Origin of the sequence: Cryobacterium soli (genome assembly GCF_003611035.1) — a bacterium.
In the GTDB taxonomy this organism is placed as follows: Bacteria; Actinomycetota; Actinomycetes; order Actinomycetales; family Microbacteriaceae; genus Cryobacterium; species Cryobacterium soli.
On sequence record NZ_CP030033.1, the window covers coordinates 1,656,582 to 1,885,053 of the forward strand.

Annotated in this window: 215 protein-coding genes, 2 tRNA genes, 1 pseudogene and 1 riboswitch (2 of these 219 only partly in view); of the genes and pseudogenes, 125 read left to right on the forward strand and 93 right to left on the reverse strand. The window is 67.6% G+C overall.

The features are described from left to right. The 5 genes from DOE79_RS07595 to DOE79_RS20475 all read right to left on the reverse strand — a co-directional run. A protein-coding gene (locus DOE79_RS07595) for a DUF5719 family protein (RefSeq protein WP_162942647.1) crosses the window boundary here: on the reverse strand, positions 1–429 show its 5' end (the start). The gene continues 1,029 nt to the left of window position 1, outside the view; 429 of the gene's 1,458 nt are visible here — the first part of the coding sequence; the start codon lies at positions 427–429; its stop codon lies beyond the left edge, outside the window. Beyond that, positions 419–3,586, reverse strand: coding sequence for a glycosyltransferase family 2 protein (locus tag DOE79_RS07600; RefSeq protein WP_120337966.1), 3,168 nt, complete (start codon positions 3,584–3,586; stop codon positions 419–421). The genes DOE79_RS07595 and DOE79_RS07600 overlap by 11 nt, the downstream gene beginning before the upstream one ends. An 85-nt stretch (positions 3,587–3,671) precedes the next feature. Next, the gene (locus tag DOE79_RS07605) at positions 3,672–4,007 is read right to left on the reverse strand and encodes a WhiB family transcriptional regulator (RefSeq protein ID WP_120337967.1); all 336 of its coding nucleotides are present in this window, start codon (positions 4,005–4,007) and stop codon (positions 3,672–3,674) included. 144 nt (positions 4,008–4,151) lie between these two features. Continuing rightward, positions 4,152–5,117: a UDP-glucose 4-epimerase GalE gene (gene galE / locus DOE79_RS07610; protein ID WP_120337968.1), complete on the reverse strand. Its 966-nt coding sequence runs from the start codon at positions 5,115–5,117 to the stop codon at positions 4,152–4,154. A 72-nt stretch (positions 5,118–5,189) separates the two neighbouring features. Beyond that, positions 5,190–5,333, reverse strand: a complete 144-nt coding sequence (locus tag DOE79_RS20475; RefSeq protein ID WP_162942549.1) for a hypothetical protein — start codon at positions 5,331–5,333, stop codon at positions 5,190–5,192. 89 nt (positions 5,334–5,422) lie between these two features. Here DOE79_RS20475 and DOE79_RS07615 point away from each other — a divergent pair, with 89 nt between their 5' ends. Next, complete coding sequence (locus tag DOE79_RS07615) at positions 5,423–6,454, forward strand: GlxA family transcriptional regulator (protein WP_120337969.1); 1,032 nt, start codon at positions 5,423–5,425, stop codon at positions 6,452–6,454. Here the strand turns inward: DOE79_RS07615 and manA are convergent. Beyond that, the gene (gene manA, locus DOE79_RS07620) at positions 6,382–7,665 is read right to left on the reverse strand and encodes a mannose-6-phosphate isomerase, class I (protein ID WP_120337970.1); all 1,284 of its coding nucleotides are present in this window, start codon (positions 7,663–7,665) and stop codon (positions 6,382–6,384) included. The two genes, DOE79_RS07615 and manA, sit on opposite strands and share 73 nt — an antisense overlap. A gap of 135 nt (positions 7,666–7,800) precedes the next feature. On the opposite strand from manA, the gene DOE79_RS07625 reads away from it, so the two are divergent. The 3 genes from DOE79_RS07625 to DOE79_RS07635 all read left to right on the forward strand — a co-directional run bounded on the left by DOE79_RS07625 (position 7,801) and on the right by DOE79_RS07635 (position 11,108). Continuing rightward, entirely contained in the window at positions 7,801–8,979 is a 1,179-nt protein-coding gene (locus DOE79_RS07625) for an acyl-CoA dehydrogenase family protein (protein ID WP_120337971.1), read from the forward strand. 183 nt (positions 8,980–9,162) lie between these two features. After that, positions 9,163–10,647 carry a phytoene desaturase family protein gene (locus DOE79_RS07630; RefSeq protein ID WP_245977191.1) on the forward strand — a complete coding sequence of 495 codons (1,485 nt, stop codon included), beginning with the start codon at positions 9,163–9,165 and terminating at the stop codon, positions 10,645–10,647. A gap of 14 nt (positions 10,648–10,661) precedes the next feature. Then, positions 10,662–11,108, forward strand: coding sequence for an SRPBCC family protein (locus DOE79_RS07635; protein WP_245977193.1), 447 nt, complete (start codon positions 10,662–10,664; stop codon positions 11,106–11,108). A 14-nt stretch (positions 11,109–11,122) separates the two neighbouring features. On the opposite strand, the gene DOE79_RS07640 is transcribed toward DOE79_RS07635, so the two are convergent. Continuing rightward, positions 11,123–11,407 (reverse strand): metal-sensitive transcriptional regulator, encoded by a 285-nt coding sequence (locus tag DOE79_RS07640; RefSeq protein WP_120337973.1) that lies wholly within the window; start codon positions 11,405–11,407, stop codon positions 11,123–11,125. Further along, complete coding sequence (locus DOE79_RS07645) at positions 11,404–11,715, reverse strand: rhodanese-like domain-containing protein (protein ID WP_120337974.1); 312 nt, start codon at positions 11,713–11,715, stop codon at positions 11,404–11,406. Before DOE79_RS07645 ends, DOE79_RS07640 begins: the two co-directional genes overlap by 4 nt. A gap of 125 nt (positions 11,716–11,840) precedes the next feature. On the opposite strand from DOE79_RS07645, the gene DOE79_RS07650 reads away from it, so the two are divergent. Together DOE79_RS07650 and DOE79_RS07655 are read left to right on the forward strand one after the other, a co-directional pair. Continuing rightward, positions 11,841–13,154 carry an O-antigen ligase family protein gene (locus DOE79_RS07650; protein WP_162942648.1) on the forward strand — a complete coding sequence of 438 codons (1,314 nt, stop codon included), beginning with the start codon at positions 11,841–11,843 and terminating at the stop codon, positions 13,152–13,154. Next, entirely contained in the window at positions 13,151–14,455 is a 1,305-nt protein-coding gene (locus tag DOE79_RS07655) for an O-antigen ligase family protein (protein WP_120337976.1), read from the forward strand. Before DOE79_RS07650 ends, DOE79_RS07655 begins: the two co-directional genes overlap by 4 nt. Before the next feature lie 42 nt (positions 14,456–14,497). On the opposite strand, the gene DOE79_RS07660 is transcribed toward DOE79_RS07655, so the two are convergent. From DOE79_RS07660 to DOE79_RS07695, 8 genes are all read right to left on the reverse strand, one after another. Then, positions 14,498–15,478: a GDP-mannose 4,6-dehydratase gene (locus tag DOE79_RS07660; protein ID WP_162942649.1), complete on the reverse strand. Its 981-nt coding sequence runs from the start codon at positions 15,476–15,478 to the stop codon at positions 14,498–14,500. Then, complete coding sequence (locus DOE79_RS07665; protein ID WP_162942650.1) at positions 15,475–16,581, reverse strand: glycosyltransferase family 4 protein; 1,107 nt, start codon at positions 16,579–16,581, stop codon at positions 15,475–15,477. The genes DOE79_RS07660 and DOE79_RS07665 overlap by 4 nt, the downstream gene beginning before the upstream one ends. Next, entirely contained in the window at positions 16,578–17,324 is a 747-nt protein-coding gene (locus DOE79_RS07670; protein WP_162942651.1) for a glycosyltransferase, read from the reverse strand. Before DOE79_RS07670 ends, DOE79_RS07665 begins: the two co-directional genes overlap by 4 nt. Positions 17,325–17,511: 187 nt before the next feature. Beyond that, a complete protein-coding gene (locus DOE79_RS07675) occupies positions 17,512–18,804 on the reverse strand; it encodes a polysaccharide biosynthesis protein (RefSeq protein ID WP_120337979.1) in 1,293 nt (430 codons plus the stop codon). 4 nt (positions 18,805–18,808) lie between these two features. Further along, a complete protein-coding gene (locus DOE79_RS07680) occupies positions 18,809–19,207 on the reverse strand; it encodes a DUF2304 domain-containing protein (protein ID WP_120337980.1) in 399 nt (132 codons plus the stop codon). Then, positions 19,204–19,941, reverse strand: a complete 738-nt coding sequence (locus DOE79_RS07685) for a glycosyltransferase family 2 protein (RefSeq protein WP_120337981.1) — start codon at positions 19,939–19,941, stop codon at positions 19,204–19,206. The genes DOE79_RS07680 and DOE79_RS07685 overlap by 4 nt, the downstream gene beginning before the upstream one ends. A 69-nt stretch (positions 19,942–20,010) precedes the next feature. Next, a complete protein-coding gene (locus tag DOE79_RS07690) occupies positions 20,011–22,008 on the reverse strand; it encodes a DUF6541 family protein (protein WP_120337982.1) in 1,998 nt (665 codons plus the stop codon). 158 nt (positions 22,009–22,166) lie between these two features. Continuing rightward, positions 22,167–24,542 carry a hypothetical protein gene (locus tag DOE79_RS07695; RefSeq protein WP_162942652.1) on the reverse strand — a complete coding sequence of 792 codons (2,376 nt, stop codon included), beginning with the start codon at positions 24,540–24,542 and terminating at the stop codon, positions 22,167–22,169. 134 nt (positions 24,543–24,676) lie between these two features. Here DOE79_RS07695 and DOE79_RS07700 point away from each other — a divergent pair, with 134 nt between their 5' ends. From DOE79_RS07700 to DOE79_RS07735, 8 genes and pseudogenes are all read left to right on the forward strand, one after another. After that, entirely contained in the window at positions 24,677–25,630 is a 954-nt protein-coding gene (locus DOE79_RS07700; protein ID WP_245977194.1) for a glycosyltransferase, read from the forward strand. After that, on the forward strand, positions 25,627–26,472 hold the full coding sequence (locus DOE79_RS07705; RefSeq protein WP_342767956.1) for a glycosyltransferase: 846 nt from the start codon (positions 25,627–25,629) through the stop codon (positions 26,470–26,472). The genes DOE79_RS07700 and DOE79_RS07705 overlap by 4 nt, the downstream gene beginning before the upstream one ends. A 95-nt stretch (positions 26,473–26,567) precedes the next feature. Continuing rightward, positions 26,568–27,734, forward strand: a complete 1,167-nt coding sequence (glf, locus tag DOE79_RS07710; protein ID WP_120337984.1) for a UDP-galactopyranose mutase — start codon at positions 26,568–26,570, stop codon at positions 27,732–27,734. A gap of 13 nt (positions 27,735–27,747) precedes the next feature. Then, a complete protein-coding gene (locus DOE79_RS07715) occupies positions 27,748–29,730 on the forward strand; it encodes a glycosyltransferase (protein WP_120337985.1) in 1,983 nt (660 codons plus the stop codon). A gap of 117 nt (positions 29,731–29,847) precedes the next feature. Further along, a complete protein-coding gene (locus tag DOE79_RS07720; RefSeq protein WP_120337986.1) occupies positions 29,848–30,720 on the forward strand; it encodes an ABC transporter permease in 873 nt (290 codons plus the stop codon). Between the two features lie 121 nt (positions 30,721–30,841). Continuing rightward, positions 30,842–31,465: pseudogene (locus DOE79_RS07725) on the forward strand (ABC transporter ATP-binding protein); the annotation flags it as partial. A gap of 244 nt (positions 31,466–31,709) precedes the next feature. Beyond that, positions 31,710–33,146, forward strand: coding sequence for a sugar transferase (locus DOE79_RS07730; protein WP_245977197.1), 1,437 nt, complete (start codon positions 31,710–31,712; stop codon positions 33,144–33,146). Positions 33,147–33,268: 122 nt separating this feature from the next. Then, positions 33,269–35,017 carry a DUF4012 domain-containing protein gene (locus DOE79_RS07735; RefSeq protein ID WP_162942653.1) on the forward strand — a complete coding sequence of 583 codons (1,749 nt, stop codon included), beginning with the start codon at positions 33,269–33,271 and terminating at the stop codon, positions 35,015–35,017. Between the two features lie 384 nt (positions 35,018–35,401). Here the strand turns inward: DOE79_RS07735 and DOE79_RS07740 are convergent, their stop codons facing one another. After that, the gene (locus DOE79_RS07740) at positions 35,402–37,426 is read right to left on the reverse strand and encodes an acyltransferase family protein (RefSeq protein ID WP_120337990.1); all 2,025 of its coding nucleotides are present in this window, start codon (positions 37,424–37,426) and stop codon (positions 35,402–35,404) included. A gap of 982 nt (positions 37,427–38,408) precedes the next feature. Between DOE79_RS07740 and DOE79_RS07745 the strand changes: the two genes are divergently transcribed. Then, entirely contained in the window at positions 38,409–40,967 is a 2,559-nt protein-coding gene (locus DOE79_RS07745; protein WP_120337991.1) for a GH39 family glycosyl hydrolase, read from the forward strand. A 45-nt stretch (positions 40,968–41,012) separates the two neighbouring features. Here DOE79_RS07745 and DOE79_RS07750 read toward each other — a convergent pair whose 3' ends face one another. The 5 genes from DOE79_RS07750 to DOE79_RS07770 are packed head-to-tail and all read right to left on the reverse strand — an operon-like array spanning position 41,013 to position 46,133. Beyond that, positions 41,013–41,468 carry a VanZ family protein gene (locus DOE79_RS07750; protein ID WP_120337992.1) on the reverse strand — a complete coding sequence of 152 codons (456 nt, stop codon included), beginning with the start codon at positions 41,466–41,468 and terminating at the stop codon, positions 41,013–41,015. A 36-nt stretch (positions 41,469–41,504) separates the two neighbouring features. Then, the gene (locus tag DOE79_RS07755) at positions 41,505–42,866 is read right to left on the reverse strand and encodes an O-antigen ligase family protein (protein WP_120337993.1); all 1,362 of its coding nucleotides are present in this window, start codon (positions 42,864–42,866) and stop codon (positions 41,505–41,507) included. Further along, on the reverse strand, positions 42,863–43,873 hold the full coding sequence (locus DOE79_RS07760) for a glycosyltransferase (protein ID WP_120337994.1): 1,011 nt from the start codon (positions 43,871–43,873) through the stop codon (positions 42,863–42,865). The genes DOE79_RS07755 and DOE79_RS07760 overlap by 4 nt, the downstream gene beginning before the upstream one ends. Then, on the reverse strand, positions 43,873–44,721 hold the full coding sequence (locus DOE79_RS07765; RefSeq protein WP_162942654.1) for a glycosyltransferase family 2 protein: 849 nt from the start codon (positions 44,719–44,721) through the stop codon (positions 43,873–43,875). The genes DOE79_RS07760 and DOE79_RS07765 overlap by 1 nt, the downstream gene beginning before the upstream one ends. Further along, positions 44,718–46,133 carry a Wzz/FepE/Etk N-terminal domain-containing protein gene (locus tag DOE79_RS07770; protein ID WP_120337996.1) on the reverse strand — a complete coding sequence of 472 codons (1,416 nt, stop codon included), beginning with the start codon at positions 46,131–46,133 and terminating at the stop codon, positions 44,718–44,720. The genes DOE79_RS07765 and DOE79_RS07770 overlap by 4 nt, the downstream gene beginning before the upstream one ends. Positions 46,134–46,599: 466 nt before the next feature. On the opposite strand from DOE79_RS07770, the gene DOE79_RS07775 reads away from it, so the two are divergent. The 5 genes from DOE79_RS07775 (at position 46,600) to DOE79_RS07795 (ending at position 54,766) form a co-directional block, all read left to right on the forward strand. Continuing rightward, a complete protein-coding gene (locus tag DOE79_RS07775; RefSeq protein ID WP_120337997.1) occupies positions 46,600–48,054 on the forward strand; it encodes a lipopolysaccharide biosynthesis protein in 1,455 nt (484 codons plus the stop codon). 626 nt (positions 48,055–48,680) lie between these two features. After that, positions 48,681–48,992 carry a glycosyltransferase family protein gene (locus tag DOE79_RS20870; RefSeq protein ID WP_245977199.1) on the forward strand — a complete coding sequence of 104 codons (312 nt, stop codon included), beginning with the start codon at positions 48,681–48,683 and terminating at the stop codon, positions 48,990–48,992. Positions 48,993–50,159: 1,167 nt separating this feature from the next. After that, the gene (locus DOE79_RS07785; RefSeq protein WP_120337999.1) at positions 50,160–51,275 is read left to right on the forward strand and encodes an acyltransferase family protein; all 1,116 of its coding nucleotides are present in this window, start codon (positions 50,160–50,162) and stop codon (positions 51,273–51,275) included. 224 nt (positions 51,276–51,499) lie between these two features. After that, positions 51,500–52,858: a hypothetical protein gene (locus DOE79_RS07790; RefSeq protein WP_220094301.1), complete on the forward strand. Its 1,359-nt coding sequence runs from the start codon at positions 51,500–51,502 to the stop codon at positions 52,856–52,858. Between the two features lie 66 nt (positions 52,859–52,924). Continuing rightward, positions 52,925–54,766 carry an O-antigen ligase family protein gene (locus DOE79_RS07795; protein ID WP_162942657.1) on the forward strand — a complete coding sequence of 614 codons (1,842 nt, stop codon included), beginning with the start codon at positions 52,925–52,927 and terminating at the stop codon, positions 54,764–54,766. A 51-nt stretch (positions 54,767–54,817) separates the two neighbouring features. Here DOE79_RS07795 and rfbA read toward each other — a convergent pair whose 3' ends face one another. Together rfbA and DOE79_RS07805 are read right to left on the reverse strand one after the other, a co-directional pair. Then, positions 54,818–55,681 (reverse strand): glucose-1-phosphate thymidylyltransferase RfbA, encoded by an 864-nt coding sequence (rfbA, locus tag DOE79_RS07800; RefSeq protein WP_120338002.1) that lies wholly within the window; start codon positions 55,679–55,681, stop codon positions 54,818–54,820. A gap of 3 nt (positions 55,682–55,684) precedes the next feature. Further along, on the reverse strand, positions 55,685–56,317 hold the full coding sequence (locus tag DOE79_RS07805) for a dTDP-4-dehydrorhamnose 3,5-epimerase family protein (RefSeq protein WP_120338003.1): 633 nt from the start codon (positions 56,315–56,317) through the stop codon (positions 55,685–55,687). A gap of 332 nt (positions 56,318–56,649) precedes the next feature. Here DOE79_RS07805 and DOE79_RS20480 point away from each other — a divergent pair, with 332 nt between their 5' ends. The 4 genes from DOE79_RS20480 (at position 56,650) to DOE79_RS07825 (ending at position 61,009) form a co-directional block, all read left to right on the forward strand. Next, complete coding sequence (locus tag DOE79_RS20480) at positions 56,650–57,957, forward strand: hypothetical protein (protein ID WP_162942658.1); 1,308 nt, start codon at positions 56,650–56,652, stop codon at positions 57,955–57,957. Between the two features lie 72 nt (positions 57,958–58,029). Continuing rightward, positions 58,030–59,016: a dTDP-glucose 4,6-dehydratase gene (rfbB, locus tag DOE79_RS07815; RefSeq protein ID WP_120338005.1), complete on the forward strand. Its 987-nt coding sequence runs from the start codon at positions 58,030–58,032 to the stop codon at positions 59,014–59,016. Next, entirely contained in the window at positions 59,013–59,867 is an 855-nt protein-coding gene (rfbD, locus tag DOE79_RS07820) for a dTDP-4-dehydrorhamnose reductase (protein WP_120338006.1), read from the forward strand. The genes rfbB and rfbD overlap by 4 nt, the downstream gene beginning before the upstream one ends. Next, the gene (locus DOE79_RS07825) at positions 59,864–61,009 is read left to right on the forward strand and encodes a glycosyltransferase family 4 protein (protein ID WP_120338007.1); all 1,146 of its coding nucleotides are present in this window, start codon (positions 59,864–59,866) and stop codon (positions 61,007–61,009) included. Before rfbD ends, DOE79_RS07825 begins: the two co-directional genes overlap by 4 nt. 68 nt (positions 61,010–61,077) lie before the next feature. On the opposite strand, the gene DOE79_RS07830 is transcribed toward DOE79_RS07825, so the two are convergent. The 3 genes from DOE79_RS07830 to DOE79_RS07840 all read right to left on the reverse strand — a co-directional run bounded on the left by DOE79_RS07830 (position 61,078) and on the right by DOE79_RS07840 (position 64,129). Next, positions 61,078–62,442 (reverse strand): LCP family protein, encoded by a 1,365-nt coding sequence (locus tag DOE79_RS07830; RefSeq protein WP_120338008.1) that lies wholly within the window; start codon positions 62,440–62,442, stop codon positions 61,078–61,080. Next, the gene (gene purE / locus DOE79_RS07835) at positions 62,439–62,906 is read right to left on the reverse strand and encodes a 5-(carboxyamino)imidazole ribonucleotide mutase (RefSeq protein WP_120340229.1); all 468 of its coding nucleotides are present in this window, start codon (positions 62,904–62,906) and stop codon (positions 62,439–62,441) included. The genes DOE79_RS07830 and purE overlap by 4 nt, the downstream gene beginning before the upstream one ends. An 86-nt stretch (positions 62,907–62,992) precedes the next feature. Beyond that, a complete protein-coding gene (locus DOE79_RS07840) occupies positions 62,993–64,129 on the reverse strand; it encodes a 5-(carboxyamino)imidazole ribonucleotide synthase (protein ID WP_245977200.1) in 1,137 nt (378 codons plus the stop codon). A 139-nt stretch (positions 64,130–64,268) separates the two neighbouring features. On the opposite strand from DOE79_RS07840, the gene DOE79_RS07845 reads away from it, so the two are divergent. Beyond that, positions 64,269–64,817 (forward strand): GtrA family protein, encoded by a 549-nt coding sequence (locus DOE79_RS07845; RefSeq protein ID WP_120338010.1) that lies wholly within the window; start codon positions 64,269–64,271, stop codon positions 64,815–64,817. On the opposite strand, the gene DOE79_RS07850 is transcribed toward DOE79_RS07845, so the two are convergent. Next, on the reverse strand, positions 64,788–65,357 hold the full coding sequence (locus DOE79_RS07850; protein WP_120338011.1) for a PH domain-containing protein: 570 nt from the start codon (positions 65,355–65,357) through the stop codon (positions 64,788–64,790). The genes DOE79_RS07845 and DOE79_RS07850 overlap by 30 nt on opposite strands. A 6-nt stretch (positions 65,358–65,363) precedes the next feature. Further along, positions 65,364–66,200 (reverse strand): biotin--[acetyl-CoA-carboxylase] ligase, encoded by an 837-nt coding sequence (locus DOE79_RS07855; protein WP_120338012.1) that lies wholly within the window; start codon positions 66,198–66,200, stop codon positions 65,364–65,366. 179 nt (positions 66,201–66,379) lie between these two features. Here DOE79_RS07855 and DOE79_RS07860 point away from each other — a divergent pair, with 179 nt between their 5' ends. Both DOE79_RS07860 and DOE79_RS07865 read left to right on the forward strand, forming a co-directional pair. Then, complete coding sequence (locus DOE79_RS07860) at positions 66,380–67,978, forward strand: acyl-CoA carboxylase subunit beta (protein WP_120338013.1); 1,599 nt, start codon at positions 66,380–66,382, stop codon at positions 67,976–67,978. Positions 67,979–67,990: 12 nt separating this feature from the next. After that, positions 67,991–68,230: an acyl-CoA carboxylase subunit epsilon gene (locus tag DOE79_RS07865; protein ID WP_120338014.1), complete on the forward strand. Its 240-nt coding sequence runs from the start codon at positions 67,991–67,993 to the stop codon at positions 68,228–68,230. 265 nt (positions 68,231–68,495) lie between these two features. Here the strand turns inward: DOE79_RS07865 and DOE79_RS07870 are convergent, their stop codons facing one another. From DOE79_RS07870 to DOE79_RS07885, 4 genes are read right to left on the reverse strand one after another with little or no spacing between them, the layout of a single operon-like run. Beyond that, positions 68,496–69,551 carry a hypothetical protein gene (locus tag DOE79_RS07870; protein WP_120338015.1) on the reverse strand — a complete coding sequence of 352 codons (1,056 nt, stop codon included), beginning with the start codon at positions 69,549–69,551 and terminating at the stop codon, positions 68,496–68,498. Further along, positions 69,548–70,855, reverse strand: a complete 1,308-nt coding sequence (locus DOE79_RS07875; protein ID WP_120338016.1) for a sensor histidine kinase — start codon at positions 70,853–70,855, stop codon at positions 69,548–69,550. The genes DOE79_RS07870 and DOE79_RS07875 overlap by 4 nt, the downstream gene beginning before the upstream one ends. Next, positions 70,842–71,540, reverse strand: coding sequence for a response regulator transcription factor (locus DOE79_RS07880; RefSeq protein WP_120338017.1), 699 nt, complete (start codon positions 71,538–71,540; stop codon positions 70,842–70,844). Before DOE79_RS07880 ends, DOE79_RS07875 begins: the two co-directional genes overlap by 14 nt. A 41-nt stretch (positions 71,541–71,581) precedes the next feature. Beyond that, the gene (locus DOE79_RS07885) at positions 71,582–72,895 is read right to left on the reverse strand and encodes a class I SAM-dependent RNA methyltransferase (RefSeq protein ID WP_120338018.1); all 1,314 of its coding nucleotides are present in this window, start codon (positions 72,893–72,895) and stop codon (positions 71,582–71,584) included. Between the two features lie 41 nt (positions 72,896–72,936). Here DOE79_RS07885 and DOE79_RS07890 point away from each other — a divergent pair, with 41 nt between their 5' ends. Beyond that, positions 72,937–73,596: a Maf family protein gene (locus DOE79_RS07890; RefSeq protein ID WP_120338019.1), complete on the forward strand. Its 660-nt coding sequence runs from the start codon at positions 72,937–72,939 to the stop codon at positions 73,594–73,596. Positions 73,597–73,698: 102 nt separating this feature from the next. Next, positions 73,699–75,462 (forward strand): acetyl/propionyl/methylcrotonyl-CoA carboxylase subunit alpha, encoded by a 1,764-nt coding sequence (locus DOE79_RS07895; protein ID WP_120338020.1) that lies wholly within the window; start codon positions 73,699–73,701, stop codon positions 75,460–75,462. 246 nt (positions 75,463–75,708) lie between these two features. Here DOE79_RS07895 and DOE79_RS07900 read toward each other — a convergent pair whose 3' ends face one another. Further along, positions 75,709–77,148, reverse strand: coding sequence for an NAD(P)H-quinone dehydrogenase (locus DOE79_RS07900; RefSeq protein WP_120338021.1), 1,440 nt, complete (start codon positions 77,146–77,148; stop codon positions 75,709–75,711). Between the two features lie 70 nt (positions 77,149–77,218). On the opposite strand from DOE79_RS07900, the gene DOE79_RS07905 reads away from it, so the two are divergent. Then, positions 77,219–78,052 carry a purine-nucleoside phosphorylase gene (locus DOE79_RS07905; RefSeq protein WP_120338022.1) on the forward strand — a complete coding sequence of 278 codons (834 nt, stop codon included), beginning with the start codon at positions 77,219–77,221 and terminating at the stop codon, positions 78,050–78,052. A 224-nt stretch (positions 78,053–78,276) separates the two neighbouring features. Further along, on the forward strand, positions 78,277–79,971 hold the full coding sequence (locus tag DOE79_RS07910) for a phospho-sugar mutase (protein ID WP_120340230.1): 1,695 nt from the start codon (positions 78,277–78,279) through the stop codon (positions 79,969–79,971). Positions 79,972–80,011: 40 nt separating this feature from the next. On the opposite strand, the gene DOE79_RS07915 is transcribed toward DOE79_RS07910, so the two are convergent. Genes DOE79_RS07915 through DOE79_RS07925 form a run of 3 tightly spaced genes read right to left on the reverse strand, consistent with a single transcriptional unit; the run spans position 80,012 to position 81,913 of the window. Continuing rightward, the gene (locus DOE79_RS07915; RefSeq protein ID WP_066593010.1) at positions 80,012–80,284 is read right to left on the reverse strand and encodes a PTS sugar transporter subunit IIB; all 273 of its coding nucleotides are present in this window, start codon (positions 80,282–80,284) and stop codon (positions 80,012–80,014) included. Continuing rightward, entirely contained in the window at positions 80,281–80,763 is a 483-nt protein-coding gene (locus DOE79_RS07920; RefSeq protein ID WP_120338023.1) for a PTS sugar transporter subunit IIA, read from the reverse strand. Before DOE79_RS07920 ends, DOE79_RS07915 begins: the two co-directional genes overlap by 4 nt. Positions 80,764–80,791: 28 nt before the next feature. Then, complete coding sequence (locus tag DOE79_RS07925) at positions 80,792–81,913, reverse strand: adenosine deaminase (protein ID WP_425455702.1); 1,122 nt, start codon at positions 81,911–81,913, stop codon at positions 80,792–80,794. Positions 81,914–82,297: 384 nt separating this feature from the next. Between DOE79_RS07925 and DOE79_RS07930 the strand changes: the two genes are divergently transcribed. Further along, a complete protein-coding gene (locus DOE79_RS07930) occupies positions 82,298–83,206 on the forward strand; it encodes a hypothetical protein (RefSeq protein WP_120338025.1) in 909 nt (302 codons plus the stop codon). A 210-nt stretch (positions 83,207–83,416) separates the two neighbouring features. Here DOE79_RS07930 and DOE79_RS07935 read toward each other — a convergent pair whose 3' ends face one another. From DOE79_RS07935 to DOE79_RS07965, 7 genes are all read right to left on the reverse strand, one after another. Further along, entirely contained in the window at positions 83,417–84,730 is a 1,314-nt protein-coding gene (locus DOE79_RS07935; RefSeq protein WP_120338026.1) for a thymidine phosphorylase, read from the reverse strand. Next, positions 84,731–85,090, reverse strand: coding sequence for a cytidine deaminase (locus DOE79_RS07940; RefSeq protein ID WP_245977309.1), 360 nt, complete (start codon positions 85,088–85,090; stop codon positions 84,731–84,733). An 86-nt stretch (positions 85,091–85,176) separates the two neighbouring features. Continuing rightward, a complete protein-coding gene (locus DOE79_RS07945) occupies positions 85,177–86,475 on the reverse strand; it encodes an ABC transporter permease (protein WP_120338028.1) in 1,299 nt (432 codons plus the stop codon). Then, positions 86,472–87,731, reverse strand: a complete 1,260-nt coding sequence (locus DOE79_RS07950; RefSeq protein WP_120338029.1) for an ABC transporter permease — start codon at positions 87,729–87,731, stop codon at positions 86,472–86,474. The genes DOE79_RS07945 and DOE79_RS07950 overlap by 4 nt, the downstream gene beginning before the upstream one ends. Beyond that, positions 87,728–89,245, reverse strand: coding sequence for an ABC transporter ATP-binding protein (locus tag DOE79_RS07955; protein WP_120338030.1), 1,518 nt, complete (start codon positions 89,243–89,245; stop codon positions 87,728–87,730). The genes DOE79_RS07950 and DOE79_RS07955 overlap by 4 nt, the downstream gene beginning before the upstream one ends. Before the next feature lie 157 nt (positions 89,246–89,402). Then, a complete protein-coding gene (locus tag DOE79_RS07960) occupies positions 89,403–90,503 on the reverse strand; it encodes a BMP family lipoprotein (RefSeq protein WP_120338031.1) in 1,101 nt (366 codons plus the stop codon). A 205-nt stretch (positions 90,504–90,708) separates the two neighbouring features. Continuing rightward, positions 90,709–91,830, reverse strand: a complete 1,122-nt coding sequence (locus tag DOE79_RS07965) for a mannose-1-phosphate guanylyltransferase (protein WP_120338032.1) — start codon at positions 91,828–91,830, stop codon at positions 90,709–90,711. A 78-nt stretch (positions 91,831–91,908) separates the two neighbouring features. Here DOE79_RS07965 and DOE79_RS07970 point away from each other — a divergent pair, with 78 nt between their 5' ends. Beyond that, entirely contained in the window at positions 91,909–93,063 is a 1,155-nt protein-coding gene (locus DOE79_RS07970; protein ID WP_120338033.1) for a glycosyltransferase family 4 protein, read from the forward strand. A gap of 75 nt (positions 93,064–93,138) precedes the next feature. Here DOE79_RS07970 and DOE79_RS21025 read toward each other — a convergent pair whose 3' ends face one another. Then, positions 93,139–94,470: a M23 family metallopeptidase gene (locus DOE79_RS21025; RefSeq protein ID WP_120338034.1), complete on the reverse strand. Its 1,332-nt coding sequence runs from the start codon at positions 94,468–94,470 to the stop codon at positions 93,139–93,141. Positions 94,471–94,792: 322 nt separating this feature from the next. Between DOE79_RS21025 and sdhC the strand changes: the two genes are divergently transcribed. The 9 genes from sdhC (at position 94,793) to DOE79_RS08020 (ending at position 103,066) form a co-directional block, all read left to right on the forward strand. After that, entirely contained in the window at positions 94,793–95,209 is a 417-nt protein-coding gene (gene sdhC / locus DOE79_RS07980; RefSeq protein ID WP_084020612.1) for a succinate dehydrogenase, cytochrome b556 subunit, read from the forward strand. 12 nt (positions 95,210–95,221) lie between these two features. Further along, positions 95,222–95,674 (forward strand): succinate dehydrogenase hydrophobic membrane anchor subunit, encoded by a 453-nt coding sequence (locus DOE79_RS07985; protein ID WP_120338035.1) that lies wholly within the window; start codon positions 95,222–95,224, stop codon positions 95,672–95,674. A gap of 41 nt (positions 95,675–95,715) precedes the next feature. Beyond that, complete coding sequence (gene sdhA / locus DOE79_RS07990) at positions 95,716–97,512, forward strand: succinate dehydrogenase flavoprotein subunit (protein WP_245977202.1); 1,797 nt, start codon at positions 95,716–95,718, stop codon at positions 97,510–97,512. Further along, positions 97,512–98,273 (forward strand): succinate dehydrogenase iron-sulfur subunit, encoded by a 762-nt coding sequence (locus DOE79_RS07995; RefSeq protein WP_066592982.1) that lies wholly within the window; start codon positions 97,512–97,514, stop codon positions 98,271–98,273. Before sdhA ends, DOE79_RS07995 begins: the two co-directional genes overlap by 1 nt. A gap of 91 nt (positions 98,274–98,364) precedes the next feature. Beyond that, complete coding sequence (locus DOE79_RS08000; protein WP_120338037.1) at positions 98,365–99,438, forward strand: YihY/virulence factor BrkB family protein; 1,074 nt, start codon at positions 98,365–98,367, stop codon at positions 99,436–99,438. 77 nt (positions 99,439–99,515) lie between these two features. Next, a complete protein-coding gene (locus DOE79_RS08005) occupies positions 99,516–100,373 on the forward strand; it encodes an exodeoxyribonuclease III (protein ID WP_120338038.1) in 858 nt (285 codons plus the stop codon). A 51-nt stretch (positions 100,374–100,424) separates the two neighbouring features. Further along, the gene (gene trpS, locus DOE79_RS08010; protein ID WP_120338039.1) at positions 100,425–101,429 is read left to right on the forward strand and encodes a tryptophan--tRNA ligase; all 1,005 of its coding nucleotides are present in this window, start codon (positions 100,425–100,427) and stop codon (positions 101,427–101,429) included. A gap of 16 nt (positions 101,430–101,445) precedes the next feature. Further along, a complete protein-coding gene (locus DOE79_RS08015; protein WP_120338040.1) occupies positions 101,446–102,210 on the forward strand; it encodes a GNAT family N-acetyltransferase in 765 nt (254 codons plus the stop codon). 28 nt (positions 102,211–102,238) lie between these two features. Continuing rightward, positions 102,239–103,066: an HAD family hydrolase gene (locus DOE79_RS08020; protein ID WP_245977204.1), complete on the forward strand. Its 828-nt coding sequence runs from the start codon at positions 102,239–102,241 to the stop codon at positions 103,064–103,066. A 472-nt stretch (positions 103,067–103,538) separates the two neighbouring features. On the opposite strand, the gene glpK is transcribed toward DOE79_RS08020, so the two are convergent. The 3 genes from glpK to DOE79_RS08035 form a co-directional block, all read right to left on the reverse strand. Further along, positions 103,539–105,056: a glycerol kinase GlpK gene (gene glpK / locus DOE79_RS08025; RefSeq protein WP_120338041.1), complete on the reverse strand. Its 1,518-nt coding sequence runs from the start codon at positions 105,054–105,056 to the stop codon at positions 103,539–103,541. A 58-nt stretch (positions 105,057–105,114) separates the two neighbouring features. After that, positions 105,115–105,879, reverse strand: a complete 765-nt coding sequence (locus DOE79_RS08030; RefSeq protein WP_120338042.1) for an MIP/aquaporin family protein — start codon at positions 105,877–105,879, stop codon at positions 105,115–105,117. 97 nt (positions 105,880–105,976) lie between these two features. Continuing rightward, on the reverse strand, positions 105,977–107,707 hold the full coding sequence (locus DOE79_RS08035; protein ID WP_120338043.1) for a glycerol-3-phosphate dehydrogenase/oxidase: 1,731 nt from the start codon (positions 107,705–107,707) through the stop codon (positions 105,977–105,979). 175 nt (positions 107,708–107,882) lie between these two features. On the opposite strand from DOE79_RS08035, the gene DOE79_RS08040 reads away from it, so the two are divergent. The 5 genes from DOE79_RS08040 (at position 107,883) to ribH (ending at position 112,644) form a co-directional block, all read left to right on the forward strand. After that, positions 107,883–108,857: a sugar-binding transcriptional regulator gene (locus DOE79_RS08040; protein ID WP_245977206.1), complete on the forward strand. Its 975-nt coding sequence runs from the start codon at positions 107,883–107,885 to the stop codon at positions 108,855–108,857. A gap of 75 nt (positions 108,858–108,932) precedes the next feature. Further along, a riboswitch (FMN riboswitch) is annotated at positions 108,933–109,064 on the forward strand. An 80-nt stretch (positions 109,065–109,144) separates the two neighbouring features. Beyond that, positions 109,145–110,215 (forward strand): bifunctional diaminohydroxyphosphoribosylaminopyrimidine deaminase/5-amino-6-(5-phosphoribosylamino)uracil reductase RibD, encoded by a 1,071-nt coding sequence (gene ribD / locus DOE79_RS08045; RefSeq protein ID WP_245977208.1) that lies wholly within the window; start codon positions 109,145–109,147, stop codon positions 110,213–110,215. 10 nt (positions 110,216–110,225) lie between these two features. Beyond that, positions 110,226–110,915 carry a riboflavin synthase gene (locus DOE79_RS08050; protein WP_120338044.1) on the forward strand — a complete coding sequence of 230 codons (690 nt, stop codon included), beginning with the start codon at positions 110,226–110,228 and terminating at the stop codon, positions 110,913–110,915. Next, positions 110,912–112,174 (forward strand): GTP cyclohydrolase II, encoded by a 1,263-nt coding sequence (ribA, locus tag DOE79_RS08055; RefSeq protein ID WP_120338045.1) that lies wholly within the window; start codon positions 110,912–110,914, stop codon positions 112,172–112,174. Before DOE79_RS08050 ends, ribA begins: the two co-directional genes overlap by 4 nt. Beyond that, positions 112,171–112,644, forward strand: a complete 474-nt coding sequence (gene ribH, locus DOE79_RS08060) for a 6,7-dimethyl-8-ribityllumazine synthase (RefSeq protein WP_120338046.1) — start codon at positions 112,171–112,173, stop codon at positions 112,642–112,644. Before ribA ends, ribH begins: the two co-directional genes overlap by 4 nt. 53 nt (positions 112,645–112,697) lie before the next feature. On the opposite strand, the gene DOE79_RS08065 is transcribed toward ribH, so the two are convergent. After that, positions 112,698–113,066, reverse strand: coding sequence for a response regulator transcription factor (locus DOE79_RS08065; protein WP_120338047.1), 369 nt, complete (start codon positions 113,064–113,066; stop codon positions 112,698–112,700). A 123-nt stretch (positions 113,067–113,189) separates the two neighbouring features. Here DOE79_RS08065 and DOE79_RS08070 point away from each other — a divergent pair, with 123 nt between their 5' ends. The 3 genes from DOE79_RS08070 to DOE79_RS08080 all read left to right on the forward strand — a co-directional run bounded on the left by DOE79_RS08070 (position 113,190) and on the right by DOE79_RS08080 (position 118,440). Beyond that, positions 113,190–114,836 (forward strand): sensor histidine kinase, encoded by a 1,647-nt coding sequence (locus tag DOE79_RS08070; protein WP_120338048.1) that lies wholly within the window; start codon positions 113,190–113,192, stop codon positions 114,834–114,836. Positions 114,837–114,964: 128 nt separating this feature from the next. Continuing rightward, complete coding sequence (locus DOE79_RS08075) at positions 114,965–116,320, forward strand: MFS transporter (RefSeq protein WP_120338049.1); 1,356 nt, start codon at positions 114,965–114,967, stop codon at positions 116,318–116,320. A gap of 161 nt (positions 116,321–116,481) precedes the next feature. Beyond that, a complete protein-coding gene (locus DOE79_RS08080) occupies positions 116,482–118,440 on the forward strand; it encodes an ABC transporter ATP-binding protein (RefSeq protein WP_120338050.1) in 1,959 nt (652 codons plus the stop codon). Positions 118,441–118,619: 179 nt separating this feature from the next. Here the strand turns inward: DOE79_RS08080 and DOE79_RS08085 are convergent, their stop codons facing one another. Beyond that, the gene (locus DOE79_RS08085; RefSeq protein WP_120338051.1) at positions 118,620–121,856 is read right to left on the reverse strand and encodes an alpha-mannosidase; all 3,237 of its coding nucleotides are present in this window, start codon (positions 121,854–121,856) and stop codon (positions 118,620–118,622) included. A gap of 202 nt (positions 121,857–122,058) precedes the next feature. Further along, entirely contained in the window at positions 122,059–123,945 is a 1,887-nt protein-coding gene (locus tag DOE79_RS08090) for a phosphoenolpyruvate carboxykinase (GTP) (RefSeq protein WP_120338052.1), read from the reverse strand. A gap of 180 nt (positions 123,946–124,125) precedes the next feature. Between DOE79_RS08090 and DOE79_RS08095 the strand changes: the two genes are divergently transcribed. After that, positions 124,126–125,568 (forward strand): helix-turn-helix domain-containing protein, encoded by a 1,443-nt coding sequence (locus DOE79_RS08095; protein WP_120338053.1) that lies wholly within the window; start codon positions 124,126–124,128, stop codon positions 125,566–125,568. A gap of 133 nt (positions 125,569–125,701) precedes the next feature. Here the strand turns inward: DOE79_RS08095 and DOE79_RS08100 are convergent, their stop codons facing one another. Beyond that, positions 125,702–127,081 (reverse strand): glucose-6-phosphate dehydrogenase, encoded by a 1,380-nt coding sequence (locus tag DOE79_RS08100; RefSeq protein ID WP_120338054.1) that lies wholly within the window; start codon positions 127,079–127,081, stop codon positions 125,702–125,704. A 62-nt stretch (positions 127,082–127,143) separates the two neighbouring features. After that, positions 127,144–127,737 carry an NADPH-dependent FMN reductase gene (locus DOE79_RS08105; protein WP_120338055.1) on the reverse strand — a complete coding sequence of 198 codons (594 nt, stop codon included), beginning with the start codon at positions 127,735–127,737 and terminating at the stop codon, positions 127,144–127,146. A gap of 184 nt (positions 127,738–127,921) precedes the next feature. Here DOE79_RS08105 and DOE79_RS08110 point away from each other — a divergent pair, with 184 nt between their 5' ends. From DOE79_RS08110 to DOE79_RS08130, 5 genes are all read left to right on the forward strand, one after another. Further along, on the forward strand, positions 127,922–128,827 hold the full coding sequence (locus tag DOE79_RS08110; protein WP_162942659.1) for a hypothetical protein: 906 nt from the start codon (positions 127,922–127,924) through the stop codon (positions 128,825–128,827). Continuing rightward, positions 128,824–129,153, forward strand: a complete 330-nt coding sequence (locus DOE79_RS08115; protein WP_120338057.1) for a winged helix-turn-helix domain-containing protein — start codon at positions 128,824–128,826, stop codon at positions 129,151–129,153. Before DOE79_RS08110 ends, DOE79_RS08115 begins: the two co-directional genes overlap by 4 nt. A gap of 10 nt (positions 129,154–129,163) precedes the next feature. Further along, complete coding sequence (locus DOE79_RS08120; protein WP_120338058.1) at positions 129,164–129,667, forward strand: GNAT family N-acetyltransferase; 504 nt, start codon at positions 129,164–129,166, stop codon at positions 129,665–129,667. Between the two features lie 199 nt (positions 129,668–129,866). After that, complete coding sequence (locus tag DOE79_RS08125) at positions 129,867–130,511, forward strand: LuxR C-terminal-related transcriptional regulator (RefSeq protein ID WP_120338059.1); 645 nt, start codon at positions 129,867–129,869, stop codon at positions 130,509–130,511. Beyond that, positions 130,504–132,705: a sensor histidine kinase gene (locus DOE79_RS08130; RefSeq protein WP_120338060.1), complete on the forward strand. Its 2,202-nt coding sequence runs from the start codon at positions 130,504–130,506 to the stop codon at positions 132,703–132,705. Before DOE79_RS08125 ends, DOE79_RS08130 begins: the two co-directional genes overlap by 8 nt. Before the next feature lie 32 nt (positions 132,706–132,737). Here DOE79_RS08130 and DOE79_RS08135 read toward each other — a convergent pair whose 3' ends face one another. The 3 genes from DOE79_RS08135 to DOE79_RS08145 all read right to left on the reverse strand — a co-directional run bounded on the left by DOE79_RS08135 (position 132,738) and on the right by DOE79_RS08145 (position 137,747). Then, a complete protein-coding gene (locus DOE79_RS08135) occupies positions 132,738–134,285 on the reverse strand; it encodes a chitinase (RefSeq protein WP_120338061.1) in 1,548 nt (515 codons plus the stop codon). Continuing rightward, a complete protein-coding gene (locus DOE79_RS08140; protein WP_162942660.1) occupies positions 134,282–136,624 on the reverse strand; it encodes a glycosyltransferase family 2 protein in 2,343 nt (780 codons plus the stop codon). Before DOE79_RS08140 ends, DOE79_RS08135 begins: the two co-directional genes overlap by 4 nt. A 274-nt stretch (positions 136,625–136,898) precedes the next feature. Continuing rightward, positions 136,899–137,747, reverse strand: a complete 849-nt coding sequence (locus tag DOE79_RS08145; protein ID WP_120338063.1) for an alpha/beta hydrolase — start codon at positions 137,745–137,747, stop codon at positions 136,899–136,901. A gap of 180 nt (positions 137,748–137,927) precedes the next feature. On the opposite strand from DOE79_RS08145, the gene DOE79_RS08150 reads away from it, so the two are divergent. Next, entirely contained in the window at positions 137,928–140,789 is a 2,862-nt protein-coding gene (locus tag DOE79_RS08150; RefSeq protein WP_120338064.1) for an alpha-L-rhamnosidase, read from the forward strand. Between the two features lie 102 nt (positions 140,790–140,891). Here the strand turns inward: DOE79_RS08150 and DOE79_RS08155 are convergent, their stop codons facing one another. From DOE79_RS08155 to DOE79_RS08185, 7 genes are all read right to left on the reverse strand, one after another. Then, positions 140,892–142,415: a glycoside hydrolase family 43 protein gene (locus tag DOE79_RS08155; protein WP_120338065.1), complete on the reverse strand. Its 1,524-nt coding sequence runs from the start codon at positions 142,413–142,415 to the stop codon at positions 140,892–140,894. An 8-nt stretch (positions 142,416–142,423) separates the two neighbouring features. Further along, entirely contained in the window at positions 142,424–144,898 is a 2,475-nt protein-coding gene (locus DOE79_RS08160) for a glycoside hydrolase family 3 protein (protein ID WP_120338066.1), read from the reverse strand. A gap of 66 nt (positions 144,899–144,964) precedes the next feature. After that, positions 144,965–147,115 carry a beta-galactosidase gene (locus DOE79_RS08165; RefSeq protein WP_120338067.1) on the reverse strand — a complete coding sequence of 717 codons (2,151 nt, stop codon included), beginning with the start codon at positions 147,113–147,115 and terminating at the stop codon, positions 144,965–144,967. A gap of 1 nt (position 147,116) precedes the next feature. Beyond that, positions 147,117–147,974, reverse strand: coding sequence for an ATP-binding cassette domain-containing protein (locus tag DOE79_RS08170; RefSeq protein ID WP_120338068.1), 858 nt, complete (start codon positions 147,972–147,974; stop codon positions 147,117–147,119). After that, positions 147,971–149,785 carry a dipeptide/oligopeptide/nickel ABC transporter permease/ATP-binding protein gene (locus tag DOE79_RS08175; protein ID WP_120338069.1) on the reverse strand — a complete coding sequence of 605 codons (1,815 nt, stop codon included), beginning with the start codon at positions 149,783–149,785 and terminating at the stop codon, positions 147,971–147,973. Before DOE79_RS08175 ends, DOE79_RS08170 begins: the two co-directional genes overlap by 4 nt. Then, entirely contained in the window at positions 149,782–150,723 is a 942-nt protein-coding gene (locus tag DOE79_RS08180; RefSeq protein ID WP_120338070.1) for an ABC transporter permease, read from the reverse strand. Before DOE79_RS08180 ends, DOE79_RS08175 begins: the two co-directional genes overlap by 4 nt. Positions 150,724–150,828: 105 nt before the next feature. Beyond that, positions 150,829–152,349 (reverse strand): ABC transporter substrate-binding protein, encoded by a 1,521-nt coding sequence (locus tag DOE79_RS08185; protein WP_120338071.1) that lies wholly within the window; start codon positions 152,347–152,349, stop codon positions 150,829–150,831. 122 nt (positions 152,350–152,471) lie between these two features. Between DOE79_RS08185 and DOE79_RS08190 the strand changes: the two genes are divergently transcribed. After that, positions 152,472–153,089 carry a TetR/AcrR family transcriptional regulator gene (locus DOE79_RS08190; protein ID WP_120338072.1) on the forward strand — a complete coding sequence of 206 codons (618 nt, stop codon included), beginning with the start codon at positions 152,472–152,474 and terminating at the stop codon, positions 153,087–153,089. 120 nt (positions 153,090–153,209) lie between these two features. On the opposite strand, the gene DOE79_RS08195 is transcribed toward DOE79_RS08190, so the two are convergent. The 13 genes from DOE79_RS08195 to DOE79_RS08255 all read right to left on the reverse strand — a co-directional run bounded on the left by DOE79_RS08195 (position 153,210) and on the right by DOE79_RS08255 (position 166,809). Next, the gene (locus tag DOE79_RS08195) at positions 153,210–154,181 is read right to left on the reverse strand and encodes a nucleoside hydrolase (protein ID WP_220094302.1); all 972 of its coding nucleotides are present in this window, start codon (positions 154,179–154,181) and stop codon (positions 153,210–153,212) included. Positions 154,182–154,388: 207 nt separating this feature from the next. Beyond that, positions 154,389–155,339, reverse strand: coding sequence for an SDR family NAD(P)-dependent oxidoreductase (locus tag DOE79_RS08200; RefSeq protein WP_120338073.1), 951 nt, complete (start codon positions 155,337–155,339; stop codon positions 154,389–154,391). Between the two features lie 2 nt (positions 155,340–155,341). Beyond that, on the reverse strand, positions 155,342–156,604 hold the full coding sequence (locus DOE79_RS08205; RefSeq protein WP_120338074.1) for a thiolase family protein: 1,263 nt from the start codon (positions 156,602–156,604) through the stop codon (positions 155,342–155,344). 211 nt (positions 156,605–156,815) lie between these two features. After that, the gene (locus DOE79_RS08210; RefSeq protein WP_120338075.1) at positions 156,816–157,613 is read right to left on the reverse strand and encodes a TrmH family RNA methyltransferase; all 798 of its coding nucleotides are present in this window, start codon (positions 157,611–157,613) and stop codon (positions 156,816–156,818) included. Positions 157,614–157,720: 107 nt separating this feature from the next. Then, a complete protein-coding gene (locus DOE79_RS08215) occupies positions 157,721–159,202 on the reverse strand; it encodes an NAD-dependent succinate-semialdehyde dehydrogenase (RefSeq protein WP_120338076.1) in 1,482 nt (493 codons plus the stop codon). Between the two features lie 126 nt (positions 159,203–159,328). Beyond that, positions 159,329–159,790: a hypothetical protein gene (locus DOE79_RS08220; protein WP_245977210.1), complete on the reverse strand. Its 462-nt coding sequence runs from the start codon at positions 159,788–159,790 to the stop codon at positions 159,329–159,331. 73 nt (positions 159,791–159,863) lie between these two features. Then, on the reverse strand, positions 159,864–160,832 hold the full coding sequence (locus DOE79_RS08225) for an anti-sigma factor domain-containing protein (protein WP_120338077.1): 969 nt from the start codon (positions 160,830–160,832) through the stop codon (positions 159,864–159,866). After that, complete coding sequence (locus DOE79_RS08230) at positions 160,819–161,394, reverse strand: RNA polymerase sigma factor (RefSeq protein ID WP_245977211.1); 576 nt, start codon at positions 161,392–161,394, stop codon at positions 160,819–160,821. The genes DOE79_RS08225 and DOE79_RS08230 overlap by 14 nt, the downstream gene beginning before the upstream one ends. A gap of 162 nt (positions 161,395–161,556) precedes the next feature. After that, on the reverse strand, positions 161,557–162,387 hold the full coding sequence (locus DOE79_RS08235; RefSeq protein WP_162942661.1) for a class F sortase: 831 nt from the start codon (positions 162,385–162,387) through the stop codon (positions 161,557–161,559). Between the two features lie 108 nt (positions 162,388–162,495). Then, positions 162,496–163,326 (reverse strand): DUF4397 domain-containing protein, encoded by an 831-nt coding sequence (locus DOE79_RS08240; RefSeq protein WP_120338080.1) that lies wholly within the window; start codon positions 163,324–163,326, stop codon positions 162,496–162,498. Between the two features lie 278 nt (positions 163,327–163,604). After that, entirely contained in the window at positions 163,605–164,201 is a 597-nt protein-coding gene (locus DOE79_RS08245) for an isochorismatase family protein (protein ID WP_120338081.1), read from the reverse strand. 23 nt (positions 164,202–164,224) lie between these two features. Beyond that, positions 164,225–165,787: a D-alanyl-D-alanine carboxypeptidase/D-alanyl-D-alanine-endopeptidase gene (locus DOE79_RS08250; RefSeq protein WP_120338082.1), complete on the reverse strand. Its 1,563-nt coding sequence runs from the start codon at positions 165,785–165,787 to the stop codon at positions 164,225–164,227. 35 nt (positions 165,788–165,822) lie between these two features. After that, complete coding sequence (locus DOE79_RS08255) at positions 165,823–166,809, reverse strand: Gfo/Idh/MocA family protein (protein ID WP_120338083.1); 987 nt, start codon at positions 166,807–166,809, stop codon at positions 165,823–165,825. 60 nt (positions 166,810–166,869) lie between these two features. Here DOE79_RS08255 and DOE79_RS08260 point away from each other — a divergent pair, with 60 nt between their 5' ends. Together DOE79_RS08260 and DOE79_RS20485 are read left to right on the forward strand one after the other, a co-directional pair. Then, positions 166,870–167,037 carry a multidrug transporter gene (locus DOE79_RS08260; protein ID WP_120338084.1) on the forward strand — a complete coding sequence of 56 codons (168 nt, stop codon included), beginning with the start codon at positions 166,870–166,872 and terminating at the stop codon, positions 167,035–167,037. A gap of 208 nt (positions 167,038–167,245) precedes the next feature. Then, positions 167,246–167,458, forward strand: a complete 213-nt coding sequence (locus tag DOE79_RS20485; protein WP_162942662.1) for a hypothetical protein — start codon at positions 167,246–167,248, stop codon at positions 167,456–167,458. Between the two features lie 10 nt (positions 167,459–167,468). Here the strand turns inward: DOE79_RS20485 and DOE79_RS08265 are convergent, their stop codons facing one another. From DOE79_RS08265 to DOE79_RS08290, 6 genes are all read right to left on the reverse strand, one after another. Further along, on the reverse strand, positions 167,469–168,308 hold the full coding sequence (locus DOE79_RS08265; protein ID WP_162942663.1) for an SGNH/GDSL hydrolase family protein: 840 nt from the start codon (positions 168,306–168,308) through the stop codon (positions 167,469–167,471). A gap of 138 nt (positions 168,309–168,446) precedes the next feature. Then, the gene (locus tag DOE79_RS08270; RefSeq protein ID WP_120338086.1) at positions 168,447–168,947 is read right to left on the reverse strand and encodes an aminoacyl-tRNA deacylase; all 501 of its coding nucleotides are present in this window, start codon (positions 168,945–168,947) and stop codon (positions 168,447–168,449) included. A gap of 146 nt (positions 168,948–169,093) precedes the next feature. Next, positions 169,094–170,371: an alpha-amylase family glycosyl hydrolase gene (locus tag DOE79_RS08275; RefSeq protein WP_120338087.1), complete on the reverse strand. Its 1,278-nt coding sequence runs from the start codon at positions 170,369–170,371 to the stop codon at positions 169,094–169,096. Positions 170,372–170,542: 171 nt separating this feature from the next. Continuing rightward, positions 170,543–171,730 carry a site-specific integrase gene (locus DOE79_RS08280; RefSeq protein WP_120338088.1) on the reverse strand — a complete coding sequence of 396 codons (1,188 nt, stop codon included), beginning with the start codon at positions 171,728–171,730 and terminating at the stop codon, positions 170,543–170,545. Next, entirely contained in the window at positions 171,727–172,119 is a 393-nt protein-coding gene (locus DOE79_RS08285; protein WP_120338089.1) for an ImmA/IrrE family metallo-endopeptidase, read from the reverse strand. The genes DOE79_RS08280 and DOE79_RS08285 overlap by 4 nt, the downstream gene beginning before the upstream one ends. Continuing rightward, positions 172,103–172,588, reverse strand: a complete 486-nt coding sequence (locus tag DOE79_RS08290) for a helix-turn-helix domain-containing protein (protein ID WP_162942664.1) — start codon at positions 172,586–172,588, stop codon at positions 172,103–172,105. The genes DOE79_RS08285 and DOE79_RS08290 overlap by 17 nt, the downstream gene beginning before the upstream one ends. Before the next feature lie 45 nt (positions 172,589–172,633). On the opposite strand from DOE79_RS08290, the gene DOE79_RS08295 reads away from it, so the two are divergent. The 50 genes from DOE79_RS08295 (at position 172,634) to DOE79_RS08535 (ending at position 205,896) form a co-directional block, all read left to right on the forward strand. Continuing rightward, positions 172,634–172,996, forward strand: a complete 363-nt coding sequence (locus tag DOE79_RS08295) for a hypothetical protein (protein WP_162942665.1) — start codon at positions 172,634–172,636, stop codon at positions 172,994–172,996. After that, entirely contained in the window at positions 172,996–173,202 is a 207-nt protein-coding gene (locus DOE79_RS08300) for a helix-turn-helix domain-containing protein (protein WP_120338092.1), read from the forward strand. Before DOE79_RS08295 ends, DOE79_RS08300 begins: the two co-directional genes overlap by 1 nt. A 484-nt stretch (positions 173,203–173,686) precedes the next feature. Next, the gene (locus tag DOE79_RS08305) at positions 173,687–174,070 is read left to right on the forward strand and encodes a hypothetical protein (RefSeq protein WP_120338093.1); all 384 of its coding nucleotides are present in this window, start codon (positions 173,687–173,689) and stop codon (positions 174,068–174,070) included. Beyond that, on the forward strand, positions 174,067–174,426 hold the full coding sequence (locus tag DOE79_RS08310; protein WP_120338094.1) for a hypothetical protein: 360 nt from the start codon (positions 174,067–174,069) through the stop codon (positions 174,424–174,426). The genes DOE79_RS08305 and DOE79_RS08310 overlap by 4 nt, the downstream gene beginning before the upstream one ends. After that, a complete protein-coding gene (locus DOE79_RS08315) occupies positions 174,423–174,737 on the forward strand; it encodes a hypothetical protein (protein WP_120338095.1) in 315 nt (104 codons plus the stop codon). Before DOE79_RS08310 ends, DOE79_RS08315 begins: the two co-directional genes overlap by 4 nt. Beyond that, positions 174,734–175,054 (forward strand): hypothetical protein, encoded by a 321-nt coding sequence (locus DOE79_RS08320; protein ID WP_162942666.1) that lies wholly within the window; start codon positions 174,734–174,736, stop codon positions 175,052–175,054. The genes DOE79_RS08315 and DOE79_RS08320 overlap by 4 nt, the downstream gene beginning before the upstream one ends. Continuing rightward, entirely contained in the window at positions 175,054–175,218 is a 165-nt protein-coding gene (locus DOE79_RS20490; protein ID WP_162942667.1) for a hypothetical protein, read from the forward strand. The genes DOE79_RS08320 and DOE79_RS20490 overlap by 1 nt, the downstream gene beginning before the upstream one ends. Beyond that, positions 175,215–175,643: a hypothetical protein gene (locus tag DOE79_RS08325; RefSeq protein WP_120338097.1), complete on the forward strand. Its 429-nt coding sequence runs from the start codon at positions 175,215–175,217 to the stop codon at positions 175,641–175,643. The genes DOE79_RS20490 and DOE79_RS08325 overlap by 4 nt, the downstream gene beginning before the upstream one ends. Beyond that, a complete protein-coding gene (locus DOE79_RS08330) occupies positions 175,640–176,230 on the forward strand; it encodes a hypothetical protein (RefSeq protein WP_120338098.1) in 591 nt (196 codons plus the stop codon). The genes DOE79_RS08325 and DOE79_RS08330 overlap by 4 nt, the downstream gene beginning before the upstream one ends. A gap of 85 nt (positions 176,231–176,315) precedes the next feature. Continuing rightward, entirely contained in the window at positions 176,316–177,365 is a 1,050-nt protein-coding gene (locus tag DOE79_RS08335) for a YqaJ viral recombinase family nuclease (protein ID WP_120338099.1), read from the forward strand. Then, positions 177,362–178,192, forward strand: a complete 831-nt coding sequence (locus DOE79_RS08340) for a recombinase RecT (protein WP_120338100.1) — start codon at positions 177,362–177,364, stop codon at positions 178,190–178,192. Before DOE79_RS08335 ends, DOE79_RS08340 begins: the two co-directional genes overlap by 4 nt. Next, positions 178,192–178,668, forward strand: a complete 477-nt coding sequence (locus tag DOE79_RS08345; RefSeq protein WP_120338101.1) for a hypothetical protein — start codon at positions 178,192–178,194, stop codon at positions 178,666–178,668. The genes DOE79_RS08340 and DOE79_RS08345 overlap by 1 nt, the downstream gene beginning before the upstream one ends. A gap of 76 nt (positions 178,669–178,744) precedes the next feature. Next, the gene (locus tag DOE79_RS08350) at positions 178,745–179,905 is read left to right on the forward strand and encodes a DNA-methyltransferase (protein ID WP_120338102.1); all 1,161 of its coding nucleotides are present in this window, start codon (positions 178,745–178,747) and stop codon (positions 179,903–179,905) included. A 440-nt stretch (positions 179,906–180,345) separates the two neighbouring features. Continuing rightward, complete coding sequence (locus DOE79_RS21145) at positions 180,346–180,603, forward strand: HNH endonuclease (RefSeq protein WP_425455717.1); 258 nt, start codon at positions 180,346–180,348, stop codon at positions 180,601–180,603. Continuing rightward, a complete protein-coding gene (locus tag DOE79_RS20495) occupies positions 180,600–181,007 on the forward strand; it encodes a hypothetical protein (RefSeq protein ID WP_162942668.1) in 408 nt (135 codons plus the stop codon). Before DOE79_RS21145 ends, DOE79_RS20495 begins: the two co-directional genes overlap by 4 nt. Next, the gene (locus tag DOE79_RS20500) at positions 181,004–181,156 is read left to right on the forward strand and encodes a hypothetical protein (protein ID WP_220094303.1); all 153 of its coding nucleotides are present in this window, start codon (positions 181,004–181,006) and stop codon (positions 181,154–181,156) included. Before DOE79_RS20495 ends, DOE79_RS20500 begins: the two co-directional genes overlap by 4 nt. Continuing rightward, entirely contained in the window at positions 181,143–181,958 is an 816-nt protein-coding gene (locus DOE79_RS08360) for a hypothetical protein (RefSeq protein ID WP_120338104.1), read from the forward strand. The genes DOE79_RS20500 and DOE79_RS08360 overlap by 14 nt, the downstream gene beginning before the upstream one ends. After that, positions 181,955–182,320 carry a hypothetical protein gene (locus DOE79_RS08365; protein ID WP_120338105.1) on the forward strand — a complete coding sequence of 122 codons (366 nt, stop codon included), beginning with the start codon at positions 181,955–181,957 and terminating at the stop codon, positions 182,318–182,320. The genes DOE79_RS08360 and DOE79_RS08365 overlap by 4 nt, the downstream gene beginning before the upstream one ends. Further along, positions 182,320–182,508, forward strand: a complete 189-nt coding sequence (locus tag DOE79_RS08370) for a hypothetical protein (RefSeq protein WP_120338106.1) — start codon at positions 182,320–182,322, stop codon at positions 182,506–182,508. The genes DOE79_RS08365 and DOE79_RS08370 overlap by 1 nt, the downstream gene beginning before the upstream one ends. A 3-nt stretch (positions 182,509–182,511) precedes the next feature. Beyond that, on the forward strand, positions 182,512–182,931 hold the full coding sequence (locus DOE79_RS08375) for a nucleoside triphosphate pyrophosphohydrolase family protein (RefSeq protein ID WP_120338107.1): 420 nt from the start codon (positions 182,512–182,514) through the stop codon (positions 182,929–182,931). 2 nt (positions 182,932–182,933) lie between these two features. Continuing rightward, positions 182,934–183,437: a single-stranded DNA-binding protein gene (locus DOE79_RS08380; RefSeq protein ID WP_120338108.1), complete on the forward strand. Its 504-nt coding sequence runs from the start codon at positions 182,934–182,936 to the stop codon at positions 183,435–183,437. Between the two features lie 3 nt (positions 183,438–183,440). Continuing rightward, complete coding sequence (locus DOE79_RS08385; protein ID WP_120338109.1) at positions 183,441–183,968, forward strand: ASCH domain-containing protein; 528 nt, start codon at positions 183,441–183,443, stop codon at positions 183,966–183,968. Then, positions 183,968–184,288, forward strand: coding sequence for a DUF4326 domain-containing protein (locus DOE79_RS08390; protein ID WP_120338110.1), 321 nt, complete (start codon positions 183,968–183,970; stop codon positions 184,286–184,288). The genes DOE79_RS08385 and DOE79_RS08390 overlap by 1 nt, the downstream gene beginning before the upstream one ends. A 192-nt stretch (positions 184,289–184,480) precedes the next feature. Next, positions 184,481–184,999: a hypothetical protein gene (locus tag DOE79_RS08400; RefSeq protein WP_120338112.1), complete on the forward strand. Its 519-nt coding sequence runs from the start codon at positions 184,481–184,483 to the stop codon at positions 184,997–184,999. A 211-nt stretch (positions 185,000–185,210) separates the two neighbouring features. Beyond that, a complete protein-coding gene (locus DOE79_RS08405; protein WP_120338113.1) occupies positions 185,211–185,612 on the forward strand; it encodes a hypothetical protein in 402 nt (133 codons plus the stop codon). Further along, positions 185,609–185,935, forward strand: a complete 327-nt coding sequence (locus DOE79_RS08410; protein WP_120338114.1) for a hypothetical protein — start codon at positions 185,609–185,611, stop codon at positions 185,933–185,935. The genes DOE79_RS08405 and DOE79_RS08410 overlap by 4 nt, the downstream gene beginning before the upstream one ends. Beyond that, the gene (locus tag DOE79_RS08415; protein ID WP_120338115.1) at positions 185,932–187,035 is read left to right on the forward strand and encodes a hypothetical protein; all 1,104 of its coding nucleotides are present in this window, start codon (positions 185,932–185,934) and stop codon (positions 187,033–187,035) included. Before DOE79_RS08410 ends, DOE79_RS08415 begins: the two co-directional genes overlap by 4 nt. A gap of 606 nt (positions 187,036–187,641) precedes the next feature. Next, a complete protein-coding gene (locus tag DOE79_RS08420) occupies positions 187,642–187,887 on the forward strand; it encodes a hypothetical protein (RefSeq protein ID WP_162942670.1) in 246 nt (81 codons plus the stop codon). A gap of 211 nt (positions 187,888–188,098) precedes the next feature. After that, positions 188,099–188,329: a hypothetical protein gene (locus DOE79_RS08425; RefSeq protein WP_120338117.1), complete on the forward strand. Its 231-nt coding sequence runs from the start codon at positions 188,099–188,101 to the stop codon at positions 188,327–188,329. 46 nt (positions 188,330–188,375) lie between these two features. Next, positions 188,376–188,861, forward strand: a complete 486-nt coding sequence (locus tag DOE79_RS08430; RefSeq protein ID WP_120338118.1) for a helix-turn-helix domain-containing protein — start codon at positions 188,376–188,378, stop codon at positions 188,859–188,861. After that, complete coding sequence (locus DOE79_RS08435) at positions 188,851–190,137, forward strand: PBSX family phage terminase large subunit (protein ID WP_120338119.1); 1,287 nt, start codon at positions 188,851–188,853, stop codon at positions 190,135–190,137. Before DOE79_RS08430 ends, DOE79_RS08435 begins: the two co-directional genes overlap by 11 nt. A gap of 21 nt (positions 190,138–190,158) precedes the next feature. Then, positions 190,159–191,829: a phage portal protein gene (locus DOE79_RS08440; RefSeq protein WP_120338120.1), complete on the forward strand. Its 1,671-nt coding sequence runs from the start codon at positions 190,159–190,161 to the stop codon at positions 191,827–191,829. Continuing rightward, positions 191,829–192,014 carry a hypothetical protein gene (locus DOE79_RS08445; RefSeq protein ID WP_120338121.1) on the forward strand — a complete coding sequence of 62 codons (186 nt, stop codon included), beginning with the start codon at positions 191,829–191,831 and terminating at the stop codon, positions 192,012–192,014. Before DOE79_RS08440 ends, DOE79_RS08445 begins: the two co-directional genes overlap by 1 nt. A 250-nt stretch (positions 192,015–192,264) precedes the next feature. Next, entirely contained in the window at positions 192,265–193,479 is a 1,215-nt protein-coding gene (locus DOE79_RS08455; protein ID WP_120338123.1) for a phage minor capsid protein, read from the forward strand. 260 nt (positions 193,480–193,739) lie between these two features. After that, positions 193,740–194,507 carry a hypothetical protein gene (locus DOE79_RS08460; protein ID WP_120338124.1) on the forward strand — a complete coding sequence of 256 codons (768 nt, stop codon included), beginning with the start codon at positions 193,740–193,742 and terminating at the stop codon, positions 194,505–194,507. A gap of 9 nt (positions 194,508–194,516) precedes the next feature. After that, positions 194,517–195,725, forward strand: coding sequence for an SU10 major capsid protein (locus tag DOE79_RS08465; RefSeq protein WP_120338125.1), 1,209 nt, complete (start codon positions 194,517–194,519; stop codon positions 195,723–195,725). Between the two features lie 66 nt (positions 195,726–195,791). After that, a complete protein-coding gene (locus DOE79_RS20730) occupies positions 195,792–196,043 on the forward strand; it encodes a hypothetical protein (protein ID WP_181445869.1) in 252 nt (83 codons plus the stop codon). Between the two features lie 52 nt (positions 196,044–196,095). After that, positions 196,096–196,171, forward strand: a tRNA-Met gene (locus DOE79_RS08475). A gap of 29 nt (positions 196,172–196,200) precedes the next feature. Then, positions 196,201–196,488, forward strand: coding sequence for a hypothetical protein (locus DOE79_RS08480; RefSeq protein WP_120338126.1), 288 nt, complete (start codon positions 196,201–196,203; stop codon positions 196,486–196,488). Positions 196,489–196,490: 2 nt separating this feature from the next. Continuing rightward, entirely contained in the window at positions 196,491–196,910 is a 420-nt protein-coding gene (locus tag DOE79_RS08485; RefSeq protein ID WP_120338127.1) for a head-tail connector protein, read from the forward strand. 9 nt (positions 196,911–196,919) lie between these two features. Beyond that, positions 196,920–197,261, forward strand: coding sequence for a hypothetical protein (locus DOE79_RS08490; protein ID WP_120338128.1), 342 nt, complete (start codon positions 196,920–196,922; stop codon positions 197,259–197,261). A 135-nt stretch (positions 197,262–197,396) separates the two neighbouring features. Then, a complete protein-coding gene (locus DOE79_RS08495; protein WP_120338129.1) occupies positions 197,397–198,017 on the forward strand; it encodes an HNH endonuclease in 621 nt (206 codons plus the stop codon). A gap of 14 nt (positions 198,018–198,031) precedes the next feature. Next, positions 198,032–198,421: a hypothetical protein gene (locus tag DOE79_RS08500; protein WP_162942671.1), complete on the forward strand. Its 390-nt coding sequence runs from the start codon at positions 198,032–198,034 to the stop codon at positions 198,419–198,421. Then, on the forward strand, positions 198,414–198,848 hold the full coding sequence (locus DOE79_RS08505) for a hypothetical protein (protein ID WP_120338131.1): 435 nt from the start codon (positions 198,414–198,416) through the stop codon (positions 198,846–198,848). Before DOE79_RS08500 ends, DOE79_RS08505 begins: the two co-directional genes overlap by 8 nt. 102 nt (positions 198,849–198,950) lie before the next feature. Next, a complete protein-coding gene (locus DOE79_RS08510) occupies positions 198,951–199,700 on the forward strand; it encodes a hypothetical protein (protein WP_120338132.1) in 750 nt (249 codons plus the stop codon). A gap of 73 nt (positions 199,701–199,773) precedes the next feature. Beyond that, the gene (locus DOE79_RS08515; protein WP_120338133.1) at positions 199,774–200,307 is read left to right on the forward strand and encodes a hypothetical protein; all 534 of its coding nucleotides are present in this window, start codon (positions 199,774–199,776) and stop codon (positions 200,305–200,307) included. A gap of 183 nt (positions 200,308–200,490) precedes the next feature. Next, entirely contained in the window at positions 200,491–203,370 is a 2,880-nt protein-coding gene (locus tag DOE79_RS08520; protein ID WP_120338134.1) for a phage tail tape measure protein, read from the forward strand. Next, a complete protein-coding gene (locus DOE79_RS08525; RefSeq protein ID WP_120338135.1) occupies positions 203,367–204,122 on the forward strand; it encodes a hypothetical protein in 756 nt (251 codons plus the stop codon). The genes DOE79_RS08520 and DOE79_RS08525 overlap by 4 nt, the downstream gene beginning before the upstream one ends. Continuing rightward, positions 204,122–205,231 (forward strand): hypothetical protein, encoded by a 1,110-nt coding sequence (locus tag DOE79_RS08530; protein WP_120338136.1) that lies wholly within the window; start codon positions 204,122–204,124, stop codon positions 205,229–205,231. The genes DOE79_RS08525 and DOE79_RS08530 overlap by 1 nt, the downstream gene beginning before the upstream one ends. Beyond that, positions 205,231–205,896: a hypothetical protein gene (locus DOE79_RS08535; protein WP_120338137.1), complete on the forward strand. Its 666-nt coding sequence runs from the start codon at positions 205,231–205,233 to the stop codon at positions 205,894–205,896. Before DOE79_RS08530 ends, DOE79_RS08535 begins: the two co-directional genes overlap by 1 nt. Here DOE79_RS08535 and DOE79_RS08540 read toward each other — a convergent pair. Beyond that, a complete protein-coding gene (locus DOE79_RS08540) occupies positions 205,893–206,243 on the reverse strand; it encodes a DUF732 domain-containing protein (RefSeq protein WP_120338138.1) in 351 nt (116 codons plus the stop codon). The two genes, DOE79_RS08535 and DOE79_RS08540, sit on opposite strands and share 4 nt — an antisense overlap. Positions 206,244–206,385: 142 nt before the next feature. Here DOE79_RS08540 and DOE79_RS08545 point away from each other — a divergent pair, with 142 nt between their 5' ends. The 7 genes from DOE79_RS08545 to DOE79_RS08575 all read left to right on the forward strand — a co-directional run bounded on the left by DOE79_RS08545 (position 206,386) and on the right by DOE79_RS08575 (position 212,082). Then, entirely contained in the window at positions 206,386–206,820 is a 435-nt protein-coding gene (locus tag DOE79_RS08545) for a hypothetical protein (RefSeq protein WP_120338139.1), read from the forward strand. A 4-nt stretch (positions 206,821–206,824) separates the two neighbouring features. Next, positions 206,825–208,315: an SGNH/GDSL hydrolase family protein gene (locus DOE79_RS08550; RefSeq protein WP_120338140.1), complete on the forward strand. Its 1,491-nt coding sequence runs from the start codon at positions 206,825–206,827 to the stop codon at positions 208,313–208,315. Positions 208,316–208,432: 117 nt separating this feature from the next. Continuing rightward, on the forward strand, positions 208,433–209,239 hold the full coding sequence (locus DOE79_RS08555) for a hypothetical protein (protein ID WP_120338141.1): 807 nt from the start codon (positions 208,433–208,435) through the stop codon (positions 209,237–209,239). Between the two features lie 126 nt (positions 209,240–209,365). Next, on the forward strand, positions 209,366–209,710 hold the full coding sequence (locus tag DOE79_RS08560) for a hypothetical protein (protein ID WP_162942673.1): 345 nt from the start codon (positions 209,366–209,368) through the stop codon (positions 209,708–209,710). 11 nt (positions 209,711–209,721) lie between these two features. Then, complete coding sequence (locus DOE79_RS08565) at positions 209,722–209,943, forward strand: holin (RefSeq protein WP_120338143.1); 222 nt, start codon at positions 209,722–209,724, stop codon at positions 209,941–209,943. A gap of 16 nt (positions 209,944–209,959) precedes the next feature. Beyond that, entirely contained in the window at positions 209,960–210,640 is a 681-nt protein-coding gene (locus DOE79_RS08570; protein WP_120338144.1) for a hypothetical protein, read from the forward strand. Continuing rightward, positions 210,625–212,082, forward strand: coding sequence for an SGNH/GDSL hydrolase family protein (locus DOE79_RS08575; RefSeq protein ID WP_120338145.1), 1,458 nt, complete (start codon positions 210,625–210,627; stop codon positions 212,080–212,082). Before DOE79_RS08570 ends, DOE79_RS08575 begins: the two co-directional genes overlap by 16 nt. Before the next feature lie 324 nt (positions 212,083–212,406). Here the strand turns inward: DOE79_RS08575 and DOE79_RS08580 are convergent, their stop codons facing one another. Then, positions 212,407–212,631: a helix-turn-helix domain-containing protein gene (locus DOE79_RS08580; protein ID WP_120338146.1), complete on the reverse strand. Its 225-nt coding sequence runs from the start codon at positions 212,629–212,631 to the stop codon at positions 212,407–212,409. 76 nt (positions 212,632–212,707) lie between these two features. On the opposite strand from DOE79_RS08580, the gene DOE79_RS08585 reads away from it, so the two are divergent. After that, the gene (locus DOE79_RS08585; RefSeq protein ID WP_120338147.1) at positions 212,708–212,968 is read left to right on the forward strand and encodes a helix-turn-helix domain-containing protein; all 261 of its coding nucleotides are present in this window, start codon (positions 212,708–212,710) and stop codon (positions 212,966–212,968) included. Positions 212,969–213,071: 103 nt separating this feature from the next. On the opposite strand, the gene DOE79_RS08590 is transcribed toward DOE79_RS08585, so the two are convergent. The 6 genes from DOE79_RS08590 to topA all read right to left on the reverse strand — a co-directional run bounded on the left by DOE79_RS08590 (position 213,072) and on the right by topA (position 220,599). Next, a tRNA-Thr gene (locus DOE79_RS08590) sits at positions 213,072–213,147 on the reverse strand. A gap of 53 nt (positions 213,148–213,200) precedes the next feature. Further along, entirely contained in the window at positions 213,201–213,836 is a 636-nt protein-coding gene (locus DOE79_RS08595) for a TetR/AcrR family transcriptional regulator (protein WP_120338148.1), read from the reverse strand. 59 nt (positions 213,837–213,895) lie between these two features. Continuing rightward, a complete protein-coding gene (locus DOE79_RS08600) occupies positions 213,896–215,428 on the reverse strand; it encodes an alpha/beta hydrolase (RefSeq protein WP_425455704.1) in 1,533 nt (510 codons plus the stop codon). Positions 215,429–215,484: 56 nt separating this feature from the next. Continuing rightward, positions 215,485–216,765, reverse strand: coding sequence for a DNA polymerase III subunit delta' (locus DOE79_RS08605; RefSeq protein ID WP_120338149.1), 1,281 nt, complete (start codon positions 216,763–216,765; stop codon positions 215,485–215,487). 172 nt (positions 216,766–216,937) lie between these two features. Continuing rightward, on the reverse strand, positions 216,938–217,558 hold the full coding sequence (gene tmk, locus DOE79_RS08610) for a dTMP kinase (protein ID WP_120338150.1): 621 nt from the start codon (positions 217,556–217,558) through the stop codon (positions 216,938–216,940). 8 nt (positions 217,559–217,566) lie between these two features. After that, positions 217,567–220,599 (reverse strand): type I DNA topoisomerase, encoded by a 3,033-nt coding sequence (gene topA / locus DOE79_RS08615; RefSeq protein ID WP_120338151.1) that lies wholly within the window; start codon positions 220,597–220,599, stop codon positions 217,567–217,569. 263 nt (positions 220,600–220,862) lie between these two features. Between topA and DOE79_RS08620 the strand changes: the two genes are divergently transcribed. Continuing rightward, on the forward strand, positions 220,863–221,123 hold the full coding sequence (locus tag DOE79_RS08620) for a hypothetical protein (protein WP_066592806.1): 261 nt from the start codon (positions 220,863–220,865) through the stop codon (positions 221,121–221,123). Positions 221,124–221,132: 9 nt separating this feature from the next. Here DOE79_RS08620 and DOE79_RS08625 read toward each other — a convergent pair whose 3' ends face one another. The 3 genes from DOE79_RS08625 to DOE79_RS08635 are packed head-to-tail and all read right to left on the reverse strand — an operon-like array spanning position 221,133 to position 222,179. Next, positions 221,133–221,501, reverse strand: a complete 369-nt coding sequence (locus tag DOE79_RS08625) for an Rv3654c family TadE-like protein (protein WP_245977213.1) — start codon at positions 221,499–221,501, stop codon at positions 221,133–221,135. Then, on the reverse strand, positions 221,498–221,851 hold the full coding sequence (locus DOE79_RS08630; RefSeq protein WP_120338153.1) for a TadE family type IV pilus minor pilin: 354 nt from the start codon (positions 221,849–221,851) through the stop codon (positions 221,498–221,500). Before DOE79_RS08630 ends, DOE79_RS08625 begins: the two co-directional genes overlap by 4 nt. Continuing rightward, positions 221,832–222,179, reverse strand: a complete 348-nt coding sequence (locus DOE79_RS08635) for a DUF4244 domain-containing protein (RefSeq protein WP_120338154.1) — start codon at positions 222,177–222,179, stop codon at positions 221,832–221,834. Before DOE79_RS08635 ends, DOE79_RS08630 begins: the two co-directional genes overlap by 20 nt. A 193-nt stretch (positions 222,180–222,372) precedes the next feature. On the opposite strand from DOE79_RS08635, the gene DOE79_RS08640 reads away from it, so the two are divergent. From DOE79_RS08640 to DOE79_RS08665, 6 genes are all read left to right on the forward strand, one after another. Next, complete coding sequence (locus tag DOE79_RS08640) at positions 222,373–223,215, forward strand: helix-turn-helix transcriptional regulator (RefSeq protein ID WP_120338155.1); 843 nt, start codon at positions 222,373–222,375, stop codon at positions 223,213–223,215. 155 nt (positions 223,216–223,370) lie between these two features. Continuing rightward, complete coding sequence (locus tag DOE79_RS08645; protein WP_120338156.1) at positions 223,371–224,432, forward strand: ABC transporter substrate-binding protein; 1,062 nt, start codon at positions 223,371–223,373, stop codon at positions 224,430–224,432. Continuing rightward, positions 224,429–225,550, forward strand: a complete 1,122-nt coding sequence (locus tag DOE79_RS08650; protein WP_245977214.1) for a FecCD family ABC transporter permease — start codon at positions 224,429–224,431, stop codon at positions 225,548–225,550. The genes DOE79_RS08645 and DOE79_RS08650 overlap by 4 nt, the downstream gene beginning before the upstream one ends. Continuing rightward, positions 225,547–226,605 (forward strand): FecCD family ABC transporter permease, encoded by a 1,059-nt coding sequence (locus tag DOE79_RS08655; RefSeq protein WP_120338157.1) that lies wholly within the window; start codon positions 225,547–225,549, stop codon positions 226,603–226,605. The genes DOE79_RS08650 and DOE79_RS08655 overlap by 4 nt, the downstream gene beginning before the upstream one ends. Positions 226,606–226,615: 10 nt before the next feature. After that, positions 226,616–227,404, forward strand: coding sequence for an ABC transporter ATP-binding protein (locus tag DOE79_RS08660; protein ID WP_245977215.1), 789 nt, complete (start codon positions 226,616–226,618; stop codon positions 227,402–227,404). Further along, a protein-coding gene (locus DOE79_RS08665; RefSeq protein ID WP_120338159.1) for an ABC transporter transmembrane domain-containing protein crosses the window boundary here: on the forward strand, positions 227,401–228,472 show its 5' portion. 587 nt of this gene lie beyond the right edge of the window; only the first 1,072 of its 1,659 coding nucleotides appear in the window; the start codon lies at positions 227,401–227,403; its stop codon lies off the right edge, out of view. Before DOE79_RS08660 ends, DOE79_RS08665 begins: the two co-directional genes overlap by 4 nt.

The following is a 228,472-nucleotide window of genomic DNA, read 5'->3' on the forward strand; positions in this document are numbered from 1 at the left end:
GTTCTGGGACTGCGCGCCGGCGACCAGCGGGGCCTCGGTGGCGCCGGTCTCGACGGGAACGCTGAGCGCCAGCGGCCCGCCGTCCCGGTCGCTCGCGGTGTTGTCGGGGGCCACGAGCTCGCCGCGCTCCACGGACAGCTCGCTCGACCCCGCACCGGGCGTGCGGGCCGCGTAGACCGTGTCGAACTGGCCCACCGAGGTGGCGGCTTCGGCTTGGCTGGAGTCTTCGGCCAGGGTGAGGAGCGGCCCGGGACAGACCCGGACCTGGTCGCTGGCCACCGGGGTCACCAGGGTCGACGGCGGCGCGTCGGCAAAACTCGGCCAGGGCACCAGGGCGGCGCCACCCACGGCCACGATCACGCCGGCGATGCCGACCAGGCCTGCGGCGACTCGCACGCCGATGATGGCCACTCTGCGCTTAGTGGCCATGGTCTGCATCCTTCGGGCTGGTGCTGTCGGTGCTGGTGCTGGTGTCGGTACCGCTGTCGGTACCGCTGTCCGTGCCGCCGGTGCCGGGGGTCGCGGCGTCGGGGCTGCTGCCGCGCTCGACCGTGGGGCCGGTGTCGCCGGGGCTCGCCGTTCCGGCGTTCTCCGGCACGGCGCTCTCCGGCACGGCGTTCTCCGCCAGGGCGGTTCCGCGCACGCGCCGGCCCGTCGGCCGTTTCGACCGCGGAAGGCGCGGCGGCTTCGGCGCGCGAGGCGCACGGGTGGGCTTGACCGGCTTGCTCAGCCGGGATGCACGCCGTACGGCGTCACGGTGGGCCTGACGCACGGCCTCACGGCCGGCTCCGGTCGGCACCGACAGCAGCACGGTCGCGCCGATGACCACCAGGGCGATGAGCCCGGTGATGAATCCGAAGGCCCCGCCGGCATCGGCCGGGATGGTGCCGTTGACGGCGCCGTCGGTCGGGGCGTCGGAGCGCCACAGTTGACCGAATACGGTGTCGCCCACCGGGGACAGGGCGGCGTTGCCGTCGAGCGAGGTGACGGTGCGGGCCGTGGTGTCCGCGGCCGTCTGGGTGACGGAAGCCGGCTCACCCCACGAGGCTGGCACGGTGGCCGGCGGCCGGAGCAGCACAAAACGGATGCCGAATTTCGCCAGGTCGGCGGTGGCGTCCAGTCCGCTGCGGGAGGCCAGGTTTCCCGCCAGAGTGGCAAGTTCGGTCTGCTCCGCGGTGAGACTCGTCGCCGTGCTGTTCACGGTGGCCTGCACATCGAGGGTGTCCCCGGTCCCACGCACGATGGTCGCGAGGATGCCGCCATCCGGTTGGGCGACGATCTGCAGGGTACCCACCCGTGGGTCGACCGCGGCCTCGGCGGTGACGAAGGCCGGTTGGATTCGGCCGATGCCCTCCTGCACTGCAGAGGTGCCGAGCGGGATCGCGCCGGCGAGCGGCAGGGCCACGACGGCCAGTGCCACCGCCGCCACGGCGAGGGGCGCCACGGCAGCCCGGTGCAACCCGCGCGCGGTGAAGACGACGGCGCCGACGAGGCCGAGCCAATACAGGCTGAGCCCGGCTCCCGGCCAGATGCCCACGGCCTGACCGCCCAGCGAGGCGACCGACAGCGACCCGGCCAGGATAGCCGTGAGAAGCCCCAGGAGGGCGGTGAGCAGGGCGAACGCCGCTCCACGGGCCCCGGGCAACAGCAGGGACACGAGCGCCAGGACGGCGATCGGGATCAACAGAAGCGGAACCAGGTAGCCCGCCACGGAGGCGTCGGCGCCCCAGGTCGGCAGCAGCTGGGTCCAGCCGCCGAAGTCGCCGGAGGGGAAGCCGAGGATGAACTGCCAGACCGGCACGGTCGCGGTGGGCACCGGGACGCCCGGATCGGCCAGCAGGGCCAACCAGTTGCCGCGCAGGGCCTGGTTCCAGATCAGCGGGATGGCCAGCGCAAGCGCCGGCAACGGGATGCCGATGAACCGCATCACGCTGCGCCCGCTGACGAGCACGCAGAGCAACCAGCCCACCAGCAGGGCGGGCGCCAGCGATGGGGCGCAGGCGACGATCGCGGCGAAGAGGAGGGCGGCCGAGCCAGAGGCCGACCAGGACCGGGCGGCGGCGAACGCGGCGAAGAACAACCAGGGCAGCAGCAGGTGCACGATGATCGCGGCGGGACGTCCGGCCGCAATGGCCGTGAGGAAAGCCGGCGACAGCGCCCAGAGGGCGGCGGCGATGGCCCGGATCGCACCACGGTGGGTGAGCCGGGTGGCGGCCATCCACGCGCCCACCGCGGCCAACGGCAGGGCCAACAGGTACAGCAGCACGAGCGAGAACGACGGCGACCAGAAGGTGAGGGTGCCCAGGATCGCGAGAACCACGGCGAACGGGTCGCCCCCGCCGACGAACCCCAGGCCGATGTCGCGCCAGCCGTAGCCGACGTTCGACCACAGTCCGCCGACCGTGGCGGACAACGGCAGCAGGCCCGCTCCGGTGAGGGATTGGGCCCCGATCAGGGAGGCGAGCATCGCGACGCCGACAGCGGCGGCCGCGAGGGCGGTCCAGGCACCGCCGCCGGAGAAGAACCGGATCTCCGGCCGGTCGCCACGCGCTCCGGTGAGGGCGGCCTCCCTGGTCAGCGCGTGCCGGCGTCGCACCTCGGCGGCCGACACCCGGAGGGACGAGATGGCGGACCAGCCGAGCGTCCGGGTCGCGGCGAGACGGCGCCGGGCCGTGCGCACGCGCCCGCCCTGGAACGCGGCGGCGAACGCGGCGGAGAACTCGCCCAGAATGGCCCCCGGCTCCTTACGGAGCAGGTCGCCGATGGAGCGGAGGAAAGCCAGGGGGATGAGGGAGAGCCAGTGCACGGGCAGCGCCCAGGCCGGGGCGTAGACCAGCCGCCTGTGCAGCTGGGCGGCGCGTTCGGCGCGCACCCGGCGGCGTCTGGCGCTTCCGCGGGACGAGCCGTCCGGACCGGCGACGCCGTCACCGGCAGAGCTGACCCGCGCGGCGGCGACGACGGATACCCGGAACCCGGCGAGACGTACGCGCACACAGAAGTCGAGAGAGTCATCGACGACGGGCAGGGCGGGATCGAAGCCGCCGAGCTGGTTCCACACCGTGTGCCGCACCAGCATGCCGCCGGCGCTGACCGCCAGCACATCGCTCATGCCGTCGTGCTGTTCCTGGTCGAGTTCGCTCTCGACGAGAGTCACCGTGGCGCCGTACGGGGTCATCGACTCGCCGAAGTCGTGGATGTAGTCGTCGGCGACCCACTCCATGATCTTCGGTCCGGCCACGGCCACGGAGGGTGCGATCTCGAGTTCCCCGACGAGATGCTGCAGGGCACCGGGTTCGGGGGCGCTGTCCTGGGCGAGCAGCCAGAGGAATTCGTGGTCGCCGGCGGGGTCGCCGATCACGCGCAGGGCGGCGTTGATCGCCGCACCGAACGAGAGCGACGTATCCGCGGAGATGAAGTGCGTGGGTCCGAAGGCAGCGAGCAGCTCGGAGGTTGCATCGCTCGAACCGCAGTCGACCGCCACGACGGTGTCCGGCTGACGGGTCTGCTGGCGGAGTGCCTCGAGAGTTCGCTCGAGGTGCGAGGCGCCGTTGCGGGCGACGATGATGGCGGTGACTCTGGCTTGCATATCCCGCCCAGCCTAGGTCGGATATCCGGTGAGAGTGCTCAACCGGTCAGGCGCGCCCTGAAACCGGCCGCCGTTGCGGTTCAGATCAGCCCGCGCGCTTGCGCAGTTTGCGCCGCTCGCGCTCGGACAGCCCGCCCCAGATTCCGAAGCGTTCGTCATTGGCGAGGGCGTACTGCAGGCACTGCGGACGGACCTCGCAGGAGGCGCAGATCTTCTTCGCGTCCCGGGTGGATCCACCCTTCTCAGGGAAGAAGGCCTCAGGGTCGGTCTGGGCGCAGAGCGAGTCGGACTGCCAACCCAGCGGGTTGTCGTCGGCACCCTCGGCGATCGCCGGTTCCTTGCGGACCCCGGGCACGCCGAGGCGTACGGGATCGACGAACCAGTCCTCTGGAACCCCGGAACGATACTCGGACAACGTCATATCGCCTCCACCCATCAGCTCATGCACGTTTTCGCGCTAGAACTAATTACACCGGTGTAGTTCGCTTCCGTCAAGTCGCAGATCGTAAACCCTCAATACGGGCTGGAGGGTTCAGACTCGCCCACACTGCCCGAATCGTGTTGTTCAGACGGAGGATGCCTGCCGAGCTTCCCAGGCGCTCTGCACCATCTCCTGCAGGCTGTGCCGCATCTTCCAGTCGAGGTCCCTGGCCGCGAGCTCGCCGGACGCCACGATGCGGTCGGGGTCGCCCGTGCGGCGCGGTCCGATCTCCGGGGTGAACGGGATGCCTGTGACGGAGGCCACCGTGCTCATGATCTCCCCGACGGAGACGCCGGCGCCGCTGCCGAGGTTGTAGACGGGGGCGATGCTCTCGCCCGCGTCGAGGCGGCGGGCGGCGGCGACGTGCGAGATGGCCAGGTCGGCCACGTGGATGTAGTCGCGCACGCAGGTGCCGTCGGCGGTCTGGTAGTCGTTGCCGTTGATCCGCGGGGTGCGCCCGTCGACCAGGGCCTCGAACACCATCGGGAACAGGTTGTGCGGGCTGGTGTCGCGAAGCTCCGGAATGCCCGAGCCGACGACGTTGAAGTAACGCAACGAGGTGTGGAGGAGCCCGGCGGCAACGGCCTGGTCGCGCAGCAGCCACTCGCCGATGAGCTTCGATTCGCCGTAGGGCGATTCGGGGCTCTTGGCGGTGTCCTCGGTCACCAGATCGGTGAACGGCGTGCCGTAGACGGCCGCGCTCGAGGAGAACACGATGCGGTTCACGCCGGCATCCTGCATGGCGGCCAGCAGCAGCGCGGTCGCCGTGACGTTCTGCTCGTAGGTGTGCAGCGGGCGGGTCACCGAGACGCCGGCGTACTTGAAGCCCGCAACGTGCACCACGCCATCGATGGTGTGCTCGGCGAAGGTCCTGGCCAGCAGCGCGGTGTCGAGCAGTGTTCCCTGCACGAATGGCACCCCGGCCGGAACGAATTCAGCGTGCCCGCTGGACAGGTCGTCGAGGACGACGACCTCGATGCCCTCGGCCAGGAACGCGCGAACGACGTGGGAGCCGATATAGCCGGCCCCTCCGGTAACAAGCCAAGCCATGTGGTGCCCCTGCGCTCTTTCGCAGCAGCCGTGCGCTGCCGTTCACACCACACTATCGGTCGAGCGGGAGCACTACAGGTCGCGTGGGAACGTCTCGGGAAGCCGGTTGCGCCGGGTCACCTCGACATCACCGTAACCGTCGGAGCGGAGGGCGGCCACGCCCGCCGCCACGGCCCATACGAGGAGGGCCAGCAGGATACTCAGAAACAGGATCATGGCACTAACGCTAGGTCTTGCGACTTTCTGCCACGAGTGGCAGAGTTGCCGACTACCGACACATTCCTGCCACTCGTTGAAGGACCGCCATGCTCAAGAAGATCGTCTGCGTCGCCATCCCCGGCATGGCCCCGTTCGAGTTCGGGGTGATCTGCGAGGTTTTCGGCATCGACCGTTCCGAGCACAACGGTCCGGTGTTCGACTTCGAGGTGGTGACGGCCGTCCCTGGGCCGCTCCGCACCAAGCTGGGCTTCGACATCGTCGTGCATCAGGACCTCACCGCCGCCGCGGACGCCGACCTGATCGCCATTCCCGCCTATGAGACGGGTACCGAAATCCACCCAGAGGTGCTGCGGGTGGTGCGGGAGGCGGAGGCCAGGGGCGCCTGGGTGCTCAGTGTCTGCAGCGGCGCCTTCATCCTCGGGGCCGCCGGGATTCTCGACGGGCGCCGCAGCACGACCCACTGGATGCACGCGGACGCCCTCGCCGCCGCGTACCCGAACACCACGGTCGACCCCGACGTGCTCTTCGTCGACGACAACCGGGTGGTCACCGGGGCGGGCACGGCCGCGGGCATCGACGCAGCACTGCATGTGGTGCGCCGGGAGCTCGGCGCCACGGCGGCCAACGTGATCGCCCGCCGCATGGTGGTGCCGCCCCAGCGCGATGGCGGGCAATCCCAGTTCATCCAGACGCCCGTGGCGGAACGCTGCAGCGATTCCTTCGCCGAGATCATCGACTGGATGCTGCAGACCATCGACCAGGACCTCACGGTCGACCAGCTCGCCCGGCGCGCACTGATGTCGCCGCGCACCTTCGCCCGCAGATTCCGGGCCGAGCTCGGCACCACTCCGACGGCCTGGCTGAACCGGCAGCGTCTGATGCTCGCGCAGCAACTGCTCGAGGAGACCGACGAGACCCTCGACGTCATCGCAGCGCAGACAGGGTTCGGCGCCGCGGCCGTGATGCGGCACCACTTCGTGCGCACCCTGCAGACCACCCCGACGGCCTACCGCCGCACGTTCGGCATCCCCCGCCCGGCGCCGGATTACGCCGTGGTGGCCAGGAAGACCTCGCCGGAGCCCGCGAAGGTGACCGTGCTCTCGTCGGGCGTGATGTAGATCGACTCGCCCCTGCCCAGGGTGATCGACGATCCGGACCCGGCGACCAGGAACCGGCCGGACGTGCAGATCGCGATGGCCGGGCCGGTGAGCGTCACCTGCCGCAGGGGCGCACCGACGCGCCCGGCCTCGTCGGCCGCCGCATCCGCCGGCACCGAGATGTGCGCCAGCTGGAAGTCGGGCACGTCGGGCCGGTAGACGGCCACGCCGTCTGACTGCACGACGGGAGCAAGATAGGGCACCGGCAGCGGGCTGAAGTCGAGCACCTCGAGCAGTTCGTCGACGTCGATGTGCTTGGGGCTCAAGCCCCCGCGCAGCACGTTGTCGGAGGAGGCCATCACCTCGACGCCCAGCCCGGACAGGTACGCGTGGATGTTGCCGGCCGGCAGGTACAACACCTCGCCGCGCTTGAGCGACACCAGGTTGGTGAGCAGCGAGATCACGATGCCCGGGTCTCCCGGGTAGGCCGCCGCGAGGGACCGCACCATCGCGAGTTCCGCGGCGAAGCTCACCTGGGCACCCCCGTCGATGAGGAAGGCAGCCCGCTCGGCGAGCGCCACGACCCGCTCGACCAGCCAGGACACCTCGCCGGAGTCGCCGCCGCGGCCGTCGCGCAGCAGCCAGTCCACGACGTCCTGCAGCGCATCCGCGCCCAGGAGCCGGTTCTCGAGCCCGGCAAGGGCTCCGGGCTGCGGGTCGTCCATGGTGGCGTCGAGCGCGCGGAGCTCGGCGAGGATCGACCGGATCTGGCGCGGGTCGCGGAATCCGCAGAGCGCCTCGAAGGTGTCACTGAGCGCGAAGATGATCTCCGGCTTGTGGAACGGGTCGCGGTAATTGCGGTCGGCGGCGTCCACGGCGATACCGGCGGCGTTCTCCAGGGCGAACCCCTCCGCAGCGCGTTCGGGCGACGGATGCGCCTGCAGCGACAGCGGGCTGTGGGCGGCGAGGATCTTCATCAGGAACGGCAGCCGCCCGGCGGCGGCGAACCGGCGTCCGAGTGCGGTCTCGGGCGCCTGGGCGATCCACTCGGCGAGATCCCTCGCTCCCCCGGCGAGCGCGGGGTCAAGAATCACCGACGGGCTGCCGGGGTGCGCACCGAGCCAGAGTTCGGCTTCGGGGCCGCCGGAGGCCGGATGCCCCAGCAGGTCGGCGATCGCGGTCGGCGATCCCCAGGCGTAATCCCGCGGTGTGTTATCGATGCCCACAAACATGCTTGGCTCCTGAGTCGAAAGGTTTAGACCAAACTACCAAGCGCTTTCCGTCCTTCCGATCAGGGGTCCTAGGCTTTCGTCACCCGGTGGGCGATTCCGCCCGGCCGCCCATCCTCGTCGCAATGGAGCACACAGATGACCTTCGAGCCCCTCGGCAGTGATTTCTTCGGATACGAGAACCTCCTCAGGCCCGAGGAGAAAGCCGCCCTCGCCCGCATCCGCGCCTACCTCGAGTCGGATGTGCGCCCGGTGGTGAACGGGTGCTGGGAGCGCGCCGAGTTCCCGGCGGAGATCATCAAACCGCTCGGCGCCCTCGGCGCATACTCCTTCGGCTGGGAGGAGACCCGCCCGTTCGAGAACTCGGCGGTCTTCCGCGGTTTCGTGGCGCTGGAGCTGGCGCGGGTGGACGCATCCGTCGCAACCTTCGTGGGTGTGCAGAACGGTCTGGCGGCCGGGTCGATCGCGGCCTGCGGATCGGCCACCCAGCGCGCGCACTGGCTGCCCCGGCTGGCCCGCGGCGACATCGTGGGCGCCTTCGCGCTCACCGAGCCGCTGTCGGGCTCGGACTCCGCTCAGGGGCTGCGCACCACAGCGACGCGGGACGGCGACAGTTGGGTACTCAACGGCGCCAAGCGCTGGATCGGCAACGCCACCTTCTCCGACATCACCATCGTGTGGGCTAAAGACACCGCGGACGGCGCCGTGAAGGGCTTCATCGTGCCCACCGACACGGCCGGCTACACGGCCACGAAGATCGAGGGCAAGATCAGCCTGCGCTCGGTGCAGAATGCCGACATCACCCTGGAGAACGTGCGGGTGTCCGAGCAGAACCGCCTGCAGGAGGCCAACTCGTTCCGCGACACCGCCCGGGTGCTGCGCTTCACCCGGGCCGAGGTGTCCTGGGCCGCGGTCGGCCTGGCCATCGGCGCCTACGAGGCGGCCGTCGCCTACGCGGCCGAACGGGTGCAGTTCGGCAAGCCCATCGGCGGTCACCAACTCGTGCAGGACCTGCTCGTGAAGAGCCTGGGCAACATCACGGCCAGCCTGGGCATGGTGGTGCGCGTCTCCCAGATGCTCGACGAGGGCACCCAGCGCGACGAGCACTCGGCGCTGGCCAAGTCGTACACGACCTCCCGGATGCGGGAGACCGTGGCCTGGTGCCGGGAACTGTTCGGCGGCAACGGCATCGTGCTGGACTACGACATCGCCAGGTTCTTCTCCGACGCCGAGGCGATCTACTCCTACGAGGGCACCCAGGAGATGAACACACTCATCGTGGGCCGCGGCATCACGGGCCTGGCCGCCTTCGTCTAGCCTCGCCGTCGCCACGCCCGTGGTCCCAACTGTTGCCACTGCGGACAATTGCACCCGGCACACCGGGCGCAGATGTCCGATGCGGGAACAGTGGGGCCCGGCGGGGGTGCTAGCCCTGAGCTCGAGCGCACGGAAGAATGAAGACATGGGTACCGGTGCGCTCGAGCGGGAAGGCCGGCCGGCGTGAGCGTGCGGCGAGTGCAGGGCGGACGGCCGGAGGTCGACGCCGTCGTGGTGGGCTCGGGTCCGAACGGCCTGGCGGCCGCGGTGACGCTGGCCAGGGCCGGGCTGAAGGTTCGCGTCTACGAGCGATCGGCCCAGGTCGGCGGCGGTGCCGCCACCGCCGAACTCACGCTGCCCGGCTTCCACCACGATGTGTGCTCCGCCGTGCACCCTCTGGCCCTGGCCTCCGAGTTCTTCCAGCGGTTCGGCCTGTCGAGCCGCATCGACCTGACGGTGCCAGAGGTCTCCTACGGGCATCCGCTGCCGGGCGGCCGGGCCGGCCTGGCGTACCGCAGCCTGGCGCGCACGGTCGATGAACTGGGCCGAGACGGTCCGGCCTGGCACCGGTTGTTCGCCCCGCTGGTCGAGCACTCCCAGCAGGTGGCCGAGTTCACCGGCAACCAGCTGTTGCGTGTGCCCCGGCACCCGGCCACCGCGCTGCGTTTCGGTCTGCGCACGCTCGAGCAAGGCAGTCCGCTGTGGGACTGGCGGTTCAGCGGCGACACGGCCCCCGCCCTGCTGACCGGCGTGAGCGCCCACACGATCAGGGCGCTGCCGAGCCTGGCCACGGCCGGAGCCGGCCTCACCCTCGCGACCTACGCGCACGCGGGCGGTTGGCCGATCCCGGTCGGCGGCAGCGGTGCCATCGTGACGGCGCTGGTCGACGACCTCCTCGCGCACGGCGGCGAGATCGTCACCGACACGGAGGTGCGGCGGCTGAGCGACCTGCCGCCGGCCCGGGTCGTGCTCCTGGACCTCACGCCCCGGGCCCTGCTCCGGATGGCCGAGGGCGAGCTGCCCGCCGGTTACGCGCGGCGTCTCGCGGCCTTCCGGTACGGCAACGCCGTCGCCAAGGTCGACTTCGCATTGTCCGACCCCGTGCCCTGGCAGGCGCAGGGGCTCTCCGCCGCGGGCACCGTGCACGTCGGCGGAACCCGCGCGATGATCCGGCGAGCCGAGAACACCGTGGCCCGCGGCCGGCACGCCGAGGAACCCTATGTGCTGGTGTCCCAGCCCAGCGGCATCGATCCGAGCCGCGCTCCCGCCGGCCGGCACACGCTCTGGGCCTACACGCACGTTCCGCGCGGTTCCACCGTGGACCAGACCGATGTCATCACCCGTCAGATCGAACGCTATGCGCCCGGCTTCCGCGACACCATCCTCGCGGCCGCCAGCCGCACCGCGCAGGACGTCGAGCGGCACAATCCCAACTACGTCGGCGGGGACATCTCGGCCGGCGAGGTGAGTCTCACCCAGCTGGTGCGCCGGCCGGTGCTCTCCCCCGATCCCTGGCGCACACCGCTGGCCGGGGTGTATCTGTGTTCTTCGGCCACCCCGCCCGGCCCCGGCGTGCACGGCCTGGCCGGATGGCACGCCGCCCTCAGCGCCCTGCGCCACGACCTCGGCGTGCGCGTCGCCCCCGACCTCTCCCCGACAGCCGGTTGACGAAAGGTGCCCCCGTGGCCGTGAACTACCGAAACATGCAGTGCTCCCCCGAGAGCGTCTTCGCGGTGCTCGCCGACGGCTGGCTCTACCCGGGTTGGGTGGTCGGCGCATCGCGCATGAGGGACGTCGACGCGACGTGGCCGGCCACGGGCAGCACTCTCCATCACTCTGTCGGCGTCTGGCCCGCCCTGCTCGACGACACCACGTCGGTGCTGGAGTGGGACCCGCCCAAGCACGCCCTGCTGCAGGCGCGGGGCTGGCCGATCGGCGAAGCCCAGGTGGCCGTGGATGTGCGGCCGCAGGGCGACGGATGCCGCGTGCGCATCACCGAGGACGCCACCGCCGGACCCGGCCGGTTCGTGCCGCTGTTCCTGCGCGACGCGGCCATCTCGGTGCGCAACACGGAGACGCTGCGCCGCCTCGCCTACCTCGCCGAGGGCGGCGCGGGCACCCCGCAATAAGGACCCGGCCGGACTCAGGCCAGGGCCAGGAAGAGCTTCTCCAGCTCGTCGACGGTCAAGGACTCTGCGTTGTCGGGTTCGGCGATGCAGTCACGCATGGCCGAGGAGACGATGGTGAACCCGGCCCGGTCCAGCGCGCTCGAGACCGCGGCGAGCTGGGTCACCACGTCCTTGCAGCTGCCGCCTGCCTCGACCGCGGTGATGACGGCGCTGAGCTGCCCCTGGGCGCGGCGCAGCCGGTTGAGCACCTTCTTCTGGTTCGCGGCGCGCTGTTCGTCGGTCGCGACGGGGGTGCTCATGCGCTCACCCCGTCCCGGATCGTGGGCAGGCCGGCCTGCTGCCAGGCCGTCATACCGCCGGTGACGTTGACGGCGTCGACTCCACTCTGCGTGAGGAACGCGGCGCCCTGTGCGCTGCGGCCGCCGGCGGCGCAGATCACGTAGACGGGCGCGCCACGCGGCACCTCGGCGAGTCGCTCGCGCAGCTCGCCGAGCGGGATGAGCTGCGCACCGTGGGCGTGGGCCGCGTCGAATTCGTATGGTTCGCGCACGTCGACCACGACGGGGTCGGCCAGTGCTGCGAGTTCGGTCACCGAGATGTCGGTCATGGGGGTCCCTCCGGGGCTGCGCGGGCGGTGCGGCGCGGAACGTGCGCATCCGCATTTTGTTATACCCCTCAGGGTATCAGAGGATTCGCGCCGTCCGGCGGAGGCGTCCCCAGTACCCTAGACACATGCCCGTCGTGCAGAGCCGTCTCACCGTTCGCCTCTTCGCGACCCTGGTGTTCTTCAGTGTGCTGGCCGGCCAGGCCTGGCGCAACCTGCTCGGCTGGTGGGGATTCGGTGCTATCGCCGTGTTCATCCTCGTGGGCAGCGTCGGCTATCTCCTCTCCGTCCGCCGGGAGTGGACCTGGCGGGGTTTCCCGAAGTCCCTGGCCGCGTTCCTGATCCTGGCGACCCTGTCGCTGGCCTGGTCGGCGTATCCGGGCGCGGGTGCAATCGGGGTGGCCCTGCAGTGGGCGACGACCATCGCCGGCCTGTTCCTCGCGCTCTGCCTGAGTTGGACCGAGCTGCTGCGCACCCTCGGGGTGGCCCTCAAACTCATCCTCGGCCTGTCCGTCGCCTTCGAATTCGTCGTCGCGGTCTTCATCGGGCACCCCGTGCTGCCGTTCTGGGTCGAGTACAGCGGCAAGATCCCCGCCGCGTTCTACTGGTCGCGGGCGCTGCTGCTCGAGGGCGGCCCGATCGAGGGCATCGTGGCCAGCCGCAACCTGCTGGGCTTCATCGCCCTGTTGTCGTTGATCGTCTTCGCCGTGCAACTGGCCGGCGGCACCGTGACGCGCTGGCGTGGGATCTTCTGGGTGGCCGTGGCACTGGTGATGCTCTGGCTCACCCGGTCGGCCACCGTGTCCGTGGCCCTCGTGGCCGTGGCCGTGGCACTGCTCTTCGCCCTCTGGGCGCGCCGGCTGCCGCCGCTGGGCCGTCGCCCGCTCTACCTCACCGCAGCGGCGGCGTTGGCCGCGGCCGTGGTCGGACTCGTCGCGTTCTCGTCGACGCTGCTGTCCCTGCTCGGCAAGAGCGAGGACCTCACCGGACGATTCGACATCTGGGCCCGGGTCATCGGCCTCGCCGGCGAACGCCCCGTCTTCGGCTGGGGCTGGGTGAGCTACTGGGCGCCGTGGGTGGAGCCGTTCAACGGCCTGGCGGTGCGGAAGGGTGTGCAGTACCTGCAGGCGCACAACGCCTGGTTGGACGTGTGGCTGCAGCTGGGCATCGTGGGCCTGATCGTCTTCGCCGCGCTCACCCTGTCGACGCTGTGGCGCGCCTGGTTCCTCGCCGTCGACCGGCCGCGCCTCGGCGTCTCCGACACCGAACCGTTCTCCGCGACCTCGCTCCTGCCACTGCTGCTCACGGTCGCCCTCCTCGCCCAGAGCCTCGCGGAGAGCCGCATCCTGGTCGAGTCCGGCTGGGTCCTGCTCGTGATCCTCGCGGTGACCACCAAACGCCCCGGTGCGGACGCCGAGCTTCAGGGCGTGGGGCGCCGATGACGGACCCGTCCCGCCCCCGCTACATCCCCACCGCCGTCTCCGCGGCGTTCTCGTCGCCGCGGTTCAGCGCGACACTCACCCACCTCATCCTGGGGTTGGCCTTCGCCACCCATCTGGTGCGCAGCCTGATGGGCTGGCCCGGGCTCCTGGGCGCGCTGGTCTGCCTCGTGCTCCTGGCCGCGGCATCCATGGTCGCCCGGCGGCACAGCATCGAGTGGCACGGCCTGCTGCCGGTTTCGATCCTGGTCTTCCTGGTCTGGTGCTCCCTGTCGGTGCTCTGGAGCGAGTATCCGCTGCGCACCCTCAGTGGCGTCGGCTACCAGCTGGCCTTCGCCTTCCTGGCCATCTACGTGGCCCTGGTGCGCGACACCATCCAGATCGTCCGCGCCACGGGAGACGTGCTCCGGGTGCTGCTGGGCCTGTCGATCGCCCTCGAGGTGCTCTCCGGGCTCCTGCTGGACCTGCCGATCACCTTCCTCGGCGTGCAGGGCAACATCGCCCTGCTCGGCCCGATCCAGGGCATCTTCGGCTCCCGCAACGTTCTCGGCCTGGTCTCCCTGATCGCCGCGATCAGTTTCATCATCGAGCTGCGCTCCCGCTCGGTGCGTCCGGGGCGGGCCGGCTGGTCGATAGCCCTTGCCGTGCTCGGCCTGATCCTCACCCACTCCCCCGTCTTCGTGGTCGTCGCCAGCGCCGTGGGCATCGCCGCCCTGGCGCTGTACTGGCTGCGCCGCACGCCGGCCGAGCACCGCTGGCTCCTGCAGCTGAGCCTGCTCGGGGCCGCCGTGCTCACGGCCCTGGTCGTCTTCGTCGCCCGGGCCGGCATCATCAACCAGTTGAACGCCGGCAGCGAGTTCGAGACGCGCTCGTCGCTCTGGCGCGAGATGTGGCGCCTGGTGGACCTGCATCCGCTCGAGGGCTGGGGCTGGACGGGCATCTGGCCGGAGAAGATCAGCCCATACGGCTGGTTGGACTTCGTCACGAAGAGCGAACACACGTCAGCCCTCAACGCCTTCCTCGACGTCTACTTCCAGGTCGGGCTCGTGGGCTTCCTGGCCTTCGTGACCCTCGTGATCCTGGCCTTCGTGCGGTCCTGGCTGCTCGCCTCGAACAAGCGGCCTGTCGTGTACGTGTGGTCGCCGCTCGTGCTGGTGGTGCTGCTCGTCACCTCGGCGGCCGAAAGCACGGTCCTGGTGGAGTACGGCTGGGTGCTCCTGCTGATCTGTTCGGTCAAGGCCGCGCAGGGGCAGAGCTGGCGCAGGCTGCTCGGCCCGAGCCTGCGCAACAGCGACAACTCCTGACCCCCTGAGCCGCCGCCACGGCGGGCCGGCTGCGCCGCCAGGCTAGGCCTGCAGCGCCTCCAGGTCGGCCCGCACCATGAGGGTGACGAGGGCCTCGAAGTCAACGCTCGGTTCCCAGCCCAATGCCTTCAGGCGGGTCGGGTCGCCGACGAGTTCCTTGGGATCGGCAGGGCGGTAGAACGCCGGGTCGATGACGACGTACCGGCTCCAGTCCTCGATGCCGATGTACGCGAACGCCCGGTCCACAAAATCCCGGACGCTGTGGGAGACACCGGTCGCCACGATGAAGTCGTTGGCGGTCTCTGCGCGCGAGATCCGGATCATGGCGTCGACGTAGTCCGGGGCGTATCCCCAGTCGCGGTGCACATCGATGTTTCCCAGCACCAGGCGGTCCGAGAGACCGAGAGAGATGCGCGCGACCTCCTGGGAGATCTTTCGAGCCACGAAGGTTTCGGGGCGACGCGGCGACTCGTGGTTGTAGAGGATCGCGGAACTCGCGAACATGCCCCGGTGCCGGTAGACGCCGACCATGTCGTGGGCGAAGGACTTGGCGGCGCCGTACGGGGTCACCGGTTCCCGAAGTGTCGTCTCTGACTGTGGCACCTCGGTCGCATCGCCGAAGATCTCGGCGCTGGACGCCTGCACGAATCGCACCGGACGGGACGAGCGCTCACCGAACGTCCACGCGGCCTGGAGCAACCGGATCGGGCCCGCACCGAGCACGTCGGCCGTCTCGGCCGGGTAATCCCACGACCGGGCCACCGACGTGTTGCCGGCCAGATTGAAGATATGGGTCGGCTCGACCGTGTTGACCAGGCGCTCGATACCCTCGGCGTCGCCGAGGTCGCAAACGTGGGCGGTGGCCTCCGGCACATCAGCGGAGAGGATGTCGGCGCCGTTGGTGGAGTGGCACATACCGTGCACCTCGTGGCCCTCGCTGACGAGCCGCCGAACGAGGTAGCCGCCGTCCTGGCCGTTCGCGCCCGTGATGAGCACGCGCTGCTTCTGGGATGTGTCGTTCAACTTTGTTTCTCCTTCACAGCCGCACGGTAGGCCTGCACATGAACGTCCCGGCACCCGCGCCAGGTGAACTTCTGAACCTGGCCGAGTCCGGCCTGGGTCAGCTCGGCACCGCGAGCGATCGCCTCGACGATGCCGGCCGCGATGTCGTCGGCATCCTTCGGGTCGAACTGCACGGCGGCGTCGCCGACGATCTCGGGGATGGAGCCGGCGTTGGAGGCGGCAACCGGGCAGCCGGAGGCCATCGCCTCCAGGGGCGGCAACCCGAAACCCTCGTAGAGGCTCGGGAAGACCAGGGCGCTCGCCGTCCGATACAGGCGATACAGCTCCTCCTGCTCGACCAGTCCGCGCCGGTCGACCCAGTCAGGGAGCGAACCGAGGTCGTCGAGACCCCCGCCGGTGAGAACCAGCTTCAAGTCGGGGATGGACTTCCGCGCGACTCCCACCGCGTCGATCAACCGTGCATGGTTCTTGTGCGGCCACCCGCGCGCCGGGTACAGCACGAAGTTCTCGCGCGGACCGAAGTTCGGGGTGTACTTCTCGGTGTCGACACCCAGGTGCGCCACGTGAATGCGTGCCGGGTCCAGCCCCAGACTCTCGACCATTCGCGCCTTCGCGAAGTGGCTGATGGTGATGACGGCATCGGCGCGTCGGGCGAAGCCCTCGTAGAAACGACTCCGGTACGCCAATTCGGCGCGGCTGAAGAGCTGCGGAAGATCGACGTGTTGCACATCGAGCAGCGACTGAACGGAGGCCTGAGCCCGGTTCGGTCGCGGAGCCGGAACCGTGAACGGGTAGTGGACGACATCGTTGGACGCCATCTCCCGACGGATCGAGGATGCCCGGGCAGCGATGACGGCCATGGAGGCGAGCCGTTCGCGCGTTGACGGGCCGACCCGGAGGTTCCTGATCGTGCGCTCCGGGATCCCGGCGGTAAAACCGGCGGCCGACTCCGGCACGAATGCCTCTGCCGCGATCTCATCGGAAGTCGCCAGCTGCTCGGTGAGCGCACGAGCGTAGGTCTCGCTGCCGCCCATTCCGCCGCGCACCAGGGTGAGCATGGACAGCGCGACCCGCAGCGGCGCTGAGCCGGAGGTGCCGGTCACGCGGCAGAGCCGGCCCGGGCCAGCGCCCGCGCCCGCGTGGTCAGTCGTCGCGCCGCGACGGACGATGCCCACCGCACCGGCAAGTGCCACACCGGGCTGAGGGGCTTGAGGGCGGCGGGCAGCTGGCGTCGTTTGACGAACTCCGCCTCCCTGCTCGAGTTGAGCCGACCGGCAACGGTCAGCGAATCCGGGTGCCAGCGAAAGGCCGAGACCGACGTCTTGGTGCTCAGGAACGAACCGTACGCGCGCAATTTGAGGAACGCGTCCAGGTCCATCGCGTACTTGAGCTTGCCGTCGAACCCGCCGATCTTCTCGAGGTCGTCGAGGCGGATCATGGTGCCGGGGTGCGGAATCAGGTCCGGTCCCCATGGCAGCAGGAACTCGGCGAGCTTGCCCGCACGGCTCGTCGCCAGGACCCGGCCGTCGGGGTCGATGTACTCGCAACCGCCGTACGCGAGTACGGCGGACCGGTTCGTGTCCAGCATGGCCTTGAGCAGGGCGAGTCCGCCCGGCCGGAACATGTCGTCGTCGCCGATCCAGGCGTAGTAGCTCTCGCCGGAGCGCTGCGCCAAGCCGCTGTTGATCGCGTCGGAGATGCCCGTCTTGGGGTCGTCCACCACGATCGCGTCGTATTCCAGGGCGATGGCCCGTGCGGCGTGCGCACCGGCCGGCATCACACAGACCAAGGTGAGTCCGGTGGTCTTTCGCTGTTCCACCACTGTTTCCAGTGTCTGCTTCAGCATGTCCAGACGGTCGCCCAGAGTGGGCAGGATTACCAGTACGTCAGGTTGTTGCATGGACTCGCGTCCCTCCGATTCTGTCGTGCCCTGCTCATTCGCGGGGCAAGACGGCGTTGCTTCGCGGGCACCACGTCGGGCTGTGCGGTAACCCAGACTCTGCGAGCGCGCTCATGTGAGTATAACGAGAAATCTAGGCCTCAGATTGGTCGGACGGATGCGGCCGACGCCCGGCTCGGTCCGCCAGCACGAGCGATCCGATGTGCACGACGAAACCAACTAAAGGCCCGACTGCGAGCGCTATCAGGGTGCGTGGCTCGACGTCGAGAGGCACGAACATCAGGGCGACGCTGACCGCTGCAGCGACCACCCAACCCGCCGAGTATGCAGCGTGCGCCGACCTCGCCAGCACGGCCGGTCCGCTCACGCACAACAGGGCCAGGAACCCGCTCGAGGCCACGATTCCAGCGAGCACCCAGGCATCCGTCTGGTAAGCGGGGAGGATGATGCTGACCACCCAGGGTCCCAACCACCAGGCCAGGACGGACAGCACCGCGGTGCCGCCGACGACGAGAGCGCCGATGCGGAGAATCGAGGCGCCCAGCGCAGCCCCACGGAGTGCGCGGAAGTGCACGATCAGGAAGCTCTGCAGCGACAGCATGGGTATCACCACCGGGGCTCGCACCAGTGTCAGAAGGACGATGATCACGCTGACGGGGCCGTCCGGGAGGCCCGTCGAGGTGGCGCCGATGACCAGGGGGAACCCGCTCATGAGCACACCCATCGACAACGATGCCACCAGCGTTCGGGAGATGTTCCAGCCGAGCTGACGATTCGTGACGTCGATGTCGAACCGGCCGACGACGCCGCGCCGCACGAGCGGCCAGAACAGCACGATCGACAACGCGAACGGAAGCGCAGCGGCCCACGCGAGGGTCACGACGTCTTGCGTCACGAGCAGAACCGCACCGATGCAGGCGAGCCTGAGCACGGCGTCGCCGGCGATGAACAGTGCGATGGACTGCCACCGCACCAGGCCGTACATGAGCCCACTCAGCGTGGCGACGACGACGTAGGACGCCGCGGCCAACGCCAACGGGAGGGCGAAGCGCCAGCCCATCTCGGGCGTGAACAGCAGATTCCACAATGGGATGGCCGCCACGACCAGGGCCCCGACCAGCGCGCTGACCACGACGGTGAATCGTCGAACGGTCCTGCGGCCGACGGTGATCGACTCGGTCACCGGTCGCGCCGCCCTGGTGACCTCCTGCTGCACGCCGGCAAGCACCGCGACCATGAGGTACATGGCCGACCAGAACAGCAGGAACGGTTGCACCTGGTTCGGGCCGAGCACGGCCGGCACCATGATCGTCACGACGTACCCTGCTGCGCCGGCGACAACGGTGGCGCCGAGGATCAGCTTCAGGCCGTTTCCGGCCTGAACGGGTGCGGACGGCGCGAGATCCGACGGCGTCGGCTCCGACACGGCTTTACCGGGCCGAGTCATCGGGGTCGACGGGAGGCAGCGTGTGGTTCGACGAGGCGTCTTCGAGCGCGCGAATCCGCAGATCCTGCAGGGCCGACTGCTCGACGAGGGTGCGGGTCTTGGCTTCGAGGCTGGTGAGCTCCGAGCTTTGCTGCAGGCACACCAGGAACAGAATGATCAGCGCGACGAAGAAGACGAGGTTGACGGGGAGTTCGACGCCGAGCAGTTTGGCCGCACCGACCAGCGATGCCGGGAAGATACCGGCGACCAGGGCCAGCACTCCGGCGAACAGCCACCAGGTGGCGTGACGCTCACGCAACCGGTGCCTGCGCAGCATCTCGATCACGACTGCCAGGATCAGGAGTGCGGCCAGGATGCCCAGGACATAGGACGAGATGTTCATGATGTGGCCTCGTTGTAGCTCAGGACGACGCGTGGACGGAGGAGCGCGAGCAACAGCGCCATGCCGGCCCGGCCGAGGTAGGTGGCCGCCTTCAGTGGGTTGTGGGAGGGAACTCCGCCGGCGCGCGCGCGCATCGACACGGGCACCTGCCGGATGACGCACCCGGCGCGAGCGGCGATGACGAGGGACTCGATGGTGTCACCCAGGTACTCGGCCGGGTAGTGCGCCGCGAACAGCCGAACGGCTCGCGGCCCGCTCGCGCGAAAACCCGAGGTGGTGTCGGTGAGGGTGGATTTCGCCAGGTAGCTGATGCTCCGGGCCAGGACAACCATCGCCCAACGGCGCGGCCCCTTGACGACGTAGTCGCCTTCGCCGGCGAAGCGTGCGCCCAACGCGATGTCGGCGTGGTCGAGTTCATTGAGCAGGTCGATGACGGACCGTGGATCGTGCTGGCCATCCGAGTCCACCTGAACGACGTAGTCGAAGCCGTGGTCGAGTGCGTAGCGGAAGCCCACTCGCATGGCTCCGCCCACGCCCAGGTTGACGGCCAGCTGGGCGACGGTGGCCCCTGCGGCCCTGGCCTCCTCTGCGGTGCGGTCGGTCGAACCGTCGTCAACCACGAGGCAGTGGACGCCGGGGAGATGGGCGAAGACCTCGGCGACGACGGCGGCGACGGATTCTTCCTCATTCAACGCCGGCATCACGATCAAGGTGCGCTCAATACGAGGATGCATTGCTCAAATTCCTAACAGCTGGTAGTTGGTGCGCCGCACTGGGGGCATCGGTTCTGACATCCACTCGCACTAGTCGCACGCCGTGATTCGATACAGGCTCGCATCACCTTCACGGTCGACGAGTTCCAGACCCGGGGAGTCGGCGAGTTCGGACAGGCCGGCGATCTGGTTCACCCCGCCGTGCACCTCACGAGGACCGAAATCCAGCGCGTAGTCCACGTCGAGCTCATTGACAGCGGCACAAACCTCAGAATCGGTGGTGGCGTCCCGCAGGGCCGCCATCAAGAGCAGCGTATCCGAATCCCGCTCCCCGAAGATGGCCGGCAACAACGCGCGGCGGTCCGAGATGGCGTACACCAGCGACGACCCGGTCCACGGGCTTCCCACCACGGTGGCGTCACTGGGGACCTCGTCATCCAGCCGGTCGAGCAGGGTGAGCTCGTCGGGCGAGAGCAGCGGGGAACTCGCGGTGAACTTGTACGATTTCTGCCCGGACGTCGTCGCGGCGTCCAGCGCCTGACCGGTCTGCGTGCCGACGGCCAGGATCGCGATGATCGCCACACCCGCCACAACGGCCCCCACGGGTTCGGTGCGGCGCGTGCCGGTCACCGCCGCGGGATCGGTGTTCACCCGGCGCTGGCGCATCCGGGCCACGCCGGCCTGGATCAGGTCCGCGAGCCACACGACGCCGGTCGCCGCGAGCGGCAGTACGACGACGGGCATCAGGGCCGCGAGCCGGTAGCTGTCGTTGTACCAGATGCCCGTCAGGCCATACCGGAAGAAACCGATCGGGAAGCTCGCGCACACTATGTAGAGGCCGGCCGCGACGATGAAACTGCCGATCAGCCAGGGCTGGCGGCGCGTGACGATGAGCGCGACGATGCCCAGCAGCATCAGGGCCGCGATCAGGTAGTCGGCGGGCCGCCCGACCACGGAGTTGGTCAGTGTCGCCACGACGGCCGATTTGAAGGACTCTCGCGGTCCCCAGAACGCGGCCGCGACGGTGGGCCGGCCCACCAGCAGCACGGCGGCGGCGATCCCGAACGACAGGCCGGCGACGACCGTCACGCGCGCATACGGCCAGAATCCGGCGTGTCGGGTACGCAGGGCACGCAGGTGCCGGATGAGGCCGAACACGGCGATCGGCACACTGAACGCGATCAGGGCCATCAGGGTACTGGGATGCGCCAGTGCGAGCCCCGGCAGGAGCCCGGCCAAAGCCAGCCAGCGAGCGGGCACCGGAAGATCCGGCTCGACGCCGAACCCCGCGACCAGGGCCACCATCGCGAGGGCTGCCGGAAGCATGCTGATGGCCAACAGGTTGGGGTAGAGCACGCCGAAGTCGACCATGAGCGCCGGGAAGGCCGCGAAGCCCGCAGAGAGCACGCCGGCGGCCAGAAGCGCGACCGGCCGGGCCCCGAGGACGACGCGCACCAGCAGGATGCAGGCCAGCGGCCATACGAGTCCGGCGATCGCGATGTTCATGACATTCACTGCCACCGGGATGGAGGCGCCGGTGACGTCGACGAGCAGCGCGACCAGGGCATGCCACATGTCCGGGTAGAAGCTGGTGCGCCCGTCGAATTCGTACGTAAGACTGCCCGTTGTCAGCGGGGAGGCGCTGCCCGTGTCCAGGATGTACCGCACGGCGTTCAGGTGGAAGACGTTGTCGAAGGTCTGCGAGATGTGGTTCGGCGCGCCGAAGATCGTCGTGAACCGGGTGCCGATCGCGACCAGACCGAACAACAGGCCACCGCCGGCGGCTATGAGGCCGGCGCGGCCCTCCCGAACGGGAAGACTCGTCCAGCGCTTTCGCCACAGGACGCGTGCGGCCACAAGTACGGCCGAGAGCAGCAGCGCCACGACGAGGACGGGGAGCACTCCCCAGCGCACCCCGATGAATTGACCGCCGGTTGCCGCGACGGCCACGGTCGTCACGGTGAACAACGGGGCCAGGGCCAGCAGCGTCAACCGACGCGCGCCCAAGGCGACTCCGATGAGGAGTCCGGGTATGAAGAGGATGGCTACCGCGGCCAGGAAAAGGGGAGCGGTCTCGAGCCAGGTCACGTCGTCGACACCGGTGTGTGTGGGGTGCGCGGCACCTCTCGCTGGCAGCGCGGGTGGTTCGACCTGATCAATTGCACGCGACGAAGTCTACCCGGGCGAGTTCCGGACACCCTTCACGACTGCAGGTGACTCTGACTCCCCCGGGTTGCCTCGGCCGATTAACCGAGGACCTCGTACGCTCGAGTCGAGGTCCAGAAGATGGTTCCGCCCTGGAATTTCTGCGACGAGGCACCGTTGCCCGACGGAATCTCGCTCCCGGTCGGGAAGCCGAGTGCGCCGGCGGGGCCGCCGAGCGACACGTAGTGCTGGCCGATGGCGCCGGACGCCTGCTGTACGCCCGTCGCGGCGCTCCAGTACAGCGAGCCCGTCGAGAACGCCTGACCAGAACCGTTGCCCATGGCGGTGTCGTCCGAAGACGGGTAACCCAGACCGCTCGACGGCCCTCCGGCTGCCAGCCACTGGGCGCCGATGGCGCCGCCGATCTGGTGCACGCCCGTGGCACTGCTCCAGTACAAGCGACCGCGCTGGAACTGCTGGGAGGTGCCGCCCTTGGCCTGAACGACCTCGTTGGCGACCGGGAAACCGAGCCCGCCGGCCGGACCGCCACGCGCGACATAGTTCTTACCGACGGCGCCCGAGGCCTGCGTCACACCCGTCGCGGCACTCCAGTACAGCGAGCCGGTCGAGAACGCCTGACCGGACCCATTGCCCATGGCCGTGTCGTCCGAGGAAGGGTAGCCCAGACCGCTCGAGGGCCCACCGGCCGCGAGCCACTGGGCGCCGATGGCGCCGCCGATCTGGTGCGCGCCCGTGGCGCTGCTCCAGTACACCCGACCACGCTGGAACTGCTGGGAGGTGCCGCCATTGGCCTCGACGACCTCGTTGGCAACCGGGAAGCCGAGTCCACCGGCCGGACCGCCGCGCGCGATATAGCTTCTACCGATGGCGCCCGATGCCTGCGTCACGCCCGTCGCCGAGCTCCAGTACAGCGAGCCCGTCGAGAACGCCTGACCGGACCCGTTGCCCATGGCGGTGTCGTCCGAGGACGGGTACCCCAAACCGCTCGACGGCCCACCGGCTGCGAGCCACTGGGCGCCGATGGCGCCGCCGATCTGGTGCGCGCCGGTGGCGCTGCTCCAGTACAGGCGACCGCGCTGGAACTGCTGGGAGGTGCCGCCCTTGGCCTCGGCGACCTCGTTGGCGACCGGGAAACCGAGTCCGCCGGCGGGACCGCCGCCCGCGACATACCGATTTCCGATGGCGCCGGACGACTGCTGCACACCCGTTGCGGCGCTCCAGTAGAGCGAGCCCGTCGAGAACGCCTGCCCCGACCCGTTGCCCATGGCGGTGTCGTCCGAGGACGGGTACCCCAAACCGCTCGACGGCCCACCGGCTGCGAGCCACTTGGAACCGATGGCACCGCCGATCTGATAGGTGCCCTTCGAGCTGCTCCAGTACAGCCAGCCGCCCTGGAACCGCTGGCTCGACCCGCCGCCGGCCTCTGCCTTCTCACTCGCCATCGGGAAGCCGAGACCGCCGCTGGTGCCGCCCCTGACCCGGTAGGAGTTGCCGATCGCGCCGTTGGCCAGGACGGCCCCCGTCGACGGGCTCCAATACGCCCAGCCCTTCTGGAACTGCTGCTCGACGCCCACTCCGGCACTGGTCACTGCGTTGCCGACCACCAGGCCGAGCGCACCGGTCTTGTACAGATCGGCGAACCGGGCGTGCGGGGCCGCGCCGTGGGTCGCGCCGAACCAGTCGGTGAAGATGCGCCAGAAGTTGCGGTTGCCGTAGCTCGAGCATCCGTCCCCGGTGCCGTACAGGTTGGCGAGGGCTGCCGCGTTCGGCTGGTACGGCGTATAGAGGTACAGCCCGGCGGTGGCCTGGTTGTCGATGTAGACCGAGGAGCTGCCGCAGGATGCGGTGGGGTTCCACAGGATTGTGTTCGCACGACCGGCGACGTAGCCCCGGTCGGCGGGCCGGGCCTGGTACTTCTTGAACTGCCAGGCCGCGTTGTAGACCTGGTTGAAGAAGCCGTAATACGCCGAATCGCAGTCGGAGCCGTCGGGGCATCCGTACCCGGTTGCTTTGCGGTACTGGCCCGATGACGGCCACGTGTCCGTGACCAGCGAGGTTTCCTTTTCGAGCAGCACAAGGAGCGACTGCGGGTTGATGCCGCACGCGGTGGCTACCTTGTAGATGATGGTGGCGGCGGACTCGCGCTGCCCGGAGTAGGCCGCGCACCCCTCGCTCTTGGCCGACTGGTTGGTGGTGTCCTGCGAGTAGTTCTTGAGGCAGGTGTAGCCGGACCGGCAGGCGGGGACCCTGGCGTTGAGGAAGTTCTGGATGTCCGCTGCCGACATGGTCGAGCTGTTGTAGAAGACCGCGTCGCTGATGATGTTGCCGGGGTTGAAGTCCTGCGCGTTTGCCGCGGAAGCCGGTTGCGTGCTGGTCACCGAGTCGACAGCGACGAGCGTTCCGGCCATGACGATCAGGGCAACGACAAGCGAGACCCTCCGGAGCAAAAGCTTCATTCTGGTCCCCATGTCTTGTTTTCAGGCAGCGCCCGCCGGAGGCTTCATAGTACCGAGCGTTGTCCGCGTTGCTTCCGCGACACCTCGGAACCAGAGTAATATTGGTCGAATGTGCCGACACGGAGGACGATGAATTGCGGATCGCAGCAGTAATCGTCGCCTACAACCGTCGCGACCTTCTCGTAGAAGCCCTGGCCGCCCTCGCCGCCCAGACCCGCGCGCTGGACTCGATAGTCGTCGTCGACAACGCGTCCACCGACGGATCCGCCGAAGCGGCCGCGGCCGCCTCGCCGAGCGCTGACATTGTGCGACTGGACCGGAACACCGGCGGCGCCGGTGGGTTCGCGGTTGGCATCGAACGCGCCATCACCGCGCATGATGCCGACCTGGTGTGGATCATGGACGACGACACCATCCCGACTCCGACCGCACTGGCCGAACTCCTCGATGTACGTCACCGTCACCCGGGCACTCCCCTGGTCATGGCTTCCCGGGTGCTGTGGACCGACGGCTCTGACCACCCGATGAACACTCCGCGTCGGAAACCGTTCCTTGGCCGTTCGGAACGCCTGGCCGCGGAAAACGTCGGGGCCGTGGCCGTGCGTTCAGCATCCTTCGTCTCGACTCTTGTCGACTCGGCAGCGATCTCCCGCAGTGGCTTGCCGATCGCCGAGTACTTCATCTGGAACGACGACTTCGAATTCACCGCCCGTCTGTTGCGCTCGGGGATCGGCGTGTACTGCCCCGCGAGCATCGTCATCCACAAGACCAAGGCGCTCGCGAGCACGGATGTCGACCCGGGCGGTCGGTTCTACTACGAAGTCCGCAACAAGGTGTGGTTGTTTCGCCGCTCACGCGCGCTCGCGCCGTGGGAGCTTCCGATCTATGTGGGCGCATCCCTGGTGCGGTGGACCCGAACACTCCTGAATTCGCAGGACCGGCCCACTCTCCTGCGCGGACTGCGTCAGGGGCTTCGCGACGGATTCCTCAGCTCCCCCCGGTCCAACGCGGCGTTCCTGAGCGGCCTCGAGCCTGCCGCAAGCGACATCGCGCGATTCGATGGAGCCGGCGGTCCGGCCTCCCGATGACGGATCTGCCCGCATTCTCCTTGCTGTTGCCCGTGTACCACGGCGACAACGCCGCACATCTGCGGCGCTCCTTCCTCAGCACGGTGAACGATCAGACTCTCCGCCCCTCCGAGGTCGTGCTGGTCGAAGACGGGCCGGTCGGGGCGGAGCTCACCGCGGAGATCGCCGGCCTGATCGATTCGTCGCCGGTTCCGGTCATCCACGTGCGGATCAGTGAGAACGCCGGCCTGGCCAAGGCACTGACCACGGGCCTGGCCGCGTGCACCCACGACATCGTTGCGCGCATGGACGCGGACGACATCTCGCTCCCCGAACGATTCGCGGTGCAGATCCCCCTCATCGCTGCCGGTCACGAGCTGGTCGGCTCGGGAATGTGCGAGTTCAGCGAGGACGAAGCCGGCGTGGAGATCCAGGGGGCACAACGCAATCCCCCGACGACGCCGGCCGACATCGCCCGGTACGCGAGGTTCCATGACCCGTTCAACCACCCGACAGTGGTCTACACCAAGTCGGCCGTTGCGCGCGCGGGCGGTTATGCGCCGCTGGGACTGATGGAGGACTACTGGCTCTTCGCGCGCATGATCGCCGATGGCGCCGTGACCAGGAACACCAGTGAGCGTCTCGTCAAGTACCGGGTGAGTTCCGGAGCCTACAAACGTCGCGGCGGTCTCAGGCTGCTGGCCAGCGAACTCCAGTTGCAACGCGCCTTCCGCCGGTCCGGCTTCACCTCGACCGGCCAGTTCGCACGTAATGTGCTGGTTCGCGGCGGGTACCGGCTGATTCCCGAGTCGGTGCGCCGGTACTTCTATCGCACCATCATTCTGCATACCCGCTCGGACTAGGCGACCCCTCAGGCAGCATCGGCTATCCTTGACCTTTGCCATGGCGCTCCCGTCTGGGGGCGTCGGCCGCTAGTCGAGCACAAAGGAACATACGTATGACGGTTGACCTCGTAGTCGTTGGATCCGGCTTTTTCGGACTGACCATCGCCGAGCGGGTGGCGACCGAACTGGACCTCAAGGTCGTGGTGATCGACCAGCGCAGCCACATCGGCGGCAACGCCTACAGCGCGCCGGAGCCGGAGACCGGAATCGAGGTGCACCAGTACGGTGCCCACCTCTTCCACACCTCCAATGAGCCGGTGTGGGAGTACGTGAACCGGTTCACCAAGTTCACGAACTATGAGCACCGGGTGTTCACCAATTTCGGCGGCGAGGTCTATCCCCTGCCGATCAACCTGGGCACGATCAACCAGTTCTTCCGTGCGGCGCACTCTCCCGCCGAGGCCCGTGCGCTGATCGCCGGCCAGGCCGCCGAGTTCTCGACCGGTGAAGCGCAGAACCTCGAAGAGAAGGCCATCTCCCTGATCGGCCGCCCGCTCTACGAGGCGTTCATCCGCGACTACACGGCCAAGCAGTGGCAGACCTCCCCCACCGAGCTTCCCGCGGAGATCATCAGCCGCCTCCCCGTGCGGTACAACTACGACAACCGCTACTTCAACGACACCCACGAGGGACTGCCGGTGGACGGCTACACGGCGTGGATCGAGCGCATGGCCGACCACCCCAACATCGAAGTCCGTCTCAACACCGACTTCTTCGACGAGACCCAGGAGATCAATCGCGCGTCCGTCGTGGGCCGCATCCCTGTGGTGTACACCGGTCCGGTCGACCGGTACTTCGACTACCAGGGTGGCGAACTCACCTGGCGCACGCTCGATTTCGAGCAGGAAGTGCTCCCGATCGGGGACTACCAGGGCACACCGGTGATGAACTACGCGGACGCCACGGTGCCGTACACCCGTATCCACGAGTTCCGTCATTTCCACCCGGAGCGGGCGCACTACCCGACCGACAAGACCGTCATCATGCGGGAGTTCTCCCGCGCCGCCACCCGCGCCGACGAACCGTACTACCCGATCAACACCGCCCAGGACCGGGAGAGCCTGCTCACCTACCGCGCGCTGCAGAGCGGTGAACCCGAGGTGTTCTTCGGCGGCCGTCTGGGGACCTACAAGTATCTGGACATGCACATGGCGATCGGTTCCGCCCTCACCATGTACGAAAACAAACTGAAGCCGCTCTTCAGCGGACGCACCCGCTAAGGAGCACGTCACCATGACCCAGCCCATCGTGCTGCAAAAGATCGTCTTCCCGTCCACCACCGACCCCGATGTGACTCCGTTGTACGTCGACCCTGACGAGTGGAGCCAGGTCGTGCGGTCACGCAAGCACCCTGGCCGGGGCCCGGATGACATCGAGTCGACCTCTCTGCGGCTGACCCACCACAACGTGGCACCCATGCTCGAGGGCAGGAGGGGCCTGAAGCCCGGGCTGCACGAGCGGGTCTCCCTCGGCACCTATTTCAACGCCTTCCCGGCCAGCTACTGGCGACGCTGGACCACCATCAACGGCGTGCGCCTGAGCGTGTCGACTGTCGGCGCCGGCGACATCATCGTGTACCGCTCCAACGCACGCGGTGTGATCCAGATGGTCGATTCGGCGTCTGTCGACACCGAAGGCACGACCACCTTCGACCTCGGCTTCGACTACTTCATCGACGGCGGTTGGTACTGGTTCGACGTGGTGTCGCGCAGCGACGATTTCGCGCTCACCGAAGCCGAATGGCAGGCGCCGCCCGCCCTGAACCTCGTCGAATCCGGCAAGAAGCTCACCATCGCCATCACCACGCTGAACCGCACCTCGTACTGCGTTGAGCTGCTGAGCACCATCGCGTCCGACCCCGACGCGCTCGCGGGCATCGATGCCGTGATCGTGGTCGACCAGGGCACGCAGAAGGTTCGCGACGAGCCCCGTTTCGCCGAGGCCGAGGCCGCGCTGGGCGGGCGTCTGCGCGTGATCGACCAGATCAACGCCGGCGGGTCGGGTGGGTTCTCCCGCGGCATGCTCGAAACCATCAGTGCCGGAACCTCCGACTACGTCATGCTGCTCGACGACGACGTGGTGGCCGAGCCCGAAGGCATCCGCCGCGCGCTCACCTTCGCCCGGCTCTGCACGTCACCGACCATCGTCGGCGGCCACATGTTCGATATGTACGACAAGACCAAGCTGCACGCTTTCGCCGAGTCGATCGACACCTACAACTTCCTCTGGGGTCCCGTCACGCCGAGCCGGCACGACTTCGGTGCGTCCAACCTGCGCCAGACCACCTGGATTCACCAGCGTTTCGACGTTGCGTACAACGGATGGTGGATGAGCCTGATTCCGGTGGAGATCATCCGCGAAGTCGGATTGTCGCTGCCCGTGTTCATCAAGTGGGACGACGCCGAGTTCTCCCTCCGCGCCCAGGAGCACGGCTACTCCACCGTGAGCCTGCCCGGTGCTGCCGTCTGGCACGTGTCCTGGGTCGACAAGGACGACTCCCGGGACTGGCAGGCGTTCTACCACGCCCGCAACCGCCTCGTCGCGGCGCTGCTGCACTCGCCGCATGCTCACGGCGGGCGTTTGGCGCTGAGCAACCTTGCCAGCGACGTGCGTCACCTGCTCACCATGGACTATTACACCGTCAAGCTGCGCCAGCTCGCCTACGAGAGCGTTCTCGCCGGGCCGGGCGCGCTGCACACGGAGCTGACCTCCCGTCTGCCCCAGATTCGCGCCCTGGCGAAGAACTACCGCGAATCGTCGCTCGTGGGCGACTTGGGACAGTTCGACAACTTCCCCAGCACGTCATACGTGGGCAACGATGACAGCCCGGTGCGCGGCATCAAGGTCTTCAGGTTCCTGCTCAAGAACTTCGTGCGGCACGGCCTGAAGAAGCCACACGCCGGCAGCGCCGACCGGCCGGACGTGCACCTCTCTCGCGCCGCTCCGTGGTGGATCGTGCCGAGCTTCGACAGTGTGGCGATCACCAACGCCGAAGGATCCGGCGTTGCCTGGCACGTGCGCGACCGCGCCAAGTTCCGGTCGTTGCTCTGGTCGAGCGTCACGAAGAACCTGCGCTACCGGCGCAACTGGAGCCGCCTGAGCGAGGCCTACCGCGCCGAACTCCCCACCATCACGTCAGAAGCGTCGTGGCGGAAGACTCTCGGAGTCACCGACAGCGCCCCTGCGGCCCAGCCGTCCGGCACCCCCGCGGGCTAGCAACGGGCCACTGCCAGCGCTGTTCGTTTGCGCCGTTCGCAAGGCGGTAGAATCGCTCCGCGCGCTCGGCAGACCGAAGCGCCCCACCATCACGTCACTCGAAAAGCAAGGACCAGTGTGACCCAATCCACGTCGTCGCCGGAGCTGGACGGATTCGTCAAGCCCGGCCAGGGGTCAGGTTTGGTCGACGTCTTCCGACGTCGGTACCTGCTGACACTGCTTGTACGCAAAGAAGTCCAGGTGCGCTATCGAGGGTCTGTGCTCGGCTGGCTCTGGTCGTACGTCAAGCCGGTCACCCAGTTCCTGGTGTTCTTCATCGCGCTCGGCGTCTTCCTGCAGCTCAACGGAACGATCCCGAATTACCCGGTGTACCTGTTCTCGGGCCTGATCCTGGTCAACCTGTTCAGCGAGGCGTTCAGCAACGGCACCAGGTCGCTGGTGGACAACGCGGCTCTCATCAAGAAGATCTACCTGCCCCGGGAACTCTTCCCGGTGTCATCGACTCTGGTGGCGCTGGTCAACTTCTTGCCGCAGGTCCTGGTGCTCGGGGTCGTGTGCCTCTTCGTCGGCTGGCGCCCCAATGTGGTGCAGATTCTGGGAATCCTCCTCGGACTCACGATCATCGTTGTTCTGGCGATGGGCCTGAGCTTGTTGTTCGGTTCGGTGAACGTCTCCTTCCGCGACGCCGAGAACTTCGTGGAACTCATCGTGCTCGTGGCAACGTGGGCGTCGCCGGTGCTGTACCAGGTGGCCGTGGTCGCCAAGGTGCTGCCTGAGTGGCTGATGGTCATCTATCAGCTCAATCCTCTGACCGCCGCCGTGCAGCTGATGCACGCCGGTTTCTGGTTGCCCACCACCAATGGCACGGGTCAGCTGCCGAACAATCTGATCGCCTATGGTCTCTTCGCCCTGATCATCTCGCTCGCCATCCTGGCGATCGGACAGTTCGTCTTCCGGAAATTGGAGCGCCGTTTTGCCCAGGACCTCTGATTCGCCCGTGACGACGGTTCCCCAACTGGCGATCATCGCACGCCACGTCAACAAGACCTTTCTGATGAGGCACACCCACTCGCTGAAGGAGTCCGTCATCGCGGCGCTGCGCCGACGGCCTCTGTCCTCGTCGTTCAACGCCCTCGAAGATGTCAGCTTCCGCATCAACAGCGGCGAGTCCGTGGCCTTGATGGGGTTCAACGGTTCGGGCAAGTCCACGCTCCTGAAGCTGATCTCCGGGGTCCTGCAGCCCGACCACGGCGATGTGCACACCCGTGGCCGGGTCGCCGGCCTCATCGAGGTGGGCGCCGGGTTCCACCCAGACCTGTCCGGACGTGAGAACATCTACCTCAACGCGGCGATCCTGGGCATGTCCCAGAAGGAAATCGACGCCCGATTCGACGCCATCGTCGAGTTCAGCGAGATCGCCCAGTTCATCGACACCGAGGTCAAGCACTACTCCTCCGGCATGTTCCTCCGTCTGGCCTTCTCCGTCGCCATCCACACCGAGGTCGACATCCTGCTCGTCGACGAGATCCTTTCCGTGGGCGATGAGCCGTTCCAGCGCAAGTGCCTGGCCAAGATCCGCGAGTTGCACGCCGCGGGCAAGACCCTGGTTGTGGTCAGCCATGACCTGCAGATGGTGGCCGATCTCTGCGAACGCGGAATCCTGATCAACAAGGGCACCGTCGTATTCGATGGCGAATCCCACGAAGCCGTCGCCCGGATGCGCGCACAGGAGTAACTCCGGCGACGTGCGGCGCTGACCTCCACACCTCTACGGCAGCGATCCCTGTGAATCAGATACCGTGCACCAGCGGAATACCTCCGAAATGGGGCCTCCTCAGAGGCCCCTATACTCCTTATATGTGTGACTGAACATGGGACACTGTCATGTGGGGGCCGTTCTCGGCCTGCCCGGAAAAAACGGTGCGCCTTAAGGCACTTGGGGGGAACTACATATGGCCGTGGATACACGAGCCCCTGGGGTGGCCCAGCGAAAGCAATGGCAACGCAAGTTCGCCGTGCGACTTTTTACCACCGACGTCGTCGTGGTCTGCACCGCGGTACTGGGATCACACATCCTCTGGTTCGGCTTCGAATCAGTCGAACTTACGACCACCGGAATTCCTGACCTTCGCGCCTCTTACGGTCTCGTGTCGGTTGTGCTCATCGCCGCGTGGATGCTCATCCTCGACGTGTTCGCCACGCGCGATCACAAGGTGATCGGTAGCGGCACACTGGAGTACAAGCGTGTGGTCGATTCCACAATCCGCCTTTTTGGCGTCTTCGCCATCGTCGCGCTCCTATTCAAACTGGAGATCGCCAGAGGCTATCTCCTCACCGCGCTCCCCTTCGGGCTTCTCATGCTCCTATTTTCTCGCTGGGCTTGGCGGCAATGGCTGCGCAAGCAGCAAGCCAGAGGGAACTATCTGGCGCGGGCTCTTCTCCTGGGTGAGCGCCGCAAGGCCACCCATGTGGCAGCCACGATTCAACGCGCACCAGGTTCGGGCCTTCTGCTGGTGGGCGCCCTCACCCAATCATCGAATCGTCACGAACCGCCCATCCAGGGCGTCCCCGTCCTCGGTGACTACTCCTACCTCTTGCAAGCGGTTGACGACGTTGAAGCCGACACGGTGATCCTCACCGGAGCCGACGAAATCAATCCGGACGACATGCGCCGAGTCGGGTGGGGACTGCAGGCTCGCGACGTGGAACTTATCGTGGCCCCCGCCCTCACGGATATTGCCGGGCCGCGGATCCACGCCCGACCGGTGGCCGGCCTGCCTCTGATCCACGTGAGCTACCCCGCCTTCGAAGGAATCCGACGTTGGTCCAAGCGAAGCTTCGACATCATCGCGTCCGGACTCCTGATCCTGCTCGCATCGCCGGTTCTCCTGGGCGTCGCAATCGCGGTGAAGCGTTCCGGACCCGGCAACATCCTCTACCGTCAGGTGCGCATCGGCCGGCACGGCAACCCTTTCGGCATGCTCAAGTTCCGCTCGATGGTGCAAGATGCCGACGACCAGCTCGAGAGCCTGCTCGACGCACAAGGCACCTCGGACACCCCGCTGTTCAAGGTCACCAACGATCCGCGCATCACGCCGGTCGGCCTGATCCTGCGCAAGTACTCCCTCGATGAGCTCCCCCAGCTCTTCAACGTGATTACCGGAGAAATGAGTCTCGTCGGTCCCCGCCCACAGCGGGCGGCCGAAGTCGCACTGTACGATGATGCCGCAAGCCGCCGCTTGATCATGAAGCCCGGCATGAGTGGTTTGTGGCAGGTCAGCGGTAGGTCAAACTTGAGTTGGGAAGACAGCATCCGGTTGGACCTCTATTACGTGGAGAATTGGTCCCTCACTGCGGACATCCTGATCCTCTGGCGAACCGTGCGCGCTGTCGTGCGTCCCGAGGGCGCCGTCTAGCCTCACACCCGATTTCGCACTTCGAACGAATGAATGGACACATGCACGAGACCCGCCGATCTGCCCGCCATCGGACACGGCGTCGTCCCTGGTACAAACGGTGGCAAGTGTGGGTTCTGGCCGTGGTGATCCTGGTGCTGGCGGCTACCACCTGGCTGGCCGTGCGCGCCCTGCAGGCCAAGACGGAGCTGGAGACCTCCGTGTCGCTCGTCAGTCAGCTGCGTGACCAGCTCGTCGCCCAGGACGTTCCTGGTGCTGAGGCGACTCTCGCGGACCTCACGCCGCGTGTGCAGCATGCGCGGGAGTTGACCAGCGACCCCGTGTGGCGGGTGGCGGAATTCACACCCGTGCTCGGCTCCAACCTCACAGCTGTGCGTGAGCTGGCCGCGGCCACGGACTCCATTGTCGTGGACGCCGTACCACCGCTCATGGAGATCGTGAGCGACTTCGTCAGCGACGGCCTCACCACGGACGACGGCGCGCTCAACACCGCGCTCTTCGAAGCGGCCATCCCCAGAATCGACGTGGCCGCGACCACGATCAACGCTGCGGTCACGACAGTCGACGGCATCGACACATCGAATACGATCGCCCAGGTGACCAAGGCGCAGGCGACCCTGGCCGATCAGCTCAATGCACTTGCCCCGGCGATGACGCAGGCGCAGAAGGTCTTGCCGATCGTGGCGCCGGCTCTCGGCGTCGACACGCCCCGCACCTACCTCATTTTGTTTCAGAACAACGCGGAGCTCCGTTCACTCGGGGGCATTCCGGGTTCCATCGTGCCGCTCACGCTGTCGAAGGGCTCGATCAGCCTGGGTGACCAGCTCGGCAAGGACGATTTCTCCGTTTACGACGCGTCCATCGTCGATGCGCCAGACGGGGTGACGGAGCTCTTCCAGAACGCTTATGGGACGTCAATGCTCAACTCCACGGTTCGGCCCGACTTCGCCAGCGGCGCCAACATCGCCCGCACGATGTGGCAAGAGCAGGTCGGCACCCCGATCGATGGTGTCATCGCGATCGACCCCGTTGCGCTGAGCTACATTCTCCGCGCCGGGCCGCCGATCCAGCTCTCCACGGGCGAAACGATGACCGGTGACAACGCCGTGGACCTGCTGGTCAACAAGGTCTACCTGCGGTTTTCAGGTGAGACCGAGGCTTCTCGTGCCCAGCAGGGCGCCTATTTCGCAGAGGTCATCAACGGTCTCTTTGGCACCATCATGGGTGGTGACCTCGACCTCAAGGTTCTCGCGAGCGGAGTGGCACAGGCCGCTGAGGAGCGTCGTCTCTTGCTGTGGAGCAGCAACGAGGCGGAAACCGGCGTGATCGAGTCAGCGCATCTCGGTGGCGCGTTGCCGCAGAGCGACGCCCAGACCGACCGGATCGGGCTGTACACGCAGGATGCGATCGGCTCGAAGATGGACTACTATCTCGACCAGACGGTGACCTTGAGCCAGGCGGCTTGCCGTGCTGACGGCCGTGAAAGCTATCGCGTGAGCGTGAACAACACCAACCGCCTGACGAAGGATCAGGTCGACGACCTCACCTTCTACATCGTCGGCGACGGCTCAGAAGGGGTTACAGCGGGAGACATCCGCATCGATCTCTTCGCGTACGCCCCGCCCGGTGCCGAGATCGTCGGGCTCAGCGTTGACGGCGTTGCCGAGAGCGTGACCGCGTTCCATGACGGCGACTACCCCGTCTCTCGCCTCCGAACCACTATCGAGCCCGGCTCCACCCAGAACGTGACATTTGACATGGTCGCCGGCGAGCCCGGAACGCGTGATCTCGCGGCGATTTTGACACCGATGGTGCGCGCAACGACCCTTGACTCAACCGCGCTCGATTGCGCCACAGTGGCTGCTGGATAGGCGCCTGACTGGTTGGCTGAGGCCCCTCCCTTTGCAAACGGCTGCAAAGCAACAACGCTCAGAAACAGCGCGTTACTTTCCTCGCGCGCAGGCGCGCTGTTGTTAGACAGCCCAATCTCGCAACACGCCGCTCGGACCCTACTCAGACCAGTTGACCAGTTCATGCTGCGTAGATTTTGGTTCCCGCATCCCGCGAAGCTGAGTGGGCCGTGCTCGCATTCTTGAGGGTCATGGTCTTATCATGCGCATGTCAATTTGTTCACAGCCCCAATGACGGAGCCCGCTGTACGGGACTGTGGTTCCAGCGCCGGCCCAGACAGCCAAGCCGGGGCCGGTCAGGAGAACTTCTGCCCGCCACCCAAGCTTGAGCCGGCGACTTCGTCGCTATTTAAGTTCTGCGGCCACAGCGGCTCCGAGGAAAGGCGCGAGCGTCTGCGTGAACGTGTAGGTCAAGTGATTGCTGTCGTAATAGACGACAGCTCCACCAATTACCGCGTGACAGCCGGCCTCGTCACAGAAATATTGGGTCAGATCTATTAACGGCACACCTGACTCTGCGGACGCCTCGACCATGAAGTCAGGGGCGTCAGGCGGCGTCCAGGCGCATGGATCGTAGGCATTCGCGTGCTCCTCGATGCATTGGGGCGCTGTCTGTTTTCCCTTCATGCCTGGTACGTCGCGGACCGCGATGACCGTCTTACCCGACGCCTCTACCGACTTCCAGACTTCGATTGCCTGCGCCGCTGGAATCTGGTAAATGCTTGTTCGATTCACGAATACGACGGTATCGATATCGGTATTCACTTTAAGAGCGTCGAGCATCTTGTCGCCCCACTCTAAGCACTCCCCGTATGCCTTCACTCGTTCGGCGGATAGCTTGACGGGCAACTTGTCCGCGGGAACGTCGTTTTCCATCGCAGTGCATCCCGGGATTGCGTACATTATGATTTTCCACCCGTGAGTTCTTGCATAGATTACAAGCGGGTCGACTAATGCGTGCGCGTGTGAATCTCCAACTAACGCAATTGTGTGTTTCGGCTTATTGGTTACTCCGAAGGTGCAACAGTCTGGCCCCGCCATGACCCCGTGCTTCCAAACGATATCGTCCGCAGCGAATTCGGGACTTACTGAGTCTGTCTGCGCATAGGGCCTGGCGCAGTCATTCGCCGCGATCATGGCGGAAGCTCCAAAGCACCCCACACCAGAGGAAATGGATTCAGCTACCTGGGCTGCGAATTCGTCGTTTTGGCGATGCAACTGAGCCGTTCCGATGCTGGCTACACCGACGATCAGTACGACACCGGCGATCATGAAAGCAAAGACCGGGCGACGCAATCTCAAGAGACCTCGTGTCCTACGTACAGGTTCTTCAATAAGCTGCCGTGTCCCCACGGCCAGCAGCAAAGTCAGCGCGAGAATCATGAGTCTGTTCTTCATAGTCAGTTCATGGCCAGTGAGGTAGGGGAAAAGGACGATGAGAGGCCAATGCCACAGATAGACCGCGTACGAGATGTTTCCCAGTAGCTGAGCAGGCCCAAATGCGAGGAGGAACTGTGGCGACCACGTCGAACTGCTATCTCCTGCGTAAATGAGTGCAGCCGTGCCGACGACTGGGATCAGCGCAATCCAACCCGGAAAAGCGGATGCGCCGGTGAAGAGCACAGCGGAGCCAACGATCATGCCCAGGCCTAGCCAACTCACCACCAGTTGGGTCACCCCGCCCCAGCGCGAGAGCCTGTTGAGAAGTGGCGGCAGAAAGACAATGAGCCCACCAGCGGCAAATTCCCAAGCACGAGTTGTGGTTACAAAATACGCGCTCGGTTGACTCGCCGAAGTCTCGAAAACTGAAAAGGACAAAGATGCGACGAAGACAACGATCAGAGAACCAGCGACGACACGCCTAGGCGACCGCGATGACCTCATTTTCGTCGCTAACCAGAGGGCCGCCAGTATCAGAATCGGCCATCCTATGTAGAACTGTTCTTCGATCGACAGAGACCAAAAGTGCTGCGCGATCGACGGCTTATTGTCGACACCGAGATAGTCAACCGAGTTGTTCGCCAGAAGCCAGTTCTGGACGTATACCGCGCTTGCGCCAATTTCGTAGAGAGACTGTTGTAGCAGCGACTTCGGCAAGATTACGAATACTGCAATCAGCGACGCTGATAGCACTGTGAAGGCGGCAGGCAAGAGCCGACGGATACGTCTGGCCCAGAACTCAGTCAGTGATACTGTCCCGGTTCTTTCCACTTCCCTGAGTAGATGCGCTGTAATGAGAAACCCAGAGATAACGAAAAAGACGTCAACTCCCACATAGCCCCCGGTGATTCGCTTGGGCCACAAGTGAAAGAGGACGACGAGTCCTACTGCGACTGCCCGAATTCCCTGTATATCTAGTCGCTTCTCCACTTAGCCAAGCACTCTCTTTCGGATTCGTCAGTTGTCTATTTGATTCGCGGAACCAAGCCTTTCCCGCGCTCACGATCACGGCGATCTGGCCTGCTGGCATTGAACGGTTCGGGAGGGCTCCGTTTCAATGCGCGGAGCTTCCGGACACTGCAACGGTTCGCCCCCCGCGCCCGCCAACGTCGGGCTTGCCGGCCGATGACCTAACTAGAAGCCGTGACGGTCAAGGCGAGTAGCGACGCCTCACCACAGTTGTGAACCTTTGTTCACCTGGCTCCATTTGTTCGTACCTGAACTCACGAACAGCTAATGGCGGGTTGTCGCGGCAGACAAAGCGCACCCCGGGGCACGCTCCGTGCGAACCAATCGGACTTATCTGTCGATACAGCCCGTCGCGCAACTGCTGAAACGCCGTCGGGTATGTCCTGCGGAAAGGACGCGAGGCGATGCGTCTTGCGACCGGGGCCAACGTTGAACATGACGGGTGGTTAGAGTTCAAAATTGGCTTCCCCTCAAGCGGACGGCGACGTTCCGCGTCGAGTCGCCCACGGCCGCCTAAGTCCCTATCTTTACACAGTGAAAGATAAGGTTTTCTTAAGGACTGTGTGGTACCCGTAGACAGCGCGTTCCAGTGGCGCTCCTGTGGTCGAGCTGCCCCAATTGACCCGAACGCACCAAAGCCAAGACTGCCGTAACGGAACTGGAGCGCGCCTTACCACGCCGCCAACGCGCTGGTCCTTGCGCACGCTCTTGCGCCTGCGGCACCGCTCTTCGGCGCAAGCCACTGCTCATGTGTCGACGAACGTCCCCGTGCTCCCAGCCTTCGCCGGGGTGATCCGACTACAACTCGCGTCGTGACCAGGTCCTTGACCGGAGACGGGCTCAAGTTTCCGCAACAGAATCTCATCTAAGCTCAGTCATCGAGCGCGGACGATCTGTACCCTACGCCGCAGCCATCACCGCCAGCAGGAGAGACCTTTCGTCTATGAAGACCCCCCGCATGGAGAGATCCAGTCTGACCCTCCACGTTCGCGCCAAGAAACACCAACCGCACGCCAGGCATGTTGCGATGCTCCTGGTAGCTGCTTTCGCGTTGACGGCGTGTGTCCCAGAGCCTGTTCCGGCGCCGACGCCGACGACTGCGCCTGTGCATTATCCGCCGCAACCCGCTTTTTCCGCCTCCGCCCCCGACCTGGCTCCCGCGGATGGCGTAACTGCGACTACGACCACGGCGTCGATCACATCCAGCTACGCCGCCACAGGAGAAGCGTTCGACACCGACGGTCTACTCAATGCCTCGCAGGGCGGGTACACCGGCATGACGAACCTGAATTGGTTTGTCGAGCAGGCCGCACAGATGTCTAGCATGGGGATTAAAGAAACCCGTATTGACCACATTTTCGATGATCCGTACTACAAGGTAGTCAGCACAGACGCCGATGGAGCAATGGTCTACGATTTCTCACGCCTCGATCAAGTTCTGCTCCCGCTCGTCGCCCATGGCATAACGCCGTTCATCACACTGTCCTACATGCCAAAGGCCCTGGCGACCTCTCCTTACGCCCCACCAAAGTCCCTCGATCAGTGGTCTGCCCTCGTAGCTGCGTTCGTTGCACATTACCGAGATCTCGGCCACACCGGATGGGAGTACGAGGTGTGGAACGAACTCGATACCGATCACTGGTTAGGCGGTCCGGATGCCTACAACGCGCTGTACGTGGCAAGTGCCAACGCTGTGCGAAGCGTTGACAGCACCGCAAGAGTCGGGGGGCCAGCAGCTTCTGGACTGGATTCGATTGGCAACTGGTCAGAGAACTTCATCAAGTTCCTGGGTGCCAATCCGACGGTGCCGATCGACTTCTTCACCACCCACAGTTACCGCTCCAACAATTGGGAGTCTGTGCCCCAGGCGCGAGCATGGCTAACGGCAGCGGGGCTCGAGAACCTGCCGATCTACATCACCGAGTGGAACAACGACTCATTCATGGACAGAGGGGCCGGTCAGGGTTCCGACACCAATTCGAGTATCAACGGTTCGAGTTATCTCGCACGCCGGCTCTACCTTGCAAGCCAGTCCGGCGGGGAGAAGTTCTTCTACTTCAGCCCGGTCGAGGGATTCAGGTATCTGATCCCCTACAACGGGGACCTCGGGCTCGTTACTGCGGATGGCCACCGCAAGGCAGGAGGAAACGTCTTCGAGTTCTATTCCGAGCTCGGGTCGACCTTGCAGCCCGCTGCCGTGGTCGGCGCCGGTTCGGATACCCAAGATGTCTATGGTTTCGTTACCAAGGACGAGACGAAGCGGACGACCGCAGCGTTGCTGTGGAACAACACCGAGAACGACGTTGAGATGACACTGACGCTAGAGGATCTTCCCTACAAAAAGACGAACTTCACCTCAACGGTATCCATGGTGACGGCCGCGCGAGGTAACGGGTTCAGCGACGCCTCAACCGAGGTCGCTCCGGCGTACCCGAGCGCCAATGAGAACGCACCGGTGGTCGATGACGCAGTGCTCAAGGCCGCTCAAACGATGAAGACTACGATAACGATCCCCGCGCACGGGGTGGTCAACGTCGAACTAGCCCCAACCACGGAGAAGAAGGCCGGTCAAAGGCAAATATCGGCCGAGCCAGCCGCTACAAATCTTGCCGCGGCCGCCTCAGGCGCAGTGGCCACCACCAGCAGTTCCATCGAGGATGTCGGTGAAGGATGGTCGGTATCGTCCCTGAGCGACGGACGTCGGCACAGTTTCGAGCCCGTGAAGGTCAATATGAGAGGTTGGAGCTCGGCGGTCCACACCACTGCTGACACGACAGAGACCGTGCGAGTCGATCTCGGTGCGGTGAAGCCCGTTGACACCATGGTGCTGTGGCCTCGCGATTCGCAGGTGGCTAATGGCAAGGGGTTCCCGTCAGGATTTGCGATCCAGGGCTCAACGGACGACGCAACCTGGACAACGCTTTACACCGCCACAGGGTACAACGATGCCCTCCCCGTGGACGGGCCTCAAACCTTTGCCTTTCCCGCAGGCGAGTACCGGTATCTGAAGGTCGACGCTACTCAATTGACCTCGACATCGGCGACATCGGAGCCTGAGTTCAGCTTTCAGCTCGCCGAACTCGAGGCCTACCGCACAGGGATCGTCAACGGTGGATTCGAGATCGGCACGCTCGATGGTTGGGAATCCACGGGCGCGGCCTCGGTTCAGGCCGATGTGGTGCGCGGCGGGACAAAGGGGCTTCTGCTGAGCGGAGCGGGTGCGGGAGTATCGTCTCTTCTCACCGGTCTTCTTCCCAACACGACCTATACGCTGGGAGCGCACGTGCGTCCTGGCCATGACACCAAGGGCGTTGCGCTTTCCGTCTCGAATCACGGGTCCGCCCGGGCAAGCGCCACCGCTGACTCTGACCAGTGGGAGTCGGTGTGGGTGACGTTCACGACTGGCAAACAGGACACCAGCGCCGAAATCGCACTCTCCATCGACTCAGGGGCCGGAAGCGTCTGGGCCGACGACTTCCTTCTGACACAGAAGATCGACTGATCGCCCAAGCCGGTGATGGCGCTGTGCTCCGCCGAAAAGCTGTGGTTAGCGCTGCGTATCCATCTTCCAAAGAGCGTAGGCGATCATCTTCTCATCCCGGCCGTGAAGGGCCGCCCTGATCCCGACCGCCAGCACCGCTCCGATAAGAGCGCCAATCGTGTTCGCTGCGACGTCTGTTACGGTGGCGAATCGTGCTGACAGGAATTGGGCCTGAGTTAACTCGATCACTACGGAAAGCGCCGGACAACAAATCAGGGCTAGCCACCAAATACGTGCTGGCAGGAGTATGGACGTCAAGAACCCAAGTGGAACGAACATAAGAACATTGGCAGCAAACTCGAGTTTGTTATATCCAAACCACTCGGGCATCCCATTCCGGTGAAGAATGCCCAGGAGCCGGTCGATGGATCCAGCGAAACCTTGGTCCAGCGGAGTCGGCCACATGGTAGCCGCTAACACAAGCGCCGCATAGCCGGCTATGGCAAGGGCAGCGATCCACACTCGGGCGTGACTTCTGGGCGGTTCAGTACGGGACAACTATCGACTCACCTTCGCGGGCCTGACTGCTCTCGACCGCAGGCGAACCTGTCGACGCGATAAGTACGAAACGGCGGAGGGCGCGTCGAATAGGCGCCGTGGGCTCCGCATGAACGACAGAGAAATCCCCACGACAAGAAACCAGAGAATCAGCACGCCATCTGCGAGCATGCCCCATCCAGTCATGGCAACCAGCGCCAGCCCAGGAGCGGTCACCAGGACTGCCATCGCCCCATCACGACCTGGCCCACCGAGACGTAGCCCTTTAACGGCCAACACCAGCTGTAAAGCGATCGGGCTGAAAAGAAGTACGGCGCCGACGACGCCCAGTTCCGCGACAGCCAATAAGAGGGTGTTGTGCACTGGAAAACCGGTGGCAGCCAAGAGGTCTCTCCCGCCCACGACATCCGAATACGAATTCGGCCCAATGCCAAACCACGGTGACCGCGCTATCTGTGCCAGGCCCGTCTTCAAGAGATTAGGGCGGTCGCCCCCTTCGGGATCCATCAGGAAACGCGGAACGAGCACAAGTAACACGGGAATCGATGCGAGGAACGAGATGGACGCGTAGACCATCCGACGACGGGAGGTGAGGCGCGTATCCAGAATTATCCAGAGGAAGACTGCGGCGAGCACGGCCAGAAGATTGGCCCTCGCTTGCGTGGCGGCCAAGACAGGAATCGACAACAGCGTCGCGACCCAAATGACTCGCCGAACTACTAGATCGTTGGAGCGAGTCAGCGGCAGCATCGCCACAAGCAGCAGCAGGAAGACCTTCCCTAGGACGCTTGGGTGGTTGAAGGTGCCGATAGCTCGAGATTCGGCGTTGAAATACCCGACCTCGCTATAGACGCTGAGTGGAAGTCCGAGGAGCTGGCCCACGCTAAATACCCCCTGGACCACGACGATTCCCAAACAAGCAACCGCCCACAAACGAGCGAACTGAACGTCCGTACGAATTGCCTGTCCAATCGAAATCCCTACGCCAAGCGCAACCACCGCTGTTGTGAGATGAACGACGCCGGACCACAAGGCCGGGGTTGCGTTCCATTCAAGCGCGCTGCCCAGAAGCACGTAGCCGATGAAAACCAGCCCGAAGGCGGTCGCTTTGCGGAAACCACGTTGACGCAGACTCGCCAACGCCAATACGGCCAACACCACCGAATAGGTCTTGGGGACATACAGCCCTTCGGCAATTCCGAAGTGCAACTTGTCGCTCTCTAATATGGCCAAGGGGTATGGCGCGAGACAGAGACAAAGAAGAGCAGAGATCGCAAGAACGCGCCATAGCCCAAAAAGCGGGATGACGCTCGAGAGAATAAGCACCACCAGCCCGACCGCCAGGAAGATGAAGAAAGTCAAGAAGCGGGCCCGACTGCGATGATCCTGCGGTCAGCCGAGTTCTTCCTAAGCCACATGAGGCCTGCCGGATAACCGAGCATTTTCGCGACGTCGCCTATGACGACCACAATCGGGAGTAAAAGAATCGCTTTGTATAAATTCCGACCGAGCAAGTTTCTGAACAGAAAGAGACGCCTGTAGAACTTCCACAGATAGACAGTGCCGCCAGCTATGAGAAGCAGGATAGACGCTGGATTCCAAAAGATCGTCGCGACTATGAGCATCACACCGAACGCATACGCAGAATAGCGAGCGATATGGCGTTTCTTCCATAGGCGCGCCTTGCCGTCCCCTCTCGCATATCGAAAGTACTGCTTGGCGAATGCTCGCAAGGTCGGGCGGGCATCCCAAGTCACCAACGCGGTGGGTACAAACCGAAAAGTGGCTCCGTCAGCCTTCATCGCCTGGTCGAAAACCAGGTCCTCACAGTAGTCGAGCCACTCCGGGTACCCGCCTGCCCGCGCCCAGGTGCTCTTGAGGAACCCGACGGACCGACTTGACGGCAGGAATGCATCGGCGGCTATCTCGGACACATGAGGCGTGATTGTGGCTGCTACAGCGGTTGATAGAAAAGTGCCGGCGTGGGGCTCAAAGAAACCCGAAACCACATCAAAATCGCCCAAGTGCCGAGAGAGATTTTCGACCCATCCCGGGTCGAGTGTCGTTCCTGCGTCGGTGACCAGAATCTTTTCGGACGTCGCGAGGCTGATTGCCCTATTTCGTCCCTCTGAGATCCCAGCCCCCTGCACCACCTCAAAAACCAGCCGGACCCCTCGGGGAGCCTGCCACGCCCGCAGAATGGCCATGGTCTTATCCGTTGATCCCCCATCTACGATGACGATCTCGGATGGCAGTGATGACTGTTCGCCAAGACTCTGAAGAAAGCCGTGCAGGCCCACCTCCTCGTTCAGAACGGTCATTATGAGTGAAAGGCCCGGGCGAACATTGGGCTCGGCAATTGTCGCCATCACGACGCCTCGTTGTGACGCGTCTGGAGGCTGCCGGAGGTTTTTCTATTCCAAGGCAGTCTTCGAGAGTTCTTCTTCGCTCGCGGGAAGAACACACGCGCAAGCGACACAGGGCCGAGAAGTAGCGGGTAACGTCCATAGAACTTCGCCATAGACGCGAACTCGCGCTTCCAGGGGTCCAACTTGAATTCTGTTGTCTCGCGGGCCCATCCGTGTATCCAGCGCGATTGGCCAACAAGCCGAACACTGAATCCTGCCCTCCATGCACGAAGTCCAATATCTGAATCCTCGTAATAGAGGAAGAACTTCTCGTCCCACCCGGAGAGTTCGACGAATGTGGAGCGCCTACCCGCGACGACGGCACCGATGAACCAGTCAACTTCTATCTCTTCGCCGGGTTGCGCGAAAATCTGATAGCCGGGCATTTTGAATTTGTCGCTCAGGCGATTTCTCACCTTGCTGGCGAGCGTCGGCAGCCCTCTTCCATTGGGTTGTAGCGATCCGTCCGGATTAATGAGTTGAGGGCTAACGATGCCGCCGCGAGCATCGATGGATCGTGCGATCGCATCAACGGAGTCGAAGTCCACCGTCACGTCTGGATTAGTGAATGCTATGTACTCACCCGAAGCTTCCCGCAGCCCGACGTTGTTGGCGGCGCCGAAGCCGAGGTTCTCACTCGACCGGATGACCTTGGTTGCGCCGATCTCAGTGGCGACTTCGGCCGTGCCATCGGCCGAAGCGTTGTCCACGACGATCCATTCTGCCCAGGATGGCAGGTCCCCTGTCCAGTACTCTCTGAGTGTCTTGCTGTTGTTGTAAGTGACAGTTATAAACGTCCACTTGATCAATTGCTTCGGCCCTTCGCGATGGTAACCAGACTCGATTCGTTCTCGCCGGGTGCCGCCATTGTGCGCATTGCGCTGAACCGAGCAGAGTATTCGCGACTCTTAATTCCCTGTCGAGACACCTTCGTGGGGACGATTGCGAGAATTGAACCCCCGAAGTCGTTCAGGGCCTCAGCGGCGACAGCCAAGTCATCCTTGGTCGTACTGCCTGATGCAATGACCAGGATGGTGCCTCCAGCCAGTCTGCTGAGGATGACTGCGTCAACGCTGCCAGCAACAGGCGGAGAATCTACAAGAACGTAGTCGAATTCATCTCCGAGCAGCTTCAAGAGAGAGCGGAAGGGTGGTGTATCGAAACGTGACGCCACGCCCACAGGGGTCGCAGCAGAGATCACCCGAATTTCGCCTTTGACGGCTCGAAAGCTCGGAGGAAATTGAGCGCTATCACGAAGAAGGTCCGCCCAGGCGGTTGCATCTTGAATCCCCAGGCGCTTACTAATGCTTGTGTTCTCGGAGTCTGCGTCGACGACGACGACACTTGAACCGGAGTTGGCCAAGCCAAGCGCCATCAGGGACGTGACCGTTGAACCACCAGCACCAAAATTAGAGCCGGCTATTGCGTACGTTCGGGAGGTGTTTCCTTGACTCAGGGCCGGAAGCATCCGCAGGATGCTGTGCGCGGCATCCTGGACCTCCTTGTTGAGGCCGTCAACAGTTTGGCCCTCAGCCAGTTCCTGTACCCAAGGTGTAGGTCCGAGTATCGGGGCTAATGTCACGGCTTTGAGATCCCGGGCTGTATAAATCCGCTTGTCCTGTGCAGCGCGAGCGAAAGCCATCAACACCCCGCCGGCCAGCCCGAATAAGAGACCGAGACTGAGAAGCAACTTGAGATTCGGCGAAACAGGGGCCTTCGGCATCGATGCCTCGTTGACCGTCTCGACGAGCACCGGCCCAGCAGCCGCACCCAACGGATTCTCCAACTCGTCAACAATTGCGTCGCCGAGATGCTTAGCCGTTGATGCGGCGATTTTCTGTGCCAGGCCTGCATTCTCGTTCGAGACTCGAACTGTCAGAAGCGCCGTTGCCGGGGGTGCGAAAACATCCACTGCTGCCGCTAGGTCCGAAACAGTGGTGGTCAAGGAAAGATCCTGGATGACCCGATCTAACACGAGGGAAGACGTGGCTATCGGCGCGTAAGTGATCACGGACTGACGTGAAAAGCTTGCCCCCACTTGGAGCTCACTCGCCGTCGCCCCCGCAACTGCCTGCACTCTCACGAGCAGCTGAGCTTCGGACGTGTATTTCGGCGGCGTCATCATTGATATCGCAAGAGCAATGAGAACCCCGAGGGCCACCAGGGAAGGAAGCAGATACCAACGCCTTCTCAGAACAGAGAGATAGTCACTTATGTCCATCAATTGGCCCCCAGAGTCGCGCGAAACAAACCATCACTGTGCGACAGATTTGCTCTCATTATGACAAGTGTGCCATAGCGCCACTGGCCCTCCTTTCGTTCTATCGCTGATCAGACGCCCGGCGCGCAACGGGTGATCGCACCCAAACACTGGACGAGCAGTTGATCGGCGTCCCTTTCTGCCATTCGCCCATGGCCTCGTATACGGTCCACATGCTCCACCCCATCTTGCCGAGGTCGCCGACATGCCGGCATGGGTGGGTGACCTCCGATTTTGGGGACGGCACCCTTAGTGCCCTGTCGCGCGCGGCCCATTTGACATCAATGGCTGCACCTAAACTGACGAAGCCGACGAATTCGTCTGCAGACTGATGGAGGCTTCGCGAACAATGCCGACGACCACGTGTGCCGAATTACAGTCCCGGAAGCCTCTATGCCTGAGTGCCACCCGAACAAAGCGACTGTAGGTGAGCACCCTTGGCCAGAAGGCCGTGCGCGGGGGCGGTATTGTCTTGACGGGCCAATTGGCGAAGGTACTCCTGCAGTTGGGGGGCCTGGTTGTTCTCGGCCGGATTCTTTCACCGGCAGACTTCGGCTTGATAGCCATGGTCACTGCGATTGTGGGTGTGGCCGATGTCTTGCGTGACATGGGGCTATCGTCGGCCGCTATCCAGGCGAAAACGATCTCCCACGCCCAGCAAAGCAACCTGTTCTGGCTGAATTCCGCTGTGGGGCTCTTGCTCACGGTCACCGCAATCGCGGTCGCTTGGCCCATTGCGGCACTTTACGGCGACGACCGGCTAGCCGTTATCACCATGGCGGTTGCGCCTATGTTCTTGTTGAACGGCGTACAAACTCAGTTCCAGGCACACCTCGCCCGGGGCCTTCGCTTCGCGCAGCTGAGTATCTCCGAAGTTCTATCCATGATCCTCGGACTTGCGGCTGCGATCGGCCTAGCTCTGTTGGGATTTGGGTACTGGGCTTTGGTTGGACAGCTCATTGTGCAAGCTGCCACCCTACTCATCGCGCGTGCGCTCATGTCGGGATGGCGGCCTGGCCTGCCTGACAGGAGGGAACCGACCCGCCATCTCGTCCGTTATGGCGGCAACCTCATGGCATCCCAGCTACTCGTTTACGCCAGCAGCAACGTACCGAGCGTCATCATCGGCTCCCGGTTCGGCGCCTCCGCACTCGGGTTCTACGGCCGGGCGTCGCAGTTGGTCACATTCCCTATGAACCAGCTCTTCACACCGATGACAAATGTCGCACTCCCCGTTCTTTCACGATCCCATAGTGAACCTGAGCAATTCGAACGACACCTGATACGAGCACAAATTGTCCTAAGCTACGCAGTTGTCGGGCTTCTGGGTCTGGCGATCGTCTGGGCAATGCCCATAATCCCTCTTATATTTGGGCAGGTCTGGGAACCGTCCGCGCCGCTGTTTCAGGTTCTAGCCGTTGCCGGCGCTTTTCAAGCCGTTAGCTACGTGGTGTATTGGGTCTTTCTTGCGAAAGGTCTGACCGGATCGCACTTCAGGTACTCCATCATGTCTCGGTCCATACTCATAGCAGTTGTGCTGCTCGGGAGCTTCTTTGGCGCGATGGGAGTGGCGGTGGGCTACGTGATGGGCGTGGCCCTCGGCTGGCCGCTATCACTATTCTGGTTGCGTCGCCATAGAGTCGCTCCAATCAAGAGGATGTTCTTCACAGGTCTCCGAGTGCTGACTGTTGGGCTGGTTATTACTGGAGGCGGGCTGATCGTTTCTTCGGTTACGCGCGACTATGGAGCAATCCTTCAGATGGCGACGTCCGGGGCCGCGTTCGTGGCTCTGGCGTGTGCTGTGATGTTTTCACTCCCGGTCACGCGACGAGATCTCGGGATAGTCCAAGGCACCGTTCGTCACCTCTTGCCGGGGCGCTGAACGAAACGAGTCATCTCACCCTTCTTATTCGCAAACTCTTAGGAATTCAGACATTGAACAGCATCAAGCTCTTTTGGTGGTCGCCCCGTCGGTCCATTCGACTAGTCCTCCCGGAAATCCGGCACAACGCACGTGCCTGGTTGCATCAAGCCGCTCTGACTCAACGCCCGCTTCTTAACTTCGGCGATGAACTGTCTCCCCTCCTCGTCGCGGCTGTGACCGGCCGCCGCGTGGTCTGGGCGCCTCCTTCTAGAGCAGAACTTGTTGCGGTTGGGTCCATTCTCGAGCTAGCAGCGATGACCCCGACTAAAGCGGTGATTTGGGGTACAGGGCTCCGCGGCGTTCCGTCTCAGAGCGCTCTGCCCACTTTGCACCAAAACATCGGACCGATAATCGCACTCCGAGGACCCAATTCCCGACTCGCGCTTGGTCTCGCTGACGAGACCGCACTGGGCGACCCCGGCCTGCTGGCCCCGATGCTCGTTGAGCGGCAGTCTCGTCCCCGAACAGATTTGCTAGTTATCCCGCATTTCTCCGCGTGGAATTCGTCAGCTGGTCGCCGCGGCTTGTCCGGCATTAGGAAGGCGGGCCTGCGCATTGCACCGCCGTCGCTGGAGCCAATCGCGATGCTCAAGGAGATCGCTAATTCCAGATTCGTACTGTCCTCCAGTTTGCACGGGGTGGTGGTCGCACACAGCCTGGGTGTTCCCGCCCAGCTGCTAACCAATGAGGCTCAGAAGCGAGAGCCGATGTGGAAATACGAAGACTATTTTGCTTCCCTGGGTGCTTCGATGTCGACCATGCCTTTCGAAAGATTGCTCGATGCGTCCACGGTCGATGAGGCCTACCTGAAGCGCGAGGAGGAAGCGCCCTCACTTGAGTCTGCATCCTCGAATCTGGCCAAGGGGCTAGCCAGTTCATTGCGCGAGCACTTCTAGAAAGGACGTCACGCGGGGCCGGCTCGTCTCATCAGCGCTCACGTCCGAGATGAGTGGATGGCCTGGTGAGCGAATTGAATGCGGTGGAGCTCAGCTACCATCTGCATGAGGCATGTTTGTCGCCGTGATTTCCATCGTGAGCACAACTCATCTCAAGTCGCCGCCCAATCTCGATTCGGGCCCATGCTGTTCGCCGGTTCCGCCTTCGGAGGCTCCTTCAGCGGCCACGCTCGATGCCGTTCGATTGCGCAGCGCGGTGCGGAACTTAGCCCAGCCCATCGGTGATGAGGTCACCGTCCGCCAATCCCCGCAGCGCTCCACTGAACCGAGCTGAACGAAGACGCGTTTTGTGCCAGCCCGATGGGAGCGTTGGGTGGCTCAGCCCCGTCAAACTGGGTCTCCTCGCAACCCGGCTACTCGATGATCGCGTTTGCCAGTTGGTACCGTGGGCGCCCGAGCCGCACTAGCGGTCAGCGGACCTCGTTCCCGGATCTGGTGAGTCAGCGTCTAATAGATCTAGAGAAGCCCAGCAGGCGAGCGGTTCGGCAGCATCCCCAGCGAAGGATGCTGGACCTCGGCCAGCCGGGAAGTGAATTAATCGTAGAACAATGAACGCCTCGAATGGGCCCGCTGTGGCGCGTGGGACTCACGAGGGGTGCGCTGGCAAGCGTGATACGGCCACGACGACCTATTAGTGGTCTAGCAACGGCGTGGCCGCTATCGGCGTGACCACGCCGACCCGCAAGTTGGCGACCGCCGTCGGCGGCAAGACGGCCAAGGTGCAGGCCACAGCCACGAAGCTCGGCTACCAAGCAAGATCTCCCCGTGCATGGCGGCACTCTGGTCGCACTCCTCGCCGGCGAGTTCGACCGCTGGTTCGTGCTAGTTAGTAGGACCGCCGCTCGCCCTCGCGGCTGCGCGGCTGTCGGCCGGGCCAGCTATTCCGACGGTGCCACTCTTTGAGGGGATATGAGCCCTGCGCTTGATGGCCAGGCTGGCGGCAACAATTGCGAGGACCGACGTTAGCGGCCGTGGTGGATACGGCGGGGAACGGCACTCTTTCAACCTTCGCTGGGAGCAGCGCTACCGCCACGACTGAGCTACACGTTTAACCTTTAGCTTTCCGGGCCTTGGAAAGCGCTATGGTTGCGCGGAGGTATTACACAAATGACGAGGCGTCTGGCATGGATAGACACGGCGCGCGCGTTCTGTGTCGTGGCTGTGGTCTTGTACCACTTCCTCATTTGGAACCGTGAGTCCCTTACACATGGCCTCGGGCCGTTTGATGAGCAATGGGACCAGGTAACAGCTGTCCTGAGTCGGGTGCGGATACCCGTTTTGCTAGCACTGTCAGGCCTACTATTTGCAAGTGGATTTTCACAAGGTTGGCGGAAGGGAATCCTCGCCGTCGGGGCTAACTACTATCTTTATTTCGTGTGGCTCTCCATGTACTTCATTTTCTATTCGAGCATTGGAGTCACTGGACTTCCCCACGGCGTGAATGACTTGCGCTCTTATGTTTCACAGCTGCTCCGACCCGAGACCACCCTCTGGTATGTGTTCGCCCTAGGGGTTTACGTCGGCGCAGTCATGGTCCTAAAGATGTGTGGAGTCCCCTACTGGGCCGTTTATTTCCTGAGCCTATTGGCCTGGTTCATAGGTACGTTCGGGACGGTCGAAATGGCAGCTGGGAAGATTCTTCGGAATTTTGTCTTCTTTGCAATTGGACTGTATGCGTCCAAGACACTGCGCAAGATTGGCGACGCAGGAATTTATTGGGCTTTGGCATTCATTGCGTTGTTCTCACTACTGACCTTCGTGGGCATCAACAGTAGAGATCCGATCTTGTTTCCGATTCTTCTGCTCGCGGCTGGAATAACAGCGATTCCGGCAGTCTTCTCCTCGTTTGGTCAGCTCGCCAAAGTGAAGTTGGTTTCCGCCATTGGATCATTCGTCGGCTCACGGACCCTACCGATCTATGTCTTGCACGTACCACTCCTGGCAGTCGTGTCTTTGATAGCAACAGAGACCACCCAACTCGGAGCTCTTGCCGGAACCAAGGCCGGCGATATTTCGATTCCTCTCGTTGCCACGGTCCTGGTCGTTGCGATTTCCTGTCTCCTCCACGTGGTGCTTGCCAGAATCCCCGGAAACCCCCTCTTTAAATTGCCGAGTCTTATCGATCGATACATACGTTTTGGACTACCGGCAACGCTTCGCACCCGGCGTGTTCGTCTAAGCCAACACACAAGTTCTAGAACGGACGCTGGCAACAGGAGCTGACCCGATGCCATCTGTGGCCCCGAGCGAACGGCTTCGACTGGCCAGCTACCAACCTCTCTTCCGCCTGCGTGTCTCGGCCCCCCAACTGGGGTGCTTGACGGCCAATATTCGTGGTCCACAGCGCTTGGCCGACCAATAGTCTTCGTCGTGGGGGCATTCCTCCGTGTGGACGGGTTACGGCATCAAAAGGTGCGAGCCACACCGGAACCAAATCGGAGGCAATCATGGCAAACAGGCGACGTCATATTCGGGAACGCAGCGTTGCTGTGGCTCTGATGCTCTCGGCCGTACTCGCGGTCGGCTCGTTCGCGACGGCTGCACCGGCCAGCGCAGCGATCGCTGGCGCCGTAACGACCAGCGCCAGCTCGGTCGTAGGCACCGCACCGGGGGGAACGATCGCCGCCGTGCAGCCTCTCGCCCTACCCGCCAAGGCCGCCCTGAGCGGCACCGTCTACGGGCACACCAAAACCGGAACGAAGCCACTGGCCGGCGTGGGGGTGACGGCCTGGAACGCCACCGGCTCTAAGTACGGCACCACCGATGCCGCCGGCAGGTACAATCTTGCTGGGCTCAGCGCGGGCAATTACAAAGTGTCCTACGACAAGTACGACACCAGCGCCAGCCTCAGCTTCGTCGGCCAATACTGGAAGAACAAGGCCACCGAGGCCCAGGCGAACCCGATCACGGTCGGGGCGACCAATCTTTCCGGCTACAACGTCACCCTGGAGCAGGGCAGTTCGATCTCAGGGAAACTCACCATGCTCCTGGGCGGGGTGTCGAAGCCGGCCACGACGGTTTCAAAGGTGACGACCTTCTTCAACGGCAGCACCACCGGAGTGGACCATTGGGTGTACTTGGATGCGGCAGGCAACTACACCATCTCCCCGCTTGCCGCCGGCAGCTACAAGCTGAGCTTCGGCCAGATCGGAGCCACCTCGGGTCTGCGTGGTGAGTATTACAACAATGCCTCCACCCTGGCGGCGTCGAAGGCCCTCACCGTGGCGTTCGCGCAAGCCGTTACGGGCATCAACGCCGAATTGGCCGGCAAACCAGTCGTGTCGGTATCGGCGTATGTGGCCGGCGCCACAACCGTGGGCAGCACTCTCACCGCGTACGCATACACTCAGCCTTACACCGCCACGGCGACCTACCAGTGGTATCGCAATGGTGTGGCCATCAGCGGGGCGACGAAACAGAAATACGTGCTCGTCGGCAGCGATTCAGGTAAGTCCATTTCGCTCAGGACCACAGCAGCCCTGAGCGGCTATACCAGCGCGTGGGCCGCCGCGTCGGCGTGGAGCATTATCCAGCCCGGCGCGCTCACTGGTACCACGCCCACGATCGCAGGTCTCAAGAAGGTGGGGTCGACCTTGACGGCAACAGCCGGCGCTTGGTCAACCGGAGCCGCAATCAGCTACAAGTGGTTCCGCTCTGGCAAGCCCATCAGCGGCGCCACAACCAGCGCCTACAAGTTAGCCACCGCGGACGGCGGGACGGCGATCACGGTGCAGGTCACAGCTACAAAGCTCGGCTACACCACGCTGAGCAAGACCTCCGCCGCCGTCACCATTCCCAAGCTGTAGCCACAAGGCCCGGCTATAAACACTCTGATCAAGACCCGGGCGGGCACAGCAGCACTCTGGCTGCTCGTGCTCGCCACGGTCGTCCTCCTCCCCGGCGCATTCGACCGCTGGTTCCTACCCAAAGACGCCGTCGCAGCGGTCGCGGTACTGCTTGCATCGCTGTCCACGGCCCAGGGCCGATTGCCGCGCTGGTTCGTTCTGGGCAGTGCGATTGCCGCACTGCTGGCCTTCGCGGCCGTGCTGCTGTCGGCCGCGCCAGCCGTGCAGTTGTGGGGCCGCTGGCCACGCTACGAGGGGATCGTGGCCCTACCCGTGTACTTCGGGGCGGTCTGGGCCGGGGCCCGGTTGTTGGGCGCGGGTGCGCCACCGGACCGGTTGCGTACCCTGGCCCGCGCGGTGGCGACGGCGTCGATCGTGCTCGGCGCGGTGTCGGCCGTGGAGGCCCTCGGCGCTCGACCGTTCGCCTCTGACCTGGCCCGGCCGGGCGCGCTCACCGGCAACGCCACCGACCAGGGGCTGCTCGGTGCGTTGTTCCTGGCGGTGTTGGCTCTGCCGGTGCTACGAGCGTGGGGTGGCACGGGCGGGACGATCGCGGGGGCCGGGCGCGCTCGACCGAGCGCCGCCCGGACCGAGGTGGAGCGGGCCTGGCTCACCGCCGGGCTGTTCTTCGCCGTGGTCACGGTGGTGCTGTCCGCCTCCCGGGCCGGTCTTCTGGCCGCCGGGGTGGCCGTGGTGGTGCTCACCGTGCTCACCGGGTTGCGCGTCTCCGCGGGCCGGGTGCGCTGGGTGCTGCTGGGGGGCGGCAGCGGGATTGTGCTGCTCGCCCTCGCGGCGCTCGTCGTGCCGTTCACCCGGGACCGGCTGCTGGGCGCCAGCCCGCTGGCCGGTCAGTCCCTCGAGGCACGGTTCGACTACTGGCGGCAGGGGCTCGCGCTGGTGGCCGAACATCCGCTCGGTGTCGGTGCCAGCGGATTCCTCAATGCGAACGCCGGCTCCTCCGAGACCGGCAGCACCCTCGACTCACCGCACAACTGGCTCTTGCAGGTGGCCCTGGCCGGCGGCCTTTCACTGCTGGCGGTGGTACTAACGGTCCTGGCTGCGACGAGCTGGCTCGCGGTGCGCCGCTGGTGGCGGCTCACCGCGGTGCCGGCGCAGGCTGCTCGAACGGTGTCGACCGGGCACGCCGACCTGCTCGCCGCCGCTTTGGCCGGCCTGGCCGGGTACGGGGTGGGGCTGCTTACCCATTTCACGGTGCCCTCCACCGCCATTCCGGCGGCACTGCTGCTCGGCATCCTGGTGGCGGTACCGACCGAGGGCAAGCCACGGGCACGCGACGTCAGTCTGGCGGCACGCCGGGCGTTCCGCGGACTCCGCACAACTCTGCTCGTGGGCTGGGTGGCGGGGATGATCCTGGTGACCAGCGCCGAGGTTCCGCTGGCTAGCGCCGTGGACGCGGCGGGCACCGGCGATCTGGCCACCGCCGAGGCAGCCTTTCTGCGGGCACAGGCGCTGCGACCGTGGGATGCGGACCTGTCCAGCATTGCGGCGCAGTCGTTTGCGGCGCTGGCGGACGGTGGCGTTGCCGAGGCCGCACCGCTGGCGGTGGACTGGGCCGAGAGGTCTCGCGCCATGCTCCCGAATACGGTGGCCACTGAGCGCGCTCTTGCCGTCGGCCAGTTGAATGCCGGCGACACCTCTGCCGCCGCACGCACGCTCGAGGCACTGGCTGGCCTGGCGCCGCGAGATGCCGACATTGCGGCGCAATATGCCGTGGTGCTCTACCTGCACGGGGAGACGACGCTCAGCCGGGCGGAAGTGGACCGGGCCCTCGACATCGACCCCACCCATGAGGTGGCCCGACGACTGCAGGACATTCTCAACGATCCGCCCGCGGCACCCGCGGGCTGATTCGCCGAGCACGCCCGACCGTGACTGCGCGCGCTCGTCCAGGTGGCGGGGTCAGTCGCCGAGCAGACGGTAGAGGTACCGGCCGTAGCCGCTCTTCTTCAGCGGGTCGGCGAGCGCCCGCAGCTGGTCGTCACTGATCCAGCCGGCGCGCCAGGAGATCTCCTCGATGCAGCCGACCTTGAAGCCCTGGCGGTCTTCGATCACGCGCACGTACTCGGAGGCCTGCATCATCGACTCGAACGTGCCGGTGTCCAACCATGCGGTGCCCCGGTCGAGCACCTGCACGTGCAGGGCGCCCTTCGCCAGGTAGCGTTCGTTCACCGTGCTGATCTCCAGCTCGCCGCGCGCACTGGGTTCGATGGTCTTGGCGATCTCCACGACCGAGTTGTCGTAGAAGTACAGGCCGGGAACGGCGTAGTTGCTCTTGGGCGCGGTCGGCTTCTCCTCGATGGAGACCGCGGTCATGTTCTCGTCGAATTCCACCACGCCATACGCGGTGGGATCGCTCACGTGGTACGCGAAGATCCGGGCGCCCTCGATCTCGGCGTTGTTGCGCAGCGCCGTGCCGAGCCCTGCGCCGTGGAAGATGTTGTCTCCGAGCACCAGGGCCACGGTGTCATCGCCGATGAACTGCTCACCGATGATGAAAGCCTGCGCCAGGCCGTCGGGCGAGGGCTGCACGGCGTACTCGACGCGAATCCCGAGCTGCGAGCCGTCGCCCAAGAGCGCCCGGAACTGCTCGTTGTGTTCCGGTGTCGTGATGATGAGGACTTCGTTGATCCCGGCCATCATCAACGTCGACAGGGGGTAGTAGACCATCGGCTTGTCGTACACCGGCATGAGTTGCTTGGAGATGGCCTTGGTGATCGGCCAGAGCCGGGTGCCGGAACCGCCCGCCAGAATGATTCCGCGCATGAGTTACCTACCGCCGATCTCGGAGTTCGATGTGGTCTGGTTCAGCGTCTGGTAGTACGCCCGCGCCGCCGCCCAGGTGGGGAGGAGGCCGGAGGCCGCGGCCTCCGCGAGCCCGGGCGCATCGGTGTCTTTGGGAGACAGCAGGAGGTCGCCCGCCTCGGGCGGGAACACCAGGCCGATCTCGGGGTCGAGCGGGTTGATGCCGTGCTCACGGCCCGGAGTGAACGGGCTCGTCACCAGGTAGCTGACGGTGGCGTTGTCGGTGAGGGCCACGAAGCAGTGGCCGAGACCCTCGGCGATGTACACGGCCCGGCGGTCGGTATCGTCCAGCAGCACGCTGTCCCACTGACCGTAGGTCGGTGAACCGACCCGGATGTCGACGATGAAGTCGAGCACGGCACCGTGAACGGCCGTGACGTACTTCGCCTGGCTGGGCGGAACATCCGCGAAATGGATGCCGCGCACCGAACCACGCTTGGACACCGAGGTGTTCGCCTGCGCGAGGTCCAGCTTGTGCCCGATCCGCTCTTCCAAGTGGTCGAATCGGTACCACTCCAGGAAGACCCCCCGCTCATCAGCGAACTGTTTGGGGGTGATCTCATAAGAATCGGGGACGGAAAGCTCTCTGATCTGCACGATCGGCAGTCTACCCAGGAGTTTCAGTCCTCGACCGCTGCGAATACATCCGGAAAGTCGGTGCTGTTCAGGCCAACCAGTGCTGAGCCGGCACTCGGCTGGGGCAGGCGGCGGGACCTGAAACCACCGTTTTCGTCAACCCGAGCACCCCGGCACGACAACAAGAAGGAAAACGCATCGTCATCTCCGAAAATGCTCGACCCACAGGCGCACGAATATGCAAGGATTCAGTGAATTGCACCACCATCAGTGCACCGTTTCCTTCGGCAGGACCCGCGTCCGTCATCTACTGTGCACAGCCCGAATCTCACAGTCATGGAATAGGTGCACGCATGAAATGGTCTCGCCCCCTACTGGCCGCGGTGCTCGCCCTGGCTTTGTCGGCCAGCGCAGGAGCCTCCGCCGCAGTGGCCGCTGAGCAGCCGACCCCGATCGTCTCGAGCGGGATAGTGTCTTTCCCGTCGATTCGGAATGTTGTCGTGGTCGGGAACCCGACTGGATTCACAATCGACTTCGATTTCACCCAACCCGTCAATGGCTGGGGCCCTGTTTATCTGGGAATCTACGACGGAACAAGCGCGACGTATCCCTTCGACAAGTCGACGTTCGAAGCGCACGACCTGGGCAGCAATGTCGGGTCGGGCAGCATCGTGCCGTATCCCGACAAGACAGGTCATGTGTCGCAGACGTTCGCTCACTCGCGGGCGAAGCCCGTCACGGTGATGCTGCTGTCCAACAAGTCGATCTGCGATTGTTCTGCTGGACACGACTTCGTGGCAGGTGCAACGCTCGCCAAGCTTTCTCCTGCGACAGCCGCGTTGACGGCGACTGCGGTTCCGAAAATCACGGGAACCGTGAAGGTGGGCTCAACTCTCACAGCCGTACCAGGAGCTTGGGGACCCGCTCCCGTGGCCCTCGCGTATCAGTGGTCGGTCGGCGGCGTTGGAGTCGCTGGCGCTACATCGAAGACGCTCCTGCTCCCCAGCTCGTCGGTGGGTAAGACCGTCACCGTCACTGTCACCGGATCCAAGACCGGCTACACCACGGTCAAGAAGACCAGTATCGCCACCCCGGCCGTGGCACGGTTGGTGCTGGCATCGACTGCGGTTCCGAAAATCACGGGAATCGTGAAAGTTGGCTCCACCCTCACGGCGACGCCTGGCGTCTGGGGGCCGGTCCCGGTGACTCTTACTTACCAGTGGTCGGTCGGCGGCGTCGCAGTGGCCGGCGCAACATCGAAGACGCTCCTGCTCCCCAGCTCGTCGGCGGGCAAGACCGTCACCGTCACAGTTACCGGATCCAAGACCGGCTACACCACGGTCAAGAAGACCAGTATCGCCACCCCGGCCGTGGCACGGTTGGTGCTGGCATCGACTGCGGTTCCGACAATCACGGGAATCGTGAAAGTTGGCTCCACCCTCACGGCGACGCCTGGCGTCTGGGGGCCGGTCCCGGTGACTCTTACTTACCAGTGGTCGGTCGGCGGCGTGGCGGTCGCGGGTGCGACCTTGCCAACATTCGTTCTGCCCGGGTCCTCGACGGGCAAGTTCGTCACGGTCACCGTCACCGGATCCAAGACCGGCTACACCACGATCAAGAAGACCAGCCTGGCAACCACAACCGTGAAGGCGCGGCTGTAGCGCCTGCTCGGCAGTGCCCAACGGGCTTTCCGATAGAATCGCGGAGGCAGCTATGGAATGGAATCACCACCTATGAAGATCCTCGTTACCGGCGGCGCCGGTTTCATCGGCTCGAATTTCGTTCGCCGTACCCTGCAGGACGTCTACCCGGGCCTCGAGGGCGCTGAGGTCGTCGTTCTCGACGCCCTCACCTACTCCGGCAACCTGGAGAATCTGGTGTCCGTGGCCGATTCCCCCCGTTACACCTTCGTGCAGGGCGACATCCGTGACGGCGCCTTGCTCGACACGCTCTTCCCGGGCCTGGACGCCGTGGTTCACTTCGCCGCGGAGTCCCACGTGGATCGCTCCGTGCGGGACGCGTCGATCTTCGTCGAGACCAACGTGCTCGGCACGCAGCAACTGCTCGACGCGGCTCTCCGCAACGACCTGCCCCGCTTCGTGCACGTGTCCACCGACGAAGTCTACGGCTCCATCGCCGAGGGCTCCTGGAACGAAGAACGGGCGCTGGAGCCCAACTCCCCGTACTCCGCGTCGAAGGCCGGCAGCGACCTGCTCGCGCGCAGCTACCACCGCACCCACGGCCTCAACGTGTCGATCACCCGCTGCTCGAACAACTACGGCCCGTATCACTTCCCCGAGAAGGTCATCCCGCTGTTCGTGACCAACCTCATCGACGACCTGCACGTTCCTCTTTATGGCGAGGGCAACAACATCCGCGACTGGCTGCACGTGGACGACCACACCCGCGGCATCGCCATGGTGCTGGTCTCCGGCCGCGCGGGCGAGATCTACAACATCGGCGGCGGTACCGAGCTGACCAACGTCGAGCTCACCCAGCTGCTGCTCGACGCGACCGGCAAAGACTGGTCCTACGTCGACCGGGTCGCCGACCGCCTCGGCCACGACCTGCGTTACTCCGTGGACATCTCCAAGATCCAGGCCGAACTCGGCTACTCCCCCGAAGTGCCCTTCGCCCAGGGCCTGGCCGACGTGGTGCAGTGGTATCGCGATAACCGAAGCTGGTGGGAACCGCTCAAGGCCCGCGCGGCGCTGGTATGACCCGCTATCTGATTGCCGGAGCAGCCGGAATGCTCGGCCGCGACCTGCAGGACGCCCTCGCCGGACGTGACGTCACGGCCGTCGACCGCGGCGAACTCGACATCACCGACCTCGCCGCGGTTCGCGAGGCCGTGGCCGGGTATGACGTGATCATCAACGCCGCCGCGTACACCGCGGTCGACGCGGCCGAGGAGAACGAGGCCGCCGCCTACCTGGTGAACGCCATCGGCCCGCGCAACCTGGCGATCGGAGCGGCCTTCGTCGGCGCCAAGCTCGTGCAGATCTCCACCGACTACGTCTTCGACGGCGCCGGCAGCGCCCCGTATGTCGAGGACACCGCGATCGACCCGATCAACGCGTACGGCCGTACCAAGGCCGCCGGTGAACAGTTCGTGCTCACCGAGCACCCGGCGGGCAGCTACATCGTGCGCACCGCCTGGCTCTACGGCGCCCACGGCCCCAACTTCGGCCGCACCATGCTCACCCTCGCCGCGGGTCGCGACACCGTCTCGGTCGTCGCCGACCAGTTCGGCCAGCCCACCTGGACGGTCGACCTGGCCGCCCAGATCGTAGCGTTGCTCGACGCGGATGCCCCAGCCGGGATCTATCACGGCACCAACGCCGGCAAGACCTCCTGGTTCGGTTTCGCCCAGGCCGTGTTCGAGAGCGCTGGCCTCGACCCCGAGCGGGTGGAGCCCACCGACAGCACCAAGTTCGTGCGCCCGGCCGCCCGGCCGGCCTACTCCGTTCTCGGGCACGACGCCTGGGCCGCGGCCGGCCTGACCCCGATGCGCGACTGGCGCGACGCCCTCGCCGCTGCCGCCCGACACGGCGCTTTCGAGCTCTCATGATCACCCTCAGAGTCGTCGTAGACCAGCTGATCTCCCCCGTTCCGGGCGGTCTCGGCCGATACACCGAGGAACTCACCCGGTCGCTGATCAGCACGGCGCCGGCCGAGTGCGTGGTCGAGGGCATCGTCTCGGCCACCAGCGCCGACAACTACGCCCACATCGAAGCCGCCCTGCCCGGGCTGTCCGGCCTGCACAAAATGGGACTGCCCCGCCGCGAGCTGTCTGCCGCCTGGCAGCTGGGCGTCGCCACCTCGGCCGGCCACGGCCTCGTGCACGCCCCGGGCCTGTTCGCACCGCTCCGCCGCCACGACCGCGCCAGAGACGAGACGCAGGTGGCCGTGACGGTGCACGACGTGCTGGCCTGGACGCATCCGGAGTCACTCACCCCCACCACCGTGGCCTGGACCAAGCTGATGCTCAAGCGCGCCCGCAAGCACGCGGATGCCGTCGTGGTGCCCAGCCATGCCCTGGCCGATCAGTTGCGCGAGGTCATGGACTTCGGCGACCGGGTGCGGGTCATCGGCGGTGCCGTCAGCAGCGGGCTGACCCTCCCCACTAATTCGGCAGCGGCGGAGGCCCTGGCGGTCTCCCTGAAGCTTCCCGACCAGTACATCCTCACCGCGGGCACCCTCGAGCCGCGTCGTGCCGTCACGGCCCTCATCACGGCGTTGGGCCGCCCGGGCGCCGCCGACCTGCCGTTGATCGTTCTCGGGCCCGACTCCTGGGGAGACCTCACGCTGGCGTCCGTCGCCGACGAGGCGGGTCTGGCGCCCGACCGGGTGCGGTCGATGACGGGCCTGACCGACCAGGAGCTCGCGCTCGTGATGAGCCGCGCTTCAGTGTTCGTCTACCCCAGCCTCGAAGAGGGCTTCGGTCTGCCGATCATCCAGGCTTTCCAGTTCGGCACCCCGGTGATCCATTCCGACGCGCCGGCCCTCGTGGAGGCCGGCGGGGACGCGGGGTTCGTCGTGGAGCGTGGCGACGCGGCCGGGTATCCCGAACGGCTGGGCGCCGCTCTTGACCGCGTGCTCGGTGACACCGAACTCGCCGCCCGGCTACGCATCTTCGGTAGCGACCGGGCCAAGGCCTTCACCTGGCGCGATACCGCCGAACGGGTCTGGCAGCTGCACGCAGACCTCTGAGCCTGCGTCGGTAGCGGGCGCCGCAATGCGGCGCCCACCCTGCGCCGCCGGGTGCGTCAGCTGCGATCTCAGGGTGCGGGCGTCTCCACGACGGGGTTGAGCGCGGCGTCGATGAGTGCGGCGATGTGGTCGTAGTCGGGGTCGGTGGGCTCGACGCCATTGTCCGGCACCAGTTCCACGGCGCCCACCGGCAGTTCCTTGGTCTTGGCGGCCAGAGTGGTGAAGTAGCCGAGCATGCCCTGGGGCACATCGGTCTTCACGACCTGTTCGCCTGCCTGCGCCACACCCTGGAACTTGGTGAGCACGTTGGCCGGGTTGAACTGCTGGAGGATGGCTTCCTGCAGCACGCGCTGGCGGGACATCCGGTCGTAGTCGCTCGTGCCGTGCCGGGCGCGGCCGTACCACAGGGCGGTGAAACCGTCCATGTGCTGCTGTCCGGCTTCGACCCAGCCCTCGACGTCGCTCAGGTCGTCCTCTTGGCCGCCGATCGGCAGCCGCTCCGCCACGTTGATGTCGACGCCGCCGAGGGCGTCGATGAGCTGGGCGAAGCCCTGCATGTCGATGAGCACGTAGTACTGGATCGTCAGGCCGGTGACGCCGCTGGCGGCGTCGCGCATGGCCTCGATGCCCGGTTCGCTGCCCTCCGCCACCGCGTTCGGGTACATCTCGGGGCTCTTGAGCTCCACCTCGGTGTAGATCGAGTTGAGCTGGCAGACGTCGACGTCGCAGGTGTCGTTGTAGCCGTAGCCGTTCGGGTAAGAGGCGTAGAGCGGCGAGTCCTCGGGAAACGGGATGTTCTCGAGGTCGCGCGGCAGCCCGATGATGTCGGCCTTGCCGGTCTCGGCGTCGATGCTCACCACCGAGGTGCTGTCGGGGCGCATGCCCTCGCGGTCGGCGCCGGCGTCGCCGCCGAGCAGCATGATGTTGTACCGACCGTCGACGGGCGGCTCGGACGGGCCGGCGGCGAAGACGGAGGAAAGGAACCCACTCGTTGTGGTGGCGAAGTAGGCGCCGTAACCCGCGCTGCCGGCCACCGCGACCATGGCGACGGTGGCCAGGCCGGCGATGAACGGCCGTACCTTGGGCCGCGCTTTGATGAGCCGGATCAGGCGCATGGTGTCGAAGGTCAGGATGACCCACACCACGGCGTAGAACATCAGCGCGGCGGCCAGTACCCACAGCGCGATGGAGTTGGTGGCGATCGTGAGTAGAATCTCAGGATTCACGGCGTAGACGATGCCGGCCAGCAGCGCCACGACCAGCAGGGTCAGGGTGGCCCGCAGGCCGAAACGGCCGAGCTTCCGGCTGCCGGCGAGCACTTGCGCCGAGCCGGGGATGACGATGTTGAGCACCACGAGCCACCAGGCTCGGCGGGTCATGACCTGGCGGGAACCGGTGTTCGGGTACCGGATCGGGCTGCTGGCCTGGCTCATAGTTTCGCTTGCAGGGCCGCGTTCTTCTGCTCCACCTGCTCGGCCAGGGCTGCGGCGTAGCCTTCCAGTTTGAGGCGCAGGGAGTCATCGGCCGTGGCCAGGATCTTGACGGCGATCAGCGCCGCGTTGCGCGCGCCGCCGATCGAGACCGTCGCCACGGGAACCCCGGCGGGCATCTGCACGATCGACAGCAGGGAGTCGAGGCCGTCGAGGCGGCCGAGCGGAACGGGAACCCCCACGACGGGCAGGGTGGTCACCGCGGCGAGCATGCCCGGCAGGTGCGCCGCACCGCCGGCGCCGGCGATGATGACCTTGAGGCCGCGGGCGTGCGCCTCCTGGCCGTACCGGATCATCTTCTCCGGGGTGCGGTGTGCCGAGACGACCTGCACTTCGTGGGCCACGCCGAAGTCTTTCAGCAGCGCCGCGGCGTCGCTCATGACGTTCCAGTCGGAGTCGGATCCCATCACGACACCGACGAGGACGTCGGGCGGGGACACGGGCTCGGGGGCGCTCGTCAAGAGGTTGTCTGGCACGGAGATGATCTTAGGCTTCAGTCCTGGAAAAACGCCGCAGTGGCACGCGCCTGGTAGGTGACCGAGTCCAAATCCGCACCGGATGCCGTGACGTGGCCGATTTTGCGTCCCGGACGCGGGTCCTTGCCGTAGTTGTGCACCTTGACCAGCGGCTGCTCGGCGAACGCTGCCGGGTACCGGTCGGCCATGCTGCCCTCGGCGGGGCCGCCGAGGACGTTCACCATCACCGACCAGGGTTCGCGCAGGCCCGTGCCGCCCAGCGGCAGGTCGAGCACGGCGCGCAGGTGCTGCTCGAACTGGCTGGTGACGGCCCCGTCGATCGACCAGTGCCCGCTGTTGTGCGGTCGCATGGCCAACTCGTTGACGAGCAGACGGCCATCCGTGGTCTCGAAGAGTTCGACGGCGAGCACCCCGGTGACACCGATGCCCTCTGCGACCCGTTCGGCGATGTCCGCGGCAACGTCACTGAGCCGGCCGGCGGACTTCGGAGCCGGGGCGATGACCTCGGCGCAGACGCCGTGCAACTGCACGGTCTCCACGACCGGCCAGATGGCGATCTCGCCGGACGGGCGCCGCGCCACGACCTGCGCGAGTTCCCGGCGGAAGTCCACGAGTTCCTCGACCAGGAGCGCGCCGGCGTTGCCGTCTTCGTCGAGCGCGAGGAACCAGTCGTCGGCTTCGTGCGCGTGCTGCACAACCCGCACGCCCTTGCCGTCGTAGCCGCCGCGGGCCGTCTTGACGACCGCCCGACCGCCGTGGTCGGCCAGGAAGGCGGCCAGTTCGTCGGAGTCCTGCACACGGGCCCAGTCGGGAACGGGGAGCCCGAGCTCGGTGAGCCGTTCGCGCATGAGGAGCTTGTCCTGGGCGTAGAGCAACGCGTCCGGACCCGGATGCACGCGCACACCGCGTGCGACGAGCTCGCGCAGGATGACCTGCGGGACGTGTTCGTGGTCGAAGGTCACCACGTCGACGGTGTCGGCGAAGGCCAGCACGGTGTCCAGGTCCCGATAGTCGCCCACCGAGACTGCGGCGAGCGCGGCGGACATCCCGTCGGCCTCGGCGAGCACCCGCAGGTCCACGCCCAGGTTCACCGCGGCGGGGATCATCATGCGGGCCAACTGGCCTCCGCCGATCACACCAACGATCGTGCTCATCTGTTCACCAATTTCTGTGCGAGCGTTCATCCCACCGGCTACGAATTCCCAGGATGGGAAAAAAGTCGCGTCGTAGACTTCCAAAGAAGCGCGTTATCCCGCTCCACCTTCTATTTTGACCTATCTTTCGGACGGAAGCATGCCGAGAATAACGCCCAGCAGGCACCGCGTCTTCGCGTTCGCCGTACAGCTCGCCAAGTTCGGCATGGTCGGGCTCGTGGGCTTCGCCGTCGACGTGACCGTGTTCAACCTGCTGCGCTCGAGCGTCTTCTCGCCCGAGAACCTGGACTCAGGGCCGATCTGGGCCAAGGTGGTGTCGACCGTGCTCGCCATCCTGGCCAACTGGGTGGGCAACCGATACTGGACCTTCTCGAAGAACCGGCAATCCCAGACCTTGCGCGAGGGGTTGGAGTTCTTCTTCGTCAGTTTCATCGGCATGGGCATCGGCCTGGCGTGCCTGTGGGTGAGCCACTACGTGCTCGGCTACACCAGCGTCGTGGCCGACAACATCTCGTCCAATGTGGTCGGGCTCCTGCTCGGTGCCGCGTTCCGCTTCGTGCTCTACCGCTACTGGGTGTTCTCCCCCGACCGGCGCACCAGGGTCACCGTGCCGGCCACCGCACCGGCCACCGGTGCCGTCACCGCCAGCACCGGGGCGTTACGGCTGGCGACCCGTCCAGAAAGCTGATTCCTCGCCGAACGCCGACTGCTCCTGACGCCGGGTGCTCATCACGGTCTGCGAGCGTTCCATCAGGTCCTGCAGAACACGCTGCAGCAGGCCCGCGTCGGGCACGTCGCGCAGCAGCAGCGGATGCTCCAGGCCGGAGTTGATCCGCACGGTGCCCGAGCGGAACAGCGACTGCAGCCAGGTTCTCTGCACGCTCACGTCATAGCCGCGGCTGTGCAGCAGCTCCTGGCGCACGTGCACGAAGATGCCGTGCACCACGATGAGGCGGCGCGTGGTGACGGTGTACCGCCGGGTGAGCCAGGCCACCAGTGGCAGCAGCCAGAACAGCACGACCACCAGGCCAGCCCCGGCCAGAACCAGCACGTTCTGCCACGGCTCCGCAAAACTGCCGTAGTAGTAACCGGTGACGCCGCACGTCGCAATCAGCACCAGTGTGGGCCAGAACAGCACGCGGGCGTGCGAGCGCAAGCGAGCGACGACCACCTCGGGCGGGGCGGCCGCCGGCGCGGCACCGGGGGACGTGCTGGCTGGGTTGGTCATAACCCATTAATACCTCAGATGGGTCACGTCTCCCGCGGCGACGGCCTGCGGCTCGCCGTTGGTCTGGTCTTCCACAATGAGCCGGCCGTCGGCGTCCAGGCCCACGGCGGTGCCGACCAGGTCGTTCCCACCGGGCAGCTCCACCCGCACGGCACTGCCCAGCGTGCCGCAGAGCTCGCTCACCTCGGCGCGCAGGCCGCTGGCGTCGGGGTCGGCGCCATGCTCGAGGAACCGGGCCACGAGGCTGCTGAGCTCGGTGAGATACGCCGCGAGCACCGCATCCGGGTCGGGCACACTGCCGGTCACCAGCATCAGCGACGTGGACGTGAGCGTGGGCAGGTCGTGTTCGTCCAGGGCCAGGTTCAGCCCGGTGCCGATGCACAGTCCGCTTGCGTCGGGCAGTAGTTCGGACAGCACCCCGGAGACCTTGTAGCCGTCGATGAGCACGTCGTTGGGCCACTTGAGCGTCACCTCGTGCCGGGCGGTCTCCTCGTCCTGGGCGTGGCCCGCCGCGGCGGCCTCGACGACCGCGCGCACGGCCCGGGTCATCGCCGCCCCCGCCAGGAGCGGGAACCAGCCGAACCGGTTGACGGGCAACGGGCCGGAGGCCAGGCGGGGGCGCAGGAGCACCGAAATGGCCAGGGACTTGCCGCTGGGCGCCATCCAGACCCGGCCGAGCCGGCCGCGACCGCCGGTCTGGTTGTCGGTGACGATGACGGACAGGTCGGGCCAGGCCGCGGCATCCGGCCCGGTCGCCCGGGTCACCAACACGTCGTTGGTCGAGCCCGCCTCCGGGAGGTACTCGAACCGGGCCCCGATGGAGCTGCTGACCGGAAATTCCATAACCCACGCCTCTTCCCGCACCCGTGTGGGTGCGTAACTCCTGCAATTCTGCCCAGTTTGGCCGGGCAGCGCAGGATTCGGCCCGGCTGACGGGGATTTGCAGGAGTTGTGCGCGGGGCCAGTGCGCGGAGGCGGGGACTCTGGGGGTCTGGCGGGGTGGGGCCGGTAGAGTGAACGGCGTGACTGAGAACCCGACCGGACCAGACCTGTACACGACGGCTGGGAAACTTGCCGACCTCAAGCAGCGCTATCACGAGGCCGTGACGGCGAGCGGCGACGCGGCCATTGAGAAGCAGCACGCCAAGGGCAAGATGACCGCCCGCGAGCGGGTGGCCGAGCTGCTCGACGAGGGCTCCTTCGTCGAGCTCGACGAGTTCGTGCGTCACCGCACCGTGGCCTTCGGCATGGAAAAGAAGCGCCCGTACGGTGACGCCGTCGTCACCGGCACCGGCACCATCCACGGTCGCCAGGTCGCCGTGTACTCCCAGGACTTCACCATCTTCGGCGGCTCGCTCGGCGAGGTCGCCGGCGAGAAGATCATCAAGGTGATGGACCTGGCCCTCAAGACCGGCGTGCCCATCATCGGCATCCTCGACTCCGGCGGAGCACGCATCCAGGAAGGCGTCGTTGCCCTGGGCAAATACGGCGAGATCTTCCGCCGTAACACCGCCGCCTCCGGCGTGATCCCGCAGATCTCGATCATCTGCGGCCCCGCGGCCGGCGGCGCCGTCTACTCCCCCGCGCTGACCGACTTCGTGATCATGGTCGACAAGACCAGCCAGATGTTCGTCACCGGCCCCGACGTGATCAAGACCGTCACCGGTGAAGACGTGGGCATGGAGGAACTCGGCGGGGCGCTGACGCACAACTCGATCTCCGGCGTCGCGCACTACCTGGCCAGCGACGAGTCCGACGCGTTGGACTACGCACGCACGCTGCTGAGCTTCCTGCCGGACAACAACCTGGCCGAGCTGCCGGTCTTCGACAGCGAGGTCGAGCTCGAGACCACGGATGCCGACCTCAAGCTCAACACGCTGATCCCGGACTCGCCCAACCAGCCGTACGACGTGAAGACCGTCATCGAGCACATCGTCGACCACGGCGATTTCCTGGAGACCCAGCCGTTGTTCGCGCCGAACATCGTGGTGGGCTTCGCCCGCATCGAGGGCCGCAGCGTCGGCATCGTCGCCAACCAGCCGAACTCCATGGCCGGCACCCTGAACATCCCGGCCGGCGAGAAGGCGGCCCGGTTCGTGCGGTTCTGCGACGCGTTCTCGATCCCGATCCTCACCCTCGTCGACGTGCCCGGCTTCCTGCCCGGCACCGACCAGGAGTGGACCGGCATCATCCGCCGCGGCGCGAAGCTGCTCTACGCGTACGCCGAGGCCACCGTGCCGCTGATCACCGTCATTCTGCGCAAGGCCTACGGCGGCGCGTACATCGTGATGGGCTCCAAGCAGCTCGGCGCCGACATCAACCTGGCCTGGCCGACCGCCGAGATCGCGGTGATGGGCGGTCAGGGCGCCGTGAACATCCTCTACCGGGCCGAGATCAAGAAGGCCGAGGCCGCCAACGAGGATGTCGCCGCCGTGCGCAGCCGCCTGGCGAACGAGTACACCTACAACGTGGCCAGCCCGTTCCTCGCCGCCGAACGCGGCGAGCTCGACGGCGTCATCGAACCGGCGGCGACCCGGGTGTCGGTGGTGAAGGCCCTGCGGGCCCTCCGCACCAAGCGCGCCAGCCTGCCGGCCAAGAAGCACGGGAACATCCCGCTGTAGGCGGCGCCTCCCATGACCGACACAGAGCACCCGGCCGGCTTCGACCCGGCCGACCTGACCTTCATCACCACCGGCGTCACCGACCAGGAGGCCGCCGCGGTGACGGCTGTGCTGCGGGCGATGCTGCGCGCCGAGTCCGACAACCTGCGCGCCGCGCCGAACGAGATCCGCAGCCCCTGGCAGCACAGCCAGCGCGCCATCCGCGAGCCGTTGGCTCGCGGCGACGAACGCTGGCGGGGCTTCACGGCGTAGGCCGCGGCACCCCTGGCGGAGACCCGGCGGACTGTCCCCCTAAATGACGACTTTTCCTCGGTGCCGCCAGGCAGCAGTATTACTAGTGCTGGGTGTTGCTTTCGGGTGACACCACCAAATATTCGCCGACTAGGGTAAGCAGGCGAATGTTTGGGGGGCGCGTCTAGGCGACATTCGGGTTGTCGCCTCGACACGGAAATGTCGGAAGGGGATCTGCTTCGGTAGGTCCCCTTTCGCATGTCTGCGATCAGTGCCGTCGGGTCGATCAGTGCCGTCGGGTCGTCGCCCCCGCTGCCGGGCGGGCGTGTTGCGCGCGCGGGATCTCCAGCCAGAGGTCCACCTCTTCGTCGGAATCCTGGCCAAGCGCGCTGAGCCGGGGGTCCGGGCTGTTCAGGCCCACCACGGTCACCGCCGTGCCCGACCCGTCGGCCGCCGTGCGGGCGATGATAGTGGACGCCGAGGTGCCGGCCATGGCATCGGCCAGGGTGTTCAGCACGACCTCCAGGTCGGTGCCGGCGAGGTCGTCGATGCCGCCCTCATCGAGCAGCGTCACGGTGGCGCCGCGGCGCCTGGCCGACATCACCTCACGGCGTACGGCCTCATTGAGCAGCCTGCGCCCGCGGATCTCGTCGCGGATGGCGGCCTCCAGGTAGCGGCATTCCTGCCGTTCTGCTTCGGAGAGCGCGCCGTCGCCCGTGATGATGCGACGCAGCATCGGCGCGGCCAGACGGATGGTCTGAGCCAGGCGCACCTGCCGCTCGTAGAGGTGCGCTTCCTGGGCCGCCTGCCATTCGGTGGCCTCCCGTTCGGCGAGGCCGTACTGGCGGGCGTCCCGGCCGGCCTTGGCCAGCGCGCGCGCCAGCATCACGGCAACCACCACCCAGACCACGCTGCCGATGACACCCATCGAGGCCAGAGCCCCTGCGCCGGCCCAGACGACCGTGTGGGCGACGAGGAAGGCCACCCCCACCCAGGCCAGGGTCGCGCGCCTCCGCGTCGCCGTGATGGTCATCAGGGTGCCCACGGCGGCCACGTACCAGGTGGCGTAGCCGTTGTCGGGCACCGAGCCGTCGAGTTGGCTACCGACGAGGAGCGGAACGGCGATGCACACGGCGACGTTGAAGAACGCCAGCCACAGCGACATCCGTGCCGGGCTGGTGGGCCACAGGCTCATTGTCGTGGCCGCCGCGTAGAGCAGGATCGCGATCAGCGGCGGAACCGGCGACGCCGGCACGCCCAGCGAATAGAGCGCCAGAATCACGTGATAGGCCGAGAACAGTGCGGCGAGCGAGAGGATCAGCCCGCGGGGAACCGTGATCACGCGTCGTCACCGCCATCGCTCAGGGGCCACTCGATCAGGATCGACGTGCCCCGGCCCGGAGCGCTGCGCACCTGAACCGCGCCACCGGCCGTGGCCACGCGTTCCCGGATCGAGATGCGCAGACCGAGCCGTTCGCTGGGCACCAACTCGGGGTCGAACCCCACACCGGAGTCGGCGATCTCGATGGTGCAGCCGCCGAGCAGATTGGCGTTCATGCGCACCGACCGGGGTACCGTCGCGCCGGGGGCACCGGCGTGCTGGATGCTGTTGCTGATGGCCTGCGCACTGGCCGCGTAGAGCGCGTCGCTGGCGTAGGTCGGCAGGCTGAGGTTCTCGGCATCGCAGTCGATGAACTCGATCGGTTCGTCGAACCGGGCGGCGAGGGCCCGGATCTTGTTCTTGAGTTCGCTGAAGGGCACCAGACTGTCGTCGCCGGCGGGGATCGAACCGGCCTCGTTGAGCCGGGTGATGGCCTCCTTCGCCATCGTCGAGGCAAGTTCGGCGCCCTTGGGCGTGCCGGCTGCCGCCGCCGACAGCAGCGCGGCCAGGACGCTGTCGTGCACGATCGAGTCCACCTGCACCCGCTCCACCTCGGTGGCATGCTGGCGCACGGCGGCGGCGTACGTCTGCAGGGCGTTCGTCTGCGCCGTGTCGACGGCAGCTGTGGCCTGGCGGAGCATGGTGATGATGATGAGCACGACCTGGCCGAGCAGGATCGCGTAGACCGCATCCAGGGCGCCGAGCATGGGCTCCGCGCCGCCGCCGGCCGGCAGCACCCGCACCAGGCCGTAGGCGATGGGGGCGAGGAGGGTGTACGTCATCGCCCACCACAGCGGGAATGACACCGCGGCGCAGGAGGTGGCGACGGTGCACAGGTACCAGAGCCAGGACTTGCCGTCGAGCACGCCGTCCGGGGTGTTCAGCATGGCCGGCCAGGCGACCAACGCCACCAGGTAGAGGATCGCGAAGAGTCCGCTGGTAACCCGGATGAACCTCTTCACCAGGGTGGCGATGATCGCCAGACCCAGGCCGCCGAATATCGCGACGGTGAGGGCGATGCCCAGACCCGGCTTCAGACTGCCCAACTGGTGCAGCATGGCCGGATACGTCTGCAGGGCGAAGATCAGGCCGACACCGCCGACGGCGCGGGACACCACCCGCTCGATCTGGGCGCGGGAGATGGGCTTCCGTGGTTGCTTGGATTCGTTGAGGAGGTCGGCGCCGAGCTGCTCGGGGGCTACTCGGCCGGGCGCGAGTCGGAAGGACCGGACCGGCGCGGCCTCCGCCGGCCTAGGAGCGCCCATCCCCGCCGTCCGGGTCAAGCCCGGGCAGGATGCCGTCTTCCACGGCCCGCCGCAACAGGTCCACCTTCGTCGGCGCCGGGCGGCCCACCTCGACGTACTTGACCCGGATGCGGTCGAGGTATTCCCGAGCCGTCGAGTGCGCGATGCCGAGCTGCATGGCGACCATCTTCAACGGCAGGCCGGAGGCGTACAGGTGCAGCACATCCCGCTCTCTGCGGCCCAGCTGCGCCTTGGCGAAGTCCCGGTCGGCGTCGATCGCGGTGGCCCATTCGAGGTTGTTGAGCACGTCGCCGCGGGCGACGGAGGCGACGGCGGCCATCACGGTGGTCGTCGGCGAGGACTTGGGGATGACGCCGGCCGCACCGGCCGCCAGGGCCTCCCGTACCAGGGCGACCCGGTCGGCGATGCTGTGCACGAGCACCGACGCTCCGGTGCTGCGGGCCAGGTGCACATTGTCGGTGACCAGGGACCCGTCGCCCAGGGACAGATCGAGCACGATCACGTCGACCGTTCGGTTGGACAGGCCGTCGACGAGTTCCCGCACCGTGGCGGCCGCGAAGACCACCTCGAAGCCGGCGTTCTCGCAGGCGGCCTTGATCCCCAGGCGTACCGATTCGTGGTCGTCGGCGATTCCCACCCGCACGGGGTCGCCGACCCGGTCTGGCGCTGCGTCAAGCTCGGTCACGGTGTGCTCATCCTTCGTTGCGGTTACTTCGCTAAGACTAGCTATTTGGTCAACAGCGCGACGGCCTCGACGTGGTGGGTGTTGGGAAACAGGTCGAACGCGCGCAGGCTCTTGAGCGTGTAGCCGTACCCGGCGAAGAGCGCGATGTCCCGGGCCAGGGCCACGGGGTCGCAGGCCACGTAGACCACCTGGGCGGGCGAGAGGAAGGCCAACTTGTCGACCACATCCGCCCCCGCACCCGAACGCGGCGGGTCGAGGATCACGGTGGCGGCCTGCTGGCGGCCCTGGTGGACGTTCTTCGCGTCGCGGGCGAGGCCGGCCAGGAACCGGTCGACCCGGTCGGTCTGGGCGGCGGCGCCGACCCATTCGGCCAGGTTCTCCGCGGCGTAGCCGGTGGCCTGCGCGTCGCTTTCCACCGAGGTGATGCGCACGGATGGGCCGAATCGCTCACCGACAGCGGCCGCGAGCAGGCCCACCCCGCCGTAGAGGTCGAGGTTGGCGGCCTTGGGGTCGAACAGGTCGGGGTCGATGGCGTCCTGCACGGCGCTGAAGAGGGTTTCGGCGGCGCGGGCGTGCACCTGCCAGAATCCGGCGGCGTCGAGCCGGAACTCGCGGTCGCCGACGAGCTCGGTGATCGGGTTCGGGGCGGTGCGACGGCGGCGGCCCTTGTCGTCCTGTTCGGCGGGCAGGATCTGCACGGGGCCCACGCTCGGAGCCACGACGTCCACGGAGGCCGCTCCGGCGAACAACCGGTCCAACGGCGCGGCCATCTCGAGGGCGTGCACCGCCAGCGGCAGGTCGTCGACCGGGATCACCCGGTGTGAGCGGGCCGCGTAGGGGCCCACGATGCCGTCGGCGGTCACGTGCAGGCGCACCCGGGTGCGCCAGCCGGTGCCGTCCATGGCGTCGCCGGGCGACGCATCCGCGGCCACGGCGACGGGCTCGACGGTGACGTCGGTGTCGATGCCGGCCATGCGGTGCAGGGCGTCGGCGAGCACCTGACGCTTGAGTTCGCGCTGGTGGCTGAGTTCGATGTGGCCGAATTCGGCGCCGCCGGCACGGTCTGCCGGGTCACGGTCGATGGCGGCGGCGGCCCAGATGTGCGGCTGGCGTTCGGGGGCCGCCTCGAGGACCTCGACGGTCTCGGCACGCCAGAAGCTCTTCTTGTTCGCGTCGGTCAACCGCGCGCGCACCCGCTCACCCGGCATGGTGTCGCTGACGAAGACCACCCGGCCCTCGTGCCGGGCCACGAAGATACCGCCGTGGGCTACATTTGTGACGTCGAGCTCGAGTTCCGTGCCGATTTCGCCTTCGGGATTGCCCTGTCGTGCCTGATTATTGGTGTTGGTGCCCATTCAACGAGCATCCCACATCTGCTGAGACACCGAAGGGTTCCATGCGCCTGTACCTCGCCTCCACCTCCCCCGCCCGCTTGTCGCTGCTGCGGGCGGCGGGCATCGAACCCACCACGATCTCGCCCGAGGTCGACGAGGATGCCGTCGCCGAGGCCGAGGCTGTGCGCACCGGCGCGCCGCTCACGCCGCACCACGTGGTGGAGCTGCTGGCCAGGGCGAAGGCCGAGGCGGTGGCCGCGGATGGCGCGGCGCACGGCATCGACGGCCTGATCCTGGGCGGCGACTCGGTGTTCGTGCTCGACGGCGTGATCTACGGCAAGCCGCACACCCCCGAGCGGGCCCGGGAGCGCTGGCAGGGCCAGCGCGGCCGTACCGGCCAGCTCTTCTCCGGCCACTGGCTGATCGAATACGTCGACGGCCGGCCCGGGCGTGCGGTCGGGGCCGTGGCCCAGGCCTCGGTGACCTTCGCCGACGACATCCCGGATGCCGAGCTCGACGCCTACATCGCGACCGGAGAACCCTTGTTCGTGGCCGGCGCCTTCACCATCGACAGTCTCGGCGCGCCGTACATCACCCGCATCGAGGGCGACCCGTCCACTGTGGTCGGACTGTCGCTGCCGACCCTGCGCCGATTGGTGTCCCGGCTGGGCTATGACTGGCCGAGCCTGTGGAATCGGGGTATTTCGGCCCTACCGGACTGACCACCCGAGGGGCGTCTTTGTAGCCCGACGCAGGGTTCCGGCATTCCTTTTTGTGGGAAAGAACCAAAAAAGCTGGGGTGCTGACCAATAGGCTCAGTACCTATGTCGCGTATAACGAAGGTCCTCATCGCCAACCGGGGCGAGATCGCCGTCCGAGTGATCCGAGCGGCGAAGGACAGTGGCATCCTCTCGGTCGCCGTGTACGCCGACCAGGACCGCGACGCCCTGCATTCCCGCCTCGCCGACGAGGCCTACGGGCTCGACGGGACGACGAGCGCCGAAACGTACCTGGTCATCGAGAAGATCCTCTCCGTCGCCCGCCGCTCGGGTGCCGACGCCGTGCACCCCGGGTATGGCTTCCTGGCCGAGAACGCCGCCTTCGCCCGCGCCGTGATCGGCGCCGGCCTGATCTGGATCGGGCCGTCCCCCGAGGCCATCGAGCAACTCGGCGACAAGGTCTCCGCCCGGCACATCGCCGAGAAGGTGCACGCCCCGATGGCGCCCGGCACCCTGAACCCGGTCGCGGACGCATCCGAGGTGCTCGACTTCGTCGACCAGCACGGCCTGCCCGTCGCCATCAAGGCGGCCTTCGGCGGTGGCGGCCGCGGGCTGAAGGTGGCCCGCACCCGCGAAGAGGTGCCCGAACTGTTCGACTCCGCGGTGCGCGAGGCCATCACGGCGTTCGGCCGCGGCGAGTGCTTCGTGGAGAAGTACCTCGACAAGCCCCGGCACGTCGAAACCCAGTGCCTGGCGGATGCGCACGGCAACGTCGTCGTCATCTCCACGCGCGACTGCTCCCTGCAGCGTCGCCACCAGAAGCTCGTCGAAGAGGCGCCGGCGCCGTTCCTCACCGAGGCGCAGACAACCGAGATGTACCGGGCGTCAAAGGCGATCCTCAAGGAGGTCGGCTACGTGGGCGCCGGCACCTGTGAGTTCCTGATCGGCCAGGACGGCACGGTCTCCTTCCTCGAGGTGAACACCCGCCTGCAGGTGGAGCACCCGGTCTCCGAAGAGGTCACCGGCATCGACCTGGTGCGCGAGCAGTTCCGCCTCGCCGAGGGCGGCGTGCTCGACTACGACGACCCCGTGGCCGTGGGCCACTCCTTCGAGTTCCGCATCAACGGCGAAGACGCCGGCCGCGGCTTCATGCCCGCGCCCGGCCCCGTGCACGTGTTCCGGCCCGCCGGCGGCCCCGGCGTGCGCGTCGACAGCGGCGTGCAGTCCGGCGACGAGATCTCCGGCTCGTTCGACTCGCTGCTGGCCAAGCTCGTCGTCACCGGCGCCACCCGCGAACAGGCCCTGGAGCGCGCCCGTCGCGCCCTGGACGAGTTCGAGGTCGCCGGCCTGCCCACGGTGCTGCCCTTCCACCGCATGATCGTGCGCGACCCGGCCTTCGCCCCCGCCGACGGCGCGCCCTTCTCGATCTACACGCGCTGGATCGAGACCGAGTTCGAGAACACCATCGCTCCCTGGAGCGGCACGGTCGAAGACCGCCCCCGCTCGGACGCCCGCCACAGCGTGGTCGTCGAGGTCGACGGCCGCCGCATCGAGGTGAGCCTGCCCAGCCGGCTGCTGCCCGGCACCGCATCGGAGAAGACCGCGGGCCCGGCGCCTCGCCGGCGCACGGCGACGCACGCCGTGAGCGCCTCGACGGGCGACGCGGTCAAGGCGCCCATGCAGGCCACCATCGTCAAGATCCTCGTCGCCGAGGGCGACACCGTGGTCAAGGGCGACCTGCTGCTCGTGCTCGAGGCCATGAAGATGGAACAGCCGCTCACCGCCCACAAGGACGGCGTGATCGGGGCGATCGGCGCTGACGTCGGCGCCACGGTCTCCAGCGGCCACCTGCTGCTGACCGTCTCCTAGCACCCGTCCCGCCGCGCAGCCCCCTGCCACCCGACCCCGGTCGGGATGCATCACTCCTGCAGAATCCTGGCAGCCCGACGCCGACCCGCGTGTTTCCGGCATCCGTTGCCTGCCGCCAGGCAAATTGCAGGAGCTATGCAACCCCAACGCGGGCACGCCGGGCTGGGCCGGGGCTCAGCCGGATGGCGGGTATGGGCCTGCGGGTCAGGGGCGGCGGGTCAGGGCCTGTAGGTCAGGGCTTGTGGGTCAGTAGTGCACCTTGTGCATGGCGCGCGCGGCATCCGTGATCGAGCCCGTCAGTGACGGGTACACCGTGAAGGCCTCTGCGACCTCGTCGACTGTGAGGCCGTGCTCGACGGCGAGGGTGAGCGGGAAGATCAGCTCGCTGGCCTTGGGGCCCACGATGACGCCGCCGATGACGGTGCCGGTGCCGCGGGAGGCGATCAGCTTGACGAAGCCGTCGGTGATGCCCATCATCTTGGCGCGCGGGTTGGCTTCCAGCGGCATCTTGTAGACCTCGCCGCGGCGCAGGCCCTCCTCGATCTCCTTCTGGGCCCAGCCCACCGTGGCGATCTCCGGTTGGGTGAAGATGTTCGCGGCCACGTTGCGCACGTCGATGGGCTTCACGGCGTCGCCCATGGCGTGGTAGACGGCCGTGCGGCCCATCATCGACGCCACGGAGGCCAGCGGCATCTCGGTGGTGCAGTCGCCCGCCGCGTAGATGTTGGGGATCGAGGTGCGTGCCACCCGGTTGACCCGGATGTGACCGGACTCGTCCAGCTGCACGCCGGCTTCGACGAGGCCGAGGCCCGTGGTGTTGGGCACAGCGCCGACGGCGATCAGGCAGTGGCTGCCCTCGACGGTGCGGCCGTCGGAGAGGGTCACGGTCACGCCTGTCGCGGTGCGCTCGGCGGATGCGGCGCGGGACTTGCTGAGCACGACCATGCCGTTGCGGGTGAACACGTTCTCGATCACGGCGGCCGCATCGGCGTCCTCGCCGGGCAGCACCTGGTCGCGGCTGGAGATCAGGGTGACCTCGGCGCCGAGGGCCCGGTAGGCGGAAGCGAACTCGGCCCCGGTGACGCCGGAGCCGACCACGATCAAGTGTTTGGGCACCGACTTGAGGTTGTAGAGCTGCGTCCAGGTGAGGATGCGTTCGCCGTCGGGCATCATGCTGGGCAGGGTGCGCGGGCTGCCGCCGACCGACAGCACGATCGTGTCGGCCTCGATCCGGTCGAAGTCGGTTCCGGAGCCGTCGTCGCCCGTGGAGACGATCACGGCGTCGCGGCCGTCGAGGCGGCCGTGGCCGCTCTGCAGCTTGACGCCGGCCTTCACGAGGGTGGCCCGCATGTCTTCGGACTGCTCCCGGGCCAGCGCCAGCAGGCGCTTGTTGACGGCGGCCAGGTTGATCGCCACCTCGGGGTGCAGCGGCTTACCGGTGTCGCCGCGCACGAAGAACTGCACGCCGAGGTCGGTCGCCTCTCGGATCGAGTTGGATGCCTCAGCCGTCGCGATGAGCGACTTCGAGGGGACCACATCGGTGAGCACCGCAGCGCCGCCGACGCCGACGCGTTCGATCAGGGTCACCTCGGCGCCCTGCTGGGCGCCCGCCAGAGCCGCCTCATAACCGCCGGGGCCTCCACCGATGATGGCGATCCGCTGTTTTCTCTCGAACTCGTAAGACATTCACTTATTCTGTCGCGCCACCCGCGCCGGGCCAAACCACACCAGACGTCCGGGCAATTAGAGTAGGGGGATGCTCACGACCGAGATCAATCCTCTTGACGCGCCGGAAACCAACCCGTTCGACGTGGCCAAGATCGCTGCCCAGGAAATCGCCGACGCCACCGGAGTCGACCATCACGACATCGCCCTCACCCTGGGCAGCGGCTGGGGCAAGGCTGCCGACCTGATCGGCGAGACCACGCACACCATCCCCGCGCAGGAGATCACCGGCTTCAGCGCGCCCGCGCTGGCCGGCCACGCCGGCATGCTGCGGTCGGTGCTGCTGCCCACGGGCAAGCGTGCCCTCGTGATCGGCGCCCGCACCCATTACTACGAGGGCCACGGCGTGCGCCGGGTCGTGCACAGCGTGCGGACCGCCGCGGCCACGGGCGCGACGACCATGATCCTCACCAACGGGGCCGGCGGCATCCGCGAGACCTGGACGCCAGGCACGCCGGTACTGATCAGCGACCACATCAACCTCACCGCAGACTCGCCGCTCGAGGGCGCCACCTTCATCGACCTCACCGACCTGTACTCGCAGCGCCTGCGCGACCTGGCCCGGGGCATCGACGCCTCGCTCGACGAGGGCGTGTACTGCCAGTTCCGCGGCCCGCACTACGAGACGCCGGCCGAGGTGCAGATGGCCAAGGCCATCGGCGGTCACATCGTCGGAATGTCCACGGCCCTCGAGGCCATCGCGGCCCGGCAGGCCGGCATGGAGGTACTCGGCATGTCGCTGATCACCAACCTGGCCGCCGGCATCCAGAAGACCCCGCTGAGCCACGGTGAGGTGCTCGAGGCCGGACAGATGGCCGAAGCCACCATCAGCGCACTCCTGGCCAAGATCGTGGCCTCGCTGTGAGCCTGGACAACGGCATTCCGGAACAGCCCGCGGCCGACGAGACCCGCCGCCGCGGCGCGCACGCCGCCGAGCCCGTCACCGAGACAGCGCCGGAGCCCGTGCCCGCCGAGGAACGCGAACCGAAGACCGCCGTGCTCGACACCGTCGCCGCGCCGCTCGACGAGGTCCCGGCCGCGACCGCGGTGCTCGACACCGTCGTGATCGAACCGGCCGCGACCGACCCGGTGGGCGAACTCATCGTCACCGCCACCGCGTGGCTCGCCCAGGACCCCGACCCGGAGACCCGCGCCGAACTGCGCGTGCTCCTGCAGCAGGCCCAGGACCGCGATCCGGCCGCCGTGGCCGACCTGCACTCCAGGTTCGACGAGCGCCTCGCGTTCGGCACCGCCGGCCTCCGCGGCGAGATCGCCGCCGGCTCCAACCGGATGAACCGGGTACTGGTCTCCCAGGCCGCCGCCGGCCTGGCCGCCTTCCTGCTCGAGCAGGCCCCGACCGCCCGGCCCGGCGGCATCCCCTCGGTGGTCATCGGCTACGACGGCCGCCGCAACTCGCACGTGTTCGCCACCGACACCGCCGCCATCATGGCCGGCGCCGGCGTGCGTGCGATCCTGCTGCCCCGTCTGCTGCCGACCCCGGTGCTCGCATTCGCGGTGCGCCACCTCGGCGCCAGCGCCGGTGTGATGGTGACCGCCTCGCACAACCCGCCCAACGACAACGGCTACAAAGTCTACCTCGGCGACGCCGACGCGGGCTCCCAGATCGTCTCCCCCGACGACGTGGCCATCGCCGCCCAGATCCAGCGGGTGGCCGACACCCTCCTGGTCTCCGACCTGCCCCGCGCGGCGTACGAGACCGCGCCGGAGTCCGTCGTGCAGGCCTACGTCGACGCCACCGCCGCCATCGCCCGGCCGCCGCGCGCGCAGGTCAACGCCGTGTACACGGCCCTGCACGGCGTGGGCTGGGACACCACCCGCCGCGTGCTCGACGCCGCCGGTTTCGCGTTGCCGACCCCCGTCGACGCGCAGATCGCCCCCGACTCGGCCTTCCCCACCGTCGCGTTCCCCAACCCGGAGGAACCCGGCGCGATGGACCTGGCCTATGAGACCGCCCGCGAGGTGGGCGCAGAACTCATCATCGCCAACGACCCGGATGCCGACCGGCTCGCCATCGCCATCCCCGACGCCGACGCGGCCGAGGGCTATCGACGCCTGAGCGGCAACGAGGTCGGGGCGATCCTCGGCTGGCGCGCGGCCGTCGAGGCCCAGAACACCCCCGGCGACGGCGGCGCCAACGGCACCCTCGCCTGCTCGATCGTGTCGACCCCGGCCCTCAAGGCCGTGGCGGATGCCTACGGGCTGGCCTTCACCGACACCCTCACGGGCTTCAAGTGGGTCTCCCGCGCCCCCGGGCTGATCTTCGGCTTCGAGGAGGCCCTGGGCTACCTGGTGAACCCGGGCACCGTGCGCGACAAGGACGGCATCTCGGCCGCGGTCGCCCTGCTCTCGCTGGTGAGCGACCTCAAGGCGGACGGCTCCACCCTGGCCGAGCACCTGGACGCCTTCTCGGAGAAGTTCGGGCACTTCGCCTCGGGCCAGATCTCCGTGCGGGTCACCGACCTCACCGAGATCGACCGGGTGATGGCGCGACTGCGCGACAGCCCGCCGGCGATGATCGGCAGCAGCCGGGTCGACCACATCGACGACCTCTCGCAGGGCTTCAACGGTCTGCCGCCGAGCGACGTGCTGCGCATCGTGCTCGCCGACGGGTCCCGCGTGATGGTGCGCCCGAGCGGCACGGAGCCCAAGCTGAAGGTCTACCTCGACACCAACAGCACCGTCGGCAGCCTCGCCGAACGGCGTCAGGCCGCATCCGACGCCCTGGCCGAACTCGACCGCGGCATGCGGGCGTTGATCGGCTGATGCAGTGCTCCCGGGTCGCACTGCGACCCGGGACGCCCGGCTAACCCAGCGCGGTCTCGAGCTTGGCGGTCAGTTCGTCCAGGTCGAAGAAGTTATCGATGATGATGACATCCGCGTTGGTCTTGCCGATCGACGGCACCAGCTCGCTCGACGTGAGGATCACCTGGGCGTCCGCGGCGGCCAGCTTGACGCTGGCGATGTCGGCGGCGGTGACGTCCGCCTGGATGTCGAGGCGCTCGAGGGCGCGTTCGGCGTTGACCTTGAGAATGGCGGACGTGCCGATTCCCACTCCGCACAGTGCGACGATCTTCATGATGACTCCTCTTCGGTGGCTGCGTGCCCTGATGGTGCCGCGATGCCCAGGAGCGAGCGTACGGTTTCGGCGTCCGGCGCCGCTGCCAGCGCCGGGATGATGCTGGAATCGTTGAACACATTGGCGAGTTCGGCGACGAAATGCACGTGCTCGTCACCCGTGGTCACGGCCAGGCCGAGCACCACGCTGACCGGGTCGTTGTGCGGATGCCCGAACGCGACGGGGTCGGCCAGGGTCACCACGCTCAGACCCTCGGTGAGCACATCGGGGCCGGGCCGGGCGTGCGCCAGGGCCAGCCCGGGCGCGATCACCACGTAGGCGCCGAACTCCTCGATCACCCCCACCATGCGCTCGGTGTAGCCCGGCGCGGTGGAGCCGCTTCTCTCGAGCGCCGCCCCCGCGGCGCCGATCGCGGCGCGCCAGTCGGGAACGTGCAGGCCGACGTCAATGGCGTCGAGGGGAAGCGGGGGAAGCGACATGGCTGCTTTCGGGGTTGGGGTGGGGCGGTCAGGCGTTGGCGAAGCCGTCGACGATGGCATCCGCGAGTTCTTCGCGCTCCTCGAGCGGCAGGAACGCGCTCGACGCCGCGTTGAGCTGCAAGGCTTCGAGGTCGTCGAGGTCGTAGCCGAAGGCATCCGTCAAGAGCGCCAGCTCGCGGCTGAGCGAGGTGCCGCTCATCAGACGGTTGTCGGTGTTCACGGTCACGCGGAAGCCCAGCTGGTAGAGCAGGTCGAACGGGTGGTCGAGCATGTCGTCGCCCCAGGCGCCGATGGCGCCGGTCTGCAGGTTGGACGACGGGCTCAGCTCGAGCGGGATCTCACGGTCGCGCACCCACTGGGCCAGCGGGCCGAGGGTGACGTAGGTGTTGTCCTGGTCTTCGCGGCCGATCTCGATGTCTTCGGCCAGGCGCACCCCGTGGCCCAGGCGCAGCGCCCGGCCGTCGAAGAGCGCGCCACGGATGCTGTCGAGGCCGTCGGCCTCGCCGGCGTGCACGGTGACCGGGAAGAGGTTGCGGGCCAGGAAGTCGAACGCCTCGGTGTGATCGGCGGCGGGGAAACCCTGCTCGGCGCCCGCGATGTCGAAGCCCACGACGCCCAGGTCCCGGTGCCGCACGGCGAGCTCGGCGACCTCGAGCGAACGCTCGGCGTGCCGCATCGCGGTGATGACCTGGCCGATCTTGATGACCAGCCCGGCCTGGGCGACTCGGTCGATGCCGGCCTCGATGCCTTCCTGCACGGCGTCGACGGCCTGGTCCAGGCTGAGCCCGGCCGTGAGGTGCTGCTCGGGCGCCCAACGGATCTCGCCGTAGATCACGCCGTCCAGGGCGAGGTCTTCGACGAATTCGCGGGCGACGCGCGCGAGCGAGTCGTGGGTCTGCATGACAGCGACGGTGATGTCGAAGGTCTTGAGGTAGTCCACCAGCGACCCGGAGGTGGCCTGAGCGGTGAACCAGTCGGCCAGGTCGGCCTCGGTGTCGGCGGGCAGATCGAGGTCGATGGCGTCGGCCAGCTCGATGATCGTGGCCGGCCGCAAACCACCGTCGAGGTGGTCGTGCAGGGAGACTTTGGGCAGCGCGTTGATGCTCACGCCGCTGCCGGGCATCAGGTATTCCTCAGGGCTGGTATTCACCTCCCTAATCTATCGCCCCGTCGCTGTGCGCACCCCGATGCCGCCACATCCGCTCGCCGGCGCCCCTCTGCGCACCCTGCCATGATCCGTCGAACCGCCGGTGTGGGCGCGCTGCCACCTTCCGCTCCGCCGGTGTGCGTGCCCTTCCGCTGCCACCTCCGCTCGCCATCTCGCCAAAAATCAACCGCCTCACCGCCCACTTGCCGCAAAGTACCCTCTCAAGCCGCTCGAGAGGGCAATTCTCCGCAACTCACCGACAGCGACCGCGCTCATTTGCGCCGAGTCGCCCTGGCCGCAAGCTCCCAGGGGCGCGCTGCCGCCTCACGCGAAGTCGGCCGGTGGATAACTCTGACGGCCCGCTGGGAGAAATGGCATCTTGGGCGGATGCGTAAGCGAACTGAGCTCCCTCGCACCCTGTCACTCGACGGGTTCACCGTCGCCGACGCACGTCGGGAGGGGGTGACCGCGAAGCGGCTGCACGCGACAGACCTGGAGGCGCCGTTCCACGGAGTCAGGGTCGCCGCCGGCGGGTCTGCCGGAGTATCGGAGCTGACGCGGGCCTACTCGTCGATCATGCCCACCGCCCATTTCTTCAGTCATGTCACCGCGGCCCTGCTGCTCGGGATGCCGCTGCCCCGGCATGCCAGACGAGATCTGCCCCTGCACGTGAGCGTCATCGCACCCGAGCGCGCTCCGCAGGGCAACGGGATTGCCGGGCACACGGTCACCGGCCGGCCCGAGCTGTGGCGCGTTCGCGGGCTCACGGTGCAGAACCCCGTCAGCACCTGGTGCGAACTGGCCCCGTTGGTGGGCCTGGACGATCTCATCGCACTCGGCGACCACCTTCTCGGCGTCATGGATCCGCCGTACACCCGCGACGATCTGGCCCGCGCGGTGGAGGCGAGAGCCGGACACAGAGGCATCCGACGGCTTCGCGCCGCCGCGGAGTGGGTGCGTCCACGGGTCGAATCTCGTCAAGAGACCCGCCTGCGCCTGCTCATCGTGCGAGCCGGTCTGCCGGAACCTGAGACCAATGTGTATCTCCCGCTGCGCCATCAACGTCGTCGAGTACGCGGCGACCTGGTCTACCTGCGCTACCGAACTCTCGTCGAGTACGACGGCGGACAGCACCGCACCGACGATGCGCAATTCGCACGGGATGTCGACCGGCTGGATGGGGTGATGGCCGAGGACTGGCGGGTCATCAGGGTACTGAAGGAGACCCCTGATGCGGAGGTTCTCGCGCGGCTCGAGCAGGCGCTGCGGTCCCGGGGCTGGCGTCCCGGCGACTGAGCACTGCTCCCGCGCCCGCGAGTTGCGGCAAAATGCCCCCACAGCAGCGCTGAAGGGGCACTTTGCGGCAAGTCGCCGAAGACGCCCGCGCTCACTTGCGTCAAAAGCTCCCTTCAGGAGCACTGAAGGGGCAATTCGCGGCAAGTCGGCGACGACGGGCGGGCACGTCGGGCGGCGGGGTGTGAAGCGCCGCCCGCGGATGCGGCGGGGCTAGCGGGTGATGCGCTCGGCGATCAGGGGGCCGCCGTCGAGGACGGGCTCTCCGGGGTCACCGATGCGCCAGGCGCCGTCGACGGCCTCGAGGGCCCGCGCGAAGCGCTCCGGCTCGTCGGCGCTGAGGGTGAAGAGCGGCTCGCCCTTTCGCACGGTGTCGCCCGGCTTGGCGTGCAGGTCGATGCCGGCGGCGTGCTGCACCGGGTCCTGCTTGCGGGCGCGTCCGGCGCCGAGGCGCCAGGCGCCGATGCCGAACGGCAGGGCCTGCTGCTCCACGAGCACCCCGTCGCGGTCGGCGAGCACGGTGTGGGTCTCCTTCGCAACGGGCATCGCGGCGGTCGGGTCGCCGCCCTGCGCACGGATGACCGCGTTCCACTTGTCCATCGCGCGGCCGTCCTTGAGGGCAGCCTCCACGTCGACGTCGACGATGCCGGCCAGGTTGAGCATCTCCCGGGCCAGGGCCACGGTGAGCTCCACCACATCGGCTGGGCCGCCGCCGGCGAGCACCTCGAGGGACTCGCGCACCTCGTTGGCGTTGCCGATGGCCAGGCCGAGGGGCACGTTCATGTTGGTCAGCAGCGCGGAGGTGGCGACTCCGGCGTCCTCGCCGAGCGCGACCATGGTGCGGGCCAGTTCGCGGGAGCGTTCGATGTCCTTGAGGAACGCGCCGGAGCCGAACTTGACGTCCAGAACCAGGGCGCTGGTGCCCTCGGCGATCTTCTTCGACATGATCGACGACGCGATCAGCGGGATCGCCTCGACGGTGCCGGTGATGTCGCGCAGGGCGTAGAGCTTGCCGTCGGCCGGGGCCAGGCCGCTGCCCGCGGCGCAGATGACGCCGCCGACATCCTGCAGCTGGGCGAACATCTCCTCGTTGCTGAGGTTGGCGCGCCAGCCCGGGATGGACTCGAGCTTGTCCAGGGTGCCGCCGGTGTGGCCGAGGCCACGGCCGGAGAGCTGCGGCACCGCGGCGCCGAAGACCGCCACGAGGGGCATCAGCGGCAGGGTGATCTTGTCGCCGACGCCGCCGGTGGAGTGCTTGTCGGTGGTCGGCTTACCCAGGCCCTCGAAGCTCATCCGCTCGCCGGAGTTGATCATGGCCATGGTCATGTCGCGGATCTCGCGGCGGGACATGCCGTTGAGGAAGATCGCCATGGTCATGGCGGCCATCTGCTCGTCGCCCACGTACCCGCGGGTGTACGCGTCGATCAGCCAGTCGATCTGCGGGGTCGACAACTCGCCCTTGTCACGCTTGGCGTGGATCAGGTCGACGGCGTCGAAGGCTTCGATGGTGCGGGCGGTGGAGCTCATTTAGTGGTCTTCCCGGTAGGCGGCGAGTTGGCGGGGCCCGAAGGCGTCCGGCAGGACCTCGTCGATGGTGCGCACGCCGGAGACGGTCTCCAACAGCATGCCTGGGGCTGAGTGTTCGTAGAGAAGCTGGCGGCAGCGCCCGCACGGCATCAGGGTGTTGCCGTTGCCGTCGACGCAGCTGAAGGCGACGAGCTGGCCGCCGCCGGTGAGGTGCAGTACCGACACGAGCGCGCACTCGGCGCAGAGGGTGAGGCCGTACGAGGCGTTCTCCACATTGCAGCCGCTGATGACGCGGCCGTCGGTGACGAGCGCGGCCGCACCGACCGGGAACTTGGAGTACGGCACGTAGGCCTTGGTCATCGCCTCGGCGGCCGCGCTACGCAGCACGCCCCAGTCGATGTCGCCCGACGTGGGCGTCACGGTGTCAGATGTCACAGGAGCCTCCGTCACGATTTGATGTACGGTTTTCCGGATGCCGCCGGCCCGCGGGACTTCCCCACCAGTCCGGCCACGGCGAAGATGGTGACCAGGTAGGGCAGCATCAGCATGAACTCGCTGGGCACCGGCGAACCGATGATGCTCAGCACGTTCTGCAGGTTGCTGGCGAAGCCGAACAACAGCGCGGCCAGGGTGGCGCGGATCGGGTCCCAGCGGCCGAAGATCACCGCGGCGAGGGCGATGAAGCCGGCGCCGGCGGTCATCTCCTTGCCGAAGGCGCCCACCGACCCGAGCGTGAAGTACGCCCCGCCGAGGCCGGCGACGGCTCCAGCGAGCGACACGTTCCAGAACCGGGTGCCCGTGACGTTGATGCCCACGGTGTCGGCCGCCTGCGGGTGCTCGCCCACCGAGCGGAGGCGGAGGCCCCACCGGGTGTGGAAGATGCCGTAGTAGACCAGGGCGACGGCGATGTACATGATGTACACGATCAGGGTCTGCCGGAAGAGGACCGGCCCGATGATCGGGATCTCGCTCAGCAGCGGGATGTTGATGCGCTCGAACTTGGGCGGCTGGTTCAAAAGCGACGCGTTCGGCGCCAGCACCTGGGAGAACAGGAACCCGGTCAGGCCCGTGACGAGCACGTTGAGCACCACACCCACGATGACCTGGTCGACGAAGTACTTGATCGAGAACGCGGCGAGCACGAATGAGACGAGCACTCCGGCCACCATTGCGGCGAGGAGCCCGAGCAGCGGCTGCTGAGTGACCGACGCGACGACGGCCGAGGTGAACGCACCGGCGAGCAGCTGCCCCTCGATGGCCACGTTGACCACGCCGACCCGCTCGGAGATCACGCCGCCGAGAGCGCCGAAGATCAGCGGAACGGCCAGGCTCAGCGAACCGAAGAGCAGGCCGGGCACGGGGATGCGCGCGTCGGCGGATGCCCAGGCCAGGAAGCCGAGCAGGAGCAGGAACGCGAACACCGAGATGAGCCAGAGCGGAACCTTGCGGTGCGTCTGCACCATCCAGGCGCTGAGCCCGGTGATGAGCGCCAGCAGCACGGTCACGACGATGCCGGTGGCCCGAGTGGGCAGGAGCACGTCTGGAAGCTGGATCAGGTCGCTGGAGGTGGAGAGCACCATGGTGCTGGTGCCGGAGCGGCCGAAGACCACCAGCAGGAGGAATCCGAGCACGGTGAAGACGCCGAGGACGATCGGCACCTTCCAGCTCTTGATGACGGCGGTCGCTGGTCCCTCATGCGGCTCTGACGGCTGGGTGGGCTGGTTCACGGGAGCGATCGTGCTCATTTCGCCACCACCTCCTGGGTCACGTTGGGAACCGGTTTACGGCGCGGCGCCCCGGGCGCCGGCAGCCGGAAGATCGCGCGCACGAGCGGCGGCGCGGCGATGAAGAGCACGATGAGCGACTGCACGACAAGCACGATGTCGATGGGCACGCCCTCGGCGGCCTGCATCGAGAAGCTGCCGGCCTTGAAGGCGCCGAACAGGATGCCCGCGGCGAACACGCCCCACGGCTTGGAGCGACCGAGCAGAGCCACGGTGATGGCGTCGAAGCCGATCCCCGAGTCGATGCCGGAGCCGAAGCCGCTGGTGGTGGTGCCGAGCACCTGGTTGATGCCGGCCAGGCCGACGAGCCCGCCGGAGAACAGCATCGCGTAGACGTACATGCGCTGCACGCTGATGCCCGCCACCCGTGCGGCGTTGGGGTTCTCACCGACGGCCCGGAACTTGAAGCCCAGGCTTGAGCGGCCCAGCAGCCACCACACGAAGACCGTGGCCGCGATCACCAGGATGAACCCGAAGTGCAGGTTGTAGTTGGGGCCGAGGATGTCGAAGAAGACCGCGGTCTCCTTGGTGGCGGGGCTCTTCGGGTTGTTCGAGCCGGGCGTCTTGAGGAACCCGTCACGCAGCAGGAAGCTGACCAGGTAGAAGGCCACGTAGTTGAGCATGATCGTGGTGATCACCTCGTGCGCGCCGGTGCGGGCCTTGAGCAGGCCGACCAGGCCGCCCCAGAGGGCACCGCCGAGAACGCCGGCCACGAGCGCCGCGATCATGTGGATGCCGGCCGGCAGCTCGAGGGCGAACGCCACCCATCCGCCGAGGGTCGCGGCGATGAGCATCTGGCCGCGGCCGCCGATGTTGAACAGGCCCACCCGGAAACCGAGCGCGACACCGAGGCCGGCGGCGATCAGCGGGGTGGCGTAGGTGAAGGTCTCGGTGAGCGGCTTGATGCCGTCGGCGAAGCTCGGGCGGCGGAAGTTGTACACCGAACCCTGGAACAGGGCCGAGTACGCGCCGGAGACCGAGTTCCAGACGGCGCCGATGAGGTCGCCGGGCCGGGAGAAGAAGTACCCGGCGCTCTCCTGCACGTCATCGTTGGTGAAGGCGATCATCACGGCGCCGACAAGGAGCGCGAGGACCACGGCGAGCACCGAGATGATCGCGTTGCCCGTGGTGATCTCACGGAAGATGTTGTGCCAGCGCGACGGTTCGGCGGGCTCGGTCGGCGCCGGGGTCGTGGTGGGCTGCTGCGCGGCGCTCATGCTGCGGCTCCTTCTGCGGGCGTTTCGCCCGCCATCATCAGACCCAGAACGGATCGGGGGGTGTCGCCGGGAACGATGCCGACAATGCGGCCGCTGTACATGACCATGATGCGGTCGGCGAGGGCGGCGACCTCGTCGAGTTCGGTGGAGATCACGATGACCGGGGTGCCGGCATCCCGGGTGGCGACGATACGCTCGTGCACGAATTCAATCGAGCCCACGTCGAGACCGCGGGTTGGCTGCGCCGCCACGAACAGACGCAGGTCGCGGCTGAGTTCGCGGGCGAGCACGACCTTCTGCTGGTTGCCGCCGGAGAGGCGGCCGACGGGCGTCTCGATGCCCTGGGAGCGCACGTCGAATTCCTTCACCTTGGCGCGGGCGAAGTCGGCCAGGTAGCTCAACTGCACGTTGAACCGTTTGACGAACGGGAGTTTGTTGGAGCGGTCGAGCATGAGGTTCTCGGCGATGGTGAACGCGCCGACCAGGCCGTCCCTGGTACGGTCCTCCGGCACGAAGCCGACACCGGCGTCGAGCACCTGGCGCACCGAGTGGCCGCGGAGCGACGTGCCGTCGAGGGTGATCTCCCCCACGACGCGGGGCTGCAGGCCCATCAGCGCCTCGGTCAGTTCGGTCTGGCCGTTGCCCTGCACGCCGGCGATGGCGAGGATCTCGCCGGCCTTGACGTCGAAGCTGACATCGTTGACCAGGATCTGGCCGAGCGGGTCGATCACGGTGAGGTTGGTCACCACGAGTGCCGGCGCGCCCGGCGTGGCGGGCGCCTTGTCGACGGTGAGGTCGACGGCGCGGCCCACCATCAGCGTGGCGAGCTCTTCGTTGCTCGCGGTCGGTGAGGCGGTGCCGACGACCTTGCCCAGACGGATGACCGTGATCCGGTCCGCGACTTCGCGCACCTCGCGCAGTTTGTGGGTGATGAAGACGATGGAGGTCCCAGCGGCCTTGAGCTGACGCATGATGTTCATCAGCTCGTCGGTCTCCTGTGGGGTGAGCACCGCGGTGGGCTCATCGAAGACCAGCACCTTCGCGTCGCGGGAGAGCGCCTTGATGATCTCCACCCGCTGCTGGACTCCCACGGGGAGGTTCTCGACGAGGGCATCGGGGTCGACGTTGAACCCGAAGCGGTCGGAGATCTCACGGACCCGCTTGCGTGCGGCGGGCAGGTCGAGGCGACCGCCGACCTTGGTCTGCTCGTGGCCGAGCATGACGTTCTCGGCGACGGTGAACACCGGGATGAGCATGAAGTGCTGGTGCACCATGCCGATGCCCGCGGCCATGGCGTCGCCGGGTCCGGTGAAGTGCTGGGGTACGTCATCGAGAAGGATCTGCCCCTCTTCGGCGCGGTACAGGCCGTAGAGCACGTTCATCAGCGTTGACTTACCGGCTCCGTTCTCGCCGAGCAGGGCGTGGATTTCGCCCTCCTCGATGGTGAGGTTGATGTCGTCATTGGCAACCAGGGCACCGAATCTCTTCGTAATGCCGCGAAGTTCGAGCTTCATAGTCTTCGATTCTATTGAGGTGCTGCCCGGCCGGGGTCCAGGCGGGGCGGTAGCCGGAACAGACCACGCAACGAAACGGGGAGGCCAGCGTGACGCTGGCCTCCCCGGTGCCCTGACGGGCGGTCGTGCTAAACGGTAATGCCGGTGGAACTGGGTGTTACTTGGGCGTGGCGTCGCTGGTCACGACGATGTCGCCGCTGATGATCTTCGCCTTGAGGTCGTCGACCTCGGTGACCAGGGTCGGGTCGACCTTGGACTCCCAGTCGTGCAGCGGGGCCAGGCCGACACCCTCGTTCTCGAGCGTTCCGATGTACGGGTCAGCGGAGAAGTCTCCGTTTGCCGCGTCGGTGACGATCGTGTCGGTGGCATCCGTCATCGACTTCATGATCGAGGTGAGGTACATCGATGCGAACTCGGGCGTGGTCTCGAACAGGTCGCTGTCGACACCGATGATGGCGACGTCCTTGCCGGAATCGGCAATGGCCTGTGCGGTGCCCTGGAAGAGCGGGCCGGCGACCGGGAGGATGATGTCCGCACCGGCGTCGATCAGACCGGCGCTGATGGTCTTGCCCTGGCTGATGTCGTCGAATCCGCCAGCGATCGAGCCGGACTGGGCTTCTTTGTTCCAGCCGACAAGCTTGACGTCGGTCTTCTTCTCGGTGTTGTAGTACGCGATGCCGTCGGCAAAGCCGTCCATGAAGATGGTGACGGACGGGTATGCCATGCCACCGAAGGTGCCGACGGTGCCGGTCTTGGTGGTGCCTGCGGCGAGGTAGCCGGCCAGGAACGCGGCCTGCGCGGTGTCGTAGAGAACCGGCTTGACGTTGTCGAGGCTCAGGGGGCTGAAGTCGTCGTTGGAGAGCGGCGAGTCGATGATCGCGAATTCGACGTCGGTGTTCGCCTGGGCGGCGTCGCGCGTGGCGTTGGCGAGGGCGAAGCCGACGGTCAGGATGAAGTTGCAGCCCTGGTCGACCATGCTGGTCACGTTGCCGGCGTACTGGTCCTCAGAGGTGGACTCGGCCTGCTTGAATTCGACACCGAGTTCCTCGGAGGCCTTCTTCATGCCGTCGAAGCTGGACTGGTTGAACGACTTGTCGTCGAAGCCGCCGAAGTCGGAGACGATGCAGGGCAGGAAGTCCGCGGCCGCGCTGTCGGACGAGCCGGACGTCGTGGGGGCCGGCGCACACGCCGCGAGCAGAGCGAGAACGCCGAGTGAGGCAAGGCCGCCGAGCGTTGCCTTGCGGGTCGTGATTGTCAAGATTGACCTCCAGATGAGGCCCGGCGTGGGATCGCACGGGCTGGTATATGGAGTACACGTTACCCAGAACACCCCTGCTCAGATGAGCAAAGCGGCACTGTAGCCAAAAGGTTATCAACCCGCGACATTCTGGAAATCCGGCGGACACAAATCGTCATCTACCGGGGCTAATGCTGAGCGGCCCTCTCGGGCGCACTCTGGCCCGTCAGAGCACGTCCGAGCTGCCGGAGAGCCGGAGGGCGTCGACGACGGCCTTGACCTTCTGGGCGTTCGCGCTGGTGGTGACCAGGAGCGCGTCCGGGGTGTCGACCACGACGATGTCCTCCACCCCGATGAGCGCGATCATGCGCTTGGTGTGGCTGACCACGATGCCGCTGGAGGAGTCGGCGAGCACGCGGGCACCCTCACCGAGGATCGCCAGGTCGCGCTTGCGGCCGTTGGAGTGGATCTTGGCGATCGACGCGAAGTCCCCCACGTCATCCCAGTCGAACTGGCCGGGGATCACGGCGAGCTTGCCCTTGACGGCGGCCGGCTCGGCGACCGAGTAGTCGATGGCGATCTTCTTGAGCTTGGGCCAGACCCGGTCGACCACGGCGCCGCGGCGGGGGGTGTCCCAGGCCTCGGCCAGTTCGAGGAGGCCTGCGAGCAGCTCAGGCTCCGTGGCACCGATCTCCTCGAGCAGACGGTCGGCGCGGGCGATGAACATGCCCGCGTTCCAGAGGTACTGGCCGCTGGACAGGTAGCGCTTGGCGGTGGCCGGGCTCGGCTTCTCCACGAACGAGTTGACCGACTGGGCGCTCGGGGCGCCCTCGATGTCGAGGGGACCGCCGGTCTTGATGTACCCGAAACCGATCGCCGGCTCGGTCGGCTGGATGCCGATGGTGACGATGAGGCCGGTGTCGGCCGCGGCGATGGCCTCGACCACGGCCTGGCGGAAAGCAGCCGGGCCCTTGATGACGTGGTCGGCGGCGAACGAGCCGATGATCACGCCGGGTTCGCGGCGCTCCAGGATGGCGGCGGCGAGGCCGATCGCGGCCGAGGAGTCCCGCGGCTCGCTCTCGAGCACCACATTGATGTCGGCCAGCTCAGGCAGCTGCTCTTCCACGGCGGCGCGGTGGGCGCGGCCCGTGACAACCATGATGCGCTGGTCGCCGGAGAGCGGGGCCAGCCGGTCCCAGGTGGCGCGGAGCAGCGTCTGGCCGCTTCCGGTGAGGTCGTGCAGGAACTTGGGAGCATCGGCGCGCGACAGCGGCCACAGTCTCGAGCCGATCCCGCCGGCGGGGATCACACTGTAGAAACGGTCGAGGGAATCTGCTGAGTGGGACATTGCGCCAGACTACCGGTTCGTTGGCCCCGTTCATCCAAGGTTCACCCCACGGACGCGCGCGCTGCCTACTGTGGCGGCATGAGGGTTGCCGTCGTCAGCGAAAGCTTCCTCCCCACGGTCAGCGGGGTCACCACGAGCGTCTGCAAGGTGCTGGCCGAATTGCGCCGCACCGGCCACGAGGCGATGGTCGTCGCACCGTTCGGGGCCCCGGAGTCATTCGCCGGGTTCCCCGTACACACGGTGCCCGCGCTCTCCTACCGGCAGTTCCCGGTGGGGTTGCCCAACCCGCGGGTGCTGGGGCTGCTGGCCGACTTCCAACCGGATGTGCTGCACGCCGCGTCGCCGTTCCTCCTCGGCGCCCAGGGCATCGCCGCGGCCCGGCGCCTGGGGGTGCCCAGCGTGGCGGTCTTCCAGACGGATGTGGCCGGCTACGCCCACCGCAACCATCTCGGCCAGGCCACCCGGCTGGCCTGGCGGTTCGTGAAGTGGGTGCACGACGGCGCCGACCTGACCCTGGTGCCCTCCGAGGCCTCGATGCAGGACCTCCGCCGCATCGGCGTGGCCAACCTGGATCGCTGGACCCGCGGGGTGGACCTGGACGGCTATCACCCCAACAACCGGCGCGACCCGAGCGTGGCGGCGCTACGCCGCACCCTGGCGCCGGCCGGCGAGGTCGTGATCGGCTACGTGGGTCGCATCGCCCCCGAGAAGCAGGTCGAACGGTTCCGCGCCCTGCGCGGGTTGCCCGGCATCAGCATCGCCCTGGTCGGCGACGGGCCGTCCACTCCCCTGGTGGCCAGGGCGCTGGCCGGCATGCCGGTCACCTGGCTCGGCCGGCTCGCCGGGCCCGAGCTCGCCGCCGCCTACGCCGCCTTCGACGTGTTCCTGCACGCGGGCACGGAGGAGACCTTCGGCCAGACCCTGCAGGAGGCGCACGCGGCCGGACTGCCCGTCGTGGCGCCCCGGGCCGGCGGCCCGATCGACCTCGTCGACCACGGCACCGACGGTTTCCTGTTCCACCCCGACGACGACGCCGACCTGCGCCGCCACGTGGCCGCGCTCGTCTCCGACAGGTCGCTGCGGCACCGGATGGGCGAGGCGGGCCGCCGGGCGGTGCTGGGCCGCAGCTGGGAGAACGTGTGCGCCACCCTGTTCGATCACTACCAGCGGGTCATCGACGAGGGCCTCGCCCGCCGCGCCGAGACGCTGGTGCCCCTGGCTCAACGCCGCTGAGCCCACCAGTTCGGGCGAGCACCGCCCCGCGAGGCGCCGGGCCCGCCCGACATGCACGGCGGGCCCGGTCCTCATTCAGTTGGCTACGACGACCTGCTTGCTGTTCGGCATGATCTGCTGCCATCCGGCGTACAGATCGCCCTTCTTGGCAAACGCTTTCGAGTCGGCGATCAAGCCCATCTTGTCCCCACCGAGCGAGAACTGTGTGACTCCACCGAGTTGGGTGGTCCATCCCGCGGATAGCCCACCATCCTTCACGATGAGCGTCCCAGCACCGAGGACGCCCACTCGCGAACCATCCAGCTCCACGTCACTCCCGCTGACCACGGCCACCCAGGGCGCGTAGAGGTCGCCCTCCTTGACGCGCACCACTCCGTCAGGCCACACCACTCCGATTCGGCTCCCTGAAAGCGACACGTCCGTGCCGCTTCCTTGAGCAACCCATGGAGCGCCGAGGCCACCATCCTTCACCGAGATACCCCCGCCGGTGAAGCGCACGCCGATGCGACTTCCGGACATCGACACCTGGGCGGTATCCGTGGCAACAGTGGTCCAACCCGCGTTCAATCCGCCTTCCTTGACGTAGAGGATATTGTCGGCGCCGACCACCGCGACCCGGTTGCCGTCAAGGTCGATGTCCCGGATCCCGGACGACATGACGTCTACCCAACCGGCATAGAGGTCCCCTTCCTTCACGAAGGCATGCCCATCGGTGGTGACGACCCCGATACGGTTTCCCGCCAGAGCAACCTTCGCCACGCCACCCAGTTGGAAAACCCAGGAGCTGGACATCTGGCCTTCCTTGACATACAGGTTTCCATCGGTCCCGATCACCGCATAGCGCTCGCCGTAAGAACTGGCGGGGTTCAGGCCGGGGAACGACCAGTTGATTGGCGTTCCCTTGCTCTGCGCACTGCCGCAGGGAAACGCGGAATTGAGATCCTGCGCGGCGTTGTTGATCAGTACCTCGAAATGCAGATGCGTTCCCGTCGACAAGCCGGTTGAACCCATGACCCCGATCTGTTGGCCTTGGGTGACCTGCGCACCGACGCCGACGCTGTACGCGCTGAGGTGCGCATAGCGGGTCGAGTATCCGTCGGAGTGCTGGATGACGATCGCCTTGCCATAGGTTCCGTCCACGGCAGCAGAGATGACCTTCCCCGGCGCAGCAGCGGCCACCGTCGGACCCGATGAGTTGGCGATGTCTATCCCCGCATGGTGGGATGCGTCCGTTCCGTCGCAGTACACCCGGTACCCTCCGGTGACGGTGCCACTTGCGGGAACAATCATCGCTCCCGTTCGGGCCTGTGCGGGCTGCGCCACCACGGCCGATCCCAGTGCCGCCAGCACCGAGACGACCACGACAAGCCCAACTCGCCTTAAACGCTTTTTGCCTTCAGCCAGCATCTTGTATCCCCCCAAAACAAGCTGGAGCGCACCGCACCCCCGCGACTAGATCGGCGCACTCGCCGATTCAGGGCCAGTATCCTCCGCCGCTGGACGCGGAAACCACCCCCCGAAAGAGGTGCAAGGTCGCGCCGCACCCACGGGCTGGCGGACATCGGCGGCCACGGGCGGCATAGGGCACAAAGCCTCTGGCATCCAGGTTCGGCCTTAGGCAGCCCTAACCGACTTATCTCGTTGTCGAGACATAGACTGTAGGCACGTGTTTGTTCAACGATGACACCTCGTTCAGCAGGGGTCACGACTCAGCCAGGGAGGGTTGGTCATGCCACAGAATTCGGCAGGGGCCCTGACAGCTCAGCGGAAGACGACCTCGCGTCGCCCGGCCGGAACGCTCTACCGCGGCCGTGAGGGCATGTGGTCCTGGGTGTTGCACCGGATCACCGGGGTGGCGATCTTCTTCTTCCTCCTCGTGCACATCCTCGACACCGCCCTCGTGCGGGTCAGCCCCGAGGCGTACAACGCCGTGATCAGCCAGTACCAGACGCCCATCATGGGCCTGGGCGAGACGGCCCTCGTCGCCGCGATCGTGTTCCACGCCTTCAACGGCCTGCGGATCATCGCCATCGACTTCTGGAACGCGAAGTACCAGCGGGTGCTCTTCTACGTGGTCATCGGCCTGTGGCTGGTCACCATGATCGCCTTCGTGCCCCGCCACCTGATCAACGTGTTCAGCCACTAGGAGGACCGGATCATGACTTCGACTCTCGCCGCCCCCCGCAGCCCGTACGCCCGCACCCCGCACAAGCGCGGCGTGAACTGGGAGAAGTGGGGCTGGATCTACATGCGCGTCTCCGGCATCGTGCTGGTCGTGCTGATCTTCGGCCACCTCTTCGTCAACCTCATGGTGGGAGAGGGCGTCAGCGCCCTCAACTTCGCCTTCGTCGCCGGCAAGCTGTCCAGCCCGTTCTGGCAGTGGTGGGATGTGGCCATGCTCTGGCTCGCCCTCATCCACGGCGGCAACGGCATGCGCACCCTCGTGAACGACTACGCCACCACCCGCATCGGCCGCGGCATCCTCAAGTCCGCGATCCTCGCCGCCGTGGTCATCCTGATCGTGCTCGGCACCCTCGTCGTCTTCACCTTCGACCCGTGCCCGGCCGGAGCGCCCACCGACCTTCTCCCCACTTTCTGCCAGGCCCTCTAGGCCCCCAAGGAGCTGCAAAAACTTCCATGACGGATGCACCTGTGACCAATCCCGAATCCACCATCGTCGACGGTGTGCACTACCACCAGTTCGACATCGTCATCATCGGGGCGGGAGGAGCGGGCATGCGGGCCGCCATCGAGGCCGGCCCCAACGCATCCACCGCGGTGATCTCGAAGCTCTACCCCACCCGCTCGCACACTGGCGCGGCGCAGGGCGGCATGGCCGCGGCCCTGGCGAACGTGGAGGAAGACAACTGGGAGTGGCACACCTTCGACACCGTCAAGGGCGGTGACTACCTCGTCGACCAGGACGCCGCGGAGATCCTCGCGAAGGAAGCCATCGACGCGGTCATCGACCTCGAGAACATGGGCCTGCCCTTCAACCGCACCCCAGAGGGCAAGATCGACCAGCGCCGATTCGGCGGCCACACCCGCGACCACGGCAAGAGCCCGGTGCGCCGCGCCTGCTACGCCGCCGACCGTACCGGCCACATGATCCTGCAGACGCTGTACCAGAACTGCGTCAAGCGCGGCATCAACTTCTTCAACGAGTTCTACGTGCTCGACCTGATCATGACCAACGTCGACGGCGTCGACCAGCCCTCCGGCGTGGTCGCCTACGACCTCGCCAGCGGTGAGCTGCACGTCTTCTCCGGCAAGGCGTTCATCTTCGCCACCGGCGGTTTCGGCAAGATCTACAAGACCACCTCCAACGCGCACACCCTCACCGGCGACGGCGTGGGCATCATCTGGCGCAAGGGCCTGCCGCTGGAGGACATGGAGTTCTTCCAGTTCCACCCGACCGGCCTGGCGGGCCTGGGCATCCTGCTCACCGAGGGCGCCCGCGGTGAGGGAGCGATCCTCCGCAACGCCTCCGGCGAGCGGTTCATGGAGCGCTACGCGCCCACCATCAAAGACCTCGCCCCGCGTGACATCGTCGCCCGCTGCATGGTCAAGGAGGTCGCGGAAGGCCGCGGCGCCGGCCCGAACAAGGACTACGTCTACCTGGACTGCACCCACCTGGGTGCAGAAGTGCTCGAGACCAAGCTGCCCGACATCACCGAGTTCGCCCGCACCTACCTCGGCGTCGACCCGGTCACCGAGCCGGTGCCCGTGATGCCCACCGCGCACTACGCGATGGGCGGCATCCCCACCAACGTCAAGGCCGAGGTGCTGCGCGACAACACCACCGTCGTGCCCGGCCTCTACGCCGCCGGTGAATGCGCCTGCGTCTCGGTGCACGGCTCCAACCGTCTCGGCACCAACTCGCTGCTGGACATCAACGTGTTCGGCAAGCGCGCCGGCAACAACGCCGTCGAGTACGTCAAGACCGCCGAGTTCGTGCCGCTGCCCGAAGACCCGGCCAAGTTCGTGCGCGAGCTGCTCGCCACCATCCGCACCTCCACCGGCACCGAGCGCATCGCCGTGCTCCGCCGCGAGCTGCAGGAGGTCATGGATGCCAAGGCCCAGGTGTTCCGCACCGACGAGTCGCTCTCCGAAGTGACCGAGACCATCCACCTGCTCCGCGAGCGGTACAAGAACATCGGCGTGCAGGACAAGGGCCGCCGGTTCAACACCGACCTGCTCGAGGCCGTCGAACTGGGCTTCCTGCTCGACCTCGCCGAGGTCGTCGTCTTCTCCGCACGCAACCGCAAGGAAAGCCGCGGCGGCCACATGCGCGACGACTATCCCCTGCGCGACGACGTCAACTACCTGCAGCACACCATGGCCTACCTGTCCGGCGACGCGCTGTCGGCGGATGCTGCCGACCACATTTCGCTCGACTGGAAGCCCGTGACCATTACGCGCTACCAGCCGATGGAGAGGAAGTACTAGTGAGCACCCCCACCCTCGAGAAGCCCCCAGCGGTTCCCGAAGAGATCCAGTCGTTCACGGTCACCCTGTCGGTGCGCCGGTTCAACCCGGAGACCGACGAAGACCCGCACTGGGAGAACTACGACGTCGAAATGTACGCGACGGACCGCATCCTGGACGCGCTGCACAAGATCAAGTGGGAACAGGACGGCTCCCTGAGCTTCCGCCGCTCCTGCGCGCACGGCATCTGCGGCTCCGACGCGATGCGCATCAACGGCCGCAACCGCCTGGCCTGCAAGACCCTGATCAAGGACCTCGACATCACCAAGCCCGTCACCGTGGAGGCCATCAAGGGCCTGCCGCTGGAGAAGGACCTGATCGTGGACATGGAGCCGTTCTTCGCCTCCTTCCGCGAGGTGCAGCCGTTCCTGATGGCCCAGAACACGCCCAAGGACGGCAAGGAGCGCATCCAGACCGTCGCCCAGCGCGAGCGTTTCGACGACACCACCAAGTGCATCCTCTGTGCCGCGTGCACGTCGAGCTGCCCGGTGTTCTGGACCGACGGCCAGTACTTCGGCCCGGCCGCGATCGTGAACGCACACCGGTTCATCTTCGACTCCCGCGACGACAGCGCCGCCGTGCGCCTGGACATCCTCAACGACAAGGAAGGCGTCTGGCGCTGCCGCACGACCTTCAACTGCACCGAAGCCTGCCCGCGCGGCATCCAGGTGACGCAGGCCATCGCCGAGGTCAAGCAGGCCATCATGCGCGGCAAGCCGTAACCCCTTACGGGTTCCTAACGAACGGCGGCCTTCGGGCCGCCGTTCGTCGTTTCGCACCGGGTGAGCCGCAGCCGCTGGCTAGGCTGGGTCGATGAAGATCGGCGACCTCATCAAGCGTGTCATGGCCTCCCGACCCGTGCGGGTGTTCACCCATTTCGGCCAGAGCCGCGGGCCGATTCTCGCCGCCGGCATGGCGTACCAGGCCATCTTCGCCATCTTCGCCGCCCTCTGGCTCGTATTCTCCGTGGCGGGCCTGTGGCTCACCGCGAACCCCGACCTGATGGACCGCCTGTTCGCACTCATCAACCAGTCCGTGCCCGGTCTGATCGGCGAGAAGGGCGTGGTCAATCCGGACACCCTGAGTAACACCGGCGCGCTCACCTGGAGCAGTGCCATCGCCCTCGTAGGGTTGCTCGCCACCACCCTCGGCTGGCTCAACACCACCTCACAGGCCGTGCGCGGCATCTTCGGAATGGGCCAGGAGACCACGTTCTTCGTGCTGGTGAAACTGCGCGAACTCGGCCTCGGCCTCCTGTTCGGCCTGGCCCTGGTGGTGTCCGCCGTCATCTCGATCGTGAGCACGGAACTCCTGCGCTCTGTCCTGGGCCTGTTCGGCCAGGGCGCCGACTCGTTCTGGTTCATCGCGTCGAGCCAGGCGATCGGCCTCTTGATCGTGCTGATCATCGACACACTCACCCTCGCCGCCCTGTTCCGGGTGCTCTCGCACGTGCGCATCCCCTGGCGCAACCTGCTCGTCGGGTCGCTGCTCGGCGCGATCGCGCTCGGCGTGCTCAAGGTGCTCGGCGCCGCCCTGCTCGGCGGAGCGGCCAAGAACCCCCTGCTGGCCGGCTTCGCGGTGATCATCGGTCTGCTGATCTGGTTCAACCTCACCTCCACGGTCACGCTCATCTCGGCGTCCTGGATCGCGGTGGGCATGCAGGATGCCGGCATCCCCCCGTCCAGCCTGAGCGCCGACGAGGCCAAGAAGCTCGCCGAGGAGGAAGAGGCCGCGGCCCGGCGCCTGGTCGTGGAGGCGGAGCTCCGCGACGCGCGGGCCGCCGCCGCCGACGCATCCTGGTTGCAACGCCCCGGCCGGACGCGCCGGCTGCGGAAGGCCGAGCGGCAGGCCGAGAAGTACGACGTGCAGGAGCCGGCCGAGCGCTGACCCGCAGCCGGCCGGCCGGGCGCCGTTCACGGGCCGCATCCGCGACCACCGTCAGGGGCACTCGGTAGAATCGGCGCATGCCGTCTTCTTCGCACGATTCGACCACCCAGCCCCTGCGCATCGCCAGCATCAACACCAATGGCATCCGTGCCGCGTTCCGGAAGGGCATGGGCGACTGGCTCGCCACCCGCGACGTCGACATCCTCGCCATCCAGGAGGTGCGCGCCGCGACGGAAGACATCGAGGCGCTGCTGGGCCCGGACTGGAGCATCCTGCACGACGCCGCGTCGGCGAAGGGCCGCGCGGGCGTGGCCATCGCCAGCCGCAAGAGCGCGTCGATCCACCGGGTCGAGCTGGGCCACCCCGACTTCGACAGCGCCGGCCGTTGGCTCGAGGCCGACTACGAGGTGAACGGCAAGATCGTGACCGTGGTGAGCACCTATGTGCACTCCGGCGAGGTCGACACCCCCAAGCAGGTCGAGAAGTTCACCTTCCTCGACTCGATGCTCACCCGGCTGCCCGAACTCGCCGCGCACAGCGAACGGGTCGTGGTGCTCGGCGACCTCAACGTAGGACACCGCAAGTTCGACATCAAGAACTGGAAGGGCAACGTTAAGCGGGCCGGCTTCCTGCCCGAGGAACGCGCGTACTTCGACAAGATCCTCGGCGCCGAGGACGAGGCCGACTACAACAACGGCGCGGGCCTGGGCTGGGTCGACGTGGGCCGCAAGGCCGCCGGCGAGGTGGACGGACCGTTCACCTGGTGGTCCTGGCGTGGCCAGGCGTTCGACAACGACACCGGCTGGCGCATCGACTACCAGCTCGCGACACCCGCACTGGCGGCATCCGTCGTCAACTACACGGTCGACCGGGCGGATGCCTACGACCAGCGCTGGAGCGACCACGCCCCCGTGGTCGTCGACTACGCCATCTAGCTCTTCCCCTCGCCGCACCGCGGCCCACTGTTCGACGAAAGACACCCCATCATGACCAAGACCCGCCTCTACTCCGGCATGCAGCCCTCCGCCGACTCGTTGCAGATCGGCAACTACATCGGCGCGCTGCTGAACTGGAAGAAGCTGCAGCAGACGCACGACGCGTTCTTCTCGATCGTGGACCTGCACGCCATCACCGTGGCGCAGGACCCGGCCAAGCTGCGGGAGAACACCCGTGCGACCGCCGCGCAGTACATCGCCGCGGGTATCGACCCTGCCGAGTCGACTCTGTACGTGCAGTCGCATGTGGCCGCGCACGCGCAGCTGGCCTGGGCGTTGAACACCCTCACCGGTTTCGGCGAGGCCAGCCGGATGACCCAGTTCAAGGACAAGTCGCAGAAGCAGGGCGCCGACGCCACCACCGTGGGGCTGTTCGCGTACCCGGTGCTCATGGCCGCAGACATCCTGCTCTTCCAGAGCGAGATCGTGCCGGTGGGCGAGGACCAGCGCCAGCACGTTGAGCTCACCCGCGACCTCGCGGCCCGGTTCAACTCCCGGTTCGGCGACACCTTCACCGTGCCCGAGGCCTCGATCATCCGCGACACCGCGAAGATCTACGACCTGCAGAACCCCACCGCGAAGATGTCGAAGTCGGCCGAGTCGCACGCCGGCGTGATCTGGATGCTCGACGAGCCATCCGTCACCGCGAAGAAGATCATGCGCGCCGTGACCGACGCCGAGGGCGGCGTGGTCTTCGACCGGGAGAACAAGCCCGGCGTGGCGAACCTCCTCACGATCTACTCCGTGATGGCGGAGCGATCGATCCAGTCGCTCGAGGACGAGTACGCCGGCCGCGGCTACGGCGACTTCAAGAAGGGCCTGGCCGAGGTGGTCACCGAGACCTTCGGCGCGATCCGCGGGCGCACGCTCGAGCTGCTCGACGACCCGGCCGAGCTCGACCGGATCCTGGCCGGCAACGCCGACCGGGCCGCCGCGGTGGCCGACGTCACCCTCGCGAACGCGTTCGAGCGCATGGGCTTCCTGGCGCGCCGCTGAGGCGTTCTCTCCGCTGATGCGACCGGTCGAGCTGTCCTCCCCGCTGCTCCGCTTGGATGCCCCGCGCCCGGACGACGCCGCTCGGGTGTTCGAGCACTGCCAGGACCCGGTGATGGCTCGGTACCTGGCGCGCCTGCCGTCGCCGTACCGGTTCGAGGATGCCACCGACTTCGTCACCGGTTACGTGCCTGACGCGTGGGCTGGCGACCAGGAATACACCTGGGCGGTGCGCGGTCCAGCCGGACCGGAGCTGGTCGGCGTGATCAGCCTGAGCGTGCCGTCTGCGGCGGAGCCGGGTGTGGGGTCGGGGTCGGGGTCGGGGTCCGGGTCCGGGTCCGGGTCGGAGTCCGGGTCGGGGTCGGGGTCGGAGTCCGGGTCGGAGTCCGGGTCGGGGTCGGAGTCCGGGTCGGGGTCGGAGTCCGCGTCGGGGTCGGAGTCCGGGTCGGGGTCCGGGTCCGGCTCCGCGGACCGCACGAGTTCGATCGGGTTCTGGCTCGGCACCGCCCACCGGGGCCAGGGGCTCATGGTCGAGGCGCAACGGCTGGTGCTCGACTGGGGCTTCACGACGGGGCTCTGCGACACCGTGCACTGGGAGTGCGTGGCCGGCAACCTCGCGTCGGCCCGGGCCGCTCGCAAGGCCGGGTTCCGCTTCACCGGGCAGGGACCGGCAGGGATCGCCTACCGGGACGGCACGCATCCGCTCTCGTGGAAGGGCACTCTGCACGCCACCGACGACCGCACACCGCCCGCGGGCTGGCCGGCCGAGGTCGTGGGCGCGTGAACCGCGCCGCGCGCTCCTGTGGGCTCCTGTGGCCGCTGAGGCCGCTGAGGCCGCTGAGGCCGCTGTGACCGGCGTGGCAGGTGCGACCGATGAGGCGCGTGCAGCCGGTCTGGCACCACCGGTGTTGGTGCTGTTCGATCTGGACGACACCCTGTTCGCGCACCGGGAGGCCGTGGCCGCTGGGATCCTCGGGCACGTCGCCGCACAGGGCGGCCGGGGCGCCGGCGCCGACCCGCACTCGGTCGTGACGCTCTGGAACGCGCTCGAAGAGCAGCACTATCACGCCTACCTTGCCGGCGAGCTGGACTTCGCCGGACAGCGCAGCGCCCGGGCGCGGGACTTCGCCGCGGCGCACGGGGTGGACCTCACCGAGGCGGAGGCCGCTGCCTGGTTCGACGACTATTTCCTGCACTACCGGGCGAACTGGCGCCTGCACGACGACGCTCTGCCGTGCCTGGACGCACTGACCCGCCGCATCCCCGGCGTGCGATTCGGGCTGATCACCAACGGCGAGCTGGCCTACCAGAGCGTGAAGCTGGCCGACACCGGGCTGGACGCCCGGGTGGAGCACGTGGTCACCTCGGCCGAGTTCGGCCTGGCCAAGCCCCGGCCGGAGATCTTCCGGCGCGCCTGCGCCCTCTTCGGCGCCGACCCTGCCCGCTCGGTTTACGTGGGCGACCGGTTGCGCACCGACGCGATCGGCGCTGCCGCCGCGGGCCTCACCGGCGTCTGGCTGGACCGGGTCGGCGCCGCCGGCCCTCCCCCGCCGGACGCCGACCTCGTCGAGGCCCGAGAGCTGGGCGTCATCCGTCTCACCGCCCTCGACGCCCTGCCCGCCCTCCTCGCCCCGAGCTAGCGCCAACCGGACGCGGCCACGTGGGACCGTACAGGCCGACGCGCGGGTCAGGCGCCGCTGCGCCGGTGGCACGCCAGGCGCGGAACGGCGCCGCACCCGCGCGCCCCCAGGCGCGGGCCCGACGCCGCTGCGCGGGAGGCACGCCGCTGCGCGAGAGGCACGCCGCCACGCGGGAGGCACGCCGCCACGCGAGAGGCACGCCGCCACGCGAGAGGCACGCCGCCACGCGAGAGGCACGCCGCCACGCGAGAGGCACGCCGCCACGCGGGAGGCACGCCGCTGCGCGGGAGGCACGCCGCTCCCGCCCGGCACCCGCGGAACGGCGCCGCACCCGCGCACCGCGTCACGCGGGTCAGGCGCCGCTGCGCAGGAGGCACGCCAGGCGCGGAACGGCGCCGCACCCGCGCAACTCCGGAGAGTGACGGATGCGGCGCCGAAGTGATGGCCGCTGAGGGTCTGCTGGGTCCTGGGGCTAGAGGACGTCCTCGTCGACCCAGTCGAGGGTCTTTGTGACGGCCTTCTTCCAGTTGCGGAGCAGACGGGCCCGCTCGGCCTCGTCCATGTCGGGCTCCCAACGGGCGTCTTCCTGCCAGTTGGCGCGCAGCTCGCCCAGGCCGCTCCAGAATCCCACGGCCAGGCCGGCCGCGTAGGCGGCGCCGAGCGCGGTGGTCTCGGCGACGACCGGGCGTACCACGGGCACACCGAGGATGTCAGCCTGGAACTGCAGCAGCAGGTTGTTGCCCGTTGCCCCGCCGTCGACCTTGAGCTCGGTCAGCGGCACACCGGAGTCGGCGTTGACGGCGTCGATGACCTCGCGGGTCTGGAAGGCGATGGCCTCCAGTGCCGCGCGGGCGATGTGGCCCTTGTTCACGAACCGGGTGAGTCCCACGAGTGCGCCACGGGCGTCCGAGCGCCAGTACGGCGCGAACAAGCCGCTGAACGCCGGCACGAAGTACGCGCCGCCGTTGTCGTCGACGGTGCGGGCGAGCGCCTCGATCTCACTGGCCGAACTGATCATGCCGAGGCTGTCACGCAGCCACTGGATGAGCGATCCGGTGACGGCGATGGAGCCCTCGAGCGCGTAGTGCGGTTCGGCGTCGCCGAGCTTGTAGCCGAGCGTGGTGAGCAGGCCGTTCTTGGAGTGGATGATCTCGGTGCCGGTGTTGAAGATCAGGAAGTTACCGGTGCCGTAGGTGTTCTTCGCCTCGCCCTGGTCGAATGCGGCCTGGCCGAACGTGGCCGCCTGCTGGTCGCCGAGGATGCCGGCGATGGGCACCTCGCGCAGCAGGCTGTGCTCGTTGACGGTGCCGTAGACCTCGCTGGAGGAGCGGATCTCGGGCATCATCGAGCGCGGCACCCCGAAGATCCCGAGGATCTCGTCGTCCCATTCGAGGGTCTCGAGGTTCATGAACAGGGTGCGGCTGGCGTTGGTGACGTCGGTCGCGTGTACGCCGCCCTCGAGCCCGCCGGTGAGGTTCCAGAGCACCCAGGTGTCGGTGGTGCCGAACATCAGGTCGCCGGCGTCGGCCTTCTCACGGGCGCCCTCGACGTTCTCGAGGATCCAGGCGATCTTGGTGCCGGAGAAGTACGTGGCCAGGGGCAGGCCGACGACGGGCTTGAACCGGTCGCCACCGCCATCCGCCGCAAGACGGTCGACGATGGCCTGCGTGCGGGTGTCCTGCCAGACGATGGCGTTGTAGACCGGCAGCCCGGTGGTGCGGTCCCAGACCACGGCGGTCTCGCGCTGGTTGGTGATGCCCACGGCCTCGATGTCGTGCCGGGTGAGGTTGGCCTTGGACAGCGCCTGGCCGATCACCTGACGGGTGTTGCCCCAGATCTCCATCGGGTCGTGTTCGACCCAGCCGGCGCGGGGAAAGATCTGCTCGTGTTCGAGCTGACCGGTGGAGACTATCGAGCCCGAGTGATCGAAGATGATCGCGCGGGTGCTCGTGGTGCCCTGGTCGATGGCGAAGATGTACTTGTCACTCATGTCGGAACTCCTGTGTTGGGACGCGGTTGGTGAGATTGATGGGCGGGCGGGGAAACGGTCAGGCAAGGATGGGTAGCAGGATCAGGGACGCCCAGCCGGCGAGCACGCCGCCGATGACCGGCCCGGCGACGGGAACCCACGAGTAGGACCAGTCGGAGCCGCGCTTGCCCTTGATGGGCAGAAGCGCGTGGGCGATGCGGGGGCCGAGGTCACGCGCCGGGTTGATGGCGTAGCCCGTTGGCCCGCCGAGCGAGGTGCCGATCACGATCACCAGCAGCGCCACCGGGAGGGCGCCGAGGGCGGCGAGGCCGCCGTTCTCGCCCTGGCGTCCGCCGCCGAACGCGATCACCACGAACACCAGCACAAACGTGCCGATGATCTCGGTGACCAGGTTCCAGCCGTACGAGCGGATGGCCGGCCCGGTCGCGAAGACGCCGAGCTTGTTCGCCGGCTCAGGTTCCTGGTCGAAGTGCTGCTTGTAGGCCAGCCAGACCACGACGGCGCCGATGATGGCGCCGATCATCTGGGCGGCGATGTAGGTGAGCACCGAGACGAGGTTCACCGGCACGCCCGAGCCGAACTCGGTGGCCCCCGAGGACACCAGGCCCAGGGTCACCGCCGGGTTCAGGTGCGCGCCCGAGTTGTAGGAGACGATCACACCGGCGAAGACCGCGAGGCCCCAGCCGATGGTGACCATGAGGAAGCCGGCTCCGAAGCCCTTGTTCTTCGTGAGGGCGACGTTGGCGACGACGCCACAGCCGAGGAGCACCAGGAGGGCCGTGCCCACCAGCTCCGAGAGGAATACAACACCGAGATTGTCCACGTTGACCTTTCGTGTTTCTCGGAGACGCCGAAAGCTCAGCGCACTCCGTCGTGCAGTAGCGGGGAGCGGAGAAATCCTCCGCCCCCTCGAAAGAGAGCTAGATCGACGGCACCGTGTCCGCCGCGGCGAGGTCGACGCCGTGCACCTCACGGAGCTCCGCGACAGCCTGCTCGATTTCAGCGGCGGTGCGCTCGGCGTCCCAGCCGAGCACCGGCGCGAGCAGCCCGGCGAGTTCCTCGAGCAGGGGCACGCTGAGCCCGCCGACGAAGGCGAGGCTGGTGCGGCGCAGCAGCAGGTCGATCAGGTGCGTGACGGACTCTTCGCGGGCCAGGTACTCGATCTCCCGGCGGGAGTAGAGCGCGTTGTGCTCCAGCGGTGCATCCGGCTGCTCGGTGAGCACGTCGATGATGGCGGCCGCGCGGGTGCCGTACCGGGTGAGCAGCTGTTGGGCGCGGGCACGGCCCACCTCGTCGCCATGGGCGGCGAGCCATACCGTGAGCGCGGCGGGCGTGGCCGGGAATCCCTTGCCGCCACCGATGGCCAGACCCACGGTGGACACCACGCGCGGCTGGCCGAGCAGGGCCAGGATGTCGCCGCTGAGGTGTTCGGCCAGCGCCCGGAAGGTGGTCCACTTGCCGCCGACGAGGCTGAGCAGGGTGCCGGGGCGCGAGCCCAGCGGGCTGGACTCGATGCGGTAGTCGCGGGACACGAAGCCGGGGGCCTCGTCGTCGTGCCGGGGCAGCGGGCGCACGCCGGAGAACCGGAACACGATGTGCGAACGGTTCACCTCGATGTCGGGGAACACGTGCTTGACCAGGTCGAAGAAGTAGTCGATCTCGTCTTCGGTGGTGCGGATGGGCTGCGTCATGTCGTGCTCGAGGTCGGTGGTGCCGATGAGCACCCGGCCGGCGAGCGGGTAGATCAGCACGATGCGGCCGTCGTTGTTCTCGAAGAAGATCTCGCCGCCGCCGGTGGCCTCGAGCAGCTCGGGGTGGTCGAGGACGATGTGCGAGCCCTTGGTGCCGCCCATGTAGGTGCTGGCCTGGCCGAGCGCCGTGTTGGTCAGGTCGGTCCACGGTCCAGAGGTGTTCACGACCACGTCGGCGGCGAAGCTGAATTCCTCGCCCGTGATGGTGTTGCGGAGGCGCACGCCATCGGCGTCCATGCCCACGGCTTCGACGTAGTTGGCAGCGCGGGCGTGCCGGCCGGCGTCCAGGCCGTCGCGGAGCACGTCAAGCGCGAGGCGCTCGGGGTCGTGCATCGAGGCGTCGTAGTAGGTGGCCGTGTACTTGAGGCCGGGGTTCAGCCGCGGCAGCCGGGCCAGCGACTTCTTACGGCCGTGGAACTCGTGCTTGGGCACCGAGCCGCCGTCGCGGGAGAAGGAGTCGTAGAGCACCAGGCCCACCTTGATCAGCAGCGCGCCGCGCTCCTGCGCCTTGCCCTGCTTGTGGGTGAGGAAGCGCAGCGGAGCGGCGAGCACTCCGGAGAGGGCCGAGAACATCGGCACCGTGGTCGGCAGCGGCTTCACATAGTGCGGGGCGATCTTGAGCAGGCCGTTCCGCTCGGTGACGGACTCCTTGACCAGCCGGAACTCACCGTTCTCCAGGTAGCGGATGCCGCCGTGGATCATGTGCGACGAAGCCGCGGATGCCCCGGACACGTAGTCGCCCCGGTCGACGATGGCCACGTCGACACCTTGCAGTGCCAGGTCGCGGAAGGTAGCGATGCCGTTGATGCCGGCGCCGATGATGAGCACCTTGGCCTGGGGGCGCTCGGCGAGCGCGGCGCGGGCGGCGTCGGCGGGTGAGGAAACGGGGTTGGACTGCACTGTTCACTACCTTTGTTCGTCATTCGACCAAGCCGACGACCGGATGCTGCGCGGTGCCGATTGGTGCGGAAAGCCCAACCGGGTTTGCGCGGGGGCCCTCCATATGGATTAATCAAGCTTGAGTAGATCAATCACATCCGGTCAAGCCGAGTGAACAAACGTGCAAGGAGGGGCTGTGAGCCTCGTCGATGAGTCAGCGCAGTCCGATCGGGTGCGGGATGCCCTCACCGCGGCGCACCTGTATTACATGCAGGACCTGACCATGGATGCCATCGCCCACGAGCTGCATACCTCCCGCTCTTCGGTGTCCCGCCTGCTCAGCCACGCTCGGGCGACCGGTCTCGTGGACATCCAGATCCGCTCCCCACTGGACGCGCCGAGCCGCCTCGAGCTGCTCATCGCGGAGCGTTTCCAGATCACCGCGCACGTCGTTCCCGTGCCCGATCACGCCACGGACGTGGACAGATTGGAACGTGTGGCGCTCTCAGTTGCACGGATTCTCGGTCAGTTCTTCGACTCGAACATGGTCATGGGCATCGCCTGGGGCTCCACGATGAACGCCATCAGCCGCCATGTGACGCCCAAGCAGACCCACAACTCGCAGATCATCCAGCTCAACGGCGCCGGCAATATGCGCACCACGGGCCTGAGCTACGCCAGCGAGATCCTCGGCCGGTTCGGCTACGCGTTCGGGGCGCACGTGCACCAGTTCCCGGTGCCGGCGTTCTTCGACAGCCCGGCCACCAAGCAGGCGCTCTGGCGGGAACGCAGCGTCAGCCGGCTGCTCGAGATGCAGGCCCGGATGGATGTGGCCCTGTTCGGTCTCGGCTCGCCGTTCTCCGAGGTGCCCAGCCACGTCTACGCGGGCGGTTACCTGGAGGAGGCCGACTACACCTCACTCAGCCGGGCGGGTGTGGTGGGCGATGTGGCCACGATCTTCTACCGGGCGGACGGCTCCACCGACGGCATCCTGCTGAACGCGCGCGGCACCGGTCCCGACTTCGGCGTGCTGCGGAAGACCCCGCGTCGGCTCTGCGTGGTCTCGGGAACGGCGAAGCTGGCGAGCCTCCGCGGCGCGCTCAAAGCCGGCCTGATCACCGATCTGTTCGTCGACGAAAGTACCGCCAGGGCTCTGGTCGCCGCTCCCTGAGAAACCCGAGAAGTCGTCAGATGTCGGCGGGAATACCTCATCACCCCACACGTTGAGATATAACTGACTATAAGAAACGTGCTCCGGGGTCGGTGAGAATCCGAACCGGCGGTGAAAGTCCGCGAGCCGGATCCTGCTGTTTGGGTTCCGGTTGAGCTGGTGAAATTCCAGCACCGACGGTTAAAGTCCGGATGGGAGGAGCTGCGGATCGACGGTTGTTTGTGGACCGTCGACGGCTTTCGTGTACGCGAAAACCCCCTCCCGGAGCGTCTACGACGGGACAGGGAATGCACCAGCAGTACACGCTCGACAGCGCTATGCGCCGAGCCCTGCAGCTGGCGGGCAACGGACCAGCCGACGGGGTCAATCCCCGGGTCGGCTGTGTGATCCTCAATCCAGCCGGCGAGATCATCGCCGAAGGCTGGCATCGCGGCGCCGGCACCTGCCACGCCGAAGTGGATGCGCTCGCCCAGCTCGCCCCGGATGCCGCCCGCGGCGCCACCGCCGTGGTCACCCTCGAACCGTGCAACCACACCGGTCGCACCGGCCCGTGCGCCCTCGCCCTGATCGACGCGGGCATCGGCCGGGTCGTCTACGCCGTCGCCGACCCCGGCCGGCACTCCTCCGGCGGTGCCGACCGTCTGCGCGCGGCCGGCGTCGACGTGACCGGCGGGCTCCTCGCCGACGAGGTCGAGGCCTTCCTCTCCGACTGGCTGGTCGCCGCCCGGCTGGGCCGCCCGTTCGTCACCCTCAAGTGGGCCTCGAGCCTGGACGGCCGCGCCGCGGCGGCCGACGGCAGCAGCCGCTGGATCACCGGACCGGTCGCCCGGCAGGACGTGCACCGCCGCCGCGCCACGGCCGACGCGATCCTGGTGGGCACCGGAACCGCCCTGGCGGACGACCCCAGCCTCACCGCACGCGACAGTGAGGGCACCCTGCTGCCGCACCAGCCGCAGCCCGTCGTGGTGGGCGACCGGGCCGTGCCGGCCGGGGCGGCGGTGCACCTGCATCCGCTCGCGCCGTGGTTTGTGGCCGGGCACGATGTGGCCGCGCTGCTGGCCACCCTGCACGAGCGGGGCATCCGCCGGGTGTTCGTGGAAGGCGGCCCCACCCTGGCCAGCGCCTTCGTGCGGGCCGGGCTGGTCGACGAATACCTGGTCTACCTGGCTCCCACCCTCCTCGGCGGCGACCGGCTGGCGCTCGGCGACATCGGCGTCACCGGCATCGCCGGGCAACGCCGACTGCAGATCGACGACCTGGTGCGCCTCGGCGACGACATCCTGCTGATCGCCCACAGCATCCCGACCGAGACCACCACCGACCAGACCATCCCCGCCGTGACAGCCAGCGAGAAGTGAAGAGGACCCCATGTTCACCGGAATCATTGAGGAGCTCGGCAGCATCGAGCACATCGAACACACCGCCGACGCCGCCCGGCTCACCATCCGCGGCCCGCTGGTGGTCGACGGCGCCGGCCACGGCGACTCCATCTCGGTGAACGGCGTGTGCCTGACCGTGGTGGAGCAGACCCCCGACACCTTCACCGCCGACGTGATGGCGCAGACCCTGGCCATGTCGACGCTGTCCGGCGCCACCGAGGGATCGGCCGTGAACCTCGAACGTGCCGCCCTCGTCGGCGGCCGGCTCGGCGGCCACATCGTGCAGGGCCACATCGACGGCACCGGCACCGTGCTGGCCGTCGTGCCCGGCGACGCGTGGCGGGTCGTGCGGTTCACCCTCAGCCCCGCCCTGGCGCCTCTCGTGGTGGACAAGGGCTCGATCGCCATCGACGGCGTGTCCCTCACGGTCAGCAACATCTCTCCCGCGACCGAGCCCGAGCAGTGGTTCGAGGTGTCGCTGATCCCCGAGACGCTCGCCGCCACGACGCTGGGCGGCCTCGAGGTGGGCGACCGGGTGAACCTGGAGACCGACATCCTGGCCCGGCACGTCGAGCGAATGCTCGCCCTCGCGGCGAGCGCCGCCGAACGGGCCGCCCCGGCCGCATCCGAACTTTCCGAACCGTCCGCAGCATCCGTAGTACAAAGGAGCACCTCATGAGCCTCGCCGACATCCCCACCGCACTCGCGGCACTCCGGCTCGGCAAGCCCGTCATCGTCGCCGACGATGAGGGGCGCGAGAACGAGGGCGACGTGATCATCTCAGCCCAGCTGGCCACCCAGGAATGGCTGGCCTGGACGGTGCGGCACTCTTCAGGGTTCATCTGCGCGCCGATGACCAACGACATCGCCGACACCCTCGACCTGCCCGTGATGGTGCTCAACAACGAAGACCCCCGCGGCACCAACTACACGGTCACCGTCGACGCCGCCGACCGGCTCAGCACGGGCATCAGCGCCGCCGACCGGGCGCACACCCTGCGCGTGCTGGCCGATCCCACGTCCACGCCGACCAGCCTCAACCGGCCCGGCCACATCCTGCCGCTGCGTGCAATGGACGGCGGGGTGCGTGAACGTGACGGCCACACCGAGGCCGCCGTCGACCTGATGAAGCTGGCCGGTCTGGTGCCCGTCGCCGGGATCAGCGAGATCGTCGCCGAGGACGGCGAGATGATGCGGCTGCCCGGACTGCTCGTGCTCGGCGAGCGCGAGGGCATCCCGGTGATCACCATCGCCGACCTCATCGACTACCTGCAGGAATTCCACTGCGACGACGACCTCGCCTCGGTCAGCCCCATCCGCGAGTCGCCGCGGGTGGACTTCGAGGTGGAGACCACGGTGCCCACCTCGCACGGCGCCTTCAAGATCCGCGCCTACCGCGACCGGATGACCGGAGCCGACCACGTGGCGATCGTCTCGGGAACCCCGCACGACGGCGCCCTCGTGCGTGTGCACTCCGAGTGCCTCACCGGCGAAGCGTTCGGCTCGCTCAAATGCGAGTGCGGCCCGCAGCTGCAGGCCGCCCTGGACACCATCGACCGCGAGGGCGGCGTGGTCGTGTACCTGCGCGGTCAGGAGGGCCGCGGCATCGGGCTGATCAACAAGCTGCGCGCGTACAAGCTGCAGGAGGACGGCCTGGACACCCTCGACGCGAACCTCGCCCTGGGCCTGCCCGCCGACTCCCGCGACTACGGGGCGGCCACCGCCATCCTCGACGAGCTCGGCATGAGCTCGGTGCGGCTGCTCACCAACAACCCCGAGAAGGTGCGCCAGCTCGAGGCGCACGGCGTGACGGTCACCGAGCGGGTGCCGCTCGTCGTGGGCGTCGGCAGCCACAACGAGGACTACCTGGCGGCCAAACGTGACCGCATGGGCCATGAAATCTCAGCACACCAGATCGTGAAAGGACTCGCACTATGAGTGGAGCAGGCTCCCCCGACATCAACGTCGACGGCACCGGGCTGGAGGTCGTCATCATCGCCGGCCGGTGGCACGACGTGATCACCGACGGGCTCATCGCCGGGGCCACCCGGGTGCTCGAGGCATCCGGGGCGACGTTCTCGCTCGTGCGCGTTCCCGGCAGCTTCGAGCTGCCCGTGGCGAGCAAGGTGGCGCTGGATGCCGGCGCCGACGCGGTGGTGGCGCTCGGCGTGATCATCCGCGGCGGCACCCCGCACTTCGAGTACGTGTCGGCGGCGGCGACGGATGGCCTCACCCGTGTGGCGCTGGACACCGGCAAGCCCGTGGGCTTCGGCGTGCTCACCCTCGACGACGAGCAGCAGGGCCTGGACCGGGCCGGCCTGCCCGGCTCGAAGGAGGACAAGGGCGAGGAGGCCGCGACGGCGGCGCTGGCGACGGCCCTCGTGCTCAAGGCCCTGCGCGCCCGGTAGCCCACCAGGTCTCGACAGGCGCGACCGACGGGCGGGAACGAACGCGGGGTGGGTCAGTGGGGCGTCAACAGCGCGTCGACGCGTTCGAGCAGGTCGTTGGCCCGGAACGGTTTGATCAGGTACGCATCGGCCCCGGCCGCCAACGCCTGCGCGATGTCGCTGTCCTGCGACTTGGCCGTGAGCAGCAGGATGCGCGGCTGGGTCAGCGAGGTGTCCGCACGGATCTCGGCGCTCACCTCCACCCCGGTGAGCTTGGGCATCATCCAGTCCAGCACCACGAGGTCGGGCTCGCTGGCGCGCGCCGCTTCCAGCCCTTCCAGCCCGTCACCGGCCTCGGACACCTCGTGCCCGGCCCGGCGGAGCTTGTGGGCGATGAGCGCCCTGACATCCTCGTCGTCCTCGACGATCAGAATGCGTGACATGCGTATTCTCCCCCGGCTTGACCAGCAACGTCCGCGCCGCACCCCCGAACAGGGCACACGACGCGCTACGTTGACATTATCCAATCGCGCCGCAACCACAGCCCATAGGGGGACACCACGCCGGTGAACAGTTTCGTCGCGTTGCTGTGGGCGGCTCCGCGCGCGTGGCGGTTCACTGCCATCGCCCTGTTCCTCCTGATGGTCTATGTCCTCGGTCTCGCTGCGGTGCTGGCACCGGCGACCGACAGCGGGGTGGCGGCCTGGTGGCCCGCTGCCGCGGCCGGTGCGCTCGCGCTGTGCCTGGCCCGAGGCTCCGAGCGCTGGCTGGTCGCCCTCCTCGTCGGGGGCGTCAGTGTGGCGGCGAACCTCGGCGGTGGGCGCCCGCTGCCCGTGGCGCTGGGTTTCGGACTGGCCAATGGGCTGGAAGCCGGCGCATTCGTGGCCGTGTATGCCGGGCGGGGCGAACCCGCCCGACTCGACACGGTGCGGGACGTGCTCCGGTTCACCATCGCGGCAACCTGCGGCGCCCTGGCCGCGGGCGTCACCGCCGCCGCCACCGTGGCGGTGGTCGCGGGCGGCTCCTTCGGCACCGTGTTGCTCGCCGTGGTCCCCTCACACGCCTTTGCCGTCTTCACGCTCGCGCCGCTGGCTCTGACACGGGGTCGACGCGTGCGGTCGGAGCGCACTCTCGAGCTTCTCATCCAGATCGGCTTCGTGCTGCTCGTGCTCGGCGTCGCGTACGGGCCCGGCCGGTCCCTGCCGATATCGTTCATGATCCTGCCCCTGCTCACCTGGGCGGCGTTCCGGTTCGGCATCCGCGTCGTGGCCTGGGAACTGTGCGTCACGGCTTTGGTGGCCTCAGGCTTCAGCTCGATGGGCGTCGGCTATTTCACCTCGGCATCCGGTACCGCGACCGCAGCGACGGGGTCCCTCGTGCACCTGTTCCTGATCACTTACGCGACCTCGGTGCTGTTGTTGGCCGCCGAACTCGCCCAGCGCGACGCCCTGCTCGAACGCGAACGTGAGGTGGTGCACGGGCTGCGCGACCTCGACCGCCAGAAAGATGACTTCGTCTCCTCGGTCAGCCACGAGCTGCGCACCCCCATCACCAGCATCCTGGGTTTTGCGGAAGAGCTCGAAGACACCGACCTCAGCCCCGAGCAGGCCCGGTTCACCCGGGTCGTCGTGCGCAACTCGCACCGGTTGGCCCAGCTGGTGGAGAACCTGCTCGACCTCTCGAGCATGAGCCTGCAGTCGGAGGCCGGCCCGGTCGGGCCCGTCGACCTGCGCACCCTGGTCGCTGAATGCGTCGAGGAGCTGGCCCCGCAGGCGCACAGCGCCGGCGTCACCCTGACCGCTGAGTTCGGGGACGGGATGCTGACCCTGCAGAGTTCGGCATCCGATGTTCGCCGGGTGCTGACCAACCTCGTCGGCAACGCCGTCAAGTTCACGCCGGCGCACGGGCGGGTGTGGGTGGGCTGCACCTCTGACGCCGACGGGGTGCTGCTCACGGTGAGCGACAACGGCATCGGCATTCCGCCCGCCGACGTGGAGCGGGTCTTCGACAGGTTCTACCGGTCGGCCAGCGCTGAGTCGCTGCCGGGCACCGGACTCGGGCTGCCGCTGACCAAGGGGCTGGTCGACCGGCTCGGCGGCAGAGTCGACCTGCAGTCCGACGGCCGCACCGGCACCCACGTCACGGTCGCCCTGCCGTGGCTGGCCTCGCCGGCGCCGGCGGGGGATTCGTCGGCCGTCACCGCCGGAATGTAGGGTGAATCAGGGCCGCCACAAGCGGCCCCCTTCTCATTGCACCGTCTCACGTTCGCCCCAGTCGACTGACCGCCGCCGCGCGCCGAACGCCAGCCCCGCCCTCTCCCCTTGTGAAAGCGCCGTTTCCCATGTCTGCATCCACCGCGGCGGTCACCTCCGCCGCTCCCGCGCCCGCGAATCCGCGCAGCCGCGTCATCCTGGCCAGCCTCATCGGCACCACCATCGAGTTCTACGACTTCTACGTCTACGCCACCGCGGCGGTCCTCGTCTTCCCGCACCTCTTCTTCCCCTCCGGCAACGAGACCGCCGCCCTGCTGGCCTCATTCGCGGTCTTCGGTGCCGCCATGGTGGCCCGCCCGCTCGGCGCCCTGTTCTTCGGGCACTTCGGCGACCGGAAGGGCCGCAAGGCCACCCTCGTGGGCGCCCTGCTCACGATGGGTATCGCGACGTTCCTCATCGGCGTGCTGCCGACCTACTCGATGGTGGGCTGGTTCGCCCCGGCCATGCTGGTGGTGCTCCGCCTCGCGCAGGGCTTCGCGCTCGGCGGCGAGTGGAGCGGCGCCGCCCTGGTGGCCACCGAGAATGCGCCCAAGGGCAAGCGCGCCTGGTACGGCACCTTCCCTCAGGTGGGCGCCCCGCTCGGCTTCATCATCGCCAACGGCCTGTTCCTCCTCATCGCACTGCTGCTGCCCTCCGACGACCCGACCCGGCCGTCCGACGCGTTCCTCGAGTGGGCCTGGCGGATTCCGTTCCTGTTCAGCGCCGTCATGGTCATCATCGGCCTGTGGGTGCGGCTGCGGCTGGTGGAGAGCGACTCGTTCACCAAGATCGTCACCACCAAGAAGGTAGCCAAGCTGCCGCTCGCCGCGGTGTTCAAGACCAACTGGCGCGAACTCATCCTGGGCACGTTCATCATGCTGGCCACCTACGTGCTGTTCTATCTGATGACCACGTTCAGCCTGAGCTACGGCCGGGCCGCAACGGATGCGCCGGTGGCCGGCCTCGGCTACAGCTACACGACGTTCGTGCTCATGATGATCGCCGGCGTGGTGTTCTTCGGCATCTTCACCCTCGCCTCCGGGCCGTGGGCCGACCGGTTCGGCCGTCGCCGCACGCTGCTCTGGGTGACCGCGGGCATCGTGGTGTTCGGGTTCCTCTTCGTGCCCCTGCTGGGCGCCGGGTTCCTCGGCGTGATGGTGTTCCTGATCCTGGGCTTCACCCTGATGGGCATGACGTTCGGTCCGATGGGCGCCCTGCTGCCCGAGCTGTTCCCCACCAACGTGCGGTACACCGGCTCGGCGTTCGCGTACAACATGAGTTCGATCCTCGGTGCGGCCGTGGCGCCGTTCATCGCCGTGTGGCTGTGGACCCTCGGTGGCGGCAGCCCGTTCTGGGTGGGCATGTACCTCTCGGTGATGGGCCTGGTCACCCTGGTTGCGCTGTTCCTCAGCCGCGAGACCCGAGACCTCGACCTGGACCGCTAACTCCCCCAAGTCGCGAAAGCGGCCATGGTGCTGCCTCTGTTCGCTGAGGCAGCCACATGGCCGCTTTCGCGCACCTGGATGGCGGTTAAGCTCGACTGGTGAGTACGACAGACCCCGGCACCGCTTCGTCCGAGACCCCCGCAGCCAAGCCCCGCTCCCGGATGGGCCGGCGCGGCGCACCCGTCGACGGTCCGCGCGCATCCTTCAGCCAGCTACTGCCCTACCTCTTCGAGCACAAGGCCGTGCTCAGCGTGGTCGTGGTGCTCAGCGTGCTCGGCGCCGCCGCCAGCCTGGCCCAGCCGCTGCTGGTGAGCCAGGTCATCACCCTCGTCGAGAAGACCCAACCGCTCGACGGCATCGTCGGCGCCCTCGTGGCGCTTGTCGTGGTCTCGGCGCTGATCAGCGGCTACCAGCACTACCTGCTGCAGCGCACCGGTGAGGGCGTGGTGCTCTCCAGCCGCAAACGCCTGATCGGGCGGATGCTCAACCTGCCGATCAGCCAGTTCGACGCCCGACGCACGGGTGACCTGGTCTCCCGGGTGGGCTCGGACACCACGCTGCTGCGCGCCGTACTCACCCAGGGCGCCGTGGAAGCCATCGGCGGCTCGCTCACCTTCATCGGTGCCATCATCGCGATGCTCATCATCGACCCGGTGCTGCTGGGCCTGACCGTGCTCGTGATCGGCGTCTCCGTGATCACCGTGGTGCTGCTCTCGCAGCGCATCCGCACGGCCAGCCTGGCCGCCCAGACCAAGGTCGGCGACCTCGCCGCGAGCGTGGAACGCGCCATCAGCGCCGTGCGCACCGTGCGTGCCGCCAATGCCACCGCCCGGGAGATCACCGTGGTGGAGAAGGACGCCGAGGGCGCCTGGCAGATGGGCATCAAGGTCGCCAAGATCTCCGCCCTCGTCGTGCCCATCGCCGGCATCGCCCTGCAGGTGTCACTGCTCGTCGTGCTCGGCGTGGGCGGCTTCCGCGTCGCCGACGGGAGCATCACGGTCGCCAACCTCGTCGCGTTCATCCTGTTCCTGTTCATGATGATCATGCCGCTGGGCCAGTTCTTCGGGGCGATCACCTCGATCAACTCGGCGCTCGGCGCGCTCGGCCGCATCCAGGAGATCATCGACCTGCCCAGCGAAGACCAGTTCGACCGCGACATCGCCCCGCTGGCGATCGTCGTGGGCGCCGCGAACGCCCGGGTCAACCCGCAGGCGCCGGCGATCTCGTTCGAGGACGTGCGCTTCCACTACGCGCCCACCGTGGCCGCCACGACGGATGCCGTCACCGGCGAGCAGCTCGTGCGCCCGGGCCCGGTGGCCCAGGCGGTTCTCGCCGCCGAAGACGGCACCACCCCCGACGCCACCACCGAGTTCGGCGGCACGAATGGCCTCCTCACCGGCGACGGCACGGACGCCGTGGCTTCCGCGGGCGCCGAACGCCAGCCCGTGCTGCGCGGGGTCTCGTTCAGCGCCCCGCGGGGCCTGCGCACCGCGTTGGTCGGCCCCTCGGGCGCCGGCAAGAGCACCATCCTCGCGCTGATCGAGCGCTTCTACGACGCCGACTCTGGCGTAGTGCGGCTGGGCGGCCTGGACATCCGCAGCCTGGACCGCACGGACCTGCGCAGCCAGATCGGCTACGTGGAGCAGGACGCCCCCGTGCTGGCCGGGTCGCTGCGCGACAACCTCACCCTGGCCACGCCCGACGCCACCGACGAGCAGTGCGTGGCCGTGCTGCACGCCGTGAACCTCGGCGAGGTGCTCGACCGTGACCCGGCCGGACTGGCCGCCGCGGTCGGTGAGGACGGCGTCAAGCTCTCTGGCGGCGAGCGCCAGCGACTGGCGATCGCCCGCGCGCTGCTGGCGGCGCCGCCGATTCTGCTGCTCGACGAGTCCACCTCCAGCCTGGACGGCATGAATGAGCAGCTGATGCGGGAGGCCATCGACAAGGTGGCCGTGGACCGCACGCTCATCGTGATCGCGCACCGGCTCTCCACCGTCGTCGACTCCGACCAGATCGTGGTGCTCGACCACGGCCAGGTCGTGGGCACCGGAACCCACTCCGAGCTCGTCGTGTCCACGCCGCTCTACCGCGACCTGGCCAAGCACCAACTGCTCGTCTGAGCGCAGCGCGAGCTCGCGCGAGTTGCCGCAAAGTGCCCCCTCAGAGTGCCTGAAGGGGCACTTTTCGGCATCTCGGCGAATTTCCCGGTCGCGAGTTGCCGCAAAGTGCCGTCTCAGCACGCGCGAAGGGGCAGTTTCCGGCAAGTCGGCGTAGTCGGCGTCGGCGCTCGCTCACGGGCTCAGGGGCGGCGGAAGCGCAGGGTGACGATCTCGAACGGGCGCAGCGTCAGGATCAGCTCACGAGAGGGCTCGGCAGGCGCCCCGGAGAACTCCTCGGCCAGGGGTGCTCCCGCGGCGAGCTCGACGCGGGATACGGCGAGGGGTCGCTCGAGCAGGTCGGTCTCCACCACATCCGTTGCCTCGAAGTGCCGGATGAGCCGGGCCGTCGACCGGTTGCCGTGCGCCTCATAGAGCCGCACGATGAGGTCGCCGCTCTGGTCCTCGGCCAGCTTGACCGCCTCCACCACCACCGCCGGGTTGTCCAGCCGGAGGAGCGGCTCGATGCCGGCGGCGCCGACTCCCGTCACCGTGCGGAGCGGCACTTTGAGCCGGTAGCCCTCCGCGACGGCCTCGGGAATGCCGGCTGCCGGGCGCACCGACACCTTGAGCTCGTGCCGGCCCTGGTCGGCGGACGGGTCGGGGTAGACCGGCGCGCGCAGCAGGCTGAGCCGCACCGTGGTGCCGCTGCGTTCCGCGCTCGTTTGGGCGGCCGGGGTGCCCGCCGCATCGGCAGCAGCCGCAGCGCCCTGCTCGGAGCGGTCGGGTTTCCCGGCGCCGGGCGGGGTGCGGTCGATCGCGTGCCCGTAGGTGGAGTCGTTCGCCACCGCGACCCCGTAGCCGGGCTCGCCCACGTGCACCCACCGGTGCGCCACGGTCTCGAACCGGGCCGCATCCCAGGTGGTGTTGGCATGAGTGGGGCGGAAGACGTGGCCGAACTGGATCTCGGACGCGGCCCGGTCGGCCTGCACGTCGAGCGGGAACACCAGCCGCAGCAGCTTCTGCCGTTGGTGCCAGTCGACCACCAGGCGCACGTCCAGCGCGGGCGAGCCGGCGCGCAGGGTGAGTTGCTGCTCCACCCGGGAGCGGCCGAAGGTGCGCACCACCCGCACCCCCACGACGTCGTCGCTGTCGACGAGCACCTCGACCACGTCGGCCTCGGTGAGGTCGGTGACGGTGCGGCGGTGATGTTCGTCGATGTCCCAGGCATCCCACCGGGTGGGGGTGTCGCGGTGCAGCTGAAGCAGGTTACCGCGGCTGCCGGCCGGGATGAGTTCCCGGTCGGCGAGCACGTCCCGGAGCGACGGGATCAGCCCGTCGGCGTCGATGGTGACGGCGATCAGCCCGTTCCGCAGCACGAGGCCCGCCGGGCCGTGCTCGATCAGGGCCGCGGCATAGCCGGGAACCGGGGGTGCGCCGTCGGAGTCCGCGCCGAGCCCGGGCACGCCGTCCACCGGGTACGGGCCGGCGTTCAGCCGCAGCCGCCGGCTGCCGGGTCCGGCGATGGCGCGCACCGCCTCGTCGATGATGGCCGTGAGCGTCCGGGCCGTGCGGGCGTGCAGCCGTTCGGCCTCCTGGTGCACCCAGGCGATCGAGGTGCCGGGCAGGATGTCGTGGAATTGCAGGAGCAGCACCGTCTGCCAGGCCTGCTCGAGGGCGGCGTACGGGTAGGCGGCCCCGGCGCGCACGGTGGCCGTCGCCGCCCAGAGTTCGGCCTCCCGCAGCAGCCTCTCGCTCTTCCGGTTGCCACGTTTGGTGCGGGCCTGCGAGGTGTAGGTGCCGCGGTGGAACTCCAGGTACAGCTCCCCCGCCCACACCGGCGACGACGGATGCTCCGCCTCGGCCGCTGCGAAGAAGGCCTCCGGAGTCGACAGCTCCACGGTGGGCGACCCCTCGAGGTTCCGGGTGCGGCGGGCGGCCGCGAGCATCTCCCGGGTCGGGCCGCCCCCGCCGTCGCCCCACCCGAACGGCACCAGCGAGAGCGTGGCCACGGCCTTCTCGGCGAAGAGCCGCTCGGCCCGGGCGAGTTCGGCGGCGCTCAGCTCGGCGTTGTAGTCGGCCACCGGCGGGAAGTGGGTGAAGATGCGGCTGCCGTCGATACCTTCCCAACTGAAGGTGTGGTGCGGGAACACATTGGTGTCGCTCCAGGACAGCTTCTGGGTGAGGAACCAGCGCATCCCCGCCAGCCGGGCGATCTGCGGGAACGCGGCCGAATACCCGAAGGAGTCGGGCAGCCACACCGCCCGAGGTTCCCAGCCGAACTCCTCGCGAAAAAACCGTTGCCCGGCCACGAACTGCCGCACCAGGGCTTCACCGCCGGGCAGATTGGTGTCGGACTCCACCCACATGCCGCCCACGGGCACGATGGTGCCGGCCGCGACGGCCGCGCGCACCCGGGCGAACAGGTCCGGGTCATGTTCCTTCACCCAGGCGAACTGCTGCGCCGACGACATGGCGAAGTGGAAGTCGGGGTTTCCCTCGGCCAGCGCCAGCACATTGGCGAGGGTGCGGGAGACCTTGCGCGGGGTTTCCCGCAGCGGCCAGAGCCAGGCGCTGTCGATGTGCGCGTGCCCGACGGCGTGCACGTGGTGGGCGCTGGCGGTTGCGGGGCGCTCCAGCAGCGGCTCCAGTTCGGCGCGGGCGGCGGATGCGGTGCCGGCGACGTCGTCGGGGTCGAGCCGGTCCAGGCAGCGGCCCAGCCCGGCGCGCAGCTGGGCGCGTCTCGTGGAGGCCGCCGGCAGTTCGCCCTGCAGACCGTCGAGCGCCCGGATGTCCTGCACGAGCTTCCACACCTCGAGGTCGCGCAAGGCCACGTCGATCCGGCCGAGCGTGTACAGCGGCCCGGTGCCGAGGGTGGTGGGGTCGCCGAGCGGCGTGGGAGCGAAGGTGAAGTCGTGCACGAGGTCGGGGTTCGACGCGGCCTCGATGTAGAGGTCGATCACGCCACCCGGGCTGGTGGCGCCGGCCGCCGGAGAGGTGCCGTCGTCGGCGGGAGTCAGGGCCGGCAGCGGCACCCATCGGTTGAGCGATTGCAGCCCCTTGACCACACGACCGTCGGCGGCGTAGACGAGGCCCTCGGCCTGGAACCCGGGGATCGCGGCGGTGAAACCGAGGTCGACGACCACCTCCGGCTCGGCGCCTGGGGTATCGGCCCACTCCGCCGGCACCACCCCGGTGACGTGTAACCAGGTGGAGCCCCACGGGGTGCCCCACCGGGCGCCGGGCTCGATCGGGGCGAACGTCTGGGCCACGGCCGTCGCGAACGGCACGGGCGGGTCGGTCACCGACGCGTCCGGCGCCGCATCCACCGACCAAGCGGTGATGGTGAGCGGATGCCGCGCCCGGTAGACCGCGGGCAGCAGCCGCTCCCGCAACACCCGGTCCAGTCGCTCGTCGTGCAGTCGTTCGTTGTGATGCATGCGTGCCTCCGCTCGAGCGCACCATAGCCCGATCCGCGGGTGGGGGTGACGGATTGGCCTGTGCAGCGGACGCAACCCACACGCCGATCGAGCTTGTCGAGATCCCGCGAGCCGAACACGTTCGCGACAGCACTCACGAGGTCTCGACGGGCTCGACCGACGACGGGGTCAGCTACCCGAGACGGCTCACCGGGCCGCGCCGCTAGGCGGAGAGGTGGTAGCGCACGCTGGCGAGCTCGGCGTGCAGAGCGGCGGGTACCCGGCTGCCGAAGCGGGCGAAGAACGCCTCGGTGAGGTCGCACTCGGCCAGCCAGGAGGCCGGATCGATGCGGAACAGCTGCTCGAGCGCATCCGGGCTCACATCGAGTCCGTCGAGGTTGAGCGCGCCGTCCACCGGCAGGAGGCCGATCGGGGTGTCGACGGCGTCCGCCGCCCCCTCGACCCGGCGGATGATCCACTCGAGCACCCGCGAATTCTCACCGAACCCGGGCCAGAGGAAGCTGCCGTCGTCACCCTTGCGGAACCAGTTGACCTGGAACACCGCGGGCGCCTGGGCGCCGAGGCCCCGGCCGACGCGCAACCAGTGCGCCCAGTAGTCGGCCATGTTGTAGCCGCAGAACGGCAGCATCGCGAACGGGTCGCGACGCAACTCCCCCACGGTGCCCTCCGCGGCGGCGGTCTTCTCCGACGAGATGGTGGCGCCCATGAACACGCCGTGCTTCCAACTGCGCGCCTCGGCGACGAGCGGCACGTTGGTGGCGCGGCGGCCGCCGAACATGATCGCGTCGATGGGCACACCGCCACTGGATTCCCAGCTGTCGGCGATCGACGGGCACTGCGCCGCGGGCACGGTGAACCGGGAGTTGGGGTGCGCAGCGGGCCGCCCGCTATCGGGCGTCCAGGAGTTGCCCTCCCAGTCGGTGAGGTGCGCCGGCGGGGTGTCGGTGAGTCCCTCCCACCACACGTCGCCGTCGTCGCGGAGCGCGACGTTGGTGAAGATGGTGTTGCCCCACACCGTCTGCACGGCGGTGGGGTTGGTGGTCTCGCCGGTGCCGGGGGCGACGCCGAAGAACCCGGCCTCCGGGTTGATCGCCCAGAGCCGGCCGTCGTCGCCGGGGCGCAGCCACGCGATGTCGTCGCCGATGGTCTCCACAGTCCAGCCGGGCACGGTGGGCTTGAGCATCGACAGGTTGGTCTTGCCGCAGGCCGAGGGGAACGCGGCGGCCACATGGTAGGTGCCACCCTCGGGCGAGGTGACCTTGATCAGCAGCATGTGCTCGGCCAGCCAGCCCTCGTCGCGAGCCATCACCGAGGCGATCCGCAGCGCGAACGACTTCTTCGACAGCAGTGCGTTGCCGCCGTAGCCGGACCCGAACGACCACACCTCGCGGTCCTCGGGGAACTGCACGATGTACTTGGTGTCGTTGCTGGGCCAGGTGACGTCGGCGCGGCGGATGCCCGCCTTGTTCACGAGCGGGAACCCCACGCTGTGCACGGTGCGCACCCACGGCGTGCCCGCCTCGATCAGGCGGAGCACCGCGGCGCCCATCCGGGTCATGATGCCCATGTTGAGCACCACGTAGGGCGAGTCGGTGAGCTCAACGCCGAGCTGCGAGATGGGGCCGCCGAGCGGGCCCATCGAGAAGGGCACGACGTACATCGTGCGGCCGCGCATGCTGCCGGTGAAGACATCATTCAGTTCGGCGCGCATCCGGCCGGGTTCGGCCCAGTTGTTGGTGGGACCGGCGTCGTCGCGGTGGGTGGAGCAGATGAAGGTACGGTCCTCCACCCGGGCCACGTCACTCGGGCTGGTGCGGGCGAGGAAGCTGTTCGGGCGCCACTCCGGGTTGAGCCGGATGAGCTTGCCCTCGGCCACGAGCTGCTTCGAGAGGGCATCGGCCTCCCGTGCGGTGCCGGTGCACCAGACGATGGCATCCGGCTGGGTGAGACGGGCGATCTCGTCGACCCAGGCCTGCAGGGCGGGGTCGGAGGTGCCGGTGGGCGTCCCGTAGGTTGTGGCCACTGTGGTTTCGGTGGAGTGGGCGGCGTGTGCCCGGATGCGGCTCTGGCCGGGGTGGGTGACGGTCATTGTCTGGCCTTCCTCAAGATGCTTTTTCACTGGGCAACGTACTCCCGGGCGGCTGCCGCGGTGAGTGAAGCAGGGGCAGGAGCGCTAATTTCGTCCTGTTCATTAAGAATGCGACCGGATTCGGTGCAGAAACCGAAAAACCCTTGTTAAGAAACGTGGTTCTTTACGTATGCTTAAGGAATGCCAACGCCGGCCTCCGACCTCGTGACCCTGGGTCATCGCATCCGTCACTTTCGCAGCGAGCGTGCGCTCACGCTCGATCAGCTCGGCGAGCAGGTGGGCCTGGCGGCCAGCCAGCTCTCGCTGATCGAGAACGGGCGCCGGGAGCCCAAGCTCTCCACGCTGCAGCAGCTGGCCCAGGCGCTCGGGGTGCCGCTCGCCGATCTGCTCAGCGGCGAGGCGCCCAACACCCGCGCCGCCCTGGAGATCGAACTGGCCCGTGCGCAGAAGAACCCGCTCTACGGCGCGCTCGGCCTGCCGCAGGTGAAGATCACCAAGGGCATGCCGTTGCCGGCGATCGAGTCGCTCGTGGGCCTGCACCGGGAGCTCGCCCGCCGGGCCAGCGAGGCCATCGCCACCCCCGAGGAGGCCCGCCGGGCCAACACCGAGCTGCGTGAACGGATGCGCGAACGCGGCAACTACATGCCCGACATCGAGCAGCTCGCCGAGGAGCGGGTGCGGGCCTCCGGCCACGTCTCCGGGGCGCTCACGCACCGCGAGGTGAGCGTGATGGCCGAGCAGCTGGGTTTCACCCTGATCTACGTGAACGACCTGCCGCACTCCACCCGGTCGGTGACCGACCTGGCCAACCACCGCATCTACCTGCCGCCGGCGTCGATCCCCGGCGGACACGGGCTGCGCTCGATGGCGCTGCAGGCGATGGGGCACCGGCTACTCGGCCACGAACGCCCGGCCAGTTACGCGGAGTTCCTCTGGCAGCGGCTGGAGATCAACTACTTCGCGGCCTGCTGCCTGATGCCGCTGGAGGCCACCCGCAGCTTTCTGCAGACCGCCAAACGCGACCGGGTGCTCTCGGTCGAGGACCTCCGCGACGCATTCGGGGTCACCCACGAGGCCGCCGCCCTGCGGCTGACCAACCTCGCCACCGCGCATCTGGACATGACGGTGCACTTCCTCCGGGTCTCCGGCGACGGCGCCCTGCAGAAGGGCTACGAGAACGACGGCCTGCCGCTGCCGGCCGACGTGACAGGATCGATCGAGGGCCAGCTGGTCTGCAAGCAGTGGAGCGCCCGCAGCGCGTTCACGCACACCAACCGCACCACCGAGTTCTACCAGTACACCGATACCCCGGCGGGCACGTTCTGGTGTGCCACGCAGACCGGCACCACCTCGGATGGTGAATTCTCGATCAGTGTGGGCGCCCCGTTCGCGCAAGCCAAGTGGTTCCGCGGCCGGGAGACCACGCAACGCACGGTGTCACGCTGCCCCGACGAGTCGTGCTGCCGGCGCCCCTCCGGCTCGGTCGCCGCCCGCTGGGCCGGCCAGGCCTGGCCGAGCGCCCGGTTGCACGCGCACGTGCTCTCCCCGCTGCCCAGCGGCACCTTCCCCGGCGTCGACGACACCGAGGTCTACGAGTTTCTCGAGGCCCACGCCGACAAGTAGCGGCCCGTGGAGGCAAAACTCCTGCAATTCTGCCGGCCGGTCACTGCCCCCGTGAATATGGGCATCCGCCCCGCCTGTACCGAATTCAGCAGGAGTCATGCATTTCTACCCAGGGTCTTGGGAGCCGGAGTCGTCAGTGGGTCCGGTCGGCCCAGTGGGCGGGGCCGGTGCTGCCGGCCGAGTATTCATCGAGCGGCACGGCACCCTTCTTCCACGCCTCGAGGATCGGGGTGATGATCCGCCAGCATTCTTCGGCGACATCCGCTCGCACCGAAATCGACGGGTCACCGGTGAGGATGCCCGCGAGCACCTCGCCGTAGGCATCCAGCTGGCCGGCGCCCAGGTCGGTCTCGAGCGAAACGGTCTCGAGGGTGAATGGGTCACCCTCGCCGTTGACGTTGATGTCGAGCTGGATCCCGTTGGGGTCCAGCGCGATCCGCAGCAGCGTGGGTGAGGGAGCGGAGGTGAACCCGGTGGGCAGATGGGGCACGGGTTTGAAGGTGACCACGATGTCTTTGCGGGTCGCATCCAGTGCCTTCCCCGAGCGCAACACGATGGGAACCCCTGCCCACCGCCAGTTGTCGACGGTGAGGGTGATCTCCGCGAGGGTCTCGGTCTCCAGCGCCGGATCGACGCCCTCCTCCTCGGCGTAGGAGAGCAACTCGCGTCCGTCAATCGTGCCGGCGGTGTAGCGGGCACGGCGGGCGACCTGGTCGGTCTCGCCGGGCCACAGGTGGGTGGCGCGCAGTGCTTGCGCCATCGCCCCGCGCAGGTCGTCGGCGTCGAGGGTCGACGGGGGTTCCATCGTGGCCAGCGCGAGCACCAGCAACAGGTGGCTCTGGACCATGTCGACGAGGGCTCCCGCCTTGTCGTAGTAGCCGGCGCGGCTCTCCAGTCCCAGGCTCTCGTCGTAGTGGATCTCGATCTTCTCGATGTTCTCCGCATTCCAGCTCTGCTCGAAAACACGGTTCGCGAAGCGCAGGCCCAGCAGGTTCAGCACCGTGGACTTGCCGAGGAAGTGGTCCACCCGGTGCACTCGGGACTCGGGCGCGAGGCGGGAGACGAAGCGGTTGAGCGCCGCCGCGCTGGCCAGGTCGGTGCCGAAGGGCTTCTCCAGGGCGAGCGAGATGCCGTCCGGCAACTCGATGGTGTCGAGGGCGCGGCAGCTGGCTTCGGTCACGGCCGGCGGAAGCGCGAAGTAGAGCACGGGCGCTGTCTCACAGTGGCCAAGGATGCGGCGCAGATCGTCGGCGTCGGTGGCGTCGGCGACGACGTAGCGGCTGCCGGCAACGACCGGTTCCGTGGCCTCCGGGTCGGCACCGCCCTTCGCGAAGGCGGTGCGGAGCAGGTCTTGCCACGCCTCCGCGGTGAGCTCAGCGTTGCTCGCTCCGATCAGCTCCAGCTCGATGCCACGGTCGGCTGCGAGGAGCTGCCCGAGGCCCGGAAGGAGCAGGCGGGTGCTCAGATCTCCGCCGGCGCCGAAAATGACCAGGGTTCTACGGTGTGCAGCCATCGTTCGAACCTAGCCGCAACTCGCAGCCAGAACGGCACCGTCAGGCGTGTCTGCGGGGTTTGTCAGGTTACATCGGGGTCGCCGATGTGGCCGGGCGCGTTGGCGGCCAGAACGCGCTGCACGAAGGCCGAGTACTCCTCCATGTAATGGGCGAGGAAGGCGCGCGTGCCCTCATTCGTGACAGCGCCCTCGGGCGTGAAGACGTCGGCGTTGAACTGGATGTAGGCCTCAGGTGAGTTCAGTTGCGGAGCGTCGAGGAAGCTCAGCACGCTGCGCATCGAGGACTGCATCACGGCGGTGCCGATGCCGCCCGGTGATGCGCCGATGATGCCGGTGGGCTTGCGGGCGAAGGAGTTGGCGCCCCAAGGCCGGGAGCCCCAGTCGATGGCGTTCTTCAGCGCGCCGGGGATGGACCGGTTGTACTCGGGCGAGACGAACAGGATGCCGTCCGACGCTTCGATCGCGGCCTTGAGCTCCCGTCCGGCCGGTGGGAAGTCCGCGTCGTAGTCCGGGCTGTACAGCGGGAGGTTCCCGATCGGGATCTCGGTGAAGTCGAGTTCCTCCGGTGCCAGCTTGATCAGCGCCGTGGACAGGGTGCGGTTGATCGACGTGCTGGAGAGGCTGCCGACCAGATAGCCGATGGTGAAGCTTGCCATGATGATTCCTTTCGTCTTCCTGCAGTTGCGGGGGGGCGCGGGCCGTTCAGCTCGGCCCCACCCGTATCGGTCTAGCAGCGGATGCCTGCGCTCTGCTGAGTGTTCCCGACGCATCCACTTTCCGTCTGGCAAGTAGCTGCTATGTTGACAGTAGAAATAGCCGCCACGTGATCGGGGGAACACCATGAGCGACCAAAGTGGGGACAGCACCAGTCCGACAGGCCGTGAGGCGGCAACTCGTCTCCTGCAGAACGGCGATGCTGTCAGTCTTCGGGTGCGCAACGCGATCGACGACCGCACCCGCGCGATAGCCGAGGCCTGGTTGGGTGTCGGGGTTCTCGCCTATGCCGTATGCCTCGTGTTTGCCAGTAAGGGCGAAGACGGCACCGGGATGGTGCCCGGAGTGCAGGCCGCATCTCCGGTCGGCCTGGGCGCGATACTCACACTGCTCATTCCTTTTTTCGTCGCCAGCTCCCTCGAACGGGGACTGCAGCAGAGCCTGCACACCACCGCCGCGGCGAAGCCGGGACGGCGGCGTTCAGTCGTCACCGCAGCCAGCCTGGTGCCCCTGCTCTTCATCACCGGACTGGTTGTTTTCGCGCCGGCCACGCCCTGGCCCATCGCGCTCGTCGTCGCCTTCAGCGCATCCCTGCCACTAGGCGTCCTCTCGGTCAGATCTGCCCTGCGGGCCCGAGCGTCCGGCGTCAGGCGACCCGCCCCGACACTCGTTGCCCCGCTGAGCCCGGCCAACCAGGTTTCCATGACGGTGCTGGGTCTCTGGCTGGGCGCGGCCGTTGCCTGTGGCGGTCTACCTTTTCCGGCCGTCGGCGCCATCATCGTCATTGGTCTCCTCTTTGCCATCGGCGTCCTCGACGTCACGCGGTGGGGTCTGCCACAACTGGCACAGGAGTGGGGCCGCACACAGTGGATCGCGTTCGGGTTCTCCTACCTCACCGCGATCATTGTCGCGGTTCTTCTCGCGCGCAGCGCCTGGGACCCCTCCATCGTCAGCAGCGTCGGCGGAATCCTTGTGGCGGTTCCGTTGGTCGTCACCGCGTTCCGGCCCGCACCCATCTGGGCGGACCGATGACCGGTCAACACCCCAGGCACGACCTCGACGACGCCCTGCTCACCCCGCTGCGCTTCTCCGTGATGGCGGCGCTGCGGGCGGATGCCGAGATCGACTTCGCCACCCTGCGCGACCTGCTCGAAACCGACGATTCGGCGCTGAGCAAGGCGATCAGCACTCTGAGCACCGCAGGCTACGTTTCCGTGCGCAAGGGCTTCGTGGGCAACCGGCCGCGCACCTGGCTTACCGCCACGGGCGCCGGGGTCGCGGCGATGAGCATCCATGTGGCCGCGCTGCAGGCCATCGCCGCCGGCTCGTCGGCCGCGCCCGGTGCAGCCGACCGGTAAATTTGTCACCATGATTCACATCGCGCCGGACAGCCCCACCACCGCAGACGTGCGCCTGCTGCTGGATGAGCACCTGGCCGACATGTTCGCCACCTCACCGGCCGACAGCGTGCACGCCCTGGACCACTCGGCGCTGTCGGCGCCGGGGATCTCGTTCTGGACGGCGCGCGAGAACGGGGCGCTGCTGGGCTGCGGAGCGCTGAAACGCCTGAACGGCACCCAGGCCGAGATCAAGTCGATGCGTACCACCGCCGCGGCCCGTGGGCGGGGCGTCGCCACGTTGCTGCTCGCCCGGGTTCTGACCGACGCCCGTGAGCACAACCTGGAGCGGCTCTACCTGGAGACCGGCACGGAGGAGTTCTTCGCGCCGGCCCGCCGACTCTACGCCCGGCACGGGTTCACCATCTGCCCGCCCTTCGCCGACTATGTGCTCGACCCGCACAGCGTCTTCATGAGCCTCGCCCTCAGCCCGGACGGCGACCGACAGCAGCAGGGCCGCCCCGATCAGTCGTAGTCCTCGACCCGCCACTCGTCGTGCCAGTCGATGACCACCTCTTCGCCGTCGAACCGGATGGGCAGCCAGACGTAGTCGGCGATGGACGTGTCGGGGTCCGGCAGCGTCACCGCACCCCCAGCACCGCTAGTCTGACGACTAGAGGTCGCATCCCCCGTGCGGGGGGCTAACGGCCGGCACCGAAGATGCAGGAGCACCAATGAGCCCGACGAGGATCGCCATTGTCGACGACCACGAGCTGGTCGCCATGGCCGTGCAGAACTTGGTCGACACGGCCGACGGTCTCGAATTCTCCCGGCATGCCACGTCGGTGACCGAGCTGGTGCGACGGATGCGGGACACCGACCTCGTTCTGCTGGACCTGTCCCTGCGCGACGGCACCGACCCCGGCGAGAACGTCAGGCAGATCAGAGACTGGGGCGCGGAGGTTCTGGTACTCACCTCCGGCGAGGACCCGTATCTGGTGCGCAGCGCGTCCCGGGCGGAGGTTCTCGGCATCGTGCGCAAGTCCACGCCCCGGAAGGCTCTCGTGGGGGCGATCCTCGCCGCCGCGCGTGGCGAACTGGTTCCCACCACCGAGTGGGCCTCGGCGCTGGACACCGATCCTTTGCTGGCGGCCGCACCGCTGACCTTCCGAGAGCGCGAAGTGCTGAGCCTCTACGCGTCGGGCCTGGGCGCACGAGGCGTCGCGGCCCAACTCTTCATTTCCGAGAACACCGTGAACGACCATTTGCGGCGCATCCGGTCTCTGTACCACCGGCTGGGCCGGTCCGCGGCCACGAAGGTCGAGCTCTACCAGCGCGGCATCGAAGACGGCTACGTCCAGGCGCCCGGGCGTGAATAAACCCTTCGTCGAGACCGGAGCGGAGATCGGGGCCGGCCAACGATCGGGTCGGCGCATCCTCGCGGTGGACGCCGCCCTGCTCATAATCTTGATGACCGCCGCTCAACTCGCCGTCGTGCGGAACGGCAGCCAGGCCGAGCTGCCGGTGTGGTTCGTCGTCGTCGGCGGGCTCGCCCCTGCTGGCGTGTTCCTGGCCGGGCTCGTGGCCAACCGGGTCTCGGATCTCACGCTCCGCGTGGTCGCCTTCCTGGCCGTCGCCGCGTTCTGGCTGACGCTGATCACCTTCCCGGCCGCCGTGCCGGCCGGGGGAATCGACCGGATTCCGTGGACGCTGACCGCGTCGGGAGCGGCGGTGGCCGCCGCGCTCGTGGCCGGCGGCCGCGGCCTGGCCTGGACGACCGTGACGATCACCGCCGCGACTGGGCTGGCCTACCGGGCGATCTACGGCGGCCTCGACCTCGACGGCGTCGTCAACGACATGCAGGCGCTGCTCACCGGCGCGGTGATCTGCGTCATCGGCGGGCACATCCTGGCGGTCGGCCGTGGCCTGGACCGTGAGGCGGCGTCGACGGCGGCATCCGCGTCGCTGGAATCCGCCGAGAGCGGTCGGCTCACGGCCCGCACCGTGGCCGCGTCCCTGGTGCACGACGAGGTTCTCGCCACGCTGGCACTGGCCGCATCGGGGCTGCCGATCCCCCAGGACCGCCTGGCCGCCCAGGCACGTCAAGCCGTCGCCACCGTGACCTCCCTGGCCGACGACCAGGCGCACGAACCCGTCGCTCTGAGTGTGGCCGTGGCCGCCGAAGCCCGCCGCCACGGCGTCAGCTGCACGGTCCAAGGCAGTGTGGCCGCGTCATCCGTCAGGGCCTTCACGCCCACCCACGACGCCCTGATCGGTGCGATGCGGCAGGCGCTGCGCAACAGCATCCAACACGCCCCGGATGCCGCGCGCAGCGTGCGCATCCTCCACACGGGCTCGGAGGTGCGCGTGGAGATCATCGACGACGGTCCGGGGTTCGACCCGGCGCAGATCGCCCATGACAGGCTCGGAATCAGGCAGAGCATCATCGGTCGCATGTCTCGGCTGCCCGGCGGTAGCGCCGAGATCGACTCCGCCCCTGGCCGGGGAACCGTCGTTCGGCTGCGCTGGGCTGTCGAAGCCGACAACCGGATCGTCATCCCGGACAACCGGGTCTCGCTCAGGGTCGGCTTCTTCGTCGTCGCGGTCATCTACGTGGGCACACAGACGACCAGCGCGATTCTCGCGGCGCTTGCTGTGCCTGGGACCTGGCCGCTGCATCTGACCATGCTCCTGACCCTTCTGGCGGCTGGGCTGATGATCCGCGCCGCACCGACCCGGGTGCCGTCCGGCGCCCTGACCTCTCTGGTGGTGGCCCTCGCCGGCGGCGGCATGGTCGTGGGGGTATCAGCCGCCTATCTCATCTATGGGATCGCGTTCTCCTACGGCTCGCTGTGGTTCACCGTGGCCACAGCGTTCCTCTTCGTTGCGCTGGCACTGCGCGGTCGGATGGGTTCGGCGCTGGGCGGAACCGCGCTGATCGTCGCGGCTTCGGTCTGCGCCGGCGTGCTCGAGAATGCGCCGGTCCATCAGATCGTCCAGCTCGCGATCCGGCCCGTGGTGCTGGTCGGTCTCGCTGTGGCGCTTCTCGTCGTGGTCGAACGGATGCAACGCCGCATCGTCGCTCTACACAAGGAGGCCGTGCGCTCCGCGGAGAAGCAGAGCTGGGCGCTGGCGGCCCGCTCCGAGCTGACCGGCCGAGTCGCGGAACTGGCCCGCACGGCACTCCCGCTGCTACGCCGGATCGGCACGGGCGTCGAACCCACCGATGCCCAGCGCAATGAGTACACCAGCTGCGAGGGCGAGTTGCGGGACGGCCTGCGTGCCGGCTCGCTGGCCCGCGAGCCCCTGCGCGCTGCCGTGGCCGCCGCCCGGGAACGCGGCGTCGACGTTGTGCTGCTCGACGACAACGGCGGATTCGTCGACAACAGTCTGATCGATCCCATCCTGACGTGGATGGCTGAGTCCGTCGCCACGTCGCGCACCAGAGTAGTAGGCAGGCTCCTGCCGCCCGGGCGCCAGACCCAGGCGAGCCTGACCGTGGACGGTCAGCACACCGAGTTCACCGTGACCCGGGTCTCCGCGGCGGAGGCGCAACCGCTGCGCCTCCGCTGACTTCGGCCCGCGACCTCGGCGTGCCTTCCGCGTCAGCTACCCGCGAGCAGTTTCCACGGCGAGTAGTCCCGGTCGAGCACCGAGCGGTCGGGGCTCTTACCCTGTGACCACCATCGGGCCTCGTAGGCCGTGCCGTCGAGCTGCACGATGTCGCCCTGGTCGTAGAGCGTCTCGGCGCTCCAGTCCGGGTAGGTTCCGTCGGGTAGCGTCGGCAGCGTGAACGGCGTGTCGTTTTCGAGCACGGGGCCGATATAGCTCCACGCTGAACCCTCCTCTCCCAGGCTGGGATCGTCGGGACTGAGGCCGTCTTCGTTCCACCACTTCGAGACGTAGACGGAGCCGTTCCAGACCACCGTCACTCCCGCGGAGTAGAAACTGCGCGACGACCAGATCGGGTATGGGCTGGTTTCGGGATCGTCAGCGACGACGACCGGCTCGGACTCGTCCAGGGGACGAGCGGATGGCGTACCGCTGTATCCCTGGGCCAGCAGTGACCCGAACGTCACACCGGCCTGCTCGATCCCACTGCAGGAGGTGGCGACCGTGCGAAGGTTCGGGTAGTTGCTGCCGCAGGTCTGGTCCCGGTTGACCGCCCACATGGAGAGGTGGGCCAGGCCCTTCGCGGTGGCGAATTCGTTGAGCGCGCGGGCGTCGTCCAGGGTGAAGATCTCAGCCTTCACATCGTTCTGGCCGATCATGGGCGTCGCGCCGAGAAGTGACCACACACCACCGCTGGGAAGATCGAGGTCTCTGGCGTGCCAGATCTCCTCGAGCTGTGTCGCTGTGGCCTGCAGGGCGTCGATGCTCATTGACGACATCGAGGCGTCGGTGTCGTCGGTCCCGTAGTTCATCGTCATGAGATTCACGCCGGTGAGGTCGACGCCGGCGTCGAGCATCTCCTCGATCTGGGCAAGACCGTTCTCGAGCAGCCCGTAGGGCGCCACGGGAAGGGTCAACCAGACATCGAGCGCACCGCCATCGGCACGGCGTTCCTCCTGCAGCCGGGCGACCGCCTGGCTGCGGCGAGCCGTCGCCACGTCGTCGTCCAGCATGTCGCCCTCGATGTCGAGGTCCATGACGTCGATGCTGTAGCGATCCATCGTCGTGCGATAGGCATCCGTGAGCTCGGTCACAGTGGAACACGCCGCCGCGAGCTCGGTGTTGATGGCGCCACCGAACGACACGGCGAGGGGACGGCCCTCACGGTGCATCCGTTCGACCCGTCGGTCGAGTGCGAAGGTCAGCCCCGCGTCGTCCAAGGTGTGCGTCTTACCCCAGGTGGGAGTGCAATCGTCGTCGTCTGCGGCCACCACGAAGGCAAGGACGGCCCCGCCGGTGGAGTCGTTGAGGGCGCTGCCGGCGAGTTGTTCGTCCGTCTCGAGGGTGACGTCGTAGTAGCCGGCGAACCAGCGTTCGGCGACGGGGGCCCCGTCGACAGCGGGAGGGAGGCCAGGCACGATGGCCGCGGCCGTGACGGCGCCGGGGATCATGATCATGGCGGCGAGGCTGAGAACCAGCCGCCCGGGCGAGAGCCTGCGCCCCGCGAATCGTGACGTGCTGCGGGCGTGGATCGGGCTCATCGCAGGGCTCCAACGGTAGTCAGGGATCCGTCGTCGACGACGACCGACCAGAGCGGGGCGGTGCTGGGCGCCGTCGCGGGTGCGCGCGGTGAGTCGACCCAGACCCAGTTCAGCCAGCCGAACCACAGATCGCTGATTGTGGCGCGGATGCCGATGAGTCCGAAGACTCCCCACGCGGCGGCAAGCGCCGTGAACGAGGCGAACGCCGTGGTGCCCCAGTCTCCGACGAGGCCGGCTCGCACCGCGATGGTGGCCGCACCGGCGACGATCAGGAGCGGGGCCAAAGCGTAGAGCGCGGACGCCGGCGTGCGGGTGCTCACCTTGGGGGTGCGCGCGAAACGGGCCTTGCGGTCCGTGAGAACCTGCACGACCGAGGCGATGCTGCCCGCCAGGTTCGCCGGCAGGATGAGCAGGTTCAGTGCATAGATGCCGATGACATCCCGACGTCGGTAGCCCAGGTAGCGCAGGTCCGACGCCATCTCGGCGAAGTACGGGGCGGCGATGAGGAGCAGTTGGAAGGTCACCAGTTGCCCACCGAGGGGGTTCAGGACCAACACCGCGATCAGGCCGAGGGTGACCCAGGTGATCGAGCCCAGGTAGTTGGTGCGCAGAACCCTGTTCGTCAACGGGAGAGGCGTACCCTGTCGGCGTCGTGTGACGATGAAGTCGTGCAGCCGAGGCAGAACCAGTAAGCCGCCGTCTGCCCAGCGTCGGCGTTGGATGACGAGGCTGCCGAAGTCGGGCGGGGTCGCGCTGTAGCTCAGTCGCTCGGGATAGTTGACCAGTGCCCAGCCGTGGGCGGCGATGTCGATGCTCGACTCGGTGTCTTCGATCGCGGTGCGGTCGGAGATGAAGCGCACCACGTGCACGCCGTCTTCGTCGCTCTCGCGCCGGATGTCCTCGAGGGCCGAGCGGCGCAGCACGGCGTTCGCGCCCACCCAGTAGGTGGCGCCGAACGAGGTCAGCCCCTGGTGCAGGATGTGCTGGAGGTCGGTGGTGGCGCCGGCGAGGCGCTCGATGCGGGTCGGGGCTCCCCGGTAGGCCGAGTACGGCGTCTGGGCAACGGCTATCGCGGCGCTCTCCGGCTGGTCGAGCAGGTGCACGAGCCGCAGGCAGTATTCGGGCAGCAGCATCGAATCGGCGTCCAGGGTCAGCACGAAATCAGTATCCGGTGCCTCGAGAATCACCGATGAGCCGAATGCCGTCGACTCGGCGGCGTTGTCGGGGTCGAGGCGCACCAGGGTGAGGCCACGGCTGTCTCGCTGCTCGCGGTACCGCCCACCGAGAAGGCCGAGGTAGCTGTTGAGGTTCATGGCCTTGTTGGGCGCGTGGGAGAGCGAGGCGTACCGCTTGCGCTCGAAGGCGCTCATCTCCACGGTGAAAATGTTGAGCAGTCGCAGCAGGACCTGTTCGGCTCTCGCGTGCGATAGGGGGCTCTCGTCGTTCTCGAGGGCATCGTGCAGGGCCGTTGCCGTGGCGTCCAGAGTCGCAGCCAGGCCGCGCAGAACCTGATCCACGAAGAAGACCTCCACGTGGGTGCGCGTGGATTGCGCATCAGCCAGGTCACGGAGCCACCGCGCCGCGGTGGCGTGTTCCCGCACCACGATCTCGGTCGCTTCGGCTGCGCCTGGGCGCCCACGTTTGCCGGCCCCCGAGCTGTGCAGGCGCGCCCACGCGGCTTCGAGGCGCATCCGCATCGGCGCGAGTTGGGCCATGATCTCGTCGCCGAGCAGTCGGCTGCGTTCGAGGGACTCCCGGGCTGCCGGATCGGTGGGGTCCGGGTCGTCGTCGATGAGCAGAACGACGTTGAGGTTCGGGAACTCCTGCAGTGCGACCGACCACAGCGACATGCGCACCAGGTCGGGGTCTTCATCCCTCGACGGCAGTAGGGCGACCAGACGGGGTGCAGCACCACTGGCGAGCTGGGGCTCGGGCCGATCCAGAGCGGACTCCGGCGCCTGCTCGTCCTCGCGCATCCGCGAGACGTGCTCGTCGAGGGTGATCCGACGCACGCGACGGTGCGCCGCGAAACGCGGGAGCGCGCCCGAGCGGGCGAGCAGGTACATGCAGGCCGAGAAGGTGAGCAGCGTCACCGAGACCAGGAACACTATGGTCTCCACAAGCTGGGTGGCGCCGGCCAGGGCGTCGCCGCGGGCGAGGGTCACCACGACGGTGACGAGGTATGACAGCCAGAGCAACAACGACAGGGCAGGGGCGAAGCGGGCCCGAGCCAGCCGGGCGGGCGAGGGAATGGCGTGCAGCACGGGTTGAGGAGCCGGATCCTTGTCCGTACCCCGTTGGCGGCGTGGCCGCAGTGTCTTGTCGGTCTTGGCGCTCACAATTGGCGTCCCCTTTCGGGCAGGGGCGCACACGGGAACTCCCCCGTCGTGCGCGAGAGGGGGGCCTTGAGATGAAGGCGCGCCGCGACTCCCTGCATTCACAGTGTGTCGGCCGGCATGATGCCACGACCGGGGTCCCAACCACCGATTCTGGTGGTTCTCACACGGCCACCGGTGGCTCCAACGCGGCCACGCCAGTCCGCGGCCACGCCAGTCCGGGGCGATGTCAGCCTCGGGCCGTGTCAGCCTTGGGCCGTGTCAGCCGCGGGCCGTGTCAGCCGCGGGCGAACCTGGTCGAGCCGTCGAGCCAGGCCGCCATCCGCCCGATGCTGGCGAGTGCGCCGGGGTTCGCCGGTTCGTTGAGATGGCCATGACGCGTGCCAGGTTCGCGGAAGACCGCCACATCCACGCCCGCCAACGCGAGCTCGGCCGCGAAGGCCTGCCCGGATGCGCGCAGACTGTCGTGCTCGGAATTGAGCACGAATGTGGGCGGCAGTCCGCTCAGGTCGTGTCCGCCCGGGAACGCGTACGGGTTGTCGAGCTCGGCCGGATCACCCACGTAATTGAGGTTCATCGCCCGCACATCGTCGGGCTCGAAGCGGGCATCAGCGGGTAGCACCTCGATCTTCTGCGCGAGTTCCGCGGCGGGGTGGGGCAAGGCGCTGTGCACCAGCGGGTAGGCCAGGAGCAGCGATGACGGCTGGGGGCCGCCGGCATCCCGCAATCGGAGCGCCGCCCCTGCGGCGAGATCGCCACCGGCGCTCGCCCCGCCCAGCGACAGCCTGCCGGAGTCGATACCGAGCTCGGCGGCGTGCTCGAGGGCCCAGCGGACTGCCGCAGCAACCTCCTCGGATGCGACGGGGAAGAGCACCCCGTCACGCGCCGGTTCGCTGTCGGTGAGAGCCGTCGACACTGGCGCGAGCCTGTAGTCGACACTGACGACGGTGATGCCGCGGGCCGCGAGGTCCTGGGCGACCCAGTGCGCCTCGGGCATGTCTAGGTCGCCCCAGGCGAAACCCCCGCCGTGCGCCCACACCAGCCCCGGTGCCCAAGCCACGGCTTCGGCCCGATAGATGCGAATCGGGATGGTGCCGTGCGGGCCGGGAATCGTGAGGGAATCCATAGTCAGATCCTCCCAGCAACTCGCGCGGGGCCGGACCCGACACGCGTCGAGGCTCCGCTGACTTCGCTCGCGTACTAGAAACCTAATACCGAATGACTATATGGTTTTAGAACGGCCAGCGGGCCGTCCTGGGCCGCCCGCAACCCTTCTGCCCCGTGCCACCATCTCAATGGAGAGATCATGATTCAGCCCACTTCGTTCCCCGTCGTCGTGTCCGCTCTCTGGGCCGAGGGCCGCGGCCGCCCGGATTTTCTTGCGACCGGCACTCCCGCCCTGTCCTGGCGGGTGCAAACGGATGCGCCGGGCTGGCAGCAGTACTCCTACACGCTGGAGACTCGGCGCGGGTCGTTCGTTCGCCGCGAGCGCCGCCACACCGTGGCGTCGCAGCACCAGCCGTGGGCGGACGGTCCACTCGGGGCCTACGAGCGGGCCGCTGTGCGGGTGCGAGTGGTCGGCACGGACGGGTCGGTTTCGGAGTTCAGCGACTGGATGGAGCTGCGCACCGGACCACTCTCCCCCGTCGACTGGGCGGCGCCGTTTATCGCCGTGTCCGGCCCCGTCACCGCAACTGCAACCGCAACCGCGGATCGCGGCACCACCCGGTTCCGCACCCTTGTCGACGCCGCCCCTGGCCTGGTCTTGGCCGTTCTCTCGGCCACCGCGCACGGCGTCTACCAGGCGGTGATCAATGGCCGGGTCGTCGGCGATGAGGTGCTCACCCCCGGCTGGACCAGCTATGACGACAGGCTCACCGTGCAGTCCTACGACGTGACCGGCCTCGTGACCGAGGGCGCCAACGTGCTCGGCGCCACTGTTGCCGACGGCTGGTATGGCGAGCACTTCGGTTTCGACGGCAGTTTTGCGCGGGGCTACCCCGGGCCGCGGGCGCTCTCGATGCAGCTGCGCCTGGAGTACGCGGACGGCCGGGTTCAGACCGTCGTCACCGATGAGACCTGGACCGGGAGCGACACCGGCCCTGTCATCCGGGCCGGTATCTACCCCGGCGAGAGTTTCGACGCCCGCTTGGACGATGCCGCGCTGGCCGACCCCGGTACGGCATTGCCGCATCCGCTACGCGTTACCGTCCTCGGCGCCGACCTCGCGAACCCGGCCCGACTCACCCCGTCGTTCGCCCCTCCGGTGCGCCGCATCGAACACCTGGCCGTGGAATCGGTGACCACGAGTCCAAACGGCGCGACCCTGCTCGACTTCGGCCAGAACCTGGTCGGTTGGCTCGAACTGACCATCGATGCCCCGGCCGGCCACACTGTGACTCTGCGGCACGCGGAGGTGCTCGAGAACGGCGAGCTCGGGGTACGGCCGCTACGGTTCGCGGAGGCCACCGACACCTTCACGGGCGACGGCGGCGGCCCGCGCGTCTGGAGCCCCGCGTTTACCTTCCACGGCTTCCGCTACGCCGAGGTCACCGGCTGGCCCGGCGAGCTGCGGTCGGAGGACATCCGCGCGGTGGTCGTGCACAACGACATGGTGCGCACCGGCTACCTGGAGACCAGCAACCCCCAACTCAATCAACTACACCGGAACGTGTTGTGGGGCATGCGCGGTAATTTCCTCAGCCTGCCCACCGACTGCCCGCAGCGTGACGAACGGCTCGGCTGGACCGGCGACATCCAGGCGTTCGCGCCCACCGCCGGCTATCTCTATGACGTGTCCGGTTTCCTCGGCTCCTGGCTGCGTGACCTGGCCGCCGAACAGCGCCGGGCCGACGGGGTCGTTACATTCGTGGTGCCCAACCCGCTGCCGATGACCCCGATGGCCGCCGCCGCGTGGGGCGACGCCGGCACCCTGGTTCCGGATGCGCTCTACGGGCGCTACGGCGACCGGGCCGCGCTGGCCGCCCAGTACGAGAGCATGCGGGCCTGGGTCGATGTGGTCGACGCTCTCGCCGGAGCCGACCATCTCTGGACCGGCGGCTTCCAATTCGGCGACTGGCTCGACCCGAGCGCCCCGCCGGAGAACCCGGCCGCAGCCAAGACCGACCCCGACATCGTGGCCACGGCGTACTTCTTCCGTTCCACCAGCCGGCTGGCCGCTGCCGCCGAGGTGCTCGGCCGCACCTCAGACGCCGCCAGGTACGGCCGTCTGGCCGACGACATCCGGGTCGCCTTCGTCGCCGAGTACGTCACCCCGGCGGGGCGGATGCTCTCGGACGCCCACACCGCGTATGCCCTGGCCATCGGGTTCGGGCTGCTCACCGACCCGGTGCTGGTGGCCAAGGCCGGCGCCCGGCTGGCTGAGCTGGTGCGCTCGCACGGCTACCGCATCGGCACCGGCTTCGTCGGCACCCCGCTGATCTGCGACGCGCTGTGCCTGGGCGGCCAGAGCGAGGTGGCGTTCCGGCTGCTGCTCGAGGAGGGCTGCCCGTCGTGGCTGTACCCGGTGTCGATGGGCGCCACCACCATCTGGGAACGCTGGGACAGCATGCTGCCCGACGGCAGCATCAACCCGGGCGAGATGACCTCGTTCAACCACTACGCCCTCGGCGCGGTCGCCGACTGGATGCACCGCGCCATCGGCGGCATCGCGCCCGGCGAACCCGGCTCACGGGTGACCCTGGTGGCCCCGGTTCTCGGCGGCGGGATCACGAGCGCATCGGCGTCGCTCGACACCGGTTACGGCCCGGTCACGGTGGACTGGACGCTCACCGGCAGCACCTTCGCCCTGATGGTGTCTGTACCGCCGAACACCACGGCCGTGGTGCGGCTGCCGGGGTCGGCCGCAACCGTGGAGGTGGGCTCCGGCGCGCACGAGTGGGTCACCGATGTGGCCGCTCTCGTGGCAGCCCCCGCGCCGGCGCCGCTGAGCATGCAGACCTCACTGTCGGAGATCATCGACGACGCCGGCGCGGCATCCGCCCTACAGGCGCTGTTCGCCGAGGTGGGCTACGTCATCGGCCTGGGTTGGACCACGGGCGGCCGATGGAAGAGCAATTCCCCGCTCGACACCTCCCTCATCATGATGCCGCCGGCCGGCGTGGCCCGGGTGCAGCAGCTACTCACCGAGCTCAACGCCCGCCACTAGCAGCGGCGCGAGCGCAACTGTTGCCCGAGCGGACTTCTGCGGCCGGCGCGGCGGCCGCAGAAGTCCGCTTCGGGAACAGTCGCGGGCGGGTGGATGGTCGCGCTAGTCGGTGCCCGAGTAGCGGAAGGCCGCGAAGGAGACCTCACCGGTCACGGCGTAGAGGCAGATGACCCGGCCGGTGAACGAGGCCGCGGTCTCCTGGGAGAGATACCGGCCGTCGACGCGGGCGAGCTCCACCCGGTCGGCCCCGGTGCCCACGCTGAGCACCACGACGTCGCTGGTCAGGCCGGCCAGGATCGACGATGCATCCGGCGGCACGGTGTCCAGGCCCAGGGTCACTGTGCCGTCGACCAGCTGCGCCGGCGCCAGCGGCACCGTCCACTCCTGGCGGATGCCCGCGACGCAGGCGCGCGCCGTCACGATGCCGTTTCCCACCTCGATCTCGTAGTGGTGGTGCTCGTCGTAGCGCACGCCCAGGCCACCGAGTCCGGTGCCGGGCGCGACCCGTACCGAGGTGCTCGACCAGGGGTTGCGTTGCCGCACCCCCACCAGAACGGGCTGCTCGGCGTCGAGGGTGCCGCCCTCGCCGGTCAGCACCAGCCGACCGGTCAGCGTCGCCAGCTCGGCCGAGTAACGGCGCACGCCGATCCACTCCGGCGCGAGCTCGGGCCCGGTGAAATCATCCGTGAACACGGTCTCGCCGGGCCGCGGGTTCAGCAGCACCGGGTCGGCGGCCAGCCAGTCGTCCTCCCACCGGGCGCCGGTGATGAAGGTCTCCCGACCGAGCGCGGAGAACGCCTGGGTCATGCCGGTGGGCCGCATGCCGAGCATCACGATCGCCCAGCCGCCGTCGGGGGTTTCGACGAGGTCACCGTGCCCGGTGTTCTGGATGGGCCGGTTGGTGCTGCGGGCGGAGAGGATCGGGTTGGCCGGTCCACCCACCGCTGGCCCCTCGGTGAAGGGACCGTACGGGTGCTCGCCGCGTGCCACGCTGATGCCGTGGCCGCGTTCCGTGCCGCCCTCGGCGATGAGCAGGTACCAGTACCCGCCGTGCTGGTAGAGGTGCGGCGCCTCGGGAAACTTCAGCCCGGTGCCCGACCACACCGACACCGGGTCCGACAGCGGGATGCCGGTGTCCAGGTCCACGGTGAACTGCAGGATGCCCTTGTGCTCGCCTGGGTCCTCGCCGCTGGTCACGTCCAGGCCCGAGTAGGTGATGTACGCCAGCCCGTCCTCGTCCCAGGCGAGGTCGGTGTCGATGCCGTGCACGCCCTGGATCACGGTGCCGTCGCTCCACGGGCCGGCCGGGTCGGTGGCGGTGAAGATGAGCATGCCGCGACCCATCGCATCCGTCACCACGACGTAGAAGACGCCGTCCCGGTGCCGGATGGTCGGCGCCCAGGCGCCGCCCAGCGTGGGCACGTGCGCCGACGCGAGCTGACCGGGGCGCTCGACGACGTGACCGATCTGGGTCCAGTCGAGCAGGTCGGTGCTGTGGAACACCGGGATGCCGGGCAGGTATTCGAAGGTGGAGTTGGCGAGGTAGTAATCCGCACCCACCTTGACCACGCTGGGGTCGGGGTAGAACCCGGCGATCAGCGGGTTGGGCCAGGAGAGGTCGCTCATGGCGCCGCTCAGTTCAGCACGATCGAGGCCGACAGGGGCAGCTCGGTCACACTCGTGCCGACCTCGAACAGGTACGAGCCGGTCTCGTAGTGCCAGCCGTCCTGCCAGTCGGCGAATGCGCGCTCCGGCACCTGGATGTCCACGCTCACGCTCTCGCCGGCGGCCGCGAAGACGGCGGCGAAGCCGACCAGCCAGCGCACCGGGCGGTCGATCGTGGAGTCGGCGCGGGACGCGTAGACCTGCACAACCTGCTTGCCGGCCCGCTCGCCGGTGTTGCTGAGGGTGACCGTGACCATCGTGGCGCCGACGGCCGGCAGTGAGGAACCGTCCACGGTGAGGTCGTCGATCGACCAGGTCGTGTAGCCCAGGCCGTGGCCGAATTCGTAGGCCGGCTCGATGTCCGCCTTCAGCCAGGCTCGGTAGCCGATGTGGATGCCCTCGTCGTAGCGCACGATCCCGTTCTCGGGAGTGACGTCGAGCACGGGCACGTCCTCGAGGGTCTTCGGCCAGGTCGTGGGCAGGCGCCCGCCGGGCTCGGCCTCGCCGAGCAGCATCGCGGCGACGGCGTCCCCGTACTCCTGGCCGCCGAACCAGCTGAGCAGGATCGCGGCAACGTCATCCCGCCACGGCATCAGCACGGGCGAGCCGGAGTTGACGACCACGACGGTGCGCGGGTTGGCCGCAGCCACGGCGCGCACGAGGTCGTCCTGCCGGCCGGGCAGGTCGAGGTCGGAGCGGTCGTAGCCCTCCGACTCCACCTTGGAGTTGGTGCCCACGACGAGTACCACCACGTCGGCGGCGGCCGCGGCGGCCACGGCCTCCGCGATGAGCGCATCCGGGTTGGACTGGTCGGGTTCGATGCCGATGGTGATCGACAGCGCGCCCATCAGGGCGCCCTCCGGGTCGATGTCGTACTCCACGACGAGGTCGAGGGAGACGCCGGCGGTCACCTGCACGGCCACCGACGCGGAGGGCGGCGACAGGAACGCGGCGCCCAGGTCGGTGCCCTCCGGGATCACGTGCTCCTCGTGCAGCAGGGTGCCGTCCACGTAGATGCGACCGTTGCCGGCGCCGGCGAAGCCGAGCAGCACCTCACCGGTCTCCTCCGGCGTGTAGCGGGTGCTGAACTCGAGCACAGCGGATGCCGAGATCGGGGCGTCGCCGCCGAACCACACCAGTGCGGTGGCGCGGCGGTCCTCGGCGAACAGCTCGGTGCCGGAGGCGTCCAGGAAGCGCACCCGGGCGCCGGGCTCGTCGGTGTGCGGGTTGACGATGGTGCCGAGCGGCAGTTCGGCGATGCCTTCCTGCACCACGGCGCCCACCGAGTAGGTCACCTCCGCGTTCGGCAGGGCGGCGATCAGGCCGTCGATCGGCGTGACGATGTGCTCCGGCAGCACGGTGGCGCTGCCGCCGCCCTGGGTGCGGGCAAACCGGGCGTTGTGCCCGATCACGGCAACTTTCGTGAGCGTATCGGCGGCCCAGGGCAGTTCCCCCGTGTTCCGCACCAGCACGCTGCCGGCGATCTCGGCCTCCTTGGCGAAGCGGATGCCGTCTTCGACGACCACGGGCGCGGCGACGGCCGGCTCGAACCCCTCGAGCGCGCCCACCCGGGCGGCCAGGGTGAGCAGCCGCAGCACCTTGCGGTCGATCGCGGCCTCGTCCACCTCGCCGCTTGTGACGGCGGCCACCAGGGCGTCGCCCCAGGGTCCGGCCGGGCCGGGCATGACGAGGTCTTGCGAGAAGCGGGCGCTGTTGATGCTGCGCACCGCGGTCCAGTCGCTGATCACGACGCCGTCGAAGCCCCACTCGGAGTTCAGCGGGGTCTCGAGCAGGTCGTTCTCGGTGACGGTGGCGCCGTTGACGGAGTTGTAGGAGCTCATCACGAGCCAGGCGTGCGCCTCGGTGATGGCTTCTTCGAAAGCGAGCAGGTACACCTCACGCAGGGCCCGGTCGGACACGACGACGTCCGCGGTGAACCGGTCGGTCTCGAAGTCGTTGGCGATGTAGTGCTTGGGGGTGGCGCCCACCCCGTTCTCCTGCACGCCCTCCACGTAGGCGGCGGCGAGCTTGGCGGTCAGATGCGGGTCTTCGCTGAACGCCTCGAAGTGGCGGCCGCCGAGCGGCGAGCGGTGCAGGTTGATGGTCGGGCCGAGCACCACGTCCACGCCTTTGCGGCGGGCCTCGACGGCGGCGACGTTGCCGTAGCGGCGGGCGATATCCGGGTCCCAGGCGGCGCCGAGCGCCGTGGAAGACGGCAGGTTGAGCGACGGGGAGCGCTCGTCCCAGACCTCGCCGCGCACGCCACTGGGACCGTCGGAGACCAGGATGCGGCGGAGGCCGATCTTCTCGATCGGCGCGGTGGTCCAGAAGTCGCGGCCGGTGAGCAGCAGCACCTTCTCCTCGAGGGTGAGCCGGCCGAGCAGCTCCGCGAGCCGGGCAGCGGTGGGGTCGGTGACAGCGGTGTCAGGGGTGGTGATCGTCATGGTGCGAATCGCTTTCGTGGGGATCGGTTCTGAAGTGGGGGAACCAGAAGAAGGGGAAGAGAAGGACTATTCGGCGGCGCTGTCGGTGAACACGCGCACGTCCCAGGCGCCCAGCTCCACGGTGGAACCGTGATCGAGGGCGCTACCCGAGATGAGGTCGCTGAGCTGGGCGGGAGCGGTGAGAGTGGCCGGGGTCCACGACCAGTTGTGCACGAAGTACACCCGGGAGCCGTCCGGCGCGCTCGAGGTCGTCACGGTGACGCTCTCGGGCAGTCCGGTCCAGCCGGCCACCGGTTCGGGGACCAGCCAGGCGGCCAGGGAGTGCGCCAGCGCCTGGTTGGGCACCGTGCCCACCACGGTGACGCGGCCGATGCCGTGCACGCGGCTGGTCACGGCCGCCCAACGGCCGAAGTGCGGATGCTCGTAACCGACCAGCGCATCCGCACCGGTGGGGGTGAGGCCGTCGAGCCAGGCAGTGGCGGCGGAGCCGGGCCGCAGCACCAGGCCGCCGCCGGCATCCGTCACTGGGACCGGTTCGGGCAGCGTGGCGAACTCGTCGTACCAGGCGCCCGCGGCCTCGGCCAGCCGGGCCGGCTGCACGTCCTGGCGGGCGCGGCCCTCCCGGTCGGCGTACGCCGACCGCGGGCCGAGCACCAGGTGCCCGCCGGCGGCCGCATAGGCGTCGAGCCAGTCCAGCTCGGCATCCGCGGCGGTGAAGAACCCCGGAACGAGCAGCACCGGATAGCGGTTGGCGAACGAGGCCGCGTCACCGTCTTCGAGTTGGTCGACCCCGGCCGTGACACGACCGGGGAAGATCTGTTGCGGGCGCACCAGCCGGGTCTGCAGCCCGGCATCGAAGGCGCCGCGCACGAAGGCGGCGATGATGCGCCGGTAGGAGTCAGGGTCGAAGTACTGCCCGGGCGCCGAGAACGGGGCCTGCGCCGACAGCGCGAACTTGCTGTCCGAGTCGTAGAGCACGGCCACGTCGTAGTCGGGTCGGGCGCGCGCCACCACGGCGCCGGCCGCGGCGAACTCGCTGCCGAGCCGGGCGATCTCCCGGTAGGTGCGGCCGGGTTTCTGGCTGTGCGGCAGCACACCGCCCCAATAGGTCTCCGCGCCGAAGTGCAGGGAATGCCAGTGCCAGTATTCGATCATGCTCGCGCCGCGGGACACCAGCGCCCACGCGGCCTGACGCCACTGGCCGTCGTAGGGCGAGAAGTTGAGCTGGGAGAACCCGATCGACGCGGCGTTCGTCTCGGTGACCAGGAACGGGCCCTGCTTCGACGAGTACATCACGTCGGCCAGGTGATAGAGCGCCCAGGTGCCCTTCACGATCCAGTCGGCGCTTCTCTCGTCGGTCGACGGGTGCGCGAGCGACGCCTCCCCCTCGTAGTAGGCGTTGCCGCTGGCGATCTCGAGGTTCGCCGACAGGTTCACGTCTTCGACGCCGAGCTGGTCATAGGAGATGCAGGTGGTGACGAACTGCTGCGGGGCCGCGTACTCGCGCACGATGTCGGCCTGCCAGCCGATGTACTCGGTGACCAGCTTGGCCTGGAACCGGCGCCAGGCCAGGTCGTACTGCGGCTGGAAGTTGCCGTCGGGCCGCCAGAGGTCGGCCCAGGTGGACAGCTTGTGCGACCAGTAGACCAGTCCCCACTCGCGGTTGAGGGTCTGAACGTCGCCATAGGTATGGCGCAGTTCGTCGGTGAACCGCTGGAACACGCCCTCGTTGTAGAGCAGCCGGATGCCGGGCTCGTTGTCCACCTGGAAACCGATCACCGCGGGGTGGTCGGCGTAGCGGGCGATGATGGTGCGGATGATGCGCTCGGCATAGAACAGGAACGTGGGGTTGGTGAAGTCCATCTCCTGCCGCATGCCCCAGTGGTTGGGGGTGCCGGTGGCCGAATCGCCGGCCACCTCGGGGTGCAGCCGTTTCATCCACATCGGGATGGCATAGGTGGGGGTGCCGAGGATGACCCCGATCCCCCGCGCGTGGGCGCCGTCGAGCACGGGCTGCAACCAGTCCAGGTCGAAGACGCCGGGCTCGGGCTCCCAGGTGGACCAGACGGATTCACCGACCCGGATGACCGTGAAGCCGGCCTCCTGCATGAGGTCGAGGTCGGCATCCAGCCGGGGGCTCGGCTGGTACTCGTGATAGTAGGCGGCGCCGAAGCGGATGCCCTCGAACGCAGTGGTGTGCTCGTCGGGTGCGGCCATCTCAGGCCACCGTCGGCTCGGCCTGGAGCCGCTGTTCGGCGGCGAGGCGCTGCCGCACCGCCCGCCGTTGCTCCTGCCGGTCGGGGTCGGGCACGGGCGCGGCCAGGAAGAGCCGCTGGGTGTACGGGTGCACCGGGTCGCTGGTGACCTGGTCGCCGGCGCCCCACTCCACGATCTCACCGTGGTACATCACGGCGACCCGGTGGCTGAGGTGCCGCACGACGGCGAGGTCGTGCGAGACGAACAGGTAGGCCACCCCGGTGCGCTCCTGGATCTGCTTGAACAGGTCGAGCACCCGCGCCTGGGTGGAGAGGTCGAGCGCCGAGACCGGTTCGTCGCAGACGATCAGCCGCGGGTCGAGGGCCAGGGCCCTGGCGATGGCGATGCGCTGCCGCTGGCCGCCGGAGAACTCCCGGGGCAGCCGGTCGGCGGCGTTGCTGGGCAGGCCCACCTGGTCGAGCAGGTCGAGGACGCGCTTGGAGGCGTCCTTCTTGGCGACGTTCCGCACGGTGAGCGGCTCCACCAGGATCTGTTCGATGGTCAGGCTCGGGTTCAGCGACGTGTACGGGTCCTGGAAGACCACCTGGATCTCGCTGGCCAGGGCCTTCCGCTGCCGGCGGCCGGCGTGCGCGATGTCCTGGCCGCGGTAGCGGATCTCTCCCCCGGTGACCGGTGCGAGGCCCAGGACGGCGCGGCCCAGGGTGGTCTTGCCGGAACCGGACTCACCGACGAGCCCCACGGTCTCGCCGGGGCGGATGTCGAGGGACACACCCTTGAGGGCCCGGAACGGGTCCTTGCGGAATCCCTTGATCGGGTATTCGACGACGACGTTCTTCACGTCGAGGAGAGGCTCGGTCATGACTCTGCTCCAAGGCTGTCGGTGGGGCTGGTGACGAGGTCGCCGCGGGCTTCGCCGTCTTCGAGGATCGCCGCGAGCAGCGACTGGGTGTACGGGTGCTTCGCGGCGTTGAAGATGGACCGCACCGGCCCCGTCTCGATCACGCGGCCGTCCCGCATCACGCTCACCCGGTCGCACAGGTCGGCGACGACGCCGAAGTTGTGCGTCACCAGGACGACGCCCATGTTGAGTTCGGCCTGCAGCTCGCGCAGCAGGTCGAGCACCTCGGCCTGCACGGTCACGTCCAGGGCGGTGGTGGGCTCGTCGGCGATGAGCAGGTCGGGGTCGCAGGAGACGGCGCCGGCGATGAGCACCCGCTGGGCCATACCGCCGGAGACCTCGTGCGGGTAGGCGGCGAAGGTGCGCTCTGGGTTGGGGATGCCGACCCGGGCGAGTAGCTTGAGGGCTCGCTGGGTGGCCTCCTTCTTGGAAATGCCCAGGCACACCCGCATCGGCTCGATCATCTGGCTGCCGATCGTGAACGCGGCGTCGAGGTTCGACATCGGTTCCTGCGGGATGTAGGCGATCTTCTTACCGCGGATTTTCGTCATCTCCTTCTCGGAGGCCAGGGCGAGGTCGTGCCCCTCGAAGAAGATCGCGCCGCCGGTGACCCGGCCGCCGTCGGGCAGCAGGCGCAGGATCGACCAGGCGGTCTGGGTCTTGCCCGACCCGGATTCGCCGATCAGGCCGTGCACCTCGCCACGTCGCACGGTGAGCGACACATCGTGCACGACGGTCTTCACGGTGCCGTCGGCCTGGTCGTAGCCGATCGCGAGGTCGCGCACATCCAGCAGCACCTCGCCGGTGCGTCCGGAGGAGGACAGGTCGTCGGCGTGGAACACGGCGGCGGTCTTGTTCACATCGGCGGGGCGTAGCGGCGGGCGGCGGCGGCGCTTGGCCTTGCCGCTCTGCTCGAGTTCGTCGCGCATGGTGTTGGCCAGCAGGGTGAGCGCCACACAGGTGAGCGCGATCACGAGGCTGGGCCAGAGGATGAGCATCGGTTCCTTGTAGATCTGCCGGAACCCGTCGTTGAGCATGGTGCCCCAGGTGGGGATCGACTGGTCGCCGATACCGAGGAAGTCGAGTCCGGCCTGGATGGCGATGGCGATGCCGAGCACCATGGCGGACTGGATGATGACGGGCGCGCGCACCACGGTGAGGATGTGCTTGCCGATGATGCGGCCGTCGCCGAGGCCGGCGACCCGGGCCGCGTCCACGTACAGTTCATTGCGCACCGCGGTGACCGACGCGTACACGAGCCGGAAGAAGGCCGGCGAGAGCAGCACGCCGAAGATCATCATGGACAGCCACATCGACGGGCCGAGCACGGCGCGGGCGGCCAGCAGCACGACGATGCCGGGCAAAGCCATCAGCAGGCCGGTGAGCCAGGAGGACACCGCGTCGAACCACTTGCCGTAGTAGCCGGCGATGAGGCCGCCGGTGACGCCGATGGCCAGCGCGATGATCAGTGCCAGGGCGGCGCCGGCCAGGCTGAACCGGCCGGCGAAGATGAGGCGGGAGAACACGTCGCGACCCGAGCTGTCGAAACCCAGCGGATGCCCGTCGGCGGGTCCGCCGAGCACGTTCTGGATCGACGACTCGTTGGGGTCGTGCGGGGCGATCAGCGCGGCGAACACGGCGCTGAGTACGAGCAGCACGAGGAAGACGATGGTGGCCAGGCCGATGGGGTTGCGCAGCAGGCGGGAGAGCAGCGAACGGCGGGCGGCCCGGGGCAGCGCCGGGGCCATCACGGTGGGGGTCAGATCGATCATGAGAGGCGCACCTTCGGGTTGAGCCAGCCCTGGAGCAGGTCGATGAGCAGGTTGACGATGACGACGATCGCGGCCGTCGCCACCACGAGGCCCATCACCATGGGGATATCGCCCTGGGTGGTGGCCTGCACGGCTACCTGTCCGAGGCCCGGGATCGCGAAGATCTGTTCCACGATGACCGCGCCGCCGAGCAGGCCGACGAACTGCACGGCCAGCACGGCCAGGGCCGGGCCGCCGGCGTTTCGCAGCACGTGTTTGAAGACCACCCGGTTGAACGAGAGGCCGCGGGAGCGCAGGGTGCGCACGTAGTCCTGGCGGAGGGCGTCGACGACGCTTCCACGCACCTGCTGGGCGACGCCGGCGATGCCGCCGATCGCCAACGCGACGATGGGCAGGGTGACGCTGGCGGCCCATCCGCTGGGCGAATCGGTGAACGCGGTGTACCCGGTGGGCTTGAACCACTTGAGGTTGAGGGCGAAGAGGGTGACCAGGCCCAGGGCGATGAGGAAGCCGGGGATGGCGAAACCGAGGATGGAGACGGCCTGCACGACCTTGTCGGCCCAGCCGCCGCGGATCGCGGCCCAGACGCCGAGGGCCACGGAGATGATCGCGATGAGCAGGATCGCCCCGATCACGAGGGAGAGGGTGACGCTGAGCCGGGAGGTGATGCCCGCCGTGACGAGCTGGCCGGTGAACCAGGAGGAGCCCAGGTCGCCACGCACGGCGCCGGCGAGCCAGTCGCCGTATTGCACGAGCACCGGACGGTTGAGGCCGAGCTGCTCGGATTTGAGCGCCACGGTCTCGGCGCTGGCCGTCTGGCCGAGGATGCGCCGGGCGATGTCGCCGCCGCCGAGATAGAGGAGCGTGAACGCGATGGTGGAGATGAGGAAGAGGAGGACGACGCCCGAGAGCAATCGCCGGAGGATGAATCTGAACATCACTGTCCCTTTTCTAGAGTTCTAGAGAATGCGACCCGGGTGCGGGAGCCGGCGGGGGCGCCGGGAGGGCCGGGCCGCGCTGGAGCGCGGCCCGGCCGACTGGCCTTAGGAAGCGGGGGTGATGTTCCAGAGGTAGGGGTACGCGTTGCCGGCCTGCATGAGGGCAGAGGTCTTCGCGTCGGTGGCGTAGCTGGACTGCACGCGGTACCACGGGGCGAACCAGGCCTGCTCGACGATGTACGCGTTGAGCTCCTTGAGGGCCGCGTCCGCCTCATCCTCGGTGCCGGTGCCGATGGTGGCGACGAGGGCGTCGACCGTCGGGTCCTGGTACTTGGTGGGGTTGAACGAGGCGTTCGGGGTGAGTTCGAAGTTGATCAGCGCCCAGTCGGCGTCCTGCTGCAGCTGCATCCAGGTGACTCCGTACTTGGGGGCGAGGAGGTCGGCGATGAAGTTGGTGCCGGTGTCGGTGTAGTTCACCGTGATGCCGACGTCCTTGAGCTGCTGCTGGATGAGGGTGAAGACGGCCGGGTTGCCGAGCGAGGTGCTGGGCATCTCGAGGGTGAGGCCATCCGCGTAACCGGCTGCCGCGAGCAGCTTCTTGGCCTCGGCGGGGTCGAAGGCGTACCGGGAGTCGAGGTCCTCGTCGTAGGCGGCCGAGGTGGTCGGGAAGATCTGGGTTGTGGGGGTGCCGAGTCCTTCGCCCACCGCGGTGAGCATGGCCTTGGTGTCGATGGCGTAGTTGAGCGCCTGGCGCACCCGCACGTCGGCGAGGGCGGGGTTCATCGACCCGTCGCGGTCGAAGATGATCAGGCCGGTCCAGTCCAGTTCGAACGGGTTGATCGTGTAGCCGGCGGCCTCGACCTCGGCGTTGTTGGTGTTGTCAGCGAGCTTGGCGCCGTTGACCTGGCCGCCCTTGATCGCGTTGAGCATGGAGGTGGAGTCGGCGAACACCTTGATCGACAGGTTGTCGTAGTGCACAGAGTCCGGGTCCCAGTAGTCGGGGTTCTTGGTGAACTCGTACGAGGTGCCCACGACGGTCTTGGCGGTGTCGAGGATGTACGGACCGGAGCCGACCGGGTTGGTCTGCACGTCAGCGGCGCCGAAGGCGGCGGGGCTTTCCTGCATGCCGGCGTTCTGGCTGAGGTAGTGCAGCAGGGCGGGGTCGGGCTGCGTGAGGGTGAGTTCCACCGTCGTGGCGTCGACCGCGGTGGCCGTGCCCAGCGCCGCCAGGAAGGAGGCGTTCGGGGAGGTGCCGTCACGGAAGCGGGTGAGGTTCTGGGCGGCGGCATCCGCGTTGAACGCGGTGCCGTCGGTGAACTTCACGTCGTCGCGCAGCGTGAGCATGAGCACGGTGTTGTCGTCGTTGTAGGACCACTCGGTGGCCAGGCTGGGGAGCAGCTTGCCGGTGGGGTCTTCCTTGAGGAGGGTGTCGTAAACGGCCTGCCCGTACGGCGACTCGTTGGCGAAGCTGATGTTGGCGGCCTCGAAGGTGGTGTTCTGAACGATGACGCCCAGAGTGAGCGTGTCGGAGCCGGACCCACTGGAGGAAGTGTCGCTTGCCGAGCAACCTGTGAGTGCGAGGGCCGCGACGGCGACCACGGCCGTCAGGCTTTTCCATCGGAACATCGGTGTTCCCTTTCGGTACGTGCAGTCCTTCGTTGGGCCGCCTCGAAAACCGAAGCTAACACGAAAAACGAATAGTTGGTAGGTTTTCGCAGAATTGTTACCGAGCGCGCTAGAGTCGGGCCATGATCCCCTCCGGAACCATCCGAAAGCCGCGCGGCGCCTACGCCAAGACGGCGGCGCGGCGCCGGGAGATCCTTGAGGCCGGCATGGACGTCTTCGCCACGAACGGTTTCCGCAGTGGGTCCATCCGCGAGATCGCGGAGATGGTGGGCATCAGCCAGGCCGGCCTGCTGCACCACTTCTCCAACAAGAATGAGCTGCTGGCCGGGGTATTGGAACTCCGCGACGACCGGGCCACCGAGTACGTCGACACGGCGGCCCCGGCCGGTATCGAGACCATCCGCGGCTTCGTGCGACTTATCGAGTACAACGCCCGCGAGAAGCCCGGCCTGGTGGAATTGCACTGCGTGCTCTCCGCTGAGGCCACCTCGCCGGAGCATCCGGCACACGACTACTTCGTTCGCCGGTACATCTGGGTTGAGTCGTTCCTCACCGATGCGTTCACCGCGATGCGGGATGCCGGCCAGCTGGCCGCCGGGATCGATCCGTCCAGCGCCGCCCGCGGCACGATCGCCATGAGCGACGGCCTGCAGGTGCAGTGGCTGCTCCGCCGCGACGCGGTGGACATGGCCGCGGAGATGCGCAACTACCTGCGCCCCCTGCTCACCGTCGCCCTGTAGTCCCGCCCGCGCGCGCGCCACCCCCGCCGCCGCGAATTCCATTGCGCGGGTCAGGCGCCGTTTCGCGGGTGGCGCGCCACCCGCGAAACGGCGCGCTGCCCGCGCGCCTCCTCCCGGCGGTCAGCCGGCGGCGTGGGCGGCGAGCTTGGCGGTGAAGTCGGCGAAGAGCAGCCGCAGGTCCAGCCGGGTGTACACCCGCATCGGCCGGGGGCCTTGCCGGGGAATCGTGTCGTAGGACCCGTCGGCGCGGATCCGGGGCACGGTGCGGGTGACGTACTCGCTCGAGGAGGGGTCGGCCTCGAACGACGACTGCAGCGCGGTCAGCAGCACGAGCGGGCTGTCACCCAGGATGTACGTCTCGCCGAGGGGCAGGCCGTGGCTGCCGGCCATCACGGCGACCTTCGCGAGGGCGTCGTAGAGGTGGGCTCCGATGGCGCCGTGCGGGCGCACATCCGTGAGCAGTTCGGCCCAGGAGTACAGGGTTTGCCGGTAGGCGTCGCGCGGCACCTGCCAGATCGGCATGAACGAGTCGAAGATCACCCGGGCGGCGGGGATGTCGATGGCCAGGTTGTACTCGGGGCCGTGGGACCCGGGCGGCGGCACGGCGAGGCCCTCGTGCTCGGGGCCGCCGATCCAGACCAGGGTGAGCCGGGTCGCGATGCGCGGTTCGAGCAGGTAGGCGCTGGCGATCTCGGTGAGACCGGCGCCGCAGGCCACGAAGAGCGGCAGGTTCGTGTCGGTGCGCATGGCTTCGGCGATGATGACGTCCGTTGCCGCCGAACGGATGGGCGACAGCGGGTCGGTCATGCCAACGTTCGACCCGGCCAGCACGGGAATCGTGCCGGTGCGGCCGAGCACGTCGAGCACGGTGCGGGCGGCCGCGGCCGCGTTGTCGGCGGTCTGCTCGGAGGGGTCGAACGGGTCGCCGGGCTTCAGATGTGAGCCGATGATGGCGCGGATCTCCACCGACGGCGAGAGCACGTGGTGGGCGAGCTGCACGAGCCCGTCGGGATCACCGGAGAAGTCGTTGTCGATGATGACCCGGGCGCGGGGCTGCACCACCCGCCGCAGTTCGGTCTCGAATGATGTCAACGCCGGCACCTTCCCTGAAGTTTTTCTGATGAGTGTAGTGGCCCCGCCGCCGGTCCACCTCGACGCACGAGATAGTGCTCGCGGCGGGTGAAAGCGCTCGCAGCACGCGATTGTCGCGGATCTATCGCACGCCGCGAGCACTGAGGCGAGCGCTGAGGCACGCCGCGAGCGCTCCCGACGCGCGGGCTCCGTGCTGCGGCCGTGGTCCTACTGGGGCGCCATCCGGATGCCGCCGTCGAGGCGGATGGTCTCGCCGTTGAGCATGGGGTTCTCCACGATGTGGCGCACCAGGGCGGCGTACTCGGCCGGGTTGCCGAGCCGGGCCGGATGCGGCACCTGGGCGCCCAGCGACGCTCGGGCCTCGGCGGGCAGCCCCTGCAGCAGCGGGGTGTCGAACAGCCCGGGCGCGATGGTCACGACGCGGATGAGCGAGCGTGCGAACTCGCGGGCCAACGGCAGCGTCATCGCCGCGACCCCGCCCTTCGATGCGGCGTAGGCCGCCTGGCCGATCTGACCGTCGAAGGCCGCGACGGATGCCGTGTTCACGATCACGCCGCGCTCCGGGGTGCCTCCGTCGGTGGAGTCGACCCGGTCGGTGCCGGCCGAGCCTGAGTCGGTCTCAGCGCCGCGCGAGCCGGAGCCCGTGGAACCCGCTGGGCCGGGACCGACCGGGTCGAGGTCCTGCATTGCCGCGACGGCCAGGCGCACCACGTTGAAGGTACCGAGGAGGTTCACCCGCAGTACCCGCTCGAAGTCGACCAGCGGCATCGCTCCCTGCCGACCCACGGTCCGGGCCGCCGGGGCGATCCCCGCGCAGTTGACCACGATACGGAGGGGCGCGTGGGTTCCGGCCACCGCGACCGCCGCGGCCACGTCGGCCTCGCTGGTCACATCCCCCGGATGGAATATGGCCTCGCCGCCCGCGCGGTGACCCATCCCCGCCAGGGAATGAGCCGCGTCCGAGCCGTCGCTGTCGCCTGTCGAATGGCGCGCTGACCGGGCCCAGGCGTTCAGCTCGTCCGCCCGGTCCGTGCCCGCCGAACCGGCCAGGTCGAACAGCACGACATGCGCCCCGGCCCCGAGCAGCGCCCGCGCGGTGGCCAGGCCGAGGCCGGAGGCCGCTCCGGTGACGAGGGCGGAGCATCCGTCGATGCGCACGGTCAGAGCCGTTCGATGATGGTGGAGTTGGCCATGCCGCCGCCCTCGCACATGGTCTGCAGGCCGTAGCGACCGCCGCCGGCTTCGAGGGTCTCGAGCAGGGTGCCGAGCAACCGGGTACCCGAGGACCCGAGCGCATGGCCGAGGGCGATGGCGCCGCCGTTGGCGTTGAGTTTCGCCGGGTCGGCGCGCAGTTCGCGTTGCCAGACCAACGGCACACAGGCGAATGCCTCGTTGACCTCGTAGGCGTCCAGGTCGTCGATGCCGAGCCCGGAGCGGGCCAGGATGCGCCGGGTGGCGGGGACCACCCCGGTGAGCATCAGCAGCGGGTCGCTGCCCGTCACCGCGAAGCTGTGGAACCGGGCCCGCGGGGTGAGGCCGAGGGCGGCGGCGCGGCTGGCGCTCATGATCAGGGCGGCGGAGGCGCCGTCGGTGAGCGGGGAGGAGTTGCCGGCGGTGATCTGCCAGTCCACCTCGGGGAACCGGGCGGCGAGCTCATCGGTGCGGAAGGCCAGCGGCAGGTCGGCGAGGGTCTCGAGAGTGGTGTTGCGGCGGATGGTCTGGTCGTCGACGACGCGGCTGCCGTCGGGCAGCGACACCGCGAGCAGGCTGCCGGCGAAGTCTCCGCGGTCGGCGGCTTCGGCGGCCAATCGGTGCGACCGGGCGGCGTACTCGTCGAGTTCGGCCCGGGTGAGTCCCCATCGGGCGCTGATCAGCTCCGCCGAGACGCCCTGGCCCACGAGCCCGTTCGGGTAGCGCTCGTGCATCAGGCGGCCGTGCGGGTCCTGGCTGGCGACCGCCGACCACGCCGTGGGCGAGCCCCACCCCTCGGTGCGTCCGGCGGCGTCGGAACCGCCGGCGGGAACCGGTCCCCCGGCCGACCCGAGCGGTACCCGGCTCATCGACTCCACCCCGCACGCGATCACGATGTCGTAGCTGCCCGCGAGCACCCCCTGCGCGGCAAAGGTCGCCGCCTGCTGGCTGGAGCCGCACTGCCGGTCGATGGTGGTGCCCGGCACCGACTCGGGGAACCCGGCGCTGAGCAACGCGGTGCGGGTGATGTTGGTGCTCTGCTCGCCGACCTGGGTGAGGCATCCGCCGATCACGTCGTCGACCAGGGCCGGATCGAGGTCGTTGCGGCTGACGAGGTCGTGCAGCACCCCCGCGAGCAGGTCGGCTGGGTGCACCCCGGCGAGCGCGCCGCCGGGCTTCCCGCGGCCGGAGGGAGTGCGAACGACATCGACGATGACAGCATCATTGCTCATGCCCCCAGCCTAGGCTCGCGGGCCGGCCCGGGGCGGTGCATAACTCCTCCAATTCCCGCCGGCGCGGCGAGCGGATGCCGGAATCCCGCGGCTCTGGCCCGGCCCGGGAGATCCAGCATGAGTCATGCGCGCCGGTCGGGCGGAGCGGCCCAGTCGAGTGCCGGGGCAGAGCGGCCGGGCGGGCAGAGCGGCCGGGCGGAGTGGCGGGCGCTCAGCCCGAGAGGGCCCACATGGCCACGGCGCTGGCGGCGGCCACGTTGAGGGAGTCGATGCCGTGCTTCATGGGGATCTGCACCACGGAGTCCGACGCGGCGAGCGCCTCATCCGTGAGCCCCTCGCCCTCGGCGCCGAGAAGCAGCGCCAGCCGGGCATGCTGTTCCCCGTTGACGTCGCGCAGGCTCACCGCGTCCGGGGTCAGCGCCAGGGCCGCGACGTGGAAACCGTGCTCGGTGAGCAGCCGGCGGGTGCTCGCCCAATCGCCCACCCGGGTCCACGGGACCTGCAGCACCGTGCCCATCGATACCCGGATGGCCCGGCGGTAGAACGGGTCGGAGCAGCGCGGCGTGACGAGGATCGCGTCGGCCCCGATCGCCCCGGCGGAGCGGAAGATGGCGCCCACATTGGTGGGGTCGGTCACGTTCTCGAGAATCAGGATGCGCCGGGCGCCGGCCAGCAGCGTCCCAGGGTCCGGCAACGCGGGCCGGTGCATCGCGGCGATCAGCCCCCGGTGCAGCACGTAGCCGGTCAGTTCGGTCAGCAGCTCCCCCGGCCCGACGAACACCGGTACGTCGTCGCCGACGAGCGCGCGGGCCTCGTCGAGCGTGTTCGCCAGGGTGAGCACCGAGCGGGGCCGGTGCCCGGCGCGAAGCGCTCGCTCGAGCACGAGCGCGGACTCGGCGATGTACAGCCCGTGCTCGGTGTCGCGCGCCTTCTTGAGCGCCACATCCGTCGACTGGGTGTAGTCGGCCAACCGGGGGTCGCTGAGGTCGGAGATCTCGATAACGGGCATCCGAAAAGCCTACCGACGCCCGTGCCGGGCAGAAACGCCCGCGAAAGCGGCCGAAAGGCTGCCTCAGCTCGCTGAGGTGACCGTTTCACCGCTTTCGCGGGACGCCCCTAGTCGTAGTCGGCGAAGGGGTCGGGGGTGAGAGTGTACTTCGTCGAGAGGTACTCGTGGATGCCCTCGGCGCCGCCCTCCCGGCCGAGGCCGGACTGCTTGACCCCGCCGAACGGGGCCGCGGCGTTTGAGACCACGCCCATGTTCAGGCCCATCATGCCCGTCTGCAGGCGTTCAATCATCCGCTGACCGCGTGCGAGGTCCCGGGTGAACACGTAGCTGACCAGCCCGTACTCGGTGTTGTTGGCGATGCGCACGGCGTCGTCCTCGTCGTCGAACGGCACGATCGACAGCACCGGGCCGAAGATCTCTTCGCGCAGGATGTCGCTGCCCGGCTTGACGTCGCTGATCACGGTCGGCTCGTAGAACGTGCCCGTGCCGGCCAGGGCGTGCCCGCCGGTGAGCAGCGTCGCGCCGCGGCCGAGCGCCTCCTGCACCAGGGTATCGGCCTTGGTCACGGCATCCGCGTTGATCAGCGGGCCGATGTTGACGCCGGATTCGGTGCCCCGGCCCACGGTGAAGTCGGATACTGCCTCGGTGACCCGGCGGGCGAACTCCTGGGCCACATCACGGTGCACGATGAACCGGTTGGCGGCGGTGCAGGCCTGGCCCACGTTGCGGAACTTCGCCGCGAGGGCGCCCTCAACGGCGCGGTCCATGTCGGCGTCCTCGAAGACCAGGAACGGGGCGTTGCCGCCGAGCTCCATCGAGGTGCGCAGCACGTTCTGCGCGGACTGCGCGATGAGACTCTGGCCGACGCCGGTGGACCCGGTGAAGCTCAGCTTCCGCAGCCGCGGGTCGGCGATGATCGGCCCGGACACGGCGGAGGACTGCGAGGTGGTGACCACGTTGATCACCCCGGCGGGCACACCCACCTCCTCGAACAGCTTGACCAGGTACAGGGTGGTGAGCGGGGTGAGCGCCGCGGGCTTGATCACGACGGTGCAGCCGGCGGCGAGCGCGGGCGCGATCTTGCGGGTCGCCATGGCCAGTGGGAAATTCCACGGGGTGATCAGGAAGCTGGGGCCCACCGGGTGCTGCGACACGATCATGCGGCCGGTGCCCTCGGGGTTGGTGCCGTAGCGGCCGGTGATGCGCACGGCCTCCTCACTGAACCAGCGCAGGAACTCCCCGCCGTAGGCGACCTCGCCGTAGGACTCGGCGAGGGGCTTGCCCATCTCCAGGGTCATCAGCAGGGCGAACTCGTGCTTGCGCTCCTGCAGCAGCTCGAAGCTGCGGCGGAGCACCTCACCCCGCACCCGCGGCGGCGTTGCCGCCCAGGCCTCCTGTGCCTCGTCGGCGGCGGCGAGCGCGGCCAGGCCGTCGGCGACACCGGCGTCGGCGATGGTCTTGATCACCTTGCCCGTGGACGGGTCGTGCACGGTGAGGGTGTTCCCGTCGGCGGCGGGCACCCACTGCCCGTTGATGTACAGCTCGTTGGGTACGTGCTGGAGCAGCTCTGCTTCGGTTACGTGCGCCACAAATGCCTCCCTGAAGTCGTTGCTTCAAATCTACCCGCGTACCGCCGGACATCCCCTGGCCCCGCGGCGCCGGCGCTTCCCGTGCGTGTCGCGACCCGGTTGGCCGGCGGCTCTGGTCGGCTCGCGTCAGCCCCGCGCCCGTCGATCGGCCGGCAGGATTCCCAGGCAGAGCAGCAGGAAGATCAGCTGCAGCATCCCGGTGGTGAAGTAGATGGTGTGCAGGATCGAGTAGACCGGCAGCAGCGCCACCTCCACGTAGATCCAGATGACCATGCCGAACCCGGCGACCCCGGCTGCGGCGGGATACCACGGAAGGTGCCGGTGCTGCAGCAGCACGGCAAGCCCCTGCGTGCCGCCGACCACGAGCAGTAAGACGAGCCCGGGGATCACGAACGAGTCGAACGGAGTGCCGTCCAGCCAGCTCAGCGGCATTCCCATCCCGTTGCCGAGGATCAGGCCGACACCCCCGCCGACCGCCGACACGAGGTTGAACCAGCCCACCACGAGCAGCCCCAGCCACCAGCGCCGCGGCGTCGCCCGGTCGGTCTCGGCGAGGGTGGGGCGAGCGGATGTCGGGTGGGCGGCCATGCTGTCATCCTGTTCCCCCGGCGGGTCGGTCACAATCCCCAGCTCGGGGCGAGCCGGCGGCGGCCTGGCGCGGTTAGAGGCCGTGCAGGGTGCCGCGCACGATCGAGTCACCCGAGTGCGCCGGGTTGCCGTCGTCGGGTTCGGCGGAGACGTCCACCACGGGGTACTGGGACAGGTCGAGATCTGCCGGAATGCTGAACCGGCCGCTCGAGCCGTCGAGCAGCCCCACGCTCACGAGCCCGGTGGCGTCGGCGGTGAGCAGCCAGACCTCGCGCAGCCCGACGCCGTCGTCGCCCCCGGTCAGATCCACCACGACATCGCGCTGACCGTCCGCGTTCTCCTCCACGGCGGCGCTGCCGCTGGCCGTCCAGCCGGGCAGAGCGTCGAGCTGCGCCTCGGCGATCACGGGCACCGGGGCGGGTGACCGGGTCGCCTGCCACCAGGCCCCGGCGGCGATACCGCCCACCAGACCCACCGCGCAGGCCGCGGCGGCCAGGGGCAGCCAGCGGCGCCGGCGCCGGCGCAGATCCACAACGGATGCCGGCGGCCGCGCGGGCCCATCGGCTCCCGTGCCGGGTCCGGCCGGTGCGCTCGGCCCGGTCGGCCCTGTCGCCGCTCCGGCGCTCGCACCGCCGGACCCACCAGGCAGCCCCTGCGCGTCCGGCGAGGTCGGTGCTCCGACGCCCTCGGCGTGCGATTCGGGGGTTCCCGCGCCGCTCACCACGTGGTCCTCCGACCGCACGGCAGTGACGTCCTCGGCGAGCTCCTCCGCGGCCGCGCTGTCCTGCGGATCTGCCAGGCGCGGCACCCCGACCACATCCTCGGAGAGCCCGAGGGCGGCATGGATACGCCCCCAGACGGCATCCGCCGGTTCGACGAGATCGACGCTGCCGGCGCTCCGGCCGATCAGCACGGTGCGCCGCAACGCATCCAGCTCGCCGGTGCAGCCGGGGCAGTCGGCCAGGTGGGCGCGTTCCTGAGGGCTGAGTTCGAGCTCCGCGAGCGCGACCAGGGCGAGGGTGTCGCGGTCAAGATGCGTCATCGTTCGCCTCCAATCGGGTGCGCAAGCGGGTGAGGCTGCGGCGGATGTGGCTCTTCACGGTGCCGAGCGGCAATCCGAGGCTATCGGCGATTTGGACGTGGGTGAGGTCGTCATAGAACGCGAGCCGCATCACCCGTTGCGGAACCGGTTCGAGCCGGCCCAGTTCTTGGCCCAGCAGCAGCCGTTCGGCCACATCCGCCGAGTCGTCGACGGCGAGGATGTCGGCGCCGTCGACCAGGCTCTGTTCGATGCGCCGCTGCTTCGCCCGGGCCTCGTGCGCGTCGGCGATGCAGTGCCGGGCGATGCCCACGATCCAGGCCGGTAGCGGCGCCCGGGCCTCGTCGAAGCCGCCGCGGCCACGCCAGGCGGCGATGAACACCTTCTGGGTGACGTCTTCGGCGTCGCCGGCGTCACCGAGCGAGCGCATCGCGAGGGTGTACACGAGTGACGACCAGCGCGCGTACGTCTCGGCGAGCGCCCGTTCATCGCCCGCGCGAAAGGCGGCGACCAGGCTCGCGAGGTCGCGTTCGTCGTCGGTGCTGTTCGCGTAGGGTGCGCTCACGTAGCCGTGTGGCCTCCGGGATCGATGCCGCGTGGTGCGGGTGTCCATCTCACTCCTCGCGACCCGCAGGTGCCGGCTCGCAAGTGCGACCAGCATAACCACGACCGGCCGATTCCCGCACGCCCCGTTCGGGCGTCACCCACCGCCGCATCCGTTCGACGGTCATGGTGCCGGCACCGCCGTCACGATGACGTTCGAGAGGTACCGCTTGGCGTCGTAGTCGAACTCACCGCCGCAAGTCACCAGCGTCAACCGGGGCGCTCCGGTGCGGTCGAACACGCTCGCCCACGGCACCTCGGGCTTCTCCTGGCTTTCGACGGATGCGACCGTGTACCGGTGCGCGCCGCCGTCGGCGGTCTCCAGCACGATCTCCGTTCCCACCGGGGCATCGGCGAGGGCGGCGAACGGGCCGATGTCGTAGGCGAGGGAGTCCACGTGCGCGGCCAGTACGGTGGCGCCTGCGGTGCTGCCGGGCCCGGACCCGTACCGGTACCAGGCGGCGACGGCCGGGTTGGCCGGCAGCGCCATCGCCCCGCCGTCGGCCAGGCCTTCGGCCTCGACGGGCATGTCGATGTCGAGGGCGCCGGCCATGACCCGCACCGGGGCGCTGACCGGAGCCGGTTGCGCGGCCAGAGCCGCGGACTGCCGCGGTACCGTCGCCGCCGGGGAGGGGGCTGGAGCCGCTGTCATCCTCGGCACGGTGACCGCGGGCTGGGCGTCGGGGGCCGGTGAAGCACCCGGCATGCCGCCGGGAAGCGTCGCCGAGGCGGGGCCGCCCAAGCCGCTGAAGGCGCCGGCGGCAGGATCAGTGCCGGCCGGCGCCGCGCCCGGGGCGGCGCATCCGCTGAGCAGGCCGACGAGCAGGCTGCCCACCAGGGCCGGCCCGAGGCCAGCGCGGTAGCGGGTGGCCCGCCGGTTCCCCTGCGGACCGCCCTGGCGTACCCCCCGCGGGTGAAGGCTCTGCGGGGGACGACCGCCGGGCCGAGGATTCATCTGCTGCGCACCTCGCTCGCTCTGGGCACCCCGCTTCCGCGGGGCGCGGGCCACGGTGGCCAACCCGAACAGGCTCACCGTGACCCGACCTTTCCTGCTTGGTATCCGCTAGCGCCGCGCCTCGGCCCGACGGGTGCCGTAGACCGCAGCGGCGCTGATGGCCAGCACCAGGGCGAGGGCCGCACCGCCTATCCACCAGCCGGTGGCGTCGCCGGGCTGGTTGGTGGCGACCAGACCCGCACTGCCGGCCGGGACGCCGTCGGGGTTGGAGTGCAGGCCGTCGATCGTCTGCACGGCCAGCGCCAGGTTGGCGTCGGCGAGGCTGCCCCAGGCGTAGACGATGGTGTTGGTTCCCTCGGCGACGTTCACGTCGGCCGGGCCGATCACCGGGTCGGTGGTTCCGGTGGCGGCCACCGACGCCGACACCGTGCCGGCCGGCAAGGTGAGCAGCGACTCGTTGGGGTTGGTCAGGTTGGTGATCACCGGGGTGCCTCCCGCGAGGATGTCCACGGCGGGTGCCGCGGCCACGTGACGCACCGTGAGCCGGCCTTCCCCGGCGCCGACGGTGGCGATGTCGTTGGTGAACAGGGTGGCTGTGGGCGTTCCAGCGGCGTCGAGGTGGGCCACGGCGGTGTAGTTCTTGCCGCCCTCCAAGGGAAGGTCGACCGGGCCGATGGCCGGTGAACTCGCGTCCGTGGCATCCGAGGCGGTGATCGCGACAGTGTAGGTGCCCGGCGCCAGTTCGAGCGGGCCGGCGAGGTCGCCGGGCTCGAAGTTGTCGAGGGTGAGGTCGCCGTTCACGTACACGTCGACGGTGAGGCCGGGGACCCCGTGCAACACGGAGAGTTGGGCGACGTCGTCTGCGGCGTTCGCCGGGGCGATTCCCGCCAGGGCGACAAGGGCGCCGGCTGCGACGCCGACGATAAGGGTCTTGCGCATGGTTTCCTCCAGTCAGTGGAACGAGAGCGGGAACCTGTCGGTTTACCCGTTACCCGTTACTTCCGGAGCAGACCCCTATTCGGATGCACCCGCGCTGGAAAATTTCCGCGAGCGTGCGAGTTGCCACTTCCCGCCCCTTCAAGCTCCCAGGGGGCCTCGACTGCCAAGACACCGGATGCTGCCCACTTGCCGCGAAGCTCCCCTTCACGCCCGCGCAGAGGGCACTATGCCGCAGGTCAGCGCAGCGGCAGGCGACGCAGCAACGAATCGCCGCGAACTCAGGCCTGCTCGACGAGCTCCGACGTGGCCAGCACCGCGCCCGCGTGGGCGAGCTCGGCGAGGGCCTTGTCGCTGGACTCCGGCGCCACTCCGGCCACGAGGTCGGTGAACACCCGCACGTGCTGGCCGTGGTCCAGTGCATCGAGCCCGCTGGCCCGCACACAGTAGTCGGTGGCCAGGCCGACCAGGTCGACATCCGTCACGCCGGCGTCGATGAGCAACTCGCCGAACTTCTGCCCAGAAGCGTCGACGCCGTCGAAGATCGAGTAGCCCGGCTGGCCCTGGCCCTTGAGGATGTGCACCGTGGTCTCGGGCAGGTGCAGCGCCGGGTGGTAGGCGGCACCGGGAGTGTCGGCCACGCAGTGCACCGGCCAGGTGTCGATGTAGTCGGGTTCGGCGTCCACCGCGAAGTGACCGCCGTTGTCTTCCGCGGCGTTGTGCCAGTCCCGCGACGCGTAGACGTGCTCGTAGCTGTGCGGATGCGCCGTGAGCAGGTCACTGATGGCCTCGGCCACCGCCGCCCCGCCGGCGACGCCCAGGGCGCCGCCCTCGGTGAAGTCGTTCTGAACGTCGATGATGATCAGTGCGCGGGTCACGGAAGCACTCCTGTCGTTGAGATTCAGTTGTTCGAGAGGTTGTTCCCGCAGCGGAAGAACCCCGTCGTGATGGTATCGATCGCCTGCTTCGCATTATCGCCCACATCCCCGAGCGCGTATACGGCAAAGGTGAGGGTGCTGGCGTCGTCGGCGTTGATGATGCCGGAGAGGGTGTAGCCGGTGTCGATCCAGCCGGTCTTGGCGAACACGGCGCCGTCGGCATCCGAGTTGGCACCGGTGAACCGGTCGCTGTAGGACAACGACCCGGTGTCGCCGCCGGCGACGGGCAGACCGTCGAAGATGACACCCAGGTTGCCCTCGCGGGCGTTGATCTTCTGAAACAGCTTGGTGAGGTAGGCCGGCGGCACGGCGTTGTTGTCGGACAGGCCCGAACCGTCGACGATACGGATGCCCGTTGTGTCGATGCCGTACTCCTTCAGTCCCGCCAGCACCGCGGGTTCGATGGCGCCGAAGGTGTTGCCTGAACCGCCCTCGACGGCCACCAGACGAGCGAGCATCTCGGCCAGGGCGTTGTCGGAGACGATGAGGGACTGCTGGATCAGCACCGACACCGGCTGGGACTGCGCCGAGGCGAGCACGGCGGCTCCGGCGGGAGCGGTGCCGACGCTCACGGTGACGTCGCCGCCGAGTTCATCGGCGAAGGCTGCGCCGGCCCTTGCGACGGGATCGTCGCTGCGCGCGGAGGTACTGCGGTAGGGGTCGTCCCGGTCGCCGTCGACCTGCAGCGCGGTGATCTCGGGCATGTAGCCGTCGGTCTGCTCCTTGCGATCCCAGCTGGGTTCCCAGCCGGGATCACCGAAGTAGGAGGAGTCCAGGACCACCGAGGTGATCGGCCCCTCCGCCGCGGTGCGGGCCTGTTCGGCCAGCGCGTCGAGGTGGGCCGCGCCCTCGTAGAACGATTCGTCACCCGTGGGGGTGCTCGAAAGGGTGAGGTCGCCACCGCCGACGAGCACGATCTGGCCCGGCTCGGCGCCGGCCACAACCGTGGTCGTGGCCCGGTAGTCCGGGCCGAGAACGCTCAGGGCGGCCGCGGAGGTGAGCACCTTGAGCACGCTGGCCGCACGCGATGCGGTGCTGCCGCCGCGGTCGAAGAGGATCTCGCCGGTGGCGGCGTTGACCACCTGCGCCTGGAAGTCGCCGAGCCGGGAGTCGGCGGCCAGGTCGGCGACCGAGCAGGTGCGCAGCGGGCTGGCGGTGGTGGCGGCCGCGGGGGCCGGCCGTAGCTCCGGGGTGGTCGGGGTGGGCGTGGGGGTCGGGGTGCTCGTGGTCCCGGCCACCGGAACCGCCCGCGGTTCGAGTCCTCCGGTGGCGGCGCCGGCCCAGACGGCTCCGCTGCCGAGCAGCACGAAGGCCACGGCCGCCGCGACGATGACACGCAGCCGACGGTTGGCCCACAGTGCTGCGAGGTTCGCGGATGCGCCGGTGCCGGCCGCTCCACCGGTGTCGGCTGGAGCGCCGGCCCCGGTGCCATCAGACGCAGCCGTTCCGAGGCGTTGGGTGGATTCCCCGGCCGGGTTCAGCGAGGGATCCCCGGGTTCGGGCACGGTCGCATCTGGTGTGTCCACTCGCTCATTTTAGCGAGCGAGGGTGTGAGGCCGCCTTACTCGCCCGGGTAGACCAGACCGATCTGCGCGCGCATCTCGTCGAGGGTCTCCATGATCTGCACCGACTCGGCGGTGCTGAGCAGCTCGCTGCTGATCAATCCGGCGGCCACAAGACGCTCGGCCTCGGTGGCCTGGAAGTGCATGCCCCGCCCGACGAATTCCGGCGTTTCATAGCTCTCGACGACCTCGTTGTTGCTGTTGTACACGCGGAACGAGGTGGGCGAGTACCAGACCTCGTCGATGTCGATGCGCCCCGCGGTGCCGAGGATGCTCGCGGTGTTCGGGCCCTTGGTGTCGCTCGCGGAGTGCAGCGTCGCGATCTGCCCACCCGGGTAGCGGAACACGCTGGCGATCTGCGCATCCACCCCGGTGTCTTTGAACGTGGCCGCGGTCAGGATCTTCTCTGGCGCACCGAACAACGCCGACGCGAACGACACCGGGTAGATGCCGAGGTCGAGCAGCGCGCCGCCGCCGAGCGGCAAGGAGTTGATGCGGTGCTCGGGGTCGTCGGGCAGGTCCTGGGTGTGGTCGGCGAGCAGCGTGTGCACGTCGCCGAGCGCGTTGGCGGCCAGCAGTTCGCGGATGCGCCCCATGTGCGGCAGGAACCGGGTCCACATGGCCTCGAGCAGCAGCAGGTTCTTGCTCGCGGCGAGCGCCACCAGGGTGCGCGCCTCGGCGGCGTTCAGGGTGATCGGCTTCTCCACGAGCACGTGCTTGCCGGCCTCGAGGGCCAGGGCGGCGTTGGCCGCGTGGAACGGGTGCGGGGTCGACACGTAGACGATGTCCACCTCCGGGTCCGCCACGAGCGCCTCATAGGACGGGTGCGCGGTGGGGATGCCGAACTCGGCGGCGAACGCATCCGCCGAGGCCTGGCTGCGGGATCCGACGGCCTGCACCGTGAACCCGTTCTTCACGAGGTCGCCGGCGAATTGGTGGGCGATTCCGCCCGTGGCCAGGATTCCCCAGCGGAGTGCTTCAGTCATGCTGCGAGCCTAGCGAACCGGCCCGGCCGCTCCCCCGATTGGCGTGTTATCGTGCCGTTCATGAGCGAAAAATTCTTCGACGAGAACCGGCACGACCAGCTCACCACCGCCCCCAAGGCGAGCGAGGCGGATGCCGCGCCGCGGGTGACCGTGGACGAGAAGCCCGACGGCGTCAAGCGCATCGACGTGGCCGACACGGCCGCGGTGCGCCCCGGCAACCCCGAGTAGGTCGCGGCAGCCGAGTCGCTCACGAGCCTGCGTACCTCGCTCGCCGTTGGTCGAGCCTGTCGAGACCTCGGGGGCCGGTCTCATGACGACAACCGGCCTAACGGGTTCGCCAGCTGGTTTCGGCAGGCTCAACCGGCGAGTTGTGACGTCCCGGATGTGTCATCTGCCGTTTGCCGAGCCGTCACCGGCCGCGCGTACGCTGACGCACGTGAGCGAGAATCTGCTTCTCCCCCGGCGCACGGCTCAGCACCAGCGAGTCGTGCCGAGTCCCGTCTCCCCCACGCGGCCGGCGACCCCGCCCCCGCCTGACTTCTGCCTCCGAAACTCCCCCACCGACCTGCTGTTCCGCGCGCTCTGGCAACTGGTGGGCCTCTACGTTTTTGTGGTCCTGGTGGTCAAAGACCGCCGGTTGCCCCGCTGACCTGCCCGCGTCACCGGCCGGTCTGCTCGAGCACCCGGTCGGCAAGGGCGCGATAGCCGGCATCCGTGACGTGCACCCCGTCAGGTGCGACCATCGACTCCTCGATCAGCACGGGATCGATCAGGCTCACGTACTCCGCGCCGACGCGCTCGGCGGCGGCCTGCACCCAGTCGTCCAGCTCCACGATGAGCGCCGTCGCCGGTTCGGCGGTCGACGGGCCCACGGCGATCATCCGGGCATCCGGCAGGCCCTGGCGGATGCCGTCGAACGTGGCGTCGACCGCCGCCCGCACCCGCTCGGGATTGCCGGCCAGCGCCCAGCGGTCGTTCTGCCCGCCGGCGATCACGACGATGTCGGGTGCGGCGGCGATCACACCAGGTACCCGCTCCACATACGTTGGGCACGCGTCCAGGCCGCAGGCGTGCGGGGTGGCCGTCGTGACGTAACCGGTGCCGCCCAGGCCCTGGTTCACCTCGGTCCAGCCGGCGTCCGCTGCCACGAGCGAGGACCACCGCCGCTCGACCGGAACGGCGCCATAACCCTGCGTGTAGGAGTCGCCGAGGAAGACGGCCACAGGTGCGGGGCCGGTCGGCTCGGCGGCGGGGCCGGGCGCCGCGGAGTCCGTGGGCGATGCCACCGGGGCCGGTGCGGCGGCGGATGGGGGCGGGGTGGGCACGACCGACGCGGGGGATGCCGCCCCGACGCCGACCAGGGCAGCCCAGACCGCGATGCCGCCGCCGAGAACCACCAGCAGCACCGCGCCCAGCAGCAGCAACTTGTGCCGGCGCGCGGCCCCGGCCGGCTTCACAGGGCCGCGCGGGTTGTTCGTCGGTACGCGAGGGTCGGCCATCTCCCCAGCCTAGGAGGCGACCCCGGGCGCACCCACCCCGCGAACCGAGAGAAAAGCCCCAAGAAATCCCCGGGAAGCGTGCCTACGTCACAGTTCTCGAGGGGATGCGCCGGACGCGCCGGTCGGCCCGGACCCCGTCTAGGAGCGCGGCTTGAGCTCGTCGGTGATGTCGGCGACCGTGGCACCATAGGCGGCGATGAGGGCGTCTGCGTCGACGAACGCCGAGTACCCGTGCTCCCCCGCGCCCATCGCCACACGGGTGCCGCGCATCCGCTCGTCGGCGAACACCGGCCAGGCTGTGCTGCTGCCCAACGGGGTGATGGTGCCGCGGGCGTAGCCTGTAGCGGCCAACGCCAGGTCTTCGTGCGGCAACGAGAGCTTGTTCACGCCCACGAGCGCGCGCAGCTTGGCCCAGCTGATCTGCCGGTCGCCGGGGACGAGTACGAAGATGTAGTCCCCGTCGTGTCGCTTCACCACGAGGGACTTGACGATGCCGGCCGGGTCAAGGCCCAGCAGCCGGGCCGCGCTCTCGAGGCTGTCGGCCGGGGGCCGCTCGACGATGTCGATCTCGAGTCCGCGCGACCGCGCATCCGTTTCGACGCGTTCGCGCCCTGTTCCAGCCATACCTGAGTCAACCATGCGCGCACGCTCGCGGCGCACGTTCAATCTCGCGGCGCAGGTTCCGTCTCGCGGCGCGAGATAAACCCCACACAAACCTGCGCCACGACGACAAACCTGCGCCACGACGATTTCCCTGCACCGCTGGCCGAAGTCAGTGGCTCCGGTCAGCCGAAGATCGCCCAACCGTGCGGCGGCACCGTGACCCCGGCCGGGCCGGCGTGGGCCGTGCCGGCCAGCCGCGGGGCCGCATCCGTGTCGACCGGGAGGGCCTCGTCGCTCAAGTTGAGCGCCACGACCAGGCGGTGGCTGCCATCGGTCACCTCGAACACGTAGCCGGTGTTCGTGAGGGCGAGCGGCCGGCTCGTGGCCGTGTGCAACCACGGGTGCCGCCGGCGCAGCCCGATCAGCTCCTGGTGCAGCACGAACGTGGCAGCGCCCGCTGGCTCAAGGCCGGCGGGGCTCTCCGGGTAGGCCGGCCGGATGGCGTCGTCGCCGCCGGCGCGCTGCTCCTTCACGGCCTGCAGACCCCGTTCGTCGCCGTAGTAGATCGCCGGGGTGCCGCCCAGGGTGAGCAGCAGCACGAGGGCGTGCGCGTGGTGGCGCGCGTCGGGGATCTGGCTGGCCAGCCGGGTCACGTCGTGATTGCCCACGAACGTGTACGGCACGAAGGCGCCCAGGAACGCGTTGTGCCGGGTGAGCGCCCAGTCCAGCTCGAAGAAGTTGCCCTCGGCCAGGCCGTGCCAGATCGCCTGCCACAGTTCGTACTGGGTGACGGCGTCGACCCCGGATGCGGCGACGAACGCGGCGTAGTCGCCGTGCAGCACCTCGCCCATCACGTACACCTCCGGGTGGCGCTCGCGCACCCGCGGGAGCACGCCCGCCCAGAACTCCGCGGGAAGGGCGTAGGCGGCGTCGAGGCGCCAGGCGTCGACGCCCCGGTCGAGCCAGTAGGTCATCACCCCGGTGACGAGGTCGGCGACGGCGGGGTTGGCGTGGTCGAGGGTCACCAGGGCGTCGTGCCCTTCGAACGCCACGAGTTCGCCGGCGGGCGTGCGCCGGAACAGGGCGTTCTCGGGCGCGGACGGGTCGGCGAGCGCGGTGACCAGCGGCCCGAACTCGCGGCCCACATGGTTGAAGACCCCGTCGAGCATCACCCGGATGCCGCGGCGGTGTGCCTCGGCGACAAGGTGCTCGAGGTCGGCGGTGTCGCCGAGCCGGGGATCCACCTCGAGGTAGTCGGTGGTGTCGTAGCCGTGCGTGCGGGAGGTGAACACCGGGCCGAGGGCCAAGCCGTTGGCGCCGAGCTCGAGGAGGTAGTCCAACCAGGGCACGAGCATCCGCAGCCGGTGCGTCGGCCGGCGGTCGACGCCGGTGACGTCCGCTCCGACGAAGCCGAGCGGGTACACGTGCCACCAGATCACGTGTTCGGTCCAGTCAGGCACGCCTCGACCCTACCGCGGCCACTGGCGCAGGGGGATGAAAAAAGGACCGGAGCCTCTCGGCTTCGGTCCGTGTTGGGGCCGCCTATCAGAATCGAACTGATGACCTATTCATTACGAGAGAGACAGCATCCCCTCGGCCTGACTCGGCTGGACTCGGGCGGCCCCGGGATTTCAACGATCTGACGGTTCTGCGTTCTGCCTGACTCGGCTGGGTTCGGCGTCATAGGGTGCAACATAGGGTGCAGCGGGCAGGTCCATCGCATCCATGAGCGCCTGCTCACGCTCGGCCAGCGGGTGCACGTAGGTGCGGTAGGTGAAGGACGCATCCGCATGCCCGAGGATCTTGGCCGTGACCGCCACGTCGCCATTGCTGTCGCTGATCAGGTGCGTCGCCGCGGTGTGCCGAGACTTGTACCGGCGGGCATCCTCGAGCCCGGCCGACGCGAGGAGCGCGTGCCAGAGCTTCGTGTCCATCTTCGCGTCGACGGGCTTGCCGTTCGACTGAGGGAACATGAGCGCGACGGGCTGCCCCTGGTAGCTCCAGCCCACCCACTCATCGCCGACCTGGGCCATGAGTCGCATCTGCTCCCTGCGGTGCTCGACCAGGAGCGCCGCGAGGGACTTGGGCAGCGTGATCTCCCGCTCCCCCGCCGCAGTCTTGGCGGCGTCCTGCAGGTAGAGGCCCTGGCCGGTGGCGCGCAGCAGCTGGTGGCGGATGGTGAGCACGCCGGTCTTCGCATCGAAGTCGGGCCACGTCAGCCCGAGCGCCTCGGCCGGCCGCAGCCCGAGGCGCACTGAGAGGTGCCAGCGCGCCCGGTTCCGGCCGACAGCGGCCGCGAGGATCGCGTCCCGGTCCTCTCGTGAGAACGCCGAGGTGTTCGGCTTCCCCTGCGGCTCCAGCTCGACGCGGAGGGCCGGGTTGAACGGGATGTGCCCACGCTGGGCGGCAACGTTCAGGGCGGTCTTGAGCGGCGCCAGGTAGCGGCGCTGCGACGCGGGCTTCACGTTGAGGTCGACGACCCACTGCTCGAGCCGCTCGGCGGTGAGCGCGGACAGCTTGATCGACCCGAGCTCAGGGATGATCTTGTTCGTGATGACCCAGGCGTTCAGCGCCGCCGTCGTCGGCCGCGCCTTCGTCACGTTCTCCGACCAGTGATTCATCCACTGGGCGACGGTCGGCACCTTCCCGGCGACGAGCCGGCCGTCGTCGCGCCGGTTGAGGAGTTCGCGCTTCTCCTGCGCGCACAGCGCCTTGGTCTTGTGGTAGCGGGTGTACTTCCTCTTGCCGTTCACGGTGACGTAGCCGCGCCACCCCTTGTCGGTCTTGGACATCGACCCTTCGCCCTTGGCGGCTCTCATGCGCTGTCCTTCTGTCCGTTGATGTAGGCGAGCAGGATGTCGCCGGTGACCTGGAGGTCGATGGCCCACTCGCGGGGGTCTGACGACCACATGGTGAGCTGGCGCAGGCGCTCGGCGGGGATCAGCCGGCGGGAGGCGGCAAGGTCCGCACGACGCTCCTGGCGGATCGACCACACCCCATCTGTGCGCCGGTCGTCGGCGAGGTAGTGGGCGATCTCGTGCGCGAGCACGCTGCGCTCCGTGGCGACCTTCATGCCGCGGCGCAGCAGGATGATTTTCCGGCCGGGGATGTACATGCCGAAGTTGGCGCGAAGTGATTGGTAGGCGACGGTGAGGCCGAGTTGTTCGGCGTGCTCGTGAGGGTCGTAGACATCAGTCGTCGAATTCATCAATCTCTATTACCGACTCCCCCGATTTGGCAACGGCGCCCAGCTGTTCGGCTTCGTCCTCGGTTGGAGTCTGGCGCAGGCGGGTGACATTGCTGCGCTCGCTCATCGCGGGGTGGCTCTCGTCGAGGGGTGTTTCGAGCATGCTCGACTGGCCCTTCTGGACGCGGCGCACGATCTCCTGCGCGATCTCTAGTTCCGAGAATTCGCGTAGCTGGAACTGGCGCGGCTCCACGCCTGCGCGTTCGATGTCGCTCTGGTCCAGGTAGCCAGCGCCGACCAACGCGTTGAGCGGGTTCACTCCATATGCGCGGGCCACGTCGACAACTTGGCGGGGGCGCGGGTATGCCTGCCCGGATAGCCATCTGCTGATTGTTGAGTCGGGTATGCCCGTGCGCTGGGAGATGATGCGGTTGGTGTCCGCGTCGGTGATGATGCGCAGGTATTCGGCCCAGTTCAAAGTCTCATCCACGTAGATACTGTATCGCAGCATTGCAGTTTTGCAATGACTTTCCGAATGAACATCGGCGTAAAGACGGGGATGTGTGCCGCGACACGCCGATTGCAGATATGCACGGTCCATGCGATTCCGCAACAAACACCTATGGTTGTGGACATGCAAACAGTCCCCGTTACCACAACTGCCAAGCCGGCACTGGTCCTGAACCGGCGACAGCTTGACGCACTTCGTAAGGCGAACGGCATCGAGACCGAGGCTGAACTGGCCCGGATCATCGGCGTCCGGCCGGAAACGCTGTGGCGGGCCACGAAGGGTGAGCCCATCTCGGGCATCTTCGCGGCGAGCGTGAAGATCGCTTTCCCGCACGCCTCGTTGGACAGCCTCTTCAGCGCCGTCTCAGAACGCGCCCTGGCTTCCTGATGGCTGCCGTCGTTGAGTCGGTCCGCCTCTACACGGTCGCCACTGTGGCGCAGCGTTTAGAGGTCGGCGTCGACTGGGTTTACGAGCGCATCGCCTCGGGGGTTCTCCCCGTGGTCGAGCTCGGAGACACGCGACGCAATCAGCGCATCCGGGCTGACCATCTGCAGGAGTTCATCAACTCCCGCACCTTCGGCCAGGCCAAGTAACACCCCCAATTCTTGCCCCTCGTCCTGAGGGGCATCCGCCGGCGTGCCCGCATGCCCTGAACGCACGACCAGTGAATGCCGTGAGGCACCTGTCTATGGCCCCAGGAGCCACCGGAAAGTCCGGCACGGCTGGGTGCAGCAGCAAATTGATAACTCAAGACAGCGCAGCGACAAGGATATTTACCCCGCCACACGGGGCACCGGGAACGAATTGGTGCAGGCGGAGGTCGAGCAGTACGGCGAGAGGGAGCGGCCATCCGAGGCCAGGCCCCGCCAGGAACGTAGTCGCGGCGTGTGCATGACGAGCAGGTCTGTCCCTGCGTCGCATGTGGCTTTACGGGGAATGGCCCGAATGAACCCATTCGAGCGGCGCGTCCCTTGAGGAGTGCCCGGGGGTGGATCCCGGCGTCGCACTCGCACAACACAACAACGGCCCCCTGCACGAACAGGGGGCCTCACTCATTGCTCCACGGAAGGAACGAACATGCCTGAACAGAATAGCAAGACGCAATCCCAGCTCGCCCAGATCAAGCTCCACGGGACCGTAGACCGGAACCACAGCCGCACCGGCAAGCCATCCGGGCAGATCAAGTGTGCCGATGGATTCACCGTCTCCGTCCAGGCGGGCGCGGGCATGTACTGCTCACCCCGACCCGATGGGTACGGCGACGGCGCGGCATCCCGGGACTTCGCCGGACCGTACGACCTCGCAGAGGTTGGCTTCCCCAGTGAGCGCCCCGAACCGTGGGCCGAGTGGGAAGAGTACTGCGAAAGCCCCGACGACCCGACCGCCACGGTCTACGCACACGTCCCGTTCGAGTCCATCCGCGAGTTGATCGAACTGCATGGTGGCGAGGTCACCTCATGACCACCGTCCCGCAGATCCGCCCGGACGACACCCCGCGCGCTCGCCTGTCCGACCCGGTGCAGTCGCACATGGCTGCCGACAGGTCGCAGCGCACGATCAAGGGCGCGTCCAAGGCGGTGCTGGTGCTCGTCTACCTGCAGGACTGCCTCAGCGGTTCGCAGATCAACGCCGAGTATGCGCACAGCCGGGAGCACTTTCGCTTCCCCCAGGTCGCCGCTGACACCCCGCGCAAGCGTGCGTCGGACCTCTGCAACGACGGCTTCCTCGAGGCGACCGGCACTCAGAAGGCGATCCGCCTGCAGGAGCGCATCTTCACCATCACCGAGCAAGGCAAGAGAGAGATAGGCGTGCGATGACTGACCCAGCTGAAATCGAACCGACCAGCGACGAGCGCATGACGATGGCCGAATGGAGCGCGATCCGCAATGCGGTGTCGGGCAAGCTGCGGTCCGTCTCATCCATCGGCGAGAAGGCGGCCATCGACGCCGCCGAGGCAATGCTCGGCGCCGGGTGGGTGTCGCCCACCAACGTCAGAGCGTGGCTCGCCGCTGAGGAGGTCCTGAGAGAGGAACGCATCGCCGCCGCGGCTGAGGTTGAGGCCGTGCGGATGGCGAACCGGCCGCGAATCGACATCGCAGTGCCGCGAGGCGCTGGGTTCCCACGATGACCCGCATGGAGACCCGCGGCGAACGTCTCGCCCGGAAGCCCCCGAAGCGCCGCCGCACCTGGATCCCCGTCCTGCCCGGCTACCTGTCCAACCTCGACCGCATGGACGGTCTAACCGAAAGGACCACCATGGCGACCTCAGGCGAGGACACGCAAACCGTCGAACGCGAGATGACCTGCAGACACGAAGTCATCCACTTCAACCTCGACACCCGCTGCTTCTGGTCCGGGCTGGTGGAGGTCCACATCACCTCCGACGACTGGGCCACATGGGAGTGCGGGAACAAGCACACCACGCAGTTCAAGTGGGAGGGCTGATGCGCGCGCTGTGGGTCCTCTTCCTCCTCGGCATCTTTTGGGCGTTCGTCTCCTCGGCGCTCGTCCTGCCGCACCTCATGATCATCCTCCCCACCCCGGGCCTGATCAGCCCGCTCATGATCCTCCCGTTCATTTACCCAACAGAAAGCAGTGACCAGCCATGACCGTCACCAACCTCTATGCGAAGTACCTGCAGGCCGATCGAATGAACAAGATCGCAGAAGCCGCCGGGGTGCGCGTGGATTACGCGCGACTTGACAATGGCGACAGCATCAATTCAGACGTCACCTTGCAGTGCAGCATCCTCAACGTGGGGTTTTCCGCCGAGGGTGAGGCCAACGAAGAGGCCGCCGAGCGGCTAATGCTGGCTTCTCCGAGCCTAATCATGGAACGCAAGAACGGGCTGATCTATCTAACTGGCATCACGAGCCAGGGCATCACCTACAAGTTCTACACCGGCGGTGGCGTCTGTGAGCGCGTGCAGGTCGGTACGAGAATCCTCCCCGCCGAACCCGCAAAGCCCGCACGCGAAGAGCCGATCTTCGAGGTCCGCTGCATCGACCCCCTGAATGCGCTGGTGACCGCATGAGCATCGGCACGAGCGAGGGCCTCACGTCCTCATCCGCTCAGCACCTCACCCCACGCCGCGTCGTCGGCATCGACCTCTCGATGACGTCGACCGGGCTCGCGCTGATCAGCGACGGCAGCGTGCACACTCACGTGGTCAAGTCGAAGTCCGACGCCGGGACGCTCAACAGCTTCCTCGAACGGTCCCACCTGATCGCCCGCACCATCGACGCAAAGATCGGCATCGGCGTGAGCGACCTCGTTGTGATCGAGGGTATGTCGTTCGGGTCCAAGTCCCGCTCGCTGGACAAGATCCACGGGCACTGGTGGATGGTGGTGCAGTTCCTGTGCGACTTCCTCGTGCAGGAGCCGGTGGTCATCGCCCCGTCTGCTCGGGCCAAGTACGCCACGGGCAAGGGCAACGCGTCGAAGGATGCCGTCCTCGCCGCCGCCATCAAGCGCTACCCCCTGGCGGCCATCACGGGCAACGACATCGCTGACGCCGTGATCCTCGCAGCGATGGGCGCTCGTCACATCGGGCAGCCGATCGAGGAGTCACTGCCGCAGGTGAACCTCACCGCGATGGAAGCCGTGAGGTGGACCTCGTGAGCAGCTGGGCCAGACAGCGCCCGGACGCCGCCGAGCTCACCGTCGACGACTACGACGAGTTGCCCGAGCAGGAAGCGGCCGACCGATGAGCTATCGCGTACTGACCGCCACCGCGAACACCCCCGAGTGGCTGACTGCCCGCAAGTCGATCATCGGCGCGTCCGAGGTTGCTTGCATCCTAGGCCTGTCGAAGTGGTCCACCCCGCTGGGGATCTACAACGACAAGCTGAACCCGAACATCACCGACGACATGACCGAGCGTCAGGAATGGGGCCACTACCTCGAGGAGCCGATTGCGCAGTGGATCCGCGACAAGAAGAACCTCGTGGTCCTGCCGTCGCCGGGCCTCATTCAGTCGATCGACTACCCATGGTTGGGCGCAACGCCTGACCGCGTGACCGACCTGGGCGAACCGGTGGAGTTGAAAACCTCCGACTCGTTCATGAAGGATGACTGGATCGACGGCCCGCCCGACAACTACCTCGTGCAGGTGTTCGTCCAGATGATCTGCCTCGGCGCCCGAAGAGGGTACCTCGGCGTCCTCCATGGCGGGAACCAGTTCGAGTTCTTCCCCATCGAGTGGGACCAGGAAGTGGTCGACCAGATCATCTCGATCACGAAGGACTTCTGGCAGAACAACGTCATGGCGAAAACGCCGCCTGAGCCCACGACAAGCGACGAGCTAGCCCTGGTCCACCGTGACTCTGGCGAGGCGCTGGAGGGTGGGGAGCGGCTGCTGCTGGCGTGGTATCTCGACGGGCAGGAACGCGGCACCTACAAGGAAGCCGACGCGCGGATCGAAGCGGTCAAGTCGGCCTACAAGGAGCTGCTGAACACCACGAACACGAGCGTCCTCACGTACAAGGGCAAGCCGCTCTACACGTGGAAGCGCCCGAAGCCGTCGACGTCGTTCGACATGGCCCTGTTCAAGCAGGAGCACCCCGCGCTCGTCGCCATGTACACCCGCGAGCACCCCGCCGCGCCCCGGTTCCTCCGCAAGGACACCAAAGCGCTCAACGAAGAGTTCGCCACCGACCCGCCCGAGGGCTGGGAGGCCGGACTCACCGTCACCGAAGTGCTCGCCAAGTACGACGAGCTCACCATTTGGAAGAACGAACAGAAGGACGCATCATGACAGACCTATCCAGCAAGATCGCCACCCAGCAGGTGGCGCAGAAGAAGGCCCCGACCATCCGCGACCTCGTGCAGGCGCAGCAGGCGGCCATCGAAACCCAGCTGGCCGGCACGATGAACTCCGGCGCATTCGTCCGGGCGGCCATCAGCACCATCAGCAGCAGCCCGAAGCTGCAGCAGGCCACCCCGGCCAGTGTGCTCGGCGGCATCATGCTCGCCGCGCAGCTGAAACTGGAGATCGGCCCGGCGCTTGGTCACTTCTACCTCACCCCGAGGAGAGAGAAGGGGCAGGACATCTGCCTCCCCATCATTGGCTACCAGGGCTACATCGAACTGGCCTACCGGTCGGGGCGCATCGAGAAGATCGAGACGTTCCTGGTCCGTGACGGCGACAAGTTCGACCACGGGGCCAACTCGGAGCGCGGCCGGTTCTTCGACTGGAACCCCGCCGACTACGACGAGGACCGCCCCTGGATCGGCGTTGTCGCCATGGCGAAGATCAAGGGTGCCGGCACCGTGTGGGCGTACCTGCCCAAAGCGAAGGTGCTCGCCCGTCGCCCGCACTACTGGGACAAGGGCACCCCGTGGCAGACCAACGAGGAAGAGATGGCGCGCAAGACCGGCATCCGCGCACTCGCCCCGTACCTGCCCAAGTCGACCGAGCTCGCCCGCGCCATCGAGGCTGACGAGAACAAGGTCGAGTCAATCGCTGGGATTCACGACCTCGTGGTCACCCGCGAGGAACCCGAACCCGAAGTGATGACCGTGCAGGAGTCGTCCCCCATGGACCGCACCCCGCAGGAGCAGGCAGAGGACGCGGCGGGATAATGACCGCTCGCGATGACGTCAACGCCCGCAGGGTCGAACGCCTCACCGCGCAACTCGCCACGGAGCGCGCCAGTCTCGCCCGCCTGACCGCATCCGTCGAAGCCACGGCAGCCCGCAAGGCCGCCGCGCACTGGACGGAAACGGACAGCGCTACCGGGTCGGGCATCCGACGCAAGCCGAACGCGAAGGCTGACGCCCAACGGTACGCCGGATATGACAGGGAGGCGCTGGTCAGCATCGCCCACGCTGACGCGGTGAAGGAAGTCGCCCGGCTGGAGTCGGCGCTCAAGGCCGCCACAGCCGAGCGCTTCCGGGTGCTGTTCGTCCGTGAGGACCTGATCGGCGTCCGGGCTATCCGCGACGAGTTCGGCTGGCACGCCGTCGTGAAGGTCAACGCCAAGTCGGTGAGCATCAAGACCGGCTACTCGTGGAATGACCTGATCCCGTTCGACCGGGTGCTGGAAGCCCGCGCATGACCATCCCCCACCCCGCATCAACCAAGGGCCCTCACCGCGACGGTGGGGGCCTTCGACATGAACAGGAAGGTCAGTCATGACCGCACCGTATTACTCAGACGACCTCGTGACGCTGTATCACGGTGACTGCATCGAGGTCATGCGCACGCTGCCCGACAACTCGGTGCACGCCGTCGTCACCGACCCGCCCTACGGCCTCGAATTCATGGGCAAGGGGTGGGATGGCGCGGACGGGTTCAGGAGATCCTTGAACGCCGCAGACGCTGGGCGCGAGAACGCGTTCGGCAGAGCATCCCGGACGTCGCCCGAGTACAAGGCCGGGCGCCTGTTCGGCGAATGGTGCGAGGTCTGGGCCGCCGAGGCTTTCCGAATCCTGAAACCGGGCGGGCACATTCTGGCCTTCGGCGGCACCCGCACTTGGCAGCGGCTCGCAGTCGCCGTCGAAGACTCGGGGTTCGAGATCCGCGACTCAATCGCATGGCTCTACGGGTCGGGATTCCCCAAGGTCAAGACGGTCCTCAAGCCAGCCTTCGAGCCAATCGTTGTCGGCCGCAAGCCATTCAGTGGAACGCTCACCGCCAACGTGCTTGCCAATGGCACCGGGGCATTCGACATCGAAGCCACCCGCACGGCGTTTGCGAATGCGGCCGACCTCGCGGAATCCACCGGGAAGAACCAGCACGCCAAGTTCGGCACCGAACCAGGACAGAACAACGTGTACGGCGACTACTCGCAGACCGAGATGAAGGACTACGACGGCAGTAAGGGTCGCTGGCCGACAAACGTGCTGCTCGATGATTCGCAGGCAAACGAGCTCGACGCGCAGACGGGGATCAGTCAGTCCCGGATCGGGAAGCCGCGCGGTGCGGCGTCCGGCGAGGGCTGGGGAATGACCGCCACCGGCACCGAGTACGACGACGCGGGCGGCGCATCTCGGTTCTTCCCCACGTTCCACTACGAGGCCAAAGCACCCAACACCGAACGCCCCACCGTGAACGGCGTGCAGCACCCAACAGTGAAGCCACTCGAACTCATGCGTTGGCTGGTCCGGCTGGTCACGCCTCCGGGCGGGACCGTGCTCGAACCATTCGCCGGATCGGGAACCACTCTCGAGGCGTGCCTGATCGAAGGGTTCGACGTGATCGGCATCGAGAGGGAGGACGCGTACCTGCCGCTCATCATGCAGCGGATCAAGAAGCCGCTGCAGCAGTCGATGTTCGGGGATGAGTTCGCATGAAGCCCGAGCTGGTTGACGCGATCGCGAATTCCCTCGCTTCGGTCGGCGGCGCGTACGTGTATGTCGCGGCCGTGTTCAAGCACCAGAACGGCGGCACGACGTGATCGCCCCGAAGATCCCGAAGCCCACCCGGGCCGAGGAGAAGGCCGCGTATCTCGCGGCGACGGAACGCGACCACAACCGGTGCGTCATGACACCAGGAAGGAGCCATCATGGCGATTCGAATTAGACACGGAGAAGACCTGCGGCAGTTCGACGAGACTCGATTCACCGCGAAGGCAGAGTGGCGTGAACCGCCCGAGTATCGGCCCGAGCTTGGTCCCTGCTTGGTCTGGACGGCTGGCCTGAGCAACGGATACGGGCAGTTCATCTACGGAAACCGGCACGGATACGCGCACCGATACGCATGGGAACGGGCCAACGGTGCGATCCCTGAGGGGATGACCGTTGACCACCTGTGCCGCAACCGATCGTGCGTGAACGTGGCGCACTTCGAACTGTGCACGAGTGATGAGAACTACCGCCGAGGCCTCGCCGCTCGAATCGCAACTGGCAAGTGCCGACACGGGCACGAGTACACGCCTGAGAACACGTTCGAATGGGGTGGGCGCAGGCAGTGCCTAACGTGTCGAGTCAGGGCACGCCGCGCATCCGACGCCCGGCGCGCTGAGCGGCGCCAGTTGGGGCGTGCGGCATGACCCCGCCACCCCCGAAGGTGCGTGCGGCCACATACAAGCGCGACGGTCACCGATGCGTCACCTGCGGCACAAGCGAGCGTCTCGAGTGGCAGCACCGGGCAGCCTCGGGCCATGGCGGCAGGGGCAAGAAGGCCCCGCCACTGACACCTGCTGACGGCGTGACCTCGTGCTGGGTTTGCAATCCCAGCTACGAGGGCGCCGGCCAGCCTCGTGCTCTGGCGCTGGGATGGAAGATCCGCCGGTTCACCCAAATGACCGCCTCCCAGATCCCCTTTTTCGTCAGCGCATTGGGCGAATGGTGGCTGCCTGATGAACTCGGCGGCCGGGAGATCATCTCGCACAACCTGGCGCAGGAGTTGTTAGCCGGCGCGGGAAGCATCGAGCCCGGAGGCGTCCTGTGGTGATCAACAAGAAGGCCCTCCTCGCCCACCTGCGAGCGAGGGCTGACCATCCCAAGCCGATCATCGGCGCCACCTACGCAGGGTTGGCGACGCGGATCGAGCGCGGGGACTTTGACGAGAAGGAAGGAGGAAGTGCGGATGGCGAAGGATGAGCGGCTCTACGCGAGGTTCGACATCGCGATGGATGAGCACCCGAAGGTCATGCTGCTGTCAGACGCGGCGTTTCGGACACTGTTCGAGGCCACGTTTTACTCGCGGAGACAGCTGACGGATGGGTTCCTGGCTGAGGGTGTCGTCCGGCGCCGCTGGTCTCCTGAGGCCATCGCGGAGCTCAGGGCGAATGACCCCGAGAAGCCGTCGCTGTACCCGTTCGAGAAGGCGGGTGTCGCGGGCCTGATGATCCATGACTACGACAAGCACCAGACGACGACGGCTGACATCGAGGCGAAGCGGGAGGCTGGTCGCAAGGGTGGCCGGGCGAAGGCGGAGAACGCGGCTAGCAAACCGGTAGCAGGTGCTAGCGAAGTGCTAGGGCAGAAAGCTAGCACTACCCCTACTCCACCCCTAGCTATTACAGAGACAGAGACAGAGACAACTACTTCTAACGAAGTAGTAAAAACACCCGGCGCAAAAGCGGCGCCGCGGGGGACTCTGCTGCCCGAGCCGTTCATGGTCACACGGGAGATGCGCGACTGGGCTGCCGTGAAGGTGCCCGGCATCGACGTCAACGAAGCCACTGAGGCGTTCGTCGACTACTGGCGGGGCCGGGCTGGTGCGGGAGCTCGCAAGGCTGACTGGCCGGCCACGTGGCGCAACTCGCTCCGGGCCGCTTATGGGCGTGCCGCAGGCATGGGGCGTCCGGTGAAGAAACCCAAGGCTGAGCAGGTCCTCGACGTTGTCGCCCTGGGCCGCCGCATGCAGGAAGAACACGACAGGAAGGCGATCGGAGCATGAACTACGAACAGGTCGGAGCGTTGCTCGGAAGGGTGAAGCTCGGTGACAACAGAGAGATCGACGACAAGGGGCTGATGATCGAGGACTGGTTCCAGACCATCGGCCACCTGCCCTTCGATGAGTGCTTGGCTGCGGTGGTCTTGCACCGTCAGGAGCGGCCGGGGGTGTGGCTGGAGCCCGGGCACATCATCGCGGGCGTCCGGGTGTTGCGGGCGAAGAGCGAGCGTGTCGAGCGCATCGCCGCGCAGATGAAGCGGCAGGCGCTCCCGGCGCCGCGCATCAACCTCGACCGGGAGAAGTTCGAGCTGGAGACCCAGGCGGCCATCGAGGCAACCCGGGCGGCGAAGGCGGCGAGGGGCTGATGGATTCCGATATCGAGTTCGGCGTGTTCCTGGGGACGCGCAACAAGGAGAAGGTGCGTCGCGAACGGTTCAAACCGTTGCCCGCGACGCTCGCGATCCGTGAGTACGACAACACGACTGAGAAGAACCTGCTGTTCATCCGAACGCAGGGCATGACTACCGCGGCACCCGCCGCAGAGATGAGCTAGACCATGAAGACCCTCAGAGAGCTGACCGACGCACTCACCCATTTGCAGGCGCACGTTGGCCTGATCAACACCGATCACGGGTTCCGCGAGTACAGCGACACCGTTACCGAGCCCGAGCAGCTGGTCAGGTCACAGGCCAACGCGCTGATGCTGATCGTCGGCGAGGTGGCTGAGGCGCACGAGGAACTGCGCAAGGGCAAGCGCGCCGACGAGACGTATTACCCCGGAGCGGAGGATCCCGAAACGGGGCTCGGCCGCGGCCAGAAGCCAGCCAAGCCGGAAGGCGTGCCGTCCGAGATTGCCGACGTGGTGATCCGCTGCCTCGACTTCGCAGACAACTTCGGCTTCGACCTCGGCGCGATCGTCGCCGAGAAGATCCTTTACAACGAAACCCGCCCCTTCAAGCACGGAAAGAAGTTCTGACCATGGCCGGAGAAACCGTAATCACCGTCGTTGGAAACCTGACGAGCGACCCGGAGCTGCGGTACACGCAGAACGGGTTGGCAGTTGCCAACTTCACCATCGCATCCACCCCGCGCAACTTCGACCGCACGAAGAACGAGTTCGTCGACGGCGAGGCCCTGTTCCTCCGCGCGTCGGTCTGGCGTGAGTTCGCCGAGCACGTGGCCGGCAGCCTCACCAAGGGCTCGAGGGTCATCGCGTCGGGCCGCCTCAAGCAGCGCTCGTACGAGACGAAGGAGGGTGAGAAGCGCACCAGCATGGAGTTGGAGATCGACGAGATCGGCCCGTCGCTGAGATACGCGACTGCCAGCCTCACCCGCGCGCAGTCGTCGTCTGGCCCCCGAGGTGGCGCGCCGGCGGCGCCGGCCAACGACGAGCCGTGGGCGCCGACCGCCCCGGCCGCCAATACCGGCGGCGGCGACGTCTGGAACACCCCGGGCAACTTCTCCGACGAGACCCCCTTCTAGGCCATGCGAGTCATCACCGTGAAGCAGCCGTGGGCGTGGGCCATCGTGCACGGCGGCAAGGACGTCGAGAACCGCGTCCGCAACCTGGCCGGCGACTACCGCGGCCCGCTCGCCATCCACGCCGGCCTCGCCTTCGACCGCTACGTCGACGACAACGACGCCGCCTGGGAGATCCGCCGCGCCATCACCGCCGAGGAGCAGGGCTACCCGGCCGACGATGGGCAGGTCTGGGCGTCCGAGTGCATCGAGGAGGACGACCCCCGCTATGCCGCCCGTGGCGCGATCATCGGCGTAGTGAATCTCTGGGCTGTGCACCAGGACCGGGATGGCGGGAACTGCTGCCCTCGCCGTCCGGTCGGCGGCCCGGGCGGGTCGCGGTGGCGTCAGCGTGACGTGTGGCACCTGTGCCTCAACGACCCGCAGCCGCTCCCCGAGCCGATCCCATTCCGGGGCGCGCTCGGCATGCGTACCCTCCCGGCTGAGGTCGTCGAGCAGATTCGCCGACAGGTACCCGCGGGGGTGATTCTCTGATGCCGAAGCGCATTCAGATGTCGCGCCAGAAGCCGTGGCGTGCCGAGAATCCGGACGCGGTGATCGTGGCGCGACCGTCGAAGTGGGGCAACCCGGTGTCCGTGGCGGACATCCGGGAGGACTACAGCGACCCCGCCTACTGCCGACAGGTCGCCGTGGAGCTGTTCGAGGACGGGCGGGCTATGGGCGATTGGCCCTATCCGTCCAGCAGTGAGATCCGCGCCGAGCTCGCAGGTAAGGACCTCGCGTGCTGGTGCCCGATCGACGGGTTCTGCCACGCAGATGTACTGCTCGAAATCGCGAACAGGGCGGTCAACTGATGCCCGCCTACGTCGCCGGCCACATCGCGAACGCGCACCTGCCGTCCGCGCAGCCGAAGGACAAGCGACCGACCGAGCACCGGTGCCCGAACTGCTACACGCCGGGCTTCGGCAAGTCGAACATCCGGTGCAAGAACGAACCACGGCCCGCCACACGCGCCGAGCCGACACCAACCCCCAGAGGAGAGAACCATGAGTGAGTTCATCTACCAGCCCGGAACCCCGCTGGGCGACGCCGAGCGCGAAGCCGAGCGCGAGCGCCAGCAGGCGGAATACGCGGCGGCCGTCGCAGCCCGCCAGGTCGAGCGCGAGAAGCTGGCCCGATTCCACAGCGTGACCGTGACAACGAAGGTCGAAGACGAGGGCACTCCCGACGAGTGCCGCCGCGTCGACGAGGTCAAGTTCACCTGCACCGCCGCCATGGACGCCGAGTGCCGCACCTACCCGAAGCACTGCGGCTGCGAGGCGTTCGAGTGGAACGAGGCAGAAACGCACGACATCGAGGGCCACCCGCGCGTCAGCGGTAACGACTGCTGGATGCAGGACTGGTTCGACAACCCCGGCGCGAGCTACATCGGTGACGACCAGGACGACATGCGCGATGACTGCGTGCCCGCGATCGCCCGCACCGGGCTCATCATCGTCTCGTTCGTGGATGAGTGGATCGAGTGGGACTGGTTCACGCCGGCGCCCGCAGGGAGTGAGTCGTGATCAGCGCGTGGTGGCTGCTGCTCATCTTCCCGGCCGCCTACGCGGGTTTTCTCCACGCGAACGCGATGTGGATCAAGAACGGCTATCGCCCGAAGCGAGAGAACCCGTACGGGCTGGCCGCCCGCCCGCCGCTCAGCGCCACAGCAGCGGGATCTGACACAGCTATACCCCCAGAGCGTGAGAGCGCCGCACAGAGGCAAGGAGAGCCGCAATGAGCCACACCGTAACCGTCACGCGTTTGCCTGACGAGACGTCAGATGACACCGAATATGAGTTCGGCGGGACTCACGACGGCGACTGCCAGACCTACATCGAGTGCCACAAAGACTGGCACCGGCACCCGGACATCGGCAACTACGGCGAGGACGAGTGGAGCACGAAGCGCGCAGGGCCCCACATGCGCATCGACGGATCGTGGATGGTCGAGAACGTGGGCGGCTGCGCACTCCGCTATGTGTTCGAGAGCGAGCCCGCAGGCGACGCGCTCGAGGGTGTCGCAGTCGGTGAGACGCGCAACGTAAACCCGAACTGGGATGGCGACGGATGGAACCTTGAAGTCCATTCGCCCACCCCGACGCGTCCTGAGGGCGCAGAGAGCGAGCAGGGACGATGAGTACCACGAACGAGCAGGGCTACATCTGGGATGAGGTGCTGCCCGAGGTGATCGAAGAAGTCGACTGGTCGGGCATCACCTCCGAGCAGTGGGACGAGATTGGGGATCAGCTGAATCGCCACATCGCCAACAGCCATGAGTACATGCCGCCCACGCCCAGCGGCGAAGAGATCTACGCAATGAACCACCGCGGCGAGGTCGGAGAACTCAAGGCGCAGATTCTCCGCCTCGAGCAGGAGCTTGAGGTGCACGTGAACTCGGTAAAGGCCCGCCGAGGTGCCGCTGAGGTCTACGTCGAAGGCAAGCGGGTGATGTACCGATGATCCCCACCGAAGACGCCCCCTGCGCGAGAGGCTGCACATGGCCTGCCGCAAGCGAGGATGAGGCGCCACTCCCCAAACCCGCCAAGCACGGGTTCCTGTGCAACTCCGACTTCTACAGGCTCACGGCGGCGCTCAAGCTCGTGCCCGACCTCATGGCGAACATGCGCGCGCAGCTATTCAGCATGGGAGCCGCCGACTACTCCGAGAGGGTGTCAGGCGGCGGGGGCGAAGCGCCGGCCCCGCTCAACCTCGGACCGCTCGACGCGTCCGATGCACTGTTCGCCCGGCTGGCGCTCTGGACTGACCTGTTCAACGAGGAGTTCGGAGTGACCATGTGGCCGCCGATCCCCTCGTGGGCCAACGGCAAGGAGGTACAGGGGTCCCGCTCCGTGTCGGTGGAGACGGCGACCAGGCAGGCGGCGCAGATGGTGAACTGGCTGCTCTCATGGCTCGAGCGCATTCTCGCCACCAACCACGCCGTCACCTTCTACCTCGACATGGTGGAAGGCCTCGACGAGGACACCCGCGGCATCTTCTCCCTGGCAGCGCAGTACGGGATCACCGCACGCCCCACGGCGCCGGCCGACATGCGCGAGTGCCCCGACTGTGGGGCTCACGCCGTGTTCATCCTCATGCCCAGCAAGTTCGCCGACGAGTACTCGGTGATCTGCGGGGTGTGCGCGTGGAAGGCCGAGCCCGACGAGCACGCCAAGTACACCGGGCGCGTGGGATACGCGGCAGTCGAGGCGTCCCGCGGCGGGCCCTGCGCAGTCTGCCCCGACCCGATCCAGGTGGGCATGCTCATCAACCGGATCGACGGCGTGACGGTGCACGACGGCTGCGAAGGCGACATGACCATCACCGTGAGGGCCGGGCGCCGCGACGTCACCGACCCCATGGATCGGTTCTGGACCCTCGACCAGTCGGCGCAGCACCTCAACGTCACCCGGGCCACCGTCGAGAAGTACGTCCGCCAGGGACTGCCCCTGCACTTCCCGCTCATGGAAGGCGGATTCGTCGACCGTGACGAGCTCCTGGCCGTCTACCGAGGAGGGAAGAAACGGGCGCGCGCGACACGCCTCACAAAGAGTTCCGCATAGTTGCAGGGAAGTGCCCCTGTGCACTAGGCTTTGCCTGTAGGCATCCTCCGTATCCACGGACCGGGTGCCTTTGTTCTTTCCCAGAGAGGGCCGTCACCTAACCGTGGCGGCCCTTTTCTGCGTTAACGATCCAAGGGTGGCGAAGTCCCAATGGTGGGGCACTGGTGTCGAATACCAGGGCACGGTTTGTAGCCGTGAGGGGTTCGAATCCTCCGACATCCGCGAGCGCGAGACAGGAAGCCCCGGGCATGAGCCGCAGGGGTGGCGGCAATATCGTGGCATGAGTCACTGAACCGCCCCTGATCCGCGCCACTCCTTCCCCATGTAGCCACACCCGCTCACCAACTGAAGGCCAGCAGGCACGGTCCAAGAGATGTGCTGCGCTGAGTCCATAACCCAGGCGGTCGACGGCTCACATCGGGGAACCCCCGTCCAGGCATCCTCCCCCAGGGTGTCGGGACCTCACTTCCGGCATCCGCGTCAAAGCCGCTCCGAGTTCCGGCGGCAAAGGACACCCAACAAGGCCCTGCCATTTCTCTCGGCTGGTGCACCTGCGTGAGGATGCCGGAACAAACCACGAGCGACACTGAGAGCCGGGAGACAACGATGGCCGCCTCATTCCTCGCTGCGACAGCGACGATCCCCATCGAACCCGACTGCGAGCTACTCGCCATGTGCATGATGTACCGGCACGAGGTCACTGGCGAGCTTCGCATCACGGTCGCCAACGTGACAGGCGCATCGGTAGTCCTCACCGCGGCCAAGCGTGCTGAGTTCCTGCGCATGGCCGCAACAGCGGTCGAGGCCGAAGAGATCCTCACCGGCGGTAGTCCGGAATCACTGGCCCGCTGATGGAACCCCGCGTGCTCTACCCGTGTGGGACCTGTGGGAGTGAAGCGACATCGCCTCTCCAGGCTGCCGAGTGCTGCGATCCGGCCGATATCTGACCGTTCCGACGCTCCATGGTCTCCAGAAACACGGGGTTAGACCACCCCTCCTGAACGAAAACCCCGTAAAGACGCGGGAGTGACCAAGCTCGCACCAGGATGAGGCGGATCCCAGCATGATCACCAAGCGCCGAGCACGGCTCATCCGTGAGGGAATCGCCCTCGGACGCGGCCAAGCACGCTTCGAGCGTCAGTATGCGCTTGGTGGTCGTGAACGGTTCAAGTACGTCGGATCCATGAACCCGGCCTCTCGCGCACCATCGAACCATCCCGGCTTCATCGCCTACTGGCACACGCTCGACCGCAGACCCGGTGACAACCGGCTGTATCCCCTGACCCGAGGCTGAGCCTCTCCCGTAGCGTCCAGGCGGCGCGACATCGAGGTGATGACCAATGGCACTCACCGACGCCCAGCGAGACGAGATCCTCTCCCTGCACGACAAGGGGCTAGCCCGCAACGAGATCGCCCGGCAAACCGGTGTCAGTGCAGGATCAGTCACCAACGTCTGCGCAGCGAATGACCGCACCTTTGACCGGTCAAGCACAAAAGACGCACAAGCGGCCCGCTCGGTGGATCTCGCTGACGCCCGGCTCACTCTTGCCCATCGGCTCAACACCGCGGCGAACGACATGCTCGACATGATCGACAAGCCCTTCACCGTGTTCAACTTCGGCGGGAAGGACAACACCTTCGCTGAGGCGACACTGGACTCGGCGCCCGTTGAGGCTCGGCGCACGATCGTCACGTCTGCGGCCATCGTGTTCGACAAGCTCACGAAGGTGCTCGAGAAGGACACCTCAGGCGTCGTCACGGCGAACTCGCTGGTGGACGCGCTCATTGCAGGGTTCGAGGCTCAGGACGTCACCGATGCTGAGTAGCCCGAGCCTGTCTCGGAAGCAGATCTCGTCCATCGTGCGGTCGAAGCTGCGCAAGATCGCCCTGTGGGTCGGCGCTGTCTCTGGCGGCAAGACCATCGCGGCGAACTTCGCGTTCCTGATCGCTGTGCGTGAGGCGCAAGGGACCGGCCTGATCGTCATCGTCGGGAAGACGCTGCAGACCATCGAGCGCAACATCATCGACCCGTTGCAGCAGGTGGAACTCTTCGGCGCGTTGGCCGGCCAGGTGCTGCACACCCGCGGTTCGAGCACGGCGACCATCCTCGGCCGCGAAGTGCACCTTGTGGGCGCCAACGATGCCCGCTCTGAGGAGAAGATCCGCGGCGCGACCATCGAGATCGCCTACGTCGACGAAGCGACCCTGCTGCCTGTGGGCTTCTGGGAGATGCTGCTGACTCGTCTGCGCGTCCCCACCGCCCGACTCCTCGCCACGACCAACCCGGGCTCGTTCAACCACTGGCTACGTCAGCAGTACATGCTCAACGCTGACGCGAAGAACATGATCGTGTTCGAGTTCGTCATGGACGACAACCCCTCGCTCACTGCCCAGTACGTCGCGGACATGAAGGCCTCGTTCACCGGGGCGTTCTACGACCGGTTCATCCTGGGCAAGTGGTCGAACGCTGAGGGCGCGATCTTCGACATGTGGGATCCGGCGAAGCACACGATCCCGTGGGCCGACCTGCCTCCCATGCGCAAGCTCATCGCGGTCGGCATCGACTACGGCACCACGAACCCCACAGCTGCCCTCATGCTCGGCATGGCAACGCAGACGGACATGTACGGCAAGCCTCACTCGAAGCTGTACCTCGTCGACGAGTGGCGCTACGAGTCCATCGCGGAGAAGCAGAAGCTCACCGACGTAGAACTCTCACGCCGGCTGCGCGGATGGCTCGCCGAGCCGCACCTGCCGCCGAACCAGATGCAGCTCACCCCCGACTACATCGTGCTCGACCCGTCTGCCGCATCCTTCCGGGTGCAACTGCAGCAAGACGGGCTGATCTCCACACAGGCCGACAACGACGTGCTCAACGGCATCCGTACGGTCGCCTCCGTGCTGTCTGCCGGGAAGCTGCTCGTGACTGAGCGCTGCCCTGGCTGGCAGAAGGAAGTCACCGAGTACGTGTGGGATCCCAAGTCGTCCGAGAAGGGCGAAGACAAGCCCGTCAAGGCCAACGACCACTCGCAGGACGCCGCACGCTACGCCCTGCAGACCACCGAATCCATCTGGCGCCAACACGTGAAGCTCGCCGCCTAACCCACTCTGAACGGAGTACACATGGCCTCCGAATCAGACCAGTTTCCGCCCGCCCCGTTCGACCTCGCCGCTGCTCGTTTCTCTGAGCACGACGCCTGGTGGGCCGGTGACATGGAGTACCTGCAGAAGCTCTACTCGGGCACCGCCACTGCAACGCACACCGTCAAGGGTCGTGCGTACAAGGGCGGCGTGCTGGGCAACCTCGCGAAGATGTGGGTGGGCCAGCCCGTCGTCGAGGGCGAAGACCGCGCACGCATGCACGTCGGCGTCCCCGCGGTGCTGGCTCGCCTCTCTGCCACGCTGCTCGTCGGAGAGGGCGTGAAGATCGCCTACGGCAAGCCCGACGACGTTGTGGCGAGCAAGGACAAGCCGTGGGTTCACCCCGGTCAGGCGCGCCTCGACGTCATCATGCAGTCCGACGAGACCAAGGCCGAACTGCTCAAGTCCACCGAGCAGGCTGCGGCCCTCGGCGGCGGGTTCCTCGCGGTCACATGGAACGCCCGCCTCCGCTCGCACGTGCGCATCCGCTCCTACGCGGCCGACTGCGCCATCCCCGAGTTCCAGGACGGCATCCTCACCAGCGTCACCCTGTGGACTGAGCACGTGCACGGCAATGACGTGTTCCGGCTGCTCGAGCGGCACGACCGCGGCTTCATCTCGTTCACCCTGCACAAGGGCGGCACGAAGACCCTCGGTCCCGTGGTGCCGCTGGGCTCCCTCGCGGAGACGGCGCACTACAACGGCCTGCGCACACAGGGCGAGCTTGACATGGCGATCGAAGACCCCACCTCGTGGGACGAGACGGTCATCGTCGCCACCGGTGTCGACGAGCTCGCGGTGGTCTACTACCCGAACCTGCCTCAGATCGAGTGGCGCCGCATGGGCGTGCTCGCCAACCTGGGCCGGTCGGACTTCGCCGGCAAGGAGCCGCTGTTCGACAAGATCGACAAGTGGTGGTCCTCACTGGACATCGACTTCGACCTGGGCAAGGGCCGCATCACCGCACCCGAGGCGTACCTCGAGAACATGGGGCGCGGCAAGGGCGGCAAGCTCGACCTCGAACGGACCGTGTACTCGGGCCTGGAGGCGCTGGGCAAGTCCAGCGACTCGCTGAGTTCGCAGCTGACCATCTCGCAGTTCGACATCCGCTACGAGGAGCACCTCGCAGCGATCGCGGCCATCAAGCACGAGATCGCCAACGAGTGCGGCATCTCCCCCGCCCACCTCGGCCTCAAGGCTGAGCAGGGCGCGAAGACGGCCACTGAGGTCACCGCCGACTACACCGAGTCGGAAGCCACCCGCGACCAGAAAGCGCTCTTCCTGCGGCCGGCGCTCGCACGGCTCGCCCAGGTGGCTCTCGCCATCGACGGCACCGTGTTCCCCGCTGAGGGCGGCAAGTTCTACGACGAGCTGCCCGATGTGACCTTCGCACCGGTGTCGCAGATGGACCCGGAGAAGATCGCCCGCATCGTCGGCCTGCTCGACGTGGCCGGCGCCGCTTCCACCCGCCAGAAGGTCATGGATGTTCGTCCTGACTGGGACGAGGGCAAGGTCGACGAGGAGGTGCTGCTCATCCAGGAGGAGCGCGGCATGGGCGCCGAGGCTGACCCGACGACCATCACCGGGCCCGCTGATCCTGCTGCACCGGATCCCGCAGCACCTGACGTTGTGGCTGACGGGGCGGTGGCGTGATGCTCACGTTCATGTGGGCGCTCGTCATCGCCTCCGCTGCGCTCATCCTGGCCGGCGCCCCATCGGTCGAGCGGAAGCGCACACCGTCGTGGTTCGAACTCCTGCCGTACATGACGGCCTCGAAGAAGGGCAGCGGGCGGCTGCAACAGACCGCAGCGCACCGGAAACGGAAGACGAGACGATGAGCGGCACGGAGCTCGACCCGGACGGTACCGACAGCTACCACCCGCAGCACCCATTCGAGCAGAGCGCACACTCGCTCTACCTGCCCCCGAGTCTGCGAACCCGCAGTAACTGGCCCCCGGTGCCCGCCAAGCCAGCCGGGGCGCATGAGGAGGCCGCGTGGAAGGGCTTGCCGCGCAAGCCGAAGCAGCACCGAACGACCAAGACGTACGGGCCAGGCTTCACCTTCTAGACCGAGAGCGGGGGTAGCTCATGGCCCTCTACATCCCCGACCCTGACATCCCGGCCGCCGATCTGATCGACGACCTGGGCCGGGTCCTGGCCGAGCGGTACATGAACGCCGAGGACGCGCTGCTCCGAGAGGTCGCAGTCCGCGCCTACCGGGACATCGAACTGCAGGCGAAGCTCAACCGGGCGATCGCCTCAGGATCGGACCGTGTGTCCGGCCTGCGGTACGCGCTGGACCGCAACCGGCAGCTCGCCGAACTCGACGGGCACCGTGCACAGGCGCTTCGTGACCTGCAGGTGCTCGCCCGCACCACGGCGGACCAGCTGCGGGCGGAAAACCTCGCTGAGGGCGTTATCAGCGCCGCTACCACCCAGGGGGAAGCGGAGGCTGCTGCGCGGCTCTCCATGGCGCGCAGGCTGCCCGCACGGACCACGCTGAACGGTTCGGCCACCCAGGCGACAGCAGCAACACAGCTTTCCCTCCAGTCGAGCCTCGAAGTGCTGAACCAGCGCATCACCCGGCTGCCGCAGGATGCGTTCAAGCGCGTCGTGGCCATGAACTCCTCGAACGTGCTCCTCGGCGTGCAGACGAAGCTCCAGGCGCAGTACGCCAACGTGCAGCAGTTCCTATCCGAAGGCGTCGGCGGCTTCACTGACCGGGGCGGCCGCAACTGGCGCATCGGCACGTACGCCGAGATGGCCGGCCGCACCACCGTCGCCCGGGCGTTCAACGACGCCGGCGTGTGGCGGATGCAGCAGTCGGGCATCAACCTCGTCACCGTTCAGGGCAGCCTCTCCTCGTGTGCGAAGTGCGCACCGTGGGTCGGCCTCATCCTCTCCACGGACGGCACCACGGGCACGGTCATTCTGCCGCACGCCACGCAGGACGCCGAGGTCACGGTCACCATCGCCGGAACCCTGGACGGCGCCCGCAACGCCGGGTGCTTCCACCCCAACTGCTCCCACAAGGTGAGCGCCTACCTTCCGGGCCTGTCGATCCCGCAAGCCGGGTTCGAGTACGACCCCAAGGCCGAGTGGGCACGCACCAGGCAGCGCGAGATCGAGGTCGACATCCGGGCCGCCAAGCGCAAGCAGGCCACCGCGGGCGACCCCGTGACCGCTCAGCGCGCCAAGGCGAAGGTCCGGGCCAAGCAGGCTCAACTCCGCGAGCACCTCGACCTCACCGGCCGCAAGCGCAACAGCGCACGCGAACAGCTCGCGTTCGCTGACGGCCGCTGACTCGTCGAGATGGGTCGGAATCTGGCCCTCTCGGATGTCGCGCTGTGGATTCCTACAAAGGAATTCGGAGTAGCACATTTGTCAACCCGTGGACTAAATCAAATCCTCAGTATGCAATTAGCTCGCCGTGGTCAGATTCCGACGCACCTCGACAACCCACACACTCACCCCGCTCTGCCTGCACAGGGCGGGGTGGGTCAGCAGCGCCGCAGGGGCGCCGCTTCATCCAACCGCGTCCAGGTGGCGCAGAGGAGCACACAGTGAACATCAAGACCAGCACGATCCCCGCCCGCCGCGACGTCGACGGCCTCGCGGTCATCGGCCGCACCCGGCACGCCCTCATGGGCATCCGGTACGCCGAGGGTGAAGGAGGTGACGACGCTGCCGCTCAGGCTGCCGCCGCTGCTGCAGCGGCCGAGGCCGACAAGGCACCGTGGACGAAGGAGAACTTCGACCCCGAGCGTGCCTGGACTCGCATCCAGCGGATGCAGGCTGACGCCGACGCCAAGAGCGCGAAGCACGCCACCGACCTCGCCACGGCAACCGAGAACGCATCGAAGAAGGCCCTCGCCGACTTCGCCAAGCTCCTCGGCGGCGGCGAGCAGGAGGAAACCGACCCTGTGAAGCTCGCGGCCAAGGTCACCGACCTGACGTCGAAGATCACCGAGAAGGACGGCGACCTCACCAAGGCGCAGGCGTCGGTCAAGGCCGGCCAACTCTCCACCGCCGTCGCCATCCTCGCGCACGGCCTCGGCGGATCCGCCCGGCTCCTCCTCGCCAACGAGGAATTCAAGACTTCCATCGCGTCGGTAGAACCGACCGATGAAGCGGCCATCACGGCCAAAATCAAGGCCGCAATCCAGGCGAACGCGGCGCTGAAGATCACCCCGCCGAGCTCAGGCAGCACGGATCACCAGGGCGGTCAGGTCCCGGACCTCGAGAAGCAGCTCGCTGCTGCTGTCGCGGCCAAGGACATGCAACTCTCCATCACCCTCAAGCGTCGCATCGCCGCCGCCAAGCGCTCGTAAGGAGCAACCATGCCAGGTATTACCGGTCAGGGCACGACCTACAACGAGCCCAACTTCGTCGGGGAGCTCTTCCAGATCACCCCCGAATCCACCCCGCTGCTCTCCGCAATCGGTGGTCTCACTGGCGGCCTGTCCGTCAAGACCGTCGAGAAGGAATGGCAGATCGAGGACCTCCGCGACAGCGACCAGAACGTGGCGCTCGAAGGTGCCAATGCTCCCGCCGGCCAGGCGCGCGTCCGGTCGAACGTGACCAACATCTCCGAGATCCACCACTCCGCTGTGGAGACCAGCTACACCAAGCAGGCCACCCCGCAGAAGACGACCACCGCGGGCGTCAACGGCGAGAACCCGATCACCAACGAGCACGACCACCAGGTCATGAACGAGATCAAGGCCATCGCGAAGGACGTCAACCACGCGTTCTGGAACGGCGAGTACAACAAGCCGGCCGACAACACCACCGCGCGGAAGACCCGCGGCCTGCTGCAGGCCATCACCACCAACAAGGTGATCTACTCCAACGGCGGCATCGAACTCGGCGCAACCGTGCCGGGCACCTCGGCGACGGACACCATCACCATCACCCACGGCCTGTCCGTGGGCGACAAAGTGGTCTTCTCCGCTCGCGGTGCGCTGACCGCCGTGGTCATCGGTCGCGTGTACTTCGTGCAGTCGGTCTCCACGACCGTCTCGTTCAAGGTCGCCGCGACGGTCGGTGGCGCTGCCATCACCCTCGGCACCGCGACGGGCATCAAGCTGTTCGCGATCTCCACCGTCGCCCCGACCCTGGACACGTACAACAACGTGTTCCAGAAGGCGTACGACAACGGCGGACTCGGCGACGTGATGTCGGCCACCATCGCCTGCAACTCCTCGCAGAAGCGCAACCTGACCGCGACCTACGCGGCCGCCTACGCGAAGGTCGACCCCATGGGCGGCACCCGCAACGTCGGCGGGGTGAACCTGACGACCATCGAGACTGACTTCGGCACGCTGAACATCATGCTCGACCGTCAGCTGCCGCAGGATGCTCTCGCGATCGTCTCGCTGGAGCAGCTGGCGCCGTTCTTCCTCGAGGTCGAAGGCAAGGGCCACTTCTTCGAGGAGCCCCTGGCGAAGGTCGGCGCTGCCGACCGGACCCAGATCTACGGCGAGATCGGCCTCGAGTACGGCAACGAGAAGGCACACGCGCAGCTGCGCGGCCTCCCGACCTTCTAGGTCCCCATGGGCGGCTGGTAACCCCAGCCGCCCACCCCCGTTCCTCACGAACCGAAAGGAGACCCTGTGTCTCACACGTACAAGTCGACCATCAAGGGCGACGACACGACCATCACCGTCGACGAAGAGCTGCACCAGCTGGCCGAGCCCGGCAAGTGGGCCGAGGTCGTCAAGCTGACGGCCGCCGAGAAGAAGGCCGAGAAGGAAGCCGCCGAGAAGCTGGCCTCCGAAAAGGCCGAGGCGGAAGCCGAGAAGAGGGCCGAGGACGAGGCGACAGCGAAGACCGCGGCCGAAGCGCTCCAGGCCGGCGACAAGTAGCACTACCCAGTCGGTCCCGAGGCGTCTTCCACCGCTTCGGGCCCGGCGCCCCCGCTCTCTAGCTCAGTCGGCAGAGCGCGCGGCCCATAACCGCGATGTCGCAGGTTCGATCCCTGCGAGAGCGACCACCCACACCACCACGCCGAGGAGGCACATCATGGCCCGCGTACAGCACCCCCAGCCCCAGGTCGGCATCGTCACGGATCGTCTCGGCGGCATCGAGTTCACGGATGGTGTGGCCGAGGTCGACCTGACCGACAAGCCGAACCTGCGCGAGGCGTACGCCCAGCACGGGTACACCGTGGAGGATGGCACGCCGTTCTTCGACCTGACCGTCCCGCAGCTGCGCGAACTCGCGAAGAACGAGGACATCGCGCTCCCGAAGAACGCGACCAAGGCCGAGATCGTGCGGGCATTCCTCGATGCCTCGATAGACGAGGCCTAACCATGGCCCAGCGCGTCTACGCGACCACCGCCGACTACGGCAACCTCGCCGAGGAAACCTTCGCCGGCGACGACACGAAGCTCGGCAAGCGACTCCGTTCCGCGTCGATCGAGGTCGAGAAGCTGACCCGCATGGCCCGGTTCGACGTCGACGCAGACGGTTACCCTACCGACGCTGACGTGTCCGAGGCATTCACCGAGGCGACCGTGGCCGTGGCTGAGTTCTGGAGCCTCACGGATGACCCCACAGGCGCCGAAGCGCAGCAGGGTGCGATCAGCATCGGATCGGTATCCCTCGGCACCACGTCGTCGTCCCGCGCAACAGCATCGCCCCGCGACAAGCTCACTGCCCGCATCGGTGAGCGCGCCGTCGACATCCTCGAGAACGCGGGCCTCACGTCCGCCATCGTCTCGCACACGTAGGGAGCCACCATGGCGCGTCTCAAGGCCAAGCACCTCCCGCACCGCATCGATATCACCCGGCTCACTGGTGAGGGCGCAGAGGGGCCAGTCTGGGCCGCTCCTGACCTGTTGCGGCCCGCGTACGTGGAGCAGAAGTCGAAACTCATCGTCGACCGACGCTCGACCTCCTCAACGGCCGGTGCCGAGGTCACGTCATCCGAGTTCATCGTCATCCTCACCGAAGACGACGTGCTGCCTGGGTCGCAGGTGACGGTCTACAAGGGCACCCCGCGGGAACGTACAGCGGATGTGCTCTCGTCCGCGTTCTTCGACTACCCGCGCACACCAAGTCACGTCGAAATCTGGCTCTGACCCGCTAGAATGTAGGTACGAAAGACCTCCGCGACGCGTCAACGTCCGGAGGCATGACCAACTCGGCAAGGAGTTGATGTGACCCACAATACATGTTCAACCGAAGGCTGCGACAGCCCAGTGAACTGCCGGGGCATGTGCAAGCCCCACTACCGCGCGGACTACTACCAGCGGAACAAGGCACACGAGAACGCATCCAACCGGGCGTACATCAACTCCCGACCCGGCTACCAGCGGGCGCGCCATGTCGAGTACTGGGAAGCCCTGCACGGTGACGAGCGACGAGCGAAAGCGCTCGAACTCGCGGCGCGACTCGCGGCCACTCACAAGACGTGCACGCGCTGCCTCGCCTCCAAGCCCAAGACGGACTTCTACGCGGATGCCAAGCGGCGAGATGGCCGCTACTCGTGGTGCTCGGAGTGCTTCAACACACACATGCGGGATGCTTACGACCCTGCAGCTTCGGCCGCCAGGAACCTGCTTTGGGCGCGGGCGAACCCCACCGCGGCACGTCAGAAGACACATCGGTACCGGGCGCGAAAGATGGACGCCACGATCGGTGAGGTTGACTTCGCCGCGATCATCATCCGCGACGGAATGGTGTGCCACATCTGCTCGATCGACATCGAGTCAATGAGCGATCTCCACTTCGACCACGTGCGCCCACTCGCCCGCGGCGGCGCTCACAGCATGGACAACATCAAGCCGTCACACGCGCGCTGCAACCTCCGCAAGGGGGCCAAGCTCATCGCCTAGCCAAGGAGGTCCCGGTGGGAATTCGCATCCTCGTGGATATGACCAGCAGCTTCCCGAGCATCACGGACGGCATCCTCGCGGGTGTCGTGCGCGGGCAGAACAAGGCGGCCGAGAAGCTGCTCGGATACTCCGATGCTGAGGTTCCGTTTCAGTCTGGCGAGCTGATGCAGCACGGCGTCGTCAACCCTGCAGCCAACCCCGGCGACGATGCCGAGGTCATTTACGACTCGCCTTACGCGGCACGGTGGCACTACGACCAGCCGCTCGTTGACTCCCTGGGTCGCCAGTACAACGGCAACTCGGACTTCGGCGAGGGTCGCAAGTCGCACTACCTGTCAGACCCCGCGATGCAGAACCAAGACGAACTGCGCGACGTGATAGCGACGGAGGCCGGACGTGGATGATCCAATCGCACCAGGACTGATCCTGCGTCGGGCGCTCGCTCAGTACATCAGCGACCAGGGCATGGGGATCTACCGCCCTACCGCCCCGTACACGACCGGTGAGCGCGGGATCTACACCAAGTCCACCATGCCGATCCTCGCGGGCTCCGACAACGCGATCACGCTCAAGTCGCTGACCCCCATCGCGTCGGGCCGGGCAGACATGCTCTACCGCGTGCAGGTCCAGTCCCGCATCAAGGGCGACGCGACCGCCGCGGAGAACATGGCCGCGGGCCTGACGTTGATCCTCGACCAGCACCAGAACGTGCCCCCTGGCTTGCACATCGCTTGGTGCTCACTGTTCTCGGAGATGGAAATCACCGCCGACTCATCCGGGCGTTGCGGCACATTCCAGGTCTTTCACTTCATGGGCCGCCGCGGCCTGTAGTCCCACCCCCACATTCCAGCGTCACCCACCGGTGGCGCTTCCTGGCGACCCCGCCAGACCCACGGCCCAACTGGGCCTCGCCCACACACTAAGGAGACCCACGTGGCCGACAGCACCTTCTATGACACCACCGTCCAGACCGCCGGCACCCTCGCGCTCGCGCACGAGAAGATCCTGCGCCTCAAGCGCAACGGCAACTTCGAGAACGTCACCGGAGACACCAACAACCTTGCCGGCGTCCCCACCGCGGTCAGCGTCACTCGCGAGAACTACGGAAACAAGGGCCTCCCCTCGGTCAACAAGATCGGCGACAGCTGGGTTATCAGCTTCGACTGCGAGGCCATCCGGGACGACACCGGGGCAATCGCCCAGCCGTGGCTCGTGCCGCTGATCAACATCGCGAAGGGGAAGGGCGCAGGCAACAAGATCGATGCCCAGCTGTTCGACGCGAAGGACCCGGCCCTCGGCGCCATTGAGGGCACCTTCACCGTCGAGGTCGTCGACTTCGCCACCGGCTTCGCCGACAAGGGCGGCTACAAGGTCACCCTCACCAGCGACGGCGTGGTGCGTCAGGTCACCTCGCCCATCGCCGGATCCGGTGCGCCGCTGATCGCGTCGGCGCTCCCGCTGAACGCCGTGGCCTCCGCGAACGTCTACGTTCGCGGTTCCAACGTGGGCGCGATCACCGCGGCCACCATCGGCGGCGTTGCGGCGACGTCCATCTCGCAGATCCCCGGCGAGCCGAACATCGTCGTGCTCGAGGTCCCCGCGGGCTCGGTCGGCTCGGCACCGATCATCGTCACCAACGCGGTCGGCGCGTCCACCGCGTACGCGTACACGCGCGGCGCGTAGCCACCAGCACCACCCGGGCGGCCGGCACTCGTCGGCCGCCCACCACACATCTTCTCTGCAGGGAGCGCACCACATGATCAACGCACGCATCGTCGGCCGGAACCTTCACATCCACCTCGACGGCATCGAGGAAGACTTCATCATCACCCCGCTCGGCGGCCGTGACGGACAGGCGCTCACGGACGAGTTCCTGCGCATCTCCATCGGCGACCTTCCCGCCGCCGGCATGGACCCGCTGCTGCAGCGCGCAGTCGGCGCCGAGGTATACGAGCGCGTCCAGTCCGAGCTATCCCTGAACGAGAGTCAGGACATCCTCCTGCCCGCGTTCTACTGGCAGACGGTCCTCGGCATGCACGGCGTCAACGCCTACATCACGGGGGGTGAAGGACTCACGGGCGCAAAAAAAGCGCTGGAACTCCTGGCCCTGACTTTGGGGATCTTACCAACGCAGACCGCGCCAAGTGGGGTCTTGGAGACCCTGATCCTGTCACAGGCACCTACCCTGCCTACCGCCAGGCCTACTACGACGCGCGACAGGCTGCCAGCGAACAAGCGTCAGGCGCCCAAAAAGCCGAAGAGCACCAAGCCGCCAGTGTCACAGCCGTAGAGCTGTACGGCCTGGCGCTGCCTCAACTATTCGGCGAGGTCGAACTCGACCTTGCACAGCACGGACTCATCACGGACCTCGACCGGGCGCTCGACACGCGCACCTGGCATTTCGTCCGCTCAGCCATCAACCGCCTACTCGACTCCGATCAGGAGTCATGGCTCAAGAAAGAGGTGATGGCCCTTGTCCGGAAGCGCAACATTCGAAGCGGGCTCGATCGGGTTCCGCATTCAAGCTCTGGGGACGGAAGTCTTCAAGAGGGACCTGGACTCCGCTGAGAAATCAGTAGCTCAGGTCGGCAAGACCGCGCAGGAGTCGGCCACCAAGGTCGCACCCCTGAGCAAGGAGATCGACAAGACCTCCAAGTCTTCGAAGGACGCGAAAGCGCCAGTCGAGTCGGCGGCTCAGGCCACGAAGCGGCTGGCGGCTGAGGCAGCAGCAGCAGCGGCGAAGGTCAAGGCCGCGGCACAAGAGGTCGAACGGCTCAAGCGCGAGTCGGATGACGCCGCGAAGACCCTCGGCACTGCGGCTGTCGGCGTCGGCGCAGCATTCGCCGCCGTAGCAGCGCTCACGGTCGGCACCTACGCCAAGTTCGACGAGGCCACCTCGAAGACGGCCGCCGCGACCATGGCGACCAAGGAGCAGCAGGACCAGCTCAAGAAATCCGCCATCGAGCAGGGTGCCGCGTCGATCTACTCGGCGAAGGAAGCAGCAGACGCTCAGACTGAACTCGCCAAGGCGGGAGTGTCGGTCAACGACATCCTCGGCGGCGGCCTGAAGGGCTCTCTAGCCCTCGCAGCTGCGGGTGAACTCGCTGTAGCCCGGGCCGCTGAAATCGCCGCCACGACGCTCACAGTGTTCGGGCTCAAGGGTGACCATGCCGGGCACGTCGCTGACCTGCTCGCTGCTGGTGCTGGTAAGGCTCAGGGGTCGGTCGAAGACCTCTCACTCGGCCTCGGCTACGTGGGTGTGTCGTTCGCACGACTGAACATCCCCCTTGAAGACACCGTGGGCACGCTGGCACTGCTGGCTGCGAACGGTCTCCTCGGCGAGAAGGCCGGCACAGGCCTCCGCTCCGTCATCTCGTCGCTCACCGCCCCCGTGGCAAAGGGCGCCGAGGTCATGAAGACCTACGGCATCAACGTGTTCGACGCCCAGGGCAACTTCATCGGCATGCAGGGTGCAGCCGAGCAGCTCAAGCAGGGCCTCGGCGGCCTCGACGAGCAGACCCGATCCGCAGCGCTCGGTGCCATCTTCGGCGCTGAGGCCGCCAGCGCTGCGGGAATCCTCTACAAGGCCGGCGCTTCCGGCGTGAAGACCTGGACCGACAACGTCAATGACCAGGGCTACGCCGCCGAGCAGGCCGCGAAGAAGACCGACAACCTCATGGGCGACCTCGAGCGACTCGGTGGTTCGTTCGACTCGATCCTCATCAAGACTGGCGGCCAGGCCAACGGTGTGCTGCGCGACATGGTGCAGATCATCACCGGCCTTACCGACTGGTACGGCTCACTCGATGAGAGTGCACAGGGCACTGCTCTCGCGATCGGCGTGGGCACGGCTGCTGTGCTGCTCTTCGGTGGCACGGCACTGCTCGCGGTGCCGAAGATCGTCGAGTTCCGCACTGCCATCGGGGCACTGAACTCGACTATGAAGGGCACCGCGGCGGCCGCGGGCCTCATCGGTGTCGCGATCACCGCCGCAGTGCTCGTGCTCGGCGCCTTCGGTGCTCAGCAGGCGGACGCTGCCGCACGGATGCAGACCCTCACCGACTCGCTCGATGAGAACACCGGGGCATTCACGAAGAACACCCGTGAGGCCGTCATCTCCAACCTGGAGAAGACCGGCGCCGCGAAGACCGCGAAGCTCCTCGGCATCAGCCTCGGCACCCTGACCGACGCCGCTCTCGGCGAAGGCAAGGCCGTCAAGGAGGTCTCGGGCATCCTCGCCGAGCACCGTGCGGAAGCCGAGAAGAGTGGCATCCAGAGCGGCCAGCTCAGTAACTCGTTCAACAGTGTCGAAGCGGTCATCGCCAGCACCTCGGGCGAGCTCGCAGACGCACGGGTGAAGTGGCAGGAGCACAAGGAAGCCATGGCCGGGTCCACCGGTGAGGCTGACAAGGCGACTCCCGCCTACGTGGCCGTGGAGGATGCCGTCGATGGTGTCGTGTCGTCGATCACTGACCTCGCGAAGGAACTCGACGCGCTCAACGGGCAGCATCTCGACGCACGAGAGGCAGCCCGGGCGCTCGAGGAGGCCTACGACAGCTTCGACCAGTCGCTCATCGACAACGGCCAGACCCTCGACACCACCACCGAGGCGGGCCGGGCCAACGAGTCCGCGCTCGACGACATCGCCCAGGCGGCGCTCGACGCCGGCCAGGCGATCGTCGATTCCGGCGGCAGCTACTCCGACTACAAGGCATCGCTCGACGGAAGTCGTCAGGCGCTGCTCGACCGGATCGGCGACCTGGGCATCAGCGGTCAGGCTGCCCAGGATCTGGCGGACAAGATCCTCAAGATTCCGTCTGAGACGGAGTGGGCCGCGTACATCAACACGCAGGATGCCGAGGCAAAACTCGCCGCCCTGCGTTCGGCCGCGTGGTCAGTCCGGGACGCACTCACCCCCGGCCGCCCGAGCGGCACTGCAGGCAACGGACTCGGCGTGCTCGCGCAGGCCAACGGCGGGAACGTCAAGTTCTACGCCAACGGCGGCCGTGAGAACCACGTCGCACAGTTCGCCCGCGCGGGCACGATGCGTGTCTGGGCCGAGCAGGAGACCGGGGGCGAGTGGTACATCCCCGCGTCCCCGGCGAAGCGCGGACGGTCCACTCAGGTGCTCGCTCAGGCGGCCTCTGAGTTCGGCTACCAGTTGGTGCCGGCAGGGGCGCAGGCCTTCGCCGATGGCGGCCGATCCGGCGTCATCGGAAACACCAGCACCACAACCAAGGGCGGCGACGTGTACGTGCAGATCGACGTGCATGGCATCCCTGACGCTGACGGTCCAACCTCTGCCCGCATCATCGGCGACGTTCTATCGGAGAAAGTGGGGGCTCTCAGGTGAGCAGCATTCATCCGGATATCCGGTTCGGCAAGAGCCTGCGCATGCAGGGCGGCGACGCTCATGCGTTCGGGTTCGTCATCGAGGAGATCGAGGGGTGGGAGGAATCCGTCGATGTGAATTTCGACGAGACTCCCATCCCTGGGGGCAACGGTTCGTTCGACGTGCCGGTGACCCTCGCGTCCCGGCTGGTGAAGGTCCGGGGGTATTGCGAGGCTGAGTCGATCGAGAAGTTCGGTTGGCACCAGCGGCTCGCTACCGGCCTTGTCGGCGGGGCGTCCACGCGGTCGTTCGTGGTGGAGAAGGCCGGGCTCGCACAGTGGGCACCTGCTCACTGCATCGGGGCGAAATTGCCCCAGTTCGGCGGCCAGGCGTTCGGCAACTTCGTGTTCGACTTCTGGATGCCCAAGCCGTACAAGTTCGGCAACACGGTGCTGTTCAACAGCGGCGTGCCGGCACCTCACTACGGCAACAGCGCCGCGGTGCCGGTGTTCACCATCGGCGGCGTTCGACCGTCCGGCTACACCATCGCGGGCCCGGGCGGGCGCAGCGTGAAGGTGACCACCCCAGTGACCTCAGGCCACGCGCACACGTACGACATGAACACGGGCGAGCTCGTCATCGACGGCAACCTCATGGACAGCGGCGTGGAGATCGGCGACTCCTGGGCCATCTGGGGCGGCACCTCCTTCGCGCACACCATCACCGGCGGTTCGGGTGACTTCACGACGGCGATCACAGAGACGGACACCTGATGCGCACGTACTGGATCTGTGACACGCGGTCGGGCGCGAAGCTGGCCCAGGTCATGCCGTCTGCGGGCTCGTTCAAGCGGGTCCTCTGCGGCAGCGGCTCGGGTGAGCACACCTTCCGGCTCGGCTTCGGCAAGCGCACACGGGAGCAGTGGCGGGCGCTCACCCAGCCGTGGGCGCGCACTCTCGCGATCGACGAGGACGGTGTGGTCATCTACGCCGGCATCATCGCCAAGCGCCCGTACAAATGGAAGGTGTGGCAGATCAAGGTGACGCATGTGGATGTGCGCGAGATCTTCCGGCGCCGCTTCCCCTTCGGCGTCAAGTCGTACTGGGAGAACCTCAACACGCTCCCCGGCAAGCTGGTGCTCACCAACCTCTCGCAGCGCGCCGTCGTCGCACGGATCCTGCAAGAGTCGCTCGTCGGTCCGTTCCCCACATACTCGCTGCCCATCGTCCTCCCCTCCGCCACTGAGGCGGGTTCGGTGACGGTGACGTACGAGAACTACCTGCTGCGTACCACGTTCGACCTGCTCGAGGACATCCAGAACATGGACCGCGGGCCGGACATCGACTTCGTGCCGCGCTGGTCGACGTCGAACACTCTCGAATGGGTGGCTGAGGTCGGCACCCCCTCAGTGCCGCACCTCACCAAGGGCTCCATCGACTTCAACCTCACCGTCCGGGACCCGAAGCTGTTCGACGTCACCTACGACGAGGACGCTACGGACCAGCTCACCGGCATCTTCTCCGTGGGCACCGGCTCCGAGGTGGACATGGCGGTGGGTGGCGATGGCATGGGCTACTCCGCAACCACCCCGGCGCTCGACGTCGTGCAGCGGAACAAGGCCGAGGCGAACCCGGACATCCTGGCGTCATTCTCCCGGGCCGGGCTAACCACGCTCGCGCACCCGACAGTGCAGATCGGGGTGAGCATGAACAGCGTCGCAGAGCGCAACCTCGCCACGATGCCGGTCGGCACCATGCTCCGCATCAACTTCAAGGACGACCCGTGGATCCCTGACGGGTGGAAGGAGACGCGCGCGATCTCCTACTCCGGTGACATGTCCAAGAAGGTCAGCTTCGAAACCCAGCCGTTGGTAGGTGCCTGATGAGGATCAACCGTCTCGGAGGCGATGACAAGTTCGCCCAGATCCTCCGCGAAGTCCGCCAGGTGCAGCAGGCCGCGATGCTGAACAAGACATCAGTGACTAACGGGCAGACACGGTTCGCGGGCAACGAGTCACTGCTGGTCGAGGGCTCGCAGAAGGTATCCGGCTGGCTCATCGTCACGGGCATACTCAAGGTCGTGGGAACCTTCCTGCTCGAGGGCGCGACGACCATCACGGGGGCTTTCGCACTCAAGGGCCCGGCCACCTTCGAGGGCGATATCGCGCAGACCGGAACGAACGTGATCAACACCCCGGGCAAGCTGGTCCTCGCGGGCACCAACCCGATGACGCTCGGGATCGGTGCGTTCGGCCAGCCCGGGGCGACGTTCGGCAGCGGCGGCGGCCTCACTGGCTACGCTGGCGGGGCGCTTCTGCACGGTGGCGCGGCGCTGGTCGGATGCACGGTGACTACCACCATCGCCCAGCTGTCCAGCGGCACCAACTACCTGTCAGTCGGGCCAACGAAGTCCAGCTTCAATGGTCCGCTCGAGGCCACGTCGGCAACGGTGAACTTCACCAACCTGCCGACTACAACTGTTTCGGGGCTGCCCGCTGGAGTAGTGGTGATCAACTCGTCGACCGGCAAGCTCTCCCGAACGATCTAGCTGGCGAACTCGGGGCAGTACACCTGCACCGCGTACTGGACGGCGTGATCGTTATTCCAGTCAGCATCTTCGCCCTCGCCAGACACTACGCGCACGTCGGCGGCGGCAGCGCCAGCAGTCAGGTCTTGGCAGGCGAGTGCCGCAGCACCGACGAACTCGGCATCGGCCGGCAGCGCCCCGCGCCACGCGCTCGAGATGCTCGCCACATAGAACTCGTCCTGGGTGTAGTCGCCGTACTCGCCGGTCGGCTCCGGGGTGGGCTCGCTACTCATCTTGATCGGCGCGGCCACGGGCTCCGCGGTGGGCTCGGCGCTGGCCGCAACCTCGGGCGCCGCGCTCTTCGCCACATCAGCACTGGCCCCCGCAGCACATCCGCTCAATGCAAGCACTGCTACTGCGGCTACTGATACCCACCCGGTCTTGAACATGACCGAACCTTACACCCCCGGCATCCTCCGTGGGAAAAATCTTTCACCCCTAAGGAGCCACATGCCTACCGTTGACGGCGTACTTCTCAACTATCAGGGCGCATCCATGGCTGGATTGTCGGCCCAGATCCACATCATCCCGATCACCCCCGCCGTTGGCGGGTCCAAGGGCATGTTCTCCACGCCCACGATCGTCGTCGTCCCGGATGAGTACGGGGTGTGGTCTGTGACGCTGCAGCGCACGGACATGCTGCGGCCCGTATCTGGGTATCGCGTGGAGGTGGTCTGGCTCAACGGGGCAGACATCCCGGTTGGGTTCGACCAGTACGAGGGCGTCCTGCAGGTCCCCGGCAGTGGCGGCTCGTTCCCCGACCTGTTCGAGACGGGCGGCAACCCGCAACTCGCGTGGGATGGTTCGACTCCACCCCCGGGCACGTATTCCCCCGGCCAACTCTGGCTCAACACAAATTCCGGCATTCTGAGCGTTTGGAGCTAGGCACATGGCATGGACAGCAATCAAGGACCTGACTGGGCGAACTGGAGAAGAGGGCCCCCAGGGCAAGGACGGCCAGCCTGGCACCGGTTCGGTTCCCGCCGATACGTTCATTGCCGCGACGCTTGACCCGGATGCGGCTGGTTCGCTGGCGAAGGCGGCGCTGGACAAGAACTTGAAGGGCAAGGGCGTCCGGACTTTCCCCACCCAGTTGGGGATCATGCACGCCGCGTTCGCTCTCCGCAACGACCGGCCCGTGGTCGTCGCTGGCGCCGGGTCGTCTACGATGGCCGGATACGTTGCATCCAACGCGGCATCGCAGTGGTTCAACATCCTGGCGGCTACAATCCAAGCGGCCTACCCGCTCGTCACGAGGGAAACGCAGCCGCCAACACGGACCCTTGCTGAAGCGGTCGCCGTCCCGCCGTCGAGCAACGGCATCCAGTTCGTGAACGCCGGTCTTCCGGGGACGTTCGCGACCAACTACCTGACGTCTACCACGGGCGGGCAGTTGGCCGCGCTCAACCCCAACGTGGTCATGCACATGATCGGCGCGAACGACTGGGCGGCAGATGTCCCAGTTTCCACTTACAAGGCGGCGATCCTGGCTCGTATCGCTCAGCTCGACGCTGATTCGAACTCGCCCATCCTGCACATCCTTCTGCACTCCTACGCAAGGTTCGACCCGAGCGCTGACGGCCCGCTGACGTGGGAGGTTTACGGTCAGGCGCTTGCCGAGATCGCGGCCTCGAAGCCCGCGAACGTGGTCTCTTTCGACCTGTCGCCTTGGTACGTCAAGGTGGGCGTCCCGTCATCGGACCCGTTCAACCTGGTCAGTTCTGATGACCTACACCAGAGCAACTCGGGGCACGCGTTCATGGCTGAGATCATGCGGACTCTCCTCGGCGTGCCCGGCCCCGCACCCACGCGTGAGATCCAGGTATCGCCGTCGCGCGTCACCTCCGATGTGTTCGCTACCACCGCAGTCCTGAACGGGCGCGTGACGGATCTCGCGTTCGGTGGCTCGGCGAAGACGTGGCTGGATGCGTCGGCTGGCTTCACCACGAACTCGGCGGGGGTCATCCCGACGACCACTGCAACCGCAGCTTTTGCCGGGTTCACGATCGCAGCCCAGTCGGCTCAGGTCGGTGCGGTGTGTGTTTCGCTGCCTTCTGCGGGCGGGCTGTACGTGAATCTGTTCCGCGACACTGCGGGCACTGACGCGTACCGGTTGGCATTTACCTCTGATGGGCTTGCAGTGCAGAAGCGTGTCGGCGGGACCACAACCACCCTTTTCTCGCTGGATGCGGTTACTACCGGTTCGCATGCGTACGTGTTGCGCTCCTACCGGGGGGTGCTGTCGCTGCTCCGTAACGGGGTCGAGATCTTCGTCCGCATCGACTCATCCGTTTCGGCTGGCGGGTCCGTCGGCATCTCGCGTGATGCTACTGCGATCACCGGCCGGATCACACGGTTCTTCGTGGATGTGCTCGGGTAGCAGCCGCACTTTCCCATCCGAACGGGAGTCTTTCGGGGCTCCCGTTCCCCCACTCTAAGGAGCCCCATGTATAACCCGTTCTCTGGGTGGCCGGTCACTGGGACGTGGGCAGATCACATGTCCTACAGTCTCGGCGGCATTGACTACCCCCTTGGTTACGGCACCGCGCTGCCGGCCCCCGCATCTGGCACCCTGCGCATCTCTGGCGGGCGTGGTGAGTTCGCGGCGGGCGAGGTTGGTAGTGCGGGTCGCCGGTCGATCCTGACGCTCGACAAGCCCATCCTCGGACTCGTCGCAATCGTCTGGCAGCACCAGTCACGATTCGCCGACCCGGGGCACTACAACGAAGGCGAAACGTCCGGCTGGTCCGGTGCATCAGCCAACGGCAACGACTGGGGCGGCGACGTTCACCTGCACACTCACGGGCTCCTCGAGTCCGGTATCCGCGTCGACTGGCGCGGGTACATCGCATTAGCCGGCGGCAGTTCCGTCGCTGGCAACTACACCGAACTTGAGGAGATCGACATGGCAACCGCAGAAGAGATTGCTGAGGCACTCGTGCCAGCCATTTGGAAGTACATGCTCATCCAGCCCGAAGGAGCAAAGGCCGAGGGGCGCGCGGCCGACTGGCTGACGAACCTGCCCGATCAGGTGGGCCCGAACGTGTGGGGCGAGGAGCTCACTCACCCGAACGGAACGCACGCGCCCGCGAGCAAGTGGCTCATGAACACCTCCGACATGGTGGGCGCGATCCTGTCGAAACCGTCCAGCGTGATCGACACGGTGAAGCTCGCCGCAGCGCTCAAGGCAGGCGGGCTCACCGTCACCATCGACCAGGCCGCGCTCGTCAAGGCCATCGACGCATCACTCAGCGACAACTTCGCGGCGATCCCTGGGGCGGTCCGCGACAACCTCATCAAGTAGCAAGCACCCCCGGCTGATCTCCAAAGGACCGGCCGGGGGCTCCCCCTCCATGCATTGACACGAAGGGAGTAGCCATGACGCTACTCGACCCGCAGCCCGACACGCCAAACATCGAGGGAGGTTCGAGTGAACGAAATTGACCCGCCTGACGCTGGCGCATCCGTGTGGATCATGCTGACCCGGATGGAGGGCACGCTGAATCTCGTGGCTGACCGTGTGGCAAACACCATCCGTGTCGTCGAGACTCACTCCGAAGACATCGGCGTACTCAAGTCCACCACGCAGCGCCTCAGTGAGCAGGCTGTAGCGCGCGACGCGACTGCCCTCGCCCTGGCCGCCGCCCTCAAGGAAGCCGACGACCAGCGGCGCACCAAGACCGAAACCGCGTGGTCGCCGCTCACCAAGCTCTTCTCTGTCATCGCGGCGCTCGGAGTCATCTGGGCCGTCGTATCCAGCTTCATCCCGAACTAAGGAGTTTCCCCGTGATCATTTTCACCCTCGCATTCTGGTCCTACGCCGGAGAGCGCGCATCTAAGACTGTCGCCCAGACCGCCATCACCGCGCTCACAGTCGGCGGTATCGCCGGTGTGCTCGACGTCGCATGGGTGCCCCTGGCATCCGGTGTCGCGCTCTCCGGAATCCTGTCCGTGCTGACCTCCGTCCTCACGTACACCCCCGCGCCCACCGGCGACCACGCGGCCTAAGCACCAGGAGCCCCACATGACCGTTGTCACTATCACCGGAGCGGATATCGTCTCTCTCGGCGGTTCCCTCCCCCTGTCCGGGTTCATCGACGTGTGGCGGCTCACCCCGCTCAGCGGTCAGCTGGACAAGTCGAAGGTTGGTTCGCAGCCGCTCAGCGCCGGGTCGATCACCATTGACTCGGCGCCGGCCGGCGGGGCTGTCCTCCTGTTCCCGCGTGGGGTCCGGAACCTGTTCGAGTCGTGGGCGGTCATCCCGCCGGCGGGCACGATCAGCTTGACGGATCTCCTTGCTGCTCATCAGGTGGACGTCAAGACCCTGCTGCCGCTGACGGAGGTCCCGCCGTCCGTGGCTGACATCCTTGAGCAGGTAACGGTCGCCGGTGAGGCTGTCGTGCAGAGCGCCAGTGCGGCCAGCCAGAGCGCCACGGACGCGGCTGCGGCGCGGCTGGGGGCTGAAGCTGCGGCTGCCGGCGTGCCCACGCCGGCGGAACTAACCGCCACGTTTGTTCCTATCGTCAAGGCCGCCGTGCTCACCCGAGATGGTGCCGGGCGCATCGCATCCGCCGTGGAGAATGGCGTCACCGTCACCTACACCCGCGACAGCGCCGGGCGCATCGCCACCGAAACCCGCTCGGGCAAGGTCACTACTTACACGCGGGACGCCTCCGGGCGTGTCTCGGGATGGGCAACGGTCTAATGGACATCCTCGCAATTGACGAAGCCGCTGCGAACACCGACGCGGTGACGGGCAACCGCACTGGTCGCCGCGCCGCATATTCGCTCGGCAACCCGAACGGCTCACGGACCGATGTCGCCGAGGCGTGCCAGCGCGCAGAGGTGCATATCCCCGTGACAACCACCCGGTGGAGGTTACAGATCCGCAACTGGCGCGGAGGCGCAGGCGGCGGAGTATCGGTTGCAGTGCCCATCGCCTTCACCGGCGTTTGGGTGGGCAAACAGGCGAAGGGGTCGACCGGTGTCATGACAGGCAACTTCACCGCAGCGCCTGCTCAGGCCCTCCCCGCGTTCACGCTCCCCGCAGACGGCTCCCGCTACACCTCGCCATGGGTCACCGACAGCGCGAATCAGTTCCCCGCCTACGATCAATGGCTCATCTCGTATGGCTGGGTCGCACCAGCCGGGACGGCTATCCAGAACTCACTCGCAACTAGCCAGTGGATGACTACCGGTGCGGGCAAGTCGGCGGGCGCGGGCGATCAGACCGTCGCAGGCATCTCGCTCAGCACCCTCATGAACACCTCATTCTTCGATGCGTGGATCGAGTACGAGTTCAACGGCACGCAGGCAGTATTCTTCGTCGCGGGCGACTCCCGCACCGCGGGCTACGGCGGCCCCACCGTGCCGAAGGCGAACTCGAAGAACTGGCCGAACCTCTTCTCGCTCCTGACTGGGTGCCCGGTTATCAACGCGGGTATCTCAGGAGTGACCTCCGCCGCCCTCGCTGCCCCCGCCAGCTATGGCGGATTGAACAAGTGGGGCCTGGGGACAGACATCTTCCCCGACGCGGCAATCATCGACTACGGCACCAACGACCTCGGCGCAGGCCAGCAGGCCGCCTCTGTCGAACCGTACCTCGTCGGCATCTATGACTGGTGTCGGTCGGTCGGTATCAAGCGCGTGCTCGGTGACACCATCCCGCCGTGGGGTGGTTACACCATCTACCCCAAGCTGCTCAAGGTGGGCACGTTCACCACTGCTGCTGCTGCTGGGGCCACGAGCATCGTCTCCGACACGGCGTTCGCAGCCGGTGACTCGGTTGTGCTGGACGACCTGGGGAGTACGCGTGAGGGGATCACGGTCGCCGCGGGTGGCAGCACGGGCAGCGGCCCGTACACGATCCCGCTCGTCTCGGCGCTCGTCAACGCGCACCCGGTCGGGCATGAACTCGCATCCGCAGCAGAGTCGTACCGGCGAGGTTTCAACAAGTGGATGCGCACCGTTCCGGCTGGACTCAGCGGGGTCGTGGACATCGACAAGTTGCTCTCGAATCCCGCGACAGGGCAGGCGCACACCCTGGACCCTGCCATCGACAGCGGCGACCGGCTGCACTACGGCAGCCTGGGTGACGTCCGAATCGCCGCCGCCATGCCGACGCGGTTCGTCACGCCTATCGGGTGACCGGCATAGGACAACCTGACCCAGATTGCAGCATCACCTCATCGAGCCCGGCTCGCCATCTTCGGATGGTGAGCCGGGCTCTTCTGTCGTTCATGTGTGGGAATGTACGCCTCACTCGTAACGAAACCCCGATTCCAGAGTGACGGGCAGCGTCGTGAGAATCAGCGCCACCATCAGCGGCGTCACCGGTTGAGTGCAGTCCACGCCGACGTGCCGGCTCAGCGCAACGCACCCCGTTACCCCCAAGCTCTCTGCGGCTGCCTCAACTGCTGGTGCGTCTAGAACGATGGCTGACACTGACTCCCCGATCCCCGCGGCTTGAAGCTACCGGCCATCGCCTCCGAGAAGGGAATCCGCGCTAACTCCGAGAGCGGCTGCGATCTCCTCAAGGGTGTCAATATCGATCGCTGTCGTCCCCGCGAGCATGCCGTCAAGCACGACCATGGGGATATTCAGGTGCACCGCCAGGAGCTCGCGCGACCAGCTTTGACGGGCGAGTTCGGCACACACCGAGACCGCCACCAGGAGGCGACGTTGCCGCTTTTCCATAACTTGAGAGTAGTTCAAATGAACTCAGGGTGCCAAGGCAACATGCGTTGCGCCGAGCCCGCGGTAGTTTCGAGCGGTGCCGACTGCAGGAACGCCCCACCCCGGGCCACTGTCGATTGCAATCGCTGAGATCCTCAAGCAGGCACTCGCTGAGGCCGGCGCATCCCAGAGAAGACTCGGTGCCACCGTGGGCATCTCGCAGTCGCAAATCTCGAAGTACCTGCGTGCCGAGCGCGTGCTCGACATCGACCAACTCGACGCGCTGTGCTTCGCCCTAGGCCTCAACATCGTGACCGTTGTACGTGAAGCCGAGCACGCCGCGCGCAGCAAGCGCTGACGCTGCACCCTTTCGACAGGGTGCAGATTTCCATACGGTGCAGGATAGGGTGCAAGCCCTATGCGGCGGGGAGTCGGAATGGCCCTGCATCCCTGTGATTCATTGGGGCCGCCTATCAGAATCGAACTGATGACCTATTCATTACGAGTGAATCGCTCTACCAACTGAGCTAAGGCGGCGTGAGACCGGATTCTTGCCTTCGCAAGGACGCTCGGTGACACAGCATCCAAGCTTAGTCGGTCGGAGAGGTCACCGTGTACAGCTCGCGGAACGATTTGGCCACCCACGCCGAGAGCGGGCTGCAATCGTCCGCTTCCGCCCAACACCGCCAGGCATGCCTGGTGGCCGCCATGGCCACCAGGGTGAACAGCAGCGCCCGCTGCGACAGCGCCTGGGGGTCCTCGGCGAGACGGGGGTCGTCGGCCGCGAACCGGCGCTCCACGATGGCCTGCAGGCCGGCTTCGAAGTTGCGCAGGGTGGCCATCCGCATGGTGAAGAGGTAGCTGTTCTCCTTCATCACCGCGCGACGCAGTTCGTGGATTTCCCGGTCACCGTCGGTGTTCTGCAGACTCTGGGCGAGCAGGGTGGCCAGGTCGGTGAGCACATCGCCGGGTCCGGCGGCCACGAAAGCCTCGATATCGGAGTCGCAGGCCAGCTCCAGCTCGTCGCCGACCAGCGCGGAATCCTTGGACGCGAAGTAGTTGAAGAACGTGCGCGGCGACACGTCGGCGTGCCGGCTGATCTCCTCGATGGTGACCTTGTCGATGCCCCGTTCGGAACAGAGCGTGAGCACGGCCCGCTGGAGTTCGCGGCGCGTGGCGAGGCGCTTGCGCTCCCGCAGCCCCACTCCGTCAGCTCCCGTAGCCATGGCTCAATTCTTGCACGCGGCGCAAACGCCCCGCCCGGTGGATGCCGGGCGGGAGCCGGTCAGCACATCGGGTCGGTCGCGGGCACCGTGCCGTCGATGAGGTAGTTGTCCACGGCGTCGTTCACGCAGGAGTTCGACTTGTTGTACGCCGTGTGCCCCTCACCCTCGTAGGTCACCAGCTGGCCGCTGTCCAGCTGCGCGGCGAGGTTCTGCGCCCACACGTACGGGGTGGCTGGGTCGTTGGTGGTGCCCACGACGAGGATCGGGGCGGCGCCGCTGGCGTGGATCTCTTGGCGCTCCCCGGTGAAGGTGTACGGCCACGCCGCGCAGGAGATGTCGCCGTAGGCCATGTACTTACCGATGGTAGGGGCGATCGTCTCGATCTCGGCGGCCTCGGCCCGCATGCTGGCCGGGTCGGCGTTGTAGGCGTAGTCCACGCAGTTGATGGCCATGAACGCCTCGGTGGAGTTGTCCAGGTAGGTGCCGTCGGCGTTGCGGCCGTTGTAGGCATCCGCGAACTGCATGGCGCCGTCGGCACTGCCCTGCAGGACGCCCTCGAACATGTCGCTGAGGTAGCTCCACGCGGTGGCCTGGTAGAGCGGGTAGATGATGGCGGTGAGCAGCGAGTTCGCGCCGAGTTGGCGGCCGTCCGAGGCGGTGATGGGGCTGGCGTCGACCGAGGCGAGCAAGGCCGAGATGGTGGCCATGGCGTCATCGACAGTGCCATCGAACGGGCAGTCGCTGCCGGCCAGGCAGTCGGTGAGGTAGGCCCGCAACGCGCTCTCAAAGCCCTTGGCCTGGGTGCTGGTCACCTCGAAGTTACTCGTGGACGGGTCCAGCGCGCCGTCGAGCACGAGGCGACCGACCTTGTCGGGGTACAGCTCCGCGTAGGTGGCACCGAGGAAGGTTCCGTAGGAGAAGCCCAGGTAGTTGAGCTGCTTGTCACCGAGCACGGCGCGGAGCAGGTCGAGGTCGCGGGCGGCGCTCTTGGTGTCGACTTCGCCAAGCAACGCGCCGGTCTTGTCCTGGCAAGCGGCCGCGAAGCCCGCGGCGCTGGCCTCCTGCTCCTGGATCCAGGCGTCGCTTCCGCGCTCGGCGGTGGTGAGCCCGTAGAGGTACTGGTCCATCTGCGCCGGGTCGTAACAGGCCACGGCCGAGGACTTGCCGACCCCACGCGGGTCGAAACCGACGATGTCGAAGCGGGCCTGCAGCGCGGCATCCGTCGCGTAGTCCACGGAGTCCTTCACGAAGTCGTAGCCGGAGCCGCCCGGGCCGCCGGGGTTGACCAGCAGGGAGCCGATCCGCTCACCCGTGGCGGGGTGCCGCACCAGCGCCAGGTCGACCGAGCCGGCGGCCGGGTCGTCCCAATCCAGCGGCGCGGTCGCGGTGGTGCACTGCATGCCGTCCTCACAGTCGGTCCACGCCAACACCTGGCCGTAGAAGGGGGCGAGGTCGCCCTCCACGTTCTCCCCGGTGGGAGTGGAGGTGGACGGGGCCGGTTGCGGCAGGAACCACGGCACGCAGCCGGTCAGTCCGAGCGTGAGCGCCAGCGCGGCCGCCATGGTCGTGAATACGCGTGTGCGCTTGCTCACGGATTCCCCTTCTTCGGTATTTCGTCTGGAGTCGTCGACATCGGCGGGCCGCCGGGTCAGCGGCGGATCATCGAGACCAGCATGGCCTCGAGCGCCAGTGCCGGGGCCACGTTCGCTTCGATGCGTTGCCGGGCCAGGGCGATGGCATCCATCGTTGCCACCGTCGCGGCCGGCGCGCAGGCGTTTGCGGCGCGGCGGAGTTCGGGCAGCAGCTCGAGGTTGATCAGGGTGCTGTCCCGGCCCAGCTGCACCATCATCACGTCCCGGTAGAGCGAGGTGAGGTCCACCAGGATCCGGTCGATGCCGTCCCGCAGGCTACGGGTGGCGCGGCGTTTCTGGTCGTCTTCGAGGGCCTTGATCTGGCCGCGCAGCGCGGGCGGCACGGACTGGCCCGGCTCCACACCGAGCGAGCGCAGCACACCCTCACGTTCGGTGGCGTCGCGCTCGAGGGTGATCGCCTTGGCGTCGTCGCCGGCGATGGCCAGCAGCCGGGCGGCGGCGTTCACCGCGCTGGACACCCCGGTGAGACCGAGGGCCGCGCGCAGGGTCTCCTCGCGGCGGGCCCGGGCCTCGGCGTTGGTCGCCAGACGCAGCGCCATGCCGATGTGACTCTGCGCCTCTCGCGCCGCCCGTTCGGCGATCGTCGGGTCCACGCGGGTGCGACGGATGAGCAGGGTCGCCACGTCGGCGATGCTCGGTACCCGGAGGCGCACGGTGCGTACCCGGGAGCGGATAGTGGGCAGCAGGTCGGCCTCGCTGGGAGCGCAGAGGATCCACACGGTGCGCTCCGGCGGCTCCTCGAGCGCTTTGAGCAGCACGTTGGAGGTGCGCTCGACCATGCGGTCGGCGTCTTCGACGACGACGACCCGGTACCGGCCCACCGACGGGGAGTACTGCGACCGGGCCACGGCCTCTTTCACGGACTCCATCTTGATGATGACGCCCTCGGTGCTGAGCACGGTGAGGTCGGGGTGGGTGCGCGCGTCGACCAAGCGGCCGGTGGAGGTGTCGCCCTGCGGCGTGCCGTCACTCAGTAGCGCCGTGGCGAACGCGAACGCCAGGTTGGAGCGCCCAGAGCCGGGCGGCCCGGTGATCAGCCAGGCGTGGGTCATCGAGGCGGAAGTGCTGACCGAAGAGGCACCGGCTGCCGAAGCGTCTGCGCGACCGTGCGTGCCGGCGCGCGATGCTGCGCCTGTACCGGCGGCGTTCGGGTTGGCGGCTGCATCCGTGTCAGCGTCGGGGCGCTCCAGAGTGGCGACCGCTCCCGGGCGTTCTGCTGCCGCGCGGAAGATGGCGATCGCGTCTGCTTGACCCGTCAGGTCGTCCCACACTGCCATTCAACAAGGGTACCCGGCCCCGCCGACAAGCCGGTGCCCTCAGACTCCGCCCGGCTTCGGATGCCCTCCAAGGTCGCCGAGCAACCGCTGGACACGCTGAGTTGCCAGGTGATGCCCCTCGATGCCCGCCAAGCGGCCGCAACTGGCAACTCACCGCAGCCGGGAGCCGCGGCTAGAGCAGGGTGGCGACGCGGGCGCGGATGCGTTCCGCGATATCCTCGATCGGCGCCGCGGCATCCAGCACCAGGAAGCGGTCGGGCTCAGCGGCGGCCAAGTCGAGGAAGGCCGCTCGCACCCGGGCGTGGAACTCGCCCTTCTCGGCCTCGAGCCGGTCGAAGACCTTGTTGTCGGCGTCGAGCCGGCTGCGGGCGGCGGTCTCGTCGAGATCGAGCAGCAGGGTCAGGTGCGGCAGCAGACCCTCGACAGCCCAGAGCGAGAGGTCGCGCACCTCGGTGCCGCCGAGCACCCGGCCGGCACCCTGGTAGGCCACGGACGAGTCGAGGTAGCGGTCCTGGATGACGATCTCGCCGCGGGCGAGCGCCGGACGCACCAGCGTGCTGATGTGCTGGGCCCGGTCGGCGGCGTAGAGCAGCGCCTCGGCGCGTGGGGAGACCTCGCCGCGATGGTGCAGCACGATCTCCCGGATCTCCACGCCCACCTCGGTACCCCCGGGCTCGCGGGTGCGCACGACCGTGCGTCCCTGCGCCTGGAGCCACTCGGTGAGCAGTTGCGCCTGGGTGCTCTTGCCCGACCCGTCGCCACCCTCGAGGGTGATGAACAGGCCGGGCGTCACAGCATCCGTCACGACTTCGCGGCCTGGGCCGCCTTCGCGGCCGCGGTGGCCGCCCGGGTGGCCGCTGCCTTCGCGGCGGTGGCGGCCTTCTGTTCCGGCGTGCGTTCGGCGCGCGGCGCGGTGCCGGGCGTCGCGGATGACGTGCCGGACTTCTTGGCGGGTGCCCGCTTGGCGGCCGTCGTGGTGGTGCTGCCGGCCTTCTTCGCCGGAGCCTTCTTCACGGCGGCCTTCTTGGCGGGCGCCTTCTTCGCGGCCGCCTTCTTGGCCGGAGCCTTCTTCACCGCGGGGCCCTTGGCCCGCTTGTCGGCGAGCAGTTGCACGGCCCGCTCGTAGTCGACCTCTTCCACGCTCTCGGCCTTGGGGATGGTGGCGTTGGTGATGCCATCGGTCACGTAGGCGCCGAACCGGCCGTCCTTGATCTTGATGGCCTTGCCGCTCTCCGGGTCGGGCTCTTCGAAGTCCTTGAGCGCGCTGGAGGCACGGCGGGCGCCGTACTTGGGCTGCGCGTACAGGTCGATGGCGCCGGCGAGGTCGATCTCGAAGATCTGGTCTTCGCTGGTGAGCGAGCGGGTGTCGACACCCTTCTTCAGGTACGGGCCGAACTTGCCGTTCTGGGCGAGGATCTCGGTCTGGGTTTCCGGGTCGATACCCACCACGCGCGGCAGGTTGAGCAGCGCCAGCGCGGTATCGAGGTCGACCGTGGCCAGGTCCATCGACTTGAACAGCGACGCCGTGCGCGGCTTCACCGCGGCGGCGGCCTTCTTGGCCGGGGCCTTGCGCTTGGGCTTGGCGCCGGCGGCGGTAGCGGATGCGGCGGCCGTAGCGCCGGCGTCGGCCAGCTGGGTGACCTCGCCGGTGAGCGGGTCCACGGTTTCGCCGGGGCCGTCGGTGTCGGCCGGCGGCTCGAGCTCGGTCACGTAGGGGCCGAACCGGCCGTCCTTGGCGACGATCTCCTTGCCGTTGTCGGGGTTGACGCCGATGACGCGGTCGGTCACGACCGGGGCGTCGACGAGCTCACGGGCCTTGGCCGGGGTGAGTTCGTCGGGTGCCAGGTCCGGCGGGATGTTCACCCGGCGGGGCGTGACATCCGGGCCCGCGCTCGGGTCGACGACCTCGAGGTAGGGGCCGTACTTGCCGATGCGCAGGGTGATGTCGTCGACGATGTGGATCGAGTTGATCGACTTGGCGTCGATCTCACCGAGGTTGTCGACCACCTGACGGAGCCCGCGGTGCTTTTCGGACCCGAAGTAGAAGCTGGTCAGCCAGTCGACCCGGTCGGCGGTGCCGCCGGCGATGCGGTCGAGGTCGTCTTCCATCTCGGCGGTGAAGTCGTATTCCACCAGGTCGGAGAAGAACTCCTCGAGCAGCCGCACCACGGAGAAGGCGATCCAGTTGGGCACCAGAGCCTGGCCGCGCGGGGTGACGTAGCCGCGGTCGGTGATGGTGGAGATGATCGACGCGTACGTGGACGGGCGGCCGATGCCGAGCTCTTCGAGCTTCTTCACCAGGCTGGCCTCGGTGTACCGGGCGGCCGGGGTGGTCTCGTGGCCCTTGGCCTCCACCTCGACGAGGGTGAGGGACTGGCCCTCCTCCAGCGGCGGCAGCTTCGACTCGGTGGCGTCGGTGGACGCGTTGCGTTCCTCGTCCTTCGACTCCTCGTAGGCGAGCATGAAGCCGCGGAAGGTGATCACGGTGCCGCTTGCGGCGAACTCGGCGAGCGCCTCCGCCGCGGCGGGGTGCGCGGCCTGGCCGGTGGGGCCGGCGGCGATGGTCACCGACGCGGTCGATCCGGTGGCATCGGCCATCTGGCTGGCGACGGTGCGCTTCCAGATCAGGTCGTAGAGCTTGAAGTCGTTGCCGCGCAGCGAGCTGGCCAGCGATGCCGGGGTACGGAACGTGTCACCCGACGGGCGGATGGCCTCGTGCGCCTCCTGGGCGTTCTTGCTCTTGCCCTTGTACAGGCGCGGGCTCGCGGGCACGGTCTCGGGGCCGTACAGCGACGCGGCCTGCTTGCGGGCGGCGGTGATCGCCTGCTGCGACAGCGACGGCGAGTCGGTACGCATATACGTGATGTAGCCGTTTTCGTACAGCGACTGGGCCACGCTCATGGTCTGCCGGGCGGTGAAACGCAGCTTCCGCGCGGCCTCCTGCTGCAGCGTGGAGGTGGTGAATGGCGCGGCGGGGCTGCGACGGTAGGGCTTGGAGGCCACCTTGGTGACCGTGACTGGCACACCCGGCACCTTGAGCGCGTCAGCGAGGGCGAGGGCGGATGCCTCGTCGAGCGTCGCGGCGACGACCTTCGGCTTGAGCTTGCCGGTGTCGTCGAAGTCGCTGCCGGTGGCGATGCGTTCGCCGCCGAGGCGCACGAGCTTGGCCTGGAAACCGTTCTCGGCAGACGCACCGGGGGCGAGCTGGGCCAACAGGTCCCAGTAGCCGGCGGAGACGAAGGCGAGGCGTTCGCGTTCGCGGTCCACGACGAGGCGGGTGGCGGCGGACTGCACCCGGCCGGCGGAGAGGCCGGGGCCCACCTTGCGCCAGAGCACGGGCGAGATCTCGTAGCCGTAGATACGGTCGAGGATGCGCCGGGTCTCCTGCGCGTCCACGAGGGCGGTGTCGAGGTCGCGGGTGTTGTTGGTGGCCGCGATGATGGCGTCCTTGGTGATCTCGTGGAACACCATCCGCTTGACCGGAACCTTGGGCTGGAGAACCTGGAGGAGGTGCCACGCGATGGCCTCGCCTTCGCGGTCCTCATCAGTTGCGAGGAGGAGTTCATCGGCGTTCTTCAGAGCTCGCTTGAGGTCGCTGACGGTCTTCTTCTTGGCGTCGGAGACCACGTAGTACGGTTCGAAGCCGTTGTCGACGTCGACGGAGAATTTGCCCAGCGGGCCCTTCTTGAGCTCCGGCGGCAGATTCTTGGGCTCGATCAGGTCTCGAATGTGACCGACCGACGACAAAACCTCGTATCCGTCGCCCAGATAGGCGGCGATCGACTTCATCTTCGTCGGTGACTCGACAATGACCAGCTTCTTAGTGCCTGGCACCAGACTCCTCTTTATAGGTAACGGTCTGTGTAACGACCAAGCCACACCATACACACAGGAATCGGGTGTGCGCCTACCGAGACGGCGGTGGAGGGCTCCGAATCGCCTCCACGGTAGCTCGACTGTGGCCCGATGCAAGGCCTGGGCCGGGCGCCGCACATGTTCCCGGAAATGCGCTGGGGACGCGCGGACAGCGGCGTTGCCCGACCGGCCGGATTCGGTTTGGGGGTTGCCTCTCGGGGGCGCAGACGGACAATGGAGACATGGGTACAGCAACGCACGACACATATACCGCGAAACTCACCGATGGCCCGCTCGAGGGCAAGACCGTCACCACGGAATTCCTTGAATCCGGGGATCCCCGGCCGCGCATCGAGATTCCGTCGGATTCGCACGGCAAACGCTACCTCTACGCTCGTGCCGCCGGGCTCGAGTTCGACTCCACCGAACACCCCGAACGCCCCACGGCCGTGGACTACCGCTATCTGGAGGCCGTTTTCGAGGCGTCCGGCTCGTCATCGTAGCCGGGCGGGCTAGTCGGGCTGGTCGGGCGGCCCGGGTGGCCCGGCTCGTGCCCGGGACGTCAGCACGAACCCGCCGGCATCCCTGGTCACCGTCACGGTGACCACCAGGCCGTCGACCGTGCAGGCCACCAGTCGCGCCGAATTGAGGTCGGCCGCCCGCTGCGCCAGCTCGCAGGGCACCCCGGGCACCAGCCCGGCAGCCGTGTCCGCCCCGGCGAGCGCGGATGCGTCCGCAGCGGCCCGTACCGATTGGCCGATCGTGAGCAGGCCGAGAATCGGCAGAAGAAGCAGCGTCACCGCGGCGACCGCTCCCACCACGGCCACCGCGAGCACCGACCCCGAGCCGCGCTCCCCCGCCATCCACGCAGGCGCCGTCATGGGCCGCCCGCCAGAGCGCAGGATCGCGCCCCGAAGGTGAGCCCCGCGGCGGCGAACGGCCCGAAAACGCTCACGGCGCGGAGTTGGGCACAGACGAACTCGCCCTGATGCTCCACCGCGAGTGTGGCATTCAGGCCAAGACCGGCCACCATCCCCGCGGCCGCACCCGAGGCCTCCCCGCGGGCGAGCAGCCGGGCCGCCGACCCCGCGGCATCCGCCAACCGCACCTGCTGGCCGACCACCTGCACGGCGCCGAGGCAGCAGCCCAGCAGGAGCAGTATGGCCGGCAGCAATGCGGCGAACTCGGCCGTGACGCTGCCGCGGTCAGCGTCACCCCACCGTGAGCGCACTGCGCACCAACTCGGTGAGGATGCCGCGCACCTCGTCGCCGCGCAGGATCACGATGAGCAGCCCCGCGAACCCGACCGCCGCCATGGTGGCGACGATGTACTCGGCGGTGGCGGCGCCCCGGTCCTCGCGCAGCCGGGCAAGCGCCCGTTGGGTGTTCGAGCGGATGGTGCGGGTGCGCACCAGGCCGTTCCGCACGCCGGACCCTGCGCCCGGGTGGTGTCGCGCCGGCTGGCCGGCGCGGGCGGCGGCCGATTCGCGCCCCGGGCTCCCCGCTCCTCCCGGGGCGCGCTCGGACGGAGGGACGGATGGGCTGATGAGCGCGGTCATGGTGGATCTCCTTTCGTGTGCAAGACGCGGTATGGGCGGCTTGAGTGCAGTCAGCCTGCTCTGACGTGACCGACTGCAGGCCACATGGCCGACCGACGGTGCACTGTCGGGCGACGCGCCAGACTGTGGAGGAGACCCTCCCGCTCATCACGCCGTCGCTTGCGCACTCTCCGTTGCTACGCTGAACAGCACAATGAACGCGTATCGGCAGGCCGAGTGGGACGCCAGCGGGACGTATCCGTCCACGGTGACCGCGCCCTACCTGATGGGCACCGGAGTTGTCACCGGAGACGACGGTCACTCCCGGCCGATCTCCCCACCGCACAGCCACCCCGACGCCATGCTCGCGTGGTGCTACCGCGGCACGGTGTGGGTGTATCTGCACGACGCGATGTGGCAGCTCGCCCCGGGCCAGGGCGTCTGGATTCCAGCGCACACCCCGCACACCGCCCGGCACGAGCGCGATTCGACGGGGTGCTACACCTACATCCCCGACACCGCTCTGATCAACCCGGTCACAACGATCACCCGGGTGCTCGTGCCGCGCGCCGTGCAGGAGATGCTGTTGCACCTCGGGATCAACGATATGGACGACGGGCTGCGCGTGCGCACGCAAGCGGTGCTCATCGAGATGCTCCAGCAACCCGCGCCGGAGGCTGCAGAGCAGTGGAGAGCAGTGCCACTGCCTGCCGACGACCGGGTGCGCGCGCTCGTGCAGGCCGTGCTCGCCGACCCGGGTGACACCCGCACCGCCCGCGAGCTGATCCTGGCCCACGGCCTGCACGAACGAACGGTGCTGCGCGTCTTCACCACAGACATCGGAATCAGCTTCGGAAAGTGGCGCACCGGCGTGCGCATGACCCAGGCTGCCCGGCAGATCGTGGACGGCACCCCCATCGGTGCCGCCGCGCAGAGGTGCGGCTACGCCACCACCAGCGCCTTCTCGGCCGCGTTCAAGCAACGGTTCGGTATGACCCCGCGGCAGCATGTGGCGCGGGTGCAGAGCGACTCCGCCCACCAGCTGTACTGGCGCTGACCGCACTCACTGTCGGTTTCGAGACACAAATCGTCTCATCCGCGACACATGTGTCGTCATTACGCCCCTAGCATCGTTATGTTAGGTGAGGCTCACCTAACTATTGAGTCGCGTAGGCGCGACATACCCCTCCCCCATTTCTCATAAGGAGAACCATGCAGCACGTCTTTGCGCGCCCGAAGGCACGCCGGGTTTCAGCGCTCATAGCGGTGGCCGTCGCCACCGTCCTCACCATGACCGGATGCGCCACATCCGCAGCGGACACCGCACCCGCGCAGGCCGCTGCAGACGGCGTGGTGATCGAACACGCGCACGGCTCCACCACGATCACCGACAAGCCCCAGCGCATCGTCGCCCTCGGCTGGATGACCCCCGATATCGTGGCCGCCCTCGGCGTGAATCCGGTGGGCGTCGAGGAAGTGTGGGGCGCCGGCGACAGCGGCTACCAGCCCTGGTTCGAGGACTTCGTCACCGCCGAGTACGGCGAGACACCGGAGATCATCCCGTTCACGGACGAAGGACCGAACTACGAAGCAATCAAGGCGCTCAAGCCCGACCTCATCCTCAGCCTCTACTCGGGCGTCACAGACATCGAATACGAGCGTCTGAGCGAGATCGCCGCGACCGTTCCCTACATCGAGGGGCCGTGGAATCCCGGCACATGGGAGGAGATGACCCGCACTGTGGGCACGGCCATGTGGGAAGACGCCAAGGCAGAGGAGCTGATCGGCGATACCGAGGAGTTGATCTCCACACTCGCCGATGAGCACCCCGAATTCGACGGCAAGACCTTCGTCTGGGGCCTGACCCTGAACGAGGGCGGAACCGACCTCGGGGTCTACCTCGAATACGACCCCCGGGTACGCATCACCGAGGCACTCGGATTCACCTCCACCTCGGCCATGGGCGGTTTCCTCAGCTCCGCCGAGGGCGACAACTGGTACACCGGCGTGAGCCTGGAGAAGCTCTACGACGTGCAAGCAGATCTTTTCGTGGCCTGGGGCGGCAGCGCGGACGAGGCCACCTACACGGTGGAGAACAAGGTGGTCTCCCGTTGGGAGCCGATCGCAGCGAATTCCTATGCGATCTACGCCGACGCCGCAGCGGCATCCGCTATCAGCGCGCCGACGGTGCTCTCGCTGAAGTACATCCTGCCCACCTACGTCGACGACCTGGCAGCGGCGCTGCAGGGCACGCCGACCATCTCCGGCACGTGAGAACCGAGGTGTCCCGGTCGGCCGAGCTGCCGGCGCCGCCGGTGACGGATGCCGACCGCGGCGCCTCGACCACCGTCGCGCCGGAGAGCGATGTCCCGGCCATCGGGGCGGCACCGGTGCGCACCGCCAGGCGCGTTGCCGGATTGGTCGTCATGACGTGCGTGCTGGTGTGCGTCACCGTCGCGTCCCTGGCGATCGGCAACCGGGCGATCGACCCGATGACCGTGCTGGGCGCGCTCACCGGCTACGACGACGCAAACCCGCTGCACCTGATGGTGCTCGAGCTGCGGGTTCCCCGCACCATCCTGGGTATCCTGGTGGGCGCCGCGTTGGCGGTCTGCGGTGGCCTCATCCAGGCTTTCACCCGCAACCCGCTCGCCGACCCGGGCATCCTGGGGGTCAACGCCGGCGCTTCCCTCGCCGTCACCTTCGCGGTGGGCGTGCTCGGCCTCACGACACCGGGCGCCTACGTACCGTTCGCGCTAGCGGGCGCGCTCGCCCTGACGCTGCTCGTGTACACGCTCGGCAACGTCGGGTCGAACGGCGCGACCCCGATGAAGCTCACCCTGGCCGGAATCGCTCTCGGCGCCGCGTGCACCGGCTTCACCACCGCGATCGTGCTGCACGACCTGGGCACACTGCAGGTCATGCGGTTCTGGGGAGTGGGCTCCATCGGCGGTCGTACGCTCGACCAGCTCGCCTGGGCACTGCCGTTGATCGCCTCGGGTCTGCTCATCGGCCTCGTCTGTGCCCGGTCTCTCAACGCGCTGGCCCTCGGCGACGATCTCGCCCAGTCCCTCGGCGCCCGGGTGCGAGCCACCCGGCTCTGGGTGATCATCGCCGTCACCCTTCTGGCAGGCACGAGTGTGGCCGCTGCCGGCCCGATTGCGTTCGTGGGCATCATGATTCCGCACGTCGTGCGCTGGTTCACCGGCCCCGACCAGCGCTGGGTGCTGGTCTACTCGATGGTCGTCGGGCCGGTCTTCCTGCTGCTCGCGGACATCCTGGGCCGCGTGGTACTGCCCAGCGGTGAACTGCGCGTGGGCATCGTCACCGGAATCCTCGGCGCCCCGGTGCTCATCGCGCTCGTGCGCCGCAAGCAGGTGAGTGGGCTGTGAGCCCCGAACAGCCCAGCGTCGATTTCGGTCGCCGATACCTGCGCATCCGCACCATCAATGTCGCCGGACTCGTCCCGGTTCGCGCGATCGTCGTCAGCGCGGTCCTGGCGGTCGTGATCCTTGCGGCGGGCATGGCGTCGATGACCGTCGGAGCCTACGAGGTACGCCTGGATGCGGTGCTCCGGGCGATCCTGGACCCCGCCTCCGACCCGGACATTCGGCAGGTCGTCGTCGAGTGGCGCCTCCCGCGGGTGCTGTTCGCCGTGCTCTGCGGCGCCGCGCTCGCGCTCTCCGGCGGGATCTTCCAGTCCCTCACCCGCAACCCGCTCGGCTCGCCCGACATCATCGGCTTCGGCATCGGGGCGCAGTTCGGCGTCACCCTGATGATGGTCGTGCTCGAGCTGAACACCTACCTGTTCAAAGCGGCAGGGGCGCTGCTCGGTGGCCTGTTCACCGCGCTGCTGGTGTACGTGTTGGCGAGCAAGAACACCATGTCGTCGTTCCGGCTGATCATCGTGGGTATCGGCGTCTCGGCCGGGCTCGGCTCGCTGACCTCCTGGATCCTCATCTCGGTGAGCGTGGAGAAGGCGATGATGGCCGCCACCTGGGGTGCCGGCTCGCTCGCATCGCTCGGCTTCGACCAGCTCCTGCCCGCCACCATCGTGTTCGTGGTCGTGCTGGTCGCGGCACTGCCCCTGAACCGCACCCTCCCGATTCTGGAGATGGGTGACGATGCCGCCACCGCCCTCGGCATCCGGCCGGGACGCACGCGGCTGGCGTCGATGGTGCTCGGGGTGGCCCTGATCGCCCTCGTCACCGCGGCGGCCGGCCCGATCTCGTTCATCGCCCTGGCCGCCCCGCAGATCGCCCAGCGACTGACCCGGTCGAACACCCCGATGGGAACCCTCCCGGTGATGCTGACCGGAGCCGCCCTCGTCGTCGTCTCCGACCTGGTCGCCCAACTGCTGTCGGTGCCCGTCGGCGTCGTGACCGTCTCCGTCGGCGGCCTCTACCTTGCCTGGCTGCTGGCGGCCCAATATGCGCGCCGCGCCTGAAAGGAACACCGTGACCGCTTCTCTGCTCGCCCGCGACATCACCCTGGGCTACGGGGACACCCGGATCGTCTCCGACCTCTCCCTCGAGGTGCCCGATGGCTCGTTCACGATCATCATCGGCCCCAACGCCTGCGGAAAGTCCACACTGTTACGCGGGTTTGCCCGGCTGCTCCGCCCCAGCACCGGCGTGGTCCTGTTGGACGGCGCCGAACTGCGCACACTCAAGCCGAAGGAAGCGGCCCGCCGGCTGGGCCTGCTGCCGCAGTCCTCGATCGCACCGGATGGCATCACCGTCGCCGACCTGGTGGGTCGCGGCCGGTTCCCGCACCAGAACGCCATGCGCACCTGGAGCCGCGAGGACGAGCGTGCAGTGGCGGATGCCCTCGCGGCGACCAATACCACGGGCCTGTCCCGCCGTCTGGTTGACGAGCTCTCCGGCGGCCAACGGCAGCGCGTGTGGGTGGCGATGGCCCTGGCCCAGCAGACCGGGCATCTGCTGTTGGATGAGCCGACGACGTTCCTCGACATCGCGCATCAGATCGACTTAATGGAACTGTTCGCCGACCTGCACCGGAGCGGCACGACGCTGCTGGCGGTGCTGCACGACCTCAACCACGCTGCCCGATACGCCACCCATCTTGTGGCGATGCGCGACGGGATGATCGTGGCGCAGGGGGACCCGCGCGAGATCATCACCGCCGAACTCGTCGAGGCCGTGTTCGACCTGCCCTGTACCGTGATCACCGATCCCGTCGCGGGCACACCGCTGGTGATTCCACTCGGTCGGCGCACATCATGAACGCCACCCCGGGCCCGGTGACCCCGCGCCGGTTGTTCATCATCGCCCTGACCACGCAGGGCCGCGGGGCCGCCCTGGTCGCAGCCACCGGTCTACTCATGACACACGCCCTCGCTGAGACCGCCATCCCCGTGATCATCGGCGTCACGATCGACCGCGCCGTGCTGCCGGCTGACCCCGCGGCTCTCACCGGATGGCTCGGCCTGCTGATCGGCGTGTTCCTGGTGCTGACCGTCAGCTATCAGTCGGCCGCCCGACTGATGGTGACAATTTACGGTTACGGCGAGCAGGCCCTGCGGCAGTTGGCCCTGTCCCGCATTCTGCGACCGCGACTCTCCACCCGCACCCTCACGCCGGGCGAGGCCCTCACCTACGTCACCTCGGACGCCTACCGGGTCGCCGGGGTGGCGTGGTCGGTGGCTCAGCAGTGTGCCACGCTCGCAGCCATCGCCGGCTCGGCGCTGGCCATGTCGGCGATCTCCCCGCTCGCCACTCTGGTGGTGTTCGCGTCGACGGCCACGATGATGCTCGTGATGCGCCTGGTCTCCCGTCCGTTGGAGAGCCGGGGACTCTCGGAGCAGCGGGCGGCAACGGAGGCCGGAGCCGTCGCGGGCGATTTCATGAGCGGGTACCGGGTACTGGTGGGCATGCGCGCACGCCGCGAAGCCGAGCGGCGGTATGTCGCCGCCAGCGACGCCTCCCGGATCGCTGCGACGGCGGCTGGGCGCTCCCTGGCGGGCTTCGAGGCGGTGAGCGCCACCCTCGCCGCAATCACCACCACGGCGCTGGCCGGTTTGTCCGCCTGGTTCGCTGTGGAGGGCCGGATCAGCATCGGCGAGCTCGTCACAGTGCTCGGACTGGCGCAGTTCATCAGCGGATCGCTCGCCTACGCGGGCTCGTTCCCCTCCAACTGGATCCACAAGTTCGCCTCGGCGCGGCGGCTCGCCGAGGTGATCAACGCCGACGACCTGCTGGATGAGCCCGGCACCGGCGACCCGATCGACCGGCCGGCCGAGGTGGTGCTGGCCTTCCACGCAGGGCCGGGCACCGCCGGCACTGCGGTGGAGG

What these genes read in the sequence shown, in the direction of transcription:
- DOE79_RS08350 (WP_120338102.1), top strand. Translation starts at nt 178,745, where the DNA reads ATGACCGCACCGTATTACTCAGACGACCTCGTGACGCTGTATCACGGT.
- DOE79_RS08320 (WP_162942666.1), top strand. Translation starts at nt 174,734, where the DNA reads ATGACCCGCATGGAGACCCGCGGCGAACGTCTCGCCCGGAAGCCCCCG.
- DOE79_RS08310 (WP_120338094.1), top strand. Translation starts at nt 174,067, where the DNA reads ATGACCACCGTCCCGCAGATCCGCCCGGACGACACCCCGCGCGCTCGC.
- DOE79_RS08255 (WP_120338083.1), bottom strand. Translation starts at nt 166,809, where the DNA reads ATGACTGAAGCACTCCGCTGGGGAATCCTGGCCACGGGCGGAATCGCC.
- DOE79_RS07840 (WP_245977200.1), bottom strand. Translation starts at nt 64,129, where the DNA reads ATGAGCACGATCGTTGGTGTGATCGGCGGAGGCCAGTTGGCCCGCATG.
- DOE79_RS08300 (WP_120338092.1), top strand. Translation starts at nt 172,996, where the DNA reads ATGGCTGCCGTCGTTGAGTCGGTCCGCCTCTACACGGTCGCCACTGTG.
- DOE79_RS07965 (WP_120338032.1), bottom strand. Translation starts at nt 91,830, where the DNA reads ATGTCCCACTCAGCAGATTCCCTCGACCGTTTCTACAGTGTGATCCCC.
- DOE79_RS08180 (WP_120338070.1), bottom strand. Translation starts at nt 150,723, where the DNA reads ATGTTCAGATTCATCCTCCGGCGATTGCTCTCGGGCGTCGTCCTCCTC.
- DOE79_RS08495 (WP_120338129.1), top strand. Translation starts at nt 197,397, where the DNA reads ATGTGCAAGCCCCACTACCGCGCGGACTACTACCAGCGGAACAAGGCA.
- DOE79_RS08265 (WP_162942663.1), bottom strand. Translation starts at nt 168,308, where the DNA reads ATGGCCGACCCTCGCGTACCGACGAACAACCCGCGCGGCCCTGTGAAG.
- rfbA (WP_120338002.1), bottom strand. Translation starts at nt 55,681, where the DNA reads ATGCGCGGAATCATTCTGGCGGGCGGTTCCGGCACCCGGCTCTGGCCG.
- DOE79_RS20870 (WP_245977199.1), top strand. Translation starts at nt 48,681, where the DNA reads ATGCTCAAGGAGATCGCTAATTCCAGATTCGTACTGTCCTCCAGTTTG.
- DOE79_RS08580 (WP_120338146.1), bottom strand. Translation starts at nt 212,631, where the DNA reads ATGGAAAAGCGGCAACGTCGCCTCCTGGTGGCGGTCTCGGTGTGTGCC.
- DOE79_RS08430 (WP_120338118.1), top strand. Translation starts at nt 188,376, where the DNA reads ATGGCACTCACCGACGCCCAGCGAGACGAGATCCTCTCCCTGCACGAC.
- DOE79_RS08440 (WP_120338120.1), top strand. Translation starts at nt 190,159, where the DNA reads ATGGCCTCCGAATCAGACCAGTTTCCGCCCGCCCCGTTCGACCTCGCC.
- DOE79_RS08545 (WP_120338139.1), top strand. Translation starts at nt 206,386, where the DNA reads ATGCCTACCGTTGACGGCGTACTTCTCAACTATCAGGGCGCATCCATG.
- DOE79_RS08385 (WP_120338109.1), top strand. Translation starts at nt 183,441, where the DNA reads ATGCGAGTCATCACCGTGAAGCAGCCGTGGGCGTGGGCCATCGTGCAC.
- DOE79_RS07845 (WP_120338010.1), top strand. Translation starts at nt 64,269, where the DNA reads ATGCCGAGAATAACGCCCAGCAGGCACCGCGTCTTCGCGTTCGCCGTA.
- DOE79_RS20480 (WP_162942658.1), top strand. Translation starts at nt 56,650, where the DNA reads ATGAAATGGTCTCGCCCCCTACTGGCCGCGGTGCTCGCCCTGGCTTTG.
- ribA (WP_120338045.1), top strand. Translation starts at nt 110,912, where the DNA reads ATGAGCCTCGCCGACATCCCCACCGCACTCGCGGCACTCCGGCTCGGC.
- DOE79_RS08555 (WP_120338141.1), top strand. Translation starts at nt 208,433, where the DNA reads ATGTCCTACAGTCTCGGCGGCATTGACTACCCCCTTGGTTACGGCACC.
- DOE79_RS08005 (WP_120338038.1), top strand. Translation starts at nt 99,516, where the DNA reads ATGCCGTCTTCTTCGCACGATTCGACCACCCAGCCCCTGCGCATCGCC.
- DOE79_RS08415 (WP_120338115.1), top strand. Translation starts at nt 185,932, where the DNA reads ATGATCCCCACCGAAGACGCCCCCTGCGCGAGAGGCTGCACATGGCCT.
- DOE79_RS07670 (WP_162942651.1), bottom strand. Translation starts at nt 17,324, where the DNA reads ATGCTGAAGCAGACACTGGAAACAGTGGTGGAACAGCGAAAGACCACC.
- DOE79_RS08210 (WP_120338075.1), bottom strand. Translation starts at nt 157,613, where the DNA reads ATGCCCGTTATCGAGATCTCCGACCTCAGCGACCCCCGGTTGGCCGAC.
- DOE79_RS08390 (WP_120338110.1), top strand. Translation starts at nt 183,968, where the DNA reads ATGCCGAAGCGCATTCAGATGTCGCGCCAGAAGCCGTGGCGTGCCGAG.
- DOE79_RS08535 (WP_120338137.1), top strand. Translation starts at nt 205,231, where the DNA reads ATGAGGATCAACCGTCTCGGAGGCGATGACAAGTTCGCCCAGATCCTC.
- DOE79_RS08605 (WP_120338149.1), bottom strand. Translation starts at nt 216,765, where the DNA reads ATGGCAGTGTGGGACGACCTGACGGGTCAAGCAGACGCGATCGCCATC.
- DOE79_RS08175 (WP_120338069.1), bottom strand. Translation starts at nt 149,785, where the DNA reads ATGATCGATCTGACCCCCACCGTGATGGCCCCGGCGCTGCCCCGGGCC.
- DOE79_RS07790 (WP_220094301.1), top strand. Translation starts at nt 51,500, where the DNA reads ATGGCAAACAGGCGACGTCATATTCGGGAACGCAGCGTTGCTGTGGCT.
- DOE79_RS08150 (WP_120338064.1), top strand. Translation starts at nt 137,928, where the DNA reads ATGATTCAGCCCACTTCGTTCCCCGTCGTCGTGTCCGCTCTCTGGGCC.
- DOE79_RS07705 (WP_342767956.1), top strand. Translation starts at nt 25,627, where the DNA reads ATGACGGATCTGCCCGCATTCTCCTTGCTGTTGCCCGTGTACCACGGC.
- DOE79_RS08570 (WP_120338144.1), top strand. Translation starts at nt 209,960, where the DNA reads ATGACCGTTGTCACTATCACCGGAGCGGATATCGTCTCTCTCGGCGGT.
- DOE79_RS07905 (WP_120338022.1), top strand. Translation starts at nt 77,219, where the DNA reads ATGCTCACGACCGAGATCAATCCTCTTGACGCGCCGGAAACCAACCCG.
- purE (WP_120340229.1), bottom strand. Translation starts at nt 62,906, where the DNA reads ATGGGATCCGACTCCGACTGGAACGTCATGAGCGACGCCGCGGCGCTG.
- rfbB (WP_120338005.1), top strand. Translation starts at nt 58,030, where the DNA reads ATGAAGATCCTCGTTACCGGCGGCGCCGGTTTCATCGGCTCGAATTTC.
- sdhC (WP_084020612.1), top strand. Translation starts at nt 94,793, where the DNA reads ATGCCACAGAATTCGGCAGGGGCCCTGACAGCTCAGCGGAAGACGACC.
- DOE79_RS07875 (WP_120338016.1), bottom strand. Translation starts at nt 70,855, where the DNA reads ATGGGCGCTCCTAGGCCGGCGGAGGCCGCGCCGGTCCGGTCCTTCCGA.
- DOE79_RS07685 (WP_120337981.1), bottom strand. Translation starts at nt 19,941, where the DNA reads ATGCATCCTCGTATTGAGCGCACCTTGATCGTGATGCCGGCGTTGAAT.
- DOE79_RS08435 (WP_120338119.1), top strand. Translation starts at nt 188,851, where the DNA reads ATGCTGAGTAGCCCGAGCCTGTCTCGGAAGCAGATCTCGTCCATCGTG.
- DOE79_RS08280 (WP_120338088.1), bottom strand. Translation starts at nt 171,730, where the DNA reads ATGAGAGCCGCCAAGGGCGAAGGGTCGATGTCCAAGACCGACAAGGGG.
- DOE79_RS08160 (WP_120338066.1), bottom strand. Translation starts at nt 144,898, where the DNA reads ATGACGATCACCACCCCTGACACCGCTGTCACCGACCCCACCGCTGCC.
- DOE79_RS08120 (WP_120338058.1), top strand. Translation starts at nt 129,164, where the DNA reads ATGATTCACATCGCGCCGGACAGCCCCACCACCGCAGACGTGCGCCTG.
- DOE79_RS08065 (WP_120338047.1), bottom strand. Translation starts at nt 113,066, where the DNA reads ATGTCACGCATTCTGATCGTCGAGGACGACGAGGATGTCAGGGCGCTC.
- DOE79_RS08260 (WP_120338084.1), top strand. Translation starts at nt 166,870, where the DNA reads ATGAGCGAAAAATTCTTCGACGAGAACCGGCACGACCAGCTCACCACC.
- DOE79_RS07745 (WP_120337991.1), top strand. Translation starts at nt 38,409, where the DNA reads ATGAAGACCCCCCGCATGGAGAGATCCAGTCTGACCCTCCACGTTCGC.
- DOE79_RS07985 (WP_120338035.1), top strand. Translation starts at nt 95,222, where the DNA reads ATGACTTCGACTCTCGCCGCCCCCCGCAGCCCGTACGCCCGCACCCCG.
- manA (WP_120337970.1), bottom strand. Translation starts at nt 7,665, where the DNA reads ATGTTTGTGGGCATCGATAACACACCGCGGGATTACGCCTGGGGATCG.
- DOE79_RS07605 (WP_120337967.1), bottom strand. Translation starts at nt 4,007, where the DNA reads ATGACGTTGTCCGAGTATCGTTCCGGGGTTCCAGAGGACTGGTTCGTC.
- DOE79_RS08115 (WP_120338057.1), top strand. Translation starts at nt 128,824, where the DNA reads ATGACCGGTCAACACCCCAGGCACGACCTCGACGACGCCCTGCTCACC.
- DOE79_RS08360 (WP_120338104.1), top strand. Translation starts at nt 181,143, where the DNA reads ATGGCGAAGGATGAGCGGCTCTACGCGAGGTTCGACATCGCGATGGAT.
- DOE79_RS08480 (WP_120338126.1), top strand. Translation starts at nt 196,201, where the DNA reads ATGGCCCGCGTACAGCACCCCCAGCCCCAGGTCGGCATCGTCACGGAT.
- DOE79_RS07865 (WP_120338014.1), top strand. Translation starts at nt 67,991, where the DNA reads ATGACCGACACAGAGCACCCGGCCGGCTTCGACCCGGCCGACCTGACC.
- DOE79_RS08270 (WP_120338086.1), bottom strand. Translation starts at nt 168,947, where the DNA reads ATGGTTGACTCAGGTATGGCTGGAACAGGGCGCGAACGCGTCGAAACG.
- DOE79_RS08100 (WP_120338054.1), bottom strand. Translation starts at nt 127,081, where the DNA reads ATGGCTGCACACCGTAGAACCCTGGTCATTTTCGGCGCCGGCGGAGAT.
- ribD (WP_245977208.1), top strand. Translation starts at nt 109,145, where the DNA reads ATGCACCAGCAGTACACGCTCGACAGCGCTATGCGCCGAGCCCTGCAG.
- DOE79_RS08295 (WP_162942665.1), top strand. Translation starts at nt 172,634, where the DNA reads ATGAACATCGGCGTAAAGACGGGGATGTGTGCCGCGACACGCCGATTG.
- ribH (WP_120338046.1), top strand. Translation starts at nt 112,171, where the DNA reads ATGAGTGGAGCAGGCTCCCCCGACATCAACGTCGACGGCACCGGGCTG.
- DOE79_RS07900 (WP_120338021.1), bottom strand. Translation starts at nt 77,148, where the DNA reads ATGTCTTACGAGTTCGAGAGAAAACAGCGGATCGCCATCATCGGTGGA.
- DOE79_RS08050 (WP_120338044.1), top strand. Translation starts at nt 110,226, where the DNA reads ATGTTCACCGGAATCATTGAGGAGCTCGGCAGCATCGAGCACATCGAA.
- DOE79_RS21025 (WP_120338034.1), bottom strand. Translation starts at nt 94,470, where the DNA reads ATGCTGGCTGAAGGCAAAAAGCGTTTAAGGCGAGTTGGGCTTGTCGTG.
- DOE79_RS08575 (WP_120338145.1), top strand. Translation starts at nt 210,625, where the DNA reads ATGGGCAACGGTCTAATGGACATCCTCGCAATTGACGAAGCCGCTGCG.
- DOE79_RS08485 (WP_120338127.1), top strand. Translation starts at nt 196,491, where the DNA reads ATGGCCCAGCGCGTCTACGCGACCACCGCCGACTACGGCAACCTCGCC.
- DOE79_RS08085 (WP_120338051.1), bottom strand. Translation starts at nt 121,856, where the DNA reads ATGCATCACAACGAACGACTGCACGACGAGCGACTGGACCGGGTGTTG.
- DOE79_RS08075 (WP_120338049.1), top strand. Translation starts at nt 114,965, where the DNA reads ATGTCTGCATCCACCGCGGCGGTCACCTCCGCCGCTCCCGCGCCCGCG.
- DOE79_RS08220 (WP_245977210.1), bottom strand. Translation starts at nt 159,790, where the DNA reads ATGGCCGCCCACCCGACATCCGCTCGCCCCACCCTCGCCGAGACCGAC.
- DOE79_RS07830 (WP_120338008.1), bottom strand. Translation starts at nt 62,442, where the DNA reads ATGAGCCAGGCCAGCAGCCCGATCCGGTACCCGAACACCGGTTCCCGC.
- DOE79_RS08090 (WP_120338052.1), bottom strand. Translation starts at nt 123,945, where the DNA reads ATGACCGTCACCCACCCCGGCCAGAGCCGCATCCGGGCACACGCCGCC.
- DOE79_RS08370 (WP_120338106.1), top strand. Translation starts at nt 182,320, where the DNA reads ATGGATTCCGATATCGAGTTCGGCGTGTTCCTGGGGACGCGCAACAAG.
- DOE79_RS08380 (WP_120338108.1), top strand. Translation starts at nt 182,934, where the DNA reads ATGGCCGGAGAAACCGTAATCACCGTCGTTGGAAACCTGACGAGCGAC.
- DOE79_RS08345 (WP_120338101.1), top strand. Translation starts at nt 178,192, where the DNA reads ATGACCGCTCGCGATGACGTCAACGCCCGCAGGGTCGAACGCCTCACC.
- DOE79_RS08145 (WP_120338063.1), bottom strand. Translation starts at nt 137,747, where the DNA reads ATGGATTCCCTCACGATTCCCGGCCCGCACGGCACCATCCCGATTCGC.
- DOE79_RS08625 (WP_245977213.1), bottom strand. Translation starts at nt 221,501, where the DNA reads ATGACGGCGCCTGCGTGGATGGCGGGGGAGCGCGGCTCGGGGTCGGTG.
- DOE79_RS08335 (WP_120338099.1), top strand. Translation starts at nt 176,316, where the DNA reads ATGAGCTATCGCGTACTGACCGCCACCGCGAACACCCCCGAGTGGCTG.
- DOE79_RS07970 (WP_120338033.1), top strand. Translation starts at nt 91,909, where the DNA reads ATGAGGGTTGCCGTCGTCAGCGAAAGCTTCCTCCCCACGGTCAGCGGG.
- DOE79_RS07760 (WP_120337994.1), bottom strand. Translation starts at nt 43,873, where the DNA reads ATGGCGACAATTGCCGAGCCCAATGTTCGCCCGGGCCTTTCACTCATA.
- DOE79_RS07935 (WP_120338026.1), bottom strand. Translation starts at nt 84,730, where the DNA reads ATGAGCTCCACCGCCCGCACCATCGAAGCCTTCGACGCCGTCGACCTG.
- DOE79_RS07955 (WP_120338030.1), bottom strand. Translation starts at nt 89,245, where the DNA reads ATGAAGCTCGAACTTCGCGGCATTACGAAGAGATTCGGTGCCCTGGTT.
- DOE79_RS07920 (WP_120338023.1), bottom strand. Translation starts at nt 80,763, where the DNA reads ATGTCGCTTCCCCCGCTTCCCCTCGACGCCATTGACGTCGGCCTGCAC.
- DOE79_RS07600 (WP_120337966.1), bottom strand. Translation starts at nt 3,586, where the DNA reads ATGCAAGCCAGAGTCACCGCCATCATCGTCGCCCGCAACGGCGCCTCG.
- DOE79_RS08305 (WP_120338093.1), top strand. Translation starts at nt 173,687, where the DNA reads ATGCCTGAACAGAATAGCAAGACGCAATCCCAGCTCGCCCAGATCAAG.
- DOE79_RS08240 (WP_120338080.1), bottom strand. Translation starts at nt 163,326, where the DNA reads ATGCGCAAGACCCTTATCGTCGGCGTCGCAGCCGGCGCCCTTGTCGCC.
- DOE79_RS20495 (WP_162942668.1), top strand. Translation starts at nt 180,600, where the DNA reads ATGACCCCGCCACCCCCGAAGGTGCGTGCGGCCACATACAAGCGCGAC.
- DOE79_RS08455 (WP_120338123.1), top strand. Translation starts at nt 192,265, where the DNA reads ATGGCCCTCTACATCCCCGACCCTGACATCCCGGCCGCCGATCTGATC.
- DOE79_RS08410 (WP_120338114.1), top strand. Translation starts at nt 185,609, where the DNA reads ATGAGTACCACGAACGAGCAGGGCTACATCTGGGATGAGGTGCTGCCC.
- DOE79_RS07950 (WP_120338029.1), bottom strand. Translation starts at nt 87,731, where the DNA reads ATGAGCGCCGCGCAGCAGCCCACCACGACCCCGGCGCCGACCGAGCCC.
- DOE79_RS07930 (WP_120338025.1), top strand. Translation starts at nt 82,298, where the DNA reads ATGCGTAAGCGAACTGAGCTCCCTCGCACCCTGTCACTCGACGGGTTC.
- DOE79_RS08330 (WP_120338098.1), top strand. Translation starts at nt 175,640, where the DNA reads ATGAGCATCGGCACGAGCGAGGGCCTCACGTCCTCATCCGCTCAGCAC.
- DOE79_RS08400 (WP_120338112.1), top strand. Translation starts at nt 184,481, where the DNA reads ATGAGTGAGTTCATCTACCAGCCCGGAACCCCGCTGGGCGACGCCGAG.
- DOE79_RS08190 (WP_120338072.1), top strand. Translation starts at nt 152,472, where the DNA reads ATGATCCCCTCCGGAACCATCCGAAAGCCGCGCGGCGCCTACGCCAAG.
- DOE79_RS07770 (WP_120337996.1), bottom strand. Translation starts at nt 46,133, where the DNA reads ATGGACATAAGTGACTATCTCTCTGTTCTGAGAAGGCGTTGGTATCTG.
- DOE79_RS07785 (WP_120337999.1), top strand. Translation starts at nt 50,160, where the DNA reads ATGACGAGGCGTCTGGCATGGATAGACACGGCGCGCGCGTTCTGTGTC.
- DOE79_RS07645 (WP_120337974.1), bottom strand. Translation starts at nt 11,715, where the DNA reads ATGACCGACATCTCGGTGACCGAACTCGCAGCACTGGCCGACCCCGTC.
- DOE79_RS08125 (WP_120338059.1), top strand. Translation starts at nt 129,867, where the DNA reads ATGAGCCCGACGAGGATCGCCATTGTCGACGACCACGAGCTGGTCGCC.
- DOE79_RS08530 (WP_120338136.1), top strand. Translation starts at nt 204,122, where the DNA reads ATGCGCACGTACTGGATCTGTGACACGCGGTCGGGCGCGAAGCTGGCC.
- DOE79_RS08165 (WP_120338067.1), bottom strand. Translation starts at nt 147,115, where the DNA reads ATGGCCGCACCCGACGAGCACACCACTGCGTTCGAGGGCATCCGCTTC.
- DOE79_RS08170 (WP_120338068.1), bottom strand. Translation starts at nt 147,974, where the DNA reads ATGACCGAGCCTCTCCTCGACGTGAAGAACGTCGTCGTCGAATACCCG.
- DOE79_RS07640 (WP_120337973.1), bottom strand. Translation starts at nt 11,407, where the DNA reads ATGAGCACCCCCGTCGCGACCGACGAACAGCGCGCCGCGAACCAGAAG.
- DOE79_RS07855 (WP_120338012.1), bottom strand. Translation starts at nt 66,200, where the DNA reads ATGGAATTTCCGGTCAGCAGCTCCATCGGGGCCCGGTTCGAGTACCTC.
- DOE79_RS08465 (WP_120338125.1), top strand. Translation starts at nt 194,517, where the DNA reads ATGCCAGGTATTACCGGTCAGGGCACGACCTACAACGAGCCCAACTTC.
- DOE79_RS08550 (WP_120338140.1), top strand. Translation starts at nt 206,825, where the DNA reads ATGGCATGGACAGCAATCAAGGACCTGACTGGGCGAACTGGAGAAGAG.
- DOE79_RS08015 (WP_120338040.1), top strand. Translation starts at nt 101,446, where the DNA reads ATGCGACCGGTCGAGCTGTCCTCCCCGCTGCTCCGCTTGGATGCCCCG.
- DOE79_RS08445 (WP_120338121.1), top strand. Translation starts at nt 191,829, where the DNA reads ATGCTCACGTTCATGTGGGCGCTCGTCATCGCCTCCGCTGCGCTCATC.
- DOE79_RS07890 (WP_120338019.1), top strand. Translation starts at nt 72,937, where the DNA reads ATGCGCCTGTACCTCGCCTCCACCTCCCCCGCCCGCTTGTCGCTGCTG.
- DOE79_RS08205 (WP_120338074.1), bottom strand. Translation starts at nt 156,604, where the DNA reads ATGAGCAATGATGCTGTCATCGTCGATGTCGTTCGCACTCCCTCCGGC.
- rfbD (WP_120338006.1), top strand. Translation starts at nt 59,013, where the DNA reads ATGACCCGCTATCTGATTGCCGGAGCAGCCGGAATGCTCGGCCGCGAC.
- DOE79_RS07680 (WP_120337980.1), bottom strand. Translation starts at nt 19,207, where the DNA reads ATGAACATCTCGTCCTATGTCCTGGGCATCCTGGCCGCACTCCTGATC.
- glf (WP_120337984.1), top strand. Translation starts at nt 26,568, where the DNA reads ATGACGGTTGACCTCGTAGTCGTTGGATCCGGCTTTTTCGGACTGACC.
- trpS (WP_120338039.1), top strand. Translation starts at nt 100,425, where the DNA reads ATGACCAAGACCCGCCTCTACTCCGGCATGCAGCCCTCCGCCGACTCG.
- DOE79_RS08155 (WP_120338065.1), bottom strand. Translation starts at nt 142,415, where the DNA reads ATGAGCGACCTCTCCTGGCCCAACCCGCTGATCGCCGGGTTCTACCCC.
- DOE79_RS08235 (WP_162942661.1), bottom strand. Translation starts at nt 162,387, where the DNA reads ATGAATCCTCGGCCCGGCGGTCGTCCCCCGCAGAGCCTTCACCCGCGG.
- DOE79_RS07650 (WP_162942648.1), top strand. Translation starts at nt 11,841, where the DNA reads ATGCCCGTCGTGCAGAGCCGTCTCACCGTTCGCCTCTTCGCGACCCTG.
- DOE79_RS08340 (WP_120338100.1), top strand. Translation starts at nt 177,362, where the DNA reads ATGACAGACCTATCCAGCAAGATCGCCACCCAGCAGGTGGCGCAGAAG.
- DOE79_RS07615 (WP_120337969.1), top strand. Translation starts at nt 5,423, where the DNA reads ATGCTCAAGAAGATCGTCTGCGTCGCCATCCCCGGCATGGCCCCGTTC.
- DOE79_RS08135 (WP_120338061.1), bottom strand. Translation starts at nt 134,285, where the DNA reads ATGAGCCCGATCCACGCCCGCAGCACGTCACGATTCGCGGGGCGCAGG.
- DOE79_RS21145 (WP_425455717.1), top strand. Translation starts at nt 180,346, where the DNA reads ATGACCGTTGACCACCTGTGCCGCAACCGATCGTGCGTGAACGTGGCG.
- DOE79_RS08105 (WP_120338055.1), bottom strand. Translation starts at nt 127,737, where the DNA reads ATGGCAAGCTTCACCATCGGCTATCTGGTCGGCAGCCTCTCCAGCACG.
- DOE79_RS08285 (WP_120338089.1), bottom strand. Translation starts at nt 172,119, where the DNA reads ATGAATTCGACGACTGATGTCTACGACCCTCACGAGCACGCCGAACAA.
- DOE79_RS20475 (WP_162942549.1), bottom strand. Translation starts at nt 5,333, where the DNA reads ATGATCCTGTTTCTGAGTATCCTGCTGGCCCTCCTCGTATGGGCCGTG.
- DOE79_RS07940 (WP_245977309.1), bottom strand. Translation starts at nt 85,090, where the DNA reads ATGACCAAGGCCTACGTGCCGTACTCCAAGTTCCCGGTCGGTGCGGCC.
- DOE79_RS07655 (WP_120337976.1), top strand. Translation starts at nt 13,151, where the DNA reads ATGACGGACCCGTCCCGCCCCCGCTACATCCCCACCGCCGTCTCCGCG.
- DOE79_RS08375 (WP_120338107.1), top strand. Translation starts at nt 182,512, where the DNA reads ATGAAGACCCTCAGAGAGCTGACCGACGCACTCACCCATTTGCAGGCG.
- DOE79_RS08405 (WP_120338113.1), top strand. Translation starts at nt 185,211, where the DNA reads ATGAGCCACACCGTAACCGTCACGCGTTTGCCTGACGAGACGTCAGAT.
- DOE79_RS20490 (WP_162942667.1), top strand. Translation starts at nt 175,054, where the DNA reads ATGCGCGCGCTGTGGGTCCTCTTCCTCCTCGGCATCTTTTGGGCGTTC.
- DOE79_RS08225 (WP_120338077.1), bottom strand. Translation starts at nt 160,832, where the DNA reads ATGACGCATCTTGACCGCGACACCCTCGCCCTGGTCGCGCTCGCGGAG.
- DOE79_RS08095 (WP_120338053.1), top strand. Translation starts at nt 124,126, where the DNA reads ATGCCAACGCCGGCCTCCGACCTCGTGACCCTGGGTCATCGCATCCGT.
- DOE79_RS07625 (WP_120337971.1), top strand. Translation starts at nt 7,801, where the DNA reads ATGACCTTCGAGCCCCTCGGCAGTGATTTCTTCGGATACGAGAACCTC.
- galE (WP_120337968.1), bottom strand. Translation starts at nt 5,117, where the DNA reads ATGGCTTGGCTTGTTACCGGAGGGGCCGGCTATATCGGCTCCCACGTC.
- DOE79_RS08000 (WP_120338037.1), top strand. Translation starts at nt 98,365, where the DNA reads ATGAAGATCGGCGACCTCATCAAGCGTGTCATGGCCTCCCGACCCGTG.
- DOE79_RS08595 (WP_120338148.1), bottom strand. Translation starts at nt 213,836, where the DNA reads ATGGCTACGGGAGCTGACGGAGTGGGGCTGCGGGAGCGCAAGCGCCTC.
- DOE79_RS08080 (WP_120338050.1), top strand. Translation starts at nt 116,482, where the DNA reads ATGGGCCGGCGCGGCGCACCCGTCGACGGTCCGCGCGCATCCTTCAGC.
- DOE79_RS07895 (WP_120338020.1), top strand. Translation starts at nt 73,699, where the DNA reads ATGTCGCGTATAACGAAGGTCCTCATCGCCAACCGGGGCGAGATCGCC.
- DOE79_RS07695 (WP_162942652.1), bottom strand. Translation starts at nt 24,542, where the DNA reads ATGAAGCTTTTGCTCCGGAGGGTCTCGCTTGTCGTTGCCCTGATCGTC.
- DOE79_RS07715 (WP_120337985.1), top strand. Translation starts at nt 27,748, where the DNA reads ATGACCCAGCCCATCGTGCTGCAAAAGATCGTCTTCCCGTCCACCACC.
- DOE79_RS08490 (WP_120338128.1), top strand. Translation starts at nt 196,920, where the DNA reads ATGGCGCGTCTCAAGGCCAAGCACCTCCCGCACCGCATCGATATCACC.
- DOE79_RS07825 (WP_120338007.1), top strand. Translation starts at nt 59,864, where the DNA reads ATGATCACCCTCAGAGTCGTCGTAGACCAGCTGATCTCCCCCGTTCCG.
- DOE79_RS07915 (WP_066593010.1), bottom strand. Translation starts at nt 80,284, where the DNA reads ATGAAGATCGTCGCACTGTGCGGAGTGGGAATCGGCACGTCCGCCATT.
- DOE79_RS08515 (WP_120338133.1), top strand. Translation starts at nt 199,774, where the DNA reads ATGATCAACGCACGCATCGTCGGCCGGAACCTTCACATCCACCTCGAC.
- DOE79_RS07885 (WP_120338018.1), bottom strand. Translation starts at nt 72,895, where the DNA reads ATGGGCACCAACACCAATAATCAGGCACGACAGGGCAATCCCGAAGGC.
- DOE79_RS08645 (WP_120338156.1), top strand. Translation starts at nt 223,371, where the DNA reads ATGCAGCACGTCTTTGCGCGCCCGAAGGCACGCCGGGTTTCAGCGCTC.
- DOE79_RS08315 (WP_120338095.1), top strand. Translation starts at nt 174,423, where the DNA reads ATGACTGACCCAGCTGAAATCGAACCGACCAGCGACGAGCGCATGACG.
- DOE79_RS08185 (WP_120338071.1), bottom strand. Translation starts at nt 152,349, where the DNA reads ATGTTCCGATGGAAAAGCCTGACGGCCGTGGTCGCCGTCGCGGCCCTC.
- DOE79_RS08365 (WP_120338105.1), top strand. Translation starts at nt 181,955, where the DNA reads ATGAACTACGAACAGGTCGGAGCGTTGCTCGGAAGGGTGAAGCTCGGT.
- DOE79_RS07850 (WP_120338011.1), bottom strand. Translation starts at nt 65,357, where the DNA reads ATGACCAACCCAGCCAGCACGTCCCCCGGTGCCGCGCCGGCGGCCGCC.
- DOE79_RS08635 (WP_120338154.1), bottom strand. Translation starts at nt 222,179, where the DNA reads ATGACCGCGCTCATCAGCCCATCCGTCCCTCCGTCCGAGCGCGCCCCG.
- glpK (WP_120338041.1), bottom strand. Translation starts at nt 105,056, where the DNA reads ATGAGTGACAAGTACATCTTCGCCATCGACCAGGGCACCACGAGCACC.
- DOE79_RS08620 (WP_066592806.1), top strand. Translation starts at nt 220,863, where the DNA reads ATGGGTACAGCAACGCACGACACATATACCGCGAAACTCACCGATGGC.
- DOE79_RS08640 (WP_120338155.1), top strand. Translation starts at nt 222,373, where the DNA reads ATGAACGCGTATCGGCAGGCCGAGTGGGACGCCAGCGGGACGTATCCG.
- DOE79_RS08325 (WP_120338097.1), top strand. Translation starts at nt 175,215, where the DNA reads ATGACCGTCACCAACCTCTATGCGAAGTACCTGCAGGCCGATCGAATG.
- DOE79_RS08420 (WP_162942670.1), top strand. Translation starts at nt 187,642, where the DNA reads ATGGCCGCCTCATTCCTCGCTGCGACAGCGACGATCCCCATCGAACCC.
- DOE79_RS07945 (WP_120338028.1), bottom strand. Translation starts at nt 86,475, where the DNA reads ATGAGCACGATCGCTCCCGTGAACCAGCCCACCCAGCCGTCAGAGCCG.
- DOE79_RS08425 (WP_120338117.1), top strand. Translation starts at nt 188,099, where the DNA reads ATGATCACCAAGCGCCGAGCACGGCTCATCCGTGAGGGAATCGCCCTC.
- DOE79_RS08110 (WP_162942659.1), top strand. Translation starts at nt 127,922, where the DNA reads ATGAGCGACCAAAGTGGGGACAGCACCAGTCCGACAGGCCGTGAGGCG.